Source organism: Paenibacillus albidus (assembly GCF_014644435.1).
GTDB lineage: Bacteria > Bacillota > Bacilli > Paenibacillales > Paenibacillaceae > Paenibacillus_AQ > Paenibacillus_AQ albidus.
Genome location: NZ_BMKR01000002.1, coordinates 173,015 through 366,915, shown reverse-complemented (window position 1 = coordinate 366,915; position 193,901 = coordinate 173,015). Strand labels below are relative to the sequence as shown.

Here is a 193,901-nt window from a genome sequence, read left to right as displayed (position 1 = left end):
CGATTTTGCAAGAATGAATGTGGTTGTGTCCAAATTTAGGGGGTTAATCCGAAAATGCCTCTCGTAGAGCGCCCAGCGCGGTTTTGGGCGCAAAGAGAGGCAAAAATGCCTCACGTAGAGAGCCCCGGCGCGGCTTGGGCGCAAAGAGAGGCAAAAATGCCTCTCGTAGAGCGCCCAGCGCGGGTTTGGGCGAAGGAGAGGCAAAAATGCCTCTCGTGGAGCGCCCGGCGCGGGTTTGGGCGAAAAGAGAGGCAAAAATGCCTCTCGTAGAGCGCCCAGCGCGGGTTTGGGCGAAAAGAGAGGCAAAAATGCCTCTCATAGAGCGCCCAGCCTTTTTTAAATCGAAAAGTTACTTATGGGCTGACTCATTCTGAATAAAGGCCAGCTTATTCCTCGAAAAGTTGCTCCTCCAGTACACCTGCAATTGCCCCGGCACCTTTGCCGTTATTGGATAAGATATGAATCCGTGTGTTCAGGCGCGGGTACACGATCGACCGCATATCAACACCGGGGTCGTTGCCCATCACATAGAATTTATCAATCTCATTGTTCTGAATCCTCATCCATACCCCGTACCCGTAATGTATTTCCTTATTCACCTGAATCTGTGGGGATAGCAACGAGCCGGTTGAGCTTGGGGATAAGAGCTGACAGCCCAGAAGCGCATCCCAAAACTTCTCCAAATCATGAACTGTAGTAAAAGCGCCGCCATCCGGGCCGCCGATAACAGGGATGGAATAAAGGTTGGAGCTCCATGTGGTACCTTGTTCAATATACCCGGAGGCTGTTCGTTCCGGCAGCTGGTCCAGTCTAAAGTATCCTGAATCCTTCATTCCGCAGCGCTCAAAAATATGGGTTTGGACGTATTCCTGAAACGTCAATCCGCTCACTTGTTCAACAATCAGGCCAAGTACAATGAAACCGGCATTACTATAGGAGAAGCGCTCGCCCGGCTTGAATTTCATCCCGCGGTACTGGAACATAGGCAGGAACGCGCTTGCCGAAGTCATTGTGTACATTGGCAACGAACTCCATAATTCAGCGAAATCGCTCATGACCTCTTCATCAAAATAATCCGGAATTCCAGAACTGTGCGTTAATAAATGACGAATCGTTATGCCCGAATCAAAAGCAGGGAACGGCACATCAAGACAATCGCTTAGCAACGTGTCCAAGTCCAGCTTTTTTTGATCTACCAGCTGCATGATGGCCACAGCGGTAAAAATCTTGCAGCCGGAAGCTATGCCAAAACGTGTAGAAGTTGTATTCTTGATGTTATCACTGCGGTTGGCGTAACCGTGTCCTTGTTCATAGTTTTCCCCGTTTAGCTTCTTTACAAATACAACGCCTGAAAAAGGCAGGTGCTCTTCATTGTACCGGTCCACGATTTGATTCACATTCATTTCAGCATCACACCTCGGCTATATCGATTTTGCCTCAATTATAACGGGTTCTTTGTTTATTGGGGGACTATTTAATTTTTATAATAAAAAAATACGGCCGGAGGGGGCTGAACTTGCTTTTAGCCGTCATTCGCGTCATAATATACTTACTTAAAGTAATCAAATTATGAAGTGGAGGTAACATATGAATACAGAGATTTTATTTCAGCCGTTCACTGCAGGAAATCTTACCCTTTCGAATCGGGTCGTAATGGCTCCGATGACCCGTGCTTTTTCACCGGATGGTGTTCCCGGAGCAGAGGTTGCCGCTTATTACCGCCGCCGTGCAGAAGGCGGGGTAGGCCTGATTATAACTGAAGGGACGGCGATTCAGCATCCATCCGCAGTCAGCCATCAGAACATCCCGAATTTCCATGGCGAGGCCGCTTTGGCCGGATGGGCAAAAGTGGTGGAAGAGGTTCACGCCGCAGGCGGTCGAATCATGCCGCAGCTCTGGCATGTAGGAATGGCCCGTTCCATCGGGGATCTGCCGAACCTGGATGCTCTACCCATCGGACCTTCCGGCTTGAACCTTGCAGGTGAGAAGGTCACCGAACCGCTGACTCCGGCGGAAATCGAGAACCTGGTCGCGGCTTATGCCCAAGCGGCAGCGGATGCCAAACGGGTTGGTTTTGACGGTATTGAGCTGCACGGTGCGCATGGCTACCTTATTGACCAGTTCTTCTGGGAGCATACGAACAAGCGTACCGACCGCTACGGCGGGGATCTGGCAGGCCGTACCACCTTTGCCGTGGACGTGATTGAAGCCTGCCGCCGTGCTGTTGGCCCGGACTTCCCGATTGTGCTGCGGTTCTCGCAGTGGAAGGCAGGAGCCTATGATGCGAAGCTGGCTCACACCCCCGAGGAGCTGGCCCGTTTCCTTGAACCGCTGAGCAATGCCGGCGTGGATATCTTTCACTGCTCCACACGCCGCTTCTGGCTGCCGGAGTTCGAAGGGTCCGAGCTGAATCTGGCGGGCTGGACCAAGAAGCTTACAGGCAAACCCAGTATTACTGTGGGCTCTGTCGGCCTGAACAGCGATTTTGTGACCAGAGAAGCGGGAGACAGCGGGGAAGACAATATCGACCGCCTGCTCGAGAAGATTGCGAAAGAGGAATTTGATCTCGTTGCCGTAGGACGCGCCCTGATTGCCGATGCAGCTTGGCCGGAGAAGCTCCGCAGCGGCAGAACAGAGGAGATTGAGCCCTTTACTCCGGAATCGACAAATACGCTCAAGTAACTAGTTTTCAAGCCTCATAGGGTAGAAGAAGCATCCGCTTTTCACTGTTTTGCCAAGGAGCGTTATTCGGCAAGACTGGGAGGCGGATGTTTTGGTGTCCGGGGGCAGGACTTCACCCCCAAAAAATGATTATTCATACCGCGCTCTTCTATGTTAGGGCGGCCTTATGGTATAATTTTAAATTAGCAATGTACAAAAGAAACTGTTCAATACTATAGAGGACGTGAAGCAGCATGACAAAAGGTAACCAGGGCTCACCGGACTTAAAATCCGGCAAGGGTTCGAAGGATTATTCCAAGTATTTCGATTTCAGCGATGCCAAGGTAATCAGCGAGGAAGAAGGCAAAACTACCTACCGCATCAAGGGCAGAAATGTGCAGATCAACAGCCAGCCCGACTATAAAGAAGGCAAACGCCGCGGCAAGGAAGAGATCGAAGTTCATTATGACTTTGCGATTCCGGAGGAAATGGCCGGGTTTGGCGTGAACAAGCTTTATCATATCACCACCTACGGCTGCCAGATGAATGAGCATGATACGGAGACGATGAAGGGGCTGCTGGAGCAAATGGGCTACCGCGGCACGCTTGACCGTAATCAGGCGGATATTATTCTGCTGAATACCTGTGCGATCCGCGAGAATGCCGAGGACAAGGTGTTCGGGGAGCTGGGTCATCTCAAACATCTGAAGATCGAGAAGCCGGGACTGCTGCTTGGAGTCTGCGGCTGCATGTCGCAGGAGGAAGGCGTAGTCAACCGGATTATGTCCAAGCACGGTTTTGTGGATATGATCTTTGGAACACACAATATTCATCGTCTGCCGCATCTCATTAAAGAAGCCGTGTTCAGCAAAGAACTCGTCGTGGAGGTCTGGTCCAAGGAAGGCGACATTATCGAGAACCTGCCGAAGAAGCGGGAAGGCATGCGCGCCTGGGTGAACATTATGTACGGCTGCGACAAGTTCTGTACGTACTGCATCGTGCCGTTTACACGGGGCAAGGAGCGGAGCCGCCGGCCGGAAGATGTTATTGCCGAGGTGCGTGATTTGGCACGTCAGGGCTTCAAGGAAGTGACGCTGCTCGGGCAGAATGTGAACGCATACGGGAAGGATTTTACCGATATTGATTATACCTTCGGCGATCTGATGGATGACATGCGGCTGATTGACATTCCGCGTATCCGGTTCATGACATCGCATCCGCGTGATTTTGACGATAAATTGATTGAGGTGCTTGGCAAAGGCGGCAATCTGACGGAGCATATCCATCTGCCGGTTCAATCGGGCAGTACGGCCGTACTCAAAAAAATGAGCCGCAAATACTCCCGTGAAGCCTATCTGGAGCTGGTCCGCAAGATCAAAGCCACTGTCCCGGGCGCAGTCCTGACTACCGATATCATCGTTGGATTCCCCGGTGAAACTGCGGAACAGTTCGAAGAGACGTTGTCGCTGGTGCGCGAAGTGGGTTATGATATGGCTTATACCTTTATCTATTCGCCCCGTGAGGGAACGCCTGCCGCCGCCATGGAAGACAATGTGCCGATGGAGGTTAAGAGCGAACGCCTGCAAAGACTGAATGATCTGATTAAAGAGAACAGCCGGATCAGCAATGACCGCATGCTCGGTGAAGTGGTTGAGGTGCTGGTTGAAGGCGAGAGCAAAAACAATCCGGAGATGTTGTCCGGACGTTCCCGGGCCAATAAACTGGTGCATTTTGAAGGGCCGGCGGAGCTCATTGGCTCGTTTGTGCAGGTAAGAATTACCGATACCAAAACTTGGTACATCAAAGGGGATGCCCTAGCGGAAGCTGTGGCTGTCCATTAATCATAGACGAATGGGGCGATGACGCTTGAGTCAGGAGCAGCAGCAATTGAACAAATACGGAATGCCGACTTACAATACGCGGGATTTGATCGTGCGTGAAGATATTATGGGCAAAGCCAAGGAATTGGCGTCCTTGATCTCAACGAGTGAAGAGGTCCGTCATTTTCAGCAGGCCGAACAGAAGATCCTGAATCATGAACGTGTCCAGGGCCTGATTGCTACCATGAAGAAGAAGCAGAAGGAGATTGTGGCCTTCGAGAGCTTCGGAAATAAAGATATGGTCGCCAAGATCGAACGCGAGATTGAAGAGCTGCAGGATGAGATCGACGGCATTCCGGTAGTGAATGAATTCCAGCAAAGCCAGAGCGATATCAATTATCTGCTGCAGCTGGTGATTTCAGTGATAAGAGATACGGTTTCAGAAAAAATCAATGTGGAAGCCGGCACGGAAGCGCCTCCGTCCACATGCGGGGATTAACCGCATCAATAAGAAGGGGCGGATGAAGATCCGTCCCTTCTTGGCTTCTTGATTTGGCAAGTTCAGGTTTGGTACATTTAAAAGATACGAACAGGAAATATAAGCTGCGGCAAAAGGATGGATCAACAGTGAGCGACAATCGCGAACAAACCTATAACGTCAAAAAGTACCGCACCCCGGACGGTGTTCCGGCTGACATTGTAATGTTTACGCTGACCAAACGCGAACGGAAGACGGTCACCAAGACCCTTCCTCTCCGTGAATTGAAAGTCATGCTGGTCAAACGCAGACGCTGGCCATGCGCAGGAATGTGGGCGCTGCCGGGCGGCTTTTGCCAGGAGAATGAATCGATCTATGATGCGGCTACCCGCGAGCTGAAGGAAGAGACCGGGGTCGACGGCGGACATCTGGAGTATCTGGGGGTGTACAGCACGCCGGGCCGCGATCCCCGGGGCTGGATTATCAGCCATGCGTTTTTTGCGCTGGTAGAGGAATGGATGCTGGAGCAGCGGCAGGCTTCCGATGACGCCGGGGAGGTTGGGTTATTCACCCTGCGGGAAGCGCTGGAGGAGCTGGAGCTGGCTTTTGACCATCATGATATCATTACGGATGCTTATCTGCGGATTCAGCAGCAAATGCTGCAGACGACGATTGCCAGGCAGTTTTTGCCGCGTCATTTCACGCTCAGTGAGCTGTACCAGGTCATCCAGACGGTCGTGCCGGAATTCAAGGAGCCTAATTTTATCCGCAAAATTACGTCAACCCGCAGCCGTCAGGGTATATTAAAAGAAGTGAAGGACGAAGCGGGCAATCCGCTCAGCTCCAATCAATATTCTCAACGTCCGGCTCAGCTGTATACGTTCACGGATCATGAGCCGCTGTTATCCATTTATACTTAGTGTCTGAAATCACAAGAGGAGGCTATTTCGATGAAAGCACTGATCGTGATTGATTTTACGAATGATTTTGTGGACGGGAACTTGCCGGTGGGAGAGCCGGCGGTCCGGATCGAGCCCAGAATCGCTGAACTGACGCGTGAATTTGTCCGCAGTGGCGATTATGTAGTCATGGCTGTAGATCTTCACGAAGGAAATGACCCGTATCACCCGGAGAGCAAGCTGTTTCCGCCGCATAATCTGCGGGGGACCGCGGGACGTGAATTGTATGGCAGCCTGAAGCGTGTCTATGAGGACCATAGTGACAGCATCTACTGGCTGGACAAAACGCGCTACAGCGCATTTTGCGGGACAGATCTGGAAGTGAAGCTGCGTGAACGCGGCATTACCGAGCTGCACTTGATTGGCGTCTGCACGGATATCTGTGTGCTGCATACTGCAGTGGACGCGTATAACAAAGGTTTTGATATTGTTGTGCATGAGGACGCTGTAGCGAGCTTCAATGCTGCCGGCCATACGTGGGCTTTGGGGCATTTCAAGGGAAGCCTCGGCGCTGAAGTTGTGATAGCAGGAGCAAAGCAGCCCAGAGATTAGGAGATGAGAATTTGAGAAGAGAACTTGCGCTACATACCGATAAATACCAGATCAATATGATGTATGCCCACTGGGCGAATGGCACGCATAAACGCAAAGCCGTATTTGAAGCGTATTTTCGCAAGCTGCCGTTTGGCAACGGCTTTGCCGTGTTTGCCGGCCTTGAACGGATTGTCGGCTATATCGGGGGCCTGCGTTTCACCGAGGAGGATATCCGGTATTTGTCCGAGCAGGAGGAGAATTATGCGCCTGCTTTTCTGGAAGAGCTGCTGCAGTTCCATTTTCAGGGCACCATTCATGCCATGAAGGAAGGGGCACTGGTTTTTTCGGACGAGCCTTTACTCCGCGTGGAAGGAACGATTATGGAGGCGCAGCTGGTCGAGACCGCCATTCTGAACTTCATGAACTATCAGACACTGATCGCTACCAAGGCTTCACGGGTCAAGCAGGTGGCGCCCGATGATATTCTGCTGGAGTTCGGAACACGGCGTGCACAGGAAGCGGATGCGGCTGTGTGGGGGGCACGTGCGGCGTATGTCGGCGGCTTTGATGCCACTTCCAATATGCTGGCCGGCAAACTGTTTGGCATTCCCACCAAGGGTACGCATGCCCACTCCTGGGTCCAAAGCTTTGGCAGCGAACAGGAAGCCTTCGATGCTTATGCCAGGGTGATGCCCGACGGTGTTACGCTGCTGGTAGACACCTTTGATACCCTGCGCAGTGGGGTACCGAATGCGATTCATACAGCAAAAATGCTGGAAGCACAGGGCAAACGGATGAATGCCATCCGTCTGGACAGCGGTGACCTGGCCTATTTGTCGCGTGAAGCGCGCAGAATGCTGGATGAGGCCGGACTGTCCTATGTGAGAATTGTAGCATCCAATGATCTTGACGAGAATACGATCATGAACCTGAAGTCGCAGGGGGCGGCCATTGATACCTGGGGTGTGGGAACGCAGCTCATTACGGCATCGGATCAGCCATCACTGGGTGGTGTGTACAAGCTGGTTGAGATCGAGTCAGCTTCCGGAGAGATGGTGCCGACGATCAAAATTTCCTCCAACCCGGAGAAGGTATCCACACCCGGCAAAAAAGAGGTCTACCGTATTATCGGGAAGAAAGGAAAAGCCGTGGCCGATTATATCAGCTTCCCGGAAGAGGAAGCTCCGCGCAGCGGTGCCCGGCTGAAGCTGTTCAACCCGCTGCATCCTTATATGCAAAAACATGTGCAGCACTACACGGCGCTCCCTATGCTGGAGCCGATTTATGTTAACGGCTTTCAGGTCTATAAGCTGCCGGATCTGGCTGAGATTCGCCGCTATCACAAGGAGCAATTGGATCTGTTCTGGCCGGAATATCTGCGCAAGCTCAACCCGGAGGTCTACCGGATCAACCTGAGCGAAAAGGTATGGGAACAGAAGCAAAAGCTGATTGCCGAGCATATTCAGCCGGATTTGGAATAGCGTTTTTGGAACATGTCTGCTATTTATAAGGAGGGATCAACCTGGAAGTAGAAAACCTTGAAGCTGCTTTAAATGAACTGAAAGCCACTCACAGAAAGTTTGGCCTGCCAGGATCTTTTGCCAACCGCAACAATGCCAGTTTACACTTTCCTGCCGCGATCGGGAAATCCAAGGAGCTGGAGTATCTGCTCAATCATTATGAACCCGCCGGAGTTAAGCTCGAAACCGGATTTACGCCGCTCAAGCTATGGGCAGTGGAAGGTCTGGAACGGGCTCAGCTCGGCTATCGCCGGGTCAAAGACCGCGAGGGCTGGATAGATAACCCGGAATGGCCGGAGGAATATGTGGTGTTCGCCGATGATGTAGGGGGCGGCAAACCCGTGATCGCAGTTATTAACCGGGAGGGCACACCTGTATATGCAGCCCACGATGCAGGACAGGCTTTTCCTATTGCGGCGTCGCTTGCCGACTTTGTTAATGCTCTTTCGGCAATGATCTCTGTGGTGTACGGTGAATTTGAAATCTTTGAAATCGGTGATGATGATGGACTCTATCCGGGTTTTGAGCAGCGGTTCAAAGAAGTTGTCGAGCCGGTTCTGGGCGCGGAGTATTACGAGGGATTTTGGGATTACTTTTATGGCTAGATCGAATGAACTTAAGATACTAACGTAAGCTAGTGAACGGTATAAACAACGGGGATGTCACGGGAGGCCATTGTATGGCTTCCAGGACATCCCCGTTTGTATGTTGTGTCACTCCTCCGAGTACTCGGAGCGCTATGTCCGCTTGCGGAATTTCAGCAATGACCAGATCACAAGCACCAGCAGGAAAGCCAGACAGGCACCGATGCTGACCCGGTTCTGGTCATCGAAGAGGAACAGCGCTGCAATGACCGTCAGCGAGCCAACCGTCAGCAAGGTGATATAAGGGAACCCCCATACCTTGAAGCTCGGCTGCTGCGGGTAGGTCCGGCGCAGTTTCAGCTGGGCCAGGCAGATGCTGATCCAGACGAGCAGCACCACGAAGCCCGGGACAGCCATCAGCAGGCGGAACAACCCGTCCTGAGCGAAATAAGCCAGCAGGGAACCGACCAGAAGTACGGCTGCGCACAGCTTCAGGCTGTTCAGCGGAACGCCGCGGGAAGAGGTGCGTGCCAGCGCCTGCGGAGCTTCACCCTGGGAAGCCAACGAGTGAAGCATCCGCGTGGCCCCGTAGATCCCCGAGTTGGCTGCAGACAGGACTGCCGTCACCAGAATGAAGTTCATCAGGTGCGCTGCGCCTTTCAGCCCTGTGGAGGCCAGCACCTGCACAAACGGGCTGGTATGCTCGTTCAACTGGTTCCAGGGAATAAGGCCGCAAATGACGAGGATAGGCAGCGTATAGAACAGCATAACGCGTAAAATGAAGCTTTTCACCACTTTGGGCAGAATCTTCTCGGCATCCTCGGTTTCGGTTAAGGTCAGACCAATGAGCTCCGAGCCTCCGTAGGAGAACATAACAACCAGCAGTCCGGAGAAAATGGCCGTCCAGCCTTGCGGGAAGAACCCTCCATGCGCCGTGTAGTTCTGCAGAAACGGAGGGGCTTCTGCCGAGGGCAGCAGTCCAAAGATCAGACTTCCGCCCAGCACGATGAATACAATAATCATGGCGATTTTGATGCCGGCCAGCCAAAATTCCGTCTCACCGTAACCGTCTACGCTCATCGTATTGATACCGATAATAAGCGCTCCGCTGCCCAGGCTAAGCAGCCATAGCGGAACCTCCGGCAGCCAGTATTGCAGAAAACTCCCGGCAGCCAGGACCTCGATTACACAAACAGTCAGCCACATGAAGCAATATAACCAGCCTACAATAAACGACAGCCGCGCACCAAAAGCTTCACGAATAAAGTCTTTCATATTTCGATTGGGATATACTGTAGCCATTTCGGCAATGGCTCCCATTACGACCAGCAGCAGCAAGCCGGCAAATACATAAGAGAGTATAATTCCCGGACCCGCAATGCCTATAGTCTCCGAGCTTCCCTTAAAGATCCCCGTCCCGATTACTCCGCCCATCGCCATAAAGCTGATATGCCGAGGCAGCAGTTTCTTCTGCAGCGTGCCTTCATCTGACTTCACTTTAATGCCCCCTATATCTATTTAAGTTCAACCAAAGTGCAACATGAATCAGTGTATCCTGAAACGGCAGCCTTGAAAAGGCAAAATTGCACGTTCGGTAAAGATGGAAGCAAGATAAAGAAATGATGCCGCCCATTGCTGAGGCTTTTGGCTCCGCCGGAACAAACGGATGATGGGTTCTGTTGCTGTTTCTGTGATATTTGTCATTACTTATGTGATAAATTTAACATCTTAATTTTTAATTTTATTGCTAAATTAAGGGTAAGAGACAGCTCATTTTATACAGAATAGTCACTCCTAAAGGCGCGGGAATGCAATATTTGTCACTTCGCTTGCGCGCTAATCAAGTTACAATCTTTGAAAAAGTCAAAAGGATGTTATTCTATTTAACTTCTTGAAAGGGGTTATGTCGGTGGTACAGTTGCCAAAAGTAAACGAACTCGGATTTTTTGAGATACGTCTGGAATCTATAGGGGGACTGGGCGCGAATCTGGCTGGTAAAATGCTGGCGGAAGCAGGCGTGGTCGGCGCCGGTATGAACGGGGTGAGTTTCTCATCCTACGGCTCGGAGAAAAAAGGTTCAGCCGTTAAAGCACATATCCGCTTTTGTGATTTAAATACCCCTATTCGCGATACTTCACCGGTAGAACGTCCGCATGTGGTAGGTGTCTTCCATGAAGCGCTCGCCAAGACAGTTAATGTTACCGGCGGGATTTATGAACACAGCACTGTGCTGGTCAACTCGGCCAAATCGCCGGAGACTCTAAAAGCCTCCATGAACGTGCTGGCAGGAACGATTGCTGTGATTGACGCCACAACCATAGCGCTGGATGAGAAGAACCGGGTGAACATGGCTATGCTGGGCGCATTATTCCGCATGTGTGATTTCCTGGACCCGGAGATTATGAAAGGTGTTATCGAGAAATCGCTTGGTAAAAAATACCCGCAGGCCGTTCAGTCCGCACTGAATACCTTCGAACGCGGATTTAATGAAGTGAAGTTTATGCATTTTCCGCTGCCTGAAGGGGTTCAGATGCCTGCTTTCGTGCGTTCCGACGTTTCATCGCTCGGCTACGAGACTCAGCCCATCGGCGGTACGATCGTCAGTCCCGGCAACAGTTTCTTGAAGAATCTCAGCATTTCCCGTTCCGGTCTGCTGCCTCATTTTGAAGCCGAGACCTGTATTCATTGTGCGCAGTGCGATACGGTGTGCCCTGATCTTTGTTTTGTCTGGGAGGAACAGCCGGACAAGAAGGGACGTCCGCAGATGTTCCTGCAGGGAATTGATTATCAATATTGCAAAGGTTGCCTGAAGTGCGTGGAAGCTTGCCCGACAACGGCTCTGTCCGGAGAACGGGAAGAAGAAGGTTATGCGGACAGCCATACGGTACGGCATCATTTCGATCTTATTACCCAAGCATAAATTGGAGGAAAGGTGGAACACTCGTGGCTATTGACTATGAAAAAGAAGTAGGCTCCGCCAAGGTGGAGCAGAAATTTCTATATGAATCCGGAAATGAGATGGCAGCTTATGCCGCCCATCAGATCAACTACCATGTAATGGGGTATTTTCCGATTTCCCCGTCAACGGAGGTTGCCCAGTTTCTGGATACGATGAAAGCGAACGGGCAGCATGATATCATGCTGGTTCCTTCAGACGGCGAGCACAGCTCCGCGGGTATATGTTATGGCGCTTCCACTGCCGGCGGCCGTGTCTTTAATGCGACCAGTGCTCAAGGTTATATGTTCATGCTGGAGCAATTGCCGGTACAGGCAGGTACACGGATGCCAATGGTAATGAACCTGGTCTGCCGCTCGATCTCGGGCCCGCTGAATATTCACGGCGACCATTCCGATTTGTATTTTGCCCTCAATACCGGTTGGCCGATTCTGATGTGCCGTGATCCCCAGTCCGTCTATGATATGAACCTGATGGCACTGAAGCTCGCGGAGCATGCCAAAGTCCGGCTTCCGGTCATGGTTGCGTCTGACGGCTATTTTACATCCCATCAGAAACGCCGGGTTCAGGCTTTTGCCCACCGGGAGGATGTCCATAAGTTCGTAGGGCCGCAGCCGCCGGCCGGCTTCACCGATACACTTGACCGCAACAATCCGGTAACGGTGGGTCCTTACATGAATGAACCGGACTATATCAATAACCGCTACCAGCAGTCGGTAGCGATGTACAATGCCGGTGAGGTCTTTGAAGAAATTGCCAAGGAATTCGGTGAGCTGACCGGCCGCCATTATCCGATGATTGAGCAGTACCGGATGGAAGATGCGGATGTGGCTGTATTTCTGATGAACTCCGCTTCGGAGATCATCAAAGATGTTGTGGACCAGCTCCGGCTGGAAGGCGTAAAAGCGGGGGCTATCTCGCCCAACATGATTCGTCCATTCCCGCAAAAGCAAATCGCTGAAGCTTTGAAGAATGTCAAAGCCATTACTGTCGGGGATCGTGCTGATTCCGTTGGCGGCCATGGCGGAAATATGGTGAATGAGATCAAAGCTGCATTGTTCACTTACGGGAACACGACAACCAAGGTAATCAGCCGGATCTATGGGCTGGGAGGCAAGGATTTCTACGCCGAGGATGGACAGCATTTTTTCCAATTGGCGATGGACGCTGTTGCTGCTGACCGGGTTGAGGTGCCTTTTGACTATTATGGACACAATCCGGGGGCAGCGGAGAAAGCACCGAAACGTCTGCTTAAACCTATGGACTTTGATGCGCTTAAGACCGGCCTGATTACGGTGAAACAAGATGAGGCCACCGGCAAGCTGAGTGTGCGGATTCCGCCACTGCGTAACCTGACCCATAAACCTAAACGGCTGTCCCCAGGCCATGGGGCATGTCCGGGCTGTGGGATTTTCTCCGGACTGGAGACCTTCTTTAAGGGGATTGAAGGGGACATTGTTGCTCTGTATCATACGGGCTGCGCCATGGTCACGACAACGGGTTATCCGTACTCTTCGCATAAATCGACGTTTATTCATAATTTGTTTCAGAACGGTGCGGCGACATTGTCGGGTGTGGTGGAAATGTTCTGGGAACGCAAACGCCGCGGTGAACTGGAAGGCCTGGGATTAAGAGAAGACTTTACGTTCGTGATGGTAACCGGTGACGGCGGGATGGATATCGGTATGGGTCCGGCCATAGGAGCCGCTCTGCGCGGACACAAAATGATTATTGTCGAATATGACAATGAGGGCTATATGAATACCGGGGCACAACAGTCGTATTCCACGCCGCTTGGACACCGGACCTCGACCTCCAGCATCGGCAAACATCAGCAAGGCAAGGTTACACAGCATAAGGATACGGCACAAATCATGGCTGCCACCAACATTCCTTATGTATTTACCGGCTCGGAGGCTTTCCCGCAGGATCTGGTTAAAAAAGCGGCGAAGGCTCAGTGGTACGCTCAGAACGAAGGTCTGGTGTACGGAAAAATCCTGATCGCCTGCCCCCTGAACTGGATGTCCGATGACAAGGACGGCACCAACATTGTATCCCTTGCTGTAGAATCCTGTTTCTTCCCGCTCTATGAAGTAGAGCATGGATCCACCAACATTACCTATAATCCTGAAGATAAAGGCAAACGTGTTGAACTGTCCGCCTGGCTGAAGACGATGGGCAAAACCCGCCATTTGTTGAAGCCTGAGAATGAACCGGCCTTGCGCAGCTTTGAGGAAGAAGTTCAGCGCCGCTGGAACCGGCTTAAAGCCAAACACGAGCATCCGGATTTGTAGTAGCAATATTTTGTATTTATATTAACAGGGCTATCCGCCGAAAGGGTTCAATAATTCCTTTCGTCCGGGTAGCCCTTTATGTTCCTGCATACTTTTTTCAAGCCATAGCCATCCTAAATACATGAGGATCATTACTTGGGAACGGGAAGAGGTGGCAGGAATGAATTGTCGAACAGCCGGGTTGCTGGTTGCTGCAATGTTATATGGAACCGTGGCCGCAGGCTGCAGTCAGGATCAGGTGCAGAAAGAGGCTGGTAAATATACCATGCAGGCTTATGAGGATGGCGTGCTGCGGGCACAATCCCAGGGAAAAGGGTTAAATGGGCGTTTTCTGACCGAGATGCGCCAAGCTTTTGCCGAGGAACAGCTCAAGCTGACGCATGAGAGGTTTACGGAGGATGGCAGAGGCACTATCAGCTATCAGTATCTGATCAACAGCAAGCCGTCACAAACCATTACACTACATGTGTTTTCCAGTCCGCACGACCTGACCGTTAAAATACCGAACTGGTACGGCAGTGAACCGGTTGCGGAAACGACCACAACAAAAACGGAAATTTACAACAAAGATACTACCTCGCTTGTTTATACGTCTATGGGCAAAGAAAAGGGTAAATATTCCGATAAGGTTAAAGCCTTGTTCGAAGGCCTGCTCCAAAGGTTGGGTGTCAAGGAAGAACAAACGGAGTGATGTAACTCAACGCTGCAGCCGGAATCGTACCTCCCGCCTGATGTCTAAATTGCAAAAACCAAAGGCAGTTATGCCTCTCGTTTCGCGCTACAGGCCTGTTTCGCACAAATCAAAGGCAATTATGCCTCACGTTCCGCGCTACAGGCCCGTTCCTCACAAACCACAGGCCTTTTACCTTTGGTGAACTCCCACCTAAAAAAGTGCTGTCCCAGCAGCCATCTGCATGGCTTTGAGACAACACAAATTCCACCTTATCACTTATTTGTCAGTGTTTCAGAACAAATGCCAATTCCCTTTGATTCTGGCGTGTCTTTCCGCGCGGGACAGAATGAACCGGGTACACCCGATGAGCGCCAGGTTGCCGGCGATGAGCACAGCCAGTGCCCACCACCAGCTGCGGCCGATATCGCCATACAATGCGCCACGTACCAGAATCAGACTATAGGTTACCGGGAAGAGCAACGAGAAGCCCGTCGCCCATGCCGGGAACACGGTCGGCGGGATGCGGACACCGCCGAACAGCTCCATGGGTGCCTGGAAAATGTAATACAGCAGCCCGGAGTCCCGGGAGAAAAGAGAGACTGCGCACAGCGCAGCCCCCCAGATAACTGCCGAGATCAGAATCAGCAGTAAGGCGGAGAGCAGTGCGCCCCACTTGACCGGGGATACATCGGCAACAAACCAAAAGGTCAGCAGGGAGAATACTGCAAACATCCAGATGCCATGGAATAGCGAATACACCGAGCGGCCGTATAGAAAGGCCATTTTGGAAGCGGGTGTAAGGAAGATCATCTCCAGTGTGCCGTCTTTTCGTTCCAGTCCGAACAGCCAGGCTGCTTGTACGACTGTCCAAAACAGCTGGAACACCAAATATCCGCTAAGCAGGAACAGCGGCAGCTGTCCGTCTGGAATGACGCGGGAGAGCGCCGAACCTTCTCCGCTCCGGAAAGGCAGCATGGTGTAATAGGATGTCAGAAAAGTAAGCACAGGCCATAGCAACAGAGAAAAAAATACAGAACGGCCCCGCACCCGGTTCCGGTGCTGCTTGCTTACCTCCGCACTGAGCGTTAACCATAAACGGCCGGATTTCATGAGGCTTTTCCTTTACCTTCCGAAAGGAGGATAATTGCGTCCTCCAGATTCGGTTTCTCTGAGGCAAAGCTTACAATTCTCAGCCCATGTTGTGCCGTCCACGGAAGCATCTCTGTAATCATCCGGTCGGCTGAAGGGGACTGCACCGAAAGGCGGGCAACCTCGCTGCTTGCGGCAGGATTTACGGCAACCTCGGTGCAGACAAGCTCGGCCTGGTGAGAACTTGTTGCCAAATGCTCGGCAAGCAAAGGCCGCAGTGATTCGTTCCAGCCTGTAACATCCAGGTGGGCGGTTTGCAGCCCTGCCACCTGGCGGACAATGTTCTCCGGCTTGTCACAGAGCAGAAGTTCTCCGCGGCTCAGCAAATATACTCGGTCGCACAACTCTTCGACTTCCTGCGGGTAGTGACTGGTGAGCAGGATGCCTTTGCCTTGTTCTTTGGCCAGTCTGCCTACAGTACGGCGCAATTGCCGGGCAATCGGGGCATCCAGACCTAGTGTAGGCTCATCCAGAAACAAATATTGCGGATCATTGATAAGGCCGCGGGCAATTTGCAGCCGCTGCTTCATGCCCTTGGAGTATTGCTCCACAGGCTGATCGGCCGCATGGCCGAGGCCAACCTCATTAAGCAGACGTTCCGCTTCTCTCCCGGTCTGGGCGGCTCCCAGGCCATAGAGCTTGCCGAAGTAGTGGAGATTTTCTCTGCCGGTCAGGCTCCAGTACAGCATCCGCTCACCTCCGGCAATCATATTGACCTTTTGCTGAACAGCTTGCCTGTTCTTGTGCATAGCCACACCGTCCACCTCAATGCTGCCTGACGTAGGTTCAAGCAGGGTGGACAACATGCGGATGGTTGTAGTTTTGCCGGCACCGTTCAGTCCAAGCAGTCCGACAATTTCCCCGGGTAGTATGTTCAGCGACAGGGAGTTTACGGCGGTGACGGCCGCTTTTTCCGAGCGGAACCAGCCGAGCTTTTGTTTGGTTTCATATATTTTGGTGACGTCGGTCATTTCGATCATTTGACTTAACACTCCCTTCCGGTTCTAAAACCGTTCAAATAGCCGGCGTTCAACCCGGCGGTTACTCCATAGACCCACTGCAATATAGAGGGCACTCAGCAGTAGAATGGGGGCGATATCCGTAAGCCGGATGACTTCGCCGGTGAGCAGTGCGCCGCGCAGCAGCTGAAGCGCCGGAGTCAGCGGGAAGGCCTCGCCTGCGTCTTGCAGCGGACCGGGCAGATATTCCCGGGGGAACTGAAATCCGCACAGCAGCGTCGTTACCGCAAATAAGGTGTTTTGTACGATAAATGTATCTCTGGTGTAGAGCATAACACTGCCCATTACGAGCGCGATGGCAAAACACGCCAGCAAATAAAGCAGACTGCCGATGACGGCTGACAGAAAGTGAATGGATGACAGCCGCAGACCGGCCAATATGCCGAACGAGAACACCGTGAGCAGCACCAGCCCGCTCCGGAACAGCTGCTGGATGGCAGTGCCTATGAAATATCCGACCCGACTCGAAGGGGAAAGCAGGAGCGATTCCAAGGTGCCTTCCCGCCATTCGGTAATCATAGCCCGTGAGACATTCATCATCATACTGACGGAGAACACATTCAGCAGCCCGCCGATAATGGCAAAGGCCAGATAATTGTCACTTCCGGCGTACTCTACGAACTTGGCATCCATGTCACCTTGAATAAGATAGACATACGTGAAATAAGAGATCAGAACAAGATAGAACCCTTCTATGATGTGACCCAAAGTAAAGGTCCAGGGATAGGCTCTCAGATTAGCCTTCTGGTTGCGGATCAGTGTTGCGATTGCGGTGTTCCACATGAGGTTGACTCCTTTTTTTGCATCCTGCTTCGGTATCCTATAATAAACTTATTGCTCAAGGAATTGCCGCTGCAGAACGATCAGACTTTCCAGGGCTTCTTTGTTACCCGAGTAGAACAAGTAGTTCCCTCTTCGTTCAGACCGCGCCAGCCCGGATTCACTAAGCTGCTTCAAATGTTTGGAGACTGCCGCTTCAGAGATGCCAAGCACTGGCGCAATCTGCTTCGTACAATGCGGTGCTGTCCACAGCAGCTTGAGAATACGCAGACGGGTATCGTCACTGAGTGCCTTGAACTGGCGGAGCAGATCTGCCGGCGGACCTTCATTATAAGCCAGTCCGGGAATATCCACGGCCAGAGGCAGATGCAGTATGTCCCCGCTCCAGCTGATCAACAGATGTGGATAGATAAAGCTCGACGGAAAGACATAAATCTGCTGCAATTGTTCATAGGGAAAAGAATAAGTGACCGCCTTCTGGGCAGTAACGATTCTCTCCTTGGCGCTCAGGCGGGGATGCAGGGAGTTCAGCGCTTGTTCCGGAAAACGGCTTACGGTCTCCTGAAAGCGGGCTGCAGCGTCTTGCAGCCAGGGTTCAATGTACTCCCATTCCTCGCGGAAATAGTCCCGTTCATAGATCTCGAGGGTAGTAATTATCTGTTTGCGGACCGTTGCCAAGTGGCATACCAGATACCGGGCAGATTCCTCCAGCCCGAGGTTTGGCAGACTTTTCTTTCCGCCTTCCAGGGCATGGATAAGAGTACTTAAAGGAACCGTGCTATTTAACAAAAGAAAGATAAACTCAGCATCCGGGAGCCCGTCCAGCATCGCAATCCCCTCTACGCATCCGACGGGAGCACCTGTGCGGTTCGGAAGATCGCCTAACGCAAGCCAACTGTCCGACAGCTGGCTTATGGTATGTATGTCCTCCAGAAAATTGGCCGGCATGCGGGATCTCCTCTCAAGGGCCCATGCTAAACGTTTGGGGTGATGCTCCGGCTGATCCAGGACATGCAGACTGCATAATAACTCATGAAAAGGGCTGACGATGGTTTTAATTTTTCGATGCAATGTTGGAAATGAGCTCATATCCGTTCCTTTCCGATTAACCGTTTGGTTAATCAAAAACCACTTTCGCGAAAAGTGTTCAAAATTATAATCACAGCGGGGGAAATTGTCAATATATAAAAAGGCGAGGGGAACCCAGCGTGCCATTGGCACGGACTGCGGTTCTCTCGCCTAAGGACTTGTGGGAGAATTATCTTCTTTTGCTGCGGGTACTGGAAACATCGCACATTACATCTTTGTAGGAATAAGTGTAGCAATGCCGTGGAATAGGTACGCAGTGATGGCGCCGGACCACTTCAACCTGGTGAATCACATTCACCACTTGGGGGTGGTAATAATCTTCATATACGACCGATGGGGGATCAGTAACTGTCTGGGCGGGGCATTTTGGACAATTGGGCACTTCGCTTCAGCTCCTCTTCTGTGGACTTATCGTATTATACGCACAGAACATTAGCCTGATTGGCCGTTTGTCCATATCCCCGCAAAAATAGGTGAAGGTCCGCTTATGACCTTTTGTAAATCTCCCGCATGACATGACGCAGCTCGGGAACAATCAGCCGCTCCATGGCCAGCTTGACCGCCCCGGTGGAGCCGGGCATGGAAAAGACTGCAGTGTTGCCGATCGTGCCTGCTATAGCCCGGCTTAAGATTGCGGCTGATCCGATATCCTCCGTGAAGCTCAGGAAGCGAAAAATCTCGCCAAACCCCGGCAGACTTTTGTCAAGCAGCGAGGCGACAGCCTCATAAGTGGTATCGCGCGGAGAAATGCCGGTACCGCCGGTCAAAAGAACGGCTTCTATGCCGGAATCGGCAGAACATTTGTAAACCAGCTCCCGGATGTCCTCATAATCATCTTTTACGATGGTGTGGCCGGCAACCTTGTATCCGGCATCCTCAAGCAGGGAACGGACGAGGGCTCCGCCCTTATCGGTCTCGGGAGTTCGGGTATCCGACACCGTGATAATGTAACAGGAAACCGATGGTGGGGCTTCCTTGCGATGTTCTTCTACAGATGACATGTATTGGACCAGCTCCTTACTAAGGATGAACTCAAGTTTCTTCTTAATGATAGGGGAAGGCCGGAGCAAAGACAAGTTTGGAACGTTAAGGAACAGTACATCTAAAGCGAAGGTGGTTGCGTCGATGTAACACATGTAGTACACTCGCTACCATAACTGTATTTCAAGGAGAGATGAAGCATGGAGCAGGTTGTACCTGTATATATATTGTCCGGATTTCTGGGAAGCGGAAAAACTACACTGCTGCAGCGGCTTCTGGAGCATTTCAAACAGCAAGGGAAGCGGCCGGCGGTCGTAATGAATGAGCTTGGCGAAGTCAATCTGGACGGATTGCTGGTGGAGCAAACGGTACCGATGGCAGAGATGCTCGGCGGCTGCATCTGTTGTTCGATCCGGGGAGATCTGAGCACAGAGCTGGCTACACTGATCAAAAAAGAATCGCCTGATGTCGTCATCATCGAAGCGACCGGTGCCGCCAATCCGCTGGAGATTGTGGACGGTGTAACCGAAACCTCGTTGTACCAAAAGGTGGAGCTGAAGAGCCTGATCACGATAGTGGATGCTTCACATCTGCTGGAGCTGCATCGTGCCCAGCAAGGCGCCACTTATCGACTCATGCAAGAACAAATCCGCTGCGCTTCTGTACTCATTCTGAATAAAATGGACCAGGTGTCGAATGAAGAAGCGGAGGAAGTTACGGCCGTTCTGCATAAATGGAATGCTTACGCGAAAGTAATGCCGGCGGTACGCTGCGAAATCGAGCCGGAGGTCTTGCTGGCCCATGCCGGCGGTATTCTAAGCGGCGGGCAGCTTGAAGGAGAAGAAGGGAATATCGAGGTTGGGAATGAGCTTGCTGAGGGGGAGCATGGCGAGAATGCACATGGCGGCGGGACACATCACACACATGATCACGTTATGGCCTACACCCATTATTTCAAGCGGCCGGTCAACAGCGAAGAGTTCGAACAGTTTGTGAAGGAGCTGCCCAGAGATGTGTATCGAGCCAAGGGGATTGTGACCTTTAATGATACCTCCAGCCGTTTCCTGTTCCAGTTTGCTTATCGGGAAGCCGATTTTATGAAAATCACCCCGCAAGGCGAGGTTCCTGATGTGGCCGTTTTTATCGGAGAGCATTTCTCATCAGGCGAACTGCACAACAAGCTGCTGCAGCTGGAGAAGCGTACTTTAGTCCGTCCGGGTACGGTGAAAAGAAGTCTGTAACCCGTTCATCTTCTAAAAGGGAATGGTTCGTTCTTTTTCTTGCAGGTTAATAGATAGGCATACCCTATTAAAAACAGGAGGTTTAAGCCTATGACCCGAATCGAATATCAGCAATGTATTGATGCTTGTGTCAAAAGTATGGACGCCTGTAACTATAGTTATATATCCAGTCTAAAGGAATATGATCTGGCATCGCTTCGCGAGAGCATCCGTCTGAATCGGGAATGTGCCGATATCTGTTCCTTTGCCGCTCAGGCCATGAGCCGTCAAAGTCCATTCGTAGTCCCTATTCTGCGCCTGTGTGCCGAGATTTGTGAGGCATGTGCTGCTGAGAACAGCCGACATGTACATACACACTGCAAGGAATGTATTAAGGCCACGCTAGCTTGTGCGGAAGCCTGCCGTCTCATTACGGATGCAGCTTTGGCACATGCCTAAGTCGTATAGCTGCTTGCTATAACATGAACGAACGAGAACCGGATCCTTGCTGGCTTTGCAGCAGCTATCGATCCGGTTTTATTTGTGTAACTGGAGGAAAAGGCCCGGGTTCCGCCGAATACTAATAAGAGTTTAAGGAACTGGAAAATTTCGCAGGGAGCTTTAGAGGTGATTATTTTTTATGCGTCACGAACCAGATATGCCCTTAGTTGAGGTCAACAGTATTGGAAAATGTTATGGCAAACGCCAAGTATTGGACGGAATTTGCATGCGGGTGGAACGGGGAGCTGCTACTGCTCTTATAGGCCGGAATGGCTCCGGCAAAAGTACGCTGCTCTCCATTCTGGCCGGGTTGATACAGCCCACTTCAGGGCAGGTGATCTACGAGGACCCTAAGGTGACCATTGGATATGCCCCCGAGATTTTCCCGGGGCTGAAATTTACGCCGGAGCAATACTTACAGAGCATCGGGCGAATCAGCGGACTGGAGCCTCTGGAGTTGAAGCGGCGTATAGGTGAACTAATGGAAAGGTTTCATTTGGCTGCTTATCGCTCCCATCCGATGCCTAGCTTCTCCAAAGGCATGCTGCAGAAGGTGAACCTGATGCAAAGCCTGCTGATGCAGCCGAAGCTGCTTCTGTTAGATGAACCCTTGTCGGGGCTGGACCAGCCGGCACAGCAGCAACTGATGGAATTGCTTCTGGAACGAAAGCGGGAGGGGGCGGCTATCGTATTTACTGTCCATGAGGAGCAGATGGCCCAGGCTTTGGCAGATAAAATTCATATGCTCCAAGGCGGCAGGACGGTTAACCAGATCACCGGTAAGGAACCATGGCAGCTTCAGCGCAGCGCCTATATTGTCTGCTCAGGCCTCACTAAGGGGCAACAGCTTAGCTTGGCGTCTAGGCCAGGTTTCCTTTCATGGAAGGAGGTTACGGAAGAGTTTGGACCAGAACATACAGGCTTTACGGTTAAGCGTTCCGTTTCGGATGATTTTCTTCGTGAAGTGCTGGGAAGTGGCGGTTCCATCCTTTCGGTTGAGCCGGGTGATGGCCAAGGATACACGAAAGGGGAAACTGCCCCATGATGGCGCTTATAGGTTATATGCTGCGAAGCTACACCCGTTCCCAGCGGTATTTTGCACCGTTTGCAGCTTTGGTGATTGCAGTTATGATGTTATATACATATAAACCGAATCCTATAATGAACAGCTATGCGGCTACGGCAGTCATCTTGTTTGTCGGCTGTGCCTGGATCGGGCTCAGCTTCCTGAATCATGAGCATGCCGTGCAGCGACAAGTCGTTATCGTGCATCTGCGAAGTGCGAGGCTATATTGCACCGGTGGTTTACTAACGCTGGTCTTACTAACGCTGCTGCTGGCGGCGGCCTTGGTGCTCTATCCACTGGCTACCCGCAAATTTGCTGAACCGGTGGGAAGCTACCGGCTGCTGCTGGCTTTCGGCGGCCATATAGCAATGGGACTTGTGGGGATATCCATTTCTTTATTCCTCCAGGCCTCTTGGGTCCGCAAGAGCAGCTATGCCGTTGGTTTGATGCTAGGCATCATGATTATATCCATTGGCGGCACGAAGATTACCGGCTTGCTGCCTGAGGCGCTTGTTCCATTGCGGCTGCTGATTCCACCGGTATCCGCGGTAATGGATGCCCTGATGAATGCCGACTCTTTGGCAGGTGGTGTGCTGCTTACTACCTTCGCTCATGCTTTTCTGTATGCTGCTCTGTTGGCTGGACTGTATTTACATCGCTCCGGCCGCATGGATTACGGCAAAATTTAACTAACACAAATACATAGAACTACGGGAGGAAAGATGAAGGATACACAAAATCCGGAGAGTGAGCAATCCAAAGAGTTATTCGCATATTTCGGATTGGCGGTCTACTATGGTCAAGCACTGGAGCAGCAGCTCACCAACCTGCTGCTTCTCACCAAGCTGTCACAGGGGAAGACACCTACAGAAGCAGATCTTGCCGATCTCTATCAGCGGAAGCTCAGTAATTCACTCGGCCAGCTCATCAAAGAAATCCAGCATCATTTTCCGTTCTCGGAGGAAGAAACCTCCCAACTGCAGGAAGTATGGAAGCAGCGCAACCACATTGTCCACGATTATTTCAAAGAACGGATTCAGGAAACCTTTACTTCAGCCGGAAGAGCCCGCATGATCCGGGAGCTGAAGCGTTTCAAAAACAAAGCGAGCAGACTGGAAATCAAACTCCAGGGGTATTGTACGGAAATGTATGTCAAATTGGGTCTTGAAGAGGAGCGTTTACTATGATTGAAGTATACAAGCATACTCCGTTGTACAGATTTTTACTGTTTTGCAATGAGTCCGGCCTTGAACGGACTGTACTGGATTGTGGTGCAGGCGGAGACAGTCCCGCATTAGGCTTATTTGCCAGTTATGGGTATGCCCCTACCGGCATCGAATTTGATCCGGCCCAGCTTGAACTGTCCGGCAGCTATGCTCAAGCCAAGGGGATGGATTTGAACATCCTTCAGGGAGATATGCGGCAGCTTTCTTTTGCGGACGGCTCGTTCAGTTTTGTGTATTCGTATAATTCTGTATTTCATATGCGGAAGCAAGAAGTAATTACATCTATTCAAGAGATGAAGCGGGTGCTGAAACCCGGGGGTCTGCTTTTTGCCAACTTTCTTACCGTTAATGACTTCCGCTGCGGTGAAGGGGTTGATCTGGGAGAACATCAATACGAACAGTTTGACGATGATCTGCCGGTGATTCATTCCTACTACAGAGCGGATGAGCCGGATGTAATGTTCAAGGATATGGAGGTTTTGTACAAAGAAGATCGTGTATTGGAGCGGTTGTATAACGGCGAACGTATAAGACAAGGTTTTGTTGATTATATCGCTAAGAAATAGGACCCCGATACTCCGTCAGGGTTGAGAGATCGGTCTACGGTTGGAGATAGGGGAAACTCTGCAGCAGGCAGTGGTCAGAGAAGTTAAAGAAGAAACAGGTTATCATGTTGACAAAACACATCTAATCGGCGAATACAGGTTCACCAGCGAAACCAATGATGAAATTAGGATGTACAGTTTCACGGGTGAGATCATCGGAGGGGACCTGATCTATGATGGGGCAGAGATCATGGGCGGAAGATGGATGTCCATGGATGAGCTTGCCGGACTGCCGGACTGCCGGACATTGCACTGCGAAATTCCGCTGTTCTGCGAAGAATCATCCATGATTATTTCCATCCGGCTGCTTAAGAGTTTAGGTTGTTCTCCAGTCCTTTAAGACCGGCTTCTTCAATAACACCCGGTACAAAAGCAATGGAAGCAGCCTGCGTACAGCGTGCCAGAGCAGAAAGAGCCTTCTGTATAGCCGGAATCATCTCTTCCCGCAGGCTTTCCCCCGGTTCCCACCACCAGCGCACAATGTTCAGTGTCCCGCTTTTCTTATCCATCACCGGCTCCAAACGGGCGACAAAACGGTCGCCATATAGTAAAGGCAATATATAGTAGCCATATTCCCGTTCAGCAGCTGGTTTATATACCTCCCAGCGGTAATGAAAGCCGAACAGCTGGCGGATCAGCTCCCGGTCCCAGAGCAGATTGTCGAGCGGTGCCATGGCGGCGGCGAACGTTGCAGGGGTGAGCGGCTTCTGGTCATCCGCTAAAATAGCTTCCAGCACAGGTGCATCCATACTCCGCATATACAGCGGCATTTTGACCCCCTCTACACGGACCTCCCGGAGCTTGTCTGCGGCCAACAACCGCAGAATGGAGGCCGTCCGTTCCTTGCTTTTCAATTGATGGATCCCCAGCCAGCCGTCCCCGGATTTATTCCATTGCAGTCCGATGCTGCCGATCCGCCGGAGTACATACCAGTCATGATACTCCTCGTCTGTCTTGTTCGGATCATCGGCAGCAATAAGATGGGCAGGCAGAAGCTTTGCGGCGAAATCATAATACCGGCGGGTATGAATCCGGTGGTGAATGGCCAGTTCACCAGTGAAATACAGGCTCTCCAGTGCAGCGCGCGACAATCGCGCCGGAGCCCAGGCCCAATCGACCTTTTCTTTGCCCTGCAGGTCGAGCGAGGATAGGGGACCACGGTCCCGAAGTTCTTCACGTACCCCAGCGACGGCCGACATTACGGCCGTATTTGCCAGCATCCGGGCAGACGAAAGTTCTCTTCTCCGGTGAAAGCAGGGCCAATCCTCCGTACAGTAAATAGACATGTTCTTGTCCCACCCGTCAACCAGCAGCCGGTCCTTATATAACAGCTCCTGCGCCAGCACCGGGGTGAACCCGGGAATCCGGGCCTGGAGCACCAGCTCATGGTTATGCCCGGCGATACTCAGCGGATCATATTGTATACAGCCTACATGCCGGACATAATCATAGACACTTTGTTTGCCTTCAAGCAGAGCTCCGGCAGTTAATTTCTGGTGATGCAGTAAAAAGAGGCGTGCTTGTTGCTTGGATAAGGTGTAGGTGGCCAAGTCCAATCCCTCCGATGATATGTATTAAATTCCATTATATAGAACAAATGTTCTGGACACAAGCAGAAAAAAACCTTGGTCAGCCGTTAGTGCAGATGACCAAGGGTTAAGATGATAATGATTAGACTTGCTTCATGGAAGGCTGCAGAATTCCAGCTGAGGATGCTCCTGATTCAGCTGTTGGAATGTTTTTAACTTCACCTGAACCGGCACCCAGCTGCAGCTGATACATGCGGAAGTATCTTCCGCCAAGCGCCATCAGCTCGTCATGGCTGCCACGCTCCACAATCTCCCCGCGGTGCAGCACCAGAATCTGATCGGCACTGCGGATCGTAGACAGGCGGTGGGCGATGATGAAGGTGGTCCGGCCTTTTTTAAGCACCTCCAGCGCCTCCTGAATCACGCTTTCCGTTTCGGTGTCAATGCTGGCTGTCGCTTCATCCAGGATCAGAATCGCCGGATCGAAGGATAAGGCTCTGGCAAAAGAAATCAGCTGGCGCTGGCCCGCAGACAATGTACTCCCTTTTTCAATTACAGGCTCATCGAACCCGAGTGGAAGATGGGCCAGCAGTTTATCCGCACCAACCTCACGCAGTGCGCGTTCGGCCCGTTCGCGGGTAATCCGCTCATCGCCCAGGCTGACATTGGAAACAATGGTGCCGGTGAACAGATACGGGTCCTGCAGGACAATACCCATGTGGCTGCGCAGCCATTGCTTGGGCATATCTGTGACTTCCTTCCCGTCGATGGTGATGGAGCCGCGCTGCGGATCATAGAAACGGAACAGGAGGTTGATAATGGAGCTTTTGCCGGAGCCGGTATGCCCTACAAGAGCTACGGTTTCACCGGGACGCGCTTCAAAGGAGATGTCGCGCAGGACAAAGTCTTTTTTATAGGCAAAGGATACATTCTTAAAATTCACCTCGCCCTTGTAGCGTGGCATTGTGCCGTCAGTTACGGGTTCACCGGGTTCATCCATCAGCGTGAAGACACGCCCTGCGGATACCATGGAGGAATCCAGGTTAGCCAGCTGGTTGACCATACCGGTAATCGGCTGGAACATCCGCCCGAGCACATCGACAAAGGCATACAGCACACCAATGGAGACAAAGGTCGAGCCGTCAAGACTGCCGAAACCAAAATACCACAGCACCATGACAAACGAGATGGTACGCAGACAGTTGACCAGGTTGTGGGACGTGAAGGCATTCAAGTTCAACATTTTATTCTGGTATTTCAAATAATCGTCGTTCAAATGTTCAAACTCCGCGCTGCGCTGCTTTTGACGGCGGAAAATACGGATGATCGACATGCCTTGAATGGATTCATTAATGATGGCATTAATCTCGCTGAGCCGGGAACGGATAATCGTATTGTATTTGGTGGCAACCTTACGGTACAGCACAATCCAGAGCACCAGAATAGGGATAAGAAACAGGCTGATCAGACCCAGCCGCACATCCAGCAGGAACAAGGCGACATATACACCGATGATATTGATGATCCCTGTGCTGAAATTGGACAACACGGCGATGAAGAGATCTTTGATCGCTTCTGTGTCATTGGTTACCCGGGAGACGACTTTGCCCGCAGGCAGGTTGTCGAAAAAATGCACCGGCAGCCGCTGGATATGGGCATACACATCGGTTCGCAGCTTGCGGATTACCTGATTGGATGAGGATTGCAGCCAGTAGGTCTTGCCGAATTCCGCTACGATCGAGATGGCCAGGAACAGGAGGTACAACCAGACCAGCTGATAAATCCCCGGCAGTTCAGGTTTGTAAAAAGCGAACAGCTCATTGGCCCCAAGCTTGACGGCAGGGTATACAGTCTCATTGCCGCCGCGACTGATATGCAGCTGACCGTCCTGGAAGGTCCGTTCGCCATCAGGCTGAGCTACCGCACCATTGATAAAATAAAAGCTGCGGCCCGCTTGAAGCAGGCGGATTTCCTGCCCTTTGGTTTCTCCCGGTTCAAAGCGGTCAGCCCGTTTGTAAAAAGTATTATTATATTCAGCCGCATCTTCCGATGAGGTGGTTTCGAAATATGGTTTCTCAATCGCCAGCATGTGATTGTCAATCATGTTTTTGGCGATAAAAGGTCCCGCCAGCTCTGCCGCTACCCCGATAGAGAGGAGCAGCAGGGCGGCGATAAAGGTTTTCTTGGCTGACAATGCATATTGCAGCAGCCGTTTGCCCGTACTTTGTGTCAACGGTGACACCCCCTAAAAAGTTTTGCGTAAATTATGCAGGATCAATGGATTAGCTGGACAGATTATTCTCCACCTGCTGCCGCTCATATTGTTCACGGTACCAGCCGTTCATCGCCAGCAATTCCTCGTGGGTGCCGCGTTCCGTTATGAGCCCGTTATCCAGAACCACAATGATATCGGCATGCTCGATGGCGGAGAGACGGTGGGTTGAGATCAGAGTCGTCTTACCGGCCCGTTCACTGCGGATATTCTCAATAATTTGGGCTTCCGTACGCGCATCAACGGCAGACAGTGCATCGTCCAGAATCAGAATATCGGGATTTGAAATGAAGGCCCGCGATAAGGATACACGCTGCTTTTGTCCTCCGGAAAGGGAGACGCCGCGTTCTCCAACAAGTGTGTCCAGACCATCCGACAAGGTGCCGAGATCGTTTTGGAAGGCAGCTGCCGTAATAGCTTCCATGATCTTGTCGTCACTGGCGTTATCGAGCCCGAACTGAATGTTCTGCCGCACGCTTTTGGAGAACAAAATCTGTTCCTGCGGCACGTAGCCGATCCAGCTGTGCAGCTGGTCCAGGGCAATTTGTCCGATGGGAACGCCTGAAATCAGCAGTTCTCCGCTGCCGCTCGGATATTCATGCAGCAGTTGCTTCAAAAGTGTCGATTTGCCGCTGCCGGTCCGGCCGACAATCCCCAGCGTTTGCCCTTGGGACAGGGACAGGTTGACACCGCTCAGATTGTCAATGGTTGAGGACGGATAACGGAAGGTCACATCCTTCAGTTCGATCGAGGTCGGTTGTTCAACAGACACAGGGTTCGCAGTATCCTGCACATCCGGCCTGGAATTCAGGGTTTCGTCAATACGTTCGAGGGAAGCGCCCCCGCGCTGCATAATATTGATCAGCTCGCCGATGGCAAACATCGGCCAGACGATCATCCCCAGATACATGTTGAAGGATACGAGATCCCCAAGCGTAATTTGATTGCGGAATACAAGGTAAATCCCGTAGGTGAGCCCGATAATGTAACTCATGCCCACACACAGGCGGATGGTCGGTTCGAAGAAGGCATCTACGCGTGCAACCGCCATATTTTTGTTGTATACATCTTCGGTAATATCGGAAAAACGTTGTTCATCCAGCCGTTCCTGTACATATGCGCGGATGACTCTTACACCGGACACGGATTCCAGCACCTGGTCATTCATATCGCCAAAGGCGTCTTGAGCCAGACTGTAACGGTGGTGGATGGCCCGGCCGTAAAAAATCATCGCAATCGCAATCAGCGGCAGCGGGATAACAGCGGCCAGCGTAAGCTGCCAGCTGATCAGAAACCCCATGGCAAACAGTACAACGGTTAGATAGATCGTGGAATCAACCAGCGTCAGCATCCCGAAGCCTACGGTCGCGGAGACAGCGCGGATATCATTGGTAGCCCGGGCCATCAGGTCTCCGGTCCGGTTGCGTTCGAAAAATGAAGGCGTCATGGTCATCAAATGATTCATAAATCTGGAACGCAGCAGCCGCTCCACCAGATTGGAGCCGCCGAAGAGTTTATGCATCCATATGTATGTGATCCAGTAAATAATCAGCAGCATCCCCAGAATCATGGCGATATATTTGATTAAAGAAACAGTGGTTATGGAACCGCGGACAATCTCGTCGATGGCATTGCCTAAGAGACGGGGAGGCAGCAGCTCCAGCACACCTACAGCGATCAATAAAAACAGGCCGATAATATAGCGCCTTTTTTCCCGGCGAAAGAACCAGCCGAGATTTTTGAGAACGGAGAACAAGGTAAATCCCTTCCTTTCGGTTTAAGTTAAGGTCAGCAGCTTGAGCAGGAATAGAGAAAGTAGCAGCTTCAGCACATACAAAAAGGCATATCATCCGAAAACGGACGATATGCCTGTAAATTAGAGCGTATCATGCGCACGGTGCAGCACAGCACCAGGCATGGAAGAGACTTTCTAATTCTGAATCTGAACGGTGCAAAATGCTCCGCCGCATATTCAGATGAGTTCCAATACTCGGGCTGCTTCGGTATTCAGTTGTTTGTCAACCACAATAGTAAGGTTATCGTCAAATACAATGGTAAACACCGCGCTCACCCTTTCCTTTAGATTTGGTAATTACTTGAAGGCGTTTCGATATGTTCGAGTTTATCACCCGGTTTGCGGGATTGTCAATCGCAATTTTAAATAAGGCGGGAAATCCTTGTTCCATCAAGGCAGTTGGAATATCGGCGATTTTTAAGTATGATTAAGGGACAAGGGAGGAGTTGAGAAAGATGAGTATGGTGATTAGCCAAGGGGCTGCCTCCTGGTTCAAGAGAGAACTGGAGCTGCAGGAAGGAGCCTATGTTCGTTTGTTTCCCCGTTACAGCTCCGGTGGTGGACTTCACCCAGGGTTCTCGCTGGGGATTGCCACGGAGGCACCAGGACGTCCGGCGATGGAGGTCGAACAGGCCGGGATTGTATTCTACATGGAAGAACAGGATTTATGGTACATGGAAGGCTATGGTCTTTCGATTGAATATTCCGAGGCGGAAGACGACATAGAGTACAAATACGAAGCGAAGATTTAACGGCGGGGTTGTCCCGGGAGTAAGCAGCCTTGTTCTTAAGTCGGAGCATTTCTGAATAAAAGCCCTTGCCACAAGGCAGGGGCTTTTATTCAGGTGCAGAAAGAACAACTAAGCTCCATCATCAGGGCAACGGACAATTAATGCGAGCTGCGGAAGGACTCCTCTTCCATGGCATAGTCAAAATCATCAATATCGTATACCTGGACGGGAACGCCGCCCTCAATAATCCGCTGAATAAGCTCGAATTGATCGGTGAGCACCGGGGCGCTTTCGCGCTGGGAGGTTAGCAGCAGCTCTGTCTCGATCGGGTCGAACATTTCGCCATAGGGGGCACTGTCCACACTGTTAATGATGGTGACGAGCGTCTCTTCTCCCAGCAGAATGCCGGAGCTTTTGGCCCAGGGGACATTCAGACAGCGGTTGATCTTCTTTGCATTCAGCGGCTCTTCGAAATAAGCAATCAGTTCGCGGATTTTGAGCTTCACATGCTTGTCGTCATCCGGGCGGTTCATTAACGGCTCATCACTGTCACGCAGCTCGTATAATTCCATCACAGAGGTGTAAGGGACTATATATTCCACAGGTCTTCCCGGCACGAGAAGCTGGCCGTATATTGCCATCATGACGGCTTCTGTTACAAATTGTCTGGACATCGTTATCCTCCTGAAGTTCAGGTACTGCAATCGTACTTTTGGACTTAAAAATATAAAAACACTGTGGAGAGCAAAAGTCAACAGCACCATCCAAAGACAGCCTGCGGGAAAGGAAAGAACAACCTAGTGAAATCATGGAAATCCTATTTTATTTTTGTAAAGCCTTATATGAAATGGATTGTGCTGACCTTGTTTATCGGCATGATCAAATTCAGCATTCCGCTGACGTTACCCTTGATCCTGAAATATGTAGTCGATGATCTCTTGATGAATCCGGCGATGACAGTAAATGAACGCGTAACACAGCTAATGATGATTCTGGGCGGAGCTTTTATCCTGTTTGTTTTTGTCAGGGGGCCGGTAGAATATTACCGCCAATATTTTGCCCAGCTGATTACCAGCAAAGTACTCTTCGATATGCGCAACAAGCTGTATGGTCATTTGCAGAGGCTGTCGCTGCGGTATTACCAGAATACCAAGGTGGGCGAAGCCATCTCCAGATTCATCAATGACGTGGAGCAGACCAAAAATCTGGTGGAAGTCGGGATGATGAATGTCTGGCTGGACATGTTCACACTGATTTTCGCGCTGGGGTTCATGTTCTACCTCAATCCGGTATTGGCCCTGGTATCCATTGCGATTTTGCCGTTATACGGCATTGCGGTCAACACGCTGTACAAACGGTTAAAGATCTTGACCAAAGACCGCTCCCAGGCGCTGGCCGGCATTCAAGGTTATCTGCATGAGCGCATCCAAGGGATCGCGATTATCCGCAGCTTTACGATGGAGCAGGTGGACCAGAAGAAATTTGAAGGCATCAACGCTCATTTTCTGGAAAAAGCAATGGCCCAAACCCGCTGGAACGCCGTTACCTTTGCTATTATCAATACCTTGACGGATATTGCGCCGCTGCTTGTTATCGGGTATGGCGGGTATCAGGTCATCCACGGCAATCTGACCCTCGGTACGTTCGTTGCTTTCTTCGGTTATCTCGACCGCATGTATGCCCCTCTGCGCCGCTTAATCAATTCCTCGACGGTGCTGACGCAAGCATCTGCATCCCTCGAACGGGTGCTGGAGCTGCTGGAGGAACCCTATGACATCGTCGATGAGCCGGGAGCGAAACCGCTGCTGCATCCGGCGGGTGCTATCGAGTTCAACCGGGTGTGGTTCAAGTACAACGATGAGAACGACTGGGTGCTGAAGGATATTAATTTAAGCATCAGGCCTGGTCAGACGGTGGCTTTTGTAGGCATGAGCGGGGGAGGCAAATCATCGCTCATCAGCCTGATTCCGCGGTTCTACGATATCAGCGAAGGCTCCCTTCGGATGGATGGAGAGGATGTGCGGGACCTGACGCAGGAGAGCCTGCGCAAGACCGTCGGCATGGTGCTTCAGGACAACTTCCTGTTCAGCGGCTCCGTACGCGATAATATTCTGTTCGGAAATCCGGGTGCGGCGGAGCCGGAGATTATTGCGGCTGCAAAGGCGGCCAATGCCCATGATTTTATTATGCAGCTGCCTGAAGGTTATGACACAGAGGTTGGAGAACGGGGAGTGAAGCTGTCAGGCGGACAGAAACAGCGTGTAGCTATCGCCCGTGTGTTTCTCAAGGACCCGAAGGTACTCATCCTGGATGAAGCAACCTCGGCCCTGGACCTGGAGTCGGAGCATTTAATCCAGCAGTCCCTGCAGTCCTTGTCCTCGGAACGGACCACCTTGATTGTTGCGCACCGGCTGTCCACCATCACCCATGCGGACCAGATTGTGGTGCTGGAGAACGGCGCGATCACGGAGCGCGGAACACATGAGCAGCTAATGGCCGCCGAAGGCAGCTATGCCCGGTTGTTCAATGTCCAGCGTCTGGATGCTTAGCTCAGGCGGCCCAGAGCCCGGATACATTAATAATAATAGGCCAAGGAAGCGCTGAGCCCCAAGTAGGGAAGTGCCGGCCTTTATCATCATAGAACTTGTATACGTCAGAAAAAGCAGGGATTCTCCGGGTAACGGGAGAGTCCCTGCTTTACTTTTGGGATCAACTCTGATCCTTGGCGTTACAGTCTGCCGATCAGCAGGGACAGTATTCCCGCTGCGATCAGCGGGCCCACCGGTACACCTTTGAACAGGGCAACTCCGAGCACTGTACCGATCAGGAGACCGGCTACGACCGTGGGCTGGCTGCCCATCAGCGTTGCGCCCCGGCCGCCCAAATAGGCGACCAGGATGCCGATGCCGATGGCGGCCAGCGATTTCCAGTGCAGGAAGGACTGGCCCACGACCTGCAGGGTTATTTTGCCGCTGGCCAGCGGCGTCATCACGCCGATGGTGAGAATGATGATGCCCAGGGTCAGGCCATTTTTCTCCAGCCAGGGGAAGGCTTGATGAAGTCCAAGCACTCTGAGCAGCAGCAGGACTACCATGGCAATCGTTACAGGTGAATTACTGCTGATAATGCCCAGTGCTGCGAGTCCAAGCAGCAGCAACGAGGTGATGTCCATGACTTGTATTCAGCTCCTTGCTTCGGGAAGAAGCGATTGGGTTCTGATATGATCGGCAATCAGCTTGCCGTGTCCGCGTCCGGTCTCGATAAAGACTTCATTGGCATTGCGTCCCGAAGCGATTACACCGGCCACATAGAGGCCCGGAATGTTGCTCTCCATGGTGGACGGGTTAAAGGCGGGTTTGTCCATCTCGTCATCCATGACAACACCGGCAGAGGCAAGCAAGGCGCGGCTTGGACGGAAACCCGTCAGTGCCAGGACAAAATCATTGTCAAGCCACACGGATTCGCCGCCGGACTTGTCAACCTTTACGGAGTCGGGGGTGATTTCTGTTACACGGGATTCCAGGTGGAGGTTTATTTTTTCTTTCAGCACCATGCTTTCAAAGATAGGCCGTACCCATGGCTTTATATTCTCCGAAATACTGGCTCCTCTATACACCATGTCCACAGCTGCGCCGACACGCACAAGCTCCAGCGCTGCATCAACGGCAGAGTTGCTGCCTCCGATAACGGTAACCTTCATGCCGGTATAAGGATGGGCTTCTCCGAAATAATGGGTGACTTTGGGCAATTCCTCGCCGGGAATACCGATCAGATTGGGCTGGTCAAAATATCCCGTGGCGATCACTACGTTGGCAGCCTGACGGGTCTGCTGTGCTCCCCGCTTATTCGTGGTATGTACCGCAAACGTTCCGTCTGTCAGACGTTCAACTGTCTGGACCTCCTCATAGGCGGCAATCTCCAGCTTGTGCTGCGCTGCAGCACGCCGGTAATACACGAGGGCCTCATGCCGGTAAGGCTTTTCGTTGGGTGAGGTAAAGGGAACACCGCCGATTTCAAGCAGCTCCGCCGTGCTGAAAAATTGCATATTGGTCGGATACAAATAAATGGAGTGAACGATAAAGCTTTTTTCAATAATGAGACTGGAGAGCCCCTGGCGCTGGCATTCGATGGCTGCCGACAGTCCGCAAGGACCGGCTCCAATGATAATTACGTCTTTCAAGCTGATAACCTCCTGAGCATTCCTCTCAATTTTGCTTAAATAGTGCTCCAATAATCCTACTCCAAATTCAGGACTTTTTCCATAAGGACCTGGTCCGGGAAGCTGAACTCCTTCCTAGATGGTTGCCTTTCGAACTTAAAATAATGTATAATTAGATATATATCTAAGTACTACCGAGGAGTGAGCCCCCGTGCAGCTTGATAAAATTGTGAACTACCATAAGGCATTAGCGGACCCGACCCGGCTGCGGATGCTGCTGTTATTGTCCCAGGGCGAATTGCACGGACATGCGTTGGCGGATAAACTGAATCTGTCTCAGCCCACCGTTACACATCATGCCGCAAAGTTGCGTGAAGCGGCACTGATTAAGGAGCGGCGTGACAAGAACACGGTATATTTCAAGCTGAACCCCGAGTTTATCCGCGCGAATGCGGAGGCCTCATTACAGCTTATTTTCGCCAAAGGAGCTGAGAATATGGAGAATGAATCCCCTGAGCATAGCCTGAAGGAATCGGTGCTCAGCAATTTTTTTGCCAAAGATGGCCGTTTACGGCAAATTCCTGCCCAATACAAGAAGAAACTGATCGCCTTGCAGTATATCGTAGAGAAGCTGGAGCCCGGCGTAGTTTATTCAGAGAAAGAGATCAATGACTTCATCAAACGTTTTCATGATGATTTTGCGACAATCCGCCGTGAGTTTATTATGCATCAGTTTATGTACCGGGAGAACGGCCAATACGAGCTGAATCCGCCAGAGATGTGGACGCGATGGGATTATGTCAAATAATGGACGTATAAATGCTAACGTTGTGTGACAATTGACAAGAGCACTGATTAGTTTTGCGGAAATTGCATAAAATGGAATTGTAAGCGTTGACTGACAAATGCCCCGAGAGGAGATGTTCAGTATGATCTTTAAACGCGCCAAGAAATATCCGGAATCCGATCATGTCACTGTTACTTTGCCGCAGGTCAGGCAGGCTGTCAGACAATTTGAAGAGGAAATGCCGCATCCAATTAACCGGACTGTTTTGATACAAGAGGATAAAAGCATTGACCTCACAAGATTAAAACGGTATTTGGGTGGCGTTCCCCGGCAAAAATTCTATATGTCACGCGAAACGTACGAAATATTCGAGGAAGCCGACAAACTGGTCCCTTATTATCTGGATTTGGTTCAATCGGCAGTGGACAATTATATCAGCGATACCGGTAAACTGCCTTTGATTGAGGATGCCTGGCTCCCTGAGGTGCATTACCGGCTGTTGTCCGCCGAGAGCTACCTGAAGGAAACGCCGCCTTTCCCGTTATATATTACGGATGAAGAAATGATGCTGACACACCGTCCGGAGCATTTTAAAAGCTGAAGAAGGATAGCGGAGTTTCTGTTTTGGCAGGGTCTTTCCTTAGTACTTTACGTCATAGTACAATGAACTCCTGGGTGATGATAGAAATCAAGCACATAAGGGGAATCATTACATGAGTAAAGTACGGGCTTTGCTGTTCGATTTGGACAATACATTAATGGATCGCGACCACACCTTCCACAGCTTTTGCACACAATTTGTAGCGGACTTCCTGGGGCATACGGAGCCGGATGAGGCACAGGCCCTTATCGAGGATATCATTGTACGGGACAAGGACGGCTACCGGGATAAAGACGGCTTTTTTGCCGAGCTGAGTGAGGTATTGCCCTGGAAGACACCGGTAACGGCGGCGGAGATCCGCAGCTATTACGATAAAAGCTATTTTGATCATGGTGCATTGATGAAGGGTGCCGAAGACATATTGAAATACTGTCAGGAGCGTGGCTATATACTGGGTCTGGTTACGAACGGCAGAGAAGAAATCCAGTCCGGCAAAATCGATCGGCTCAGCCTGCGCGGCTACTTCAAGGCGATTGTGATCTCCGGAGAAGCCGGGATCAGCAAGCCGGACCCGGCAATCTACCAGCTTGCACTGACGCGGCTGGGATTTACTGCCGAGCAGACCTTGTTCATCGGTGATCATCCGGTGAATGATATCTGGGGAGCGTCCCGGGCGGGTATGGATACGATCTGGCTCCGGCGCAACCATCCATGGGACACTGCTTTGGGTGAACAGCCAAGGAAGATCATTGATGATCTTCATGAGCTGAAGCACATTATATAGGAGTTTGAAGATTATGGGTTGACATTACCAGTTAATGGCGTTTATGATATGAAGCATATTAGTTCGGAAGGAGACGATGTTATATGACAGTTTATATTGTTTTGTTGATGACTGCTCAGGATACGTGTCTTCCGGGATTTGCGGCTGCTGCTTCAATATAAGCGCAGTTTAGCAAGTACGCTCTATGATGTCTATTAGAGCCGCGGGAACCGTATCGGTTCCGGCGGCTTTTTGGTGCGAACGTTAGCTTTCTCCTAACCTTGTTGACAGGGGAATCTGTGTTTACCGCCGCCGGAATCTGTGAATTCCGGCGGTTTTTTGCGTACCCGGAAAAGGAAAACAACTACAGATTTCAGGAGGAAGCAAATGACGATTACGCAATATGGATGGAATGAAAATTGGAATAAAAAATGGCAGGAGAACGGAGTGGGAGCGGAAGAGAAAAACTATGTACCCGGGAGAATTGTCGGCGATTTTGGCAGCAAATACCGGGTCATTACGGAGACGGGAGAGACCTGGGGAGAGCTGGCCGGCAAGCTGAGACACAGCTTGGGAGCCTCCGGTGACTATCCGGCAATCGGCGACTGGGTGGTACTGGCGATGCTGGACGGGGGAGCGCATGCTGTCATTCATGGCCTGCTGCCCCGGCAAAGTGTGATTTCACGCAAGGCGGCCGGGAATCCGCCAGAAGAACAAATTGTGGCTTCCAATGTGGATACCTTATTTTTGGTCAGTGCCTTAAACGATGATTTTAACGTGCGCAGAATGGAAAGATATCTGATTATGGCCTGGAACAGCGGTGCTAATCCTGTCATTCTGCTGACCAAGGCAGACCTGTGCGACGACGCGGACAGCAAGATTGCCGAAATGGAGCGTTCTGCGCCAGGTGTCCCCATTTATGCAGTAAGCGCTTTGCGCGGTGAGGGCCGAGAAGAGCTGGTGCCTTACATCGGCAGCGGTCAGACGGTAGCTTTGACGGGTTCGTCGGGCTGCGGCAAATCAACGATGGTCAACTGGCTGTGCGGCAGGAATCTGCAGCTGACCCAGGATATCCGGGAAGGCGACAGCCGGGGAAGGCATACGACTACACACCGTGAGCTGTTCATCATGCCGGACGGCGGCATTATTGTCGATACACCCGGAATGCGCGAGCTGCAGCTCTGGGAGGATGAGGGTGGGCTTGAATTGGCTTTTGGGGATATCAGCGAGCTTGCCTCCAGCTGCCGCTTCAACAATTGCAGTCATGAACTTGAAGAAGGCTGCGCCGTACTTGCGGCCGTTAGCAGCGGTGAGCTTGAAGAAAAACGGCTGCTCAATTACCGCAAAACCCAACGGGAGCTCCGCTACCAGAACACGAAGGAGAATAAAGCTAAACGCAAAACGGCAGCGGCATCCGCCAAAGCCAGTCCGTCACGCTCAAGAGGCGGCTGGCGCAAAGAATTGGATGAATATTAATCAGCCTGCACAGTAATCCTGTGCAGCAAGCAAAAAGTGCCCCACAGCCATATGGCTGATGAGGCACTTTTTTATATAAATAAAAGTCCGGCTGATCGTGTAATTAGAACGATACCGCTTCGGATTTAGCCAGTTGCAGGCCTTTTTCGATGATTTCTGCGGATTGAGCCGGCAGTTGGTTGTGGCCCTCGATGATAACTTGTGTAATATCTTCGAAGCCCCAGAAGTTCAGCATGCCAAGTACGAAGTTAACGGCCATTTCTGCACTTGCAGCAGGGCCTTCGGAGTAGATACCGCCACGGGCGTTTAGTACTGCTACTTTTTTACCTTTAACCAGACCTACAGGGCCTTCAGCGGTGTATTGGAACGTTCTGCCAGCTTGGCTCAGGTAGTCAATGTAAGTGTGCAGTACAGCAGGAACACTCAGGTTCCACAGCGGGAAGGCGAAAACGACTTTATCGGCAGCCAGGAACTGCTCCAAATATTTGTTTACCAGTGCGGCACCTTCAGCTTCTTCTGGCGTAGCTTCGTAGCCTTGTGCAGCTTTGTACATACCTGTGATCAGTGTATTATCGTAGTATGGAAGGTTCTCTGCGAACAGATCCAGTTCAGTGACAGTGTCTTGCGGGTGGGATTCTTTGTAGCTGCCCAGGAACTCGTTGTATAGTTTAACACTTACAGATTGATCAGCTGGACGGTTGTTTGCTTTAATAAAAAGAACATTAGACATTATTATTTCCCCTTAAATTTAAATTTGATACTAACTATATTTAATATAGCATTGGTCATTTAGTTTGTAAACTACTTTGTTTGGAATGTCATTTTATTTTTATTTTTTTCATTGAAATACCATATCTTTGGTGATGGTCTCTTAATAGGAGCTGAGCTGAGCTGATCTATATCTGTTTGAAGAAACCCGGCTCAGGTTAAATAGGAGGTACAAGCAAATAGGGAAACATTTCCTGTCAGCGGCCCAGAGGAAAGTGAAATGAATAAAAAGGAGCGATGGACATGTCCATTGACCGGTTTATCATTAAGAAATTGGACAACTGTCATGAGGAACGCACACGTCTGAATTTAGTGAAGCTGTTCAAGCTTCGTATCCAAAAAGCCGAAAAGGCGGAAAAAGGCAGCCCCAAAACAGGCTGAATTCTCTTACATTCAACAATGAGAGCACATAGAACGTAGGCATATTTCCTGACCAGAGGGAGTATGCTTTTTTTATTGTTTAGGAAATGATGCAATGCCAAAGATGTGGATATCTTGGAAGCTTCAGTTCCATATAGCGGTGCAGGAGGATTGGGCTCCATTAGCGGAGTGAAGCGGACAGAGAAGACCCTATTTTGCGAAAAAGCCTGCTTTCCTGGGGGATTCGGACTCAGGAGCTGTTATATCGTTCGATTGAGCCTGGAATGAGGGGAGATAGGACAACTAGCGGAATCTCTGTCCGTTTATCCTGCTGAATAGACGAATCCTCCCCAATAAGGGATTTCCAGTCCGCATCAGCTGTGGATAGATCGTGAAGGGGACCTCATCTTGCCTATTGAACAACAATCCGGGCCTCGTAAGCTCCGAGTTGTTTTTTATGAGTTGTTATTCACCTTAGGGTGATTTTGTTCTTTCCGCACAAAAAAAACTACCCCTCTAATTAATAGAGGGATAGTGCCAATGAATCATTTTCACTGTAACTGTGCAATATAGCTTCAGAGCCTTTAATTTCGATACTAATCAAGGAGTTCAAGCATTTCTTGAGCGCACTCTTTCCCTTTTGAATCTTAAGTTCCAAGGTACTGTTCAGTAAGCGAATCACTTTTTGAGTAGGCTGTTTATTTTCTGTTGTGAAATACACAGGTACAAGTTTGTTCTGAAATGATATAACCATTCTCATACGAAATCACCTCGCTATAAGTATTTCATGGTATAGATCATAACGCTTCTTTCTTAATTTTACCTTAAAATTAGCTTATGATAACATAAAGATTACTGGTTATTTGATCAATGAAGCTTTTACATAGCTGAAAATTTGGAAGCACGCAGTATTTTGGGAAGGACTCGATGATGTGAATGATAATGATGAGGTGTCCTTGGCGAATTTTCTGTTCCCTGATGTTGAAAGCGATACGGATTTGGCACAAAGCTTGGGATCAGTGGCGGATTCGCACAAGGCCTGCCGATTACAATGGATTGAAAGTGAGGATAGTCAGGATGTTCTGCTGCGGGTACATAACGACCGCATTCAGGTAACTTATACCCCTTTAACAGCTGCTTCGATCCCGTATGAGCTGAAACAGCCGGAAGAGCTGGTGAGGATGTGCCGCCAGCTCTTCCGCAGCTTTGAACCACAGGAGTCCATGACGGCTGTGCTTCCTTCATTACAACTCTCCAAACGGCTGTATCTGAACCTGAAACGCTGTACCGGGGCAGTGACTTGGAATCAATTGGCCGCCCGTCTTTCGGCTTCGTCCGGAGATTATGAATTTTCCGGCGAAATGGCCAAGGTGATGAAAAGCTGCTCCATGGAAGGTGAGATACGGCTCTGTACCCGGAGCAAAAGCGGGTGGCAATATGATTATGCTGCTTTTATCGGCCATCATGCTTCTATCTGGCTGCTGCGCATGAGCGTTAAAGCGAACGAGGACTGGCTGGTCGCCGTTCCCTTAAGCCGGGGGCAGCTCTGCGCGATCATTACCGAATGGGCGTTACATCCTGCTGAAGTGCCAAATACGGAATAATTGACCGATACATCTTGTCGCCGGTATCCAATTCGCAAGGGAGATTGTCTCAAAAGCCATGAAAGGGCTGCCGGGGCATCTCCCTTATTTTGATTCTCTGCACAAAGCCGATCCTCCGATTCTTAACCTTTCCTGGGACTCACGCATATCCTGAAACAGGGGCACTGACCCGGAGGAAAGGAGAATGAAAAATGAATAGCAGAAAGAAGCTGTCGCTGCCCTTAATTGTCATTTTGCTGTGCTGTTCAGTGCTTGCGGGCTGCGGCGGCAACTCGGCAGGAGTCAAAGTGAAGATTGGAGAGGTCACCCGCTCCGTCTTTTATGCGCCCCAGTATGTGGCTTTATCTCAAAATTTCTTTAAGGATGAGGGGCTGGAAGTAGAGCTGCAGACCATTCCGGGCGGGGATAAAACGATGACCGCACTGCTCTCAGGTGCGATTGATGTCGCCTTGGTAGGCTCGGAAACCTCCATTTATGTAGCGCAGCAGGGGGCAGACGATCCTGTGATTAATTTTGCCCAGCTTACCCAGAGAGATGGCACTTTTCTCTTTGCACGTACACCGGGCGCTTCATTCAGCTGGGAGCAGGTCAGGAATTCCACATTTCTTGGCCAGCGAAAAGGCGGGATGCCGCAGATGGCCGGAGCGTTTGCCCTTGCCAAAAAAGGAATCGACCCCGCTACCGATATCACGCTGATCCAAAATATCGACTTCGCAAACATCGCCGGCGCGTTTGCTTCCGGAACCGGAGATTATGTGCAGCTGTTTGAACCGCAGGCCTCCATTTTTGAACGTGAAGGCCGGGGGAAGGTTGTGGCTTCGTTTGGTGTGGAGAGCGGATATTTGCCGTACACCGTGTTTATGTCCAAGAAGAGCTATATCGGCAAAAACGGGGATACCGTCCAAAAATTTACCAATGCCATCCTGCGGGCCCAGGAGTGGGTAGAGAGTCACACGCCGGAGGAGATCGCCGATGCCATCCTTCCTTATTTTGATAAAACAGACCGTGATATTGTGGTATCTGCCGTCCGGCGTTACCAAGAGCAGGATACCTATGCGGTTCATCCGGTGATTGACGATAAAGAGTGGAACAATCTGCTGGATGTGATGGAGAATGCAGGCGAGCTGAAGGAACGGGTTCCGGCGGGACAGATCGTAGATAACAGCTTTGCCGAGCAAGCTAAGAAGAACGTGAAGGATGCTGCTGTACAGTAAAGTGCATGATGCCGCCACGTCTGGCGGTGCATTTTTTGAAGGAGGGTCTGACATGCTTCCAGTAGTGCAGTTAAAGGGAGTGACGCATGCTTACCTGGGCGACAATGAAGCTTCCCTGGCCATCGAGGATATGAATCTCAGCATTGATAAGGGGGAATTCGTCAGCCTGGTCGGTCCCAGCGGCTGCGGCAAAACTACTCTGCTCTCGATTATCGCTGGACTGCTGCAGCCTTCGCTTGGCGAAGTCACTGTGAACGGGAAACGGATCGAGGGTCCTTCGCCGCAGGTGGGTTATATGCTGCAGCAGGATTATCTGTTCCCCTGGCGCAATATTCTGGACAATGCCGCTCTGGGGCTGGAGCTGACCGGCAATTTAAACGAAGAAACCAGGCTGAAAACGGTGGATCTATTAAACGAAATGGGGCTTGCGGGTAAAAGTGAGGCCTATCCCGCCCAGCTGTCGGGGGGCATGAGGCAGCGAGTGGCGCTGGTCCGGACCCTGGTTACCAATCCCGGTCTGCTGCTGCTGGATGAACCCTTCTCTGCGCTGGATTATCAGATCAAGCTGCAGCTTGAAGATCTGGTATCCGAGACGCTCCGGCACCGCGGCACCACCGCCATCCTGGTAACTCATGATCTGTCTGAAGCGATTGCGGTCAGCAGCCGGGTCATTCTGCTGGAACGGAATCCCGGCCGAATCCGCAAAGTTTTTACGGTACCGGACAAAATCCGCAATTCGCCCCCTTTATATGCCCGCGATCAAACCGGATTTACCGAGCTTTTTCATGAAATATGGAAGGAAATGGAGCTTGCTGGAAGTAAATAGAGCAACTGTTGTACTACTATAGGAGGGAGCGATATATGGAACAATTAGAACAGGCCGGGAGATCCGCTTCCCGTGTCCAGTGGCTGGGACAGATGTTTGGTGAATACAAAAAACAGAAGCGGCGGCGGCGAAACCAGGTCATTGCTGTACGCAGCACTCTGCTGCTGTTGTTCTTTGTTCTGTGGGAGACGGGGGCGAGACTGGGCTGGATCGATGAACTGCTCTTCAGTTATCCGACGAAGGTCTTTCGGCAAATCTGGGGAGACATGGTCAGCGGCAGTATTTGGCCCCATGTGGGCATGACGGTCTCCGAGACGGCGGCCGGATTCGTGCTGGGGACGCTGCTCGGAACAGTGCTGGCGGTTTTGATCTGGTGGTCGCCTTTTTTATCCGCAGTGCTTGATCCGTATATGGTTGTATTCAACAGTATGCCCAAGGTTGCATTGGGGCCGATATTTATCGTTATGTTCGGGGCCGGCTTTACAGCGATTGTGGTAACAACCTTATCCATTACGGTGATTATAACCACCCTTGTCGTCTATAACAGCTTTTGCAGCGTGGACCCCAATCTGGTAAAAGTCGTACGTTCCTTTGGAGCGACCAAAACACAGGTCTTTTTTAAAGTCATCCTCCCGTCGTCGTTTCCCACTGTAGTCTCCACGCTGAAAGTAAACGTCGGCATGTCCTGGGTGGGCGTGATCGTCGGTGAGTTCCTGGTTGCCAAATCGGGTCTGGGTTATTTGATCATTTACGGGTTTCAGGTATTCAACTTCACTCTGGTCATGTCCAGTCTGCTGATCATTGCAGCCGTTGCCACCGCCATGTATCAAATGGTTGTGTATCTGGAAAAGCTGTTGTTGTCGAGAAGATGAGATTCATGTCATATTGTGCCGTACCGGAAAATCTTGTACCATGACTATATCTTCACCTAAGTTACAGGCATGAATCTTGCATCACTTTCAAGGAGAGGTATTTTCATGGGATTTCGTATCATCAAAACAGCGGCAGCCACGCTGTTGTCCATTCTGCTGGCGGCTGCTGCAGGCATACCCAATGCACAAAGCGCGGGGCTGCTGGCCATTCTGGGTGTGGAAGTGACCCGCAAAAGGAGTCTCCGAACGATAACGGCGCGTTTTCTTGCCTCGCTCGTGGGACTCTTTTTTGGCTGTATTTTATTCTGGCTGTTCGGTTTTCATTATTGGGTCCTGGGACTTTATGTACTGTTTGGTTTTCCGCTCATTGTGCGTTCCGGCTATAAGGAAGGGATTGTTACAAGTTCGGTTATTGTATTTAAAGTGTTTGGACAAGCCGAGATTACGCCTTTTGTCCTATTTCAGCAAATTGAGCTTCTGGTGATTGGACTTGGCTCCGCAGGACTCGTAAACTTGATCTATATGCCGCAGGCAGAAGGTGTGATTTCAGCCATCCGCAAGGAAGTGGACGGATATTTCTCGGTGGTCTTCACCCAGATGGCCCGTACGCTTCGTGATCCGGCTTATGTCTGGGACGGCAAGGAGCTGATCGGGGCCGATCAGGCGGTCAAGCAGGGCCTGGCTGCGGCCTCGCGGGAAATGGAGAACCATGTGATTCATCCCGACGAAGCGTGGAATGTGTATTTTTATATGCGAAAGGAACAGCTGGAATCCATACAGAATATGCTGCAGCTGTTGTCCCAGGTCTACCGTCAGCTCCCGCATGGCGAAATGGTCGCTGAGCTGTTCGATCAGCTTAGCGGTGATGTATTGGCCCATGAATACACAGGGCGTACCGAGAAACTGCTGGATGAGCTGGAACAGGAGTTTCAGGAAATGGAGCTGCCGGCATCACGGGAAGAATTTGAAGTGCGCTCGGCCATATTGCAGCTATGCCGTGAACTGGCGCTGTATCTCAAGATTGCCAAACAGCATAAAGCGCCGGTCGGAGCCGGCCCGTTCAAAAAACTGTCCGCCGGGAGGAGTTCATGATTTGAGGGTTTGAAATTAGGAGCAGGTATTAACAATTCTTAACAAAATAACGATAAAATAAGTATGAGATGCAACAGCAAAGGTTACAAATAACAGCAGAAAATTCGCTTTGCTGCGAATTTTTCGCATTGGCAGGTGAGGAGTATGGAGAATAACACGGAGACATTTATCGGTAAACAGCTGGTTTCCAATCTTTTTAATGACAAGGGTGTATTTGTACTGCCGGCAATGACTTTGTTAAGCGCTGAGCACATCCGGTTAATCGGGCAGCATAAGATTGTTCTTGAACCGCATGACGTCATTAAACTGGACAGTGCGGCTTTCTTTCAGATCGCCGTTGACGACTGTACTGCAGCTATGGAAGGCATTTTTGAGCAGATCAAATACAACAAAACCAAACGAGTCCCTATGATCGAGCTCAGGAATGAAGTCATCCCTTTTATTCACCAGGTGACCGAGAAAGGCGATTTCTACGGCATACTGTCTGCACTGCAGACGAAGGATGACTATACATACAGGCATAATGTTGCAGTAGGTATCTTGTCGACGCTGCTTGGCAAGTGGCTCAAATTAAAGCCCGAGGATCTGAGTATGCTCACGATTGCCGCAACGCTGCATGATATTGGAAAGATTATGGTGCCGGCAGAAATACTGACCAAACCCGGACCGCTGACGGACAAAGAATTTCAGGTGATGAAAAAGCATACTACCTACGGATACGAAATGATCAGGGATACCGTGGGCACCAATCATATGCAGGCGCTGGTGGCGCTGCAGCATCATGAACGGATGGACGGCAGCGGCTACCCGTTTGGCGTACTGGGGAACCGGATTACGGATTTCAGCAAAATTGTTGCGGTAACCGATATTTTTCACGCGATGACTTCCGACCGGTACTATCGCCAGGCGGCTCCGCTCTACGAAGTTTTGCTGCAGATGGAGGAAGATGTGTACGGCAAGCTTGACCCTTACATTTGCAGGGTTTTTATTAATAAGTTAATGCAGTCGATGATAGGGAACGAGGCGGAGCTGTCGGATGGACGGACAGGCAGAATTGTTCTGATCCAATCCAATGATCCGCTCCGCCCGCTGGTAAATATCGGGGAGGAATTCATCGACCTCAGCAAGGAAAGATCGCTTGGTATTACGCGGGTACTGCCGCTGTAAGCGCAGATAACTAAGCTGTCGGCAGGGAGATAAGGCACCAGGCCCGGGCCTGTCCATTTTTCGCAATTGGACTCATACCTGAAGCAATTCTGAAATAAAATGAACTATCAGACTTCATCCAAAGACTCCCGGAGGGCTTACCCAAATTTATTTATAGACTAACAATCAACAAATGCCCAGAACCTGCATACACTTGATAGTGAATGATTGTATGGAGGAGGTTCAAAAGATGTCATTAAGCCATAAACGTCAAACAAGGGAGATCATTACGAAGGCAATTTGCGGCAAAGGTCGTAAGTTCTCTACCGCAACCCATACCGTGACTCCGCCACATCATCCGACGAGTATTCTGGGGGCTTGGATTATCAACCACCAATACGAAGCGGTAGCCGCCGGAAACGGAATCGAAGTAATCGGTACCTATGATGTGAACATCTGGTACTCGTACGACAGAAACAAGCAGACCGAGGTAGCCAAGGAAACGGTCTCCTATGTGGAGCTTATTCCACTGTCGTACCTGGACCCGAGGCACCGTGCTTCTACAGTGGAGGTATCTGCGGAGGCAACGCAGGAACCCAACTGTGTAGAGGCGGGGGTATCCCCGGGCGGTGGCAGTGTAACGCTGCGGGTAGAGCGGGAATTTGAGGCGGAACTGATAGCTGAGACTAAAGTCCGCGTGTTCGTCACTGATCAAACCGATGATCTGGAAGACAAGGATTACGATTTCGAAGGCGAGAACTTCGACTACGACGATCTGGACCCTGACGCCCTGGATGATGAGCTGTAAAGGAAGGGGACGCCGCCGCTGACTGCTGTACTTGGGGTTATGCTCCAATATATGTAGAAAGGGCGGCGGCGAAGAGGGCGAATGCCCTCCTTTTTTAATTTTTTTTTTGCACGTGAAGGGCCGGTGGTCCTACCCGGCCGGCAAGCACAGGCAGCAGGCAGCAGGCAGCAGAAACGGTAACGTCCCTGTGACGGAAACCGTTTTTTGCTGTTTATGCGGGATACCGCAAACCGCAATTAGAATACTCCGTCTAATGTTCTACGAACTTAACCAAGCCTCTTCAACTGGAGAAATTCCAGGTATATAGAAAGAACTAAACGGACAGCGTCTGCCAGAAGGGAGGGGGCCGGATGAATGAAGGATTTGAAGCCTATAGCAAACTTTCGTTGGAGCAGTTGGAACGGCGCTTGGAGCGCAGCGGCGTGGTTGCGGCATTGACCTCTGAGAGCAGGCGTACTATCTTGGGGGCGGCTATACCCGATGCCTGTACCCGAAGTTCTTCCCGGCAAAGCCACAGACAACATTATAAAGTCGTCGTTTATAATCTGGCGGCGCTGGAGATTTCCGCCCTGGGTGCCGGTCCAGGCATGAAAGCGGCGGGCGGCAAGGGCGGCTGGCAGCAGCCGGCAGAGGTGTCTGCTTGGGAAGAGTCTGCAGTCGGCTCTGGGCGGAGAGAAAGAGTAGCAGGAGGCTCAAGCAGGAGGATGAATGCGGAAGTCACGGAAGTCACGGAAGTCCAGTCAGACGAAGTGCTTCTTACGAGCTCCACAGAGCCGCTAAGGCGGAGAGGGGCAGCGAAGCTGCTGGAGAGGGTGGCCGTAAGGGCCCTCTACAGCCTGGGTCTGGACAGCGGGGAGGTGCTGCTTGCGGCACTTGGGGAACGCAAATATGCCGTGCAGAGCCTTGCGCCGCTGCGGCAGACGCCCGGCAAGCCGCTGCCGCCCCCTTACGGCCGTGTTGCGCAGGCGCTGGCGCAACGCCTGGCCGCCGAGGAGCCGGGCCGTCCGCGGCTCCTGATGGGCATGGACCCGGAGTTTCTCCTGGTCCGGGAACCCGCTTGCCGCGTCGTGCCTGCGTCGCGGTACCTGCCCCTCACCGGCGTCGCGGGCTGCGACGCCGGGCCTCCGGGAACGCGCGGCGTGTTCCCGGTCGCGGAGCTGCGCCCCAAGCCGCGCGGGGAACCGCGCGCGCTGCTGGCGCAGCTGATGTCCGCCGCGCGCACGGCGGACCGGCTCATCGACCGCTCGCTCCGCTGGCGGGCGGGGGGCATGCCGCTGATGGGCTGGGCCCTCGGCGGCCATCTGCACTTCAGCGGCGTAACGCTGACGGCGCCGCTCCTGCGCGCGCTTGATAACTATCTCGCGCTGCCTATGCTGCTGCTGGAGGACACCCGGGCCGGGGCCAGGCGTCCGCGCTACGGGGTGCTCGGCGATTTCCGCCTGCAGCCGCACGGCGGCTTCGAGTACCGGACCCTGCCGAGCTTCCTGGTCTCCCCTGCGGTAGCCAAAGGCACGGTCCATCTGGCTCACCTGATCGTGAGCCATTACGAAGACCTGCCGCGGCGCCCGCTGGACCGGGAGGACCTGCACGCCGCTTACTACAGCGGCGACAAATCCCTGCTGCGGGCCGCCTTCAGGCCGCTGCCCGCACAACTGCGCGCTCTGCGCGGCTATACACAGGCGGCCCGCTATATCGAGCCGCTGTTTGGCTTCATCGCCGCGGAGCAGACATGGGATGAAGCCCGCGACATCCGGAAATTATGGTGCGGCCGGGATCGAGAATAGCTGCTGGCCGGTACGCTGGGCCGGGGCTTGGCATATCCGCAGGGATCAGGTGTACATCATGGCCCAGTTCCCGATATCCTGGAATCCCAGACGTTTGTAGATGACGCCGGCCTTCGGATTGTCATAGAACAGACATAAGGATTTGCCCTCGTTGAGCACATCGGCACACAGCTGAGCCGCTAGGCGTGTTGCAAGGCCCTGCTGCCTGTAATCGGGGTGGGTGGCTACACCGATCACCATCGCCGAGCGGGAGTTTTCCGCTGTGGTGGAGGCCGTGGCGATGACCTGCCCCTCATGCTCCAGATAATAAGTGCGGCCCGTTCCGCTTTCCAGCGTCTTTTTTAAGCTTTTTCTGGAGCTTTCCCGGTTGCTCTCAAATTCTGTGATTTGGTCTGTAAGCCGGCATACTGCTTCCACCTCATCTACGGTTGCTTTCCGGATGGGAGCCCCGGAGGATACGGCTTCAAGAAGCGGTTTGCTTATATTTTTCAATTCGGCAAAATGCAGCTGCTTTTCTTTGCGAAAGGAGATGGACCGGCTAATTTTATGTACGATGTCGGCAGGTCCGGACAACATGCTGAACTTGGGGTCCTGCGTTATGATTTCTGCAAGGGCCTTTTCCTCAAACGGACCGCCTGCAAAAGGCAGGTAGCTGTCGTAGAAACGGAGCAGACCCGCCTGTATAATCCCGCTTGCGGGATCAATATCTCCCCACAGCTCCATAAAATCCTGTTCAAATCCAAAGTTCTCGACATCCCCGATGATGAACAGATTTAAGGCAGGTTCTGTTAGCAGCAGTTCCATCAGTGCAGCCCTGTCGTTCTCCGTTAACTTGCGAATCATAGTCAGGTTCCTCCCGTTATTATGCTTTTTTAGGTCTAAGTATAAATTTACCGCAGATCAATACAAAGCACATTCTTTTTTTGAAAGTCAGCTTTCTATGGCTCAATTGTTGTCATCTCTGCAGCATGTTTGGCCCGGCTGGATTTGTGAAGGTAACTTTGCGGGGCAACTTTCTGCTATAATAGAGGACAGCAATCAATAGGCATGGAGGTTGACCATGGCACAATATACGCCAATGATAGAGCAGTATTTACGGGTAAAGGAAGGGGCAAAGGACGCTTTCCTGTTCTTCAGGCTGGGCGATTTCTACGAAATGTTCTTTGAGGACGCCGTGCTTGCTTCCAAGGAGCTTGAGATTACATTAACAGCCCGAGCGGGCGGCGGTGAGGACCGTATTCCGATGTGCGGGGTGCCTTATCATTCAGCCGAAGGCTACATTCAAAGACTGATCGAAAAAGGATATAAAGTCGCCATCTGCGAGCAGCTGGATGATCCGACTGTAACGAAAGGCATGGTGCGGCGGGATATTGTGCGCGTTGTGACCCCGGGGACGGTAATGGACGGCAAAATCATCTCCGACAAAAGCAACAATTATCTCGTCTGCGTCACTGAGCAGGACGGCATGATGGCTTTGGCAGCCTGTGACTTGACGACAGGCGAGCTGTATGTGACCTCTGTGCTCTCCGGAGCAGAGTGGCTGCGGGATGAAATCGGCATTTATGAGCCGGCTGAGATTATCGGGGATGCGCGGCTGCTGGAGCAGCTGCGCAGCGAAGCCTCGCTGTTGTCCAAGCCGGTTGTGTATACGCCTTGGGAGAAACGCGATGAAGAACAGGCGCGCCGCCAGTTTGGTGAAGCGGCATGGGTCCGGCTGGAGAAGGAGCGCGGCCAATGTCTAGCCCTCCTGATTTCCTATTTAGGGGAGACCCAGCGCCGGTCCCTCGGACAGCTGAGCCAGATCTCGCCCTATGAACCGGGCAATTATATGATTCTTGATCCATTCACCAGACGGAATCTGGAGCTGACCGAAACTGTACGTGAACGCTCCAAAAAAGGCTCGCTGCTCTGGCTGCTGGACCGTACCGAGACCTCTATGGGCGCGCGTCTGCTCCGCCGCAGAATCGACAAGCCGCTGCTGCAGCGGGCACCGATAGAACGGCGGCTGGAGGCTGTCGATTATTTGTATAATCAGTTCATAGTCCGCGAGGATCTTCGTCTGGCGCTGAAAGAAATCTATGACCTGGAACGTCTGGTGGGGCGCATTGCTTTCGGCAGTGCGAACGGCCGGGATATGAATGCGCTGAAGCTGTCCCTGGCGCAGATTCCGGCTCTGAAGGCCCTATGCCTGTCTGCCGGATCAGCTACACTGCGGGAGATTGGCTCCACCATGGACGAATGTGCCGAGCTGCGGGAAGATATCGAACGGGCGATTGTGGATGAAGCGCCGGTCTCCGTACGGGATGGCGGGATCATCCGTCCCGGCTATCATGCGCGGCTGGACGAGCTGCGGGAAGCCAGCAGCAGCGGCAAGCGCTGGATTGCAGAGCTGGAGGCGAAGGAACGCCAGGCTACCGGGATCAAGTCCCTGAAGATCGGCTACAACAAGATCTTCGGTTATTATATTGAGATTACCCGGGCCAATCTGACCTCGCTGCCGGAAGGGCGGTACGAGCGCAAGCAGACCTTAGCCAATGCAGAACGTTTTGTGACTCCGGAGCTGAAGGAGAAAGAAGCGCTGATCCTGGAAGCCCAGGACAAAATGACGGACCTTGAATACAGCCTGTTCACTGAGCTGCGCGACCGGATCAGCAGCCAGATTCCGCGTCTCCAAAGTCTGGCGGAGAATGTGGCTGAGATTGATGTGTACCAATGTCTGGCGGCAGTCAGTGCGGAGCACCGTTTTGTGAAGCCAAAGCTTTCGGAAGGTTATGACCTGCGGATGGAAGGCGGACGCCACCCGGTGGTGGAAGCGGTGTTGAAGGATTCCGCGTTTATTGCCAATGGCAGTACGCTCAGCAAGGAAGAAGGGAACATCCTGCTGATTACGGGACCGAACATGGCCGGCAAAAGCACCTATATGCGTCAAGTTGCCCTCATTTGCATTTTGGCCCAGATCGGCTGCTTCGTTCCGGCAGCGAGTGCCGAGGTTCCTTTGATCGACCGGATCTTTACACGAATTGGGGCAGCGGATGACCTTATTGGCGGCCAGAGCACATTTATGGTGGAGATGGCTGACATTCAGGTCATGACCGAGAAAGCTACGGCCCGCAGCTTGATTATTATCGATGAACTGGGACGCGGTACTTCCACAAGTGAGGGGATGGCCATCGCCCAGGCAGTAATTGAATACGTGCATGATACGATTGCCTGCAAAGCGCTGGTCTCCACGCATTTCCATGAGCTGGCCCATTTGGAAGACAGTCTGCAAGGACTGAGCAATTACTCAATGGCCGTGCAGGAGAGCGGAGACAAGGTGAACTTCCTGCGCAAGCTTGTACCTGGGGCCGCCGACAGCAGCTACGGCATTTATTGTGCCCGGCTCGCGGGCCTACCCGAAGGGATCATTGACCGTGCCTATCATTTGCTGCAGAGCATCGAGCAAGCGGCGCCTCCGGGGGCCCCTTCGCTTCATTATGGTGGGGATGATAAAGGTCATTCCACGGTAAAAGAGACTCATGGCGCTGACTCGCCCCAGGCGGCAACAATGGCAGTTCCTTCCTCGCCTGCTGCTGCTGCAGCGGCGTATACAGAGACGGCAGTCACTCTGGCGTCTGCTCCTGTAGAAGAAACGGGCGAAGTTGTGCAGCTCTCCATCTTTGGAGAGGAAGCACCGCGCAAGAGCCGTAAGGGCAGCGCGGCAGGGGTGCAGGATAATCCTGCGCTCAAGGATTTTATCTCAGCCGTCCGGGAAGCGGACTTGATGAATATGACCCCGCTTCAGGCAATGGGGCTGCTCAACGATCTGAAAATGAAAGCCAAGGATCTATAAGCAAGTAATAGCGAGGTGAAATGAACATGGCCAAAATTCATGTGCTGGACGAGCATATTGCCAACCAGATTGCAGCCGGTGAAGTGGTGGAGCGCCCGGCTTCTGTCGTGAAGGAGCTTGTGGAGAACGCGATTGACGCAGGCAGTACACGGATAGAGGTGACTGTAGAGGAAGGCGGATTGAACAGTATCCGTGTTAAGGATAACGGCTCAGGGATTGAGCCGGACGATTGCGAGACCGCCTTTTACCGCCATGCCACCAGTAAAATTGCGAACGGACGGGATTTGTTCCAAATTACGAGTCTGGGCTTCCGGGGAGAAGCCTTACCCAGTATTGCTGCCGTCTCCAAGGTGACCTTGCTTACCGCGAGCGGGGACGACGGCAAGGGCCGGCTGATTGATATTGAAGGGGGCAATCTGATTCGCAATGAAGATGCGCCTTCCGGGCAAGGCACTGATTTTGCGGTCCGGGAATTATTCTTCAATACTCCGGCAAGGCTGAAATACATGAAGAGCATTCAAACCGAGCTTGGCCATATCTCCGATGCGATGTACCGGATGGCGCTGGCTCACCCCGCCATATCGTTTACGCTGCATCACAATGGCAATCAGCTGCTGCACACTTTGGGCAACGGCGACCTGCTTCAGGTTATTGCCGCAGTCTATGGAACATCAGCGGCCAAAGCCATGCTGCCGATCTCGGCGGAAGACCCGGATTACCGGATCACCGGTTATGTCAGCCGCCCGGAATGGACACGCTCGAACCGCAATGCGGTAACTACCATTGTGGGCGGCCGTTACATCCGCAGCAATGGACTGAATGCGGCTATTATGCGGGCCTATCATACCCTGCTGCCGATCAACCGGTACCCGCTGCTGGTGATGCAGCTTGATATGCATCCTTCACTGGTGGATGTCAATGTGCATCCGGCCAAGCTGGAGGTCCGCTTCAGCAAGGAGGCCGAGCTGTACAAGTTCGTGGAAGAGGAGATCCGCAAGGTTCTGCTCGGACAAAGCCTGATTCCCCGGCCGGGCAAGGAGACTATCGGCCCCAAAGGAAGCAGCTCTTTTATTCAGGAGCAGTTTGCCTTCACCAAGGCAGGCGCAGGAAGCCCGAAGGAGGAAACGGAGCCGCGCCGGGAGAACTACGCTTCCGCACCGTTCAACGGTTCCACTGGTTCCTCCAGTTCCTTCGGCTCGATGGAAGGAACGGTTATGTCCGGTAGTACCTACGCCCAGGAGCAACGTTCCGGCGTTAATGAGGGTCCGGTACCTCAGGCCAGAGAAGCTTACGCTCCTTACGGCAGCGGTTCACGGACTCCGGCTTCACCCCGGCCCGAAGGCAGTTCCGGCAGCAGCTTCTATCCGCCAGCAGCAGCCCCGGCACGCGGGCAGATACCGGTGGCCGAAGAGCTGTGGGCACCCGCTGAGCGTTTGGAGCCCGGACTGCCGGCATTCCCGGAGCTGAACTATATCGGGCAGCATCATGGCACCTATATTATTGCCCAGAATGACAGCGGGCTGTATCTGATTGACCAGCATGCCGCCCATGAACGGATTAATTACGAATTTTATTATGAGAAATTCGGGCGTCCCGAGGATGCCTCGCAGGAGCTGCTTCTGCCGATCACTCTGGAGTTTACGCCGTCGGAGAGCCGCCAGCTCAGCGAACGACTGCATTGGTTTCAGCAGGCGGGAGTGTATCTTGAACATTTTGGCGGGCAGACCTTTTTGGTCCGTTCCTTGCCTTACTGGTTTCCTGAGGGAGACGAGAAGGCGGTGGTCGAGGAAATGGCCGAGTGGGTGCTGAGTGAACGGATGATTGACCTCGCCAAGCTGCGTGAGAAGTCCTCCATTCTCTGCTCCTGCAAAGCTTCCATTAAAGCCAACCAGAAACTCACCGAAATGGAAGTGGAGACGCTTCTTAACCGTCTGGCGGCTTGCCGCCAGCCATATACCTGTCCGCATGGACGGCCCATTGTCATCTCCTTTTCATCTTATGATCTGGAGAAGCTGTTCAAACGCGTGATGTAAGAATAGCATGCACAAACTGATATCAAGCAGGTTAAAAGCAAGACAGGAGGCAGCAATGATCATTACTACGGGCAATCGCCCGATACCGGAAATTGTTCTGCGGGCGCAGCGGCTTGCGGAGCGCACAGGCTGCCGTTATGTACCGCGCGGAAACGACTCTCTGCCGAAGCTGGTGAAGGCGCATGGCGACGGAGAGGTTCTGGTCGTACTGCAGGAGGCGGTCCGCCTGATAAGACCGGGAGTGGCACCAATGGAATTCCACCCCAGTATGGGATTTGTCCGGGCCAAACGTGTGCTGAAGGGGGAGGTTGACCCGATGCTTACTGCGGCAGGTATGAATCCGGGGGACAGTGTGCTGGATTGCACGGCAGGTCTCGGTACGGACGCCCTGCTGTTTGCAGTGCAGGGCGGGGAGCTTTCACAAGTCACCGCCTTGGAAAGCTCCCTCCCGCTCTATGCCTTGCTGCTGGAAGGAATGAGCCATTATACCACTGGACAAGCCAAGGTTAATGCTGCATTCCGCCGGATCAAGGTGGTGCATAGTGACCATTTGACCTATTTGCGTGCCCAGCCGGACCGCAGCGTGGATATCATCTATTTTGACCCCATGTTTCGTGTGCCGCTGACCGACTCCGCAGCTATTTCCCCGCTGCGCCAGTATGCGAACGGGGAAGCTTTAAGCCCCGAGAGTGTTGCCGAAGCGGTGCGGGTGGCCCGCAAGACGGTTTTGCTCAAAGAAAAAGCCCTGAGCGGCGAGTTCGCCCGGCTCGGCTTTACCGAGCTGCTGCGCAGCAATTCCAAAACATCGTACGGGGTGATACCAATTGACAACTGAAGCTAGACGCAAGGTGCTGGTGCTCCTGGGGCCGACGGCTGTCGGCAAAACAAATTTAAGTCTGGAGCTCGCCGCAGCTTACGGAGCTGAGATCATTTCCGGTGATTCAATGCAGGTCTACCGGGGGATGGACATTGGCACGGCCAAGATTACAGCGGCTGAAATGAAAGGCATCCCGCATCATCTGATCGATATTCATGATCCGCAGGACGCCTACTCTGCCGCAGAATTTCAGGAACAGGGCAAACGCCTGATTGAGGAAATCAGTGAGCGGGGCAAGCTTCCGTTTATTGTTGGCGGTACCGGTCTCTATATCGAATCGTTATGCTACGGGTTCCGCTTCTCGGAGGCCGTGGCCGACGAGGCGTTCCGGCAAGAACAGGAGGAATATGCGGAGCAATTCGGAGCGCTTGCCCTGCATGCCAAGCTTGCGGAAGTAGACCCGGCAAGCGCCGAAAGACTGCATCCAAACGACCGCCGCCGGATTATCCGGGCACTGGAAATTCACCACCAGACTAATACGACCCTTTCGGCATCCCATGCCACCCAAAATAAGGAGTCCCCGTACGATTTATGTCTCATCGGTTTGACCATGGACCGCAAAATACTATATAAACGTATTGAAGACCGGATTGACAGCATGTTGGCTGACGGACTTGTGGCAGAGGTCAAAAGTCTGCTGGAGCGCGGCTACGACAGAAGTCTTGTGTCCATGCAGGGGCTGGGCTACAAGGAGATTGCCGCTTACCTTGCAGGAGAAATGTCACTGGACGAGGCTGTGATCCTGCTCAAGCGGGATACACGACGGTTCGCCAAACGGCAACTCTCCTGGTTCCGCCATATGAAGGGAATTGACTGGATCGACGTCTGCGCCGAATCAGGCTTTTCTGAGAATTTTGCCAAAATCCGTACAATTATAACAAGAAAGTTTATTGATGCTCCTTAAACAGTATTCATCCATTCCCAGCAACCGCAGTTCCGGTAAAGCTTCTCGCTCCCAGGGTCACACCATAATTTGTGGAAACACTGATGATATACCGGATTTGGCCTGCGAGAACATCCGCTTGGGGAGGGAAGTCAACGGCACTTAGACCGGCCATTTCATAGGTTATTTCCGATTGGGACTGAGATTCCGGCTTTTGGTAGGTGGTGGAAAAGATCGGAGTCTGGTTTCGGAAAATGGTAAAGGTGACGTTGGGAATGATGGATGGATTCGCGGATATGGCCATCGTCAGCCGGGCATACGCGTACAGAGATACCCGCACCAGACTTGAATTACCAGGCGCAATGTTTGCGGTCTGCAATCCGATGTCACCAAATGTATAGGGGAATGAAGAGGAAGACAAAGCAAGGCCGGGTAGGTCTGATGTACTGTCTTGAGAAATACGCATATCTAAAAACTGGATGCTCATATCGTTTTCACCTAACCTCTCAAATGTTTGTTAATAGAATATGAGTGTGGCGGGTACGGTGCTTGTGCACCTGATAAAAGAATGATGTTTATGAGTGATTAATGCGTGTTCTATAATTGCCACTGATTGGGTACATTGAAATAACTGCAAAATACGTGCTATAATAGCAGGAAAGTTTCTCTAAGGTCTCGAATATACTTCTGAACAATCTAATTGAACCATTGGGGGTACGTCATATGAACAAGTCCATTAACATCCAAGATACGTTCTTGAACCAACTGCGCAAAGAGAATATCCCTGCCACAGTATATTTGACCAACGGCTTTCAAATCCGGGGAATTATTAAGGCGTTCGACAATTTCACCATTGTCATTGACAGCGATGGGCGCCAGCAAATGGTGTACAAGCATGCAATTTCCACTTTTACACCGCAGCGCAGCGTGTCTTTGATGCAGGACAGCGGAAGCGAAGAATAAGATTTTTTATTTACGCGCGAAACCTTTTTCTTTATAAATCGTTTGAATAGAGAGTGTAGAGAGCAACCTGCGAAGGTTGTTCTTTTCATTCGTGGATTGAATACCATTTTAGGATTGTTCCGAAAGGGAGTCAGGAGGCATCATGTCTAAAGACGAAATATCAAGGACGAACCGTAACAGAGACAGAACGTCGTCCAAACCCAAACCGAAAACGAAGAAAAAAAAGCGGTTTTTAACCAAAAAACGTGTTTTGTGGACGATGTTTTTTGCAACAGCGCTGGCCATTTTTTGCGCACTGGGCGGCTACTTGTTCATTATGCTGAACGGAGAAAAACTGCTTGATGCAAACAAAGATAAGTTGACTGTTAACGAAACAACGAAGATCTATGACCGTAACGCTAATCTGATCGGCGAGCTTTCTTTTGAGAAAAGCGATCCTGTCGATTACCAGGATATCCCCAAGCTGCTGGTCAGCGCATTTGTGGCTACGGAGGATAAACGTTATTTTGAACACAAAGGTGTAGACCTCTGGGCGATCGGCCGTGCAGCCGTTAAGGATATTGCGGCAAGAAGCATGGTCGAGGGCGGAAGCACGATTACTCAGCAGCTGGCCAAAAATATCTTCCTGACACGCGACAAAACGTTCTTCCGCAAAGCGACGGAGGTATCGATTGCGGTGGCGCTGGAGAATCAGCATACCAAAGAAGAAATCATGGAGATGTATCTGAACCGGATTAACTTTGGCGGAACCACTTACGGCATTAAAGCGGCTTCGATCCGTTATTTCGGCAAAAGCAATCTGAATGAACTGAAAGTGTGGGAGATGGCCACCCTGGCAGCCATGCCGAAAGGACCTTCCCGCTACAATCCGCTGCGTAATCCCGAGCTCTCCAAGGAACGCAGAGCGGTTGTGCTCCAGCTGATGTACGATCAGGGCTATATTACTGAGCCCGAGATGATAGAAGCCAAGGCGGTGAATTATAATTACAAGCCGCCCGAAAAGAAGCAGCGTTATCAGGCTTTTATTGATTATGCCGTGGATGAGGCGGAAGAGAAGTTTGGCCTGTCCGAGGATGATCTGAATATCGGCGGCTACAAAATCTATACCACGATGGATAAGAATGCACAGGAAACGGTGGAGGATGCTTTCACGGACAGCGACAACTTCGAGAAGCCGGTGGATGACGAGCAGATTGTACAGGGCTCAATGACGATTATCAATCAGGAGAACGGAGGCATAGTCGCTCTGATGGGTGGCCGGAATTATGAGAAAAAAGGCTACAGCCGTGTTAATGACAGCCGTCGTTCTCCCGGTTCAGCTATTAAGCCGCTGGTAGCTTATGCACCTGCTCTGGAATCGGGCAAATTCACAATGGAATCCCGGCTGAGCAATGAAAAGCAATGTTTCGGCAAATATTGTCCGAACAATCTGCATGGATATTCGTCTACGATCAGTATGAGTGATGCCATTCAAAAGTCGGAGAATATTCCTGCCGTGTGGCTGCTGAATGAAATCGGTATTAATACCGGATTCCAGTTCGTCAAGAAGACGGGGATTAATCTGGCCGATGAAGACAAGAACCTTGCACTTGCACTTGGCGGGGTGAGTAAAGGAACCAATACGCTCGAAATGGCCCAGGCCTATAGCTCATTTGCCAACGGCGGCGAGCTGCGGGAGGCTTACTCCATTAAATCCATAACGGACAGCACCGGAACTACCGTCTACAAAGCCAACACTACTCCAAAGCGGGTAATGAGTGAGACTACAGCCTGGCAAATGACAGAGATGATGCAGAATGTAGTGCGGGACGGTACCGGGAAAAAAGCGAAAATTAACCGTCCGGTCGCCGGCAAGACCGGTACGAACCAGAGCGGGTACTCGGGCATTAGCTCGAACCGGGATGTCTGGTTCGTCGGCTATACACCGGAATGGACGGCTGCGGTATGGATGGGCTACGACAAACCGGATAAGCAGCATCTGCTAAAGAACAGCAGTCCGCTCGCTGCCGCTTTCTGGGGCAAGGTGATGGAAAAAGCTCTGGAGGGCGTTCCGGAGAAGCAGTTCCCGCAGCCTGACAGAGTGGACATTCCTAAAAATGAGCCAACGCCTACACCAGAGACTGCTCAGACGGTCAGCGGATTTGCAGCCGAGTATGATGCTTCTACCATGACAGTTAATCTCAGCTGGCAGGCAGTCCCGGTCTCGGGTGTGGAGTACCGCATTTACCGCCGTGAGACTTCGGAGACTGAATTCAGTTCACTGCTGAATACTGTTTCCACCAGCGCCGGGGATATCAGCGCTATGCCGGGACTTACCTATGAATATTATGTAACCGCGTATTATCCTGAGCAGGATCTGGAGAGTGAACCATCCAATACAGCGGCTGTCTCGGTCCAGGATGAACCGCAAACTCCAGAGCCCGATCCGACGATTGATCCGAATCTCCCGACACCTACACCTGACAATACCGGAGAGGCCGGTACAGGAGAAGATAACCCGGGCAACAGCGGTAATAACAGCGGCGGCAATTCCGGCAATAACAACGGGAATAACCCGGGCAACAACAATGGAAACGGGAACCAACAGGGTGGCGGCAACAATGGAAACGGTGGAAACAATGGTAACGGCGGCGGAAATAACGGCGGAACGTTGCCTGAAATCACCGATCCTCCACTTGCACCAACTACGGAACCTACAGTGCCGCCGGCTGCAACTGATCCTGTAAATGAAGGAACAGAGGGGGTCATCCTCAGCCCCGAAACGGATGCTACCGATGAAGGTATACTTCCGTAATAAATGAAATTGTTTAACAGCAAATGAGCTGCTCCGGCAGCCATACTGCCCTGAAGTAAAGGCGTAGTATGGCTGCTTTTTTGTGTAAAAGTTTATTCATGCGGGACTGCGTGTAAGTATCACTATTAGAGGATGTTTTGAGTGTACCCGCTAAATGTGTTAAGCTGAAGACACCATACTGGAGAGGGTAATTTCTATGAAACGTAAATTCGGAGACCGGGCCAACTGGCGCCGGATTACGCGCCGCCATTTTGCTTGCCGTTATGTGGAGAGCCGCGAGTTCAATGGTTACATTACGCTGTATACCATTTATGGTCTTAAGGAGCCACTATGGAAGAGCTATGGCAGGCATACATACCGCATAGCGGACAAAGGGTATTCATGGCTGCAGTATTTCCCGAAAGACAGTCACTATATTGTGACGGCCATGTTCGATGAACGGCAGAATATTATCCAGTGGTACATAGATACCTGCAAAGTGCAGGGTGTTACCGATCAGGGGGTTCCCTGGTTTGATGACTTATATCTGGATGTAGTGGTGCTATGGAACGGTGAAGTTTTTTTACTGGATGAAGATGAGCTGGAGGAAGCGCTGGAAAGAGGGGATATTTCCGAAAGTGATTACAACCTGGCCTGGAATACGGCCAAGACGATTTTGCGCAGCATTGACGCTCATGCCTTCCCTTACTTCTCACTCTCCCTGAAGCATCGTTCCGAATTGTTCCACCACGGAGAATTCAGGAGGAAATAACTATGGAATGGTATGTTTATGGTAAGGGATCTTCCCCGATCCGGAGAGCCTCCGGAAGACGACGATCCCGCTTCAAAAGGCCAATACTGCGGGCACTTATCATTCTGGTGGCTGCAGGTTTGCTGTGGTGTGCCTATGCACTATGGAATATCAATCGGGCTGCTACCACGGAGCCGCTGAAGAAAGCGGATGTAGGCATAATTCTCGGAATGTCGATGTGGGGCGACCAGCCCAGCCCTGGACTCAGGGAACGCCTTGATTATGGATTGAAGCTCTACAAAGAAGGAAAGTTTCCGCTTATTATCGTAAGCGGCGGTTTGGACCGTCCGGAGTATAAATTCACTGAAGGACAGGGCATGCGGAATTATCTGGTTCAGCAGGGTGTGCCGGAAAATGCAGTTCTCATGGAGAACGAAGCTACCAGCACTTATGAGAATCTGCTATTCAGCCAAGAGATTATGAAGTCTAGGAATTTGTCTAGCTCCATAATCATTACGCATTCCTACCATGGTCGGCGGGCTCAGGAAATTGCGGGGCAGCTTGGATACGTTCAGCCGGAGCTGGGGCTGACGGAATCCGAGGTTTTATCCATGGCCCACCACAAATCGCGCGAGGTACTGGCCTACACCAAATGGAAGCTGCAACAGTTATTCTTGTAATTTGGATGAGAAATCCCGAATCTGCTAATAACATCTCATAAGCTGGAATAGACTGATTTAGAGAAAGTCAGCCCTGATAATGAGGTGAACCGATGAACGGACGCGTAGCGGCGGCAAGCGGGCGGGAGGAAGGCAGACCGTCACGGCAGATTAATGTAGTGTTGCGGAGTCAGGAGACTCCGGTCCTGATCCATTCAGCTGGAGAACCTCAAGCGGTCCTCCCCAAAAATCATGGCCATAGCAGCCTGTTTCAGGAGCTTAGCCAGGAACTTGACGCGCTGGTGGGCCTGGATAATATCAAAGAGCTGGTTTTTGAAATCTATGCCTTGCTGCAGGTTGCCCAGATGCGCAGCGAGGCCGGACTTGCCAGCGGAGGCCAGGCTTATCATATGGTGTTCAAGGGCAATCCGGGAACCGGCAAAACAACGGTGGCCCGTATTGTTGCCAAACTGTTCCAGCGAATGGGTGTTTTGGCCAAAGGACATCTCATAGAGGTAGAGAGAGCGGATCTTGTTGGAGAATACATTGGCCATACCGCCCAGAAGACACGCGACCTTGTCAAAAAGGCGCTGGGCGGCATCCTTTTTATTGATGAAGCCTACAGTTTGGCACGCGGGGGAGAAAAGGACTTTGGCAAAGAAGCGATTGATACCCTGGTCAAATCCATGGAGGATCACCGCAGTCAGTTCGTGCTGATCCTGGCCGGATATTCGGGAGAGATCGATTATTTTCTGATGAGCAACCCCGGGCTGCCCTCGCGGTTCCCTATTCAGGTTGAATTTCCCGATTATACCATCGATCAGCTGCTGCAAATCTCCGAGCTGATGGCAAAGGAACGCGATTATATTTTAATGCCGCAGGCTATACTCAAATTAAAGCAGCAATTACTGCAGGAGAAGACAGAGAGTCTTCATGCTTTCAGTAACGCGCGGTATGTACGCAATGCTATTGAGAAAGCTGTCCGCAGCCAGGCGGTCCGCCTGCTTAATCAGTATGAGAACATAAGCCCTGGCAAACAGGAGCTTATGACGCTGCGTACGGAAGATTTTAAATTGTAATCCTGATTGCCGGATGACCTGTCCGGCAATTGGCAATAAGGAGCAAAGGACAGATGGCCATAACAACACATGACACGAACACAGAGCTGCAGGACAGGGCCATATTGGTCAGTCTGGTTACGGATAAGATTAAACGCACCGGTATTGATCCTGAGTTATCCCTCCAGGAGCTGGTGCAGCTGGCGGAAACGGCGGGTGTAGCGGTTCTGGATGTGCTGCGTCAGAATAAGGAGACCCCCGATTCCAAATGGTTTATTGGCAAGGGCAAGGTTGAAGAACTGCGTATGGCTGCCGATGGTCTCGGGGCGAATACGGCGATCTTTGACCAGGAGCTTTCCGGTGCTCAAGTCCGTAATTTGGAGGAAGCACTGGACCTGAAGATTATTGACCGCACCCAGCTCATTCTGGATATCTTTGCCGGGCGTGCGAAGACACGCGAGGGGATTATCCAGGTTGAGCTGGCCCAGCTCTCCTACCTGCTGCCCCGGCTGTCCGGACATGGCAAGAATCTGTCCAGACTGGGCGGAGGCATTGGGACAAGAGGGCCGGGGGAAAGCAAGCTGGAAACGGACCGCCGTCACATCCGGGACCGGATTACGGAGCTCAAACGCCAGCTGGATGAGGTTGTAAAGACCCGTGAGCTGCACCGGGAACGCCGCCGCAAGAGCGGAGCGGTTCAGGTGGCGCTGGTAGGGTATACGAATGCCGGCAAATCAACGCTGCTCAAGCAGCTTACGGATGCCGATGTGTATATCGAGAACCAGCTCTTCGCTACACTGGACCCTACTTCCCGCGTACTGGCGTTGCCCGGCGGCAAGGACGTAGTTCTTACCGACACGGTCGGTTTTATTCAGAACCTTCCACACGATCTGGTGGCTTCTTTCCGGGCTACGCTGGAGGAGGTCAATGAAGCTAACCTGGTGCTGCATGTGGTAGATGCCTCTTCTCCAATGCGTGAAGAGCAGATGGAGGTAGTCCAGTCCATCTTGCAGGATCTTGGCGCAGCCGGCAAACCACAAATTACTCTTTTTAACAAAAGTGATATTTGTGATTCCGGGCAATTGGAAATGCTGCCGACAGGTGCGGGATACTTGAAGATCAGCGCCTTTAACCCTGAGGATCTGACCCGGGTCACTGAACTTATTGAGGATGAACTGGCTGGGGACACATTGACTTTCCGCATTCCGGCCGACCGGGGCGATCTGTCTTCACTGCTCTACAGAGTGGGTGAGGTGCTTGAACAGAATGTTGATGAGAATGACGTTCTCTACACTGTGCGCCTCAACAAAGAGGATTATCTCAAGTGGGGTTACATGGTTGCCGATTTTGTGGATCCGCAATAAGATGGTTATGGAGTCCCTCTTTAAGAGGGACTTTATTTCCGTGACAAAAGAAAGAGTGTTTCACTGGAAAGCGACAGTGTGCTGACGCGCATTGTCACCATAATGGCAAGTAAATGTAAGGGGAGAACGAGGAACGATGGTTGTGTTTGCAAAGGATATTCTAGAAGCGGCGGAATTCGCCGAGCAGGAGATTGAAAGTGCGGTAAAAGTATTGGACAGCATTGTAGATAAAAATCAGTGGAAAGTTATTGAGGCTTTTCAACGGCACCAGGTAAGCGACTATCATTTCGCGGGGTCAACCGGCTATGCCTATAACGACCGGGGGCGTGAGGTGCTGGATCTCGTCTATGCAGATGTTTTTGGTGCAGAAACAGCGCTGGTGCGGCCTCATTTTGCCTCGGGTACCCATACAATCTCCACAGCGCTTTTTGGTGTGTTGCGCCCCGGAGATGAATTGCTCTACATTACTGGCCGTCCTTATGATACGCTTCACAAGGTCATTGGCAAATCCGGTGACGGGACCGGTTCTCTTGCCGATTTTGGCATCGGCTACCGGGAGGTTGCGCTGACTCCGGATGGAGGCGTGGATTGGGAGGAAGTGGCTCTTGCTGTTACGGACAAGACCAAGGTAATCGGTATTCAGCGCTCACGGGGCTATGACTGGCGTTCTTCCTTTACGGTGGATGAGATAGGCGGGATGACGGAGAAGGTAAAGACGCTGGCGCCCCAGGCCATTGTATTTGTGGACAATTGCTACGGAGAATTTACCGAGGAGCTGGAGCCGACCCAGGTCGGGGTTGATCTGATGGCAGGTTCATTGATCAAAAATCCCGGTGGCGGGCTCGCCGAAACGGGCGGATACATTTGCGGACGCAGGGAGCTGGTGGAAAAAGCGGCCTACCGTCTGACTGCGCCCGGAATTGGCGGTGAAGTAGGGGCCATGCTTGGAACAACACGCGGCCTTTATCAAGGGCTCTTTATGGCACCCCATACAGTGGGGCAAGCGCTCAAAGGCAGTATATTTGCCGCCTCTGTGTTCCGGCGCTGCGGCTTTGAGACCAAACCAGCGTGGAATGCTCCTCGTACGGACCTCATCCAGGCTGTAGCTTTTGCCGGGCCGGAGCAACTGATTGCTTTTGTGCAGGGCATCCAGCGGGCAGCGGCTGTCGACAGCCATGTAGTTCCCGAGCCTTGGGATATGCCCGGCTATGAGCATCCTGTCATTATGGCGGCAGGTACGTTTATACAGGGTGGCAGCTTGGAGTTATCTGCCGATGCGCCGATCCGGGCACCGTATATAGGTTATATGCAGGGCGGATTAACCTATTCACATGTGAAATATGGCGTTCTGATGGCGCTGCAAAGTATGCGGGATCAACAGCTGTTGTAAGGATATTTTGTAGTGCTGCAAGCCACTACTTGGTCTTTTTGCTTGCTGCTTGGTGGATATGATATACTGCGGACAAGCTAGATTCCTAGTAAACTTTGCCCTGTTTCACCGAATTGATCCTATTTTCACAGAAATGTTGTGAGAATATCTCACACACCATTGACACGCGGAATTAGGAAATGTACAATGAGATGAGAAAAAGATCATTGGAAGGTTGGATGAGTCATGGGTGATGAAATCCGCAGAAATATGGCATTATTCCCTATCGGAATCGTAATGAAGCTAACCGATTTATCTGCAAGACAAATTCGATATTATGAGCAGCACAGTCTGATCGTGCCTGCCCGCACGTCCGGCAACCAGCGTTTGTTCTCATTTAATGACGTCGAGCGTTTACTGGAGATTAAAGCATTGATTGAGAAGGGTGTTAATATTGCCGGCATTAAGCAGGTGATGAATCCTGTTTCGAAGGAATCTGAAGAGGCTACTGTCATTACTCCTGATACTGAAGTAAGACGCAGAGAATTATCCGATTCACAGCTGCACCGAATGCTGAAGCAGGAACTGGTTTCCGGTAAAAGGCCGGGACAAGTATCTCTCATTCAAGGTGAGTTATCCCGGTTTTTTAATAAATAATATAAAGATGTTTGAAAGGGAGAGGGTATTGTGAGCTACTCTAAAGAGGATATTTTACGTATTTCCAAGGAAGAAAACGTCCGTTTCATTCGTCTGCAATTCACCGACCTGCTTGGTACCATTAAGAATGTAGAGATTCCGGTAAGCCAGTTGGAAAAAGCACTGGATAACAAAATGATGTTTGATGGTTCTTCCATTGAAGGTTATGTTCGTATTGAGGAATCTGACATGTACCTGTACCCTGACCTTAGCACATGGGTTATTTTCCCATGGGTAACAGATAGCCGGGTTGCACGTTTGATTTGTGATGTATACATGCCGGATGGTACTCCGTTTGCCGGAGACCCGCGCGGTATTCTGAAACGTTGTCTGGAAGAAGCCGAAGAAATGGGCTTTACTGCAATGAACGTAGGACCAGAGCCGGAATTTTTCCTGTTCAAGACAGATGAGAGAGGCAACCCTACCACTGAGTTGAATGATCAGGGCGGGTACTTTGATTTGGCTCCGATGGACCTCGGGGAGAACTGTCGTCGTGAAATCGTCTTGACCCTGGAAGAGATGGGCTTTGAAATTGAAGCTTCCCACCATGAAGTGGCTTCCGGCCAACATGAGATTGACTTTAAGTATGCAGATGCTATCAAAGCAGCTGACCAAATCCAAACCTTCAAGCTGGTTGTCAAGACCGTTGCCCGCCAGCATGGCCTGCATGCCACATTTATGCCTAAGCCATTGTTCGGGATGAATGGTTCCGGGATGCATGCGCACCAATCCTTGTTCAAAGGCAACGAGAACATGTTCTATGATGAAAGTGACAAGCTTGGATTAAGCAAGACTGCACGTCATTACATGGCGGGTATCCTGAAGCATGCCCGTGCATTTGCAGCTATCACGAACCCTACAGTTAACTCTTACAAACGTCTGGTGCCTGGTTATGAAGCACCGTGTTATGTGGCCTGGTCTGCCAGCAACCGCAGCCCGATGATTCGTATTCCGGCTTCGAGAGGACTCAGTACACGTGTTGAAGTTCGTAACCCGGACCCTGCAGCCAACCCGTACCTTGCACTCGCTGTAATGCTGAAGGCAGGTCTTGATGGCATCAAGCGCCAGCTGGAGCTTCCGGCTCCGATTGACCGCAACATTTATATTATGTCTGAAGAAGAGCGGATCGAAGAAGGCATCCCAAGCCTGCCGGCCGACCTGAAGGAAGCACTGAACGAGATGATCCGCAGCCACGTGATCACCGAAGCCCTCGGCGAGCACGCCCTGGCTCACTTCTATGAGCTTAAAGAAATCGAATGGGATATCTACCGGACCCAGGTTCACGAGTGGGAAAGAAACCAATACATGACGCTTTACTAGAAGACAGAACCCTTGGCGCTGTATGGTCAAGAGGGACTGACCCCCATCATTGAGACAGGGATCAAAACACCTTACAAGTTAAGCTGCCAGTCGCCGGTAATCAGCCGGGGACTGGTTATTTAGTTTCGCCTGAATTCGAGGTAGAACGTTTCAGACTTTAGAGTGGAATGAGACGATTCAATGGGGGCATTATCAGCGGGCGTTCCTTACGGGACATGCTCATGGTAATGCCTTTTCCTTTCACAGCTTCCTGGTACGCTAAGGACGTGTATAGACTGCCTTGGTCGCTATGTAATAACATCGCATCCTGTTCTGGAAGCTGGTTTAACGTATCCAAAACCAAAGAGGTATCTTGCTTATCTGCTATACTGTAAGCCACAATCTCCCCATTGTACAGGTCCAGAATACTGGAGAGGTACAGCATTTTACCGCCAAATGGCAAATAGGTAATAGCTTACTCTGGTTGCCAATGCAAAAACACCTCCAAGATTATCTCCCTATCTTACGATAAGGGTTCATTGTCTTGAAGGTGTTTTGATTTGTCTCACGTTATGGGGGCAGATATGTTTCTTTATCCTCCTCTGTGTACCTTTCAAGAGAGTCGCGCAATGTAACCTCAATAACTTTTTGATCCTCATTACAATATTACAGGATTTGCTCTAGACCCAAATCTAGTTCCATAACTTAAATTACGCCCTCTCCTCCAATAGCAGTTGCTGTGAATGCTATGGGTCCAAATAGATTTATAGGCAAGATGCTATTATTTTGAATTACCAATTCATAGTTGTGGATTCCAAGATAAGGACCATCAACCCACAGAACATTTATTTGAATATCAGTAGTTGAAGTAAAACGATAAAAGGATCTATAAATATCGACTCCAGCACGCCGGATTATAACAAAAAATTCACTATTAGCAAGTGCAGTAAGACTAAAACTACCATTTAACTCGACTCTACTGGAGAAAGAGGCAGGATTAGCCGGACTAATATTTACTTGCGCTGTGGCTAGACCCGCTCCAGCTCCAGGAATCCCCGCAACCGTTATAGCAGTAGTAAGCGGGTCTAACGGGATTTTTGCCTGTGAACCATAACTTATAATTGTTGCCATTTATCATCACTCCATTTCGAGGTTATATATTATTATATTGTGAATCTGCAATTATAGATTGGACTTAATTCCTGATGATTATATACATTTAAGTTGTACTTTGCTTGATCATATAAACCTAGATACTAGCGAGGGAATATACAAAAACACTTTTACCAAAAGATGCTGATAAGACGAATCTGACGCGACTTATTGCGGCCATCTCGGAAAGATTTGAATTTAGAGCATACATATAACCCGGCGGGCTTGTGCCTGACGGGTTTGTTTTTATTCTTCAGTATTCCCCTCAATCTTCAACCTAATTACCCTTGATACACTCTCAACCCTCACTTATCGGCACCCATACAGGCCCTTCCTCCGTAGTGGTTTTTATTCTTTCCGGATCATTTGAAAGATCTGCAACTCCCTTAATTCGCTTGCCCGTATGAGATAAAAAGACCACGATTTGTTCTTCCTTTGAAACGGCAGCTCGAAGTACTCTTCGTATTTCCTTATCATTCATGGTATCCATATGAACACCTCAAACTCTAAGTATGTTATTCCTATCCACATTTTTCCTCTATAACTCTCAATTGTATTGTAAATTTTTGTCGAATAACAGACTGTTTGTTCGCCCTTTATTAGTGTAGGCTTGATGTATACATATTAAAGGAGATGGATGTTTGTGAAGAAAAAATTACTCGGTTTTATCATTCTATGTTTACTTATCTTGATTGTTGCACCTAATTTAACTAAAGCTGCTGAAAGTCCTGCAGGTTTAATGGATGGTAAAGCAATCGGAACAAGTACAAATAGTACAACAGTAATGGGTTCAACGTTACAAGTAACCGATAATAATGAATTAACTAGTTACCCTTTGATATACGAAAGAAGTGATAGTTCAAAATCAAAACAAGATACCTTCCTCATTATATTCGACAGTCCTGTTACCATTAATTCATATAAAATGTTCATAACAAATTATAATAGGGAGAAAATGTATATAGTTTTCGAAGATAGTAATGGTGTAGGGATTGAAGGTAGTATCGTAAATGAAGTGATCCAAGGTGATAATGAAATACATTCCTTTGCTAAGCCTTTGACTAATGTGAAGAAAATATGGGTTATACAGAAAGGTACTGGAACACTTAATGTTGCTGAGTTTAATCTTTATAATATAGAACCGACACCGACTATAACACCAACTGAAGAGCCGGTAGCTACCCCAACCGTAGAACCTACAGCTACTCCAGAACCAACCATTGAGCCAACATCAACGGTTACGCCGACGCCTTCACCAACCGTAAGCCCATCGCCAACCCCAGAGCAGCCTACAGGTGATCGTGCAATCATGGTTGTAACTATGAGTACCGGCCTTGAAAAAGAATTTGACTTAAGCATGGAAGAGGTTAATACCTTCATTGCCTGGTATGAACAAAAACAGGCCGGCACAGGAACGGCCTCATACGCGATTAATAAGCATGAGAACAATAAAGGGCCATTCACTAATCGTAAAGATTATGTGATTTTCGATAAAATTCTGACTTTCAGCGTAGATCAATACTAACTATAAGCATAAATGAAAGTATCGCAAACAACCCCGTCACGGCAGGCTTTTTTATTTATTCTCTATAATTCAATGTCGTGAAAAAATCACCTTGATGCGCGATTGTTTGTAGAGGAAAGGTCCAGTAGTGGAGTCTTCAAAGTTTGATTGTTATATAGAAGTGGTGGATATGAATTTAGAATGAACATCCAAGTACCACTCGTTAACAGCAAAAAATATGAGAAATTAGAGTATAAGATCGGATATCGAATAAAATCAGTAAGTCTATATTTTCATATCGACAGTGTTATTGCTTATATGACAAAACTCTCTTTTTAATTACAAAAGAAGACGAAAAAATCTATCATATTTCTACAAAATTATAATATTTCGAATGTTATTATATTTACAGGAAAGAAATAAAATGGAATTTGTGGAATTGGTAGTTTTGAAAGGGGGGTATGTGGAAGAATTCTATCTTATCCAATTTATAATTAGTGACAAATACTACCGTTACTCACTTAATTCAATATTCTTTCTATGGATTTAACACTAATTTTAAATTGCTTTTAATGGAATAAAATAAAAAAAGAAAAGAGTGTTATTTATAATGAAATTAAAAAAAATACTTGCTCCAATTCTCTCACTAGTCATTGCCGTTAGTTTTTCAACTTCAGCGTTTGCAGAGTCGCCAGCTAATGTTACAAACGAAGATACTAGATATCATCTAGAAGATAGCGTGTTTGATGAAAACAATGAAGTTATTGGCACGAAAATTACCGATACTGTTGTTCAAACTATTGATGAAGCCGAGGGTAAGAAAACGATTCTGATTGAAGATATAAAATATAAGTTTACTGAAAACAGCGAAAAGTATGAGAACGTTTTCAGAGATGAGCAGAAAACGACAGAAATTTTGATTACAGATAATGGAGAATATTATTTAAACGATCAAAAACTTAGTGAAGAGTTTCTTAACGCAGAAATTTTAGGTACCTCAGATCAAGTACAAGCTAGAGCAGTAGAAAGTGGAGGTTATTATTGGGCTACACATTATACCAATTCCGGACAATCGTCCGCTAGTATTTTTTATTGTGAAGCTTATTCTGATACCAATTTCTTTATGGATCCGGGTTATGCTACACTTCCTAAAGTAATAATGTGGCAATCTCCTAGCCCGGGTCTGTCAGATTTTAAAATGTATGCGAATAATGTAGCCAGCGCTCGTGCTAACATCGATACAGGAATGGCAGCTTTAGGAGCATCAGGAGCTGCAGCAATTACGCCAATATGGATTATTGGCGCAATTGGGGTTTCTGCTTCCGCATATGCAGTCTGGTCCAATAGTGTAGCTGGCCATCAACAAATGACTAATGCATATAACTTGCTATATAATTTGGGTGGGACAATTATCCATTAATTAGCTAATTGGGCTACATAAATTATGCATGAATAAACTAATAGGTGGTAATTTAGGTGTTGTTTTATCTGAATTTCCACCTAACTTTTTTCTGTAATGACTAGTAGTGAGGTGATCCCAATTAGAAAGAATTATCTGAAAATATTTCGTTATGTCATTACTCTATGTGTTATAGCTTTTGCTGTCAGTATGTTTTTATATCCTTATGAAAGAATATTTACAGGTCTATTGACTCTATCATTGAGTTTCGTAATGTTGATTCAATTCATCGAATTTAAGACTTCTAATACAGAACCGGAAAAAGAAATTCGTGGATGGATGTCTATCGTGGCTTTTATTATGTGTTTGTTCGCTTCGATTTATATTTTTAGCACTCTAAAATAACTATTTTTAGTATATGCTTATTGTTTGAATGATTTTGTTTTTGTTTATACGATGAATTCCGTGAATACTAGACTCCTTAGCATGAAGGAGAAGACTGCCTACTTCATTTGAGGACGGTTTGAATTTAGAGTATTCATAGCAACCCGCCGGGCTAATGCCAGACGGGTTTGTTTTTTATCCGATATCTTCAAGTAATTCCTTAGAGTTGTTCCGTACATTGCCGACAGCCGAAGGGACTTTATAAGCCCGCATTTTTGATGCATCGTAAGACTTCAGCAATTTTAATAAGGACTCTACATCTTCATTGTCTCTCCCCAGCCAATCAGCCTCATCTGCAGGTCTCAATATAACCGGCATACGGTCATGAATATCCGCCATCAAACTGTTCGGAGTAGTGGTGATTATGGTGCAGGTGCTGAGTTTCTTTCCTTCTGGATTTTCCCAAGTGTCATATAATCCGGCAAAGGAGAAAATGCTGCCATCACTCATAAGAATACGATACGGCTGTTTGCTTGAGCCATCCTTTTTCCATTCATAAAATCCGTCTGCAGGAATTATGCAGCGGCGAGATTTGAGCAACCGTTTAAAGGCAGGTTTTTCAGCAACCGTTTCAGCGCGGGCATTTATCATCTTATTTCCGATTTTATCATCCTTGGCCCAGAAGGGAACCAGGCCCCAGCGAAATTCACCTAACCGATTTCCGGAGTCGCTGCCGATTATGGCCGGAATATTATGCATAGGTGCGACATTATAATTAGGCGCCAAGTGCTGTATTTTGCTGTCATCGATTAGATAACGGCTTATTAATTCTTCCAGGGTGACTGTAATAGTAAAGCGTCCGCACATATAATCAACCTCCATATAAGGATGTCTTTATAATAATCATAAAATGAATTGTTCAAACACTGGCGTTCTCAGCATGCCGGACTTGGTCCAGTTTCTCATTCTTACTTTGGCGCGTAGCCGAGGCTCCAGGTGTACAAACTCTTTATCCTCGCCCTTTGGTTCAAATATAAAATCATTATGGCTAAAGGGCCCGGAAGCCGATTGCAGCAACATAGGGGATATAAACATAATAAAACCTCCTGTATCCAATTATAGCGCTTGGCTACTTTGGATAGAGGAGGTAAGTGTTGGGATGCTATTCTGTTAGGGTGTACTCACTTACTTCAAAGGTTAGGATCTTATCATGCACTACGTAGTCGGTGCGTTTACTGTAAGGTCCTTTGTTATTGTTGTGTTTATCTATTCCGTAGCGTGCAGATCCAGAAACTGTATCGTACCAATTAAGGAACGCGTTGACTTCAGATATTGAAAGATCAAATTCTTTTTCGAGGCCTGTGTTCATCGTTATAACCAGGATTGCCCGGTCGCCTGTCGGCTGCTCTGGAGTTGGTGTTGTCGTAGGTGATGGTGTAACTATTGGTGTAGGCGATGGCTCCGTGCTTTGGTCTGGCAAGCTATTGTTGTATAGATCCCATTCAATTACATTGAGGTCTGCTGAGGAAGGAGGATTATAATTCCATACAAAAGCAATTTTTACATCCTTCATAGCAGTCGGTAGTTGATAGATGTTGTTGTCACCACCTTGTGATCCATCAGCAAAATAAAATATCTTCTCTTTTCCCGTACTATCCCTAAACCCTATAGCAAACTTTTGGTTACTGTAATCTTTAATATATAGTTTAAAGGCATTAATATCTTGTGGGCTTGGGAAATTATAAATTAAAAAATCTGTTGTTGAGGGACTTTCTATCTCTGGCTTTACTGCATAATAGGTACTTTCGTCGTTATCAGTAACGAAGGTAGTTGTGGTTAGAGGCGCTCCTGGATTTTTACCAGGAGTAATTACTTTTCCTCCAAGCAGTGAGTTGAAAGTTCCTGTACTCGGTGTTGGTGTTGGATCTACAGTCGGTGTTGGTGTTGGAATAGTCACAGATCCATAAAGTTTAAAATCCGCAATGCTTGATCCACCGAAGGCGTTGGAATATGTACCTATAACCTCAATACGTTTCACATTAGATAGCGCACCAATGGTATATGTACCAGCCGAAGAGTTTGAATAATATATTTGTGTTCCCGTCTCATCATAAAGTTTAACTCCAGCTTTAGAGTTTGAAGTGTTGAGTATAAATCTACCACTTGAAATGTTAACTGGCTCAGAGAATTCATAATAAATAGTTTCAATTCCAGTCCACCATGATGTTGTACTGTCTTTATTGTCAGTGATATAAGCTAGATTGCTAACTTTATTATTAGGTGAAACAAATAACTTGTCCGACAATAAATCCTCATCTGCGGCTAAGATATTGGAAATAGGAAAAGCTGCGAAAATAAGCAAAAACATTAATATTATTTTGATTTTCTTCATTCGGTACACTCCTTATTATGTATTATTGCTATTGACTTTACAAAACCCAACAAGGATTGTCTAAACAAATATGCCTATATCTGCAATATAGTGAGTGAACATGATGAAATTCTTTTTTTTCCCAGTCAAAGAATATCTTACTGATTGTATAAAGAACATACGTTTGGTTATAATACAAACAAATGTTCTTATTTTGAGCGGGGGCGGATATAATGAAAATGAGTATTGGCCAGACAGTAGAGATTATATATCAAGCCAAGGATGGGAAGATTACGCAGCGTCAGATCGAAGTGAACGGACTCCGCAACGGCCGCATTCGGGCTACTTGCCTGGCCACTGGTGCGCCGCGAGTATTTTTATATTCTAATATCTTAGCGTGGCACCCGGTGCGGGGGCACCAATATGCCTAAGGATCGTATTATTTTGCTGTCGGACTGCCAAAGCTTCTATGCCTCTGTCGAAAAAGCTGCCCATCCTGAATACAAAGACCGGCCAGTTGCTGTAGGAGATCCAACGCGAATGAATGGCATTGTCTTAGCAGCCTGCCCCATCGCTAAAGCCTATGGTGTAACCACCGCCTCACGTGTAGGTGAAGCTCTGACAAAATGCCCTGAACTTGTGGTCATCCGACCACGGATGAGTACTTATATAAAGGTCTCACTGCTGATTTCGGAGATATACCACAATTATACCGACCTCGTCGAAGCCTACAGCATTGATGAGCAATTTTTGGACGTGACAGGCTCATTGAGCTTTTTCGGAGGAGATTTGCAGGAGATTATACATTCCATTCAGCAGCATGTCATGTTATCAACTGGTGTCTGGACCCGAGTGGGGATCGGGCCGACAAAAATACTTGCGAAGATGGCAAACAACTTTGCGAAGAAGAGGGAAGGCGGAATTTTTAGGCTTGATTACGACAATTTAGATAAAGAGCTCTGGCCGTTGCCAGTGAATGAAATGTTCATGGTGGCTGGTCGGATGACCAAAAATTTTTACCGTATGGGTATTATCACTATTGGCGACATCGCCCGGATGGAACTGGGTGAGTTCAAGCAGCGAATGCGCACGACCATGGGCAAACAAAGTGATATTCAAGCGGAGTATTATTGGCAGACCGCCCGTGGAATAGATCCTAGCCCGGTAGTTACCGGGATACGCCATCAAATCAAATCAGTAGGGCACGGTAAGGCTCTACGCTGGAATTTGTATACGCGACTACCTGAAATCGAGGTCGTCTTGCTTGAATTGGTGATTGAGGTTTGCCAACGAGCGCGGAAATACCGGTATATGGGAGCAACGGTGTCTATAGCGGTATCAGAAACCGATGGGGATAAATCAAACTCATACAGCCGACAAATGACACTGCCGGAGCCATCGTCTTTAACTCATGAGGTGGCGGCAGCGGCATATCGCTTATTCGTTGATAATTGGACCGGTATGCCTATAAGCCGATTAGCTATATCTATATCACATTTAACCGATGACAGCGTCATGCAGCTCACCTTATTCGACGATCGTATCCGAACATACAACCGAGAGCGGGCAATCGATCATATTAAAACCAGATATGGCAGCCGAGCGCTTATACGTGCGTCCTCATTACTTGAATCCGGGGTTGCTCTAGAACGGGCCGAACAGATTGGAGGGCATTATAAATGAGCAAATTAAACGGAAACGAGCGGTGGAAAACTAAAATGTTAATGACCGAACATGTGGAGCAATATGAGCAGAAGCAAGATGATGAGGTGAGAAAAATGATAACCGTCGATGAACGGACGATGGTTCGTGACCTCATTTTGCTTCCTTACATAGATACTATGGTTAGCAAGAGCCTGAAGGAGATCGAACATTCAGGCAACATACTTAAACGCGCCTATTTAATGGCCGGTCAAGCCATTCAGCGCCGGATTATGCAGGATACCTATCAGTTACAAAAAGAGCTGAAGCAACGGAATATCAGGGTACTGGCGGATGAACAGGAGGAATTTTTGGTATATTACAAAATTTTTTGCCGGGGATACCAGGAACGTTTTGGATTAACCCGTGATGTTATGCGTACAGAGATAAGCTTAAGGTTGACCAAGTATACAGCCGACCTTGGGGCAGTATTAAAAGACCTACAAAAATAAAACGAAACCCCGTCAGTGATTATACTAGCGGGTCCATATAGATTATAGTTCAAACTCAGCCCACCCGGGTGGCAAAGGGTCGGGATCCAATTCCTCCAGCGCTTCCGGTTCAATGATTATCAGGAGTGGATCCCCGTATCCACCAGGCGGCTCTTTTCTATACCTTCTTGACCTAAAACCTCCGTGCCCGCACAAGCGCCCACAAAATGCCCGCATATAATAGAAGAAAGACAATTCGTTTTGTAAAGATGAACACTTAAAACCCTTTAAACTCTTGATGTTCGGTAGTGTTCATGATAATTTTCTTGTTATAGATACTTTGATCGTGGAATCAGCCGGACAGCCGACACCATTTCCGTTCCGTTGTTGTCTGAACTGTGGTCTTTACTGCTTTGGCTATCAGAGGGTAAATTGTATAAAACTAATGTCATAGAGGTTTGCGGATGTGCCCACTGGCTTCGGCTGGTGGTTTTTGTTGTTGTTGTTGATAAGGTTCCAGCAGCTCCTTTGAATTATTCCGCACATTCCCGACAGCGCGGGAGACAGCATAAGCTCTCATGGGCTCCGCCGGATAAGGTCTGAGAAGTCTTACAAGGGCCGCGGGATCACGCTGACTGCGGTCCAGCCATTGCACCTCTGTATCCCTGTCCAGAATAACCGGCATACGGTGATGGATAGGCGCAAGCAGATGGCTCGCTTCAGTGGTGATAATACTGCAGGTGTTTAGTTTCGAACCTTGGGAATCGACCCAAGTGTCATATATTCCTGCCAAAGAGAATATACTGTTATCCTGCATCACAATTCGCATGGGCTGTTTGACGGAGCCTGATTTGCACCATTCATAGAATCCGTCAACCGGAATAATACAGCGGCGGGAACTGAGCAAATGCTGAAAGGAGGGTTTGGCAGCTACAGTCTCTGCCCGCAGATTAATCATCCTGCTGCCGCAAAGGGGGTCTTTGGACCATGCGGGGACCAAACCCCAGCGAAGTTCTCCTAAACGATTCCCGGAGCTGCTGCCGATGACAGCGGGAATATTTTGCATTGGAGCGACATTATAATTGGGGGCATAGTGGATAATGGTGGCATCCTGGACTAAGTATCTCAGCATTAATTCTTCCATGGTTACTGTTAGAGTATATCTGCCGCACATGTTCTGAATTCCTCCATCACCCCTTGATGAATATCAGTGTACTCCAAAATTCGAAAATTAATAAGTTCACAATGTAAGGCTCTGAATGGTACAATTAGGTAAGTATGCTTGCTTAAGTGAGAGATATGCATAGTGTTAGAGTTTAGTAAATGATTCAGGGGCACTTTACATCGCGCAAGATGGGAATACCTCTTCATTTAGTTTAGTTAGGGAGGTGTGTAGGTGGAAAGTGTGATGACCCTTGTACAGTTTTATTTGGAATTGGAAGAAAAGATCAAGACCTTTATAACGGGTCAGTCGGCTTTGGATTTTTTTGAGGGGTCCACTGCAGTTGTAGAGGGAGGTGCTTATTCTTGGAGGCCTTTAAGTTCGGCTGGGGCTGAGATACAATACAAGCTGTGTAAGGAATATGTAGAGTTAGCTGCGCAAGGACGCTTGACGTTGGAACAAAAGGAGAGTCCATATCTCAAAACCTTTGATGAAAGTTACCATGTGGCTTTGGGTTATCTTTATCAACAGGATCTGGTGTTCGTGCCAACACTTGAGGAAGTGTTCGGTATCCTCAAAAAAGAAATTGATCTGCAGCGTTTCCTTATTATTCAAGCTTTGGCTGAATAGCCGTTCTTACATAACTTTAATTCGTTTGATTGTCCAAAAGGGCACCTTAATACAATTCTGGCCCGTGTTTATATAAAGGGAATCCGAAATCCCCTTCAATTCACAGACTCCAGTATAGGTTTCGCCGCTAATCAAATGGACTTTAAGAAGCGTATTGCGTGCAATTACCTTTTGAATTTCATTTTTTAACATACGGAGCCTCTTTCTTTAAGTACTTTCGAGTGCTGGTTTCCCTTATTATTAAACACAATTAGCGTACGCTAATACTTATTTACAATATTGTAATACTTCTTAGAATGATTAAAGCTATAACATGCCCAGAACGCATGTTATAGCTTTTTTTGTGCGAACAGTTGAGTTAGTGACTAAAGAGAATATTAAAGGAAGTTAAAGGCAACGATCTGGTCGGCATACACGATTAGCTGCTTGTATTCCGTTGCAGCCATGGGGTTGGCAAAAGGGGTCACGACCACATCATCCAGCACAATGAAGTTATAGTGGAAATTCTTCTCCGGGTGTTCGGCGCCAAGATAAGATATGTATTCATCAACGATGACATCATCCATTAAAGATTTCAGATTAAAAACATCATCCTTGCTGTTGTTCGGAGGCGTCACATTGCCCTGGATATTGCCGAAGGTAGTGAGCAGATTGACTCTTTTTTCACTTACCTGTTCATTGTTCAGTAAAAGTCCTGAAAGCTTGGCCACCGCATCCACTCTAAAATCAACCTGGCTTCTTATCTTTGAATTATTCAATCCTAGCACTTCCTTTCAAAATTGTTGTTCCAAATAACAATATTCGACATATAACTTCAAGAATCCTATGCATCTGCCTAATTTTTTTCGTTGTTTACCAGGTTGCTGTTCATAGAATATACAAAACACCTCCGCTGGTCTGAAGATGCCAGGGAGGTGTATGTGTTATTCCCTAATCGTTACCCTTGTTCCAACGGGGATCAGTGAGGAGAGTGTTAATACATCCTGATTGAACATACGGATACACCCTTGGGAGACTTCCTTGCCAATCGAAGAAGGATCGTTGGTTCCATGAATGCCATAATGGGGTTTGGAGAGGCCCATCCAGAAGGCACCGTAAGGTCCACCCGGATTGGCCTGTTTATTGATTATCGTGTATTCGCCTTGCGGGGACTGGGTCAGCATCTTGCCAATCCCTACCGGAAATCCTCTGACCACTATATTATTGTCCAGTAAATATAACATCCGTTGCGACAGGTCAACGATAATACGGTAATTTGGCATATTTATCAGCGCTCCTTTATTCATAAGATATGTAAAGGAGGTGTTAGCCGTTAAACTGAGTTTGAGATAAAGGGGAATAAAATAAAGGCAGTTCCGCGGGGATGCGTAACTGCCTTTAGGTATAGGAGTGCTGAGGCTTAGTGAATATCGCGGAATAGACCAATAACTCTGCCTAAAATGGTTACGCGGTTAAGACGCAGGGGTTCGTAGGCTGGATTCTCGGGTTGAAGACGTATATGGTCACGTTCCTTATAAAAGGTCTTCACCGTAGCTTCGTCTTCTTCGGTCATAGCGACAACGATATCACCGTTATCGGCAGTCTGCTGTTGACGGACGATTACATAGTCTCCGTTCATAATGCCTGCTTCCACCATGCTATCCCCCAGAACGGATAACATAAACACCTTATTGTCACCAATATAGTGGGTAGGGAGCGGGAAGTAATCTTCAATATTCTCTGTAGCAGTGATTGGTACTCCTGCCGTAACCTTACCCACGACCGGGACACGTGTAACGGTATGAGCGAACTGATGCACATTCTCCGAATCCTCCTGGCCAAGCAGCTCGATTGCGCGAGGTTTGGTAGGATCACGGCGAATCAGACCTTTCTTCTCAAGACGGTCCAGATGACCATGCACAGTAGAACTGGAGGCAAGCCCGACGGCTTCGCCAATTTCCCGGACGGAAGGAGGATAACCCTTGCTGCGGACTTCGTTACGTATAAATTCCAGGATCGCCAGTTGGCGACTCGAAATCTTTGACATCGGAATCAACCCCATATAGTAATGTTTGGGAAAATTATAACATAGAACTGCCGTTCGCACAAACATAAGTTCTAACTCTATACCGGGAAATTAGAAAAGTTAACTAAAACGAAACATTTTATGAGCATAAGGCTTAAATATGCTTGGATTATAAGGAGAAAAATAAAGGGGAACAATTGTTCTGAAATAGTATTGATTCAAACACATGTTCGTGTTATATTGTTTTTGCAGGTAAGAACAAATGTTTGGAGGATGAGAGCCATGATGAGATATAGTACATACCGCAGTATTTATGAGAACAACACAGAGATGAATTCTACAGACCAGCGCCGGTCTGTTTGGGGGAATAGTTTGAAGTTGCAGGTTTTGGGTGATCGACTGGTGAACGTATTGACGGGCTTGCTCCGGCAAGATTTGCTTATGAAGTTCGCTTTGGTGTTTATGCTCGTTATATCCTGTTTTACTATCGTAGGCAATGTGTTCGCAGGGACGGTATCTTCAATGAAACAAGAGCAACGGATTGTAGTGGAACGCGGAGACACTCTTTGGAGTATCGCACAACAGAATAAACCGGCTGATATGAAGACGGTTGTATATATAGAAGGAATTAAACAATCCAATGGTTTGGATGATAGCGGCATTCGTGCCGGAGATGTACTTACTTTACCCACGTATTAATTCATAATGCACAGTCCATACAATTAATAGGAAGAGCTTGCAGGGAGTAGACCTTGACAAGCTCTTTTTCTCATGGCAAAGTTAGAATGAATTTATTAGGGAGGGAAACGAATTGAATATAGATGAATTGGTTGGGCGAATCAACGAATTGGCACGCAAACAGAAGAACGGCGGACTGAATGAAGAAGAGCTCGCGGAGCGCGCCAAGCTGCGTGAGATTTATCTGAATAATATCCGCACCAATTTCCGTGCGCAACTGGATACAATTGAAATAGTGGATGATGAGACTGATGGACAAGGCGACAAGGGTCTGAAGCATTAACCCTGTTCCTGTTTATAGATATTTCAGTATGACTAGGGGGAACTGACATGGCCCGTTCTTGGGAAAGAATGGTTCAACGCAATACGCAGCAGATTAACAAGCAACGAAAGAAACAAGGCAAGTCGTCAATCTATGCTTCGACGACGTCGACAGCCAAGGAAAGTGATGTATTTAAAGGCCGAAATATCGTACTGCCGATAGTCTTGGTTTTGCTTGGTGTATTGTATTGGCTGGTAGGTACAATTGATACTACGGAGGGCAGCGGTGGGCTGATGAACTGGCTGGGGATTGTGCTGTATTTCCTGCTGGCGGCTCTGCTGTTTTTCCGTCGTCCTTACTTGAAGGTTGAGCGGGCGCGGTTATCAACGACCAAATTCAACCGTGAGCGTTTATTGCCCGCAGATCAGATTGAGAAGATCTTCCTTTCGCGCGCCTCTGTGACGATCAAATACAAAGGCAAACGTTCCACCTGGATGTTCTCCAGATTCATTAACCGGTATGACACGGCGTTGATGGGGAAACGTTTGGAGGAATTTGCAAAGCTGAATCACATTGAAGTGGAACACGGGTAGTACATTAATCGACTATATGGAAGAGGGAGAAACGAGAATGCCGATTACCGCCGTATTATTTGATCTTGATGACACCCTGCTCTGGGATGAACGCAGTATAGAAGAAGCATTCCGGTTTGCTTGTGAAGCGGCGGGGGATTCCATTGACCCTAAGGAACTGGAAGAGGCTGTCCGCAGGGAAGCCAGAGGGTTATACGAATCGTATGAGACCTTTCCGTTTACTCAAATGATAGGTATCAATCCTTTTGAAGCACTCTGGGGGAATTTTAATGCCGGAGAACAGCCGGAATTCCGTATGATGGAGCAGCTTGCTCCCGTCTACCGCCAGGAATCCTGGAGCAGAGGCCTGAAGTCGCTGGGAGTGACTGACGAGGTTTTGGCTGAGACGCTGGCTGCCAAATTTGCCGCCGAACGCCGCAGCCGTCCATATATATATGAAGAAACCTTGCGGATACTGGATCAATTGCAGGGGAAAGTGAAGCTGCTGCTGCTTACCAACGGCTGTCCTGCCCTGCAGCAGGAGAAATTGGACGGTGTGCCGGAATTGGTTCCATACTTCGATCATGTGGTCATTTCGGGCAGCTTCGGCAAAGGGAAGCCGGACAAGGAAATATTCCTGCACGCTCTTGAACTGCTGGATATTGCTCCTGAACAAGGGATAATGGTCGGGGACAAGCTTACCACAGATATCCGGGGGGGATTGGCTGCAGGTCTGACGACTGTCTGGATTAATCGTACAGGCAAAGAAGCAGACCCGGCGATACAACCCCATTACGAAATCCAGGATCTTGCAGAACTTCTCCCTTTGATAGAAACCTTGTAATAAAAGTCTAAACAGAACTAGCCTTTCTCCAAATTCCTGGGGACTGGCTAGTTTTTTAATAACGGTTGAATGATGTATGTGATAAGAATCACGGAAGTGTGGTCGTAATGGGATGTAATTCAGTGAAAAATTGAGTATTATGTGTATAATGGAAGGGATGTGCTTTACGTCGGATGTTAATATTGTGCCGTATTCCGGTGCCGGGAGGTCTATTAATGAATAACCCAAGAAAAATGCTCTCATTCGTATCCATAATCCTAGCAGCCCTAGTGGGAGGATGCTCATCCTCCAACCATGAATCGGGTCATATGAACGCTGCCAATATTTCCATGGAGCCCATTAAAGTGGAATTGAGCTGGACTCCAGACGAGGTCTCTGTGAACGAACCGGTGACTTTTGTAGCGAAAGTGACGCAAGAGGATCAGGCGGTGGAAGATGCCAAAGAAGTTCTGTTTGAAATTGTGAACACAAATGATGAAGCACAGAAGCTTGAAATTGCAGGAGAGTCTGTTGGGGATGGAATTTATGAGGCTGAGGTTACACTAAAGAATGAAGGCGAATATAAAGTCACTTCCCATGTGAGCGCTCGCACCCAGCATTCTATGCCCAGCAAAGAGCTTACAGTGCTGCCTTAGTTCATAGGCCGTTATACCGCATTATGGAATACTTATCATGCAGGGTGGAAAGGAAGGCTTTCCGAATTCCCTTTATTCTGCTAAACTTACTCTAATGTTTTACTGGGGGGATTTCACATTGGCCAAATACACACTTGCAGAAAGCTTGCAGCAACGCATTTTGATACTTGATGGAGCAATGGGCACGATGATTCAACAGGTGCCGCTTACCGGTAAGGATTTTGGTGGGGAAGAGCTGGACGGCTGTAATGAAATGCTGGTGCTCACCCGGCCGGAAGTTATTCAAACCATACATGAGCAGTACCTGGAAGCGGGCGCTGATCTCATTGAGACAAATACGTTTGGGGCAACCTCGGTGGTTCTTGCGGAATATGATATTCCGGAGCGGGCCCGCGAGATCAATCTGGTGGCTGCGCAGCTGGCCCGGAATGCGGTGGATAAATACGATACGCCGGACCATCCGCGTTACGTTGTCGGGGCTATGGGACCAACGACCAAGACCTTGTCCGTTACCGGTGGGGTAACTTTTCAGGAGCTTGTGGACAGCTACGAGGAGCAGGCAGTCGCTTTGATTGACGGTAAAGTGGATGCACTGCTGCTGGAGACTTCTCAAGATACCCTGAATGTAAAAGCCGGAAGTATCGGCATCCATAATGCTTTTGAAAAGACAGGAATTACGCTGCCCGTGATGATCTCGGGAACCATTGAACCGATGGGGACTACGCTGGCGGGTCAGAATATTGAAGCTTTTTATATTTCGCTGGAGCATTTAAAGCCCATTTCGATGGGGCTGAACTGTGCGACCGGTCCGGAGTTCATGCGTGACCATATCCGGTCCCTTGCGGCCATATCCTCGTCGGCGGTGAGCTGCTATCCGAACGCTGGTCTGCCGGATGAGAATGGGAATTATCATGAATCTCCCGATTCGCTGGCCCGCAAGATTGCCGCCTTTGCCGAGAAAGGTTGGCTGAATATTGCCGGAGGCTGCTGCGGGACGACGCCGGAGCATATTCGTGCCATGGCTGAAGCCTTAGCCCAATATCCGCCCCGTCCGCTGGCAGGGACACATCCACCGGCATTATCGGGGATTGAACCCATTTACGTGGAAAGTGATAACCGTCCTTACATGGTGGGCGAGCGTACAAATGTGCTGGGTTCGCGGAAGTTCAAACGGCTGATTGTCGAAGGGAAATACGAGGAAGCTTCGGAAATTGCCAGAGCCCAGGTGAAGAGTGGAGCCCAGGTAATCGATGTTTGCGTACAAGACCCCGATCGCGACGAGAGTGAAGATATCAAGGAATTCTTGGAATTGGTTGTTAAGAAGGTTAAAGTTCCATTGATGATTGATACCACAGATCCGAAGGTAATAGACCTGGCTCTGCAATATTGCCAAGGCAAAGCGATTATTAACTCCATTAACCTTGAAGATGGTGAAGAGAAATTCGAGCTTGTTACTCCGCTCATTCATAAATATGGTGCTGCTATAGTGGTAGGAACTATTGATGAGACAGGACAAGCCATCAAAGCCATTGACAAGCTGGAGGTTGCGAAACGCTCTTACGATTTGCTGGTGAACAAATATGGCCTTGCCCCTGAGGATCTTATTTTTGATACGCTGGTGTTCCCAGTAGGGACAGGGGATGAACAGTACATTGGTTCGGCCAAAGAAACCATTGATGGAATTCGGATGATTAAGGAAGCACTGCCTGCTGTACACACCATTCTGGGCATCAGTAATGTCTCATTCGGGCTGCCGGAAGCGGGCCGTGAGGTACTTAACTCTGTTTTCCTTTACGAGTGCACCAAAGCCGGTCTGGATTATGCTATCGTCAATACGGAGAAAGTGGAGCGTTATGCCTCCATTTCGGAGGAAGACCGCCATCTGGCCGAACAACTGATTTATAATACGAATGACGATACTTTATCTGCTTTTGTGGCTGCCTTCCGTGGAAAGAAAGTGGAGAAAAAAGAGAAGATCTCCAACCTTTCGTTGGACGAGCGTCTTGCCTCGTATGTGGTGGAAGGGACGAAGGAAGGGCTGATCCCTGATCTTGACGAGGCTTTGACCAAATCCGGTCCGCTGGAGATTATCAATGGTCCGCTGATGGCGGGGATGTCCGAAGTCGGCCGACTGTTTAATAACAATGAGCTTATTGTTGCAGAGGTGCTGCAAAGCGCTGAGGTGATGAAGGCCTCTGTAGGACATCTGGAGCAGTTTATGAAAAAGGATGAAACCTCCGTCAAGGGCAAAATCATGCTCGCAACCGTTAAAGGGGATGTGCATGATATCGGCAAAAACCTGGTGGAGATCATTCTCTCCAACAATGGGTACCAGATTATCAATTTGGGGATAAAGGTCCCGCCTGAGAACATTATCGAAGCCTTCCGGAAGGAAAAAGCCGATGCGATTGGTTTGTCCGGCCTGCTTGTAAAATCGGCTCAGCAGATGGTGCTGACGGCGCAGGATTTGCGGACAGCGGGAATCGATGTGCCGATTATGGTCGGCGGAGCGGCTTTGACGCGGAAGTTTACGAAGACGCGGATTCGTCCCGAATACGACGGCTTGGTTCTGTATGCCAAGGATGCGATGGATGGACTGGATATTGCGAACCGGCTGATGAATCCGCTGGAACGGGTTAAAATAGAAGAAGAGGTCCGCATGGAAGCGGAGGCGGCGGTTGCCGTTGCTCCAAAGACCGAGCTGCCGACGCTGACAAGAGCCGTCCGCTCGAACATTTCTCCCGATGCGCCTGTGTTTACCCCGCCAGATACGGATCGCCATGTGCTGCGGAGTTATCCTTTGGGACACATCATCCCTTATGTGAACATGCAAATGCTGCTTGGTCATCACCTCGGGCTGAAGGGTTCGGTTGAGGCTCTGCTTGCCGCCAAGGACAAGCGTACTGTAGAGTTGAAGGAGACCGTGGATGATATTCTTCATCATGCGATGATGGAAGGGACGATTGTCCCCCATGCGATGTACCGCTTCTTCCCGGCACAGTCCAGCGGAAACGATATTCTGATCTATGACCCGCAGGATGTGGGCAAGGTCCTGCATACCTTTACGTTCCCGCGCCAAGCCGTCGAACCTTTCCTGTGCCTGGCCGATTTTCTGAAGCCGGTTGACAGCGGAGTGATGGATTATGTAGGGTTCCTCGTAGTAACAGCAGGGCACGGTGTCCGTGAGTTGTCTACAGAGCTGAAAGAGAAAGGCGACTACTTACGCTCCCACGCACTGCAGGCGGTTGCGCTTGAAGTAGCGGAGGGATTGGCAGAGCGTGTTCACCATATGATGCGGGATACCTGGGGGTTCCCTGATCCGGCGGATATGACCATGAAGCAAAGACATGGGGCACGTTATCAGGGGATCCGCGTATCCTTCGGTTACCCGGCCTGCCCGGATCTGGAGGACCAGGGGCCTCTGTTCAAGCTGATGTCCCCGGAGGATATTGGCATTCACCTGACCGAAGGGTTTATGATGGAGCCGGAGGCTTCCGTCTCGGCGATGGTGTTCGCCCATCCCGAAGCGCAGTATTTTAACGTGGAGAAGCTGTAATCTCTCCATTGTCTATACCAGGCCCTGAGGGGGTAGCAGCACCCCTTTCAGAGGAACCTCCCGGATTCGGGAGGTTTTTTGCTGAAAAACCATGGAAGTATAAACTATTGTATATACAAATCTCCTGCTTCGAGCGATATTTATGAATTGTAGTCAGAGAAGAGTGAAAAGAGAAGAAAGGAGGGACAGCTGTGGAAGTCTATTTTTTGGGAACCAATGCCGGTGTGCCTACCTTGCAGCGCAATGTTACGTCCGTTGCTTTGCGGCTGCTTGAAGAACGGCGCAGCTTCTGGATGTTCGATTGCGGGGAGGGCACACAACATCAGATTCTCCGGTCACCGCTTCGCTTGGGCAAGCTTGAGAAAGTGTTTGTCACCCATCTGCATGGAGATCATTTATTTGGTTTGCCGGGCCTGATATCCAGCCGGGGTTACCAAGGCGGAACCGCTCCGCTTACGGTGTACGGACCGCCCGGGCTGAAGGCTTATCTGGATATTTCGTTGTCTGTCAGCCAGTCGCGAATTCCCTACACCCTTGAAGTAGTTGAACATACCGGAGGTCTTGTTTTTGAAGATGAGACATTTAAGGTGGAGGCTGGCCTGCTTGAGCACCGCATCGACAGCTATGGCTACAGGGTAACAGAGAAGGATAGCCCCGGCAGTCTGAATACGGACCTGCTGCGCAGTTATGGCCTGAAGCCGGGACCCCTCTATGGGAAGCTGAAAAAAGGGGAGAATGTCACCACGGAAGACGGAGTTCTCATTCAGGCCTCCGAGGTTGTCAGTGAGCCGAAGCAGGGGCGTATAGTCACTGTTCTTGGAGATACTAGACCCTGTGCAGGTTCGCTGCCACTAGCTTCGGGGGCCGATCTGGTTATTCATGAGGCGACCTTTGGCCATGAACTTGAGGCTATGGCCTATCAATATCATCACAGTACCGCCCGCCAGGCGGCTGAACTGGCGGGTGAGGCCGGGGCCCGTCAGCTTTTGCTGACCCACTTCAGTTCCAGATACACTTCTCAAGAAGAACTGATTCCTCTGCTGGAGGAAGCGAAATCTATCTTTGCAGACACGCAACTGGCAGAGGAATTCTGTACCTTTGCGGTACACCGGAGAGTGGCGAGGAAATAATTATTTCTCGGGAAAGCGCAGGAAATGACAGGCTGGTGCAAAAAAAGACGGCTATAAACAGCCGTTCGATGCCGTTCGACGGGCTATGTTAAATTTTAAGTAAAAATTGCCGAATCCCAGCTTTTCTCCGGTAGTTATTGCACTGTTTATTCAGGCGGGATCAAGGAAGTAGCATTAGCGGGATAATGGTTAAATGGGTTTATTATTTATGTCATTAATTATATTGTGGTGCGGTTCAAGGAGGAATAATGGATAATATCAAAGGTATACTGATTGATCTGGACGGAACATTATATCATGGGCACCGGATGATCCCGGGAGCGGATCAGCTTATAGAAGGACTGCGGAGAGCGGAGATTCCATTCCTGTTCGTCACCAATAATTCTTCGCGTACCGCCGAGAATGTGGCTGTCCATTTACGCGGTATGGGCATAGAGGCCAAGGCAGAGGAAGTATGCACTTCATCGCTGGCCGCTGCACGTTATATTGCCGGGGAATCACCGGGGGCCAGAGTGGCGATACTTGGTGAAGAAGGGCTCTACAAGGCTTGTGAGGATGCAGGCCTGAATATCGTAACCGAAACACCGGAATATGTAGTGCAGGGGATAGACCGTTCTTTTACATACGATTCCCTGGCCAAGGCTTCTCGCTGGATTCTTGGCGGAGCCAAGTTTGTGCTGACAAATCCGGATCTGATGCTGCCTTCCGATGACGGGGTCATGCCGGGAGCAGGAACCCTTGGTGCGGCAATCGAAGCGGCGAGCGGAACGGCTCCGGTTGTCATTGGCAAACCCGAGTCGCATTTAATCAATTACGCCACTTCGCTGCTTGGAATATCCTCCGCAGAAGCTGTTGTGGTCGGCGATAACATGAGGACGGATATTGCGGCAGGAGTGAATGCGGGCTGCCGGACATTGCTGGTGCTTACGGGACTGACCACGGAAAAGAATTTGGATCACTACAAAAGCATCACCGGAATTTCGCCGGATTATATTTGTGCCGATTTAGCTGAACTTAAGGCCATGCTCGGTGTATAATGTCTAGGGTGTAAAACTTCACCAACTTAGAGGGGACGATGTAACTATGCCGGAATTGCCGGAAATGGAGAATTACCGCAGGCTGCTCAGCCAGCAGCTTATAAATATGCCGATTACGGGAGTCACCGTAAATCGGGAGAAATCCATCAATATGGAAACGGAGGCCTTTGCCGCAGCTTTGATTGGAGCCCGCATTGTATTTGTGGAGCGCCGGGCCAAACACCTGCTGTTCCACCTACAGGACGGCCGCAGACTGCTGCTGCATTTGATGCTGGGAGGGCTGCTCTTTTACGGAACGGAAGCGGAGCGTCCGGAGCGTTCAACACAGGTGGAAATCAGCTTTGGCGAGAATATTCTTTACTTTATGGGGCTGCGGCTCGGCTACTTGCATTTACTTTCGGTCAAGGAAAGTGAAGCGGCAATGGGTAAGCTGGGGCCTGAACTTCTGGACCGCCGGATGACGCCGGAGCGGTTCGCAGGCCTGCTGAAGGGCCGCCGCGGAGCTCTTAAGAGCTTACTGGTCAATCAGCAGGTTATAGCCGGAATTGGCAACTGCTACGCGGATGAGATTGCTTTTGAAGCCAGACTGCTGCCTTCCGCATTGGTCCAGCATTTGACGCCCGAATCCGTAGCCCGGTTGTACGAAAGTATCCGTAAAGTACTTACGGATGCAACAGAAATTGGCGGTTACATGGAGATGCCGTTTATGACCGGAGATACCGTGACCGGATCTTATAATGATCAATGTATGGTATATGACCGGGAGGGCGAACCTTGCCAACGCGGTGGGGGAACGATTATCCGAACCGAGCTGTCCGGACGTAAAGTGTTCTATTGCCCGGACTGCCAGCATGAGCAGTAACAGCCCCAAGATCGGAGCACATGTCAGCATTCGCGGCGGGTACGGGCAGGCAGCCCGGTTCGCCTGGGAGAGCGGTGCCGGCAGCTTTCAATATTTTCCGAAGAATCCGCGCAGTCTGAAGCTCAAGCCTGTGGACCTCCGGGATGCGGAGTCCTGCGCCTCTTTTTGCCGGGAGAAACGGCTGGTGTCCATTGCACACACACCTTACCCTACCAATATGGCGGCTGGCGCCACAAGAGAGGTTATGGCAGCATCACTGCTGAATGATCTGGAGATCGCTGAAGCTTGCGGCTCGCTGGGCATTGTCGTTCATTTTGGACATTTTGGCGGAATTGAGCCGTTACAAGGCTATCAAAATATTATACAATGTATGAATGAGACGCTGCAGTCCTGGGAGGGACAGGCCAAATTGCTGATTGAGAACCAGGCAGGAAACCACGGGCGTGAAGGAATAACGCTGGAGGAGCTGGTTAAGGTACGGGAACTCTGCCATTTTCCGGAGAAGGTCGGCTTCTGCCTGGATACTTGCCACGCCTTTGCCGCGGGAATCTGGGACCCGGAACACACAGATGATCTGCTGCGGCGGGGGGATGTTTTGGGATACTGGCCGCAGTTGGCCGCCGTGCATCTGAATGACTCCAGGTACCCATTAGGTTCGCGAAGGGACAGACATGCCCCGATCGGACGCGGACTTATCGGAGAACAGGGGCTAAGAAACCTGCTGACCGCTAAGCAGCTACGTGAAGCCGCTGTGGTTATGGAAACGGAGAAAGGCCCGGACGGAAGTCACCGGCAGGAGATTGCTGCCGTGCTGTCCTGGTATGGAACGGAGGATTAACCGTGATTAACGTATATATGGACGACTATAGAGCCATGCCGCACGGATTCACCCTGGCCCGCACCACTGAGGAATGTCTGCTGCTGCTCCGTGACTGTGAAGTGAGGGTGTTATCGCTCGATTATGATATGGGTGCGGCGGATTATTCCGGCGGCGAAGTTGCTAGGCGGATTGTACTCGAGGGGCTGTACCCCCGCGAGATTTATTTGCATACCTCAAGCCCGTGGGGTCGCAAGGAAATGTATGAGACTTTATATGCCGCTGTGCCGGCAGGTGTGGTGCTTCATAATGGTCCAATGAGCAGCGGGAAGCTGCAGGAGATCGCCCGGGGTGAACAGACGGAATGACGGAATTGAATGAACCCGAACTGTTGAATGAATTGGAGACGGCAGGGCAGCCGCTGGTTGTGTTTGTCTACACTCCGCTTTGCGGTACCTGCAAAGCAGCAAGGCGGATGCTGGAGGTGGCCGAGCATTTATTGCCATTCACTGTTGCCGTTGTGGCTGCCAATGTGAACATGATGCCGGGTGTGGTGTCAAAGTACAGAATTTCCAGTGTACCGGCTCTTATGGTGGTACCGGGATCCCGCGATGTTGCCCCGGTTATCCATTATTCTCTCGGCTCAGTTGAACGTATACTGGAATACATAAGGAGCGTGACCTCATGATGATATCCTTGCAGCATCTTACCCTGCGCAGGGAAGAAAGCTTGATTCTGGACGATGTGTCCCTTCAAGTGAAGGAAGGCGAGAACTGGGTCATTCTGGGACGCAACGGCTCCGGCAAAACGACCCTTCTCGAAATGATGACAGGCTACTTGTTTCCCAGCAGCGGGTCAGTAGAAGTCCTGGGCTATAAATATGGACAATGCGACCTGCGTGAAGTCCGTAAAGAAATCGGTTATATCGGGCCCTCCCTGATGGAAAAGCTGTCATTAAGCGATCCGGTATGGGAAGTGGTGGCTACGGGGGCCTTTGCATACCTGCGTTTCTACCAGAAGATACCCGAAGAAGTGAAAGCAGAGGCGCTGCGTCTTCTGGAAGACATGAATCTGGGCAGCCTGGCTTTCCATTCGTTCGGCACCTTGTCCCAGGGAGAACGCAAAAAGGCCATGCTGGCCCGCTGCCTGATAGCAAAACCTAAATTGCTCATTATGGACGAGCCATGCGCCGGTCTTGATCTGTATGAACGTGAAAAAATGCTGGATGAAATCGACAAGCTCAAACAGCGCCAGGTAACGGTCGTGTACGTTACGCATCACATTGAGGAAATCATGCCGCTTTTCTCCCATGTTGCCTTGATCCGTGACGGCAAGCTGGCCGGTTCCGGGCCGAAAGCTGAAGTGCTTTCGAATGAGATGATTTTGGCTACCTATGGTATTCCCGCTCTGGTAGAATGGGATAGCGGTCGTCCCTGGATTAAAATAAGACCTGGAGGCAAATCAATTTGAATGATTTCATAGAAGAAGCGGAGGAGCGGAATGCGCCTCCGGAAGAGCAGGTGCATTCACGTTATATATGCACAGCTAATCATGGTTTTGCACCCTATGCCCAAGAGGAGCTGCGCCGACTGTTCGGCGCGGTAAAAAGTACCTTGCTGCTGCCTGGTGAGATCTTTATAGCCACACTTCAGCATAAGCCGGAGGAAGTGAACCGGCTGCTTTTGCAGCAGCTGCCGATTTTTCTGCGGCATATCCAGCCTATAGAGTTCCAGGATGAAGGAAGTCTGGCCGGGCTGGAGCGATTGGCTGTCTATTTAAGCCGCAGGAGCGAGCTTGAAGGTCTGAAAGTGTCCCTGCATGTCCGCAAAAGCGGAGACTCCTTCTGGCAGGAGAGCCCGGGAGAGCTGCGGGAGTGGCTTCAGGAACACCTCGGGAGCCTGAGTGCTGAATTTACCGTACATGACCCGGCTTGGGTCATTTCGGTATATGCCGACGGGAATGCACTGTATGCGGGCGTTTCACGCCCTGAGCATAACCTGTCCAGCTGGAATGGCGGTGCGATTCGCTTCCGCAAGGAAGACGGACAGATTTCCCGGGCCAAATTCAAACTTATGGAGGCGGAGAAGGAATTTGATATTCCGTTCTACAGCTTCAAGAATGCGGTCGATATTGGTGCTTCGCCTGGGGGCTGGACCTCCTTTTTACTGGAGCGCGGCCTGAAAGTTACGGCTGTTGATCCGGCGCTGATGCATCCATCGCTGCGTAATGCCCCCGGCCTGAAGATCCTGCGCAAAAATGCAGGAGAAGTCAAATTCCGCGAGAACGAATTTGATCTGCTGGTATGTGACATGAGCTGGAGTCCGAAGCTGATGGCAAAGCTGGTCACAGGACTGCTGCACAGCCTTTCTCCCGGAGGAACGGCCATTATTACCGTGAAGCTCATGCACAAGAAGCCGCTGGCTTTGATTAAGGAGCTGATCGCCATGTTTGAGGGCGAGCGTATGCAGATTCAGCGGGCGAAGCAGCTGTTCCATAACAGGGATGAGATAACACTTTATATGATTAAGTATTAAGTCAAAATACAGGGAAAGCCTCCCGTTGTTTTACGCTTCCGGCATTTGCCGGTTTACTGGAAGCGTAACACCGGGAGGTTTTCTTTTTTTATGCCTAAACATAAGGAGGAATGAACATGGGATTTGATTCCAAGTTAAGCAGGGGCCAAATTATCGGTGAACGTTACAGGATTGCAGGGCACATCGGTTCGGGCGGGATGAGTCATGTGTATCTGGCTGAGGATCTGCGGCTTCCCGGCAAATACTGGGCCGTTAAGGAAAGCCTTGCTGCCGGAGAAGCAGAAGGTGTGCTCCAGGCGGAAGCAGAGTTATTGACCGGTCTTCAGCATCCGCGTATTCCCCGCGCTGTGGACTATTACCCTCCGGATCATGAGGGGTATTGTTATTTGATCATGGATTACATTGAGGGGATCACTTTGACCCAATTCATGAAGGAATACGCAGGTCCGCTGCCCGCCCCGCTAGTTCTGCTGCTGGCCGGTCATTTGCTGGAGGTGCTGCAATATTTGCACAGGCAACATCCCCCGATTGTATATTGTGATTTGAAGCCCTCCAACATCATGCTTGACGGAAATCAGGAACTGGTGCTGATCGACTTCGGCATTGCCCGCAGCCTGCGAACCGGGATTGGGGAAAAAGACACCGTTAAGCTGGGTACGGCCGGCTTTGCTGCACCTGAACAATACGGCGGCGGAGAGAACCAGCCTGCTGCCGACCTGTATGGGCTGGGGGCATTAATGCTGTATATGGCAACCGGCGGGATGTGCAGCCGCTGGGAGACAGGCATGGAGTCCCGGCTCCAAGGACGGATTCCCGACGGGCTTATTCCTGTCATCCGCCGGCTGCTCCGTTACCGGCCTGAGGAACGATATCAAGATGCTTCCGAAGTATTGCAGGCGCTGGAACGGATTGTTCAGGAATTACCCGCTGCGGCGAAGCCTGTCCATGGCCGGAACAAAAGCAGCTGTACAAGCGTAATAGCTCTGCTCGGTGTATCCCCGGGCTTGGGAACGACACATACCTCTTTGGCAGTATGCCGCTATTTATCGCGCTGCGGGGCAACCGCCTGGGTAGATTATGCGCCGGATTCGCCGGTCTACAGCCGTCTGGACAACCTGATGGGCGGCAAGCCAATCTCCAGACATAGCAGAGACGGACAAGCAGCTGTCACCTGGGAGGGGGCCGATTATTGGAAACGGCCGCAGAACGGCGAATTGGCCGGACTGCTGCAAGGGACTTACCGCTATGTTGTTCTGGACCTTGGTTCAGGAGGGTACGAAGGAGCGCTGGAGGCCTTTATCCATTGTGATACTCCGGTTTTGATAGCCTCCGGTGCGGATTGGCGTTTGGAAGAAGTGCTTGTCTGGCTGCGCCGGCAAGCGATTCAGCCGCAGCGCCACTGGCGGGTGGGTCTGCCGCTGTCCTCGTCTTCCGCAGCCATACTGCTGCAGGAGGTGCTTGGTGTGGGCCAGGTGTATGAGCTTCCGCTGCAGCGTGATCCGTTCGCGCACAAGGGTAAGCTGACAGCAGCTCTGCAAGCTCTGCTGGAAGACACCACGGGAGGGAAGGTACCGGGGAGACCGGCGCGTTTTTTTCGGAAATAAACAAGTCCGGAGCTGGGTGAGGCAGCCTTGTCCAGCATTTTTCGCCAAGCTCAGCGAATTACCTGTTTCAGTGTGGCGGCTATTTGTGCTACAATAGATCATTGTATGTATGTAGAGAAATCATTGATTTTGACTATAGATAGGAGTTTGCAGAGAATTTATGAGTTTACTTACTGTAGAAGATGTTTCCCATAACTTTGGGGACCGGCAGCTGTTTAAGAATGTAACGTTCCGGCTGCTCGCCGGAGAACATGTAGGACTTGTGGGCGCCAACGGTGTCGGCAAATCGACGCTTATGAATATTCTGACGGGAAAGCTGCTCAAAGACAGCGGGAAGGTAGAATGGACGCCGCGTGTCCGTTATGGCTATCTGGACCAGCATACCAAGCTTATTCCAGGGAAGACAGTCCGCGATGTGCTGAAGGAAGCTTTTTTGCCGCTGCTGGAACTGGAGCAGGAAATGTACGGAATCACCGATAAAATGGGTGAAGCCTCCCCGGAAGAGCTGGAGATTTTATTGGAGCAAATGGGCGAAATTCAGGAGCAGCTGGAGATCGGCGGCTTTTATCTGATCGACGTGAAGGTTGAGGAGATGGGCAACGGACTCGGTCTGTCGGCGATTGGCCTGGACCGTGATGTTGCTTCACTGAGCGGGGGGCAGCGGACCAAGGTTCTGCTGGCCAAGCTGCTGCTTGAGAAACCTAACGTTCTGCTGCTGGATGAGCCTACCAACTATCTGGATGTAGAGCATATTGATTGGCTGACGAACTATTTGAAGCAGTATCCTTATGCCTTTATGCTGATCTCCCATGATACGGAGTTTATGAACAAGGTAGTCAATGTAGTCTATCATCTGGAGTTCGCCAAGCTGACCCGATACACAGCGAATTACGAGCGATTCCTTGACATGGCTGATATGAATAAAGCCCAGCATATAGATGCCTATGAGAAACAGCAGGATTTCATTAAGAAGCAAGAAGACTTCATTCAGCGCAACAAAGCGCGTGCTTCAACCTCGGGCCGGGCCAAAAGCCGGGAAAAGCAGCTGGATCGCCTGGAACGGATTGAACGTCCTGAAGAGGCTATGAAACCAACCTTTAGCTTTAAGGAGACCCGGGCCAGCGGCAAAACGGTCTTTGAAGGCATTGATTTTGAGATCGGCTATGACCGCCCGCTGCTGCCGAAGCTGAACATGATTATTGAACGCGGCGAAAAAATCGCCATTGTCGGCTGCAACGGCGTCGGCAAATCAACCCTGCTCAAGACGATCCTGGGTGTGATCCCGCCGATCAGCGGCAAGACATATCTTGGTGACTACCTCACTCCCGCCTATTTCCAACAGGAGGTAAAAGCAGGGAACATTACGCCGATTGACGATGTGTGGAATGAATTCTCCAGTCTCAACCAGCATGAAGTGCGTGCCCATCTGGCGCGTTGCGGGCTTAAGAACGAACATATTACCCGTCCGCTCAACATGCTGAGCGGGGGCGAACAGGCCAAGGTGCGTCTGTGCAAGTTGATGATGCGCGAGAGCAACTGGATTCTGTTCGATGAGCCAACGAATCACCTTGATGTAGTCGCCAAGGCAGAGCTGAAACGCGCATTGAAGGAATACAAGGGTACTGTCCTGCTCGTATCCCACGAACCGGACTTTTATGAAGACTGGGTGACCAAAACCTGGGATGTAGAACAATGGTCCGCCACCACATCTGTATAGAAGCATATAGAAGTCCGGGGAAAAGCGGCTAGGCTGCCAATCCCCGGCTTTTCTGAATCCGGAGTTGAACTGCTTAGGGATAAGGAAGGAGGAATCATCATGGTACATAACGAAGACAAAGATGAGTTGAGGGAGGCTGCTGTCTCCGGGGAGGGCCGGAATGGACGCTATTCACGCCAGGTCCGCTTCACACCATTCGGCGGGCAAGGCCAGCGCGGACTGGCGGAGTCCACTGTGCTCATTGTCGGTGCCGGTGCACTGGGGACGGGAATAGCGGAGACATTGGCGCGCTGCGGGGTAGGTCATCTAATCCTCGCTGACCGTGATTATGTGGAATGGAGCAACCTGCAGCGTCAACAGCTCTACACTGAGGAAGATGCAAGGCAAAGAATGCCCAAAGCCGCGGCCGCCAAAATCCGGCTGGAACAGATTAATTCCGAGATTACCATAGAAGCCCATGTGATGGATGTCCGGGTGGAGGAATTGGGCAGCCTTTTGCCCAAGGTGGATCTCATCATGGATGGAACGGATAATTTCGATACCCGGCTCATAATGAATGATATGGCCCAAAAACACGGCATTCCCTGGATTTACGGGGCCTGTGTGGGCGGCTATGGCATTACGTATACGATTCTGCCCGGGGAGACCCCTTGTCTGAACTGTCTGCTTGGCGCTGTTCCGCTGGGCGGAGACACCTGCGACACGGCCGGCATTCTGCCGCAAGCGGTCCAGCTCGTTACCGCCAATGCCACCGCCGAGGCAATTAAGCTGCTGGGGGGCCGCAAGGAGCAGCTGAGAAACAAGCTGCTCAGCTTTGATATATGGCGCAATGAACATCAGGAGATTGGTGTGGCTGCCGCCCGCAAGGCGGATTGCCCTTCCTGCGGTGATCATGCCGTGTATCCTTACTTGTCAGCTGCGGGTTCGGAGCGCAGCGATGTGCTCTGCGGCAGGGATACTGTCCAGATCCGTCCCGCTCAGCGTCAGCAGTTGGACCTCTCTGAAACCGCCCGGCGCTTGTCCGGCTTGGGCAGCGGAAAAGTCACCAGCAATCCTTATCTGCTTTCTTATACGGAGGGGGCCTACCGGATGGTTGTTTTTGCGGACGGTAGAGCCCTGATTCACGGCACCACCGATATCGCGGCAGCCCGCAGCTTTTATCACCGTTATTTTGGATAAACCACTTTTAAGGATGAAAGGGGAGAACAAGATGGACAGAGGGAGAATCAGACATATGGCGATTTTTACATTGTCACACCCCCGGGGTTCCCGCGAGGCTGAGGCTTTTTTGCAGGATGGGGCCAGGATTCTGAGTGCGATTCCGGTCGTACGGAACTTTGAAGTGCTGCACCAGATAAGTCCTAAATGTGACTTTGATTATGGCTTCTCTATGGAATTTGAGAATCAGGAGGCCTATGAGGCTTATAATGCTCATCCCAGCCATCAGTCGTTTGTGCAGGAGCGTTGGGAAACCGAGGTTGCCCGCTTTCAGGAGATTGATTTGGTGAATTAATCTTTACCGCATATTTGCTTATAGAGCGTACAGAGCATTTCATTTCAGATGGAATGCTCTTTTTGTTTATGGGGAAATCTATACCTATTCTGCTTCGGTAGCTTTTGGAGCAAGGCTGTATGGATGAGGGGTTCTCTCGTGAACGAGCAAATTGTATGGTACAGACAGGAGTCCGGAAACAAACAAGTGGAACTGGAAGAGGAACTTCAGGCTATGGGGCATCCTATCACAATAAGCGAAGATCCGGAGGACCTTCGCTTATTGTTGACCGGCAATATGCCCTTGATGCTGATAGTCGAGCTGGAGGAGCCGGAGGAATGGAGCGGCTGGAAGACGATTGCTGCCCTCAGGGAGCAGGGGGAGACATTACCGGTCATGGTGATATCCGGTCAGGCTACAGGAGAAGGGGCGGTTGCGGCCTTTAAGGCCGGGGGCAATGAATATATGAGCAGACCTTTACATACCGGCGAATTTAGCAGCAGGGTTCGTAATCTGTTGGAGCTGGCGGGACGGCGCAGGCGTTCTGCTCTGCTGAAGATCGACACCCTCATCATCGATCCCGGCCGCCGTCTGGTAAGCCGTGAAGAGAAGGAGCTGAAATTGACACCCAAAGAATTTGATTTACTGTATTATCTCGCTGCCCATCTGGGGGAAATCTGTTCCCGTGACGAGATCCTGAAGCAAATCTGGGGTTATCATTTTCATGCAGACACCAATGTGGTGGATGTCTACATCAGACACCTTCGATTAAAGGTGGACAAGGGCTACCGGAATAAATTGATTCATACAGTGCGGGGAGCCGGGTATGTAATGAGGGCGCCGGAGAACGGCGCCACATGCTGAGAGCATATCTCTATCATAGCCAATACTCTATTCTTAGAGCTGTTACAGTACGCGGCGGGCTTTTAGATAGGTTTTCTTCCAGTGGCCTGAATTCAGGTTCGACAAAGTTACGCCAGGTGAACCGTAGGTGTGCAGGATTTTTCCGTTGCCGGCATAGACCCCGACATGGGTTACGTTTCTGCCGTTAGCTCTGCTGCCGCTGGAGAAGAAGACCAGATCGCCGACACGAAGATTGGCTTTTGAGACTGCTTTGCCGACCTTGGATTGGGCCGCGGATGTGCGGGGCAGGTTAACGCCGTATTTTTTGAAGATATATTTGGTGAAAGAAGAGCAGTCAAAAACACGGGTAGTGGAAGTGGATGCGCCGAACTGGTAACGGACCCCCATATATTTTTTGCCCAGGTTAACCACCTTTTGTCCGGTTGAAGACACTGAAGCTGCCGCAACGGGAGTGGTACCGATGCCGGTTGCTACTAAAGAACTGAAGCCGATGGTAGTACACATGCTTACGACGATTGCTTTTTTAATCCATTGTTGTTTGTTCATGTTGTGAATACCTCCTAGGTTTTTTGAAAAGCAAGCTGAAATCTATGAGAAACGGAACATGGTCCTTATGAATAGACGCTGAAACCGAATCTTTCAGAAAGGCTGTTTGTCTTGCCTGTTTCGTAGTATAGCAGGTTCAACACTCCCTAAAAATTGGTTGGGGAGTCTCAAAGTCAAGCAGGGCAAGCGATGGAAGCGTTTTATTAAAATTCGATTAAAAGTTACAAAAAATTAATCTTTACAAGTGTCAGAGCAAGAAAAAAAGCTTGGAAAGCCTTGAGGGACAAGGGGTTCCAAGCTCTTTAGGTTTGAATCAAAGGTTACAACGGTGTATCTTGTGAGCTAGGCTTATGTATTAATCTTTGCTCTGGATCACCAGCAGCAAGCCGCTCTCGATACGTATCGTTCCAGTAGGGCCTGTGAGTTTGTTGCTTACACCAAGGGATTGGCCCAGCTTGAGCGTTGCATCCGTCAGCGGATATTGGAAACCATCCAGTGTAATTCCTGTAACTTCCGGAGTCAGCGGCAACAAAGAAACGTAAGTGTAACCCCGGTCATTGACTAGCAGGTGGGACCCGGTCAGCGTGATATAGTTATGGTCATCCATTACCGAGCAGCTAATCTGGCGCTGGAGAGCTCTGTTCATCATTTGAATGCTTGCAATGGTGTGATCCAGCCGTGTTCCGGTAACGCCGATCAGCAATATCGATTCGGGCTGGATGTTCAGGGCCAGGTCCAGCGCAAGCTCGCTGTCCGTGAGGTCTTTGTCTACAGCATCACAGGTAATGAACTCCCGGCTGCTTTCCTTAATCGTCGTTACCGCATCTGATGGAACGGAATCAAAATCGCCCACCGCGATATCGGGAGTAAATCCATGGGTTATCAGGAACAGTGCTCCATGATCGGCACCGATCAAGAAATCTTCTTCATCTAATACAGTTAAATAGTCGGGAGACAGGTTTCCCCCTGCAAATATAACGACCCGTTTGGCCGGCATGTCATTCCTCTCCTTCACCTTACGTCGGTAGCTTGTTATCCTGAACAAGTATAATGCAGATTTATGGAGTTGTACAATTGAGCCGGACAGCGCTAAAATGGAAACAGTGCGTCTCAGGTCGTCGGGAACAGGGCACTGCTTGAAGGATTAAGACCTCTGGAGGTGAATGAACATCGTAAAAGTACTGTTTGTATGTCTGGGCAATATTTGCCGCTCGCCGATGGCAGAAGCGGTTCTGCGCCATAAGATCAGTGAACGTAAGCTGTCAGAGGCGGTTCTTGTGGATTCGGCAGGAACCGGAGATTGGCATATCGGCAAAGCGCCGCATGAAGGCACAAGGAGTATCCTGGATCAGAAAGGGATCAGCTATGAGAATATGAAGGCCAGGCTGGTAACCAGTGATGATTTTGAAGGGTTCGACTACATGATCTGTATGGACAAGTCCAATGGAGAGAACGTGCGCAAGCTTCAAGGCGGGAAAGATGCTGAATTGCTGTTCTTTATGGATCTGCTGCCGGAGGAGGAACTGCGCGAAGTGCCGGACCCTTATTTCACCGGTAATTTTGAGCAGGTATATGATTTGATTAATGCAGGCTGCGACGTATTGCTGGAGAGAATCATCAAGGAGAAGCTATAGGGATTATATAGCTTGAACCTGAAATTTCAAATTCAGTCTATATCGCGGATTCTACGGTCTTTGCAGCCACATGCAAAACGGACGCACTCTTAGGAAAGAGGCATCCGTTTTACCGATTTTGAGATGAAAGCGCAGACATGGGGGTTGTGGACTGGACCTATTTAAGCGTTTAAAAAATAGAGAAGCGATTCCGGCAGCTCTTTCTGCCAGAAGCCCCAAAGATGGCGGCCATCTTTTTCCCGGTAGGAGACTGTCGCTCCGCGTGCTTCCAGCAGCATTTTGGTCTGTCTGTTCATATCTACAAAGTCGTAGACACCGGTGTCGGTTGTGTATTCCGTTTCCTGCAGGCCAACTACCATATTAATGTTCAGCCAGGAGAGATTCTCTTCCCGGGCCACTATTTCACGGGATTCGGGATAAAAAGCCCCGGACAGGCTGATGATACGGGTAAAGAGGTTAGGATAAGCCAGGGCCAGATGCAGGGAGACGCTGCCTCCCAGGGAATCGCCGGCGACAATTCTTTCCTCGGGAGTACGCCGCACGGGATAATTATGTTCAATGAAGGGAATAATCTCTTCGGCAAAGCAAGCGAGATACTTATCGAACCGGTTGCCGAACGGAGCGTACTCCTGCGTGCGTACAGCTACATTGACTTCGACCCCGACGATAATAAAAGGTTCAAGGTCATCTTCAATGATAAGTTGTCCGGCCAAGGTGGCAATTCGTCCGAAGTTAAAGAACTCTTCTCCGTCCTGGCAATAGATGACCGGGTAGCTGAGCACCTCATTGTAACCGGGCGGCAGATAAATGCGAAGCTTGCGGTCTTCCTGGAGATGCTCGCTCCAAAGGGTTTGCTTAATGATTGTGCGTTTCAGAAAAACAGGTTCGCTCATAGGGAGATCGGCACCTTTCTTGTCGTATTTTGCATTACATCCTGCAATGCGTTAAAATTACCAGGGGGTAAATGTGGCATACCTCATTTACTTGTTGAAAAGACCTGCTCCTGTTATACAATGTTATCGACGCTGTTATACATACAAAATTTGTGGAAACATAAATTTTATGCGTATTTCTTTGACGAAACAGACTAAACAGGTGTATAATAATTCTATAACAGAGGCAGCTGATATTCAAATTTTTTTATTGAGGTGAAGATAATGAGTAAAGTTCCTTATGAAGTGTATACAGAGGACGTGGAGGCTCTTTCGGTACTTTCCCCGGATGGAGAAGTTATCAATAAAGACAAGTTGCCTGCACTTACCGACGATCAATTGAAAGAAATTATGTATCGTATGGTATTTACCCGTACTTGGGATGACCGTGCCGTCAACCTTGGCCGCCAAGGCCGTCTTGGTTTCTACGCACCGGTATCCGGTCAAGAAGCAACAATGGTAGGCAGTGAGTTCGCACTGGAGAAAGAAGACTTCGTTTGCCCGGGCTACCGTGATATTCCACAGCTCGTGTGGCATGGCCTTCCATTGTATCAAGCATTCCTGTATTCCCGTGGTCACCAACATGGTGGACAAATTCCCGATGGTGTAAACGTACTGATGCCTCAGATCATCATTGGTGCACAAATCCTGCATGCAACCGGGATTGCCATGGGCTTCAAACTTAAGAACCAAAAGAATGTTGCGATTACTTACACAGGCGACGGCGGCTCTTCCGAAGGTGACTTCTATGAAGGTCTGAACTTCGCAGGACGTTTCAAACTGCCTGTTATCTTTTTTGTTCAAAACAATGGTTATGCCATCACAACTCCGTTTGCGAAGCAAACAGCTGCTAAATCGATCGCCCACAAAGCGGTTGCTGCCGGTATTCCAGGGGTTAAAGTTGACGGCATGGACATCTTCGCGGTAATCCGCGCGGTGCAGGAAGCTGCTGAACGTGCCCGTAACGGCGAAGGCGCTACACTGATTGAAGCTGTCACTTACCGTTTCCGTCCGCATTCCCTTTCCGACGATGCCAGCAAATACCGTTCGAAAGAAGAAGAAGGACAATGGAATGAGAAAGATCCGATTGCCCGTCTCGCCAAGTACTTGGAGAAAAAAGGCCTTTGGACTGAAGAGGATACCGTGCGCGTGAAGGACGAAGCGAAAGCTACCGTGAACGAGCAGATTAAGAAAGCGGAGCAAACCGAAAAAATGACCATTCCCGGCTTGATCGACAGCATGTTCGAGGTAACTCCGAAGCATCTGGAAGAACAAAAAGCCGATTTTGAATAAGGGGGATATCAGGCAATGGCACAAATGAATATGAAAGAAGCGATTCGTGACGCGATGCGCGTTGAACTGAATCGTGACCCGGGCGTTCTGATCTTTGGTGAGGACGTTGGTAATGTAGGTGGCGTGTTCCGTGTAACGGAAGGGCTGCAAAAAGAGTTCGGTGAAGACCGTGTATTCGATACTCCACTGGCAGAGTCCGCAATCGGCGGTTTGGCTGTGGGTCTCGGGATCCAAGGTTTCCGTCCAATCGCAGAAATTCAATTCGTAGGTTTCATCTATGAAGCACTTGATCAAATCGTTATCCAGGCTGCCCGGATGCGCTGGCGTTCAGGCGGTAAATATAATTCGCCGATCGTATTCCGCACACCGTTTGGCGGCGGCGTTAAAGCAGCTGAGCTTCACACGGATTCCCTGGAAGGTTTGATTGCCCAAAGTCCGGGTATTAAAGTGGTAGTGCCTTCCAATCCATACGATGCAAAAGGCCTGCTGATTGCCGCGATCCGCGACAATGACCCTGTATTCTTCATGGAACACCTCAACCTCTACCATGCATTCCGCGCAGAAGTGCCGGAAGGTGAATATACCATTGAACTGGGCAAAGCCAATGTAGTTCGCGAAGGTTCCGACGTCACCATCGTAACTTACGGCCTGATGGTACATACAGCTACCAAAGCGGCTGAGCAGCTTGAAAAAGACGGAATCAAGGTTGAAATTATCGACCTGCGCACAGTGAGTCCAATCGACATTGACACCATTATGGAGTCCGTGAAGAAAACCAACCGTGTAATTGTAGTTCAAGAAGCTCAAAAGAGTTCCGGTGTGGCTGCTGAGGTCATCGCCCAAATCAACGAAAAAGGCATTCTTCATCTGGAAGCGCCTGTGCTTCGTATTGCAGGACCAGACACCGTGTATCCATTTGCACAAATTGAAGATACATGGCTTCCTAACCCTGCGCGCATTATCGCAGGCGTGAAGAAAGTAATGGAATTTTAATATAGACAACTTCTCAATTCTATAATCAACAAGGAGGTTTTCGAACGTGGCAAAATATAACTACCCGTTCCCTGAGCTGGGCGAAGGCCTGCACGAAGGTGAAATCATCAAAATGCATATCAAAGTCGGCGACAAAGTAACCGATGACGATATCGTAATGGAAGTACAAAATGACAAGGCTGTGGTTGAAGTTCCTTGTCCGGTTAACGGCACAGTTCTGGAAGTGCTGGCGAAAGACGGAGATATCTTCCGTGTTGGCCAAACTGTAGCGGTAATCGATGCAGAAGGCGACATTCCTGAACAAGAAGGCGGCCATGACGAAGCTCACGGCTCCCAGGAAGCAGACGCAGCCAAAGGCAGTGCGGACACCACTTCTTCTCCTGCGGCAAGCAGCCCGGCTGATGCCAAAGAAGGCGGAGCAGCTCCTGCAGCTGTACCGGCTCCTGACCGTGATGTGCTGGCTACACCTAGCGTGCGTAAATTTGCCCGTGATTCGAACGTAGACATCACTAGCGTAAACGGCACAGGCAAAAACGGCAAAATCTCCCGTGAAGACGTTGAAGCGTTCCTGAACGGCGGTTCGGTGGCGGCTCCGGCGGCAGCAGCAGCCTCAGATGCTCCTAAGGCTGAAGCCAAAGCGGCAGCTCCGGCAGCAGCAGCTTCCGGCAACGTGAGCCTGGAAGAAGAACGCGTACCGTTCAAGGGTATCCGTAAAGCCATTGCCAATGCAATGGTGAAATCGGCTTACACTGCACCACATGTTACCATTATGGACGAAGTGGACGTTACGGAGCTGGTAGCTTTCCGTACCCGCATGAAGCCAGTTGCCGAGAAGAAGGGCGTGAAGGTTACTTACCTTCCATTCATCGTAAAGGCACTTGTTGCAGCTTCCCGTCAATTCCCGGCCCTCAATGCCATGATCGACGAAGAAGCAGGCGAAATCGTCTACAAGAAATACTACAACATCGGTATTGCTACAGATACAGACAACGGCCTTATCGTGCCTGTTATCAAAGATGCTGACCGTAAGAGCATCTGGATGATTGCCAGTGCCATCAGCGACCTCGCTCTGCGCGGACGTGAAGGCAAGCTGTCTGCGAACGAAATGAAAGGCAGCACGATCTCCATCTCCAACATCGGTTCCGCCGGCGGTATGTTCTTTACTCCAATCATCAACTTCCCTGAAGTTGCGATCCTGGGTACAGGCCGTATTACCGAGAAACCGGTTGTGAAGAATGGCGAAATCGTTGCTGCTCCGGTAATGGCTCTTTCCCTGAGCTTTGACCACCGTATCATCGATGGTGCAACTGCACAGAACTTCATGAATTACATCAAGACCTTGCTTGCTAATCCTGAAATGCTAGTTATGGAGGTGTAATAATATGGTAGTGGGAGACGCTTCACTCGATATTGATACGTTGGTAATTGGTGCAGGTCCCGGCGGGTATGTGGCCGCCATTCGTGCAGCTCAGCTTGGCCAAAAAGTGCTGATCGTGGATAAATCGGAACTCGGCGGTGTCTGTCTGAACCGCGGTTGTATCCCTTCCAAAGCGCTGATCGCAGCTGCGCATCAGTTCGAATCCGCGAAGCACGGCGAAACTTTCGGTGTAACTGCCGAGAACGTAAAAGTGGATTTTGCCAAAACTCAAGAGTTCAAGAATGGCGTGGTTAAGAAAATGACCAGCGGCGTTACAAGCTTGATGAAGGGCAACAAAATTGAAGTGTTTAGCGGTGAGTGCATGTTCATCAGCGACACGGAAGCGCGTGTATTCAACGACCATGAATCTCCGCGTTACCGCTTCAAGCACTGCATCATCGCAACGGGTTCCCGTCCAATCGAACTCAAGCCTTTCCCATTCGGCGGACGTATCCTGTCCTCAACCGAAGCGCTTGAATTGCCGGAAATTCCTAAGAGCATGATCGTTATCGGCGGCGGATATATCGGTGCCGAGCTGGGTCAAATGTACTCCAAATTCGGTACCAAAGTAACCATCATCGAAGGTCTGGATACCGTTCTTCCTGGCTTCGACAAAGATATGACCCGTCTGGTTGCCAAGAACATGGCGAAGACTGGCATCGAGATCGTTACCAATGCCAAAGCTGAGAGTGCCGTACAGAACGACAAGGAAGTTACCGTGAAATATTCTGTGGGCGGCGAGTCCAAAGAAGTGACTGCGGAATACCTGCTTGTAACTGTTGGACGTCGTCCGAATACGGATGGCGAACTGGGTCTGGACCTGATCGGTTTGGAACTGGACGAGCGCGGATTGGTTAAAGTTGACCACCAAGGCCGTACCAACATTCCTAACATTTTCGCAATTGGCGATATTGTTCCTGGATTGGCTCTGGCTCACAAAGCATCTTACGAAGGCAAGATTGCCGCTGAAGCGATCGCCGGACACAAATCCGTTGTTGACTATAAAGTCATCCCGGCTGTTGTGTTCACAGATCCTGAATGCTCCAGCGTAGGTCTGACGGAGAAAGAAGCCAAAGAAAAAGGCTACACTGTAAAGAGCGGCAAATTCCCGTTCGCCGGCAACGGCCGTGCAGTTTCCTTGAACAGCCCGGAAGGTTTCATCAAGATTGTGGCTAACAGCGAGAACAACCTTGTGCTCGGCGCGCAAATCGTCGGTATTGAAGCTTCCAACCTGATCGCTGAGCTGGGTCTGGCTATCGAAATGGGCGCTACGCTCGAAGATATCGCTTTGACCATCCATGCACATCCAACCCTTGGCGAAATCGTCATGGAAGCGGCTGAGCTGGTAGAAGGCCATCCGATCCACGTGATGAAATAATAGCTGTTCCTAAATAACTTGCTTTAAGCAAGCAGACTCAAGAGTAAGGGCGCATCTGCGCCTTTGCTCTTTTTGCTTTTCCAGCATTAGGAATCTTGATATACTTGTAAGAACTTATTTAGCAAATGGAGAGGGGTCAACGTGGCAATTTGTATCGATTTTGAATTGATTGAAGTGAAGGGCAGTGTGGCCCGCTATCGGTATGGCTCATGTCTAAGAGAGCTTGACCAGACGCTCGAAGTTGATATAGAGAAGCTCTTGACTGGCGATACCCCCTTAGACACACCGCTGGACAAAGTGGTTATCATCCCCAGTGGGCAGAACAGCGAATGGATGGCGTACAGAGTCTTTTCTAAAGTATATAAGTACTACAAAGAGCATGGAGAGTATCCGCAAAAGGGCGGGTATTATGCTTAGGAAGACAAGCAAGCGATGAAATCATACATAGGACAGGAGACAGCGAATGATTGAGATTATAGATATTCGTGAACGGACAGAACTACAGGGAGAGGCTATCGGCTATTTCTGGAGGCAGTGGGGAGAGGCATCGAACAAGCAGTTTTACCGCGATTGTATGGAGCGTTCCTGCGATACGCCGAGTGATATTCCGAGATTCTATGTGGCACTGGAGGGAACCAGTATCATTGGCGGCTACGCGTTGCTCAGAAGTGACCTTAACAGCCGTCAGGATCTGTTTCCTTGGTTAGCCTGTCTCTATGTGAACCCGGAGTATAGGGGACAGGGACTAGGACAGAAGCTTCAGGAACATGCGATCCGGGAGGCCAAGCTGAAGGGATATCAGAAGCTGTACCTGTGTACTGATCATACAGGGTATTATGAACGGAATCAGTGGAAATATATCGGCCTAGGATACACTATCTTTGATGAGGAAACAAGAATTTATGAATATCAGACTGGAGACTCCCTATGAAAGCAGCCAAATTACAAACCGGTGATGAGATCCGCATTGTATCGCCTTCACGCAGCTTGTCTATGATTTCCGAAGCGAACAGAGCCTTGGCGGTGGAACGGCTGGAACAGATGGGCTTTAAGGTCTCTTTTGGCCAAAATGTTTCTGAATCCGACAAGTTCATTTCTTCTTCCATCGCTTCCAGAGTGGAAGATTTGCATGATGCGTTTCGGGATCCTCAGGTGAAAGGTATTTTGACTACGATTGGCGGATTCAATGCGAACCAGTTGTTAAGGCACCTCGATTATTCCATTATCGCCGCGAACCCCAAACGTCTATGCGGATATTCGGATATTACAGCGCTGAGCAACGCCATTTATGCCCAAACCGGACTCATAACCTACACAGGCCCGCATTTCTCTACCTTTGGGATGCGCCATGGGAATGAGTATACGGCCGAGTATTTTCAGCAGCTAATGATGCAGGCTGACCCGATTTTGGTAGAGCCCTCCGGAGCATGGAGCGATGATCCATGGTATTTGGACCAGGAGAAGCGTGTTTTTGACCCTAATGTAGGCCCTTACAGCATCATCGAAGGGGAGGCTCATGGGACCCTCATCGGCGGCAACCTTTGCACGTTGAACCTGCTTCAGGGTACCGAATTTATGCCCAACCTCGCCGGAGCTGTATTATTCCTAGAAGATGATTACGAGTCTTCGCCGGCTACCTTTGACAGAGACCTGCAGTCCCTGATTCATCAGCCCGGGTTTGGGCAAGTACGGGGTATTGTGATCGGCAGATTTCAGCGTGAATCCCATATGACCAAGGAGCTGCTCACGCAAATTATTGCGACCAAACAGGAATTGCAGCGGATTCCGGTGATCGCCGATGTTGATTTTGGACATACGACGCCGATGATCACTTTTCCGGTGGGAGGACAGGCTGTGCTGAAGGCGTCACAGGATAAAGTGCGGCTGACGATTTCAGAATAACTGAATGATTTCTTAGAAACTACGATAGAAAGAGGCCCTGCAAATGAAGCTTATGCCGGAATATGCACAGGACATTATTGTCGGAGTCCTTTTGGAGCAGCATTGGAGCTGGTATGTCACGGAGCGGGAATACTGGTTCCTGAATACGGAGATGGAGGACAGGTTCGGGATTGAGGTGTTGGATGAGATGACGGCGGCTGTCTTTTTGGAGAAAATTGCTGATCACAAGGTTTCCGCCAGAGAACTGACAGCACTTCTTACCGAGCTTGAAGGCAGTTTCCAGTCTTACGATGAGGTACTGGAGTTTATTCCTGCCATCTATGTGAATTTTGACGAGCGGGTGTTGTATTCCCTGTTTCCTGAGCCGATGTCCTTCGAGCATTATGTTCCACCGGGATGGACCGGAGAATATACAGATTTCTTGGAGAAGGTTCCTGAGGGGGAGCGGTATTGGATAGTGCGGGGCAGCAGTTTTTTTAATCAGATGTGGGAGCGGTTCGGACAAAATTTTTGAGTAAAATAAAAGATCGTTATTGATAGTGAGAATAGTTATCATCTATAATGAATTCTATGCCTATCCTATGATTCTGCCAAACGGACAGAACCAGGGAATACAGATACGGTATAGAAGGAGCTGATGATAACGGTACAACTAGGAGACCAATTGCTGCTGTGGAACCAGGCATCTATCCTGGTTAAGGATGTGCGCCATATGATTATGGAGACGGGGGAAACGTCCTCCTACCGTTTGCCCGCCAGTGCATTCCTCTATACGGTAAGAGGCAATGCCCGAATCAGGCTGGATGGAAAGACCCATGCTGTAAGCCGGTTTCATGTCCTGCACGGGGGCAAAGGGCTGTGCCTGGATATTTCAGCCGATGCTTGTTTTGAATATTACCTTGTACTATATAAAGCGGCGTTGCCGCACCCCACTCGCCGGGAGCTGCTGAACATTATAGAGACTGACAATCCGTTCATCAGGCAATTCGGATTCATTCCCCAGTATCCGCTATCCCTTTTGGACAAAGTGAAGCTGATGGACAAGGTCTGGCATCAATCCAGTGCACTTGAGAAGCTGCAGGTCAAAGCCTTGTTCTATCAATTTATGGTGGAGGTGATGGGGCAGCTGTCCCAGAAAGGGGTACAGTCGATGAGGCCTGATCCGGTGGAACAGGCGATGCGTTATATTCAGGAACATTACAGGGAGCAGGTGACTCTGGAATTGTTAGCGGATATGCTGGATTGCAACTCCAGACAGCTGCTCAGAATGTTCAAGAGCAAAGAAAACATCAGTCCGATCGATTATTTGATCCGGGTGCGTATGCATAAAGCACAGGAACTGCTGCTGAGTGCCGATTGTACTTTGAAGGAAATTGCCGAGCGTGTGGGGTACGCGGACAGTTATTATTTCAGCCGTTTGTTTAAAAAAGTGGTGGGGGTATCCCCGACCCTCTTCAAAGGCAAAGTACTTTCACTGGAGGTTCGTCCGGATAATCCATTGGCAATGTCGAGATCCTCTATTGTTGAAAATAAGCTTCAACGGTATATTGATAGTGAATATGATAATCATTATCAATATAAAAGGGGAGATTCACCAGTGTACAGAAAGAACAAGGCACCTATGGCAGTTACTCTATTATTTTGTTTAAGCTTGTTGCTCAGCGCTTGTACAGCCGGGACGGCTAACAATAGTGCAGCCTCAAGCAGCAATCAGGCTGCCGGAACAAATACGGCAGCAGAGCAAACCGCCTCTCCGGCGGCGAATTCTGCGGATGCCGATGCGCCGAGAGTCGTTAAACATGCGATGGGTGAAGAGACGCTTACAGGGACTCCTGAACGGGTCGTCATCCTGACGAATGAAGGGACGGAGGCACTTCTTGCCCTTGGAGTCAAACCGGTTGGTGCGGTCCAGTCCTGGAATGGTGAACCTTGGTATGATCACATCAAAGATGAGATGCAAGGCGTTGAGGTAGTTGGGGACGAGCTGCAGCCCAATATTGAGCTCATTGCCAGCCTCAAGCCGGATCTTATCATTGGAAATAAAGTCAGACAAGAGAAGATCTATGAGCAGTTGAAGCAGATTGCGCCAACAGTGTTCTCCGAAGATCTGAGCGGGGAGTGGAAGAATAACTTCAGACTGTATTCCGAAGCTTTGAACAAGAAGGAAGAGGGCGAAAAGGCCATGGAAGCCTTTGACAGCCGTGTTGCCGATGTGAAATCCAAGCTGGGCAGCAAAGCTGAAACAAAGGTGTCCATCGTGCGTTTCTCTGCCTCCCAGGTACGCATCTACCAGAAGGATAGCTTCTCCGGTGTACTGCTGGAGCAGTTAGGAATTGCCCGTCCCGCCTCCCAGGACAAGGATAACTTCATGGAAGTGATGTCAAAGGAAACGATTCCGGATATGGACGGGGATGTCCTGTTCTACTTTGTAACCGAAACCGAAGATACCTCCGATGCTGCAAAAGTGGTTGAGGAGTGGAAAAATGATCCGTTGTTCAAAAATCTTAATGTTTCCAAAAACAACAAAGTTTTTGAAGTGAATGAAACGATTTGGAACACAGCGGGTGGTTATGAAGCAGCCAATCTGCTGCTGGATGAACTCGTCAAATATTTTGAAGTAAAGTAGAACGGCATCTTACATAAACAAGCTGATGTCTGCAAGCCTGGCGTCAGCTTGTTTTCTATGCCAGTGGAGCTCAAGGTCAGGGGGGACAGTAATGGAAATATCCAAGCGAGGACGCAGAGCGAAGCTGCTGGGCCTGATTATCGGCTTGATTCTGCTTTTTGCCTGCATGCTCGCCAGTGTTTTATTCGGCATACATCTTTTTAGTATTGAAGATTTATGGAAGGCATACAGCAGTTTCGACGGTTCAAATGAACATCTTATTCTACGGACCACACGTGTTCCGCGTGCCTTGATTGCCGCCGCTGTAGGGGCGGGTCTGGCAGTTGCCGGAGCCCTCATGCAGGCTTTGACAAGAAATCCGCTGGCATCCCCATCCGTCTTCGGGGTCAATGCGGGAGCGGCGCTTTTTATTGTGATCGGTCTGGTTGCTTTTGGGCCCCTGCTTACGCTGGGAGGCATGATCTGGATTGCCCTTATCGGAGCAGCGCTCACCTCGCTATTCGTGTACATCCTGGGAGCGGGAGGACGCAGCTCTTTTGAGCCCATCAGGCTTACCCTGGCCGGAGCGGCTGTAGCTGCCTTTGCCTCTTCCGTAACCTCCGGCCTGATCCTGATTAACCAGGAGTCACTGGAGGCGGCGATCTTCTGGATGGTCGGCTCGGTGTCGGGAAGGCAACTGGAGCATTTAATGATTGTACTCCCTTATCTGGTAATCGGGCTGATTCTTGCCATGGCTTTATCCGGATCGCTTAACGTCATGGCTTTAGGGGATGACAGTGCCAGAAGTCTGGGGCAACGTATGCTGCTCACCCGGATACTGACCGGGCTGTCTGTTGTTCTGTTGGCTGGAAGTGCTGTGGCCGCAGCTGGGCCGATCGCTTTTGTCGGACTCGTTGTGCCGCATCTGTGCAGAGCTGTGGCTGGACAGGATCACCGCTGGCTGCTGCCATACTGCGCGTTGACCGGAGCTTTGCTGCTGGTGGTAGCGGATCTGGTCTCACGGTTTATTTTGATGCCGAAGGAAGTGCCGGTGGGTGTAGCAACAGCGCTTATTGGCGTGCCGTTCCTGATTCGGGTGGCCAGAAGGAGGGAACATGCTTAAACATCGAAACTACAAATCCATGATGCTTCTGGTGCTGTTATTTCTTCTGATGATTCTCCTGTCACTGATCTGTTTATCCATAGGCAGCGTCTGGATTCCTCTGAAGGAAGTGGTACTCTCGCTAGTCGGACACAATGAAGAGAGCAGTGATCTGATCCTCATGCAGCTTCGTATGCCGCGTATTCTGGCCGCAGTTCTGATTGGGGCCGCCCTGGCGGTAGCCGGGGCGCTGCTGCAGGGAGTGATTCGTAATCCGCTGGCTTCTCCCGATCTGCTTGGAGTGACAGGGGGGGCATCCGCAGCCGTGGTCGCTTTTATGACCCTTTTCACGGGCTACAGTGTCCACTGGGTACCTGTGATTGCTATAGCGGGTGCCTTTGCCGCAGTTCTTCTCAACTACAGTCTTGCCTGGAAGCAGGGAATATCCCCCTTCCGGCTGGTGCTGGTTGGGCTTGGCATCTCAACCGCAGCAGGCGCGTTGACGATGTTTCTGCTTATCAGCGGCCCGTCTCATCTGGCGGCGCAAGTGCTGAACTGGATGACAGGGAGCGTCTACGGTACGAACTGGACCTATATCGGACTGTTGTGGCCTTGGGTCGTGGCCATTATTCCACTGTCCATGCTGTATGCCAGAGAGCTGAATATCCAGGCGCTGGGTGAAGAGACCGCTCAAGGACTGGGCAGCCGGCTTCAGCTCAGCCGATTGATGCTGCTCATCTACTGTGTGGTGCTCGCCGGGGCGGCAGTAGGTGTGGCCGGCACGATTTCCTTTATCGGCTTGCTTGCACCCCACATCGCCAGGCGGCTGGCCGGACATTCTTACACCTTTCTTATTCCGGTATCTGCGGTCGTAGGAGCCATTATACTGCTGCTTGCCGATCTTGCCGGACGTATGCTTTTTCAGCCGCTGGATATCCCTGCCGGAGTCTTCACAGCCGGGATCGGCGCCCCATTTTTTATGTATCTGCTGTTTAAAAGAAAAGGGATGGGCGGAGCGAGTTAAACTGGTGTCAAACCAAAACAAGGCGGTTCAGTTTATCAAAGATAAACTGGGCAGTTCTTGTTTTTTTATTTTGAAGTTTGATATTTCTAAAAAAGTAAATATGTGCATGGATTAGATGGGGGTTAATTTGATTCTGTGGGCGGATGAGTGCAAAATGGATGAAACTATATCTGTTTTGCCCGCCAAGGTCATGGTAAACTAAGAACAGAAAAAGGATAGAGGAGCGTAAACTGTGCGTAAATACTTAGACTTGCTTCAGGATGTTTTGGATCACGGCACTGCCAAAAGCGACCGTACAGGGACGGGAACGATATCGGTGTTTGGACGTCAGCTGCGTTTTGATCTGGCTGAAGGTTTCCCGTTGATGACTACCAAGCGTATCCATTTGAAATCGGTGATTCATGAGCTGCTCTGGTTCCTCAAGGGAGACACGAATACCGCTTATTTACAAGAAAACGGCGTCTCCATCTGGGATGAATGGGCCGACGAGAACGGTGAACTCGGACCGGTATACGGCTCGCAATGGCGTGCCTGGGAAAGTGCGGATGGACGGCATATTGACCAAATCGGGAACGTGATCGAGTCCATCCGGAATAATCCGGATTCCCGCCGCCATATCGTCAGTGCCTGGAACGTGGGCGAGATTGACCAGATGAAGCTGCCGCCTTGCCATTTTGTATTTCAGTTCTATGTAGCGGACGGCAAGCTGTCCTGCATGCTGACGATGCGCTCGGTGGATACCTTCCTGGGATTGCCTTTTAATATAGCGAGTTATGCACTGCTTACCCATATGGTGGCCCAGCAGACAGGTCTTGAGGTGGGTGAATTCATCTGGTCCGGCGGGGATGTGCATATCTATACCAACCATCTGGAACAGGTAGCGACCCAATTGGCAAGAGAACCTTATGCGCTGCCGCGTCTTAAGATCCGGAGAAAGCCGGAGAGCATCTTTGACTACACCTTCGAGGATTTTGAATTCACGGATTATGTGTATCACCCGGGTATTAAAGCGCCGGTGGCGATCTAGAAAGTCTGTTCACCGGTGACAATGAGGGGAGAGGAAACGATGAGCATAAGTATGATTTGGGCTATGGACGCCAATGGGATCATCGGCAAGAACAATGACATACCCTGGCATTTGCCGCGGGATTTTGCTTTTTTTAAGGCGGAATCAAAGGGCAAAACGATCGTGATGGGCCGCAAAACCTGGGACTCCCTCGGGGGGAAGCCGCTGAAGGATAGAACCAGTGTGGTCCTGACACGGGACCCCGGCTTTGCTCCGGAAGGAGCCAAGGTTATCCACACGATCGGCGAAGCCCTGGCCGAGGCGCAGCAACTGGATGAACTGATGGTCATCGGCGGAGCCGAGATTTACCGGATGATGCTGCCGTATGCCGACAAGCTGATCGTGACCCATATCGACCATGAGTTTGACGGGGATACGAAGTTCCCTGAGGTGGACTGGAGCCAGTGGCAGGAAGTTTCCAATACGCCAGGGATATTCGATGAAAAGAACCCGTATGATTACCGTTTCGTGGTTTATGAACGTTCGGATAAAAGATAAACCGTTTTCTCTGACACCAGATGTTAAATAGTACAAATAATCAGCATATTAATCCATTACAGTGCAAAAGTAATGAATGCTACTATAATTAAAATTAGAAATGATATAATGTGGTGGAAAGTATACAATAGAATGTACAGGTATCCGCTCGGGGGGCGTATCTCCTAATATGCCGGGGCAGATTACAGTGTACTATAACAAATCAACACGAAGAGAACGGATGGGGGAAACGAAACATGTCTACACCTACTGGATTTATGGAGTATAAGCGCCAGCTCCCGGGTGATCGTGATCCTGAGCAGCGCGTAAAGGATTGGGAAGAGTTCCACCATCATTTATCCGAGGACGAGCTTCGGACACAGGGTGCCCGCTGCATGGATTGCGGAACCCCGTATTGCCATACCGGCATTGACATGAGTGGTGGAACTTCCGGCTGTCCTGTCCACAATCTGATTCCGGAATGGAACAATCTGGTATATCGCGGTCTGTGGAAGGAAGCACTGGAGCGTCTGCACAAGACGAATAATTTCCCTGAGTTCACAGGCAGTATCTGTCCTGCACCTTGTGAAGGCTCATGTACCGTTGGACTGATCGGTCAGCCCGTCACTATCAAGACGATCGAGCTGGCTATTATTGATAAAGGTTTTCAAGAAGGCTGGGTGGTGCCTAACCCGCCGGAGAAACGCACAGGTAAGAAGATTGCCATTGTAGGCTCCGGACCTGCAGGTCTGGCAGCAGCGGCGCAGCTTAACAAAGCCGGACATACCGTGACCGTATTTGAACGCAGCGACCGTGTCGGCGGTTTGTTGACTTATGGTATTCCTACCATGAAGCTGGACAAGAGAATTGTACAGCGCCGTGTGGATCTGCTGGCGGCCGAAGGCGTTAATTTTGTGGTGAATACCGAAATCGGCAAGGATATTCCGGCTCAGCAGCTGGTTGACGAGTTCGATGCTGTGGTTCTGTGCGGCGGGGCAACCAAGGCACGCCGTTTCAATGTGGAAGGCAGTGAACTGAATGGTGTAATGTATGCCATGGATTATTTGAACGGTACGATCAAGAGTTATCTGAATTCCGGTCTGGCTGACGGTAACTACGTATCTGCTGAGGGCAAGGATGTAGTAGTTCTTGGCGGGGGAGATACAGGCTCCGACTGTGTAGCGACATCTCTCCGTCATGGCTGCAGCAGCATCACCCAGTTCGGTACACATGACAAAGCACCGCTTGAGCGGGACCCGATTGCCAATCCCTGGCCGCAATTCCCGAATGTGTACACACTGGACTATGCACAGCAGGAAGCCAAAGCCATCTTTGGCGAAGACCCGCGTGAATTCTCCATTATGACTACGAAATTTGTTGGTGATGATGCTGGTAATCTGAAGGAAGTGCACACAGTACAAATCCGCCGGATGGTGGACGAAACCGGACGCAAAATCTACCAGCCTGTTCCGGGAACAGAAGCGATTTATCCCGCACAGCTGGCTTTGATTGCGATCGGGTTCGACGGACCGGAGCAGGATCTGATTCAAGAGCTGAAGCTGGATACAGACCGCCGGACGAACGTTAAAGCCCGCTATGGTAAATTTAACACCAATGTGGACAAAGTATTTGCAGCCGGCGACATGCGCCGCGGCCAAAGTTTGGTGGTATGGGCCATTAATGAAGGACGCGAAGCTGCCCGTGAAGTTGATAAATATTTGATGGGTTCCTCTGTTCTTGCCTAAACTAAAATACCTATGATACTTTAAATCAACAAGAGAGGGTCCCGCAAGCCATTACATTGGCTTGCGGGACCCTCTTTTTGTGTCAGCTCAATTCAGCTTGTATCAATAATGATCTAGGCATCCAGCTTGAAGCGTTCAATCTTATGCTGCAGATCCATGGCCATTTTGGACAGCTCGGTGGTAGAGGTTGAAATCTCCTCCATCGAGGCCAGCTGCTGTTCGGTGGCTGCAGTCACGTTCTGGAACGCATCCGACGTGGAGCGTGAGATATTGGAGATTTCCAGCACCGAAGCGGTTACCTCTTCAGCGCCGGCCGACATTTGCTGAGTGATCGCAGAAATGTCATGAATCTGACCATTGATCCGGGCTGTTGAATGTTCAATGTTGGCAAAAGCTTCCTTGGCTTCATCCGTTACATGGATTCCGAGTTCTACGTCTGCCGAGACCGTATGGTGGATAGCTTCGTAGGTCTGGTTAATCAGACCGGTCATTTGCTCAATAACCTCTTGAATGCTGCCGGCGGTCGTTTTGGACTGATCTGCCAGCTTTCTCACCTCTGAAGCTACAACAGCAAATCCCCGGCCATGCTCACCTGCACGTGCCGCCTCAATTCCTGCATTAAGTGATAACAGATTCGTCTGCACGGCAATATTGGAAATGGCGGTGCTCATTTCGGAGACCCGTGAGTTTAATCCGTTGAGCTGTCCAATGAGTTCTGAGGAATGGGCAGTAGACTGCTTGATGGCATCCATCTGCCGGCTCACCAGCTCGACCTTGCGGTTGCCATTCTCTACATCCTTCCGGGTATCTGCCGAAGAATCTACAATGGAGGCAGCCGCTTCAGTGATTTTTTGAATACCGCCGGACATTTCTTCCATCGCTCTTGAGGTTTCACTCATGGCCGCCGTTTGGGTCTCAACACCATCCGAAGACTCCTGAACCAGTTCGGTTACGTAGGTTACGGCCTTGGCGTTCTCCTCGGTAGTAGCCGTTAATTGCTGGCTCGAGGCGGCAAGCAGGCCAGAGGTGTCCGAGATATCCACCACAATGCCTCTGAGGGAGTGGACCATTTCATTATAATTCTCCGCCAGCTGTCCGATTTCATCCGTACGTTTCAGTTCGATGTGCTCATTCAGATACCCCTCACTAACACGCCGTGCGGAGTGATTCAGCTGGAGAATCGGTTTGGTAATGCTGCGGACGGCAAAATACAAGAATATCAGCGATATAATTAATGTGATCACAATCACGAGAATTCCCGTCTTTAGAATATCCATGGAAGCATCTGATATTTCATCCGTAGAGAGTACGCCGACAATAATAAATCCGCTGATTTCATCCGTAGTATAGTAACCCTTCATTAACAATTGGGTCTCGGGGTCGATAAACGAGATGTTCCCGCTGCGCCCAACAACCTTCTGCAGGATCTGCTCGTTTACTTCATCTCCGGCGATTTTGGTGGGATGCGCGACATATTTATGAGCCTGATCCATCACAAAAAGATACCCTTCCTCGCCAACCTTGATGCTATTGATTAATTCCCCCATCTTTTTGAGGCTTAAACTGATGTTTATTGCTCCTTTGCCATCGGTGAACGTGTGGGAGAGGGTCAAATTAAAGTTGCCGGTAGTCACCGATTTAAAAGGGTTGACGATGGAGATTTCTCCGGGTGTGCTTAATGATGCTTTATACCATTCCCTTGTACGCGGATCATAATCCTGATGGCCGGGGTCCGGTGATTTCATCCACGTTCCGTTGTTATTGCCGATGGTTAGAATCTCAAGCTCCGGATGCTCCTTCATGAACAGGTCGATCAGTTTGCGGGCTGCCGGGCTTTTGGCATCTACATCCGCCGAAGTAATTTGCTGGCTTAACTGCTTTACATTGCGTACCGATGCCGAGACGATTTCATTAACAGTCACCTGCAATAAATTGACGCTGGAGCGGGTGGTTTCCTGCATTTTCAGCTCAAGCTGGTCTTTTGAACTGTCATAAGAGAAGTAGCTGACTGCGAGCATAGGAATGATTAACATAATGGAGAAGATCAGCATCATTTTTCTCTGCAAGGATCTGGATGAAAGAGCTTGTGAAATACGTCTAATTGTTTTGTTCATTAATAAATTTCCCCCTTGAATAGATACGAATAAGCTCTTTGCCTAATTGTTCTCCCTCTCCAGCTGTTTTTTCTCTGGCGTTTAGAATTACTCTAATGATATATTCGGTCAGAAGACACGAAAATTTCATATTTAATTTTAGTTTCTGAAAATTTTTCATGAATCGGAGCAGGCAAAGCTGTTTTCCGGCCTTGGAATATATGAAATAAGAGCAGAGTTAATGGTATAATAGACTACTGGATGTATTCTGGACAAAGAACGCAGAGGTAAGGAGCGATTGTTTTTGAAGACACTTATTATTGCGGAAAAACCGGATATGGGGCGGAATATCGCTGCCGCAATAGAACCGAAAGCGAAAAATCACCGTTCCTATCTGGAAGGGGAGCAATACATTATTACCTGGGCCATCGGTCATCTGATTGGTCTGGCAGAACCGGATGCCTATGATCCTAAATACAAGAAATGGAATATTAACGATCTGCCGATTATCCCCGAACAGTTCAAGCTGGTACCCAACAGCCGGACTATAGACCAATTGAAAGTGATAGGTGAATTGGCCAAACGCAGCAATCTGCTTGTCAATTCCTGCGATGCTGGGCGGGAGGGGCAGCATATTTTTTCGCTGATTCAGCGGCATTTGAAGCTTGGGCAGCCCGTCAAGCGGCTGTGGATCTCCGATCTGACACCCGAAACGATCCGTAAAGGCTTCCAGGAGCTAAAAGATGGCTCAGAGTACGAGAATTTGACCAAAGCGGCCAAAGCGCGCAGTGAAGCCGACTGGCTGATCGGCATGAACGGTTCGCGGGCATTTACAACCAAACATAATGTGCTGCTCTCTGTGGGCAGAGTACAGACGCCTGTCCTGGCTTTGATTTATGACCGCCAGAAGACGATTGAGGCGTTTGATTCCCTTAAATTTTTTGAAGTAGAAGGGCATTTTACCCAAAAGGAAATGACGTACAAGGGCATGTGGCAGGGGGAGCGGATGACGGACGGTGCCAAGGCCGAAGCCTTGGCGCAAAAGGTCAAAGGAAAATCCGGGCGGATCGCCTCCTATGAGGTGAAGGAAACCAAGGAATATCCGAACAAGCTGTATGATTTGACGCTCCTGCAGCGCGAAGCCAACGGGAAGTACGCTTTTTCCGCCAAAAAAACACTCGACGTCGCCCAGGCCTTATACGAGAAGCATAAAGTGATATCTTATCCGCGGACAAACTCCAACTATGTGACGGAGCAGAACATCCCGGAGATGCACAAAACGTTGTCTGCCCTGCAGGGCACGGCCTATGACGAATGGGTGAAAGGGGCCAACCGTAATCTGGTTCATAAAGGGAACAAATTCATCTGCAACCCGTCTAAGGTAGAGGATCACCATGCGATTTTGCCTACTTACCGCAAGGCTTCGGGTTTGAGTGCGGATGAACAGAAGCTTTATGACCTGATCGTGCGCCGTTTTCTGTCCCAATTCTATCCGGCTGCAGAATATAAGGTGCACACTGTGATCACAGAGGTCGAAGAGGAGAAATTCAAGACTACGGTCAAGGAACTGCTCAGTCTCGGCTGGAAGGTGATCTATGCAGATCAGAAGAAGGAGAAGAACAAGCCGGCCAAAGGGAAGTCGGGCGAAGACGACGAAGACGAGGAGATAGAGGTCAACGAACCCTTCGCGGTTGCTCCGGCGGATGAAGTGGTCTGCAGTGACGCAGTTGTCAAGGAGAAGGATACCCAGCCACCCAAGCATTATACGGAAGGGACGCTGCTGCGGGCGATGGAAAGTGCGGGCAAGCAGATCGAGGATGAGGAGCTCCGCGATGCCATGAAGGATTCGGGGCTCGGCACACCGGCCACCCGTGCGGCTACCATTGAGCGGCTTAAGAATGTCGGTTATGTGGAAATGCAAGGAAAAAAGATCGCCATCACCCAAAAGGGCCGGACGGCAATTGAGCTGATCCGCGGCGCGGGCATTGAGCTGTTGACCTCGCCCGAAATGACCGGCCAATGGGAGCGGCGCCTGAATGAAATTTCCAGAGGTACTGCCTCTGACAACCAGTTCATGGAGAATGTCAAACGGTTTGCTTGCATGATTGTGGACAAAGTCCGGGTGCAGGCCCGCGCTTCCAAAACCTCTTTTGAAGGCGAAACCCCTGCTTTGGGAGGCAAAGGGAAGGGCAGCGGCACCCCGCGCAAAACATCCGGCAAACCGGCAGCTCCGGGGAAACGTAAGGCGGAAGGGGAAAGAGGTCAAACCGCCGGGACGCCTGTGGCAGCAAGGCAGAAGAACAGCGCAGCGGAGGACTCCGCCGATAGCGGACCAAAGATCATTGGGCCTTGTCCCAGCCCCGGTTGCGGCGGAATGATCTTCATGGGCCGGAAAGGTTATGGCTGTTCCCATTACAAGGAAGGGTGCAAGTTCGTCATCTGGAAAGAGACCCATGGCCGTGTCCTTACCGATGCACAGGTTAAAGCCTTAATCGGGAAGGGACGAACCGGCAAGCTGAAGCTGACAGGGGCTGAGGGTCAACCGCTTGAAGGCAAACTTGTGCTTCATAATACGGATACCGGGCAGCTTATTGTAGAACAGTAACCACTTGGAATAATAATGCAGCATAAAGGGGCCTCCTCTAAGCCATTAAAACGGCTTATCGGGAGACCCCTTTAGATTGTAGTGTGAACTGCTTTACTGACCAGCCTCGTTTAACTGGGCGTCCACCGCAGCCGCCAGCCCTTCATAGGAGGAGTCCGGCAGCAGCTCACCGTTCACCATGAATTTGGGTGTGCCATTGACACCATAGGAGCCGGCAATCTTGAAATCTTCTTTCACATCATACATATAGGTGTGATTCTTGATATCGGACTCGAACCGGCTGTAATCTATGCCTTCCATGTTGTCTTTAACAAACGGCAGGATAAACTTCGGGGTGGCCCAGATGGTGCTCTCATCGCCTTGATTGGCATAAAGCTTGTGGAGGTATTCCCAGAATTTCTCGTTGCTCTGATGATAGATGGCTTCACCGGCACTGGCTGCCAGATAGGAGTCACGGTCAATGAAGGCAAAGTTCATAAAGAAAAATTCCACCTTGCCGGTATCGACATAATCCTTGATGAAGCGGTCCAGATAAGCTTCGGTCCATTGCTTGCAGGCCGGGCATTTGAAATCGGCGAATTCTATAACCTTGACTTTGGCCTCGCTGTTTCCCAAATGGGGCTGTTTCTCATACTTCAGTCCATCTACAACAATCTTGCCTTTCACATCAGTGTAGTTGGGTAGCGCATCGAGCTCGGTATTCTCGCTGGCCTGGCTGTCCGAACTTACCCAGACGAGGACACCGGTGAGAATAACCACGGCAGCTCCGAGCAGCATGGGAAGCAACTGGCGGTTTGCGCGGCCTTTGCTGCGGTTTTGCTTAGGGTTCACGTTTTTGTTCATTTTGTCCCTCCTGCGCAAGATCAAAATCTTCTAAAATAGTATAATCAACCCTGCGCAGGGTGCCTATGTCATTTGTAACAGGAGCCGGATCAAATCAGCCGTGATGGGACTGCTTGGCCGCTGAGCGGATGACCGGCGGAACCTCAGTAATGGACGAGATGGTCAATACAGACTGCTGCATTTCCCGTTGAAGCTCAATCAGGTTATATAGCCATTCCTTTTGCTGCTTCAGGTAGATGCTGTTAATGCCGGCGGTGACTGCGGGCAGCACATCCGTCCGCAGGGAGTTGCCGATCATCCAGGTGCGTTTGCGTTCAAAATTGCGGGTGGACAAAATAGTTTCCAGGGCCTCGACATTTTTATGCTGGCGGATAAAGATCCGGTCCTCAAAATAAGTTGTCAGCTTCATTTGTTCAATTTTGCGTTGCTGGATAGTATCATCGCCACCGGTGTACAAGTACAGGTCATGGCCATCCTGTTTGAGGATATCCAGCGTTTCGACCATACCCGGGTAGGCCTCGATCTCCTGATCGTAGACACTGAGACCAAGCTTCATCAATTGCTGTTCATGAAAAGCTTCGGCAGGACGTCCGTATTGCCCGCAAAAGAAACGGTAGGTGGCAATCAGGGATTTGGGGAAGTTCTCGCTGGCAAGTCCGCTGGTGTTGACGGTCTGCACATCAATCTCCGCCTGCTTGTTGCGGAATTCAGCGGTGGTTGCTCCAAAATCCTTGAACCAGTCGCCCATCATTTCAAAATATTGACCTAAAATAAGGTCGAAATATTTGTTGCAGTGAACGAGAGTGTCGTCCAGGTCAAAAATCACTTGCTGCGTTGAATACTTCATGCCGCTCACTCCTTTATCTCTATCTCTGTAATTTAAGCCGTGCCGTCTCCTGCTACAATCGAATGTAGGACTCCAGGAACAGCTGCAGCTCCGAAGCGCCGTCCGGACGGATACTGAAGCGCTCATTGTTTTCCCCCTGAAGATGGATGCGCAGTAGTCCGGCTACACGCAGAATCATCAGATGGTGCATCAGCATTTCTCTGGATTGATTCAGCTCGGACTGCATTTCCCATAACGTCTTGGGTTCATGGGCCACATACCGGAGCAGTCTGAGCCGGGTCGGGTCCGACAGGGCTTTGGTCATCCGCAGCAGCACGGTAGGAGGCTCATCCTCGTCGTCCAGCGGGACATCTACCGGATACTGGATGATGACCATGGTTTTATAGAAGCAATAAGTGTTGATGGGCCGGTTATGCACCGTTGGCAGCAACACAATCGTCTCCAGATTAGGCAAATCTTCAATGACTACCCCGCCGGAGGCATATTCGATGAGCGCGACCTTCTCCATTTTGCTTTCGAGCATTTTTTTTTCCGAGGCATCCTCAATAAGGAGGGGAAGAATCTTTTGCTCTACATGGCGAAAATATTGCTCATGCCACAGCCGCAGCAGTGGAATATAGCCGCTTTTGATCCGGTGGCACTGTTCAAGGGTGAAATTGGAGACAAAGGGTGCCACCCGCAGAAAGCTCTCTTCCAGTGTGGCGGATTCAAGCTCGTCCAGGAACTGAAGCACCTTGGCCGCCGATCCCCGGCTGTAGGCCCACGCATAAAGCACATCGTAATCTTCAAACGGCCAATTCGCAGCCTCCATGAGCGCCGTGATTTTTTGCGGGGGAATGTTGCTTTCCACATCATTCACCCAGTCCGGACCGATGTCCAGATTGGAGCTCCATTTTCTAGTTACATATAACATAAAACTGTCCAGCAGTTCGTAGACCGGCGAGACATCGATTTTTAATTCATAGTTCATGAGTCATACACCCCCAAGAAATCCGTCACTTCTATATATTATCTCTTGTTTTGAAGAGGGTTGTCCACTATAATGTTCTCTGTTTGCCATTTGGCGACATCCCTGCAATCTTTATATACCCTAGGAGGATTCATTCGTGTCAGACCGGTTATCATCTTCCGCTCGCCATAACAGCAAGGTTCATTACGCCATTCTAATTACCGTTATTATCGCCGCCGGGCTCAGCCAAGGCCTGCTTCTGCCGGTTTTGTCCATTCTTCTGGAACAGCAAGGGGTCTCGTCTTCTTTGAACGGGCTTAACGCAGCCGCGCTGTATATTGGCTCTTTCGGCATGACACTGATTGCCGAACGGGCCCTTGGTGCTGCCGGATTCAAAAAACTTATCATCGGCGGAGGAACGGGGTTCGCCCTGCTGCCGCTTGCAGGTGACAGCTTCCTGCTGTGCCTGGTGATTCTGATGGTGTCCGGCGGGCTTGTCGGTTCTTTTTTCTCGCTGGGGCTTGCTTATGCGGCAGATATCCTGCCGCGCAATCTGCTGCCTGCCGCAGGTATAGCCTCTTCTTTTCATTATAGTATAGGCAGCATTGCGGGTCCCGGTATCGGTGGCTTGCTCCTCGAAGCAGGACAGGGAGGCGGCGTTTTTGGGCTTATGGGCCTTTTTTATATTTTGTTCGGACTGGCGGGGTTATTATTCTCGCCACGCAAACAGATTTGAGGTAAGATAAGAACGAGTGCTCGCATGGAATTTGATCTCGCTTTCAGAGTACACTATAGAGTAGAGATGAGGACAGGAGAGCTGAATATGATTACAGTTGAACATTTGGCAAAAGCAGTCGGGGAAGAGAAGATGCCCGTTCTGCAGGATGTTGGCTTTCAATTGGAACCGGGGGAACTGGTTGCTGTGCTGGGGGGCAGCGGAAGCGGCAAGTCTACGCTGCTGCGCTGCCTGGCACTGCGGGAGAAGTGGGACCGGGGCAATTTTAGAGTGGACGGGACGGATATCTTTGGCAACGTCTTTACCGGCAAACGCAAAATCCGCCGTGAATGGGCTTACCTGGAGCAGAACGCCGAACTTAATCCGAACCGGACGGCGCTGAAGAATGTTCTGATCGGCCAATCCGCCCAGACACCTTTATGGCGAATGGTCACCGGGATGGTACGCTCTGACGATTATATGGGGGCAATGGACGAGCTGGATGCGCTCGGGCTGCTGGACAAGGCCAAGATGAAGACCAGCCAGCTCAGCGGCGGAGAGCGTCAGCGTGTGGCCATTGCCCGCGCGCTGACGCACGGTGCCAAGGTGATCCTGGCGGATGAACCGGTAACGGGGCTGGACCCAAAGTCAGCGGAGAATGTAATGGAGACCTTACGGAGGTTGTGCAAGGAGACTGGACTTATTGTAGTTACCGTATTGCCCATTGAATTGGCTGAACGTTTTGCAACCCGTATATGGGTTCTGGAGGACGGCAGAATCAAACATGACGTTAAAGGCCGCCGTCTGACGGTCAAGGAGCGCATGAATCTTTAAATTTTGGAATACGGAAAAGAGTGATGAAGTTGAATTTACGAGGTCTGAAGCGTCTGGCGGCGGTAACGTGCCTGCTTGCGGTTCTCTCTGGCTGCACATTCTTCAGCGACCCGGTTTCCCAGATGAAATCCCCGCGTCTGTCGGAAGACAAAGCTACCCTGATGGCTGCGATCAGTTCACTGACGCCCCTTCCTTCGGCGCTGCTTCGGCCGGTCAACGATGACGACAGCCTGATTTTTACGGAAGACCTCAATAAAGATGGGGTAATGGAGACCCTTGTGTTCTATGAAACGCCTGGCGAGGCTGTCCAGATCCACGGGATGATTCTGGAGAAGCAGGGGGAGGCCTGGGTCAAAAAACTGGTATTCGACGGTGACGGCACTGTGCTGGAATCGGTGAATCTGCGGGATCTGACAGGCGACGGCCATCTGGATATCATTGTCGGCTATTCACGCGGCGAAGAGAAGGGGCTGGTGGTCTACAGTTATTCCAGTGGAGCTTTGGAGGAAATCCTCCGCCTTCCTTATACCGAATATATCATCGATGATTTGAATGATGACGGCCAACTGGATATTACGGTTGTCTATTTCAAGCGCAATGAGTTTGCTACGGTCACAACCTACCAGTACAGCGGTGAATTCAAGATTCTGGACAAACTGGATGATCTCGATCCTTATTTTAATAATTATTACAATATTGTCTCAGGTAAGGTGGCCGAGAACAAAGAAGGTATCATTCTGGATGCTGCGGTGGATTCCCACTCTGCCTACTCCTATATGGTGGTTATGGAGAATAACAAGCTGAGGGTGGCGGTTCCCGGTGATGCCCGTACTTACAAAGACAGACGCATTAACAGCGAGGATATCGACGGTGATGGAATTATTGAGATCGGCCTGCTTGAAATGCCCAAGGGCTGGGAGTATTTTGATCCGGAGACGATTCCATACTTTAATGCGTACTACAAATGGGACGGGAAAAACGGGCTGGCCTTCAGTGCTTTGCAATACCGTGACCCTGCAGACCGGTTTGTCATTAAATTCCCTGCGGAATGGCATGGCAATGTAACCGTGGATACGAAATCCGTGCAGGATAAATCGCTTAAGTTCATTATGTCGGACACAGGCGAGACTGTGGCCGAGGTGGCGTTTTTCTCACCGACGGACTGGGAACGGAGCAAAAGCGAAGGCTGGGAACTGCTGGGACGCGGGGCCGACAAATTCATCGGGTACCGCGGCAAGCTGGAACAGAGCATAAACGGGGGGAGCAGCAACAAAATTACAGCCCCCATTGAAAGGAAGGGTATAGATGAGTAAAGTACTGATTCTGGAGGATGAGGAATCCATCCGCAGTTTTATTGTGATTAACCTGAAGCGTAACGGCTTTGAAGTGCTGGAAGCGGCCGACGGGAACGAGGCCCTTCATAAGCTGACCACCATCCCTGATATTGATATCGCCTTACTGGATGTGATGGTTCCCGGCATAGACGGGTTTGAGGTCTGCCGGCGGGTACGGGAAACCAATGAACGCCTCGGCATTATTTTTCTGACCGCCAAGGTTCAGGAGCAGGATAAAGTGTATGCCTTATCCGTGGGCGCCGATGATCATGTCAGCAAGCCGTTCAGTCCAACCGAGCTGATTGCGCGGATCCAGTCACTGCTGCGCCGGGTGAATGTTCACCGTGAGCAATCGGCCAAGGTGTCATTCCAATCGGGACCGTTCACCCTCGACCTGATTGCCAAGCAGTTCAAGCGGGCCGGCGAAGCCATCGAATTGACGCCGACCGAATTTTCGCTGGTGCAGTTTTTTCTGGAGAAGGAGAACACGCCGCTCAGCCGTGATTTGCTGCTCGATCATGTATGGGGCAAGGAATATATGGGAGACCCCAAGATAGTGGACGTAAATATCCGCCGCTTGCGCCAGAAGATCGAGAACAATCCGTCAGAGCCCGAATTCCTGCAAACGGTATGGGGGCATGGTTATAAATGGAAAGGCCAAGGACAATGATTAAAAAGGGGATGCGCAGACAGATTGTACTGCACTACATTCTTGTAGTCTTTTTGGCGCTTCTCCTGGTAGAAGGGGTTTTCCTTCTGGCTATCCGCACCTATTACTATGACAGTGTCTATAACAAAATAACAACCCATATTAATGTAGTTGAAGATTTCCAGAAGTTCCAGAATACCCCTTATTCTATGCAGGAGCTGCTGGAGAAATTCAGTCTTAAGACCACCGAGCTGGAGATTCTGACGTTGAAGGGTGACATGATCATCAGTTCAACCGGCTTTCCGCCGGACCGGACGATCACCACAAGTGATGTGCCGGAGGCGGCCGGAGGCGGGATTGGGCGCTGGGTAGGCCGGCAGGCCGGCACGAACGAAAGTGTGATGGCAGTATCCAAAATGCTGCAGTTGGACGGAAGGGATGCGTATATTCTTCGCTATCTGACTTCCATGGAAGGGATTAATAGGGAACTGCTCAACTTGAGTTTGCTGTCAGTAAGCATCGGTGGAGCTGTACTGGCGATTGTGGTGCTGTTCAGCTTTGGGCTGGCGAATTCAATTGTGAAGCCGCTGAACAATATCACAGCGGTCTCCGCCCAGATGGCCAAGGGGCGCTTCAATACACGCATCAAAGGCAACTACAAATATGAGATCGGGGATTTGGCCTCTACGCTTAATTATATGGCTCAGGAGATTGTGCGCAGCAACCAGATCAAGGATGATTTTATATCCTCCATCTCACATGAACTGCGCACTCCGCTTACCAGCATCAAAGGCTGGAGTGAGACCCTGGTCTCCGGAGGTTATGATCCCGAGGAAACCCGGCTGGGGATGGGCATCATATCCAAAGAAAGCGACCGGCTGATCGGTCTGGTGGAAGAGATCCTTGATTTCTCCAAGCTTCAGCAGAATGAAATGAAGCTTTCGATCGGCATCGTAAACCTCAAGGTGCTCCTGCAGGAGACCATCCTTAATGTATGGGCCAAAGCAGAGAAAAAACGGATTCATCTGCTGCTGGAATGCGATGAAGGCGTTTATGTGAAGGGGGATGCCAACCGCTTGAAGCAGGTATTTATGAACCTGGTAGACAATGCCGTGAAATTCTCGCATGAGGATTCGAGCATTGCCCTTACCGCACAGCGATACTCTGCAAGTGAAGTTGCCATCCTGGTCAGGGACAGCGGTATCGGGATCAGTGAAGCTCATTTGACCAGAGTCAGAGACCGTTTCTTCCAGGTCGATGCGCTGAACGGAGGAACTGGCCTGGGGCTGGCTATATCGCAGCAGCTGGTGGAGCTTCATAACGGAAGAATGGAGATGGACAGCGAGCTGGGCAAGGGGACGCAGGTCACGGTGATTTTGCCTTTAACTGAACAGCCTTTGGACCTTGAATCAGCAGCTGGTGCGGATAAGGGGGAGCTCGTTTGAACGAACACAATTCCAAAGAAATTCAGCTTCCCGCCACTTCCGTCCACGTGGTCCGCGCACAATTGGAACGGGTGCCGGAAGTGCTGAAGCTGCTGCAGGAAGCAGCGCAGTGGATGGAAGACAACGGGATCAGGCAATGGTCACCGGGTCAGTTTAACGAAGCCGACATAACCGCATATTTTTCGGACAGACAGGTATACCTCGCTTTGGACCATGGGCAAGCCGTGGGCATGTTCACCTTGCAGTTCAGCGACCCGTTATATTGGGGTGAGAAGAATGATGAGGCCTATGCTTACTTGCATCGTCTTGCCGTCACCGGTACCCACAGGGGCAAGGGGCTGGGGAAAGCAATGCTGCTGTATGCCGCCCAGCTTGCGCTGGAATTGGGCTGCAAGGGCCTCAGGTTCGATACCGTGGCTCATAACCTCAAGCTGAACCGCTATTACCAGAGCCTCGGTTTTTATTATATGGGTACGAATGACATGGGCGGTGGACGTCTGGTGAATTTGTACCAGCAGTTTACGGACAGGAACGATCCCGATGCCATCCTCCTCCGTTATTTTTCCGAATCTGACTTTGCTTACATAAAGAGTTGGAGCCATTCACCCGAATTTCTGAAACAGTGGGCAGGACCGTCCCTGACGTATCCCTTAACCGACGAGCAGTTGACCGCTTATCTGACTGATTCCAATCATCCTGTTAACTCCGATAAGCTGCTGTTTACTGCCGTTCATGCCGCATCCCGGCAGATCATCGGCCATATTAGCATTGCCCGGATCGATCGGGAGAACGGTTCGGCACGTTTGGCCAGAGTAGTCGTGGAACCGGGGCAGCAGGGAAAAGGGCTGGGAAAGCGGATGGTGCATGAAGCCTTGCGGATCGGCTTTGATGGCCTGGGACTGCACCGCATTTCCCTGGGCGTTTTTGACTTCAACACAGCTGCCCTCAAAGCTTATGAGGCCTGCGGTTTCATTCGGGAAGGCGCTATGCGTGAAGCCGCGCTTTTTGACGGTACCTATGTGGATTGTATTGAGTTCAGCATGCTGGACAGGGAGTGGCGGGCGCTTCGGCCATCTTAAGCAGGAGCATCACATGCCAGGGCGCAAAAGGGCTGCTGCCCGGTTATTGGATTAACCGGTGCAGCAGCCCTTTTGCTGTATTTTCGCTGGGCGGTGTCTTGCTCCCTGTACTCCTTGGGTTAGGGTTTGAATACACGCGCTAGGGGAAATTAATTAGGATGGAAGGCTTTCGGCACGCAGGCGGCCTGACTGTTCGTAGACATCCTGAAGCAGACGGGAAGGCTGGGTCCGAATGACCGGCTTGGCGGCAACCACTTCTTGCGGGCCTACGACAACAATGTTGTCCGAACTGCCCTTGATAATGGCTCCATCCTTAATCACGGCGCCTTCGCCAATAATGGCATTTTCGATCTGAACCCCCCGGCCAATGCGTACTCCGGGCATAATCACGCTGCTCTTGACCGAGCTCAGCTTGCCGATTTCCACGCCGCCAAATACAACGGAACGCTGCAGAGTGCCTTCATAAGTGCAGGATTCATTCACCAGGCAGTCCGAGACGGGAAGCTGCACACGCGGTTTATGAAGCGCGGGTTTTGTCCGGCGGGTCCGGCTGTACATCGGCCAATGTTCTTTGTTCAGCTCAAAGCCGTCCTGAGTCAGCAACAGGTCCATATGAGCTTCCCATAAGCTGTCAACCGTACCTACATCTCTCCAATACCCTTTGAAGCGGTAAGCGAACAGTTCATCGTTATTATCCAGCATACCCGGAATTACATCTTTGCCAAAGTCATGGCTAGAAGCCGGATTGGCCGCATCCCGCAGCAAGTGTTCTCTCAGGTAATTCCAGTTGAAGAGATAAATGCCCATCGAAGCAAGATTGCTTTGCGGCACTTTAGGTTTCTCAACAAATTCGGAGATCCTCAGGTGATCGTTCACGTTCATAACCCCAAAGCGGCTGGCTTGTTCCCAAGGAACCTCCATGACCGAGATTGTTGCTTTTGCCCCTTTGCTGACGTGATAGTCGAGCATTTTGCTGTAGTTCATATGGTAAATGTGATCTCCTGACAGGATCAGCACATTCTCCGGATTTTGGCTGTCAATATAATCAATATTTTTATAAATAGCATCGGCGGTTCCCAGATAGCTCTCTTTGCCGGCTTCACCGGATGGCAGCAATGTTACTCCCCGGTCCGCGCGGGTATGTAACCCCCAAGGCTCACCTTCTCCGATGTGGCTGTGCAATGAATCTGCCTCATATTGAGTAAGCACACCTATCGTATCAATTTTTGAATTCACGCAGTTGCTGAGGGGAAAGTCAATGATTCTATACTGTCCTCCGAAAGGGACTGCGGGTTTAGCCATACTGCTGGTCAAGGGTGCCAAACGACGGCCTTCGCCTCCTGCCAGGAGCATCGCGATACATTCTTTTTTACTCATTTGTTATCCCTCCCATTTTTTTGTCAATGCTTGTAATATAAACTGACCACAAGCGCTTGAAACGACATAGGTGAAATATATTGCTTCAAAACCATAAAAATTACATGATTTTATAAAAGTTTTACTTTTCACACCATATCATTTTCAAATAAATAAGATTAGGGTAATGTTATAGGTGAATCCTATATAAAAAGGTGGTGATGAATTGGCTGATACTCCAATGGAAAACCTCCCGTCAACCGACGATATTTATTTGTTCCATGAGGGCACGAATGTTCGCAGCTATAAAATGCTGGGCGCGCACATGACCGCTGAAGAAGGTGCTGCCGGTGTACGCTTTACCGTGTGGGCTCCTCATGCGTCATATGTAGGACTAGCTGGTGATCATAATGGCTGGGATGGAACGGCGGATATGGACTCGTTATATAAGATACCCGATTCAGGATTTTGGAGTCGGTTTTTCCCCGGTTTAGGACAGGGAATTTATTACAAATACAGAATTATTGGTGCAGATGGTTCAAGTTTCCTCAAAGCGGACCCCTACGCCTTTAAAGCAGAGGTTCGTCCGGCCACGGCTTCGGTAGTTGCTGAACTGGAAGGCTACCGCTGGGGCGATACGGCATGGCGCCGCAAGAGTAAGACACCTTACAATAAACCGCTTAATATTTATGAAATGCATTTTGGCACCTGGCGGCAGAAAGAGGACGGTCAATTCTACAGCTATGCGGAAATGAGCGGACTGCTGATTCCTTACCTGAAAGAAATGAACTATACGCATGTGGAATTTATGCCGCTCGCAGAACATCCCTATGATTTGTCGTGGGGATACCAGGGAACAGGCTATTTTGCAGCAACCAGCCGTTACGGGGAACCGCATGAACTGATGTATCTGATCGATCAGCTGCATCAGGCGGGGATTGGCGTGATTCTGGACTGGGTTCCGGCCCATTTTGCCAAGGATGCGCATGGACTGCGGATGTTTGACGGCACGGCACTTTATGAATATGAAGATCCGATGCTGGCGGAGAAACCGGGCTGGGGAACCTTATCCTTTGATTTCAGCAAACCGGAGGTTATTTCGTTTTTAATTTCCAATGCCTTGTTCTGGTTCGAGTATTATCATATCGACGGCATGCGTGTGGATGCGGTCACAAGTATGCTGCGGCTGGATTTTGAGAAGGATAGCCATCAATATCGGCCTAATGTGAACGGTGGACTGGAGAATCTGGAAGCCATCCGTTTCTTGCAAAATCTGAATAAAGCTATCTTTCAGTATTATCCCAAAGCATTGATGATGGCGGAAGAATCCAGTGCCTGGCCGGGAGTAACAGCTCCTGCCCATGAAGGGGGACTGGGCTTCAACTATAAGTGGAATATGGGCTGGATGAACGACACACTGGGTTACATAGAACATGATTTCGGGTCCCGGCCCTATCATCATAACTTGCTGACGTTTCCCATTTGTTACGCTTATGCAGAAAATCATACCTTGCCGCTGTCCCATGACGAGGTAGTTCATGGCAAAAAATCGCTGCTTAACAAAATGCCGGGCTCCTACGAGCAGAAATTCGCCGGCCTCCGCTTGCTGCTTGGCTACCAAATCACGCATCCCGGCAAAAAGCTGCTGTTCATGGGCGGTGAATTCGGCCAATTTATCGAGTGGAAGGATCAGGACCAGCTGGACTGGCTGCTGCTGGGTTATGAGAGCCACCGCAGGATGCAGGCCTATACGGCTGCGCTTAATGATTTCTATCTCACGGAAAAGGCCTTGTGGGAGCTTGACCATGAAATGGAGGGGTACCAGTGGATAGACGCGGATGACAGCGGACAAAGTGTCATCTCATATATGCGCAAAGGCAAAAAACCTGGCGACACGCTGCTGATCATCATCAACTTCCAGCCGGTGGAACGCCGTAATTACCGGATTGGTGTTCCCAGACCGGGAACATATGAAGAGGTGTTCAGCTCGGAACTCGTGGAATATGGCGGCTCAGGTGTGCATAATGAACCTGTGAAGAGCAGCAGGCTGGAGTGGCACAAGCAGCTGGACAGCCTGGAGCTGACGCTTCCGCCGCTCAGTCTGACCGTTCTGAAGAAAGCGGCACGCAGGCCAAAAAGCAAGGAATAAATATACCGTACGCTTAAGGGGGAAATAAAGATGAAAGTTTTATTTGCCGCAGCGGAAGCTCATCCGTTCATGAAGACGGGTGGCCTGGCCGATGTTATTGGTGCTTTACCCAAAGCGCTGAAAAGCGCCGGAGTGGATGTACGGGTGATTTTACCCAAATACCGGGGCATCCCGGAAAAGTTCAAATCCCAAATGGAGCCAGTAACTGTAGTGGATGTCCCAATAGGCTGGCGCAACCAATATTGCGGCGTGGAGCGCCTGGTATACGATGGCATACCCGTGTATTTTATCGATAATGAGTATTACTTTGGCCGGGACGGGATTTACGGATATATGGATGATGGTGAACGTTTCGCTTTTTACAACCGGGCGGTACTGGAATGCCTGCCGGCCATCGGGTTTCAGCCGGATGTGCTGCACTGCCATGACTGGCACGCCGCTGTGATTCCAATGCTGCTGGACGGCCATTACCGCCATGATCCTTTTTACAGCGGGATGCGGACGGTATTCACGATCCACAACCTGTTGTATCAGGGTGTCTTTCCGTATGAGGTGCTTGGCGAGCTGCTTGGGCTGGACAACAAATACTTCGGCAGCGTGGAATATTACGGCAACGTAAACTATATGAAAGCCGGCATCGTCCACAGCGATCACATCACCACAGTAAGTCCAACCTATGCGGAAGAAATCCGCACACCTTATTACGGTTACGGATTGGAGGGCTTGCTGAACGCACGGGCGGACAGTCTGAGCGGAATCGTCAACGGAATTGATACCAAAAGCTACAATCCGTCCACGGATCCGCAGATCTACGCGAAATACCGTTCCAACCTGGCCAAAAAAGTCGAGAACAAGCTGGGGCTGCAGCAAGAGCTGGGGCTGCCGGTTGCACCTTATATTCCAATGGTAGCTATGGTTACGCGTCTGGTGGATTCCAAAGGTCTCGATCTGCTGACACGGGTGCTGGATGAGCTTCTGTACTACGATGATATCCAGTTTGTCCTGCTGGGTACCGGGGATGAGACTTACGAACGCTGGTTCCGTGAAGCCGCTTGGCGTTATCCGACAAAGCTCTCTTCCCAGATCCTGTTCAATGACGCCTTGTCCCGCAAAATTTATGCCGCGAGCGATATTTTTCTTATGCCGTCCAAATTTGAGCCATGTGGCATCAGCCAGCTCCTGGCTTTAAGGTATGGAACCATTCCGGTAGTGCGGGAGACAGGCGGATTGAACGATACAGTCCAGGCTTACAACGAAGTGACCGGAGAGGGCAACGGGTTCACGTTCAAAGATTATAACGCCCATGATATGATGTACACCCTCCGCCGGGCGACCAGCTTCTATAACAAACCGGAGCACTGGAAAAAAGTTACCAAAAATGCCTTCGCCGGCGATTACAGCTGGAACGTTTCCGCACAGCAATATATTGACATTTACAAGCAGATTGCAAATTAGCTCTTGAATGGACAAAAGACTGCCCCCCATTATTCATTGGAATCTGGGGGCAGTCTTTTTGTGGTGAGGCAGATGGGATCTGTTAGGCACAATTGGCAAAGATTGCTTAGAGTCTTTAATATTCACGTCCATATAGCTTCGCTGCGCAGAGCGCAACCCGAGTTCTCTCATGTATTTTCCAATCGTACGTTCACTGACTTGATGGCCCTCACGCTGGAGGAGGATCGTGATTGTGGGGCTGCCACAACGGCCCTCCATATCGTTAAAATGATAGGTGATCCGCTGGAGCAGTAGAGCCTTCCGAGCAGCCTGTGGACTTGGTTTCGTTGTTCTCCATTTGTAATAGCCGCTCCGCGAGACCTCAAGGACGCTGCACATCTTCTCCACTCGAAACTCGGAGCGATGATCTTCGATGAACTGAAATCTCAGTTCTTTGGATGGCTGAAGAGGTGCACTGCTTTTTTCCTCCGCCATGCCGGCCAGTTGTTCTTCCTTTTCCTGTAACTGCCGTTTCAGTTCTCGGATTCTTTCCGCACTGGATACAGGCTCGTACGCCACCGTCTTATTCTGCTCTTGGAAGTTCTGTAGCGTCTGTTTTTCAAATTCATTATTGGAGCTTTTTCGTGTTCCACTCATGTAGACACCTCCTCGTTAATTAATTATCCCTGTTCCCTTAACGAGTGTCCACTATTGACTCTAACATCTAACCAGCTCCCGAAGTAAAATCCGGTATCCATAGGGGTCCAAGGGGATGTGCATCATCCCATTCTCCGGGATAACAGGCTCGGCGGTCAACGCATCTTCCCAGTCATCGGTTTCCATCGGATGGCTGATGGTGCGCGGGTCCGGGGTGTTGTTCATCCAGATCGTGAAATGGAGCTTGTCATCGGCCCGCTCATACACGATGCAGGAGTCGCTCTCGCAGGCCTGCAGGATGCGGAAACGTCCTTCACGCAGGGCTTTGTTTTGTATGCGCAGCGCGATCATCATGCGGTAGAAGTCGTACAACTCCCGATCCTGTTTCTCCACATCCCACTCCATGCATTTACGGCAGTCCGGATCTTCGTTCCCGGTGAGGCCAATCTCGTCGCCATAATAAATGCAGGGAGTCCCCATAAAAGTGAACAGGAAAACAACGGCAAGTTTCAGCCGCCGCTTATCTTCTCCCACACGGGTCAGCAGGCGGGGAGTATCATGGCTGCCCAGCATATTAAAGACAACCTCGTTTGTCTGCTGGGGATATCGCATCAGCAAAGCACCTATCCGGTGACCGAAGGCGATCCCGTTCATTCCTCCGCTGAAGAACTCCAGAACTGTTCCGGAGAAGGGATAGTTCATGACCGAATCGAACTGGTCGCCAAGCAGCCAGGTGAGGGAATCACTCCAGACTTCGCCAACGATATAAGCCTCGGGGTTTGCATTTTTGACAACCTTGCGGAAATCCCGCCAGAAATGGTGGTCTACCTCATTGGCAACATCCAGCCGCCAGCCATCCACTTTAATTTCTTTGATCCAGTATTCGGCGACCTCCAGCAGGTAGGATTTCACTTCGGGATTTGCTGTGTTGAACTTAGGCATCGTGCCATAGAAGCCGAACGTGTCATAGGTAGGGATGCCGTCAACGATTTCCGCAGGAAAGGAATTCACGTGAAACCAGTCACGGTATACGGAATATTCCCCTTTTTCCAGCACATCCTGAAATGGAGGGAATTGATCGCTGCAGTGATTGAAGACGGCATCAAGCATTACACGAATCCCCCGGCGGTGGCACTGGTCGACCACACGCTTCAGCAGCTGATTGTCGCCAAAGTGGGGATCGACTTTTTTATAATCGACAATGTCATATTTATGATTGGAAGGAGAAAGAAACAGGGGAGTGAAGTAGATTGCATTGATACCAAGCTCCTGAAGGTCATCCAGGTGGTCAAGCACACCCTGCAGATCCCCGCCGAAAAAATTATCCAGCTTCGGGGTCCCGCCCCATTCCTCCGTATGTTCAGGGTTGATGGAAGGATCGCCGTTTGCGAACCGTTCCGTCATGATCTGATAAAAAACCGCATCCTTGGCCCACTCAGGCACCTTGAACAAGTCAGCTTCATGTATGTAAGGAAACTCGTAAAAGTTATTGGGGGGATGGGGGCATTCGGAGCGGATGCCATTATCCAGCAAATAAATATTTTCCGGGCCCGTGCTGATGCGGAAGGTGTAGCACAAACGTTTGTACTTTGGGCGGACAGCAGCCTCCCAGTAATCGAACATATCGTCCGAAGCGGCTTTTTCCATGATCACTTCGTAGTAGGTATGCTCCCAATCATATTTATCTCCAGTCAGGGCTACTACAATGTCTACGTCGTTCCTTTTGGTGCGTACACGCAGATGTATCGTTTCAGAATCGTAGGCATAAGCCCATTTGTCACGGGGAACATGGTACAAAGCTTCCAAAAGCATGACAGCACCTCCTAAAGTGTTGCACCGCATATGTGTTATCGGGACTATGGCAAGATCCATCTTCCCGGAATTAGCCTATATGAAAGTACGTAACTAATCGGACGAGTCTGGCGGCGACTGTTGTTTAGCAAGTTAATACCCTCTGGAAGCTTCCATTGAACCAAGTGCTCCAAGTATACTGGAAGCCTATTGTTGTTAATCAGTATATACTTTTTTCAGAAAATTGTGCAAAAGCGCAATATTGACTTCCAATAACAAATATATTAGTCCGGTGCAAATTGACCTAAGGACGATTACCTTTTGAAAGCCCGGTTGAAGGTCAGGTTGATTGCCCGTGTTGTCACAAAAATGTCTTTGCATATTCATGCGCATTGTTTTATAATAAATCGGTCAATACAGCGATATGGATATTTTACGGATAGGGGAGATACAGAAATGAATAAATGGGGTAAACTATCACTGGGAATGCTGCTTACGGTGGGACTGATGACCGGATGCGGACAGAACAAAGACGAGAACACTACTGCGGCCACCGGCGAGGCCACTGCGAGCCCAACCGCCAAGACGCTTACACTTGGAACAAGCGCTGACTTTCCTCCTTATGAATTTCACAAGGTTGTAGACGGCAAGGACACGATTGTTGGTTTTGACATCGACATCGCCAAGGATATTGCGGCAGATATGGGTGCCGAGCTGGTCGTTAAAGACCTGCCTTTTGATTCCCTGCTGAATGAACTGTCAAGCGGAAGAATTGATATGGTCATTTCCGGTCTGAGCCCGACTGAAGAACGCAAGAAAGCCGTTGATCTGTCCGATATCTACTACAAAGCTGAGCAGGCTGTAGTGGTGCGTGAAGCGGACAAAGATAAATTCTCGAACATCGACGCCCTGAAAGGCGCCAAGATCGGCATTCAAACCGGCTCCATTCAAGAAGATATTGCCAAGGGCATTGAAGGTGCACAATTGACTTCGCTGAGCAAAATTTCCGAAATCGTGCTGCAGCTGCAGTCCAACCGTGTAGATGCTTCCATTATGGAAGGGCCTGTGGCGAAATCCTTTGTCAAGAATGTGCCGGGTCTGGTCATTACCGATGCTGCATTGGAAGTTGAGGATGACGGATACGTGGTAGGTATCAAGAAGGGCAATACTGAACTGCTGGATCAAGTTAACAAGACGCTGAAACGTCTGCAATCGGAAGGCAAGATCGATGAGTATGTTGCAGCTGCAAGCAAGCTTGCCGACGGCGAGTAAGCAGAAGCGGTCAACACTGGCGAAATCGTAAAGATACAGGTGCAGCGAAAGTTGCAGTGAACGGTTTACCTTGCAGAAAATGGCGGCAATCCGCTGTTTTCTATTTTTTTGGAAGTAGGGAGGTTTAGCTCGGGTTATGAATATTTTTCAAATGGCTTATGATTACCGCAGTTTTTTTCTGTCCGGTTTGCAGTACACCCTGCTGCTGGCGGTTCTAGGTGTGTTTTTTGGCTTCATCCTGGGGATTATCGTCTCCTTGCTGCGGATGTCCAAGTTTTGGGTACTACGTTTTGTGGCGACAGCGTGGGTGGAGTTCCTGCGCGGCACACCTATGCTTGTTCAGCTGTTCCTTATCCACTATGGGCTGGCCACGGTGGGGATCGAATTTACAGCGATCCAGTCGGGGGCCATTACGCTTTCCATTAACAGTTCAGCCTATCTTGCCGAGATTTTCCGGGCCGGGATTCAGGGTGTGGACCGTGGTCAGACAGAGGCAGCCCGTTCCCTCGGCATGAAGCAGGGAATGACGATGCGTTATATCGTGCTGCCGCAGGCACTGAAGAGTGTGCTGCCTGCCATCGGCAATGAATTTATTACCATTATCAAGGAGTCTTCCATTATTTCTTTTATCGGTGTTGCCGACTTGATGTTTGAGGCACGCTCCGTTTCGACAATCACCTATGACGGGATGACCCCGCTTGTGATCGTCGCCTTTATGTATTTTATTCTGACATTCAGCATGTCCAAACTGCTGGGCAGATTCGAAAGGAGGCTGAACACGGATGATCGCGGTTAAGAACCTGCAAAAGCATTTCGGAAAGCTGGAAATCCTCAAAGGCATTGATCTGGATATCCGCAAGGGCGAGGTTGTGGTTGTCATTGGCCCCAGCGGTTCAGGGAAAAGCACCTTTCTGCGTTGCTTAAATCTGCTGGAGCAGCCAACCGGGGGCGAGATCACCTTTGAGGGACAGTCGATCACCGGCAAAAAACATGATATTAATGTAACCCGTGAGAAAATGGGCATGGTATTTCAGCAGTTTAATTTGTTCCCGCACAAAACCGTACTGCAGAACATTACGCTCGCGCCTGTGAAAGTAAAGAAACTGCAACAGACGGAAGCGGACAAAATCGCGATGGAGCTGCTGCGCACGGTCGGGCTTGAAGACAAAAAAAATGCTTATCCGGCCCAACTGTCCGGGGGACAAAAGCAGCGGATTGCGATTGCCCGCGCACTCGCCATGCAGCCGCATGTCATGCTTTTTGACGAGCCGACCTCGGCACTGGACCCGGAGATGGTTGGCGAAGTGCTGGAGGTCATGAAAAAACTGGCGGTGGCCGGAATGACTATGGTTATTGTTACACATGAAATGGGTTTTGCGCGTGAAGTAGGCGACCGCATCCTGTTCATGGACGGTGGTTACATTGTCGAGCAGGGAACTCCCGCCGAGGTGTTCGGCCATCCTCAGCATGAGCGGACCCGTGATTTTCTTAGCAAAGTTTTATAGAGCATTATAGGCAAACGGCCCCGGATCAACCCTTCGGTGGCCGTTTTGTTATCTTCCGGAGGACGGCCCGATATTCACTCCGGGGGTATGCAAATACATTTATGGGGCCAAAACATGTATAATAGATGCTCAATGAACAAAAAAGGAGTACATACACATGACAGATGACCTCTGCCGGATTGGCATTATTGATATTGGTTCCAACTCCATTCGTTTGGTAATCTACGATACTACCCCTGAGGGGGGATACAAGATTATTAAGGAATGCAAATATTCCGCACGTTTGAGTGAGAAGATCACGAAGGAAGGCAGGCTGGAACAGAAGGATATGGAGACCGTTATTCCTGTACTGCGCCAGTTCAAGGAGATTTGCTCTGCTTTCGGAGTGGAGCAAATCCGCGCCGGTGCTACGGCGGCTATCCGTAATGCGGCCAATTCTGCGGAGATCATTTCTTTTTTGTCCCAGTCGGCCGGGATTCCCATCGAAGTTATCAGCGGCCATCAGGAAGCCTACTTCGGTTTTCTAGGCGTGATTAATGCTTTTAATGTGGAGGATGGCTTTGTCATCGACATTGGCGGGGGAAGTACGGAGGTTACATTGTTTCGTGGACGCCGTTATCAGCACAGCATTTCGTTTCCGTTTGGGGCTGTCAACACCAATATCATGTTTGGCCATGGGGGAAATTGGACGGGAGAGCATGTGCAGAGGTTAAGAACCTATGTGCTCGGCAGACTGGTGGAGCATGACTGGCTGAACACCGGGGGAGGACTCCCCCTCTTCGGACTGGGTGGAACACTCCGTTCCCTGGGCAAGCTGGACCAGAAGCTAAGAGAGTATTCGCTGCCCAATTCCCATGGTTATACCCTTTCTACGCAGACCATTGAGCATTTTATGGAGATGCTGCCTGCCATGCCTTACGAGAAACGCAAGGACCTGGACGGGTTGTCCAAAAGCCGGGCGGATATTATCGTTTCGGGTTTGATCATTTTTCATACCGTCTACCGTTACATTGGTGCCAGTGAGGCGCTGATCAGCGGGGAAGGTCTTAGGGAAGGCATGCTTCATGATCTGCTAAGGCCGGAGCAGCCGGTTCGGGACAGTGCTCTGGAGTACAGCCTGGGTACAATCATCCGCTTTGACATTCACACGTCGAAACGCCATCTGGACCATATCTGCAAGCTGGCCAGCAGCTTGTTTGAGGCCTTCAAGGAAGAAGATAACCGGGCAGAGCAGGAGATGCTGGTCTACGTTTCGATCATGCTGCACCGTACGGGGACCAATATAAACTATTATCAGTCCAAGCGTCACACCAGGTACTGGTTAATGAACTCGCCCATTCGCGGCCTTACTCACCGTCAGCTGATCCTGTGTGCGATGATTTCTTCCTACAGCACAAAAAGCCGGAAGCAGAAGCTGTCCCAGGTACATAAGGACATCTTGCTGCCAACCGACGAAGAGTGGATTCATAAGCTCGGCACGCTTGTCCAATTGAGTATCGCGCTGGACAGCACCGAGATAGGGATTGTGAGCGGCCTGAAAGCCGCTCTGCATGGGAATACCCTCACACTTGAACTGCAAGGCACGATGGCCCTGCTGATTGGTCTGGAGGACATAGAGAACGCCCTGAAGGCGTTTAAGGCAGCTTGGGCAGTGAAGGTAAAGCTCGGCTTCCCTTCCAATGGCTAACATCCATAGCGGCGAACTGGCTCCGGAACGGGGCCTTTTTGTCGTCTGCCCGGACGTAATATCCGTTAGGTTGAAGGAAGCTGGACTTCACATTGTCCTTCAGGGTGATGTCCAGGATCTTGACAATTTGCTTGCGGATGGCAGGGTTAAGCACCGGACACATCAGCTCTATACGCCGGGTAAGGTTGCGGGTCATCCAGTCCGCACTCGATAAATACACCTCGGGTTTTCCGCCGTTCTCAAAGTAATAGATCCGGGAGTGTTCCAGAAAACGGTCGACAATGCTTCGCACCGTAATCCGTTCGCTGAGGCCTTCAATCCCCGGACGCAGACAGCAGACACCGCGGACTATCAGATCAATGGTGACTCCGGCTTGTGCAGCGCTGTACAGATCATCTATCACCTGCTGATTGGACAACGAGTTCATCTTGGCAATGATGCGGGCCGGCCGGCCCGCTGCGGCATGTTCAGCTTCCCGCATCATAAGCTTCTGCAGGGAGAGACTCATATTGGTGGGTGCCACAATGAAGGAATTCCAGTCATAATTTGCGGAATAACCGGTCATCTGGTTGAACAGCTCGGAAGCATCCAGACCGATATCTGTATGGGCGGTGAACAGGCTTATGTCTGTATAAGCTTTGGCCGTGCTGTCATTATAATTCCCGGTCCCCACATGGACATAACGTCTGAGCTCTGTACCTTCCTGCCGGACAATCAGCGTGATTTTGGCATGGGTTTTGAGGCCAACCAGCCCGTAGACGACATGGCAGCCGGATTGCTCAAGCTTACGTGCCCAGGCGATGTTCCTTTCCTCGTCAAAACGGGCTTTGAGCTCCACAACCACAGTGACCTGGATGCCGGCTTCTGCAGCGTTGGCCAGGGCTGTAATCAGCGGGGATTTGCCGCTCACGCGGTACAGCGTCATTTTGATCGCCATGACCTGCTCGTCTTCGGAGGCCTGAATGATGAAATCCGTCATCGCATCAAAAGATTCATAAGGGTGGTAGACCAGCACGTCACGCTCGCGCAGCACTTCGAAGAAATCCTCATTCTCCTCGAATTCCACGGGGTAAAGAGGTTCAACGGGCGGGTAATGCATATAGCTGAAGCCCTTGAGACTGCCGGCAAAATGGCGCAGGAAGCCAAGGTCCAGCGGACCTTCAATTTCAGAAACAAAATCCTCAATTTCAAACTCAGCCTGCAGCTGTTCCAGCGCATAGGGGTGTATGCCTTTTTGCACTTCCAGACGTGCAGGCACGCCCCGGCGCCGTTTGCGCAGCTCTTTTTCAATCTCCTCGAGCAGATCCTCCGCACCTTCCTCATCTATGGTCAGGTCAGAGTTGCGGGTTAAACGGAATTCACTGACCGCCACCGGCTCGTAGCCGCTGAACAAGGTCTGAATGTGATGTCTGATCACATCTTCTATCAGTACAAATTGCCGCTTCTTGCTGTTGGAGCGGTGAGGCAGTGGAATGCACCTCGTTAGATTGGAAGGGATTTGGAGAATCGCGAAATAAGGCTCCTCTTCCTGGCTGTTCTTGCGTGTCAGAACGACCGCCAAATAGATAAACTGGCTGTGAACCAGCGGGAATGGACGGCTCTGGTCGACAGCCATCGGTGTTAGAACTGGATAGATAATGTCCCGGTAATATTGCTCCATTGCCTGCTCCTGGGATTGGTTCAGGTCTTCATAATTGACGAAAACAATGCCTTCTTTATGCAAATGACGTGAAAGATCACGGAAGGTGCGGTACTGGTCGGCAGTAATCTTGGTTACCCGTTTAATCAGGCGTTTATACAGACCGGAGGGCGTATACCCGGTAAAATCCTTTTTGGTATAGCCGGCCCGGATCTGATCCTGAATGCCTGCTACACGCACACTTACGAACTCATCCAGATTACTGGACACAATGGCCAGGAATTTGGCCCGTTCCATGAGAGGGTTGTCGGGGTCCTGTGCCTCCTGGAGTACACGTCGGTTAAATTCGATCCAGCTTAAATCCCTGTTCAGGTATGCAGCCGCCGGGGTGCTGTGGTTAGTGTTAATCTCTTCTGTGTTCATGGACCCTCCAAGTATCATTCATTGTCTTTTATCTTTTCGTATTCTATCATTTTACTCTTTGCCGAAGGGGGAAATGTTAAATCTGTGTAAAATCTTTGAGAAAATTAATTGAAAAGTGAAAATGTAGTATTCATGGGATAGGGAAGAGCTCCATATTTGGTTTACATAATTAAAATTATGTAACTATTACTCATAAAAATAACGCTTTATCTGTATTTAATTTCAAAATGGTAACAATTTCTTTGGCGCAGGTTACAAAGTTGTGATATATTAAAGACTGTTAATTTACAAAACACATATCTTCACGTGCTCAAGAGATCGATGTACATAGGTGCAGAAGAGCAGATTGTGTAACCCATTTGCAACAATTGCGCAAAGATTCGAAGGAGGAACATATGAAGAACAGATTCAGAACGATCAAGGCTATGGCTGCTGTCATGGGGATCAGTGCTTTGCTGCACGCCGTTCCCGCACAGGCAGACAATATTCATGTTGCCAAAGAAGGCAACACGTACTTTTCGCTATCCAAGCAATATGGTGTTGGAGTTAATCACCTTATGAGAGCGAACCCGGGGGTAGCTGCCCTCAACATATATGCGGGACTTGAGATCAAGATTCCAGGCCGGATGAACGCCAAAAGCGTTGCTGCAGAAGAAGTCCGGAACGAAAATACGGACACGGTTACGGCCAGTCTCAATGTGGAGCCGAATACCAGCACAGTGGAAGCATGGGGCAAGGTCTTCAATTATAACAATACGCTGCAGGTAAAAGCCTCTGCCTATTCCTCCGCCGCGAGCGAGAATGGCAAATGGGGACCGGTCGATTACTTCGGAGATCCGCTGAAGCTTGGCACCATTGCAGTTGACCCCAGCGTGATTCCGCTTGGAACCAAGGTTCTGGTCACCGGGCATTCACACCCTGGCCTGCCCAAGCTGGCGTTTGTGGCTACAGCCAAGGATATGGGCAGCGCAATTAAAGGGAACCGCATTGATATTTTTATACCGGGAAGCCAAAGCTTTGTAGCCGACTTCGGCTACCAATATGTACAATTATATGTACTGGATTAAATGGTTATATGAAGCAAAAGTTAACTGAATATTTCATCATACGAAGCGAAAGGTGCCATGGAGGCACCTTTCGTTTTATTTCTTTTGGGACACCTGCAGCATCTGGGGAACGGTAACAAAGGTATACCCCCGTTTGCGCAAAATACTGATGACCTCCGGCAGAGCCTGGATGGTCCCCTTCAGGTTGCTGTTGTGGCCGCCTCCGCCATGCTGCAGAATAATCGATCCTCTTCCGGCATGGGCGATAATATTGTTGCGGACCTGTGCTTTGGGAAGCCCCCGCCAATCCAGGGAATCTACATTCCAGTTGACCAGCTTGTAGCCATGTGACTTGGCCCATTTCAACTGTTGTTCATTAATATCGCCGTACGGCGGCCGGATCAGCTTCGGTTTATAACCGGACAAGGAGAAGAGGATGTTCTCGGTCCTGATAATTTGTGTCCGGAATTCGTTCATCTGCAGCTTTGCGAATTGGGGATGATTGTAGGAGTGATTGCCAATAACATGCCCTTCCCGAATCATTCTGGCTACCAGGGCGGGATGTTTCTCTGCCCGGCTGCCTACCACAAAAAAAGTAGCCCGGACATGATGCTGCTTGAGCACATCCAGCAGCTGGGGAGTAAACCGGGGATCGGGAACGTCATCAAAGGTAAGTGCGATCGACTTGCTCCGCGGCCCCCGGGTCATGATCGTCTCGGGATATTTACGCAGCAGCTCACTAAGGGAAAGCCCTTTGGAGCTTCTGCGGACGCGGGCTGCGGCTGCAGAGCCTGCAGGAACAGCATGCTGATTTTGCGCTTTCTTCTCAAGTTCAACCTGATCCGCTCCAGCTTGCGGAAGGGACAGCGACGCAGAGGCATACTCAGAAAAAGGGGCAGATAGAGCAAAGACCAAGGCAGTGAAAAAGAGGACGAGTTGTTTCCGGCCGTTAGACAAATAGTTCATCCAAGTGACCTCCTTTTATCCGAATTCCCATCATTTTCTCCTTTGTTATCTCCATTGTTGCACTGTTTTATGCAGTTACACTGGGCGCTTCATGCGGAAGAAGCTCTCGGAGGAGTAACGGCCGTTCCAGAGCCCTATGAACGCGGGGGGTGGAGAAGAAAATAACCGGGTTGTGAATTATGTCACAGATTTTGAACTCCTTCTAAGGCAATCTTAATAAGATAAAATTTGAAGGAGCTTGATAACGTGGCGACGGTGATAAGTAACGAGCGGCTGACAGACGGTGTGTATCAACTCAGGGTTGCGGGAGATTACGGCGGTGAGATGGGCCAATTCTACATGCTGCGGGCATGGGGAGCCTATCCGCTTCTTTCCAGACCGCTTAGCATACATCAAGTCCATGAAGACGGAATTGAATTTCTCTACCATGTTGTAGGGGAGGGGACGGAATTATTGGCCGGCTTGGTCCCGGGAGAGCCGCTTTCGCTGGAGGGGCCGTTTGGCCGCGGGTTTCCGCAGGTCGACGGCAAAGTGGCGCTCGTAGGCGGGGGAATCGGAATCGCCCCGCTTTTTTATTGCGCCAAGCAGCTGCCGGGTTGTGACATCTACTTAGGGTTTAGCCGGGAGCCGTTTCGGACGGAAGCCTTTCGTCCTTTTGCCGCAGAGCTGACAGTGAACGTGGGGGGCCTGGTGCTGGACAGTGTGGATTTTTCCGCTTATGATCATGTTTTTGTATGCGGGCCGCTGCCTATGCTCAAGGCTGCACAATTGAAGGGATTTGCTGCGGTGGAAGCCGGAAGCAGGGCCCGGGTCCATTTGTCGCTGGAGAACCGGATGGCCTGCGGGATTGGAGCATGTCTGGTCTGCAGTGTCTCCTGCCGTGACGGTCAGCGTAAAGCGTGCACGGATGGACCGGTCTTTCTGTCGGAGGAGGTGGTCTTCCATGATTAAGCTAAGCTCGGAGATAGCCGGGGTGCATTTCAAGAATCCGGTGGTTATGGCCTCCGGCACCTTTGGCTTTGGCCGTGAATATGGCAAGCTCTATGATGTCTCTTGCCTGGGTGGCATCTCGGGTAAAGGGCTGACCCTGAATCCCAAGGCAGGCAATTCCGGTATCCGTGTCTACGAGACGGCGTCCGGTATGCTGAACAGTGTGGGACTGGAGAACCCGGGGATCGCTGCTTTTTTGGAAAAAGAATGTGCTTATTGGGAAACGCTGGATACCGCACGCATTGTGAACCTCGGCGGCGGAACGCTGGAGGATTATGTGCTTGGTGCGGAGATGATTCAGGAGGATGCCGATAAACGCCTGCGGACCGGAAAAACTGCAGTGGATATGATTGAGCTGAACATTTCCTGTCCCAATGTGAAGGAGGGCGGGATCGCCTTTGGCGTCAAAACCTGTGCCGCGCAAGAGGTGGTGCGGGCCGTACGCAAGGCTGTAAAGCTGCCGCTTGCCGTCAAGCTGTCCCCTAACGCCGAGGATATCGCTGAAATGGCGCAAATGTGCCAGGAAGAGGGGGCGGATGCGGTGTCGCTGATTAACACCATTTCCGGGATGAAGATTGATGTCCGCCGCCGCCGCAGCGTTTTTGATAATCTGTATGCAGGACTATCCGGCCCCGCAGTTAAACCGGTGGCGCTGCGAATGGTTCACCAGGTGGCCAAGCGGGTGAAGATTCCGGTCATTGGAATGGGCGGGATCACCTCGGCGCTGGATATCCTGGAATTTATTATGGCCGGTGCTGCGGTTGTCCAGGTGGGCACTTACAACTTTTTGAATCTTAGAGCCGGAAGCACCTTGGTGGAGGAGCTGGAACATCTGATGGAAGCGGAGAATATCCGTTCCTTGGATGAAATCCGCGGTATTATATAGAAGAGATCGATCCCGGGTTTTACCCGGCGGACAATGGCTTGAGCATCTTCTGCAAGAATTGGTTAATATAATGGGGAAGGGGTGCGGCTACATGACTTCCCGGGAGAAATATTGGGATGATATTGAGTTGTCTGAAGTGGCAGTCGGGCGGGATGTTCTGCTGGTGATTACAGGCGGGGCTCGTCATATTGGTGCGGCAAGCACTGCTTTTATCCAAGACGGGAAGGTGGAAGTCCAGACTTCAGCCGTACCCCGGCATAAAGAGCATTTGGTCACCGAGAAGGTGGCGCTTAGAGTAGCTGCCGCACTGGGCAAGACAGTTACTGTGGTAATGGGGATTCACTATGACGATATCAGTAAAGAAGACATATTTGCCGTCGTAAACCAAGTGGACATTAAAGTGGAGCAATATTTAGCGCAACAAAAGTGAAACGCTACAGACGGACCTGCGTAAAAGATAACAAGTGTAATTTCAAACTTGTAATTTCAAACTTATCTTTGGAGGAATGAACCATGTCTATATTTAAAAGATTGCGCGATTTAACCATGTCCAATGTGAATGCGATTATCGACAAAGCCGAAGACCCGATTAAAATGACGGATCAGTACATCCGCGATATGACGGAAGATCTGGAAGATGCCGAAAAAGCGGTAGCGGCTCAAATCGCGATTGAGAAAAAGTTCAAGCAGCTTTACGAAGAGCAGGAAGCTCTTGTGAATAAGCGTAATCAGCAGGCTCACGCCGCTGCTCAAGCCGGCAATGCGGACCTTGCCCGCCGGGCACTGGAAGAGAAGAAATCGGCCGAAGCCAAGCTGGTTGAATACAAGAACAGCTTTGATCAGAACAAGGCCTCTGCGGATAACCTTCGCGGCAAGCTTGAAGAAATGCGCAAGCAGCTTACACAGATGAAGAACAAACGTGAGACACTGGTCGCCCGCTACAATGCAGCCAAGGCCCAGACCGAGATTAATAAAGCGATGAGCGGCTTTAGCTCCGATTCAGCTTCTGCTGGACTGAAGCGCATGGAAGACAAAATGCTGCAGGCGGAAGCACAAGCTGAAGCCAGCAACGAAATGAATTCCGGCAAAAAATCGCTTGATGAAGAGTTCGAACAATTGACCAAAGATCAAGGCGTTGAGGATGAATTGGCCGCATTGATGAAACAATACGACAAACAATAATATTTAACTTTGGTTGGTATTTGGACTGAGGATTACAGGCGAAGCGGAGATGGACACATTTCCCCTTCGCTTTATCTATGCTTATCCGGGAGATATAAACTGATTAGCGGGGGCTATTAGAATGGATTTCCAAGCTCTGGTTTCCATGGTTGTATGGACGGTATGCGGTGCAGTGCTCTTGTTCGTGCTGATGTTCGTCGATTCATTATTCACCCGTTATCATGATTTGGTCGAGCTGAAAGCGGGGAATATGGCAGTCACTACACGCCTCGTGATGAAGCTGCTGGCACAGGCATACATATTATCGTCTTCCATCGCCACTTCCAGCAGACTGGGTGAAGCGCTGATTGTCTCCGTGGTTTCCTTTCTGCTGCTGCTTGTGCTGGAGAAGACCGTAAGGTTCCTGTTCAGCACATGGGGCAAGCTGGAGTTGGATCACGGGACACAGCAGGGCAATATCGGATACGGGTTGTTGGCAGGTTCGCTGCATATTGTGGGCGCATTGTTAATTTCAGCTTTTTTGTAGGGAGGAGCGATCAAGGTGGGTATTTGGAAAAGAATAACGAATGTATTCTCCAAACCGGAGGCACCGGTAGCCAGTAAAAGTATGCTGGAGTTGGCACCGGGTGATATATGTGAGGTTTCGCTTGTGACTTATGAGGTTACCGGCCGTACCATGAACCGCGGACGGAATGTAGCCATGCTGACGCTTCGGGATGGAAGTAAGATTGCCTATCTGCTTATCGAACAACGCGAGCAGCTCCAGTATGGTCTTTATCAGCCCATTGATGGACGTCTGGATCATCCGGCCGAAGTTCCGGCAACACTGGAATTGGATGACTACGTTTTTTTTCTGGAGGAAGAATATGAAGGACTGGTTACCATCGCTGGCCAGACTCCATTTATGAATGGGGGGGAGCAGCATGTGTGGCAATATCAGTCGGATGATTACCGCTTGCTGCGCATTGAATGGCAGAACGGCCGTTTCATGCTTTATGAAGGCGAGAAAGTGATCCCGGGCGATGTGAGGGTCATCCGGGCTTCCTAGGAGAGGGTGTTCATGAAAGGCCTATTGGCACGCCTGTTAACCCTTGTTCTGGTTCTCGGGCTGCTGGTTTCCGTATTGGGCGGCTGCGGTGCACCAAACCCCAAAGAAAGCTATCCGCTCGAATCGGTCAATCGTGACGGAAATGCTGAATCTTTTGTCTATAGGGCGAGTGAGCAGACCGTTACAGAGGTAGCTGAGGCACTCCAATCGCAGCAGACACCGGATCAAGTCTCAGCCGCCAGTGATGAGCGGATGTTTCTTGTATACGGGGATCAGGTTTACCATTTGCAACAGGACCCTGACAATGCTGCAGATACATTGGTTGAAGTAAACTCCCGGGAATACGTACGGAACAATTATGACTCCGGCTTTTTACAGACCTATCTCACGGCAAGGCTTCTTGGAGAACTGTTCGATTCGGCACGCAGTACCGGTTCTTACCGGGGATATGGCAGCAAGGATGTCTATAAACCCAGGCAGGGAGCCTACCGGAAGCCAACCGACCAGGACAAAAAAATAGCCCCTCCGATCACGGTGGAACGCCAGGGTCTGCTGACACGCCGCGGTAGGCGCGGCAGCGGTACAGTAACCGGAGGAGATTCCGTGAGAGACGGAAATCCGGCAAAAGACACCATCAATCGTAATAAGGGCTCGGTCTTTGACCCGCCAAGAACCAAAATCGGCAGACCCAAAACCCGCTTCGGAACCGGCAGAATCGGACGAAGAGGCAGGCGTTAGCGGTTTGCCGCCCCGGTAGCCGAAATCATCAGGATTTCGGCTGCTTTTCTGTCATGGATGAGAACATATGATCTCATTTTAGTTTTATACTTATTTTATAAGACAAGCTGCGGGGTGCACATGTTAAAATAGGGATAGATTGTGTTCAGACAACCAGGGTGGAGGGAGTCGGTATTCATGAGTAAAAGTGAGGAATTAAAAAGTGATAAATTTCAGCGCAGAGCCCTGCAGGTCAAAGAGGCTCAAGCCAAAGTAATGGAATATGCGAAGATGCTTGACCTGGAGGAAGTACCGCTTAGCTCCAGCTCCGGCCGTTATTTGGCGGAGGATGTATTCTCGCCGCATCCTTTCCCTGCATTTAACCGTTCCGGCATGGACGGGTATGCCATTGTGGCCAGCGATACCGAGGAATGCGGGAACGGCAACGTCGTGTGGCTTCGTATCGTAGATGATATTCCCTGCGGCGCGGTGCCTTCGGTAGACCTTACACCCGGCACAGCGGCGCGCATTATGACCGGCGCCCAGGTTCCAACGGGTGCGGATACTGTGGTTATGCTTGAAGTGACGGAGCTTCAGGTGAAGGATGGCCATAAATATACGGGGATACGGAAAAAGCAGGAAGCCGGGCGGAATATAACCCCCTGCGGGATGGAAATTAAACAGGGGGAGCTTGTGCTTCCTGCCGGCACGCTGATTGCTGCCGGAGAAGTCGCCGTGCTGGCCGCTTTTGGTGTGCACACGGTCAAGGTCCGCCGCCGGCCCAAGGTAGCGGTATTTGCTACCGGGACTGAGCTGCTTGAGGTGCATGAGCCGCTCAGTCCCGGCAAAATCCGCAACAGCAACTCCCCGATGCTGGAGGCTTTAATCCGTGAAGCCGGGGGGGAACCGGTCATGCTGGGAGCGATCGTGGACGATTTGGAGCTGGCCCGCAGCAAAGTTCAGCTGGCACTGGAAAGTTATGATCTGGTGATTACCACTGGCGGAGTTTCGGTAGGCGATTATGACATAATGGGCGACCTGGTGCGTGAAGAGCATGCGGACATGCTGTTCAACAAGGTGACGATGCGACCGGGGAGTGTTACTACAGCAGCGATGCGGGCAGGGAAGCTTTTATTGGCCTTGTCCGGCAACCCTGGAGCCTGTTTTGTAGGTTTTCAGCTTTTTGCCCGGCCGGTAATCGGCCAGATGCAGGGTGCTTCGCATCCTTTTTTGCCGGAGTGTACGGCTGTGTTGGGGGCAGATTATACCAAAGTCAATAATTATACCCGGTTTGTGCGGGCACGGCTGGAGAACCGTGAGGGGATAGTCTACGCCATTCCGGCGACCATCGATGAATCCTCCGTGATGGTTACCATTAAAGATAGTGACTGCCTGGTGATTGTACCGCCGGAAGACAAAGGACTTGCTGCCGGCGCTAAAGTAACCGTCCTGATGCTGCCGAAATGAGAGGCAGCAGTATAGGATTAGGATCGGCTCATAAGTGCAGACCTCAGCACCGGAATCAACGGATCCGCAGGCAAACCCGGACAGCTATAGCCTCCCCAGTGCCCCAGGCTGACCGGCCGGCAGTCTGCCAGATCGTAGGCTACAAAAACAGCGGCAAAACCACGCTGCTCTGTGCCCTGATTCCGCTGCTTCAGGAGCGGGGCTGCAAGGTGGCCGTTATCAAGCATGACGCCCATCATTTTGAGATGGATCATGCCGGAAGTGATACCTGGAAACATCGTCAGGCCGGTGCTTCGGCGATTGCCATCACCAGTCCGGGCCGTACGGCCCGGATAGAAGAGCAGGGCAGCAGTCTGGCGGAGCTGATTGCCGCTTTTGCCAGCTATGACTATATATTGGTGGAAGGCTTCAAGAATGAATTCTTTCCTAAGCTGGTGCTGATTCATGAAGAAGCGGATGTGCAGCTTCTGCAGCAATTGGAGAACATAACGGCAGTTTGCGTCTGGGAGCCATTGCTATCAGAACCACACCTTGAAGGGCTGCAGAACTCAGCGCTATTCCCTATTCATGATATTCAAGGAATCGCCAACCATTTGTGGCGCCAACGATCTTATTTTCAAAATTTCAACATATGAAAAATTCACAATAGAAAACCCTAAAATCAGCATCCTGCAGATCTGCAACGTCCCCGTAAACCGGGTCATAAGCACAGTGGCCTCAGCCCTCCAAGAAAGCGGAAGGGCCGAGGCCGCTGTTTGCTGTTTAGGACTCCATTCTTTTTTCAATGGCTTCCGACATCGTTTTATCGGTGAGGTGGGCATAGACCTCCGTGGTTTCAGTAGAAGCATGTCCAAGCTGTTCTTTGGTTTTGTAGATATCATTCTGCAGATAATAGTCCGTTGCAAAGGAATGCCGCAGCTTATGAACGGTAAGATAAGGTTTGCCAAAACGTTTGGCGTATTTGATGATCATTTCCTGAATCGCCCGCTTGGTCATCCGTTTGCCTTCCTGCTGACCATTCGGCAGCGTGATAAATAATGCTTTTTCCCGTTTGGGCGTTTTGTAACGCGTGGTCCGGAGGCTTAAATACAGCAGCAGGTCATCCTTGGATTGCTCGCGGAAATAGACGGGGGTCTTAAAGGTCTCATCGTTGTTGCCCTTGCGGGTTACGTATAACAGCTTGTTATTTACATCCAGATCATCCACATTCAGATTGACAACCTCGGAGACGCGCAGGCCGGAATTAAGGATCAGACTGGCAATGCAGGCATCCCGTTCACGGTTCAGCTGGAAGGAATAATAGGCCTGTTTGTTGTTCTCCACATCACGTCCATATCCCTCATAGATGTAACCTACGAACTCCAGCAGCTCCTCTTCCTCCAGAATTTTGCCCTTCAGCTTGGCCGCGGTATCTTTCGGTTTATGGATACGTTTGATTTCGACTTTAGCCATAATATTGCGCTTCAGCAGCGGATAGAAATTCTCATCCTCAGCAATCTGGCTTAAATAATGGAACAGGGAGCGCAGGGCAGACAGCTTGCGGGAGACAGTGACCCGGGTATTCGTTCCTTCGGCGCGGGTAGTCAGGTACAAGCGGTAACCTACAATACTGTCCATATGCAGCACCTCCAGATCCATCAGGGTCAACCCGGCATTGCTCCCGGCAGCCGATAACCCCTCAGCACGCAGCCAGCCAAAAAAAGATTCATAATCACGGATGTACTCCAGCAGGGTGGAGGGGGAGAGATCCGGGCGCTTGTAGTCGATGAACTGCTGTACAAACCAGGGCATGTGAGGTAACTTCAACTCCAAATGCTTGCGGTCGCTGTTTTTTTGGATGCTCATCAGAATCACCTTTTCGTAGTTTGCTTATGTTTCGTCAGTTCTTCTATCTTACCATGTTTTGGGCGGCAAGACGCGGAAAGGGAGGGGGAGGACGGACCCGCCTTGCTCCTGAAGAGACAAAGTTATATGATGTGAAGAAAATGTGATGTACAGAGGTGAGCTTAATGGAACTTGGTATAGAGCTGGTTCCCAAAGAGCGGAAGCAGTTGATCAGCAGCCTGATGCAGTTCTATTTGTACGATTTTACCCGGTATCTTGAGCTTGATGTAGGCCAAGACGGTGCTTATCCACCTTATCCGGGCCTGGAAGCTTATTGGAGCAGCGGCCAGAATAAAAATGCTTATGTATTTACAGTGGACGGGCATATGGCCGGATTTGCACTGGTGGACCGTTTGCAACGCAGTCCGGAAGGGCAGTATTATATGACCGAGTTTTTTGTGATGCAAAAATACCGCCGCAGCGGGGTGGGCACCTGGGCAGCACACAGGCTGTTCGATATGTATCCCGGAGACTGGAAGGTATCGCAGATTCGAGCCAACACACCTGCCCGTAACTTCTGGCATCGTGTAATCTCCAGTTATACCAACGGGGCCTTTCAAGAACGTTTTAATCCAAAGCAAGGGAACCCCAGTCAATACTTCAGTACATTGAATGTTAATGGGATTAAATAAAAGAGGCAAAGGACAAACCGGATAGTTAGTAACATATTTAATATTATGTAAACTAATCAAACTGGCAATGTCCATTATTTAGTTGATAAGACTATAAAAAGAAGGTCTAACCATCTCTCCCACAAATGGTTAGACCTTCTTTTTGGACATAAGGTAACATAATAAATAATATGTAAACTAATCAAACGAAATAATACGACCGAAATCTAAATCCAAAATCAGAGAATTTTATTTAATTTCATCATATGAAAAATTCACAATAGAAAATCCAAAATATGAGCTCCACGCAACCAAAACTCTAACCATCAACCCTAGACGCTCCATCAAACAAAAAACGTATTAAGGAGCAATATCAAACCTGCTTGCGCATGTCAATATAAGAATTTCTGCGCGAGCTTCTCCCGGAGTTTAATCGCGATTTCAATGGCCCGTGCTGCCTGCTCCAGGGAGAGGATGGAGGCGAAGCCGTCCTGCAAGCAGGAGTGGGCGTAGCTGATGCTTTTTTCGTAAGGATTAACGGACTCGAGTGACAGTACTTTCCTGCCGGCGGAGCTGTATTCTGTAAGTACAACATGGGTCACACCGTTCTCATCGTCACTCTCATGGAAGACAAGTTTGGCATGTTCAAAGTAGGCTTCATAAGCGACAGTAAAAGGATAGGAATCAGGCATCCGGGAAGAGCAGAGGACCTCTGCCCATCCATCCGCATAAGGGAAGGACGCCCGCACCATGGCTTGTCCTGGTGCTCCGGCACCGGTACCCCAGACGTTAATAGGGCTGGCCTCTTGCCCCAGAATCCAGGTTAGACAATCGAGCTCATGAATCATCAGATTCGTCGTCACCTTGCTCAGCCCTAAGTCACCCCACAGCGGGGCAGTTTCTCTTTTTAGCGTCAAAGAAAGAAGGTTGCCATATTTCCGGGATTGCGTCACTTCGTAAAGGTATTGGTACGGCGGATCGAACTTGATGAACTGGTTGACGAGAATCCTTTTGCCATAGGCGGCTTCGGCTTGCTTCATCGCAGCAATATCCTCCAGCTCAAGGCACACCGGTGTTTCACAGAAGACATGTTTTCCGTGTTTCAACGCTTCCACCGCATACTCCCGGTGCAGAGAAGAGGGCAGACAGATGTGTATAACATCGAGGCCCGGATCGAGCAGCAGTTCCTCGGCAGAGGTTGTAACCTGAACGCCTAGCGCCTCCGATATTTCTCCCAATTTCGTTTCATTTCTCCCGAAGACAGCGATTCTTTCAACAGTAGGCATTGCTTTTAGCAGCTTGGCATGATAGGCACCAAAGCCCGTCCCCAATATTCCAACATTCATCTCCATTACAGCGCCTTTCATTTCTTAAACCTATGATATACTGCTATTGTTGACAAGAGAGTGGCAAGAATAGGAATGCGGATTAAAAAAGATATTACAGGAACAGGTGGCGTTTGTAGTGCGAGTACATCGTTTGATAGCAATTCTGCTGCTTATAGAATCCCGCGGAAAAATAAAAGCGGGCGAACTGGCCTCAGCCCTGGAGACATCCGTCCGATCGGTCTACAGAGACATAGACGTCCTGTGTGAAGCTGGAATACCGCTAGTCACCAAGTCCGGTCCGAACGGCGGCATCTCCCTGATGGACGGGTATACGGTCAACCTGAAGCAGTTGCATGGGGAAGATGTGATCAACCTGTATTTAACAGGGATGGGCATCTATTCGGGCGGAAGAACGGAATCCGGATTGAAGCTAAGAAATACGCTTTTGAAGCTGGAGAAAACGCTGTCTCCCGCCTATCGTCAGGATGTGGAAATCGCCAAAAACCGTTTTTATTTCGATGATACCCCGTGGTGGAGTGAGCGGGCCGAAATCCCTTGTCTGGAGACTGTACGCAGTGCGGTCTGGAGGTCGAAAAAGCTTGAAATCCAATATCGCAAAGTTAGTGGAGAGGTATCAAGACGTACACTTCATCCCTATGGGCTGGTAGTGAAACAAGGGGAGTGGTACCTTGCTGCGTTCTGTGAGGTGGCCCGGGAGCTGCGGAGCTTCAAATGCAGCCGGATACATACAGCTCAGACCCTGGACGAAGAATACAGAATTCCCGCCGAGTTCTCGCTGATGGAATATTGGAGCAAGCAGGAGCAGGAATTTAAGATGAGCAAAAGTTCGGCTGAATATTACCCCGTAGTGATCCGGTTGAAGGCGGAGAAAAAAGCTAAACTTACGCCTCTGGAGATCATTCAGCAGATAGAGGAGGAAGAATCACTTCTGGTGACTCTGAATCTGTACAGCTATGAATATGCGTGTGAACACATGTTATCCATATTAGAGTATGCCGAGCTTCGGGAGCCAGCGGAGCTTCGGGAGGCGCTAAAGAAGAAGCTGAGTAATCTCATGGAAATCTACACCGCAACCCCTGGAGTGGACAAAACACGAGATAGGTAGAAGTATAGGCAAAAGGGACGCCAGGAGATGTGAATTACATCTTCCAGGCGTCCCTTAAATTCGGCTGGTCCTCTGATACTTGAAGCTGGCCAGAGCTACACTTTGAAGCTGTTCGTTGCAGCCGGAGGATTCATTCGCTCTCTGGCGGCCAGCCGCTTATGGGCAGTCAGTAGAAAAGGCAGGCCGAAGGCTGTCGTTACAGCCAGTGGGATAAAAATACCGAGGCCGTTGCCGGCACCCAATTGGTCCAGCAGCAGGCCACCCAGCACAGGAGCCATAACATTGCCGAAGTTATTGAACCCGATTGTGCCGAAATAGGTCCCTTTCCATTCCGGCTTGGCGATCCGGTCAATCAGCATATCCATCATCGTGAACAGCAGCACTTCCCCAATGGTAAACAGCACAACACTAACCATTAGCAGCGCCATGCCTCCGGCCATTCCGAACAGCAGCATGCTCAGTGCGACGAGCGCATTGCCCAGAATCAAGGGAATGAGGGGTGGAAGATGGCGGGCGGTCCGCACAAGCGGATACTGCACCACGAGCACGGTCACCGCATTCAGCGACAGCATGTAGGAGAAGATCTCCCCACCATTGCTAAAAAGGGGGCTGAGTGTTAAATACTGTGCCAGTGTCGAGCTGAAATGACCGTACCCCAAGACGCAAAAGGTGGTTCCCACCAGCACAGGCAAAAATACACGATCACGGCCGGTTGTTGCCAAGGCGTCACGTAGACGCGGAGCCTCGGCTGTTGAGCGGGCCGGAAGGCTTGTACGGTGTGTGTTGAACTGCACAAACAGAACCAGACCGTAGGCAATGTAGACGATTCCGGCAATCAGGAACGGAAAGGTAGATTGTGCAGAGCCGAGCTGCAAGCCGATAATGGGGCCGAATACGACCCCAAGGTTAATGGCTGCGTAGCGCAGGTTGAAGACCAGCAGTTTATGATCGGGTGGTGTGATATCGGATAAAAGTGCCCGCGATGTCGGCTCGAATACAGCCCGGCATAACCCGTTCAGCGTATTTACGAGAAAAAATACCCATAGATGCTGTGCAGCTGAGAAGCCGAAGAACACACCGGCCCAGCCGAATACGGAGATCAGCATAACAATTCTGCGGCCGATCCGGTCAGAGATATAACCCCCGTAAAAGCTGACCAACACTCCGGCCAACGAACTGACTGCGACCGTAATGCCGGTTTGTGTTGGTGTCGCCCCAAGCACGCTGGTCAAATAAATGGATAAAAAAGGGATGCTCATAGAGGTGACCAGGCGTCCAAACATCGTGCCGATAATAATGGTCCAGGCTAGAGGGTGGATTTGTCGTAAATTCTGTTTCATCATGCCGTGTTTCTCCTACTCCGGTTGCTGTATTTTGGGACTGCCAATCTTGATTGCTTTAGGTATAATTGTAGTAATAAAAGGGGGAAGTAAAAGTGTAAGGATTACATTGCTTCTTTCACCTTTAATAAAGGAGCGGCAGACATGGATACGAATACAATACATTTCATCCGGCTGGCGGAAGCGGACGAGCTTTCTTTCAGACTCCACGAGCCAATTTCCGTAACCATTGACAGTCTGTCTGTGATATTGTGCTGTACTCCCCGCAACGTGAAGTTTATTCTGCGCCGCCTGGAAGAGAAAAGTTTTATCCGCTGGCAGCCGGGACGCGGCAGAGGGCATACATCTGTGTTGACGTTTATACGGAGTATAGATGAGGCATTGGAGGATAGCTTTCAAGAGCTGATGGACAAGGGAAAGATCAAAGAAGCGATCGAACTGGTTGGCTTCTCCGAAGTGAATGAGCCTCTGAAGGAACGGCTGCTCAGCTCGCTGAATAAACAAATGGGCTTCCACAGCGAGGCGGATACCTCTTCCGGACAGGATGTCCTGCGGATGATGCGGGCACGCCGTTTGGAGAAGCTGGACCCGGCTTATGTCTATACGGCATTTGAATCTTACCTGCTGGGGCAGATTTGCAGTACGTTGATTCTCTATGATGCAGCAACACAAACTTTCCTTCCGGGCTTGGCGCATATGTGGGAATGCAGTGAAGATCATCGGATCTGGGTCTTTTATCTGCGTAAAGGCGTAAGATTTCATCACGGCAGGGTGATGACCTCCCGGGATGTCAAGGAGACCCTGCAGCGGCTGATTGACCTGAACAGTCCGGCCATTTGGCATTATCGGGACATTGAACGGGCAGAGGTGGAGGGCGATCATTGCATCCGTTTTTATCTGAGCCGCCCCAATCTGTTTTTTCTGCATTTATTCAGCTGCATTCATATGTCGATCCTGCCTTATGATGTGGATATCCGCACGGAAATCATCGGCACCGGTCCTTACCGTGTCAGTGATTTAAATGAAGATGTGCTGGTGCTGAGCGCCTTTGATCAGTATTACGGAATCCGGCCGCATTTGGACCGGGTCGATATCTGGTTTGTCCCGGATCATGGGCCGGGTGAGCGTCATTATGAGCTGCCTGGAGTGGTCCGGATGAAGCTGCCAGCAGAGCGTTGCAGCACGAACAGCATTGATTATCCGGCACTGGGTTGCCGGTATATGGTGTTTAATTTCCGGAAGCCCGGTTATCAGCATAACCACGCCTTCCGGGAGGCAATACGGATTGTATACGACCAGGTAACACTGATCAGGGAATTGGGGGGCAACCGGATCACACCCGCGAGCAGCTTCCTTCCCTGGAAGAGCAGCCAGGTGGATTGGACAGCCTCTCCTTCGCTGGAAGAAGCACGGGAGCTGCTTATCCGCAGCGGCTATCAAGGGGAAACTATTATTCTGGGGCATACCGTGCATAAAGATCTGGAGGAAGCGGATTGGCTGAAACACCGTGCCGCGGAGATCGGGCTGCAAATTGAGCTGCACGCGTTCATAGAATACAAGGATGACAACACGGTGAGCACAGCGGATCTGATTATGGCGGAAGAAGTTCTGGAGGATGACTGGCAATGGGGTCTGATCAATTTTTTTAAGAACAGCTCTAATTATCTGCATAACTATCTGGAAAGCGGCCAGCACTCCAGGCTGGACTGTGAGCTGGAGAGTTTTGCGCAGTTATCGGGAGAAGACAGAGCGCAGCTGCTGGATCGGGTAGAGGGAATTCTGCGGGAGCAGTACTGGATTTTGTATGGCTGCCATATGAACAAAAAAGCACAGCTGAATCAGAGTTTGTTCGGTCTGCATACCGCAGCCTTTGGTTTCCTGGACATTTCCAAGCTTTGGATTAAACCCGGATTTCAATGAAGACAGCAGCTTCTGTTTCTGTTATACTTCCAGGGAGACTGTATCGATAGATTCGAACAGTACTCCCGCAAGTATTATTCATCAATAGTATTTATTGTGAAGCCATGGAGGTGAACTCCCCAGGAATTTGCTCTGATCCGTAAGGACCGAGACAAAAGAATGGTCAAAACCTGACTCTTTTTTTGCCTTTCGGACCTTTTTAGCGGAGCTGCTAAGAGGTCTTTTTGATTTGCCAACACAAAGGTTATTAAGAGAGGATTGAAGCATAATGCGGTTTTTGATAGTAGGTGCAGGGGGGATTGGGGGCTATTTCGGCGCCCGTCTGGTCCAAAAAGGAGAAAATGTCACTTTTCTGGTCCGTCAGGCGAAACAGAGCCAGCTGGCAGAGGACGGATTATCGGTCAAAAGTATTCATGGGGATATTCATACCCCGGTTACAACCACTACATATGGGGAGAAGGCTGAAGCTTATGATTGCATTCTGATCGCGGTCAAAGCTTATCATCTGCCTCAGCTCATGATTGACCTTGTACCTTACGTGGGTGAACATACCTTGATTCTCCCGCTTCTGAACGGATATGATCACTTCGGTGCCTTGCAGACAAAGTTTGGCCGGGAAAAAGTGCTCGGCGGTCTGTGTTACATTGAAACTACACTGGATCAAGCTGGGGCTATCGTACAGACCAGTCCCTTCCATAACCTGGTCTTCGGAGAGTGGGACGGCGGAGAGTCCGAACGTTCGCAGACATTGTTCAGCCATTTGAACGATGCCGGATTTACAGTGACATTGAGTCCGGATATTCAGCGGGAAGTCTGGCAGAAATATATATTCGTGGCCAGCTTAAGCGGCATTACAACGCTGATGGATTGCCATGTAGGGCCTATTCTGGCCTTGCCGCGCTCGCGTGACGTATACAAGCAATTACTTAAGGAGATTGTTGCGCTTGCCCGCAATGCGGGAATGCCGGTATCAACGGAGATCGAGAATTCCACGCTGCAGAAAATGGAGGCCGTACCGCCTGAAATGACATCCTCTATGCAGCGGGATATGCATAAGCGGCTGCCGGTTGAGACCGACCATTTGCACGGTTCACTGCTTGCTTTAGACTCAGCGGAAGAAGGGCGATATCCTGTACTTGAGACTGTTTTTGCCCGCCTGAAAGTGTACGAAAGCTTGATTTAACTATATAATATTCCATAGGTTCTGATACCATACAAGCTTAAGGAGCTGAGCACGTGGCGGAGGTTAATCCCAAAATCACCACCTTTCTGATGTTTGACGGCCAAGCGGAAGAGGCCATGAATTTCTATGTGTCATTGTTTGAACGCTCTGAAATTATAAGCATTAAGCATTATGGAGCGAACGAGGGCGGAGCAGAAGGCAGCGTGATGCAGGCGTCTTTTTCATTGCATGGACAGGTCTTTATGTGTATAGACAGCAATGTGAAGCATGGGTTTACGTTCACACCGGCGATATCGTTATTCGTAAATTGTGAGTCGGAAGCGGAAATAGACAAAGTATATGCAGCTTTAGCCGGGGATGGACAGGTGCTCATGCCTTTGGAAACTTACCCATTTAGTGATAAGTTCGGTTGGGTATCAGACCGCTTTGGAGTATCCTGGCAGCTCAATTTTGTGGCCAAAGGATGAACCTGCAGCTGATAACGATCCAAGCAGCCTTGGACAACATGGAGCAATGGGTGGGTATTCCCTCATCACATGAATTGATCAGCAGCGGTGTTTTCCGCAACCCTGAATATGAGGACTGCCCCTTCTACACCATTGAGCTCGAATGGAACCAAAAAGGGGAACCTGAGCTGGACGAGGATGGATTGGTGAACGTGCAGACGATACGAGCCATACTGGATGCTTGTACCGGCAGGATGATTTCCTTTTACTGGCATGACCATCACCGGGAAGTCAAGCAGCCGGAGGTGGAGATGACTGACGCTTTATATGAGAAGCTGTATCCGCAAGTGCTCGGCTGGATCAGCAGACTGGATCTGCAGATAGAACCGGCTGAACTGCGGCTCGTCCGTAAGTCGTTAACGGGGGGGATCTATCGTCTGAGTTACCTGAGGCATAGCCAAGGAATTCCTTTAGCGGATTATCAGACACTCGAAATCAAACTGAACCAGGACTTTGAGTTGCTGCATATCAACTGCGTCTGGGATGAATGTACATTTGCCCCGAATGAGGCTCTCATTCCGCCCGAGGTGTTCATCCGCCAGCTTGACAGCAGGCAACTCTCCCTAAGTTACATAGGTCTGCTGGCTTCCCGGCATCCGTATTATATTTGCCGCGAAGATGTCTATGATGCTGTTACAGGCGAAATAATCTGCACAGACCAGCCCGGGCTGATTGAACAGATCGATAGGGAAACAACACTGCCTCAGCGTAATCAGACCATTCGTATATTGCATCAGCCGATTTTTACGGCAGACTACGATGTTCTGAGGCTGGAGGAGGGAGTGACCGAAGCGGACCCTTATGCTCCGCATGTCTTTTTCAACCATATCTCGGACGATGATGTGGCTAAAGCCAAGGATATTGCTGTTTCCTATCTTAAACAATATCAGGACGGGAACGTCGTTGAATTTGCTTTTTTCCGCAAAGAAGGGCGAGAGGTAGTAGAAAGTATGCGTGGTAATCAGGTGGTCGTGGAGATTCAACGGATGGTGCACGGCATTCCTGTCCTGGGAGCAGGCATCCGTCTGGTGATTGACCACACATCCTGGGAAGTGAAAAATGTTGTAGATACTTTTATATTCAAGAATGAAAGTACTAAACTCGACCTGAAGCTACTCCTTGCGCCTGAAATCACGGCCGATTCTGCCTGGGAGCAGTTGAAGGATAAACCAATGCTAAAACTTCAATACCGCTTTGCTCCAGCCCCGAGTCCTTTGGAAACAAAGCGTGCTGTTCTAACGTATGCCCTGGATTGTGACTGGATTTGTGATGCACTGACGGGTGAACTGACCAAGCTGGAGTAAGGGGATTTTGGATCATTTTCTTTACGGACTTGTTTTTTTCGAGAAAAAGGATATACTGTAATTATGCTACTTTGTAATGCAAGGTAGCTTTTTTAATCTCCACTATATTGTAATGCAAGGTAGGTGATGACATGTCGCTTCGCAGCCAACTGTTAAAAGGGATTCTTGAAGGATGTATTTTGTCAATAATTAAGCAGCAGCCGACGTATGGGTATGAGCTCTCCATGAAACTGCAGGAGTTCGGCCTTACAGACATTAGCGAAGGGTCCATTTACCCTATTTTGCTGCGGCTGCAGAAGGAGGAATTGATAGCAGGGGAGATGAGGGAGTCCGAAAGCGGCCCGAAACGAAAGTATTACAGTCTGACGGAAGAAGGGCAGGCTGCGCTCCTGGATTTCAAACAGCAGTGGGCATCCATCAAAGCACCAGTAGATCGAATGATTGACAGAGAAGAGGGATAACATGACGACTGTACAAGAACTTATCCAATTGAATAATACCAAACGCTCCCAACTGACAAGGGAGAACCTGAAATACTATGAAGAGATGCTTCTCTACATTCGCTTTGCTTCGGGCAGATCTGAACAGCAGACTGAGGAGTTGCTGCTGGAGCTGCTGGAGCATGTGCTGCAAGCACAGCAAGAGGGACGCACGGCAGCGCAGGTATTTGGGGATGAACCCAAAGCGTATTGTGAGGAGCTGATCGGGGAAATTCCGGGGGAGACACGCAAGAATCAACTGCTTTTTTCTGCCCGGATTACATTGCTCTTTTTGGCGGTTAGCAGTTTCTTCAGTGGTATAGCCGGGGCAGGAATGTACTATTTGTTCCACATCGGCAGTGGCCAGACCAATTTTCATATCGGCTCTGCCCTTATCGTTGTCAGTATGGATGTGCTGCTGTTGTACTTGTTTATTATGACCGTTCTCCGCTGGGTTAAGGCTTCTACCTTTAAAGAAGCCAAACCGAAGAAAGGCCTGGAGGTCTTGCAATTTGCGGGAATTAGCACGTTGTCTGTCGGATTGTTTGTGGCTGTACTTATCATTACGCCGGATTTAGGTCCCGCTGCAAGTATTCCAACGCTTTACCTGGCGGGTATTGGCATCGTCCTCTATATAATATCGTTGTTATTCAAAAGGCGGGAAATAAGCAGATAAAACCGGCTAAAAAAACAGCGTATAACATAAATTATACGCTGTTTTGGTTTTAAACGATTTTTAAAGGCGATAAGGGGCACTTATCCGGCTAAAAAAGAGCGGTTTGGAGGACATTTCAAGTCTAGTATGCGATCTAGCCAACTCTTCCATGGTATAATGATTCCAAAAATAGGCGGGTGGATTTCGTTGGCCGATCATCGCATGAATAAAGGCTGGAGATCGGAGAAGCTGTCGCAACTCGGCTCCTCTATTTTCTCCGAAGTTGCAGAATGGAAAGAGGAAGCCCTGGGTTCGGGCTTGAAGATCATAGATCTCGGGATTGGGAGTCCGGACGGAGCGCCGAAACCTGAAATCCGTCAGGTGTTAAGTTCGGCAGTGCTCCGGGAGAGCAGTTATTCTTATCCATCCAGCAGAGGGAGTTTAGCCTTACGCCAACAGGCAGCGGCCTGGATGGACAAACGTTTTGGCGTCACGGTAGATGCGGAGGAAGAAGTGTTGGCGCTGATGGGATCGCAGGATGGACTCGCCCATTTGGCGCTTGCTGTCTGTAACCCCGGGGACATGGCTATAGTGCCGGACCCGGGTTATCCGATCTATTCCGGCTCGCTAGCGATAGCGGGAGTAAGACCTTGGTCTATTCCACTTCTGCAAGAGAATGATTTTATGCCGGATTTGGACCGTGTACCGGATCGGGTGTGGCAGGAGGCTTCCTTTATTCTGCTCAACTTTCCCGGCAACCCGATTTCTACGGCAGCGGATATCACCTTCTTCGAGAAGCTGGTCCTGCTTGCCCGCAAATGGGACGTGCTGATCATTCACGATCTGGCCTATTCGGAAATGGGGTTCGACGGGTATAAGCCGCTGAGTATACTGCAGGTGCCGGGAGCAATGGATACTGCCGTGGAGTTCCATTCCTTCTCCAAAAGCTTCAACATGGCCGGCTGCCGGATCGGCTTCCTGACCGGCAACCGGGAAGCGGTGGGGGCTTTGCGCGAGCTGAAGAGCAATATCGATTACGGCGTGTTTGAGCCGATCCAGGAAGCGGCGGTGACCGCGCTTGAGCTTGCGATGGCCGATATGGAGAGTGGCGGAGTCGCGCCTCTTTATCAGCGCCGCCGGGATATATTTGTGGAGGCGCTGGCCCGGGAAGGGTGGGACGTGCCTAAGCCTAAGGCGACCATGTTTATCTGGGCGGCACTGCCGCAGCAGTGGACCAGGTTTCCGGAAGGCGGCGGTTCGCGTGCTTTTGCCCGTGAATTGCTGCTAAAGACCGGAGTGGTTGTGATTCCGGGTGATGCCTTTGGTTCGCAAGGCGAAGGTTTTGTGCGCATTGCGCTGGTGCAAAAAGAGGATCGGCTACTGGAAGCCGCCCGGAGAATCGGGGAGTATCTGCGGGCGTTGTAGAATTATCAGCTGAGAACTGCCGGGTGGAGTCAGGCGAAGTTACGCCAATTGAGAAGAAGTGTCTGAGTGGCTTTAGCTGCTCAGACACTTCTTTTTATCTCAGCTCCTGCGGCAAAGATACCGCAAACAGCTTCTGATCAGTGGGAATTAGAACCGTCCCATTTACTACGGAAATTCTCCCATATAGCTGTGCGTGAAGTTTTAACGTGCCCAGCAGTGCACCTGTGTCAGCGTGCATGATGGAGAAATCACCATTTTCAAAACCGGCATAAACGGCTTTGCCGATCTTTTGCAGATGAATCACAGGACTAGCTGGATGCATGAATGTAACCACCGTCTTGTCAGCGATAGTCACGCTTTGGATCTGCTGATCCTTTTGGAAAAACACCCTGCCGTCGGTAGGGCCAGCCAGCCAATTTCCATACGAAGCGTAGCTAGTGGTGGCGGTATCGGTAGGTTTTCCCAAGGTAAAACGGGTTAAATAAAGCTCGGATTGATCCACATTCCCGTCTACCGAATACACAGAAGAACCCTGGATCATCATGCGGTTATTATAGAGTTTGACTACATCCTTTAACGGCTGATAATTCTCCCGGGAAGTGATTTTTCCTGTAGCCACATCCATACTCACAAGCGTCATTAAATATCCAGGTGCGGATTTGGACGTTGGAGCCTTAACCGCAGCAGCATTGCTTTCACGCAACAGAATCCGGACATCCCGGTAACCGGCAAAAGAATACAATCCTTCGGTTCTCCAGCGCAACTTGCCGGTAGCGGAATCCAACCCGAAAAATTGGCTGCGGATATTATCGACCGTACTGGATGCCAGCAATGTACCGTTGTAAATTCCGTTTAGACTGCCTGCATACATGGGTATGGTGGGGTTTTCCCACATTTTTGCACCTGTAACCGGGTTATACGCAGCAATTCCGCCGCTCTCATTGGCAAAATAGATTACCCCGCTTATAAGCCGGGCCTGTGCCCCCACCTCGATTGGAGCTTTCGCCGCTTTCACTTTCCATAACACTTTGCCGGTATCCGCCGCGACTTTTACAAGTTCGCCTTCGCCCGTAATGAAAAATACAGAGTTATTCGTAATGATTTGTGGGTACGTTCCATTCTTATAGGACCATTTGAGGTGGCCGGTAGCAATGTCTGCAGCCCTTAGTGTGCTTCCGGAGGTATAGAAGACCAGCCCCCTTGAAGTTTGTTGTCCGTCAGCATACATGCCCTGGCCGTCATTGTTGATTTGCCACAGCAGTTTAGCGGCAGATTTGGGGATTTGTTCAGTGACCGCAGCACTGGTCCAACCCGCTGCCGTTCCGGCTTGTGCGACTTCTGAGGAGTGGAAAGCAGCCCCGGTGGTGAGGAGTGAAGCCAAGAGAAGGGTGGAAGTTATTATTACAGAATGGGTCATTAGAATCTGCTCCTTTGAAATGGCTTATATCCATTAGACCTTGGAATGGGAAAATTAGTTGCTTTTGGTTTCAGAGTATTTAATAAGGTAACATAATAATGATTATGTAAACCAATAATTCAGGTCAGCTTATTCCGGGTAATATAGGTTCAACAATACATCACTTGGGAGGGATTACACATGGGATTCAACTTAAGCGATCTAAGCGGGAAAATTCAAGGAATGATCGGTGGTTCAAGGAAGGCGGCGGAATTTTATACGCAACGGAAGTAAGGGGAGCAGGGCCATTACTCTTTATTCCTACTCCAAAAATAAAACGAAGGGCTGTCCCTTATAGCCACATGGCTTAAAAGGACAACCCCTTCGTTTTTTCTATTCGGCTGATTTAGAAGCCTTGTTTCAGCCAGCTGGTGGCGAGCAGAATCGCGCCTTTTTTGGCCTGGGTATCCGCCAGGGCATTCAGCATCACAAAGTCATGGATGATGCCTTGGAAACGGACAGCCGTAACTGCCACGCCAGCCTCACGAAGCTTTGCTGCATAAGCCTCTCCTTCGTCCCGGAGCACATCCGCTTCACCGGTGATAATCAGCGCCTCCGGCAGGTCACGTAATTGATCCACTGTGGCACGCAGCGGAGAGGCTGTAATTTGTGCACGCTCGGCAGGATCCGTCGTGTATTGATCCCAGAACCACTTCATCCCCTCCCGTTGTAAGAAGTATCCTTCGGAGAACTGTTGATAAGATTCGGTGTCAAAAGAGGCATCCGTCACCGGATAGAACAGCAGCTGCTTGGCAATGCCCGGACCGCCGCGTTCTTTGGCCATCAGGGTGATGGCTGCGGTCATGTTGCCGCCGACACTATCCCCGGCTACTGTGAGTTTACCCGGGTCCAGACCCTGTTCGGCCCCCTTGTCAGCGGTCCATTGTAGCACCGCATATATCTCTTCAAGGGCTGTCGGGTATTTCGCTTCCGGGGATAAGCTGTAATTCGGGAAAACCACAGCAGCCTCAGCTCCTGTTGCCAGCTCGCGGATGAGCCGGTCATGCGTATGCGCATTCCCGAAGACCCAACCGGCACCATGAATATATAAGATGACCGGTAATAGAGCAGAGGAGGAATGTTTGGGACGGACAATTCTTACCGATACCTCCCCGCCGGGGCCGCCAGGCACCGTAATATCTTCAAGTTCGGCTTCAGGTTTATAAATATCGCCTGCTTGCACCTTATCTACCGTGACGCGCCCTTTTTCAGGACCCAGGTCCGGGAGGAAAGGCGGCTTCGCATTATCGTCAGCGAACTTTTGAGCGGCAGGCTCCAAGACTACTTTCTGCACTTCTGGCATTCATGATCGTCTCCTTTTAGAGTGAGATGTAAGAGTTGTTTTTTTGTTAGGATAAACTGGCTGTCCCCAATCCATAACCCGTCATGCCGCTGCTGAAACGCTTCTTGGTAGAATCCTCTCACATTTCTCAAAAGTTAGTATGCTCCAAAAGCGAACGGTTTATAGCGTTCAACACGTATATAGGATGATGAAGATAGGGAGGAGGAGGACCTGATTGAAAGAGTATTCCATAACCGAACAGCAAGCCAGGGAAATGTTCGAAGAACACGCATCCTATGTATACGGGATTGCCCTGATGATTACGAAGCTTCCTGCACTGGCAGACGACATTACGCAGGAGACGTTTTTGCGTGCATATTCCAAATATCACCGGTACGATGAGTCCCGGCCGATCCGGCCCTGGCTCTACCGGATAACAGTCAATATGACCCGTGATGTGCTGCGCAGAAAAAGCTGGCAGAAGCTGTTCTCCAGAGTGCCTGAAACGGACACAGCTCGCGAGCAGTCAGCAGAGAGTATCGTTATGCATGATGAAGCTAAACAGCAGCTGTGGTCCGTAGTCGGCAGATTGTCGCAGAAACAGCGGGAGGTGGTTACCCTGCACTATTACGCCGGACTCCCACTGCCCGAGACCGCCGCTGTGCTGGGGATACCTCTCGGTACCTGCAAATCAAGGCTGCATATGGCGCTTACGAAGCTTAGGCTGTATAACGAGCAGGAACCGGAATTATTCAGGGTGAGGGAGGGTTTGAAATGAGAGAACTCAGAACACGGGAGTCTGTGGCTCATACGGAGCTTGTTGCCCAGTTGGAGCATGAAGCCGAACTGCTGCTGAAACAAAAACAGCCTGGGTTCACTTTTGAAACGTTATGGGAACAGCACCAGGGATTTCGGAAGGCAAGCCGGCCCCGCTATCGCTATCGTTCTCCGCTCCTCCGCTGGAGTCTTGGGGTCAGTGTGGCAGCGATAACTGCCGTTATTCTGACGCTGGGTGCGGGGTTTGTTTCACCTCAAGTTGCAGAGGCGCTGCGGAAGATTCCTTTTTTTGAATATCTGTATGCAAAAGGCGGCGGTTATGATGAGCTTCGGCAGATCGAGAGCCATAAACTTATCCATCCCGTCGATATTGCTGCACTGGATCAAGGAATTGAAGTTAGAATGGACGAGGTGTATTACGATGGAATTCAACTGGTCTTGAACTATGAAGTGAATTATCCGGTTTCCCACCCAACCATTACGTCCGATGAGGCAACTGTCTATTATGATTTGGAATTTGACGGGATTAGCCCGCAGTCGATCGGCACACATGATTTTACAGTTACGGGAGACCGCAGTTTTGCAGGCACCACACGCTGGAATTTCACCGACAAGAATATGCCGGATGAATTGCTGCTGAAGATGAACATTGATTGTATTGGGACAACCCGAGGGAACTGGGAGCTTTCTATACCGCTGCACAAAGGGAAAAGCAAAGAAATGTCGCACACGTTTGAACTTCACAGGAAATTCAAGTTTAAGAATAGTGAATATACCCTCAAAAAAATGATGTTTGGCCCGGTCACAACACAAATTCAGATAAGCAAAGACTATCCCTTAAATGAGTTCAACCTTGCAGTTGAAGATGATCAGGGCACCTTACTGGGCCGGCAGGGAGGGGATGGAGGAACCGCAACGGATCTTTATTTCAATCTGTCCGCACTGGGAGATTTGAATCCACAACCCCGGTATGTGACATTAATCTTTAGTGAAATCCTCAATATCCCGGCAGGTACCTTACCCGTGAAGGACAGCCATACGCTGACAGGCAGTTACCCGTTAACATTGCAAGGGGATCAGGGGGGCACAATAACCATCACAAATATTGAATATGAAGAGCGGCAGACAGTTGTTTATTATGAAGCAAGTCAGCCTCTGAGCCAGAAGACCTCTTTTCAATTCGATGATGCTGAAGGCCAGCCCATCTATCCTTCTCAAGACCCTGTGCGGGTATCCAAGGACTCGCTTTCGTTCAAGGTGATCTTTCCGGCGCTGGATGAGAACAAGGTAAAATCTATTACATCTAATCCATATTCATATCCGGAGGATAAAGAGATGCTGCGCATGCGCATACCACTGGACTGGAATACAGAGTAACCGTACTGTTTTTTTGAAAAGGCAACATACGCTATCTGTCTATTATATGATAGAATAGATTGTCATTAACCTGGACGGAGGCGGCGGTATGGATATTAACGAAGAATATGAAGAAGAGCTGGAAGCTTTTCTGATCTGGATGAAAGATGCCGGATATACCCCATATACGCAAAAATCCTATCTCGCGGATGTACGTCAATTTTTGGACAGTCTGAACGGTAAACAACTGGAGTCTGTCAAAAAGCTGCATGTGGTATCCTTTCTGACCTCTGTCCGTGAGCGAGGTGTCAGCGATGCCACCAGAAATCGTAAGCATGCGGCTGTCAGCTGTTTTTTTAAAGCTTTGATTGAGCTTGAACTGTACACTGCAAATCCTGCAGCCGGAATCAAGAAATCCAAAACCGAAAAAAACCGTGAACCCGTCTATCTGGATGAAGACGATTTGCAGCGCTTTTTATCTGCTATCGACGGTAAATACAGGAGCCGTAATCTGGCAGTATTTTTGCTCATGTCCTACATGGGTCTGCGGGTGGGTGAAGTCCATACGCTGAATCTGAGTGATTATAATGTAGAAAGACGTTCCCTCCGCGTCTTTGGGAAAGGCCGCAAATGGCGGAATATTCCGGTGCCGGAGGGTGTTGTCCCTTATCTCGATCTGGCGCTGGAAGGCCGGCTTACCCCCTGGAGGAGCAAAGAGGAAGCGATGTTCATTTCGCAAAAAGGGCGGCGCCTCTCGATCCGCGGCATTCAGCAGATTGCCGCGGATACCTTTGCGCGCTTCCAGAGTGAGGTGCCTGCGGCGCATCGCCGTCCGTACTCCAGCCATAAGCTGCGCCATTCCTTTGCTACGATGCTGCTGCGCAAGGGGGCGGATCTGCGTACGGTGCAGGAGCTGCTGGGCCACTCGTCCATTCAGACAACCACCGTTTACACCCACATCACCAGCCGGGAGAAAGAAGTGGCTATGTCCAGGCTCCAGCTTCACATGCCCCAGTGATAAATACTGTGATATATAGATTGAACCTGAAAAGGAATAAGTCCAAACATTCGCCATAGTCACGATCCAATCCCAAATAGAAAAATTACAAGTTCAGTTTATATAGTACACTATGGTTAACTTTAAAGGAGTCCACGTTCTTCTTGCAGGGCCGGTTGAACCGGTGCTTGGGAGGAAGGGCGTTTTTTTGCTGTTCTTTCACAAAAAAAAAGGCCGTCCCTCAGCCATTTGCAATGACATTCGGGATAGCCGTTTTTCTATAAAACCGTTACAATTCAAGCTTAGCGATTTGTTCCTTTAGCTTGGAAGCGGATTGCTGGAACAATGCCCGTTCTTCGTCGTTTAGTGGAAGGTCAAGCACTTCACGCACGCCGGAGCGGTCTACAACACAAGGGGCACCGAGGAAGACATCTGAGACTCCGTTGTAATTGTTGAGCAGAGTTGAGACGTTCAGCACGGCACCTTCGTTATGCAGAATCGCATCAACAATGCGGTCCAGCGCGAGGGCGATGGCATAGGAAGTAGAGCCCTTGGCATCAATAATTTCATAGGCTGCATTTTTGGTATCCTCAAAGATTTCGTTGCGCTCCGCTTCATCGAAGCCGAGATCAATCCCGGCAACGTTGGCCAAGCTCCATACCGGCAGCTCGGAGTCGCCATGCTCGCCTATGATCTGGCCATGGATACTGCGCGGATCAATTTCCTTGTGCAGGCCGATCAAATAACGGAATCTGGCGCTGTCCAGCACGGTCCCGGAACCAATGACACGTCTGCGGTCAAAACCGCTTATCTTTAATGTCGCGTAGGACAAAATATCGACAGGGTTTGTCGCAATCAGCAGGATCGCGTGCTGATTGTATTTGGTGATTTTTTGGATGATATCCTTGAAGATCGAAATGTTCTTGCGCAGGAGATCAATACGGGTCTCACCCGGTTTTTGGGAGGCGCCGGCGGTTACGATAATGATATCTGCTTCCCGGCAATCTTCGTAGGTACCTGCCCATAGCTTAACTCCGCCGACAAAAGGCATGCCATGGTTCATGTCCAGCGCTTCACCCAGCGCCTTCTGATGATTTACGTCAATTAATACAAGTTCAGGCATACGTCTGCGCAACAGCAAGGTATATGCTGTAGTTGTGCCGACTGCACCGGTGCCGATAACTACGACACGGTTAGGCTTGAATGGGGGGGCCATTATTCCATCTCCTCCAGATTCGAATTTTTTGTGTCCAATCTTATCCATCATAATCGCTATAGATATTGTTTTCAAGCGAAAGACTTTTAATCCTTTACCCTATCTTCGGACATGTTAATAATGGAAATGACCAGAAGGGAGTTAGACTGACTGGAACTTCCCACATCTTTCTTGTTTACGGGACCGGAATGACTGCGTATTCTTAACCGGAACCCGCTCATGTTGTCGCATTTATACATCCCCCTGTTAGGAGAGAAATCAGAATGGATTTATTTCGTAAAAAACCGTTTGCCTTACCCGCAAACTCTGACGCCGTCGGTTTAAGCAAAACCCTCGGTGCACTGGATTTGACCACCCTTGGAGTAGGTGCCATAATCGGTACAGGCATCTTTGTGATGACCGGAGTTGCCGCGGCGAATCATGCCGGACCGGGGCTTGTCCTTTCTTTTATACTGGCTGGAATGGCCTGTGTGCTGTCGGCCTTGTGTTACTCCGAGCTTGCTTCAAGCCTTCCGGTATCGGGGAGTGCTTATGCTTACAGCTATGTCGCCTTCGGCGAATTGATAGCCTGGATTCTGGGCTGGGACCTGATTCTTGAATATGGCGTAGCGGCAGCTGCGGTGGCCAGCGGGTGGTCCGGTTATTTTCAGGGCTTGCTTGAAGGGCTGGGTATTCATTTGCCCACAGCATTGTCAGGAGCCTATAATGCAGACAAGGGAACGGTTATTAATCTGCCTGCCGTTATTATTATTCTGCTCATTTCCTATTTGTTGACCCGGGGAATTAAAGAAACGGCCCGATTTAATGCAATTATGGTTATCATCAAAATCTCCGTAGTCCTGCTGTTTATTGTCACTGGATTTTTTTATGTTAAACCTGAGAACTGGACGCCCTTTTTGCCGTTTGGCATGCATGGGGTGGTGAATGGAGCGGCTACCGTATTTTTTGCCTATATCGGCTTTGATGCCATTTCTACCGCAGCCGAAGAAGTGAAGCGGCCGCAGCGTGATTTGCCGATCGGAATTATTTCTTCTCTGGCCATTTGTACTGTGCTGTATATTGTTGTTTCACTGGTCTTAACCGGCATTGTGCCTTATCAGAACCTGAATGTCAGTGATCCGGTGTCTTTTGCTCTGCGCTTTGTAGATCAGAACATGATTGCCGGATTGATCTCCGTCGGTGCAATTGCAGGGATGACGACCGTATTGCTGGTCCTGCTGTTTGGCCAGACACGTCTTTTGTTTGCGATCTCCCGGGATGGCCTTTTGCCGCAAAGCTTGGCCAAGGTAAGCCCCAAGACACATACCCCTGTCCGCAGTACCTGGATGGTTGGGGGCGTTATTGCTGTACTGACTGGGCTGATTCCGCTGGATCATCTGGCCAATCTGACCAGTATCGGTACTTTGTTCGCTTTTTTGGTCGTTTCGCTGGGCGTTATCGTCTTGCGTTATACCCATCCGCACATGAAAAGAGGTTTTAAAGTGCCATGGGTGCCCTTCATACCTTTACTAAGTGCGGCAGGCTGCGGATATTTAATGTATAATTTGGGGAGCGAGACCTGGACAGGTTTTTTGATATGGCTGTTTGTTGGCCTGCTTATTTATGTTCTCTACGGGTACCGCCGCAGTAAATTAAACCAATAACCAATACTCCAACTTAAGAGGAGGGAAGGCAGTGCCATCCACTACAACAAGACTCCGGGCCTGGGGTCTTCTGACCATGGTTCTGCTGGCCATGCTGACCCTCTCGGCATGTTCATCTTCTCCACCGGAGCCTTCTTCGACGCCACAGCCGACAGAAGCACCGGAGGAGGGACAGACCATTACGCTAATTACTCCTGACGCTCAGAATTTGGATAACGAAAACACGCCGAAATACCAAATTCAGACCAGGCTTACGGATTTCCAACTGCTGAGCGAATCCGAGGGAATCGCTTGGGGAGTCACCAAAAATGAGCTTCGCCTCTACATGACCCGCGACAACGGAAAGACCTGGGCGAATATTTCGCCTGCGACAACCATGCAGTTCCTCTCCAATCCTGTCTATGGCCGGGAAATTTTCTTCACCGATCCGAACAACGGCTGGATTATCAGAAGCTCTGTCGGCAATCTGGAGACCATTGTATTGCGAACAAAAGATAGAGGGAAGACCTGGAAGGTCTCTGCACTTTCAGATCAGAATTCCATATCCTCCATCTATTTCGATTCCCCGGCACGCGGCTGGCTGCTGACGGCCTGGGATTCTACCCTTAATAAACAGAGTAAAGCGCTGCATGCCACCACGGATGGAGGGGCTACCTGGGAATTGGTAATGCAGAATGAACAGTATAATCCGACTATACCGAACCCTGTCATTTCTTTGGAGGGAGTCACCACGGGAATGATCTTCAAAGACAACATGCACGGCTTTGTCACACTCCAGACAGGGGCGCTGCCCAAGATCTACAAGACCAATGATGGAGGGGTGTCCTGGGAGCCAGGCCCAGCGTTTACCGTGAATGAACGGTATGCCGGCTGTGACCGGGTCCTTACCGGCAAGCCCGAATTCTTCCGCAGCGGCAAAGGTATGGGCTGGATGCCGGTAGGCTGTCAAAAAGAAAAAGAAAACAGCATCACCTACCACGGTTACTTTACGGCTAATGGCGGGCAGAATTGGAAATTCACTACTTTTAATTTTGGCGCCCGGACAGGGATCAACCGTCACATCACTCCAACCTTTCTTGATGCGCAGACCGGTTGGGTACTGGAAGGCAATACGTTATATCAGACTCATAATCAGGGGTTGACCTGGGAGGCGCTGCCTGCCAGCAGTGTGCTGCAATCCAAGCTGCTGGAATATCCGGAGATTGTAAAGATCCAGTTTTTCTCCGCAGAGGTCGGCTGGCTGCTAATAGAGAAGAAAGAAAACAGACGCTCCATTCTGTTGCAGACTACGAACGGTGGGGTCAGCTGGAGAGTGATGTAAGCATAAAGAAAGAGGCTAAAGAGGCTGCCGCGTGCAGTCTTTTTTTATAGAAGAAGGAGAGGAGATATGCTAAAAAACTTATCTAAAATTTTTTTATAAATGTGAAAAAAATCACATGACAAATGAAGAATCCTGTGATATATTTAACACATAGAAAGAACGTTACTTTTTTCACAAACTTACACATTGAATAGGAGAGATTACAATGACAACTTTTGAAACGGATTATATGACAAGAAACCTGCTCCAATTATGCTACAACTGCAATGACGCTCACCTGTGTGAAACAGAAGAACAATGCAGAGCTTGCTGGGCAGAGAACGGTATGCTTCAAGAGCAGGATGAAACCAGACAATTACTTGATCTTGTGCATGCATAATCGCTATAATGAACAGTCTCCCATAAGGACCACACGTTTTCTTAACCGGAAGCGCAGTGGTCTTTTTTGTGATCTGGTGAAATCTCCAGAACGATTTCCTTTTACATAGAGTTCGGTTCTTAATGCTGAATGGTGTGGAATAGGCATATATATGTATAGAATGCCCCGGAAGCTGGCAGCTGGAAACCTAATAGGGGCACTCCTAAGGAGGAATAGATCATGGGAATGGGTCCGGACCCTTCATGGATGTTTGATTTTGCCGGGACGGTGATACCGATCTTTTTGGTTGTGATGATTGGCATTGTCGCTGTATCTGCAGGCAGGGGCTTGCTTCAGTGGAGCCGGAACAACAGCTCGCCCATGTTGACTATCCCGGCCTGTATCATCAGCAAACGTTATGAGATCAAGCAGCAGGCATCCCAGGAGGAGGGGGGCAGCAGCAGGGCGAGCACCCTATACTACCTAACCTATGAAGCCGAAAGCGGGACACGGATGGAGTTTAAGGTGGAGGGCAGCGAATACGGGATGAGTGCGGAGGGTGACCGTGGCCTGCTGACTTATCAAGGCACCCGATATTACGGATTTCAGCGTTATCCGCATTATTCCACAGCCGAATAGCTGCATATGAAATGAACATTCCCTTTGCTCCGAGTATGGAGCAGGGGGTTTTTTTATGGGCGGGAACTGTCACCTCTTGGGCGAATGCACATACAATACAGCATGCAGCAAGAAGAACACTGCTTCGTTCCTAAAGAAGCTACAACAAGGAGGAGAGAACGTGGCCGTCATCAAAACAAATTCGGAAGATGTGAAGATGCTTGCGCGCCTGATGAGGGCTGAAGCCGAAGAGGATGGAGCGCAAGGGATGTTGATGGTTGGGAATGTCGGCGTCAACCGGATTCGCGGGAACTGCCTCGATTTTAACAACATCCGCAATATGAATGATATGGTGTTTCAGAGCCCGGGCGGATTTGAAGCAACACAGAAGGGCTATTTCTACCAGCGTGCCCGGGATGCCGATATCCGGTTAGCCCAAAGGGTCATTGCCGGGGAAAGAGTCTGGCCGGCTTCCAATGCCTTGTGGTTCTTCAGGCCGGTAGGGGCTTGTCCCGCAACATGGTATAACCAGCAGAACACCGGTCGTTTCAAAGCCCATTGCTTCTTCACTCCGACTAGTGCGGATTGCCCGCAAGTGTACTAAAGCGGCTTAACTTTGTTGCCTTAAATTCCCGTAAAACAGCTATCCACTGAAAGTGTACATCATGCAGTTTATCATCATTCGGAGCAGAAGCTCCGATATTATTAGGAGGTTCAATCAATGATCGCTCAGCCTTACCGTCCAGTTACTTATACCATCGGCAGTGTGTCCTCAGGCAGTCTCCCTTCCGGAATGAGCAACATGAGCAACATGAGCAATATGGGTAATATGGGTAGTATGCCCGGTATGCCCGGTATGTCCACTATGCCTGGTATGTCACCTATGCCCGGCATGGGTATGGGAGGGATGATGCCGCCCCAGGTCAGCAGCGGAAGCCCGATGACCCCGACTGGAACTGTAATTCCTACTACGGCGCCTGTGTTTGAACAATCATACATTGAGAATATCTTTCGGCTTAATTTAGGCAAGGTAGGAACATTTTACTTTACTTACGAGAACAACAAGGATTGGAATGCCAAAATCTATAAAGGCGTTCTGGAAGCTGCGGGCCGTGACCACATTATTATCAGTGATCCGGCAACCGGACAGCGGTTCGTATTACTTATGATCTACTTCGACTATGCTACTTTTGATGAGCCGCTTCTCTATCAATACCCTGGCGTTATTGGCAATCCGCCTACCCGTGGAGGCCGTTAAAGTTCAACAACCCTTTTTTCTCTAAAAACGCGAAAAGAAACCTCTCTTTGGTAAAATGGAAGGACGATCAACCATTTTACAGGAGAGGTTTCTTTTGCACATCCGGAAGGTTTTCGCGAGGCTACCCCATTAGAGGGAGCGGAAATCGGTCTGACGGTCTGTGGGGCCTGGTACTTTAAAATATAGATGAAAAGACTTTACAGTCCTCTAGTGCTATAATTTTACCTTTAATAGTCTTGCTTACTCAGCTCTCATTATGAAATAGGGCTAGCCTCAGCCCGAAGATTGCTTCAATTGTCTGTACTCCCAGCACCGCAGCTGCAGTCAAAGACACCCACAAGCTATAATTACAGGGTTGTACGGATAAAGAGGAAATCCTTAAGCGTTAAGTGGAGGAGAATTAATAAACAATAAATATCTCGTGGTAAATCTATCGTTAATAGCGGACCCTTGTCTTAAATGTACCCCCTTTTCTTATTACACAGGTATTTGTTGTTGGAAAAATGTACAAGCACTGTAGCAAGTCCAATCATACTATATTGTATGTTAAGAAAAAAGGAGGTGCTTAATATGGGGACTTATCTCGATGCAAGAACATCGCAGAATGCGAGTTATGCTAACTCCATTTCAATCCCAATTCTGGCGATTAACACACCACAGGTTTTTGGCCAAGTCGGACTAATCACTCAAGGAGTAACAACCAATCCGCGTGTTCTGCTTAAAGGAACGATATCCGTGTCGCTTCCGTTAGCATTGGTAGGAATTACGATTACGATTGTCAGAGGAACGCTGCCTACTGATCCACTGGTTTACTCGGCTACGTCGACCTTCAGTCTCAGTGTTCTGGCTCCGCAGGTAATTACTTTCTCTGCTGATGACTTTGTGCCGCCGATCACCCCGCAATTGACTTACACAGCATTTGTTTCTTCTAACTTGCTTGGAACAATTCGTGTCGGTCCTGAGAGCTTCGACGCTATCCTGGTTTCTGATTAAAAATTCTGTGCGTTTGGGAGTAAGCCCACTGGCTCCGGCTAGTGGGCTTTTGTCATTTGCAGGTTATTCCAGCCGTGATATCCTCAATAATAACTTGCTTAATAAGAGAGATATTGTGAACTCTACATATAAGGTTTGAACAGTGATGCGTATTTCCTGGTGGCCGCTCTTACACAGTCTGAAGTATCGGTATGCTACCGAGAGGAACCAGACCCAATCGGACACCTGATGGATTATGGCGGGCTGGTGAAGGGGTATTCACCAGAGACAATCAAAATTGACGGCAGTTGGTTTATGCGTGAACGATTTGAATTTAGAGCATACATAAAATAACCTGCCGGACGTATGCCAAACGGATTTTTTTGTTTTTTCTTCACTTTTTTTTGTTAATGCAGCAACTGTTTGACGATGTTGGTCATAAATTAGTATGAAACTCATGATACACATCTGGATAGGGCCATTCTTAATAGATCCTGGTCGATTACATTGTATTGTCGATTCTTCGTGATACATAGGATTTAACTTGACAGGTCCAAGATAGTTCGTTGTATATCCTGTTCCGCTAATATCTATGGTGGGATTCTGGTCCATAAAATAAGTCTGCACTTCTAAGCGGTTTAATGCTGCAACGTCATCGCTGTCCATACGGGCGATGTACTCACCTTGGGCCAGATCGAGTCCTTGATTCAGCGAAGTAACAATACCCGTATTCTCAGTATGAAATATCTTCTTTACTCTAGTATCTTTTAGTTCATGTATGATCCCCGCTGATCCGTCGGTTGATCCGTCATCAATGATTTATTAACTCTAGATCGTTTAATGTTTGCAACAAGATGGTGTTAACTGCTTCCTGTAAATAGATTGCGTTATTATAGACCGGCATAATTACAGATATTCTAGGCACCAGGCATTCCTCCTAATTACTTGTCTTGTCTCTGATTAACACGTTATGTTGAAACAGACTAACGCGCGACAAGAGGAGTGAAAAAAGGCAGAAGACTAAATAAACTGCCTCCGGTCGATTGTTTTGAGCAGCTTTTAGCCTGGTATCTTTTTTTAAGTGTCTAACAAAATCGAGTCTTGACCACCTGTACCTGACGGACTTCTATCGGTTATACGATAACTTCTGTACGCATATCAGACACACGATCATGAGTGGCAACTTAACCTGCAGCGGAAGCTGGAGGTGCTGAGGTTGACGGGAAGGGTGCCTACGATTTAACCTTATATATAGTAGGAACCGACAAAAGATTGTGTTCAAGAGTTCCTGGGAAATCAAGGAATAAATTACCTAATTGCTTTCCTTGGGTAACTTCGGTTTATATTTTTAAGTGCAGTATGTCCCAGAGAGGAAAAATAGATCATATTTTTACACTCATTAATACCTGTTTTTCTGCTCTGAGTAATAATATAATAATGTATATATTTATAATACGTGATTTTGGTGAGGAGCTGAATGCGTTGGGAAGTTGATACGGAAAGGATGTCCGTCAGTTGCACATGCAGACATTTTGAGAAAACGAAGGAGGTGGGCCTATCCGCCTTGCTGTGGTAAAAAGGTGGATAGGAGTATAATTTGAGCGACCCTTTACCCGGTATATTACATGTAGGTTTAATTATTTTGCTGGTGTTGTTGAATGGCTTTTTTGTCTCGGTTGAATATGCGATGGTCAAGGTGCGCAGCGGTCGTATTGATACCCTGGTTGAGGAAGGCAATAAAAGAGCACCCGCTGCAAGAACGATCGTACACAATTTGGACGCTTATCTGTCCGCTTGCCAACTGGGGATCACCTTGGCATCCCTGGCTCTCGGATGGCTTGGGGAGCCGGCTATAGCGACGATTGTTGGACCGCTCTTGGTGAACCTTGGATTTGGTGAAACATCGGTGTATGTTATTTCCTTGATTACTGCCTTTATGTTTATTACGGTGCTTCATATTGTACTGGGCGAACTTGCACCCAAGACGATTGCCGTTAACAAGGCGGAAGCCGTGCTTTTGCTTACCTCAGGTCCGATGAATATCTTTTACAAGATCATGTATCCCATCATCTGGATTGTCAAAGGATTGGCACGCGGACTACTTAGTGTCTTCCGTCTGGCTCCGGTATCGGAGCTCGGAACAGCACATACCGAGGAAGAGATCCGCATTCTTATGCAAGAGAGTAATAAGAGCGGACTGATCGACAATACCGAAATGGCTTTGGTCGACAATATTTTTGAATTTGTGGATACCATGGCCCGTGAAATCATGATCCCGCGCACGGAGATGATCTGTTTGAACAGCCATCTTTCGGCGGAGGAGAATCTGGAAGTTGCATTTGAGGGCATGAGGACACGTTATCCGGTATGTGAAGGAGATAAAGATCACATTCTGGGCTTTATTCATATCAAGGATTTAATCAGGGATAATTCTTCGCGCTATACGGATTTGATTCGTCCCATTCTTACCGTACCGGAGTCCATTCAGATCAGTGCTCTGCTAAAGCTGATGCAGCGGGCCAAGACCCAGATTGCCATTCTGATCGATGAATATGGCGGAACTTCCGGGATGGTGACGCTTGAAGACATAATGGAAGAGATCGTCGGTGAAATTCAGGATGAATTTGATGAAGAGCGTCCGGGTGTCGAGAAGCTGGGGGAGGATGAATACTCCATCGACGGTCTGATGCTTATCGAGGAGATCAATGATTCCTTGGGCCTTCAAATGGAAACAGATGACTATGATACCATAGGTGGCTGGCTATATTCCAAACTGGAGATCAACCCTCCGCAAAAAGGGCAGTCCACCGAATTTGATGGTCATCTGTTCATCGTCGAAGAAACGGAAAATAAACGAATCTCCAGAATAAAGCTGCTCAAAGCACAGTTGTTGACGGAAGAGGCAGGAGCCTAAACCGCAGAAATATAGAGAACAGGATGCTATTTAGGCGTTCTGTTTTTTTTTGCCCGAATGGAATGGAGTAAAGTAGAGGTTCGTGCTTCAGGGAGCAGGGTAAATGCTTAATAAATCCTGATTACGCATTTATTGTGATGCAGAAAGCAGAGGTTCATCATGCAACAGCATCCGGGTCATTATAATGACTTGCTGGTTTCCCTGTCCATTGCGATTGCTGCATTATCCTGTTTTGTAGTTGTGGATATGGCTGACCGGCTCGTTCGGAAAAGCAAAAGCCGTTTATTCCTGCTGGTGCTTTCCACTGTGTTCGGTTTCGGGCTCTGGACCATGCATTTTTTGGGCCTGCTGGCCATGGAGACAGACACTGTGGTCACCTATGATCTTCCACTTTTACTCTTCTCTTTATTCATTTCCATTCTGGTCTCCTATTTGGTATTCATGCTGCTAAATAATCCCCGTACCCGCAGCAGTGTTTATCTGGGGCTATCCGGCTTTCTCTTCAGTGCGGGTATGCTACTCATGCATTACTGCGGTGTTATGGCGATAAAGACATCGCTTCACTATGAACAGAATATTCTATCCATGCTCTGGTCCGTATTATTCTCGCTGATCGCTGCGTTTCTGGCAGCGTCCTATCGACCGGCTTGGATTCAGAAGAAATACAACATGTTCTCGCTCAAAAAAACGCTCCTGGTCCTTCTGCTGACGGCTTCAGTGACCGGCACACATTATACAGCTATGTTTGGTGCAGTATTTATGACGCCTTCAGAAGTCCACGCAAGTTCTTCCGCTGCGATGCTGGACAGCTCCAGCCTGGGAATGATTCTGGGCACAACCTTTGTCTTGATTGCAGCCCTGGTGCTTTGGCTGTTGTACAGAGACCGGCAAAAGGTAATGGCATCTGCCCGGTTCAATGAGCAGCGCTATATGGCCTTGTTTGAATTCAGTCCGGACATTGTAATCTGTATGGACCCTGCTTGCAAAAGATTACTAAGCGCAAATCCTGCCATGTACACAACAACCGGATATGAATGGAGGGAGCTGGAGAGCCAGTGGGAGAATAAGCTTTTCAGCAGCGAAGAGAGGGTACGTTTCGGATCAATTGTCGAGCAGGCGGCTAAAGGCAGACCAGGCAAGCTGGAGATGACCATTCAGACGAAGCAAGGCAGCAGACTGAGGTTCAGCTCAACCGTATTTCCGCTGATTACCGGGGACCGGCAACTCGTATACATGATCTGCAAGGATATCACCGATCTTATGCGTTACCAGCAGGAACTGAGAAAGGCCAAGGAGAAGGCTGAAAGCGCGGCCAGAATAAAAAGCGAGTTCCTCGCCACTGTGAGCCACGAGCTCCGCACGCCGCTGAACGGGATTATTGGCATCAATCAGCTGCTGATAGACAGTATGGATAATACCGAACACTTGGAGCTGCTGCAGCTGCAGTCCAAAAGCGGGCAGGCATTGCTTCACGTCTTAAATGATATCCTGGACCTATCCGTCCTCGAAGCCGGGGCAATGCGTTTACGTCAGAATCCTTTTCAGGTGTCTCGGCTGGTACAGGAATGTATGGACTTATTTGAAGTCACTGCCCGGGACAAAGGTTTGCAGCTTATTCTGATATTGGAGTCTGGAGTCCCGGATATAGTAGAAGGAGACAGTGTAAGAATTCGTCAGGTTCTTCTTAATATTATTGGAAATGCTATTAAATTTACGGATAAAGGAAATGTTATCGTAACTGTGGATACTTTCAGTACAGAGAACGGGGAGGACATCCGGCAATATTTGCTGTTCAAGATCAAGGATACAGGGATCGGGATTGATCCCGACATGCTGGAGCTGCTTTTTCAACCGTTCTCACAGGTTGATGGGTCCTATAACCGCAATTATCCGGGAACAGGGCTGGGCCTGGCCATCTGCAAGAAACTTGTGGATTTGATGGGGGGAGATATTTGGGTGGAATCTACTTCATCAGGCGGGGCAGAGTTCACGTTTAGAATCGCTTTTAAGGGAATTGGTGGATATAGTTTGCCAGGGTGAGATCTTTAATTATATAATTTTAAATTATATGAAACTTATTTCGCCCGTCCGAGAGAGGACAGAAAGGAAATTCCCTTGAGCAAACCTAAAAAACGCAGCGCACCGGTGCCGCAAATGAGCAAGCAGGAAAAACGCCGTGCCGAACAGGAACAACAGAAGCAGAAAACGAGGATTCTCATTGTAAGTACAGTGGCCATAGTTGTGATTATATTTGTTGCATTATTCATGTTGGCCTCCAAAGATTCATCATCGACTACTGCTGATCCCGTTAATTTTAATTACAGTGAGATGCCAAGACTGGGCAACGAAGATGCTCCTGTGAAACTTGTCGAATTCGGAGATTACAAATGTCCGGCCTGTGCGCAATTTGCCGGTGGCATTAAGCCGCAAATCGTCCAAAAATATATAGAAGAAGGAAAAGCCGCACTTTATTTTGTGAATATGGCATTTATCGGACCTGACTCCGAAACGGCATCACTGGCTGCCTTGTCCGTGTATCATCAAAGCAATGATGAATTCTGGAAATTCTATGATGCCATCTACAAGAATCAAGGTGCGGAAGATGTGGAGTGGGCGACGGCCGACTACCTGGTGGAGCTGGCGCAAAAAGAAAAACTTGCTATCGATTATGACCTGCTGCGCAAAGACATCGAGAATCGTACGTATGCGGAGGAACTGAGCCGTGACATCCAATTGGCCAATGATTCCAAGGTTACTACCACCCCAAGCCTGTTTATCAACGGTGTGATGACAGCGGAGCCGTTTAATTTTGAAGCCATTTCCGCTCAGATTGATGAAGCAGCCCAAGCGGTGAAGGCCGAGTGAGCAAGTTCTTGTCGTTTTGCCGCCGTCATTGCCTGTATCTGGCCTGGTTCGTATCCGTCGTGGCTGTTGCCGGCAGCTTATACTTAAGTGAGGTGCTCAAATATGAGCCCTGCAAGCTATGCTGGTTTCAGCGTATCTTCATGTATCCACAGCTGTTTTTGCTCGGCATTGCCACTTACCGGGGAGACAAGCGCATTATTCCGTATGTGCTGCCTCTTAGTCTGATCGGCGGAAGTATCTCCTTGTATCATTATGCAGAGCAGAAAATTCCCGCCCTCAGCAAGATTCTCCCCTGCACAGTCGGCGTTCCCTGCAACAAGGATTATTTGAATGTTTTCGGCTTTATTACTATTCCATTTATGGCTTTAATTGCTTTTATATTGATCGCTCTTTTGCTCTGGAATGGACGTAAAGAAGAGGAGTAGCCAAAAGACGTAAACCAGCGTGGTTACAACCTCTGGCAAACAACTGCAAACGTCACAAATTTTTGTCAAAACGTTATAAAAACACGTGTATAAGGGATAATCGAAGAGAATGAAAGAGCGATGCCTCCGTGATTAACAATTTGCGGTAATTGGATGCTTTTTCATTCTTTTTTCATTTTTTTCACAGCTTTACTGAACAGTCCGAGTAGACTAATATTAGTCCTTGTGAGAAGTTGAATATGCGCTGAATTTTCCAAGGGGAAAACGGGGGAACCAAACTTGGCACTTGTGCCAAAGGGGTGAATCGGCAGCCGGTCGTCACGACCGGGCCGTAGGGCTTTCCACAGCCCGAATCCGACAGCTAACCTCGTAAGCAAAGGTGGGATAGACCCATGCATAAGCATGCGGAGGATATCCGTATGCTTATTTTTGTGCCTGCATTTATGAAATCCACCAATGAAAATGGCGCACGGTATGACCGTTTCAACTCACAAAGAGAGGAACTGTATCTACAATGGTAAGCAAAGTTAAACGACTATTGATCGGGCGTCCGATGAAGTCGAACGAACTCGATCATGAAAAGTTGTCCAAGGTTAAAGCACTGGCCGTTTTGTCTTCAGATGCATTGTCGTCCGTAGCCTATGGTACGGAACAAATTCTGATTGTGCTGGTAGCAGCGGGGTTTACAGCTGTCTGGTACTCCTTGCCCATTGCACTTGCCGTGCTGGGCTTGCTGGCCATTCTGATTTTATCATACCGGCAGACAATCTTTGCTTATCCGCAAGGTGGCGGGGCTTATATCGTAGCCAAAAAAAATCTGGGTGTTCCTACGGGTCTGCTCGCCGGCGGTTCTTTATTGGTGGATTATATTCTGACTGTAGCCGTTAGTGCTTCAGCCGGAACAGATGCGATTACCTCAGCTTTTCCGAGTCTGCATAATCACACGGTCCTTATTGCGGTATCCGTGATTATCATCCTGACCATTCTTAACCTGCGAGGGGTGACGGAATCTGCGTCGTTTATTGCCATTCCGGTGTATTTGTTTGTCATTTCAATCTTTGTATTGATTGCTACAGGTTTCATTAAATACATGACAGGTGGTGCCCACGCCCACGTACCGGAAATAGGAGCAGCGGTGTCCAATGTCAGCTTGTTTCTGCTGCTAAAGGCCTTCAGTTCCGGTTGTTCGGCACTTACAGGGGTGGAGGCGGTATCCAACGCGATTCCAAACTTTAAAGCCCCGGCGGAGAAAAATGCTGCAAAAACCCTGGTACTGATGGGGATCATCCTCGGCCTAATGTTCACGGGAATCACGCTACTCGCTTACTGGTACGGAGTTACTCCTGACGAGAAGGCTACTGTGGTCTCGCAGATCGCCGAATCGACTTTTGGCCGCGGGGCATTGTATTTCTTTATTCAAGGAATTACCGCAGTGATCTTATTCCTGGCAGCCAACACTGCATACTCTGCTTTTCCGCTGCTGGCTTTTATGTTCGCCAAGGACAAATATATGCCGCATGCGTTTATGGTGCGCGGTGACCGGCTGGGCTTTTCCAACGGAATTATCTTTCTTGGTGTGATGTCCGCTATTCTGGTAGCGGCATTTCACGGGAATACCGAAGGTTTGATCCCTATGTATGCTGTGGGGGTATTCATACCGTTCACTTTATCCCAGTTAGGTATGATGGTGCGCTGGTACAAAACCAAACCTAAAGGCTGGCAGAGCAAGTTTGCCGTTAATACGGTGGGCATGTTAACCACTTTAACGATTACACTGATTTTTATCATCACCAAGTTCTCAAGTATCTGGGCCATCTTCATTTTCCTGCCGGTCGTCATGTTCGTCTTTTACCGGATTCATAGCCATTATATGAATATTGCCGATCAGCTGCGGATTTGTATGGACGACGAGAAGCCGGTGATCAAGGGAAGCACGGTGGTGGTTCCCGTGGCGGGTGTGACACGTGCCGTTCTGCATTCACTCAGTTACGCCAAATCATTAACCAACAACGTGGTTGCGGTCTATGTCGGCTTCGATGAGGAAGAGATCCACAAGATGGAACAGAAGTGGGAGGAATGGAATCCCGGGGTTCGGCTGATTGTATTGCGTTCCCGGTACCGCAGCATCATCCGTCCGCTGGTCAAGTTCATTGATACGGTGGAGTGGAAGACGGCTTCCACAGACCACATTACAATATTAATCCCTCAGTTTATTACGAAGCACTGGTGGCAGGCGGTATTGCATAACCAGACCAGCTTGTTTATCCGTTCCTATCTAATGAACCAAAAAGATATCGTGGTTGCTACTGTGCCTTTTCATTTGCATAAATAATTGATTTTGACATCAGCGGGGTCCAAGCCAAAAAATGGCTATTGGGCCCCGCTGTTTATTGTTCATGCAGTTCATAAGCAAGTTTACAAATTTGTATTGACAGAGATAATGAGAATCAATATCATTTATAAAGTGAAGCGATGGACAAGCAAAGGATTTGATCCATGAAGCATCCATATACAGGAGGGGTTATTGAATGGTTTCTTCAAAAACAATGAAAATAAGCGGCAGAAAATGGGTTGGGGCCGGATGTATGGCCATGATACTGTTCTTATCCGCATGCGGCAGCAATAATACGGCAGACACAGCGAATTCCGGTTCAGCGGCCACAACGGCACCTTCAGCGGCTGCAACTACAGCCCCTTCCGAACCGAAGACAGTAACGGACAGCATGGGTCATAAGGTCACTGTTCCTGCCAATCCGCAGCGTGTGCTCGGTTCATATCTGGAGGATCAGCTGGTCACGCTCGGGGTGACTCCTGTAGCCCAGTGGTCTGTTGCCAACGGCATTCAGGATTATCTTTCCGCTGAATTAAAGGATGTACCTACAATCAGCTATGATCTTCCCCTGGAGGCGGTCACCAGCTTTGCTCCTGACTTCATTATTGTCGGTTCGGAATCCTCCGTTCAGAATGGGCTATACGATCAGTTGAACAAAGTAGCGCCTACCTATGTGCTCGGAAATGAAATCAACAAAAACTGGCGCAAAGGATTAACTACTATCGGAGAGCTGCTGGGCAAGAGCGCTGAAGCCGAACAGGCGATCAAAAACTACGATCAAAAGGCCGCAGAAGCCAAAGGGAAGCTCACCGGCGCCGTTGGCTCCCAATCTGCCGCCGTTCTCTGGCTCGTTCAAAAGAACTTCTTCCTGGTAGATGAGACTCAAGCCAGCGGATCGGTGCTGTATACAGATTTGGGGATGACGCCTCCTAACCTTGTCACTGAAATTCCGGCGGACCAGAAGGCGGCGTGGAATCCGGTATCTCTGGAGAAACTCTCTGAGCTGACTGCCGACCACATTTTCCTCGTGAACAGTGACAAAGCAGAAGGTTCGGAGATTTTGAATAGTGCCATTTGGAAAGGGATTCCGGCTGTTAAAGCAGGCCATGTCTATGAACTGAGCTCCACAGGCAGCTGGCTGTACAGTGGTGCCAATGCCAATGGGAAGACCATTGACGATGTCTTAAAGCTATTGGTGAAATAACCAGCAGAGGATAATGCAGAGTGCAGGTCCAGTATCCCCGCGATACGGTAGCCTGTGCTCTTGTCATATCTGGTGATATGAAAAAAATGTCGCAATCCTCGTTCTCCTCAAGATTGGAGATTGTGCATCCGATAAATATTTGCGATAATGAGAATGATAGTTGTTATCATTCACTGGGGAGATAAGTCATGACCGCTTCGAAGGATCATCATCCTGGATCCACAACAGCTTTACCTGCCCAGCCTGTGCGTTCACATCCGGCTGCCGCAGTGCTTATTATGATCTTTGGACTCGCAGCCATTATCTTTGGTTTGGCTTTGTCCGTCTCTGTTGGAGCGGCTGATATTAAGTTGGCTACCGTATGGGAGGCCGTCTTTCATTTTAATCCGGAGCTCCAGCAGCATCAGGTGATATGGGAGCTGCGTTTTCCGCGGTCCTTGGCATCCGTTCTGGTGGGCGCCTGTTTTGCCGTAGCAGGGGCGATGATGCAGGGGATGACCCGCAATCCGCTGGCAGACTCGGGCCTGCTGGGTCTGAATGCAGGAGCGACCACAGCGCTGGCTTTAGCCTTTGCCTTTGCTCCTTCGCTTTCGTATACGTATATCATGCTGTATTGCTTTATAGGTGCGGGGGTAGCAGCTCTGATTGTATTCGGAATCGGCTCCCTGTCACGAAAGGGTCTGACTCCTATACGTCTAACGCTTGCAGGAGCTGCAGTCAGTGCGCTATTACTGGCAATAAGCCAAGGGGTTGCGATCTTTTTCCACTTGTCTCAGGATCTTGCTTTCTGGCTCGCCGGGGGAGTGGCGGGTACCAGCTGGGGGCAGCTGCAATATATGGCTCCGCTGATCCTTGCTGGCCTGGTCGCTGCAATAATGATGGCACGTTCCATCACGCTGCTCAGCCTTGGAACTGAGGTTGCTGCGGGCCTGGGTCAAAAGACAAGACTCGTGCAGACCGGAGGAATGCTCGTCGTTGTTGTACTGGCTGGCACAGCGGTTTCCGCAGTAGGCCCGATCGGATTTGTGGGGCTGATTGTTCCGCATGTTACCCGGTATTTGGTCGGTATTGATTACCGCTGGATCATCCCCTGTTCAGCTGTTCTTGGCAGCTTGCTGCTTGTATTCGCTGATATTGCCGCAAGGATGCTGAATGCGCCATATGAGACACCGATTGGTGCTTTAATTTCCATGATTGGTGTGCCGTTCTTTATCTATCTGGCGAGCAGACGGAAGGGGGCCATTTCTTGAGTAAGTATTCTCTGACCCCTTACGAGAAACGGCAGCCCCACTGGGGAGTTACGTTGTTATCCGTTCTTGGTCTGCTGATTGTGGTGATCGTGGTGGTCAGTATGAACACAGGTTACATGCGTTTATCACCGTCAGAGGTTCTACATACGCTATCAGGGCAAGGAACCCCTCAGCAAAAGCTTATATTATTCGATTTCAGGCTGCCGCGTATTGTAATTTCACTGCTGGTAGGGGCGGGCTTTGCAGTCTCCGGCTGTATTCTGCAAAGCCTGTCGCGGAACCCTCTGGCTGAACCCGCAACCCTGGGGATCAGCGCAGGAGCAGGGTTTGCTGTTATCCTGTTCATTTCTTTTGTTCCGGCTTCCTCGGCCGCGTCTATATTTATGCTTCCATTATTGGCACTTGCGGGGGCTGGCCTTACAGCTGCACTTATATATGTACTGGCCTTTCGTAGAGAAGAGGGACTGTCGCCTACAAGGCTGGTGCTTATCGGGATTGCGGTAGCAGCCGGAATCAATGCCTTTCAGCTTGTACTGGCGCTTCGGCTGGATCCGGAGAATTATCAGTTTGTTGCGATCTGGATGGCAGGCAAGATTTGGGGAGGGGACTGGAGATTTGTTCAGGCCTTACTGCCCTGGATTCTGATTCTGGTGCCATTCTCGATCTACAAAGCGAGGGTGCTCAATGTATTGAATCTGGGCGACCAGACCTCCACCGGTCTTGGGGCTCCAGTAGAGCGTGAACGTCTTCTGCTTCTGGCAACTGCCGTCGCGCTCGCCGGGGCCTGTGTATCCGTTAGCGGAGGGATTGGGTTCGTGGGTCTGATTGGACCTCATCTGGCCCGCAGACTGGTAGGCCCCAGACACCAGATTCTGCTGCCGGCCTGCGCCTTAATCGGTGGCCTGCTGCTGCTGACAGCGGATACCCTAGGGCGCTGGATCCTGCAGCCGTCGGAGATTCCTGCAGGTGTCGTTGTCGCCATTATTGGCGCACCTTATTTTTTATATTTGCTAGCCAAATCTAGAGCATAGCCTTGATCTATGCCTCATACCCATTATAAGGAGTTGGAGATTATGTCGGAACGTCTCAATACGGAACAGCTAAGTATAGGTTATGCGGAAGCCACAATTGTCAAAGGTTTGAACCTGTCACTGCCTACAGGCAAAATTACAGCGCTGGTTGGCGCCAACGGTTCCGGGAAGTCAACCATTCTCAAGACCATGGCCCGGATTATGAAGCCCAAAAGCGGCAACGTCATGCTGGACGGCAAATCTATTCATACGCTTTCTACTAAAGAGGTGGCCCGCCAATTGGCTATTTTGCCGCAAAATCCAACAGCTCCCGACGGTTTGACGGTATCCGAGCTGGTCAGCTACGGCCGCTATCCGCATCAAAAGGGCTTTGGTACGATGACTTCGGAAGACCGCGATATCATCACCTCGGCGATCAAGGTAACCGGGATGGAAGCCTTTCATGACCGGCCCATCGACCGTTTATCCGGCGGACAACGCCAACGCGCCTGGATTGCCATGGCACTGGCCCAGCAGACCGATATTTTGTTCCTGGACGAGCCTACGACGTTCCTTGATATGGCCCACCAGCTTGAAGTTCTTCAACTGCTGCAAAAACTGAATGACGACGAAGGCCGTACCATCGTGATGGTGGTCCATGATTTGAACCATGCTTCCCGTTATGCCCAGCATATGGTAGCAATCAAATCAGGTACGGTGGTCAGTGAAGGGGCTCCTGCCAAAGTAATGACACCTGCCGTTTTACGAGAAGTGTTCGGGATTGAATGTGATATTGTTCCGGACCCGCGTACCGGCGTTCCACTGTGCCTGCCTTATGAGCTGGCCGCTTACAAAGCAGTTGGCATGTAGCTGTGAATTGCGGCTATAACATCTGATAGACAGGGGGAGGCCCATTGAATACCGTGCAAAACGAGTTCATATCCAAGTTCGATATTCACTCTTCAGCACCGGAAGGAGCGCTTTATTCCTTTGCGGCACTTGAGCTTGCCGGCGAAGAGAAGATAAGGGAGTTTGTCGACTGCTACAGTCCGCTCATGAAGGCCCTGGAGGAGAAAGCAGTTGCCGTGTATTTTGCCAGTAATATCGGCAGTGCAGCACTGGCGCTGCAGTATGCGGTTTCCCTTCTGCAATGTGCTCCCGACCTCAGTTTGCCCAATCTGAATATTCATCTGATTCCAGAGGATAATTACTGCCGCTTTGCCTTTTCCTTAAATGAATGGAAGACTACAGCGGCGCCGGTAGATCCAAAGGAGCGGATAGAGTGGCGAAATACAATGCTGGATGCCTTTTACCGTGACACAGCGGGGCCTTTGATGCGCTCCGTTACGGAAGCATGCGGACTCAGAGTCGGTGAAGCATGGGGGCAGCTGCCCACAAGATTCAATTATTATGTGGAGCGGCTGGCGGCCGAAATTGGAGATTCTGCGGCCCATGCTCGTCTGAAGGAAGATTACAGCTATTTGATGAATGAAATGCCTGCTGCGATATTCGGATTATCCCGTAATCCATTCAAGGTGACAGTGCGCAAGATAGAGGATATCGCCGATCCCGGGCGTACTGTGAATATGCGTAACCGCTGCTGTATGTACTACAGCACAGAAGGCGGGTATTACTGTTATACTTGCCCGCGACTGAAAGAATCGGAAAGGGCGGCCCGCAGAGTGGAACATCGTGAACGGCTGCTATCCCAAAAATAAGTGGTGCATCAAAGGTTGAATTGTCACATAATATTACCAGAACACTGTGGTAACAGGCTCCCGTCATTGACAAGGGAGCCTGTTCGTTGTTAAAGTGGGGATTGCCCGTCATACTGACACTGCTTAAGCTTGAGCCAGGCGCAAATGCGGGTGCGCAGTCATACTATGAAACGAAGATAATAAAGAGTGAACAACATAACCAAGGACCTCATTTTTACAGGGTTAAAGGAGCATAAAGAATGAATATCAGTACGATCCAGGCGGATTTGCAGCAGCTGGTTACTGCCGGCAAAGTGACAAGTCATGAAGAATTAAAGAATCATGTATTTACCAGAATGGGAGGACAGGCCGATATTCTCGCGGCACCTGCCACGTATGATGAACTTCAGAAGATTGTTACATATGCACAGCAGCAGGGTATTGCGCTCACAGTGCTGGGGAATGGTTCCAATGTCATTATCAGGGATGGGGGAGTACGGGGAATTGTGCTGCAAACCTCAGACCTTGCGGATATGGGGATTCGCGGATCCTTGCTCTATGCCCAGTGCGGGGCCAAGATCATTGATGTCTCCCGGTATGCTTTGACGCAGGAGCTTACAGGGCTGGAATTCGCCTGCGGCATTCCCGGTACGGTAGGCGGAGCACTGTATATGAACGCAGGGGCATACGGCGGTGAGATTAAGGATGTGCTGGACAGTGCGCTTGCCGTCAACAAAGCGGGGCAAATAGTGACTCTGCAGGGGGATGAACTGCAGTGGGGGTACAGAAAAAGCGTTTTTGCCAG

General features: G+C 50.0%; 183 protein-coding genes, 2 pseudogenes and 1 riboswitch (1 of these 186 cut by a window edge). Of the genes and pseudogenes, 139 read left to right on the top strand and 46 right to left on the bottom strand.

Annotated elements, in window-relative coordinates:
* Nucleotides 1–386: 386 nt before the first annotated feature.
* Complete coding sequence (locus IEY53_RS03450) at nucleotides 387–1,403, bottom strand: serine hydrolase domain-containing protein (protein WP_189022191.1); 1,017 nt, start codon at nucleotides 1,401–1,403, stop codon at nucleotides 387–389.
* Nucleotides 1,404–1,587: 184 nt separating this feature from the next.
* Between IEY53_RS03450 and IEY53_RS03445 the strand changes: the two genes are divergently transcribed.
* From IEY53_RS03445 to IEY53_RS35995, 7 genes are all read left to right on the top strand, one after another.
* Nucleotides 1,588–2,682, top strand: coding sequence for an NADH:flavin oxidoreductase (locus IEY53_RS03445; RefSeq protein ID WP_189022190.1), 1,095 nt, complete (start codon nucleotides 1,588–1,590; stop codon nucleotides 2,680–2,682).
* A 233-nt stretch (nucleotides 2,683–2,915) separates the two neighbouring features.
* The gene (gene miaB, locus IEY53_RS03440) at nucleotides 2,916–4,502 is read left to right on the top strand and encodes a tRNA (N6-isopentenyl adenosine(37)-C2)-methylthiotransferase MiaB (RefSeq protein ID WP_189022189.1); all 1,587 of its coding nucleotides are present in this window, start codon (nucleotides 2,916–2,918) and stop codon (nucleotides 4,500–4,502) included.
* A gap of 61 nt (nucleotides 4,503–4,563) precedes the next feature.
* Complete coding sequence (locus tag IEY53_RS03435; RefSeq protein ID WP_373293789.1) at nucleotides 4,564–4,980, top strand: YlbF/YmcA family competence regulator; 417 nt, start codon at nucleotides 4,564–4,566, stop codon at nucleotides 4,978–4,980.
* A 128-nt stretch (nucleotides 4,981–5,108) separates the two neighbouring features.
* Complete coding sequence (locus IEY53_RS03430) at nucleotides 5,109–5,879, top strand: NUDIX domain-containing protein (RefSeq protein ID WP_189022187.1); 771 nt, start codon at nucleotides 5,109–5,111, stop codon at nucleotides 5,877–5,879.
* 30 nt (nucleotides 5,880–5,909) lie between these two features.
* Nucleotides 5,910–6,470: a cysteine hydrolase family protein gene (locus IEY53_RS03425; protein WP_189022186.1), complete on the top strand. Its 561-nt coding sequence runs from the start codon at nucleotides 5,910–5,912 to the stop codon at nucleotides 6,468–6,470.
* A gap of 11 nt (nucleotides 6,471–6,481) precedes the next feature.
* Nucleotides 6,482–7,933 (top strand): nicotinate phosphoribosyltransferase, encoded by a 1,452-nt coding sequence (locus tag IEY53_RS03420; RefSeq protein ID WP_189022185.1) that lies wholly within the window; start codon nucleotides 6,482–6,484, stop codon nucleotides 7,931–7,933.
* Between the two features lie 35 nt (nucleotides 7,934–7,968).
* Nucleotides 7,969–8,577, top strand: a complete 609-nt coding sequence (locus IEY53_RS35995; RefSeq protein ID WP_373293788.1) for an SMI1/KNR4 family protein — start codon at nucleotides 7,969–7,971, stop codon at nucleotides 8,575–8,577.
* Nucleotides 8,578–8,709: 132 nt separating this feature from the next.
* On the opposite strand, the gene IEY53_RS03410 is transcribed toward IEY53_RS35995, so the two are convergent.
* The gene (locus tag IEY53_RS03410) at nucleotides 8,710–10,053 is read right to left on the bottom strand and encodes an amino acid permease (protein WP_189022184.1); all 1,344 of its coding nucleotides are present in this window, start codon (nucleotides 10,051–10,053) and stop codon (nucleotides 8,710–8,712) included.
* A gap of 412 nt (nucleotides 10,054–10,465) precedes the next feature.
* Here IEY53_RS03410 and IEY53_RS03405 point away from each other — a divergent pair, with 412 nt between their 5' ends.
* The 3 genes from IEY53_RS03405 (at nucleotide 10,466) to IEY53_RS03395 (ending at nucleotide 14,497) form a co-directional block, all read left to right on the top strand.
* Nucleotides 10,466–11,476 (top strand): 2-oxoacid:acceptor oxidoreductase family protein, encoded by a 1,011-nt coding sequence (locus tag IEY53_RS03405; RefSeq protein ID WP_189022183.1) that lies wholly within the window; start codon nucleotides 10,466–10,468, stop codon nucleotides 11,474–11,476.
* 23 nt (nucleotides 11,477–11,499) lie between these two features.
* Nucleotides 11,500–13,806 (top strand): thiamine pyrophosphate-dependent enzyme, encoded by a 2,307-nt coding sequence (locus tag IEY53_RS03400; RefSeq protein ID WP_189022182.1) that lies wholly within the window; start codon nucleotides 11,500–11,502, stop codon nucleotides 13,804–13,806.
* A 160-nt stretch (nucleotides 13,807–13,966) separates the two neighbouring features.
* Entirely contained in the window at nucleotides 13,967–14,497 is a 531-nt protein-coding gene (locus IEY53_RS03395; protein WP_189022181.1) for a hypothetical protein, read from the top strand.
* Between the two features lie 273 nt (nucleotides 14,498–14,770).
* Here IEY53_RS03395 and IEY53_RS03390 read toward each other — a convergent pair whose 3' ends face one another.
* The 5 genes from IEY53_RS03390 to IEY53_RS03370 form a co-directional block, all read right to left on the bottom strand.
* Nucleotides 14,771–15,589: an ABC transporter permease gene (locus IEY53_RS03390; RefSeq protein WP_189022180.1), complete on the bottom strand. Its 819-nt coding sequence runs from the start codon at nucleotides 15,587–15,589 to the stop codon at nucleotides 14,771–14,773.
* Entirely contained in the window at nucleotides 15,586–16,608 is a 1,023-nt protein-coding gene (locus tag IEY53_RS03385) for an ABC transporter ATP-binding protein (RefSeq protein ID WP_189022179.1), read from the bottom strand. Before IEY53_RS03385 ends, IEY53_RS03390 begins: the two co-directional genes overlap by 4 nt.
* A 24-nt stretch (nucleotides 16,609–16,632) precedes the next feature.
* Entirely contained in the window at nucleotides 16,633–17,430 is a 798-nt protein-coding gene (locus tag IEY53_RS03380; RefSeq protein WP_189022178.1) for an ABC transporter permease, read from the bottom strand.
* Nucleotides 17,431–17,478: 48 nt separating this feature from the next.
* Nucleotides 17,479–18,516, bottom strand: a complete 1,038-nt coding sequence (locus IEY53_RS03375) for an ArsR/SmtB family transcription factor (protein WP_229695942.1) — start codon at nucleotides 18,514–18,516, stop codon at nucleotides 17,479–17,481.
* A gap of 485 nt (nucleotides 18,517–19,001) precedes the next feature.
* The gene (locus tag IEY53_RS03370; RefSeq protein WP_189022176.1) at nucleotides 19,002–19,517 is read right to left on the bottom strand and encodes a MogA/MoaB family molybdenum cofactor biosynthesis protein; all 516 of its coding nucleotides are present in this window, start codon (nucleotides 19,515–19,517) and stop codon (nucleotides 19,002–19,004) included.
* A 180-nt stretch (nucleotides 19,518–19,697) separates the two neighbouring features.
* Here IEY53_RS03370 and IEY53_RS03365 point away from each other — a divergent pair, with 180 nt between their 5' ends.
* From IEY53_RS03365 to IEY53_RS03335, 7 genes are all read left to right on the top strand, one after another.
* Entirely contained in the window at nucleotides 19,698–20,738 is a 1,041-nt protein-coding gene (locus tag IEY53_RS03365; protein WP_189022175.1) for a CobW family GTP-binding protein, read from the top strand.
* A 90-nt stretch (nucleotides 20,739–20,828) separates the two neighbouring features.
* The gene (locus IEY53_RS03360) at nucleotides 20,829–21,176 is read left to right on the top strand and encodes a four-helix bundle copper-binding protein (protein WP_189022174.1); all 348 of its coding nucleotides are present in this window, start codon (nucleotides 20,829–20,831) and stop codon (nucleotides 21,174–21,176) included.
* 181 nt (nucleotides 21,177–21,357) lie between these two features.
* Entirely contained in the window at nucleotides 21,358–22,263 is a 906-nt protein-coding gene (locus tag IEY53_RS03355) for an ATP-binding cassette domain-containing protein (protein ID WP_189022173.1), read from the top strand.
* The gene (locus IEY53_RS03350) at nucleotides 22,260–22,973 is read left to right on the top strand and encodes a hypothetical protein (RefSeq protein WP_189022172.1); all 714 of its coding nucleotides are present in this window, start codon (nucleotides 22,260–22,262) and stop codon (nucleotides 22,971–22,973) included. The genes IEY53_RS03355 and IEY53_RS03350 overlap by 4 nt, the downstream gene beginning before the upstream one ends.
* A 33-nt stretch (nucleotides 22,974–23,006) precedes the next feature.
* Nucleotides 23,007–23,471: a hypothetical protein gene (locus tag IEY53_RS03345; RefSeq protein WP_189022171.1), complete on the top strand. Its 465-nt coding sequence runs from the start codon at nucleotides 23,007–23,009 to the stop codon at nucleotides 23,469–23,471.
* Nucleotides 23,468–24,076 carry a class I SAM-dependent methyltransferase gene (locus IEY53_RS03340; protein ID WP_189022170.1) on the top strand — a complete coding sequence of 203 codons (609 nt, stop codon included), beginning with the start codon at nucleotides 23,468–23,470 and terminating at the stop codon, nucleotides 24,074–24,076. The genes IEY53_RS03345 and IEY53_RS03340 overlap by 4 nt, the downstream gene beginning before the upstream one ends.
* A 40-nt stretch (nucleotides 24,077–24,116) precedes the next feature.
* Nucleotides 24,117–24,455, top strand: a complete 339-nt coding sequence (locus IEY53_RS03335) for an NUDIX domain-containing protein (RefSeq protein WP_189022169.1) — start codon at nucleotides 24,117–24,119, stop codon at nucleotides 24,453–24,455.
* On the opposite strand, the gene IEY53_RS03330 is transcribed toward IEY53_RS03335, so the two are convergent.
* From IEY53_RS03330 to IEY53_RS03320, 3 genes are all read right to left on the bottom strand, one after another.
* A complete protein-coding gene (locus IEY53_RS03330; RefSeq protein WP_189022168.1) occupies nucleotides 24,424–25,665 on the bottom strand; it encodes a winged helix-turn-helix domain-containing protein in 1,242 nt (413 codons plus the stop codon). The genes IEY53_RS03335 and IEY53_RS03330 overlap by 32 nt on opposite strands.
* A 121-nt stretch (nucleotides 25,666–25,786) precedes the next feature.
* On the bottom strand, nucleotides 25,787–27,877 hold the full coding sequence (locus IEY53_RS03325) for an ABC transporter ATP-binding protein (RefSeq protein ID WP_189022167.1): 2,091 nt from the start codon (nucleotides 27,875–27,877) through the stop codon (nucleotides 25,787–25,789).
* Nucleotides 27,878–27,926: 49 nt separating this feature from the next.
* Nucleotides 27,927–29,672 carry an ABC transporter ATP-binding protein gene (locus tag IEY53_RS03320; protein ID WP_189022166.1) on the bottom strand — a complete coding sequence of 582 codons (1,746 nt, stop codon included), beginning with the start codon at nucleotides 29,670–29,672 and terminating at the stop codon, nucleotides 27,927–27,929.
* Between the two features lie 494 nt (nucleotides 29,673–30,166).
* Between IEY53_RS03320 and IEY53_RS03315 the strand changes: the two genes are divergently transcribed.
* On the top strand, nucleotides 30,167–30,463 hold the full coding sequence (locus IEY53_RS03315) for a HesB/YadR/YfhF family protein (RefSeq protein WP_189022165.1): 297 nt from the start codon (nucleotides 30,167–30,169) through the stop codon (nucleotides 30,461–30,463).
* A 137-nt stretch (nucleotides 30,464–30,600) separates the two neighbouring features.
* On the opposite strand, the gene IEY53_RS03310 is transcribed toward IEY53_RS03315, so the two are convergent.
* On the bottom strand, nucleotides 30,601–31,116 hold the full coding sequence (locus IEY53_RS03310) for an ADP-heptose synthase (RefSeq protein WP_189022164.1): 516 nt from the start codon (nucleotides 31,114–31,116) through the stop codon (nucleotides 30,601–30,603).
* 126 nt (nucleotides 31,117–31,242) lie between these two features.
* Here IEY53_RS03310 and IEY53_RS03305 point away from each other — a divergent pair, with 126 nt between their 5' ends.
* Nucleotides 31,243–32,991 (top strand): ABC transporter ATP-binding protein, encoded by a 1,749-nt coding sequence (locus tag IEY53_RS03305; RefSeq protein WP_308424203.1) that lies wholly within the window; start codon nucleotides 31,243–31,245, stop codon nucleotides 32,989–32,991.
* Nucleotides 32,992–33,170: 179 nt separating this feature from the next.
* On the opposite strand, the gene IEY53_RS03300 is transcribed toward IEY53_RS03305, so the two are convergent.
* Nucleotides 33,171–33,614, bottom strand: a complete 444-nt coding sequence (locus tag IEY53_RS03300; RefSeq protein WP_189022163.1) for a DUF441 domain-containing protein — start codon at nucleotides 33,612–33,614, stop codon at nucleotides 33,171–33,173.
* 9 nt (nucleotides 33,615–33,623) lie between these two features.
* Nucleotides 33,624–34,622 (bottom strand): YpdA family putative bacillithiol disulfide reductase, encoded by a 999-nt coding sequence (locus IEY53_RS03295; protein ID WP_189022162.1) that lies wholly within the window; start codon nucleotides 34,620–34,622, stop codon nucleotides 33,624–33,626.
* A gap of 190 nt (nucleotides 34,623–34,812) precedes the next feature.
* Between IEY53_RS03295 and IEY53_RS03290 the strand changes: the two genes are divergently transcribed.
* From IEY53_RS03290 to rsgA, 4 genes are all read left to right on the top strand, one after another.
* Complete coding sequence (locus IEY53_RS03290; protein WP_189022161.1) at nucleotides 34,813–35,409, top strand: DUF2087 domain-containing protein; 597 nt, start codon at nucleotides 34,813–34,815, stop codon at nucleotides 35,407–35,409.
* 121 nt (nucleotides 35,410–35,530) lie between these two features.
* Nucleotides 35,531–35,989, top strand: coding sequence for a DUF3939 domain-containing protein (locus IEY53_RS03285; protein ID WP_189022160.1), 459 nt, complete (start codon nucleotides 35,531–35,533; stop codon nucleotides 35,987–35,989).
* Nucleotides 35,990–36,101: 112 nt separating this feature from the next.
* On the top strand, nucleotides 36,102–36,773 hold the full coding sequence (locus IEY53_RS03280; protein ID WP_189022159.1) for an HAD family hydrolase: 672 nt from the start codon (nucleotides 36,102–36,104) through the stop codon (nucleotides 36,771–36,773).
* A gap of 366 nt (nucleotides 36,774–37,139) precedes the next feature.
* A complete protein-coding gene (gene rsgA / locus IEY53_RS03275; RefSeq protein ID WP_189022158.1) occupies nucleotides 37,140–38,228 on the top strand; it encodes a ribosome small subunit-dependent GTPase A in 1,089 nt (362 codons plus the stop codon).
* Nucleotides 38,229–38,331: 103 nt separating this feature from the next.
* Here the strand turns inward: rsgA and IEY53_RS03270 are convergent, their stop codons facing one another.
* Nucleotides 38,332–38,958, bottom strand: a complete 627-nt coding sequence (locus tag IEY53_RS03270; protein ID WP_189022157.1) for an FMN-dependent NADH-azoreductase — start codon at nucleotides 38,956–38,958, stop codon at nucleotides 38,332–38,334.
* A gap of 281 nt (nucleotides 38,959–39,239) precedes the next feature.
* On the opposite strand from IEY53_RS03270, the gene IEY53_RS03265 reads away from it, so the two are divergent.
* Nucleotides 39,240–39,377, top strand: coding sequence for a hypothetical protein (locus IEY53_RS03265; RefSeq protein WP_189022156.1), 138 nt, complete (start codon nucleotides 39,240–39,242; stop codon nucleotides 39,375–39,377).
* A gap of 499 nt (nucleotides 39,378–39,876) precedes the next feature.
* On the opposite strand, the gene IEY53_RS34915 is transcribed toward IEY53_RS03265, so the two are convergent.
* Entirely contained in the window at nucleotides 39,877–40,116 is a 240-nt protein-coding gene (locus tag IEY53_RS34915) for a hypothetical protein (RefSeq protein WP_229695941.1), read from the bottom strand.
* Nucleotides 40,117–40,288: 172 nt separating this feature from the next.
* Here IEY53_RS34915 and IEY53_RS03260 point away from each other — a divergent pair, with 172 nt between their 5' ends.
* The 8 genes from IEY53_RS03260 (at nucleotide 40,289) to IEY53_RS03225 (ending at nucleotide 48,702) form a co-directional block, all read left to right on the top strand.
* Nucleotides 40,289–40,960, top strand: a complete 672-nt coding sequence (locus IEY53_RS03260; RefSeq protein WP_189022155.1) for a hypothetical protein — start codon at nucleotides 40,289–40,291, stop codon at nucleotides 40,958–40,960.
* Nucleotides 40,961–41,151: 191 nt separating this feature from the next.
* Nucleotides 41,152–42,174 (top strand): ABC transporter substrate-binding protein, encoded by a 1,023-nt coding sequence (locus tag IEY53_RS03255; protein ID WP_189022154.1) that lies wholly within the window; start codon nucleotides 41,152–41,154, stop codon nucleotides 42,172–42,174.
* Nucleotides 42,175–42,226: 52 nt separating this feature from the next.
* On the top strand, nucleotides 42,227–43,000 hold the full coding sequence (locus IEY53_RS03250) for an ABC transporter ATP-binding protein (protein ID WP_189022153.1): 774 nt from the start codon (nucleotides 42,227–42,229) through the stop codon (nucleotides 42,998–43,000).
* Nucleotides 43,001–43,092: 92 nt separating this feature from the next.
* Nucleotides 43,093–43,872 (top strand): ABC transporter permease, encoded by a 780-nt coding sequence (locus IEY53_RS03245; RefSeq protein ID WP_373293787.1) that lies wholly within the window; start codon nucleotides 43,093–43,095, stop codon nucleotides 43,870–43,872.
* 105 nt (nucleotides 43,873–43,977) lie between these two features.
* Nucleotides 43,978–44,964: an aromatic acid exporter family protein gene (locus IEY53_RS03240; RefSeq protein WP_189022151.1), complete on the top strand. Its 987-nt coding sequence runs from the start codon at nucleotides 43,978–43,980 to the stop codon at nucleotides 44,962–44,964.
* Nucleotides 44,965–45,108: 144 nt separating this feature from the next.
* Nucleotides 45,109–46,131 carry an HD-GYP domain-containing protein gene (locus IEY53_RS03235; RefSeq protein ID WP_189022150.1) on the top strand — a complete coding sequence of 341 codons (1,023 nt, stop codon included), beginning with the start codon at nucleotides 45,109–45,111 and terminating at the stop codon, nucleotides 46,129–46,131.
* Between the two features lie 229 nt (nucleotides 46,132–46,360).
* Nucleotides 46,361–46,918 carry an outer spore coat protein CotE gene (locus IEY53_RS03230; protein WP_189022149.1) on the top strand — a complete coding sequence of 186 codons (558 nt, stop codon included), beginning with the start codon at nucleotides 46,361–46,363 and terminating at the stop codon, nucleotides 46,916–46,918.
* A 704-nt stretch (nucleotides 46,919–47,622) separates the two neighbouring features.
* Nucleotides 47,623–48,702 (top strand): putative amidoligase domain-containing protein, encoded by a 1,080-nt coding sequence (locus IEY53_RS03225; protein WP_189022148.1) that lies wholly within the window; start codon nucleotides 47,623–47,625, stop codon nucleotides 48,700–48,702.
* 45 nt (nucleotides 48,703–48,747) lie between these two features.
* On the opposite strand, the gene IEY53_RS03220 is transcribed toward IEY53_RS03225, so the two are convergent.
* On the bottom strand, nucleotides 48,748–49,545 hold the full coding sequence (locus IEY53_RS03220; RefSeq protein WP_189022147.1) for a GNAT family N-acetyltransferase: 798 nt from the start codon (nucleotides 49,543–49,545) through the stop codon (nucleotides 48,748–48,750).
* Between the two features lie 217 nt (nucleotides 49,546–49,762).
* On the opposite strand from IEY53_RS03220, the gene mutS reads away from it, so the two are divergent.
* The 4 genes from mutS to miaA are packed head-to-tail and all read left to right on the top strand — an operon-like array spanning nucleotide 49,763 to nucleotide 56,348.
* Nucleotides 49,763–52,534: a DNA mismatch repair protein MutS gene (gene mutS, locus IEY53_RS03215; RefSeq protein ID WP_189022146.1), complete on the top strand. Its 2,772-nt coding sequence runs from the start codon at nucleotides 49,763–49,765 to the stop codon at nucleotides 52,532–52,534.
* A gap of 26 nt (nucleotides 52,535–52,560) precedes the next feature.
* On the top strand, nucleotides 52,561–54,567 hold the full coding sequence (gene mutL / locus IEY53_RS03210) for a DNA mismatch repair endonuclease MutL (protein ID WP_189022145.1): 2,007 nt from the start codon (nucleotides 52,561–52,563) through the stop codon (nucleotides 54,565–54,567).
* 55 nt (nucleotides 54,568–54,622) lie between these two features.
* Entirely contained in the window at nucleotides 54,623–55,402 is a 780-nt protein-coding gene (locus tag IEY53_RS03205; protein ID WP_189022144.1) for a class I SAM-dependent methyltransferase, read from the top strand.
* The gene (gene miaA, locus IEY53_RS03200) at nucleotides 55,392–56,348 is read left to right on the top strand and encodes a tRNA (adenosine(37)-N6)-dimethylallyltransferase MiaA (protein WP_189022143.1); all 957 of its coding nucleotides are present in this window, start codon (nucleotides 55,392–55,394) and stop codon (nucleotides 56,346–56,348) included. Before IEY53_RS03205 ends, miaA begins: the two co-directional genes overlap by 11 nt.
* A 7-nt stretch (nucleotides 56,349–56,355) precedes the next feature.
* On the opposite strand, the gene IEY53_RS03195 is transcribed toward miaA, so the two are convergent.
* A complete protein-coding gene (locus tag IEY53_RS03195; RefSeq protein ID WP_189022142.1) occupies nucleotides 56,356–56,793 on the bottom strand; it encodes a hypothetical protein in 438 nt (145 codons plus the stop codon).
* Between the two features lie 257 nt (nucleotides 56,794–57,050).
* On the opposite strand from IEY53_RS03195, the gene hfq reads away from it, so the two are divergent.
* The 9 genes from hfq to glnA all read left to right on the top strand — a co-directional run bounded on the left by hfq (nucleotide 57,051) and on the right by glnA (nucleotide 67,280).
* Nucleotides 57,051–57,290, top strand: a complete 240-nt coding sequence (gene hfq, locus IEY53_RS03190; protein ID WP_019910673.1) for an RNA chaperone Hfq — start codon at nucleotides 57,051–57,053, stop codon at nucleotides 57,288–57,290.
* Between the two features lie 142 nt (nucleotides 57,291–57,432).
* Entirely contained in the window at nucleotides 57,433–60,084 is a 2,652-nt protein-coding gene (locus IEY53_RS03185; RefSeq protein ID WP_189022141.1) for a PBP1A family penicillin-binding protein, read from the top strand.
* A 196-nt stretch (nucleotides 60,085–60,280) separates the two neighbouring features.
* Nucleotides 60,281–60,835: a ribonuclease FAU-1 family protein gene (locus IEY53_RS03180; protein ID WP_189022140.1), complete on the top strand. Its 555-nt coding sequence runs from the start codon at nucleotides 60,281–60,283 to the stop codon at nucleotides 60,833–60,835.
* Nucleotides 60,836–60,837: 2 nt separating this feature from the next.
* A complete protein-coding gene (locus IEY53_RS03175) occupies nucleotides 60,838–61,494 on the top strand; it encodes a YdcF family protein (RefSeq protein WP_189022139.1) in 657 nt (218 codons plus the stop codon).
* Between the two features lie 92 nt (nucleotides 61,495–61,586).
* Complete coding sequence (locus IEY53_RS03170; protein WP_189022138.1) at nucleotides 61,587–62,552, top strand: AAA family ATPase; 966 nt, start codon at nucleotides 61,587–61,589, stop codon at nucleotides 62,550–62,552.
* 53 nt (nucleotides 62,553–62,605) lie between these two features.
* Nucleotides 62,606–63,895: a GTPase HflX gene (hflX, locus tag IEY53_RS03165; protein ID WP_189022137.1), complete on the top strand. Its 1,290-nt coding sequence runs from the start codon at nucleotides 62,606–62,608 to the stop codon at nucleotides 63,893–63,895.
* A 136-nt stretch (nucleotides 63,896–64,031) separates the two neighbouring features.
* A complete protein-coding gene (locus IEY53_RS03160; RefSeq protein WP_189022136.1) occupies nucleotides 64,032–65,285 on the top strand; it encodes a methionine gamma-lyase family protein in 1,254 nt (417 codons plus the stop codon).
* A gap of 225 nt (nucleotides 65,286–65,510) precedes the next feature.
* Nucleotides 65,511–65,921, top strand: a complete 411-nt coding sequence (locus IEY53_RS03155) for a MerR family transcriptional regulator (RefSeq protein ID WP_042128355.1) — start codon at nucleotides 65,511–65,513, stop codon at nucleotides 65,919–65,921.
* A gap of 30 nt (nucleotides 65,922–65,951) precedes the next feature.
* Entirely contained in the window at nucleotides 65,952–67,280 is a 1,329-nt protein-coding gene (gene glnA / locus IEY53_RS03150) for a type I glutamate--ammonia ligase (protein WP_189022135.1), read from the top strand.
* A gap of 78 nt (nucleotides 67,281–67,358) precedes the next feature.
* Here glnA and IEY53_RS03145 read toward each other — a convergent pair.
* The 3 genes and pseudogenes from IEY53_RS03145 to IEY53_RS03135 all read right to left on the bottom strand — a co-directional run.
* A pseudogene (locus IEY53_RS03145) lies at nucleotides 67,359–67,731 on the bottom strand (transposase); the annotation flags it as partial.
* Nucleotides 67,732–67,964: 233 nt separating this feature from the next.
* Nucleotides 67,965–68,390, bottom strand: coding sequence for a hypothetical protein (locus IEY53_RS03140; protein WP_189022134.1), 426 nt, complete (start codon nucleotides 68,388–68,390; stop codon nucleotides 67,965–67,967).
* 319 nt (nucleotides 68,391–68,709) lie between these two features.
* Nucleotides 68,710–68,901, bottom strand: coding sequence for a hypothetical protein (locus IEY53_RS03135; protein ID WP_189022133.1), 192 nt, complete (start codon nucleotides 68,899–68,901; stop codon nucleotides 68,710–68,712).
* 153 nt (nucleotides 68,902–69,054) lie between these two features.
* On the opposite strand from IEY53_RS03135, the gene IEY53_RS34910 reads away from it, so the two are divergent.
* Nucleotides 69,055–69,936 carry a hypothetical protein gene (locus IEY53_RS34910; RefSeq protein WP_229695940.1) on the top strand — a complete coding sequence of 294 codons (882 nt, stop codon included), beginning with the start codon at nucleotides 69,055–69,057 and terminating at the stop codon, nucleotides 69,934–69,936.
* A gap of 589 nt (nucleotides 69,937–70,525) precedes the next feature.
* Nucleotides 70,526–71,335: a hypothetical protein gene (locus tag IEY53_RS03125; RefSeq protein WP_189022132.1), complete on the top strand. Its 810-nt coding sequence runs from the start codon at nucleotides 70,526–70,528 to the stop codon at nucleotides 71,333–71,335.
* A gap of 558 nt (nucleotides 71,336–71,893) precedes the next feature.
* Here IEY53_RS03125 and IEY53_RS03120 read toward each other — a convergent pair.
* Together IEY53_RS03120 and IEY53_RS03115 are read right to left on the bottom strand one after the other, a co-directional pair.
* Nucleotides 71,894–72,565, bottom strand: a complete 672-nt coding sequence (locus tag IEY53_RS03120) for an SOS response-associated peptidase (RefSeq protein ID WP_189022131.1) — start codon at nucleotides 72,563–72,565, stop codon at nucleotides 71,894–71,896.
* Nucleotides 72,566–72,860: 295 nt separating this feature from the next.
* Nucleotides 72,861–74,090 carry a hypothetical protein gene (locus IEY53_RS03115; RefSeq protein ID WP_189022130.1) on the bottom strand — a complete coding sequence of 410 codons (1,230 nt, stop codon included), beginning with the start codon at nucleotides 74,088–74,090 and terminating at the stop codon, nucleotides 72,861–72,863.
* 212 nt (nucleotides 74,091–74,302) lie between these two features.
* Here IEY53_RS03115 and IEY53_RS03110 point away from each other — a divergent pair, with 212 nt between their 5' ends.
* From IEY53_RS03110 to IEY53_RS03100, 3 genes are read left to right on the top strand one after another with little or no spacing between them, the layout of a single operon-like run.
* Nucleotides 74,303–74,500 (top strand): hypothetical protein, encoded by a 198-nt coding sequence (locus IEY53_RS03110; protein WP_373293780.1) that lies wholly within the window; start codon nucleotides 74,303–74,305, stop codon nucleotides 74,498–74,500.
* Entirely contained in the window at nucleotides 74,493–75,752 is a 1,260-nt protein-coding gene (locus tag IEY53_RS03105; RefSeq protein WP_189022129.1) for a DNA polymerase IV, read from the top strand. Before IEY53_RS03110 ends, IEY53_RS03105 begins: the two co-directional genes overlap by 8 nt.
* The gene (locus tag IEY53_RS03100; RefSeq protein ID WP_189022128.1) at nucleotides 75,749–76,222 is read left to right on the top strand and encodes a YhjD family protein; all 474 of its coding nucleotides are present in this window, start codon (nucleotides 75,749–75,751) and stop codon (nucleotides 76,220–76,222) included. The genes IEY53_RS03105 and IEY53_RS03100 overlap by 4 nt, the downstream gene beginning before the upstream one ends.
* Before the next feature lie 427 nt (nucleotides 76,223–76,649).
* Here the strand turns inward: IEY53_RS03100 and IEY53_RS03095 are convergent, their stop codons facing one another.
* Nucleotides 76,650–77,375: an SOS response-associated peptidase gene (locus IEY53_RS03095; protein WP_189022127.1), complete on the bottom strand. Its 726-nt coding sequence runs from the start codon at nucleotides 77,373–77,375 to the stop codon at nucleotides 76,650–76,652.
* Between the two features lie 222 nt (nucleotides 77,376–77,597).
* Here IEY53_RS03095 and IEY53_RS03090 point away from each other — a divergent pair, with 222 nt between their 5' ends.
* Nucleotides 77,598–77,993, top strand: coding sequence for a hypothetical protein (locus tag IEY53_RS03090; RefSeq protein WP_189022126.1), 396 nt, complete (start codon nucleotides 77,598–77,600; stop codon nucleotides 77,991–77,993).
* Between the two features lie 377 nt (nucleotides 77,994–78,370).
* On the opposite strand, the gene IEY53_RS03085 is transcribed toward IEY53_RS03090, so the two are convergent.
* The 3 genes from IEY53_RS03085 to lexA form a co-directional block, all read right to left on the bottom strand.
* Nucleotides 78,371–78,751 (bottom strand): hypothetical protein, encoded by a 381-nt coding sequence (locus IEY53_RS03085; protein WP_189022125.1) that lies wholly within the window; start codon nucleotides 78,749–78,751, stop codon nucleotides 78,371–78,373.
* A 165-nt stretch (nucleotides 78,752–78,916) separates the two neighbouring features.
* A complete protein-coding gene (locus IEY53_RS03080) occupies nucleotides 78,917–79,255 on the bottom strand; it encodes a L,D-transpeptidase (RefSeq protein WP_189022124.1) in 339 nt (112 codons plus the stop codon).
* Between the two features lie 137 nt (nucleotides 79,256–79,392).
* Nucleotides 79,393–80,019: a transcriptional repressor LexA gene (gene lexA / locus IEY53_RS03075; RefSeq protein WP_189022123.1), complete on the bottom strand. Its 627-nt coding sequence runs from the start codon at nucleotides 80,017–80,019 to the stop codon at nucleotides 79,393–79,395.
* A gap of 264 nt (nucleotides 80,020–80,283) precedes the next feature.
* Between lexA and IEY53_RS03070 the strand changes: the two genes are divergently transcribed.
* The 19 genes from IEY53_RS03070 (at nucleotide 80,284) to IEY53_RS02980 (ending at nucleotide 98,662) form a co-directional block, all read left to right on the top strand.
* Nucleotides 80,284–80,697 carry a LysM peptidoglycan-binding domain-containing protein gene (locus tag IEY53_RS03070; RefSeq protein WP_189022122.1) on the top strand — a complete coding sequence of 138 codons (414 nt, stop codon included), beginning with the start codon at nucleotides 80,284–80,286 and terminating at the stop codon, nucleotides 80,695–80,697.
* Between the two features lie 112 nt (nucleotides 80,698–80,809).
* A complete protein-coding gene (locus tag IEY53_RS03065; RefSeq protein ID WP_189022121.1) occupies nucleotides 80,810–81,019 on the top strand; it encodes a DUF896 domain-containing protein in 210 nt (69 codons plus the stop codon).
* 47 nt (nucleotides 81,020–81,066) lie between these two features.
* Nucleotides 81,067–81,591, top strand: coding sequence for a hypothetical protein (locus IEY53_RS03060; RefSeq protein ID WP_189022120.1), 525 nt, complete (start codon nucleotides 81,067–81,069; stop codon nucleotides 81,589–81,591).
* A gap of 37 nt (nucleotides 81,592–81,628) precedes the next feature.
* The gene (locus tag IEY53_RS03055; protein ID WP_189022222.1) at nucleotides 81,629–82,414 is read left to right on the top strand and encodes an HAD family hydrolase; all 786 of its coding nucleotides are present in this window, start codon (nucleotides 81,629–81,631) and stop codon (nucleotides 82,412–82,414) included.
* 215 nt (nucleotides 82,415–82,629) lie between these two features.
* Nucleotides 82,630–83,049, top strand: coding sequence for a FixH family protein (locus IEY53_RS03050; RefSeq protein ID WP_189022119.1), 420 nt, complete (start codon nucleotides 82,630–82,632; stop codon nucleotides 83,047–83,049).
* Nucleotides 83,050–83,227: 178 nt separating this feature from the next.
* Complete coding sequence (metH, locus tag IEY53_RS03045; protein ID WP_373293786.1) at nucleotides 83,228–86,605, top strand: methionine synthase; 3,378 nt, start codon at nucleotides 83,228–83,230, stop codon at nucleotides 86,603–86,605.
* A gap of 191 nt (nucleotides 86,606–86,796) precedes the next feature.
* Entirely contained in the window at nucleotides 86,797–87,735 is a 939-nt protein-coding gene (rnz, locus tag IEY53_RS03040; RefSeq protein ID WP_189022117.1) for a ribonuclease Z, read from the top strand.
* Nucleotides 87,736–87,983: 248 nt separating this feature from the next.
* Nucleotides 87,984–88,772, top strand: a complete 789-nt coding sequence (locus IEY53_RS03035; RefSeq protein ID WP_189022116.1) for a TIGR01457 family HAD-type hydrolase — start codon at nucleotides 87,984–87,986, stop codon at nucleotides 88,770–88,772.
* A gap of 46 nt (nucleotides 88,773–88,818) precedes the next feature.
* Nucleotides 88,819–89,634: an Fpg/Nei family DNA glycosylase gene (locus tag IEY53_RS03030; protein ID WP_189022115.1), complete on the top strand. Its 816-nt coding sequence runs from the start codon at nucleotides 88,819–88,821 to the stop codon at nucleotides 89,632–89,634.
* The gene (locus IEY53_RS03025) at nucleotides 89,624–90,472 is read left to right on the top strand and encodes a deoxyribonuclease IV (RefSeq protein WP_189022114.1); all 849 of its coding nucleotides are present in this window, start codon (nucleotides 89,624–89,626) and stop codon (nucleotides 90,470–90,472) included. Before IEY53_RS03030 ends, IEY53_RS03025 begins: the two co-directional genes overlap by 11 nt.
* A gap of 2 nt (nucleotides 90,473–90,474) precedes the next feature.
* Nucleotides 90,475–90,819 carry a cyclic-phosphate processing receiver domain-containing protein gene (locus IEY53_RS03020; protein ID WP_189022113.1) on the top strand — a complete coding sequence of 115 codons (345 nt, stop codon included), beginning with the start codon at nucleotides 90,475–90,477 and terminating at the stop codon, nucleotides 90,817–90,819.
* On the top strand, nucleotides 90,816–91,139 hold the full coding sequence (locus tag IEY53_RS03015) for a thioredoxin family protein (RefSeq protein ID WP_189022112.1): 324 nt from the start codon (nucleotides 90,816–90,818) through the stop codon (nucleotides 91,137–91,139). The genes IEY53_RS03020 and IEY53_RS03015 overlap by 4 nt, the downstream gene beginning before the upstream one ends.
* Entirely contained in the window at nucleotides 91,139–91,921 is a 783-nt protein-coding gene (locus IEY53_RS03010) for an ABC transporter ATP-binding protein (RefSeq protein WP_189022221.1), read from the top strand. Before IEY53_RS03015 ends, IEY53_RS03010 begins: the two co-directional genes overlap by 1 nt.
* Nucleotides 91,918–92,985 (top strand): SAM-dependent methyltransferase, encoded by a 1,068-nt coding sequence (locus IEY53_RS03005; RefSeq protein ID WP_189022111.1) that lies wholly within the window; start codon nucleotides 91,918–91,920, stop codon nucleotides 92,983–92,985. Before IEY53_RS03010 ends, IEY53_RS03005 begins: the two co-directional genes overlap by 4 nt.
* Before the next feature lie 116 nt (nucleotides 92,986–93,101).
* Nucleotides 93,102–94,589 carry a serine/threonine protein kinase gene (locus IEY53_RS03000; RefSeq protein ID WP_189022110.1) on the top strand — a complete coding sequence of 496 codons (1,488 nt, stop codon included), beginning with the start codon at nucleotides 93,102–93,104 and terminating at the stop codon, nucleotides 94,587–94,589.
* Between the two features lie 160 nt (nucleotides 94,590–94,749).
* The gene (locus tag IEY53_RS02995; protein WP_189022109.1) at nucleotides 94,750–96,306 is read left to right on the top strand and encodes an ABC-F family ATP-binding cassette domain-containing protein; all 1,557 of its coding nucleotides are present in this window, start codon (nucleotides 94,750–94,752) and stop codon (nucleotides 96,304–96,306) included.
* 99 nt (nucleotides 96,307–96,405) lie between these two features.
* Nucleotides 96,406–97,485: a ThiF family adenylyltransferase gene (locus tag IEY53_RS02990; protein ID WP_189022108.1), complete on the top strand. Its 1,080-nt coding sequence runs from the start codon at nucleotides 96,406–96,408 to the stop codon at nucleotides 97,483–97,485.
* A 31-nt stretch (nucleotides 97,486–97,516) separates the two neighbouring features.
* Nucleotides 97,517–97,819, top strand: coding sequence for a Dabb family protein (locus tag IEY53_RS02985; RefSeq protein ID WP_189022107.1), 303 nt, complete (start codon nucleotides 97,517–97,519; stop codon nucleotides 97,817–97,819).
* Nucleotides 97,820–97,957: 138 nt separating this feature from the next.
* Nucleotides 97,958–98,662, top strand: coding sequence for a response regulator transcription factor (locus IEY53_RS02980; RefSeq protein WP_189022106.1), 705 nt, complete (start codon nucleotides 97,958–97,960; stop codon nucleotides 98,660–98,662).
* 42 nt (nucleotides 98,663–98,704) lie between these two features.
* Here the strand turns inward: IEY53_RS02980 and IEY53_RS02975 are convergent, their stop codons facing one another.
* Nucleotides 98,705–99,208, bottom strand: a complete 504-nt coding sequence (locus IEY53_RS02975; RefSeq protein WP_189022105.1) for a C40 family peptidase — start codon at nucleotides 99,206–99,208, stop codon at nucleotides 98,705–98,707.
* A 355-nt stretch (nucleotides 99,209–99,563) separates the two neighbouring features.
* Nucleotides 99,564–100,205 carry a thiamine diphosphokinase gene (locus tag IEY53_RS02970; protein WP_189022104.1) on the bottom strand — a complete coding sequence of 214 codons (642 nt, stop codon included), beginning with the start codon at nucleotides 100,203–100,205 and terminating at the stop codon, nucleotides 99,564–99,566.
* Between the two features lie 172 nt (nucleotides 100,206–100,377).
* On the opposite strand from IEY53_RS02970, the gene IEY53_RS02965 reads away from it, so the two are divergent.
* Nucleotides 100,378–100,842, top strand: coding sequence for a low molecular weight protein-tyrosine-phosphatase (locus tag IEY53_RS02965; protein ID WP_189022220.1), 465 nt, complete (start codon nucleotides 100,378–100,380; stop codon nucleotides 100,840–100,842).
* A 161-nt stretch (nucleotides 100,843–101,003) separates the two neighbouring features.
* Here IEY53_RS02965 and IEY53_RS02960 read toward each other — a convergent pair whose 3' ends face one another.
* On the bottom strand, nucleotides 101,004–101,735 hold the full coding sequence (locus IEY53_RS02960) for an alpha/beta hydrolase (protein ID WP_189022103.1): 732 nt from the start codon (nucleotides 101,733–101,735) through the stop codon (nucleotides 101,004–101,006).
* Between the two features lie 264 nt (nucleotides 101,736–101,999).
* Between IEY53_RS02960 and pdhA the strand changes: the two genes are divergently transcribed.
* From pdhA to IEY53_RS02890, 14 genes are all read left to right on the top strand, one after another.
* Nucleotides 102,000–103,067, top strand: coding sequence for a pyruvate dehydrogenase (acetyl-transferring) E1 component subunit alpha (gene pdhA, locus IEY53_RS02955; RefSeq protein WP_189022102.1), 1,068 nt, complete (start codon nucleotides 102,000–102,002; stop codon nucleotides 103,065–103,067).
* A gap of 15 nt (nucleotides 103,068–103,082) precedes the next feature.
* Complete coding sequence (locus IEY53_RS02950) at nucleotides 103,083–104,060, top strand: alpha-ketoacid dehydrogenase subunit beta (protein ID WP_189022101.1); 978 nt, start codon at nucleotides 103,083–103,085, stop codon at nucleotides 104,058–104,060.
* A 46-nt stretch (nucleotides 104,061–104,106) separates the two neighbouring features.
* Entirely contained in the window at nucleotides 104,107–105,438 is a 1,332-nt protein-coding gene (locus IEY53_RS02945; RefSeq protein ID WP_189022100.1) for a dihydrolipoamide acetyltransferase family protein, read from the top strand.
* A gap of 4 nt (nucleotides 105,439–105,442) precedes the next feature.
* Entirely contained in the window at nucleotides 105,443–106,855 is a 1,413-nt protein-coding gene (gene lpdA / locus IEY53_RS02940; RefSeq protein ID WP_189022099.1) for a dihydrolipoyl dehydrogenase, read from the top strand.
* A gap of 141 nt (nucleotides 106,856–106,996) precedes the next feature.
* Nucleotides 106,997–107,272, top strand: coding sequence for a hypothetical protein (locus IEY53_RS02935; RefSeq protein ID WP_189022098.1), 276 nt, complete (start codon nucleotides 106,997–106,999; stop codon nucleotides 107,270–107,272).
* Between the two features lie 46 nt (nucleotides 107,273–107,318).
* A complete protein-coding gene (locus tag IEY53_RS02930; protein ID WP_229695939.1) occupies nucleotides 107,319–107,786 on the top strand; it encodes a GNAT family N-acetyltransferase in 468 nt (155 codons plus the stop codon).
* The gene (locus tag IEY53_RS02925) at nucleotides 107,783–108,757 is read left to right on the top strand and encodes a S66 family peptidase (protein WP_189022097.1); all 975 of its coding nucleotides are present in this window, start codon (nucleotides 107,783–107,785) and stop codon (nucleotides 108,755–108,757) included. Before IEY53_RS02930 ends, IEY53_RS02925 begins: the two co-directional genes overlap by 4 nt.
* Before the next feature lie 43 nt (nucleotides 108,758–108,800).
* The gene (locus IEY53_RS02920; RefSeq protein ID WP_189022096.1) at nucleotides 108,801–109,271 is read left to right on the top strand and encodes a hypothetical protein; all 471 of its coding nucleotides are present in this window, start codon (nucleotides 108,801–108,803) and stop codon (nucleotides 109,269–109,271) included.
* Between the two features lie 123 nt (nucleotides 109,272–109,394).
* Nucleotides 109,395–111,383, top strand: a complete 1,989-nt coding sequence (locus tag IEY53_RS02915; protein WP_229695938.1) for an AraC family transcriptional regulator — start codon at nucleotides 109,395–109,397, stop codon at nucleotides 111,381–111,383.
* 91 nt (nucleotides 111,384–111,474) lie between these two features.
* On the top strand, nucleotides 111,475–112,485 hold the full coding sequence (locus IEY53_RS02910; RefSeq protein ID WP_189022095.1) for a FecCD family ABC transporter permease: 1,011 nt from the start codon (nucleotides 111,475–111,477) through the stop codon (nucleotides 112,483–112,485).
* On the top strand, nucleotides 112,478–113,488 hold the full coding sequence (locus IEY53_RS02905; protein ID WP_189022094.1) for a FecCD family ABC transporter permease: 1,011 nt from the start codon (nucleotides 112,478–112,480) through the stop codon (nucleotides 113,486–113,488). The genes IEY53_RS02910 and IEY53_RS02905 overlap by 8 nt, the downstream gene beginning before the upstream one ends.
* A 232-nt stretch (nucleotides 113,489–113,720) precedes the next feature.
* A complete protein-coding gene (thyA, locus tag IEY53_RS02900; protein ID WP_189022093.1) occupies nucleotides 113,721–114,515 on the top strand; it encodes a thymidylate synthase in 795 nt (264 codons plus the stop codon).
* A gap of 39 nt (nucleotides 114,516–114,554) precedes the next feature.
* On the top strand, nucleotides 114,555–115,052 hold the full coding sequence (locus IEY53_RS02895; protein ID WP_189022092.1) for a dihydrofolate reductase: 498 nt from the start codon (nucleotides 114,555–114,557) through the stop codon (nucleotides 115,050–115,052).
* 236 nt (nucleotides 115,053–115,288) lie between these two features.
* The gene (locus IEY53_RS02890) at nucleotides 115,289–116,776 is read left to right on the top strand and encodes a glutamate synthase subunit beta (protein ID WP_189022091.1); all 1,488 of its coding nucleotides are present in this window, start codon (nucleotides 115,289–115,291) and stop codon (nucleotides 116,774–116,776) included.
* Nucleotides 116,777–116,889: 113 nt separating this feature from the next.
* On the opposite strand, the gene IEY53_RS02885 is transcribed toward IEY53_RS02890, so the two are convergent.
* Nucleotides 116,890–118,890, bottom strand: a complete 2,001-nt coding sequence (locus tag IEY53_RS02885) for a methyl-accepting chemotaxis protein (protein ID WP_189022090.1) — start codon at nucleotides 118,888–118,890, stop codon at nucleotides 116,890–116,892.
* Nucleotides 118,874–119,050: a hypothetical protein gene (locus IEY53_RS02880; protein ID WP_189022089.1), complete on the bottom strand. Its 177-nt coding sequence runs from the start codon at nucleotides 119,048–119,050 to the stop codon at nucleotides 118,874–118,876. Before IEY53_RS02880 ends, IEY53_RS02885 begins: the two co-directional genes overlap by 17 nt.
* A 123-nt stretch (nucleotides 119,051–119,173) precedes the next feature.
* Here IEY53_RS02880 and IEY53_RS02875 point away from each other — a divergent pair, with 123 nt between their 5' ends.
* Nucleotides 119,174–121,474, top strand: a complete 2,301-nt coding sequence (locus tag IEY53_RS02875) for a type IA DNA topoisomerase (RefSeq protein WP_189022088.1) — start codon at nucleotides 119,174–119,176, stop codon at nucleotides 121,472–121,474.
* A gap of 93 nt (nucleotides 121,475–121,567) precedes the next feature.
* On the opposite strand, the gene IEY53_RS02870 is transcribed toward IEY53_RS02875, so the two are convergent.
* The 3 genes from IEY53_RS02870 to IEY53_RS02860 all read right to left on the bottom strand — a co-directional run bounded on the left by IEY53_RS02870 (nucleotide 121,568) and on the right by IEY53_RS02860 (nucleotide 124,134).
* Nucleotides 121,568–122,317 carry a DsbA family protein gene (locus IEY53_RS02870; RefSeq protein WP_189022087.1) on the bottom strand — a complete coding sequence of 250 codons (750 nt, stop codon included), beginning with the start codon at nucleotides 122,315–122,317 and terminating at the stop codon, nucleotides 121,568–121,570.
* A gap of 94 nt (nucleotides 122,318–122,411) precedes the next feature.
* Complete coding sequence (locus IEY53_RS02865) at nucleotides 122,412–123,164, bottom strand: HAD family hydrolase (protein ID WP_189022086.1); 753 nt, start codon at nucleotides 123,162–123,164, stop codon at nucleotides 122,412–122,414.
* A 52-nt stretch (nucleotides 123,165–123,216) separates the two neighbouring features.
* Complete coding sequence (locus IEY53_RS02860) at nucleotides 123,217–124,134, bottom strand: ArsR/SmtB family transcription factor (RefSeq protein ID WP_189022085.1); 918 nt, start codon at nucleotides 124,132–124,134, stop codon at nucleotides 123,217–123,219.
* Nucleotides 124,135–124,270: 136 nt separating this feature from the next.
* On the opposite strand from IEY53_RS02860, the gene IEY53_RS02855 reads away from it, so the two are divergent.
* The 6 genes from IEY53_RS02855 (at nucleotide 124,271) to IEY53_RS02830 (ending at nucleotide 130,169) form a co-directional block, all read left to right on the top strand.
* Nucleotides 124,271–124,849 (top strand): MFS transporter, encoded by a 579-nt coding sequence (locus IEY53_RS02855; RefSeq protein WP_189022084.1) that lies wholly within the window; start codon nucleotides 124,271–124,273, stop codon nucleotides 124,847–124,849.
* 87 nt (nucleotides 124,850–124,936) lie between these two features.
* Complete coding sequence (locus IEY53_RS02850) at nucleotides 124,937–125,662, top strand: phosphonate ABC transporter ATP-binding protein (protein WP_189022083.1); 726 nt, start codon at nucleotides 124,937–124,939, stop codon at nucleotides 125,660–125,662.
* Nucleotides 125,663–125,685: 23 nt separating this feature from the next.
* Complete coding sequence (locus IEY53_RS02845) at nucleotides 125,686–126,975, top strand: hypothetical protein (protein ID WP_189022082.1); 1,290 nt, start codon at nucleotides 125,686–125,688, stop codon at nucleotides 126,973–126,975.
* Entirely contained in the window at nucleotides 126,968–127,666 is a 699-nt protein-coding gene (locus tag IEY53_RS02840; protein WP_189022081.1) for a response regulator transcription factor, read from the top strand. Before IEY53_RS02845 ends, IEY53_RS02840 begins: the two co-directional genes overlap by 8 nt.
* Nucleotides 127,663–129,090 carry a sensor histidine kinase gene (locus IEY53_RS02835; RefSeq protein ID WP_189022217.1) on the top strand — a complete coding sequence of 476 codons (1,428 nt, stop codon included), beginning with the start codon at nucleotides 127,663–127,665 and terminating at the stop codon, nucleotides 129,088–129,090. Before IEY53_RS02840 ends, IEY53_RS02835 begins: the two co-directional genes overlap by 4 nt.
* Nucleotides 129,087–130,169, top strand: coding sequence for a GNAT family N-acetyltransferase (locus IEY53_RS02830; RefSeq protein WP_189022080.1), 1,083 nt, complete (start codon nucleotides 129,087–129,089; stop codon nucleotides 130,167–130,169). The genes IEY53_RS02835 and IEY53_RS02830 overlap by 4 nt, the downstream gene beginning before the upstream one ends.
* A gap of 153 nt (nucleotides 130,170–130,322) precedes the next feature.
* Here the strand turns inward: IEY53_RS02830 and IEY53_RS02825 are convergent, their stop codons facing one another.
* A complete protein-coding gene (locus IEY53_RS02825) occupies nucleotides 130,323–131,546 on the bottom strand; it encodes a glucose-1-phosphate adenylyltransferase (RefSeq protein ID WP_189022079.1) in 1,224 nt (407 codons plus the stop codon).
* Between the two features lie 220 nt (nucleotides 131,547–131,766).
* On the opposite strand from IEY53_RS02825, the gene glgB reads away from it, so the two are divergent.
* Nucleotides 131,767–133,674, top strand: a complete 1,908-nt coding sequence (gene glgB, locus IEY53_RS02820) for a 1,4-alpha-glucan branching protein GlgB (protein WP_189022216.1) — start codon at nucleotides 131,767–131,769, stop codon at nucleotides 133,672–133,674.
* Between the two features lie 30 nt (nucleotides 133,675–133,704).
* Nucleotides 133,705–135,129, top strand: coding sequence for a glycogen synthase GlgA (gene glgA, locus IEY53_RS02815; RefSeq protein ID WP_189022078.1), 1,425 nt, complete (start codon nucleotides 133,705–133,707; stop codon nucleotides 135,127–135,129).
* 33 nt (nucleotides 135,130–135,162) lie between these two features.
* Here glgA and IEY53_RS02810 read toward each other — a convergent pair whose 3' ends face one another.
* Nucleotides 135,163–135,765, bottom strand: a complete 603-nt coding sequence (locus tag IEY53_RS02810; RefSeq protein WP_189022077.1) for an IS3 family transposase — start codon at nucleotides 135,763–135,765, stop codon at nucleotides 135,163–135,165.
* Between the two features lie 60 nt (nucleotides 135,766–135,825).
* Nucleotides 135,826–137,577 carry an alpha-glycosidase gene (locus IEY53_RS02805; RefSeq protein ID WP_189022076.1) on the bottom strand — a complete coding sequence of 584 codons (1,752 nt, stop codon included), beginning with the start codon at nucleotides 137,575–137,577 and terminating at the stop codon, nucleotides 135,826–135,828.
* Between the two features lie 435 nt (nucleotides 137,578–138,012).
* Here IEY53_RS02805 and IEY53_RS02800 point away from each other — a divergent pair, with 435 nt between their 5' ends.
* The 4 genes and pseudogenes from IEY53_RS02800 to IEY53_RS02785 all read left to right on the top strand — a co-directional run bounded on the left by IEY53_RS02800 (nucleotide 138,013) and on the right by IEY53_RS02785 (nucleotide 142,020).
* Nucleotides 138,013–138,828: a transporter substrate-binding domain-containing protein gene (locus tag IEY53_RS02800; protein WP_189022075.1), complete on the top strand. Its 816-nt coding sequence runs from the start codon at nucleotides 138,013–138,015 to the stop codon at nucleotides 138,826–138,828.
* Between the two features lie 127 nt (nucleotides 138,829–138,955).
* Nucleotides 138,956–139,624, top strand: a pseudogene (locus IEY53_RS02795) (amino acid ABC transporter permease); the annotation flags it as partial.
* Complete coding sequence (locus IEY53_RS02790; protein WP_189022073.1) at nucleotides 139,611–140,333, top strand: amino acid ABC transporter ATP-binding protein; 723 nt, start codon at nucleotides 139,611–139,613, stop codon at nucleotides 140,331–140,333. The pseudogene IEY53_RS02795 and the gene IEY53_RS02790, both read left to right, overlap by 14 nt.
* Nucleotides 140,334–140,490: 157 nt before the next feature.
* Nucleotides 140,491–142,020 (top strand): Ppx/GppA phosphatase family protein, encoded by a 1,530-nt coding sequence (locus IEY53_RS02785; RefSeq protein WP_189022072.1) that lies wholly within the window; start codon nucleotides 140,491–140,493, stop codon nucleotides 142,018–142,020.
* Here the strand turns inward: IEY53_RS02785 and ppk1 are convergent.
* Entirely contained in the window at nucleotides 141,968–144,082 is a 2,115-nt protein-coding gene (gene ppk1 / locus IEY53_RS02780; protein WP_189022071.1) for a polyphosphate kinase 1, read from the bottom strand. The genes IEY53_RS02785 and ppk1 overlap by 53 nt on opposite strands.
* A 395-nt stretch (nucleotides 144,083–144,477) precedes the next feature.
* Between ppk1 and IEY53_RS02775 the strand changes: the two genes are divergently transcribed.
* Nucleotides 144,478–145,149 carry a 3D domain-containing protein gene (locus tag IEY53_RS02775; protein WP_189022070.1) on the top strand — a complete coding sequence of 224 codons (672 nt, stop codon included), beginning with the start codon at nucleotides 144,478–144,480 and terminating at the stop codon, nucleotides 145,147–145,149.
* 75 nt (nucleotides 145,150–145,224) lie between these two features.
* Here the strand turns inward: IEY53_RS02775 and IEY53_RS02770 are convergent, their stop codons facing one another.
* Entirely contained in the window at nucleotides 145,225–146,094 is an 870-nt protein-coding gene (locus tag IEY53_RS02770; RefSeq protein ID WP_189022069.1) for a polysaccharide deacetylase family protein, read from the bottom strand.
* A gap of 246 nt (nucleotides 146,095–146,340) precedes the next feature.
* Here IEY53_RS02770 and IEY53_RS02765 point away from each other — a divergent pair, with 246 nt between their 5' ends.
* The 9 genes from IEY53_RS02765 to mobB all read left to right on the top strand — a co-directional run bounded on the left by IEY53_RS02765 (nucleotide 146,341) and on the right by mobB (nucleotide 153,019).
* On the top strand, nucleotides 146,341–147,045 hold the full coding sequence (locus IEY53_RS02765; protein WP_189022068.1) for a dihydroorotate dehydrogenase electron transfer subunit: 705 nt from the start codon (nucleotides 146,341–146,343) through the stop codon (nucleotides 147,043–147,045).
* Nucleotides 147,038–147,970, top strand: coding sequence for a dihydroorotate dehydrogenase (locus IEY53_RS02760; RefSeq protein WP_189022067.1), 933 nt, complete (start codon nucleotides 147,038–147,040; stop codon nucleotides 147,968–147,970). The genes IEY53_RS02765 and IEY53_RS02760 overlap by 8 nt, the downstream gene beginning before the upstream one ends.
* A 91-nt stretch (nucleotides 147,971–148,061) precedes the next feature.
* Nucleotides 148,062–148,400, top strand: coding sequence for a prenylated flavin chaperone LpdD (gene lpdD / locus IEY53_RS02755; protein ID WP_189022066.1), 339 nt, complete (start codon nucleotides 148,062–148,064; stop codon nucleotides 148,398–148,400).
* A gap of 83 nt (nucleotides 148,401–148,483) precedes the next feature.
* Nucleotides 148,484–149,152, top strand: a complete 669-nt coding sequence (locus tag IEY53_RS02750) for a PspA/IM30 family protein (RefSeq protein WP_189022065.1) — start codon at nucleotides 148,484–148,486, stop codon at nucleotides 149,150–149,152.
* Between the two features lie 121 nt (nucleotides 149,153–149,273).
* Nucleotides 149,274–149,678, top strand: a complete 405-nt coding sequence (locus IEY53_RS02745; protein ID WP_189022064.1) for a DUF350 domain-containing protein — start codon at nucleotides 149,274–149,276, stop codon at nucleotides 149,676–149,678.
* Between the two features lie 15 nt (nucleotides 149,679–149,693).
* Nucleotides 149,694–150,200: a DUF4178 domain-containing protein gene (locus tag IEY53_RS02740; protein ID WP_189022063.1), complete on the top strand. Its 507-nt coding sequence runs from the start codon at nucleotides 149,694–149,696 to the stop codon at nucleotides 150,198–150,200.
* Between the two features lie 12 nt (nucleotides 150,201–150,212).
* Nucleotides 150,213–150,938, top strand: coding sequence for a DUF4247 domain-containing protein (locus IEY53_RS02735; RefSeq protein WP_189022062.1), 726 nt, complete (start codon nucleotides 150,213–150,215; stop codon nucleotides 150,936–150,938).
* Between the two features lie 177 nt (nucleotides 150,939–151,115).
* The gene (locus IEY53_RS02730) at nucleotides 151,116–152,384 is read left to right on the top strand and encodes a molybdopterin molybdotransferase MoeA (protein WP_189022061.1); all 1,269 of its coding nucleotides are present in this window, start codon (nucleotides 151,116–151,118) and stop codon (nucleotides 152,382–152,384) included.
* A gap of 98 nt (nucleotides 152,385–152,482) precedes the next feature.
* Nucleotides 152,483–153,019: a molybdopterin-guanine dinucleotide biosynthesis protein B gene (gene mobB, locus IEY53_RS02725; protein ID WP_189022060.1), complete on the top strand. Its 537-nt coding sequence runs from the start codon at nucleotides 152,483–152,485 to the stop codon at nucleotides 153,017–153,019.
* A 127-nt stretch (nucleotides 153,020–153,146) separates the two neighbouring features.
* Here mobB and xerS read toward each other — a convergent pair whose 3' ends face one another.
* Nucleotides 153,147–154,229 carry a tyrosine recombinase XerS gene (gene xerS / locus IEY53_RS02720; protein ID WP_189022059.1) on the bottom strand — a complete coding sequence of 361 codons (1,083 nt, stop codon included), beginning with the start codon at nucleotides 154,227–154,229 and terminating at the stop codon, nucleotides 153,147–153,149.
* 164 nt (nucleotides 154,230–154,393) lie between these two features.
* Between xerS and IEY53_RS02715 the strand changes: the two genes are divergently transcribed.
* Entirely contained in the window at nucleotides 154,394–154,900 is a 507-nt protein-coding gene (locus tag IEY53_RS02715; RefSeq protein ID WP_189022058.1) for a GNAT family N-acetyltransferase, read from the top strand.
* Nucleotides 154,901–155,271: 371 nt separating this feature from the next.
* Here the strand turns inward: IEY53_RS02715 and IEY53_RS02710 are convergent, their stop codons facing one another.
* The gene (locus IEY53_RS02710) at nucleotides 155,272–156,246 is read right to left on the bottom strand and encodes a Gfo/Idh/MocA family protein (protein ID WP_229695936.1); all 975 of its coding nucleotides are present in this window, start codon (nucleotides 156,244–156,246) and stop codon (nucleotides 155,272–155,274) included.
* 97 nt (nucleotides 156,247–156,343) lie between these two features.
* Here IEY53_RS02710 and IEY53_RS02705 point away from each other — a divergent pair, with 97 nt between their 5' ends.
* Nucleotides 156,344–157,333 carry a helix-turn-helix transcriptional regulator gene (locus tag IEY53_RS02705; protein WP_189022057.1) on the top strand — a complete coding sequence of 330 codons (990 nt, stop codon included), beginning with the start codon at nucleotides 156,344–156,346 and terminating at the stop codon, nucleotides 157,331–157,333.
* 95 nt (nucleotides 157,334–157,428) lie between these two features.
* Here IEY53_RS02705 and IEY53_RS02700 read toward each other — a convergent pair whose 3' ends face one another.
* Nucleotides 157,429–158,673: an MDR family MFS transporter gene (locus IEY53_RS02700; protein ID WP_189022214.1), complete on the bottom strand. Its 1,245-nt coding sequence runs from the start codon at nucleotides 158,671–158,673 to the stop codon at nucleotides 157,429–157,431.
* A 144-nt stretch (nucleotides 158,674–158,817) separates the two neighbouring features.
* Here IEY53_RS02700 and IEY53_RS02695 point away from each other — a divergent pair, with 144 nt between their 5' ends.
* The 7 genes from IEY53_RS02695 to IEY53_RS02665 all read left to right on the top strand — a co-directional run bounded on the left by IEY53_RS02695 (nucleotide 158,818) and on the right by IEY53_RS02665 (nucleotide 166,145).
* Nucleotides 158,818–160,593 (top strand): ABC transporter substrate-binding protein, encoded by a 1,776-nt coding sequence (locus IEY53_RS02695; RefSeq protein WP_189022056.1) that lies wholly within the window; start codon nucleotides 158,818–158,820, stop codon nucleotides 160,591–160,593.
* 268 nt (nucleotides 160,594–160,861) lie between these two features.
* A complete protein-coding gene (locus IEY53_RS02690) occupies nucleotides 160,862–161,776 on the top strand; it encodes a ketopantoate reductase family protein (RefSeq protein ID WP_189022055.1) in 915 nt (304 codons plus the stop codon).
* Nucleotides 161,777–161,829: 53 nt separating this feature from the next.
* Entirely contained in the window at nucleotides 161,830–162,243 is a 414-nt protein-coding gene (locus IEY53_RS02685) for a VOC family protein (protein ID WP_189022054.1), read from the top strand.
* Nucleotides 162,240–163,586 (top strand): hypothetical protein, encoded by a 1,347-nt coding sequence (locus tag IEY53_RS02680; RefSeq protein ID WP_189022053.1) that lies wholly within the window; start codon nucleotides 162,240–162,242, stop codon nucleotides 163,584–163,586. The genes IEY53_RS02685 and IEY53_RS02680 overlap by 4 nt, the downstream gene beginning before the upstream one ends.
* Nucleotides 163,587–163,717: 131 nt before the next feature.
* Nucleotides 163,718–164,047, top strand: a complete 330-nt coding sequence (locus IEY53_RS02675; RefSeq protein ID WP_189022052.1) for a PadR family transcriptional regulator — start codon at nucleotides 163,718–163,720, stop codon at nucleotides 164,045–164,047.
* 1 nt (nucleotide 164,048) lies between these two features.
* Nucleotides 164,049–164,741, top strand: a complete 693-nt coding sequence (locus tag IEY53_RS02670; protein WP_189022051.1) for a DUF1129 family protein — start codon at nucleotides 164,049–164,051, stop codon at nucleotides 164,739–164,741.
* Between the two features lie 201 nt (nucleotides 164,742–164,942).
* Nucleotides 164,943–166,145 carry an aminotransferase class I/II-fold pyridoxal phosphate-dependent enzyme gene (locus tag IEY53_RS02665; RefSeq protein WP_189022213.1) on the top strand — a complete coding sequence of 401 codons (1,203 nt, stop codon included), beginning with the start codon at nucleotides 164,943–164,945 and terminating at the stop codon, nucleotides 166,143–166,145.
* A gap of 94 nt (nucleotides 166,146–166,239) precedes the next feature.
* On the opposite strand, the gene IEY53_RS02660 is transcribed toward IEY53_RS02665, so the two are convergent.
* The gene (locus tag IEY53_RS02660; protein WP_189022050.1) at nucleotides 166,240–167,562 is read right to left on the bottom strand and encodes an outer membrane protein assembly factor BamB family protein; all 1,323 of its coding nucleotides are present in this window, start codon (nucleotides 167,560–167,562) and stop codon (nucleotides 166,240–166,242) included.
* 385 nt (nucleotides 167,563–167,947) lie between these two features.
* Nucleotides 167,948–168,904, bottom strand: coding sequence for an alpha/beta hydrolase (locus IEY53_RS02655; RefSeq protein ID WP_189022049.1), 957 nt, complete (start codon nucleotides 168,902–168,904; stop codon nucleotides 167,948–167,950).
* 214 nt (nucleotides 168,905–169,118) lie between these two features.
* Here IEY53_RS02655 and IEY53_RS02650 point away from each other — a divergent pair, with 214 nt between their 5' ends.
* The 3 genes from IEY53_RS02650 to IEY53_RS02640 all read left to right on the top strand — a co-directional run bounded on the left by IEY53_RS02650 (nucleotide 169,119) and on the right by IEY53_RS02640 (nucleotide 172,034).
* Nucleotides 169,119–169,661: an RNA polymerase sigma factor gene (locus tag IEY53_RS02650; RefSeq protein ID WP_189022048.1), complete on the top strand. Its 543-nt coding sequence runs from the start codon at nucleotides 169,119–169,121 to the stop codon at nucleotides 169,659–169,661.
* Nucleotides 169,658–171,037, top strand: coding sequence for a DUF4179 domain-containing protein (locus IEY53_RS02645; RefSeq protein WP_189022047.1), 1,380 nt, complete (start codon nucleotides 169,658–169,660; stop codon nucleotides 171,035–171,037). The genes IEY53_RS02650 and IEY53_RS02645 overlap by 4 nt, the downstream gene beginning before the upstream one ends.
* Nucleotides 171,038–171,125: 88 nt before the next feature.
* On the top strand, nucleotides 171,126–172,034 hold the full coding sequence (locus IEY53_RS02640) for a tyrosine-type recombinase/integrase (protein WP_189022046.1): 909 nt from the start codon (nucleotides 171,126–171,128) through the stop codon (nucleotides 172,032–172,034).
* Between the two features lie 268 nt (nucleotides 172,035–172,302).
* Here the strand turns inward: IEY53_RS02640 and IEY53_RS02635 are convergent, their stop codons facing one another.
* Nucleotides 172,303–173,229 (bottom strand): L-lactate dehydrogenase, encoded by a 927-nt coding sequence (locus IEY53_RS02635; RefSeq protein ID WP_251037352.1) that lies wholly within the window; start codon nucleotides 173,227–173,229, stop codon nucleotides 172,303–172,305.
* Nucleotides 173,230–173,492: 263 nt separating this feature from the next.
* On the opposite strand from IEY53_RS02635, the gene bcaP reads away from it, so the two are divergent.
* From bcaP to IEY53_RS02600, 7 genes are all read left to right on the top strand, one after another.
* Entirely contained in the window at nucleotides 173,493–174,872 is a 1,380-nt protein-coding gene (gene bcaP / locus IEY53_RS02630; RefSeq protein ID WP_189022045.1) for a branched-chain amino acid transporter BcaP, read from the top strand.
* 31 nt (nucleotides 174,873–174,903) lie between these two features.
* Nucleotides 174,904–176,193, top strand: coding sequence for a VPS10 domain-containing protein (locus IEY53_RS02625; protein ID WP_189022044.1), 1,290 nt, complete (start codon nucleotides 174,904–174,906; stop codon nucleotides 176,191–176,193).
* 205 nt (nucleotides 176,194–176,398) lie between these two features.
* Nucleotides 176,399–176,572 carry a hypothetical protein gene (locus tag IEY53_RS02620; protein ID WP_189022043.1) on the top strand — a complete coding sequence of 58 codons (174 nt, stop codon included), beginning with the start codon at nucleotides 176,399–176,401 and terminating at the stop codon, nucleotides 176,570–176,572.
* Nucleotides 176,573–176,797: 225 nt separating this feature from the next.
* The gene (locus IEY53_RS02615) at nucleotides 176,798–177,190 is read left to right on the top strand and encodes a DUF2500 domain-containing protein (RefSeq protein WP_189022211.1); all 393 of its coding nucleotides are present in this window, start codon (nucleotides 176,798–176,800) and stop codon (nucleotides 177,188–177,190) included.
* Nucleotides 177,191–177,350: 160 nt separating this feature from the next.
* Complete coding sequence (locus tag IEY53_RS02610; protein WP_229695935.1) at nucleotides 177,351–177,773, top strand: cell wall hydrolase; 423 nt, start codon at nucleotides 177,351–177,353, stop codon at nucleotides 177,771–177,773.
* A 117-nt stretch (nucleotides 177,774–177,890) separates the two neighbouring features.
* Nucleotides 177,891–178,427 (top strand): spore coat protein GerQ, encoded by a 537-nt coding sequence (gene gerQ / locus IEY53_RS02605; protein WP_373293779.1) that lies wholly within the window; start codon nucleotides 177,891–177,893, stop codon nucleotides 178,425–178,427.
* A 570-nt stretch (nucleotides 178,428–178,997) separates the two neighbouring features.
* On the top strand, nucleotides 178,998–179,420 hold the full coding sequence (locus IEY53_RS02600) for a hypothetical protein (protein ID WP_189022042.1): 423 nt from the start codon (nucleotides 178,998–179,000) through the stop codon (nucleotides 179,418–179,420).
* A gap of 258 nt (nucleotides 179,421–179,678) precedes the next feature.
* On the opposite strand, the gene IEY53_RS02595 is transcribed toward IEY53_RS02600, so the two are convergent.
* The gene (locus tag IEY53_RS02595) at nucleotides 179,679–180,215 is read right to left on the bottom strand and encodes a glycosyltransferase family 2 protein (RefSeq protein WP_268240748.1); all 537 of its coding nucleotides are present in this window, start codon (nucleotides 180,213–180,215) and stop codon (nucleotides 179,679–179,681) included.
* Nucleotides 180,216–180,996: 781 nt separating this feature from the next.
* On the opposite strand from IEY53_RS02595, the gene IEY53_RS02590 reads away from it, so the two are divergent.
* The 12 genes from IEY53_RS02590 to murB all read left to right on the top strand — a co-directional run.
* Nucleotides 180,997–182,313 carry a hemolysin family protein gene (locus tag IEY53_RS02590; RefSeq protein WP_189022041.1) on the top strand — a complete coding sequence of 439 codons (1,317 nt, stop codon included), beginning with the start codon at nucleotides 180,997–180,999 and terminating at the stop codon, nucleotides 182,311–182,313.
* Between the two features lie 159 nt (nucleotides 182,314–182,472).
* A complete protein-coding gene (locus IEY53_RS02585; RefSeq protein WP_189022040.1) occupies nucleotides 182,473–184,353 on the top strand; it encodes an ATP-binding protein in 1,881 nt (626 codons plus the stop codon).
* Nucleotides 184,354–184,428: 75 nt separating this feature from the next.
* Nucleotides 184,429–185,178, top strand: a complete 750-nt coding sequence (locus IEY53_RS02580; RefSeq protein WP_229695934.1) for a DsbA family protein — start codon at nucleotides 184,429–184,431, stop codon at nucleotides 185,176–185,178.
* Nucleotides 185,175–185,603, top strand: coding sequence for a disulfide oxidoreductase (locus tag IEY53_RS02575; RefSeq protein ID WP_229695933.1), 429 nt, complete (start codon nucleotides 185,175–185,177; stop codon nucleotides 185,601–185,603). Before IEY53_RS02580 ends, IEY53_RS02575 begins: the two co-directional genes overlap by 4 nt.
* A 232-nt stretch (nucleotides 185,604–185,835) precedes the next feature.
* Nucleotides 185,836–185,994: riboswitch (cyclic di-AMP (ydaO/yuaA leader) on the top strand.
* A 1-nt stretch (nucleotide 185,995) separates the two neighbouring features.
* The gene (locus tag IEY53_RS35695; protein WP_268240746.1) at nucleotides 185,996–186,124 is read left to right on the top strand and encodes a hypothetical protein; all 129 of its coding nucleotides are present in this window, start codon (nucleotides 185,996–185,998) and stop codon (nucleotides 186,122–186,124) included.
* On the top strand, nucleotides 186,118–187,935 hold the full coding sequence (kimA, locus tag IEY53_RS02570) for a potassium transporter KimA (protein ID WP_189022039.1): 1,818 nt from the start codon (nucleotides 186,118–186,120) through the stop codon (nucleotides 187,933–187,935). The genes IEY53_RS35695 and kimA overlap by 7 nt, the downstream gene beginning before the upstream one ends.
* 196 nt (nucleotides 187,936–188,131) lie before the next feature.
* Nucleotides 188,132–189,139, top strand: coding sequence for an iron-hydroxamate ABC transporter substrate-binding protein (locus IEY53_RS02565; protein ID WP_189022038.1), 1,008 nt, complete (start codon nucleotides 188,132–188,134; stop codon nucleotides 189,137–189,139).
* A 188-nt stretch (nucleotides 189,140–189,327) separates the two neighbouring features.
* Nucleotides 189,328–190,389 (top strand): FecCD family ABC transporter permease, encoded by a 1,062-nt coding sequence (locus IEY53_RS02560; protein ID WP_189022037.1) that lies wholly within the window; start codon nucleotides 189,328–189,330, stop codon nucleotides 190,387–190,389.
* Nucleotides 190,390–190,442: 53 nt separating this feature from the next.
* On the top strand, nucleotides 190,443–191,420 hold the full coding sequence (locus tag IEY53_RS02555; protein ID WP_373293785.1) for a FecCD family ABC transporter permease: 978 nt from the start codon (nucleotides 190,443–190,445) through the stop codon (nucleotides 191,418–191,420).
* Between the two features lie 42 nt (nucleotides 191,421–191,462).
* Nucleotides 191,463–192,269 (top strand): ABC transporter ATP-binding protein, encoded by an 807-nt coding sequence (locus IEY53_RS02550; RefSeq protein ID WP_189022035.1) that lies wholly within the window; start codon nucleotides 191,463–191,465, stop codon nucleotides 192,267–192,269.
* A 44-nt stretch (nucleotides 192,270–192,313) separates the two neighbouring features.
* The gene (locus IEY53_RS02545) at nucleotides 192,314–193,117 is read left to right on the top strand and encodes a (2Fe-2S)-binding protein (protein WP_189022034.1); all 804 of its coding nucleotides are present in this window, start codon (nucleotides 192,314–192,316) and stop codon (nucleotides 193,115–193,117) included.
* A 239-nt stretch (nucleotides 193,118–193,356) separates the two neighbouring features.
* Nucleotides 193,357–193,901: the 5' portion of a UDP-N-acetylmuramate dehydrogenase gene (gene murB, locus IEY53_RS02540; protein WP_189022033.1), read on the top strand. 367 nt of this gene lie beyond the right edge of the window; only the first 545 of its 912 coding nucleotides appear in the window; the start codon lies at nucleotides 193,357–193,359; its stop codon lies beyond the right edge, outside the window.

What these genes read in the sequence shown, in the direction of transcription:
- IEY53_RS03450 (WP_189022191.1), bottom strand. Translation starts at nt 1,403, where the DNA reads ATGAATGTGAATCAAATCGTGGACCGGTACAATGAAGAGCACCTGCCT.
- IEY53_RS03445 (WP_189022190.1), top strand. Translation starts at nt 1,588, where the DNA reads ATGAATACAGAGATTTTATTTCAGCCGTTCACTGCAGGAAATCTTACC.
- miaB (WP_189022189.1), top strand. Translation starts at nt 2,916, where the DNA reads ATGACAAAAGGTAACCAGGGCTCACCGGACTTAAAATCCGGCAAGGGT.
- IEY53_RS03435 (WP_373293789.1), top strand. Translation starts at nt 4,564, where the DNA reads ATGCCGACTTACAATACGCGGGATTTGATCGTGCGTGAAGATATTATG.
- IEY53_RS03425 (WP_189022186.1), top strand. Translation starts at nt 5,910, where the DNA reads ATGAAAGCACTGATCGTGATTGATTTTACGAATGATTTTGTGGACGGG.
- IEY53_RS03395 (WP_189022181.1), top strand. Translation starts at nt 13,967, where the DNA reads ATGAATTGTCGAACAGCCGGGTTGCTGGTTGCTGCAATGTTATATGGA.
- IEY53_RS03390 (WP_189022180.1), bottom strand. Translation starts at nt 15,589, where the DNA reads ATGAAATCCGGCCGTTTATGGTTAACGCTCAGTGCGGAGGTAAGCAAG.
- IEY53_RS03385 (WP_189022179.1), bottom strand. Translation starts at nt 16,608, where the DNA reads ATGATCGAAATGACCGACGTCACCAAAATATATGAAACCAAACAAAAG.
- IEY53_RS03380 (WP_189022178.1), bottom strand. Translation starts at nt 17,430, where the DNA reads ATGTGGAACACCGCAATCGCAACACTGATCCGCAACCAGAAGGCTAAT.
- IEY53_RS03375 (WP_229695942.1), bottom strand. Translation starts at nt 18,516, where the DNA reads ATGAGCTCATTTCCAACATTGCATCGAAAAATTAAAACCATCGTCAGC.
- IEY53_RS03370 (WP_189022176.1), bottom strand. Translation starts at nt 19,517, where the DNA reads ATGTCATCTGTAGAAGAACATCGCAAGGAAGCCCCACCATCGGTTTCC.
- IEY53_RS03365 (WP_189022175.1), top strand. Translation starts at nt 19,698, where the DNA reads ATGGAGCAGGTTGTACCTGTATATATATTGTCCGGATTTCTGGGAAGC.
- IEY53_RS03360 (WP_189022174.1), top strand. Translation starts at nt 20,829, where the DNA reads ATGACCCGAATCGAATATCAGCAATGTATTGATGCTTGTGTCAAAAGT.
- IEY53_RS03355 (WP_189022173.1), top strand. Translation starts at nt 21,358, where the DNA reads ATGCGTCACGAACCAGATATGCCCTTAGTTGAGGTCAACAGTATTGGA.
- IEY53_RS03350 (WP_189022172.1), top strand. Translation starts at nt 22,260, where the DNA reads ATGATGGCGCTTATAGGTTATATGCTGCGAAGCTACACCCGTTCCCAG.
- IEY53_RS03345 (WP_189022171.1), top strand. Translation starts at nt 23,007, where the DNA reads ATGAAGGATACACAAAATCCGGAGAGTGAGCAATCCAAAGAGTTATTC.
- IEY53_RS03340 (WP_189022170.1), top strand. Translation starts at nt 23,468, where the DNA reads ATGATTGAAGTATACAAGCATACTCCGTTGTACAGATTTTTACTGTTT.
- IEY53_RS03315 (WP_189022165.1), top strand. Translation starts at nt 30,167, where the DNA reads ATGAGTATGGTGATTAGCCAAGGGGCTGCCTCCTGGTTCAAGAGAGAA.
- IEY53_RS03310 (WP_189022164.1), bottom strand. Translation starts at nt 31,116, where the DNA reads ATGTCCAGACAATTTGTAACAGAAGCCGTCATGATGGCAATATACGGC.
- IEY53_RS03300 (WP_189022163.1), bottom strand. Translation starts at nt 33,614, where the DNA reads ATGGACATCACCTCGTTGCTGCTGCTTGGACTCGCAGCACTGGGCATT.
- IEY53_RS03285 (WP_189022160.1), top strand. Translation starts at nt 35,531, where the DNA reads ATGATCTTTAAACGCGCCAAGAAATATCCGGAATCCGATCATGTCACT.
- IEY53_RS03280 (WP_189022159.1), top strand. Translation starts at nt 36,102, where the DNA reads ATGAGTAAAGTACGGGCTTTGCTGTTCGATTTGGACAATACATTAATG.
- rsgA (WP_189022158.1), top strand. Translation starts at nt 37,140, where the DNA reads ATGACGATTACGCAATATGGATGGAATGAAAATTGGAATAAAAAATGG.
- IEY53_RS03270 (WP_189022157.1), bottom strand. Translation starts at nt 38,958, where the DNA reads ATGTCTAATGTTCTTTTTATTAAAGCAAACAACCGTCCAGCTGATCAA.
- IEY53_RS03265 (WP_189022156.1), top strand. Translation starts at nt 39,240, where the DNA reads ATGTCCATTGACCGGTTTATCATTAAGAAATTGGACAACTGTCATGAG.
- IEY53_RS34915 (WP_229695941.1), bottom strand. Translation starts at nt 40,116, where the DNA reads ATGAGAATGGTTATATCATTTCAGAACAAACTTGTACCTGTGTATTTC.
- IEY53_RS03255 (WP_189022154.1), top strand. Translation starts at nt 41,152, where the DNA reads ATGAATAGCAGAAAGAAGCTGTCGCTGCCCTTAATTGTCATTTTGCTG.
- IEY53_RS03250 (WP_189022153.1), top strand. Translation starts at nt 42,227, where the DNA reads ATGCTTCCAGTAGTGCAGTTAAAGGGAGTGACGCATGCTTACCTGGGC.
- IEY53_RS03245 (WP_373293787.1), top strand. Translation starts at nt 43,093, where the DNA reads ATGTTTGGTGAATACAAAAAACAGAAGCGGCGGCGGCGAAACCAGGTC.
- IEY53_RS03240 (WP_189022151.1), top strand. Translation starts at nt 43,978, where the DNA reads ATGGGATTTCGTATCATCAAAACAGCGGCAGCCACGCTGTTGTCCATT.
- IEY53_RS03235 (WP_189022150.1), top strand. Translation starts at nt 45,109, where the DNA reads ATGGAGAATAACACGGAGACATTTATCGGTAAACAGCTGGTTTCCAAT.
- IEY53_RS03230 (WP_189022149.1), top strand. Translation starts at nt 46,361, where the DNA reads ATGTCATTAAGCCATAAACGTCAAACAAGGGAGATCATTACGAAGGCA.
- IEY53_RS03225 (WP_189022148.1), top strand. Translation starts at nt 47,623, where the DNA reads ATGAATGCGGAAGTCACGGAAGTCACGGAAGTCCAGTCAGACGAAGTG.
- IEY53_RS03220 (WP_189022147.1), bottom strand. Translation starts at nt 49,545, where the DNA reads ATGATTCGCAAGTTAACGGAGAACGACAGGGCTGCACTGATGGAACTG.
- mutS (WP_189022146.1), top strand. Translation starts at nt 49,763, where the DNA reads ATGGCACAATATACGCCAATGATAGAGCAGTATTTACGGGTAAAGGAA.
- mutL (WP_189022145.1), top strand. Translation starts at nt 52,561, where the DNA reads ATGGCCAAAATTCATGTGCTGGACGAGCATATTGCCAACCAGATTGCA.
- IEY53_RS03205 (WP_189022144.1), top strand. Translation starts at nt 54,623, where the DNA reads ATGATCATTACTACGGGCAATCGCCCGATACCGGAAATTGTTCTGCGG.
- IEY53_RS03195 (WP_189022142.1), bottom strand. Translation starts at nt 56,793, where the DNA reads ATGCGTATTTCTCAAGACAGTACATCAGACCTACCCGGCCTTGCTTTG.
- hfq (WP_019910673.1), top strand. Translation starts at nt 57,051, where the DNA reads ATGAACAAGTCCATTAACATCCAAGATACGTTCTTGAACCAACTGCGC.
- IEY53_RS03185 (WP_189022141.1), top strand. Translation starts at nt 57,433, where the DNA reads ATGTCTAAAGACGAAATATCAAGGACGAACCGTAACAGAGACAGAACG.
- IEY53_RS03180 (WP_189022140.1), top strand. Translation starts at nt 60,281, where the DNA reads ATGAAACGTAAATTCGGAGACCGGGCCAACTGGCGCCGGATTACGCGC.
- IEY53_RS03175 (WP_189022139.1), top strand. Translation starts at nt 60,838, where the DNA reads ATGGAATGGTATGTTTATGGTAAGGGATCTTCCCCGATCCGGAGAGCC.
- IEY53_RS03170 (WP_189022138.1), top strand. Translation starts at nt 61,587, where the DNA reads ATGAACGGACGCGTAGCGGCGGCAAGCGGGCGGGAGGAAGGCAGACCG.
- hflX (WP_189022137.1), top strand. Translation starts at nt 62,606, where the DNA reads ATGGCCATAACAACACATGACACGAACACAGAGCTGCAGGACAGGGCC.
- IEY53_RS03160 (WP_189022136.1), top strand. Translation starts at nt 64,032, where the DNA reads ATGGTTGTGTTTGCAAAGGATATTCTAGAAGCGGCGGAATTCGCCGAG.
- IEY53_RS03155 (WP_042128355.1), top strand. Translation starts at nt 65,511, where the DNA reads ATGGGTGATGAAATCCGCAGAAATATGGCATTATTCCCTATCGGAATC.
- IEY53_RS03140 (WP_189022134.1), bottom strand. Translation starts at nt 68,390, where the DNA reads ATGGCAACAATTATAAGTTATGGTTCACAGGCAAAAATCCCGTTAGAC.
- IEY53_RS03135 (WP_189022133.1), bottom strand. Translation starts at nt 68,901, where the DNA reads ATGGATACCATGAATGATAAGGAAATACGAAGAGTACTTCGAGCTGCC.
- IEY53_RS03125 (WP_189022132.1), top strand. Translation starts at nt 70,526, where the DNA reads ATGAAATTAAAAAAAATACTTGCTCCAATTCTCTCACTAGTCATTGCC.
- IEY53_RS03120 (WP_189022131.1), bottom strand. Translation starts at nt 72,565, where the DNA reads ATGTGCGGACGCTTTACTATTACAGTCACCCTGGAAGAATTAATAAGC.
- IEY53_RS03115 (WP_189022130.1), bottom strand. Translation starts at nt 74,090, where the DNA reads ATGAAGAAAATCAAAATAATATTAATGTTTTTGCTTATTTTCGCAGCT.
- IEY53_RS03110 (WP_373293780.1), top strand. Translation starts at nt 74,303, where the DNA reads ATGAAAATGAGTATTGGCCAGACAGTAGAGATTATATATCAAGCCAAG.
- IEY53_RS03105 (WP_189022129.1), top strand. Translation starts at nt 74,493, where the DNA reads ATGCCTAAGGATCGTATTATTTTGCTGTCGGACTGCCAAAGCTTCTAT.
- IEY53_RS03100 (WP_189022128.1), top strand. Translation starts at nt 75,749, where the DNA reads ATGAGCAAATTAAACGGAAACGAGCGGTGGAAAACTAAAATGTTAATG.
- IEY53_RS03095 (WP_189022127.1), bottom strand. Translation starts at nt 77,375, where the DNA reads ATGTGCGGCAGATATACTCTAACAGTAACCATGGAAGAATTAATGCTG.
- IEY53_RS03080 (WP_189022124.1), bottom strand. Translation starts at nt 79,255, where the DNA reads ATGCCAAATTACCGTATTATCGTTGACCTGTCGCAACGGATGTTATAT.
- lexA (WP_189022123.1), bottom strand. Translation starts at nt 80,019, where the DNA reads ATGTCAAAGATTTCGAGTCGCCAACTGGCGATCCTGGAATTTATACGT.
- IEY53_RS03070 (WP_189022122.1), top strand. Translation starts at nt 80,284, where the DNA reads ATGAGATATAGTACATACCGCAGTATTTATGAGAACAACACAGAGATG.
- IEY53_RS03060 (WP_189022120.1), top strand. Translation starts at nt 81,067, where the DNA reads ATGGCCCGTTCTTGGGAAAGAATGGTTCAACGCAATACGCAGCAGATT.
- IEY53_RS03055 (WP_189022222.1), top strand. Translation starts at nt 81,629, where the DNA reads ATGCCGATTACCGCCGTATTATTTGATCTTGATGACACCCTGCTCTGG.
- IEY53_RS03050 (WP_189022119.1), top strand. Translation starts at nt 82,630, where the DNA reads ATGAATAACCCAAGAAAAATGCTCTCATTCGTATCCATAATCCTAGCA.
- metH (WP_373293786.1), top strand. Translation starts at nt 83,228, where the DNA reads ATGGGCACGATGATTCAACAGGTGCCGCTTACCGGTAAGGATTTTGGT.
- IEY53_RS03035 (WP_189022116.1), top strand. Translation starts at nt 87,984, where the DNA reads ATGGATAATATCAAAGGTATACTGATTGATCTGGACGGAACATTATAT.
- IEY53_RS03030 (WP_189022115.1), top strand. Translation starts at nt 88,819, where the DNA reads ATGCCGGAATTGCCGGAAATGGAGAATTACCGCAGGCTGCTCAGCCAG.
- IEY53_RS03025 (WP_189022114.1), top strand. Translation starts at nt 89,624, where the DNA reads ATGAGCAGTAACAGCCCCAAGATCGGAGCACATGTCAGCATTCGCGGC.
- IEY53_RS03015 (WP_189022112.1), top strand. Translation starts at nt 90,816, where the DNA reads ATGACGGAATTGAATGAACCCGAACTGTTGAATGAATTGGAGACGGCA.
- IEY53_RS03010 (WP_189022221.1), top strand. Translation starts at nt 91,139, where the DNA reads ATGATATCCTTGCAGCATCTTACCCTGCGCAGGGAAGAAAGCTTGATT.
- IEY53_RS03000 (WP_189022110.1), top strand. Translation starts at nt 93,102, where the DNA reads ATGGGATTTGATTCCAAGTTAAGCAGGGGCCAAATTATCGGTGAACGT.
- IEY53_RS02995 (WP_189022109.1), top strand. Translation starts at nt 94,750, where the DNA reads ATGAGTTTACTTACTGTAGAAGATGTTTCCCATAACTTTGGGGACCGG.
- IEY53_RS02990 (WP_189022108.1), top strand. Translation starts at nt 96,406, where the DNA reads ATGGTACATAACGAAGACAAAGATGAGTTGAGGGAGGCTGCTGTCTCC.
- IEY53_RS02985 (WP_189022107.1), top strand. Translation starts at nt 97,517, where the DNA reads ATGGACAGAGGGAGAATCAGACATATGGCGATTTTTACATTGTCACAC.
- IEY53_RS02975 (WP_189022105.1), bottom strand. Translation starts at nt 99,208, where the DNA reads ATGAACAAACAACAATGGATTAAAAAAGCAATCGTCGTAAGCATGTGT.
- IEY53_RS02970 (WP_189022104.1), bottom strand. Translation starts at nt 100,205, where the DNA reads ATGCCGGCCAAACGGGTCGTTATATTTGCAGGGGGAAACCTGTCTCCC.
- IEY53_RS02960 (WP_189022103.1), bottom strand. Translation starts at nt 101,735, where the DNA reads ATGAGCGAACCTGTTTTTCTGAAACGCACAATCATTAAGCAAACCCTT.
- pdhA (WP_189022102.1), top strand. Translation starts at nt 102,000, where the DNA reads ATGAGTAAAGTTCCTTATGAAGTGTATACAGAGGACGTGGAGGCTCTT.
- IEY53_RS02950 (WP_189022101.1), top strand. Translation starts at nt 103,083, where the DNA reads ATGGCACAAATGAATATGAAAGAAGCGATTCGTGACGCGATGCGCGTT.
- lpdA (WP_189022099.1), top strand. Translation starts at nt 105,443, where the DNA reads ATGGTAGTGGGAGACGCTTCACTCGATATTGATACGTTGGTAATTGGT.
- IEY53_RS02930 (WP_229695939.1), top strand. Translation starts at nt 107,319, where the DNA reads ATGATTGAGATTATAGATATTCGTGAACGGACAGAACTACAGGGAGAG.
- IEY53_RS02925 (WP_189022097.1), top strand. Translation starts at nt 107,783, where the DNA reads ATGAAAGCAGCCAAATTACAAACCGGTGATGAGATCCGCATTGTATCG.
- IEY53_RS02920 (WP_189022096.1), top strand. Translation starts at nt 108,801, where the DNA reads ATGAAGCTTATGCCGGAATATGCACAGGACATTATTGTCGGAGTCCTT.
- IEY53_RS02915 (WP_229695938.1), top strand. Translation starts at nt 109,395, where the DNA reads ATGATAACGGTACAACTAGGAGACCAATTGCTGCTGTGGAACCAGGCA.
- IEY53_RS02910 (WP_189022095.1), top strand. Translation starts at nt 111,475, where the DNA reads ATGGAAATATCCAAGCGAGGACGCAGAGCGAAGCTGCTGGGCCTGATT.
- IEY53_RS02905 (WP_189022094.1), top strand. Translation starts at nt 112,478, where the DNA reads ATGCTTAAACATCGAAACTACAAATCCATGATGCTTCTGGTGCTGTTA.
- IEY53_RS02895 (WP_189022092.1), top strand. Translation starts at nt 114,555, where the DNA reads ATGAGCATAAGTATGATTTGGGCTATGGACGCCAATGGGATCATCGGC.
- IEY53_RS02890 (WP_189022091.1), top strand. Translation starts at nt 115,289, where the DNA reads ATGTCTACACCTACTGGATTTATGGAGTATAAGCGCCAGCTCCCGGGT.
- IEY53_RS02885 (WP_189022090.1), bottom strand. Translation starts at nt 118,890, where the DNA reads ATGAACAAAACAATTAGACGTATTTCACAAGCTCTTTCATCCAGATCC.
- IEY53_RS02880 (WP_189022089.1), bottom strand. Translation starts at nt 119,050, where the DNA reads ATGAAAAATTTTCAGAAACTAAAATTAAATATGAAATTTTCGTGTCTT.
- IEY53_RS02870 (WP_189022087.1), bottom strand. Translation starts at nt 122,317, where the DNA reads ATGAACAAAAACGTGAACCCTAAGCAAAACCGCAGCAAAGGCCGCGCA.
- IEY53_RS02865 (WP_189022086.1), bottom strand. Translation starts at nt 123,164, where the DNA reads ATGAAGTATTCAACGCAGCAAGTGATTTTTGACCTGGACGACACTCTC.
- IEY53_RS02860 (WP_189022085.1), bottom strand. Translation starts at nt 124,134, where the DNA reads ATGAACTATGAATTAAAAATCGATGTCTCGCCGGTCTACGAACTGCTG.
- IEY53_RS02850 (WP_189022083.1), top strand. Translation starts at nt 124,937, where the DNA reads ATGATTACAGTTGAACATTTGGCAAAAGCAGTCGGGGAAGAGAAGATG.
- IEY53_RS02845 (WP_189022082.1), top strand. Translation starts at nt 125,686, where the DNA reads ATGAAGTTGAATTTACGAGGTCTGAAGCGTCTGGCGGCGGTAACGTGC.
- IEY53_RS02840 (WP_189022081.1), top strand. Translation starts at nt 126,968, where the DNA reads ATGAGTAAAGTACTGATTCTGGAGGATGAGGAATCCATCCGCAGTTTT.
- IEY53_RS02835 (WP_189022217.1), top strand. Translation starts at nt 127,663, where the DNA reads ATGATTAAAAAGGGGATGCGCAGACAGATTGTACTGCACTACATTCTT.
- IEY53_RS02825 (WP_189022079.1), bottom strand. Translation starts at nt 131,546, where the DNA reads ATGAGTAAAAAAGAATGTATCGCGATGCTCCTGGCAGGAGGCGAAGGC.
- glgB (WP_189022216.1), top strand. Translation starts at nt 131,767, where the DNA reads ATGGAAAACCTCCCGTCAACCGACGATATTTATTTGTTCCATGAGGGC.
- glgA (WP_189022078.1), top strand. Translation starts at nt 133,705, where the DNA reads ATGAAAGTTTTATTTGCCGCAGCGGAAGCTCATCCGTTCATGAAGACG.
- IEY53_RS02810 (WP_189022077.1), bottom strand. Translation starts at nt 135,765, where the DNA reads ATGAGTGGAACACGAAAAAGCTCCAATAATGAATTTGAAAAACAGACG.
- IEY53_RS02805 (WP_189022076.1), bottom strand. Translation starts at nt 137,577, where the DNA reads ATGCTTTTGGAAGCTTTGTACCATGTTCCCCGTGACAAATGGGCTTAT.
- IEY53_RS02800 (WP_189022075.1), top strand. Translation starts at nt 138,013, where the DNA reads ATGAATAAATGGGGTAAACTATCACTGGGAATGCTGCTTACGGTGGGA.
- IEY53_RS02790 (WP_189022073.1), top strand. Translation starts at nt 139,611, where the DNA reads ATGATCGCGGTTAAGAACCTGCAAAAGCATTTCGGAAAGCTGGAAATC.
- IEY53_RS02785 (WP_189022072.1), top strand. Translation starts at nt 140,491, where the DNA reads ATGACAGATGACCTCTGCCGGATTGGCATTATTGATATTGGTTCCAAC.
- ppk1 (WP_189022071.1), bottom strand. Translation starts at nt 144,082, where the DNA reads ATGAACACAGAAGAGATTAACACTAACCACAGCACCCCGGCGGCTGCA.
- IEY53_RS02775 (WP_189022070.1), top strand. Translation starts at nt 144,478, where the DNA reads ATGAAGAACAGATTCAGAACGATCAAGGCTATGGCTGCTGTCATGGGG.
- IEY53_RS02770 (WP_189022069.1), bottom strand. Translation starts at nt 146,094, where the DNA reads ATGAACTATTTGTCTAACGGCCGGAAACAACTCGTCCTCTTTTTCACT.
- IEY53_RS02760 (WP_189022067.1), top strand. Translation starts at nt 147,038, where the DNA reads ATGATTAAGCTAAGCTCGGAGATAGCCGGGGTGCATTTCAAGAATCCG.
- lpdD (WP_189022066.1), top strand. Translation starts at nt 148,062, where the DNA reads ATGACTTCCCGGGAGAAATATTGGGATGATATTGAGTTGTCTGAAGTG.
- IEY53_RS02750 (WP_189022065.1), top strand. Translation starts at nt 148,484, where the DNA reads ATGTCTATATTTAAAAGATTGCGCGATTTAACCATGTCCAATGTGAAT.
- IEY53_RS02745 (WP_189022064.1), top strand. Translation starts at nt 149,274, where the DNA reads ATGGATTTCCAAGCTCTGGTTTCCATGGTTGTATGGACGGTATGCGGT.
- IEY53_RS02735 (WP_189022062.1), top strand. Translation starts at nt 150,213, where the DNA reads ATGAAAGGCCTATTGGCACGCCTGTTAACCCTTGTTCTGGTTCTCGGG.
- IEY53_RS02730 (WP_189022061.1), top strand. Translation starts at nt 151,116, where the DNA reads ATGAGTAAAAGTGAGGAATTAAAAAGTGATAAATTTCAGCGCAGAGCC.
- xerS (WP_189022059.1), bottom strand. Translation starts at nt 154,229, where the DNA reads ATGAGCATCCAAAAAAACAGCGACCGCAAGCATTTGGAGTTGAAGTTA.
- IEY53_RS02715 (WP_189022058.1), top strand. Translation starts at nt 154,394, where the DNA reads ATGGAACTTGGTATAGAGCTGGTTCCCAAAGAGCGGAAGCAGTTGATC.
- IEY53_RS02710 (WP_229695936.1), bottom strand. Translation starts at nt 156,246, where the DNA reads ATGAAAGGCGCTGTAATGGAGATGAATGTTGGAATATTGGGGACGGGC.
- IEY53_RS02700 (WP_189022214.1), bottom strand. Translation starts at nt 158,673, where the DNA reads ATGAAACAGAATTTACGACAAATCCACCCTCTAGCCTGGACCATTATT.
- IEY53_RS02695 (WP_189022056.1), top strand. Translation starts at nt 158,818, where the DNA reads ATGGATACGAATACAATACATTTCATCCGGCTGGCGGAAGCGGACGAG.
- IEY53_RS02690 (WP_189022055.1), top strand. Translation starts at nt 160,862, where the DNA reads ATGCGGTTTTTGATAGTAGGTGCAGGGGGGATTGGGGGCTATTTCGGC.
- IEY53_RS02680 (WP_189022053.1), top strand. Translation starts at nt 162,240, where the DNA reads ATGAACCTGCAGCTGATAACGATCCAAGCAGCCTTGGACAACATGGAG.
- IEY53_RS02675 (WP_189022052.1), top strand. Translation starts at nt 163,718, where the DNA reads ATGTCGCTTCGCAGCCAACTGTTAAAAGGGATTCTTGAAGGATGTATT.
- IEY53_RS02670 (WP_189022051.1), top strand. Translation starts at nt 164,049, where the DNA reads ATGACGACTGTACAAGAACTTATCCAATTGAATAATACCAAACGCTCC.
- IEY53_RS02665 (WP_189022213.1), top strand. Translation starts at nt 164,943, where the DNA reads ATGAATAAAGGCTGGAGATCGGAGAAGCTGTCGCAACTCGGCTCCTCT.
- IEY53_RS02660 (WP_189022050.1), bottom strand. Translation starts at nt 167,562, where the DNA reads ATGACCCATTCTGTAATAATAACTTCCACCCTTCTCTTGGCTTCACTC.
- IEY53_RS02655 (WP_189022049.1), bottom strand. Translation starts at nt 168,904, where the DNA reads ATGCCAGAAGTGCAGAAAGTAGTCTTGGAGCCTGCCGCTCAAAAGTTC.
- IEY53_RS02645 (WP_189022047.1), top strand. Translation starts at nt 169,658, where the DNA reads ATGAGAGAACTCAGAACACGGGAGTCTGTGGCTCATACGGAGCTTGTT.
- IEY53_RS02640 (WP_189022046.1), top strand. Translation starts at nt 171,126, where the DNA reads ATGGATATTAACGAAGAATATGAAGAAGAGCTGGAAGCTTTTCTGATC.
- IEY53_RS02635 (WP_251037352.1), bottom strand. Translation starts at nt 173,229, where the DNA reads ATGGCCCCCCCATTCAAGCCTAACCGTGTCGTAGTTATCGGCACCGGT.
- bcaP (WP_189022045.1), top strand. Translation starts at nt 173,493, where the DNA reads ATGGATTTATTTCGTAAAAAACCGTTTGCCTTACCCGCAAACTCTGAC.
- IEY53_RS02620 (WP_189022043.1), top strand. Translation starts at nt 176,399, where the DNA reads ATGACAACTTTTGAAACGGATTATATGACAAGAAACCTGCTCCAATTA.
- IEY53_RS02615 (WP_189022211.1), top strand. Translation starts at nt 176,798, where the DNA reads ATGGGTCCGGACCCTTCATGGATGTTTGATTTTGCCGGGACGGTGATA.
- gerQ (WP_373293779.1), top strand. Translation starts at nt 177,891, where the DNA reads ATGATCGCTCAGCCTTACCGTCCAGTTACTTATACCATCGGCAGTGTG.
- IEY53_RS02600 (WP_189022042.1), top strand. Translation starts at nt 178,998, where the DNA reads ATGGGGACTTATCTCGATGCAAGAACATCGCAGAATGCGAGTTATGCT.
- IEY53_RS02585 (WP_189022040.1), top strand. Translation starts at nt 182,473, where the DNA reads ATGCAACAGCATCCGGGTCATTATAATGACTTGCTGGTTTCCCTGTCC.
- IEY53_RS35695 (WP_268240746.1), top strand. Translation starts at nt 185,996, where the DNA reads ATGCATAAGCATGCGGAGGATATCCGTATGCTTATTTTTGTGCCTGCA.
- kimA (WP_189022039.1), top strand. Translation starts at nt 186,118, where the DNA reads ATGGTAAGCAAAGTTAAACGACTATTGATCGGGCGTCCGATGAAGTCG.
- IEY53_RS02565 (WP_189022038.1), top strand. Translation starts at nt 188,132, where the DNA reads ATGGTTTCTTCAAAAACAATGAAAATAAGCGGCAGAAAATGGGTTGGG.
- IEY53_RS02560 (WP_189022037.1), top strand. Translation starts at nt 189,328, where the DNA reads ATGACCGCTTCGAAGGATCATCATCCTGGATCCACAACAGCTTTACCT.
- IEY53_RS02550 (WP_189022035.1), top strand. Translation starts at nt 191,463, where the DNA reads ATGTCGGAACGTCTCAATACGGAACAGCTAAGTATAGGTTATGCGGAA.